At 43.9% G+C, this 230,686-nt stretch carries 201 protein-coding genes, 2 tRNA genes and 1 riboswitch (1 of these 204 cut by a window edge); of the genes, 118 read left to right on the forward strand and 85 right to left on the reverse strand.

Annotated elements, in window-relative coordinates; genetic code table 11:
* A partial coding sequence (locus JZY04_RS01745; protein ID WP_220577399.1) for a transposase occupies positions 1-491 on the forward strand: 491 nt, incomplete at its 5' end.
* 427 nt (positions 492-918) lie between these two features.
* On the opposite strand, the gene JZY04_RS01750 is transcribed toward JZY04_RS01745, so the two are convergent.
* The 3 genes from JZY04_RS01750 to JZY04_RS01760 form a co-directional block, all read right to left on the reverse strand.
* The gene (locus JZY04_RS01750; RefSeq protein WP_005781314.1) at positions 919-1,701 is read right to left on the reverse strand and encodes a porin family protein; all 783 of its coding nucleotides are present in this window, start codon (positions 1,699-1,701) and stop codon (positions 919-921) included.
* Between the two features lie 10 nt (positions 1,702-1,711).
* Complete coding sequence (locus JZY04_RS01755; protein WP_005808332.1) at positions 1,712-2,806, reverse strand: PCMD domain-containing protein; 1,095 nt, start codon at positions 2,804-2,806, stop codon at positions 1,712-1,714.
* 149 nt (positions 2,807-2,955) lie between these two features.
* On the reverse strand, positions 2,956-4,083 hold the full coding sequence (locus JZY04_RS01760; protein WP_044302069.1) for a glycoside hydrolase family 43 protein: 1,128 nt from the start codon (positions 4,081-4,083) through the stop codon (positions 2,956-2,958).
* Between the two features lie 175 nt (positions 4,084-4,258).
* Here JZY04_RS01760 and JZY04_RS01765 point away from each other — a divergent pair, with 175 nt between their 5' ends.
* Together JZY04_RS01765 and JZY04_RS01770 are read left to right on the forward strand one after the other, a co-directional pair.
* Positions 4,259-5,545 (forward strand): serine dehydratase subunit alpha family protein, encoded by a 1,287-nt coding sequence (locus tag JZY04_RS01765; protein WP_005808324.1) that lies wholly within the window; start codon positions 4,259-4,261, stop codon positions 5,543-5,545.
* 108 nt (positions 5,546-5,653) lie between these two features.
* A complete protein-coding gene (locus tag JZY04_RS01770) occupies positions 5,654-6,172 on the forward strand; it encodes a hypothetical protein (RefSeq protein WP_044302067.1) in 519 nt (172 codons plus the stop codon).
* A gap of 93 nt (positions 6,173-6,265) precedes the next feature.
* Here the strand turns inward: JZY04_RS01770 and JZY04_RS01775 are convergent, their stop codons facing one another.
* On the reverse strand, positions 6,266-6,856 hold the full coding sequence (locus JZY04_RS01775) for a peptidylprolyl isomerase (RefSeq protein WP_005781304.1): 591 nt from the start codon (positions 6,854-6,856) through the stop codon (positions 6,266-6,268).
* A gap of 328 nt (positions 6,857-7,184) precedes the next feature.
* Here JZY04_RS01775 and JZY04_RS01780 point away from each other — a divergent pair, with 328 nt between their 5' ends.
* The 12 genes from JZY04_RS01780 (at position 7,185) to JZY04_RS01835 (ending at position 25,137) form a co-directional block, all read left to right on the forward strand.
* Entirely contained in the window at positions 7,185-8,033 is an 849-nt protein-coding gene (locus JZY04_RS01780; RefSeq protein ID WP_044302065.1) for an AraC family transcriptional regulator, read from the forward strand.
* 31 nt (positions 8,034-8,064) lie between these two features.
* Complete coding sequence (locus tag JZY04_RS01785; protein WP_181996369.1) at positions 8,065-9,372, forward strand: OmpA family protein; 1,308 nt, start codon at positions 8,065-8,067, stop codon at positions 9,370-9,372.
* A gap of 5 nt (positions 9,373-9,377) precedes the next feature.
* Positions 9,378-11,534: an FISUMP domain-containing protein gene (locus JZY04_RS01790; RefSeq protein ID WP_181996371.1), complete on the forward strand. Its 2,157-nt coding sequence runs from the start codon at positions 9,378-9,380 to the stop codon at positions 11,532-11,534.
* Positions 11,535-11,552: 18 nt separating this feature from the next.
* Positions 11,553-13,703, forward strand: coding sequence for an FISUMP domain-containing protein (locus tag JZY04_RS01795; RefSeq protein WP_122142475.1), 2,151 nt, complete (start codon positions 11,553-11,555; stop codon positions 13,701-13,703).
* Positions 13,704-13,719: 16 nt separating this feature from the next.
* Positions 13,720-15,795 (forward strand): PL29 family lyase N-terminal domain-containing protein, encoded by a 2,076-nt coding sequence (locus tag JZY04_RS01800; RefSeq protein ID WP_181996373.1) that lies wholly within the window; start codon positions 13,720-13,722, stop codon positions 15,793-15,795.
* 613 nt (positions 15,796-16,408) lie between these two features.
* The gene (ilvD, locus tag JZY04_RS01805; protein WP_122142478.1) at positions 16,409-18,211 is read left to right on the forward strand and encodes a dihydroxy-acid dehydratase; all 1,803 of its coding nucleotides are present in this window, start codon (positions 16,409-16,411) and stop codon (positions 18,209-18,211) included.
* A 54-nt stretch (positions 18,212-18,265) separates the two neighbouring features.
* Complete coding sequence (ilvB, locus tag JZY04_RS01810) at positions 18,266-19,963, forward strand: biosynthetic-type acetolactate synthase large subunit (RefSeq protein WP_122142479.1); 1,698 nt, start codon at positions 18,266-18,268, stop codon at positions 19,961-19,963.
* A 13-nt stretch (positions 19,964-19,976) separates the two neighbouring features.
* Positions 19,977-20,537, forward strand: coding sequence for an acetolactate synthase small subunit (gene ilvN, locus JZY04_RS01815; protein WP_005808314.1), 561 nt, complete (start codon positions 19,977-19,979; stop codon positions 20,535-20,537).
* Positions 20,538-21,281 (forward strand): acyl-[acyl-carrier-protein] thioesterase, encoded by a 744-nt coding sequence (locus JZY04_RS01820; protein WP_005781287.1) that lies wholly within the window; start codon positions 20,538-20,540, stop codon positions 21,279-21,281.
* A gap of 16 nt (positions 21,282-21,297) precedes the next feature.
* Complete coding sequence (locus JZY04_RS01825) at positions 21,298-21,882, forward strand: porin family protein (RefSeq protein WP_005808313.1); 585 nt, start codon at positions 21,298-21,300, stop codon at positions 21,880-21,882.
* An 86-nt stretch (positions 21,883-21,968) separates the two neighbouring features.
* The gene (ilvC, locus tag JZY04_RS01830; RefSeq protein WP_005808312.1) at positions 21,969-23,012 is read left to right on the forward strand and encodes a ketol-acid reductoisomerase; all 1,044 of its coding nucleotides are present in this window, start codon (positions 21,969-21,971) and stop codon (positions 23,010-23,012) included.
* Between the two features lie 196 nt (positions 23,013-23,208).
* The gene (locus tag JZY04_RS01835; RefSeq protein WP_122142480.1) at positions 23,209-25,137 is read left to right on the forward strand and encodes an LruC domain-containing protein; all 1,929 of its coding nucleotides are present in this window, start codon (positions 23,209-23,211) and stop codon (positions 25,135-25,137) included.
* 169 nt (positions 25,138-25,306) lie between these two features.
* Here JZY04_RS01835 and JZY04_RS01840 read toward each other — a convergent pair whose 3' ends face one another.
* Positions 25,307-27,211, reverse strand: coding sequence for an AAA domain-containing protein (locus JZY04_RS01840; protein WP_122142560.1), 1,905 nt, complete (start codon positions 27,209-27,211; stop codon positions 25,307-25,309).
* A gap of 138 nt (positions 27,212-27,349) precedes the next feature.
* Between JZY04_RS01840 and JZY04_RS01845 the strand changes: the two genes are divergently transcribed.
* The 6 genes from JZY04_RS01845 (at position 27,350) to JZY04_RS01870 (ending at position 35,247) form a co-directional block, all read left to right on the forward strand.
* The gene (locus JZY04_RS01845; protein ID WP_122142482.1) at positions 27,350-29,593 is read left to right on the forward strand and encodes an aconitate hydratase; all 2,244 of its coding nucleotides are present in this window, start codon (positions 27,350-27,352) and stop codon (positions 29,591-29,593) included.
* 116 nt (positions 29,594-29,709) lie between these two features.
* The gene (gene icd, locus JZY04_RS01850; protein WP_122142483.1) at positions 29,710-30,900 is read left to right on the forward strand and encodes an NADP-dependent isocitrate dehydrogenase; all 1,191 of its coding nucleotides are present in this window, start codon (positions 29,710-29,712) and stop codon (positions 30,898-30,900) included.
* Between the two features lie 12 nt (positions 30,901-30,912).
* Complete coding sequence (locus JZY04_RS01855; RefSeq protein ID WP_005781276.1) at positions 30,913-32,256, forward strand: citrate/2-methylcitrate synthase; 1,344 nt, start codon at positions 30,913-30,915, stop codon at positions 32,254-32,256.
* Between the two features lie 116 nt (positions 32,257-32,372).
* Positions 32,373-33,134: a DUF1295 domain-containing protein gene (locus JZY04_RS01860; protein WP_122142484.1), complete on the forward strand. Its 762-nt coding sequence runs from the start codon at positions 32,373-32,375 to the stop codon at positions 33,132-33,134.
* 14 nt (positions 33,135-33,148) lie between these two features.
* Positions 33,149-34,381 carry an NADH:flavin oxidoreductase gene (locus tag JZY04_RS01865; protein WP_122142485.1) on the forward strand — a complete coding sequence of 411 codons (1,233 nt, stop codon included), beginning with the start codon at positions 33,149-33,151 and terminating at the stop codon, positions 34,379-34,381.
* On the forward strand, positions 34,381-35,247 hold the full coding sequence (locus tag JZY04_RS01870; RefSeq protein ID WP_181996381.1) for an SDR family NAD(P)-dependent oxidoreductase: 867 nt from the start codon (positions 34,381-34,383) through the stop codon (positions 35,245-35,247). The genes JZY04_RS01865 and JZY04_RS01870 overlap by 1 nt, the downstream gene beginning before the upstream one ends.
* A gap of 60 nt (positions 35,248-35,307) precedes the next feature.
* On the opposite strand, the gene pfkA is transcribed toward JZY04_RS01870, so the two are convergent.
* The 3 genes from pfkA to cmk all read right to left on the reverse strand — a co-directional run bounded on the left by pfkA (position 35,308) and on the right by cmk (position 38,036).
* Positions 35,308-36,288 (reverse strand): 6-phosphofructokinase, encoded by a 981-nt coding sequence (gene pfkA, locus JZY04_RS01875; protein ID WP_005781272.1) that lies wholly within the window; start codon positions 36,286-36,288, stop codon positions 35,308-35,310.
* A gap of 73 nt (positions 36,289-36,361) precedes the next feature.
* Positions 36,362-37,234: a 4-hydroxy-3-methylbut-2-enyl diphosphate reductase gene (locus JZY04_RS01880; RefSeq protein ID WP_005808303.1), complete on the reverse strand. Its 873-nt coding sequence runs from the start codon at positions 37,232-37,234 to the stop codon at positions 36,362-36,364.
* A 112-nt stretch (positions 37,235-37,346) separates the two neighbouring features.
* Complete coding sequence (gene cmk, locus JZY04_RS01885; RefSeq protein WP_122142487.1) at positions 37,347-38,036, reverse strand: (d)CMP kinase; 690 nt, start codon at positions 38,034-38,036, stop codon at positions 37,347-37,349.
* Between the two features lie 155 nt (positions 38,037-38,191).
* Here cmk and JZY04_RS01890 point away from each other — a divergent pair, with 155 nt between their 5' ends.
* From JZY04_RS01890 to JZY04_RS01930, 9 genes are all read left to right on the forward strand, one after another.
* A complete protein-coding gene (locus tag JZY04_RS01890) occupies positions 38,192-38,875 on the forward strand; it encodes an energy transducer TonB (RefSeq protein ID WP_005821644.1) in 684 nt (227 codons plus the stop codon).
* Positions 38,876-38,955: 80 nt separating this feature from the next.
* A complete protein-coding gene (locus tag JZY04_RS01895; protein WP_044302052.1) occupies positions 38,956-39,930 on the forward strand; it encodes a polyprenyl synthetase family protein in 975 nt (324 codons plus the stop codon).
* 7 nt (positions 39,931-39,937) lie between these two features.
* Positions 39,938-40,648, forward strand: coding sequence for a hypothetical protein (locus tag JZY04_RS01900; protein WP_122142488.1), 711 nt, complete (start codon positions 39,938-39,940; stop codon positions 40,646-40,648).
* 3 nt (positions 40,649-40,651) lie between these two features.
* Positions 40,652-41,428 (forward strand): TatD family hydrolase, encoded by a 777-nt coding sequence (locus JZY04_RS01905; protein ID WP_122142489.1) that lies wholly within the window; start codon positions 40,652-40,654, stop codon positions 41,426-41,428.
* Between the two features lie 161 nt (positions 41,429-41,589).
* Positions 41,590-41,677 (forward strand) — tRNA-Ser (locus JZY04_RS01910).
* Positions 41,678-41,756: 79 nt separating this feature from the next.
* On the forward strand, positions 41,757-42,581 hold the full coding sequence (locus JZY04_RS01915) for a MotA/TolQ/ExbB proton channel family protein (RefSeq protein ID WP_005808294.1): 825 nt from the start codon (positions 41,757-41,759) through the stop codon (positions 42,579-42,581).
* A gap of 6 nt (positions 42,582-42,587) precedes the next feature.
* Positions 42,588-43,058: a hypothetical protein gene (locus JZY04_RS01920; RefSeq protein WP_122142490.1), complete on the forward strand. Its 471-nt coding sequence runs from the start codon at positions 42,588-42,590 to the stop codon at positions 43,056-43,058.
* 36 nt (positions 43,059-43,094) lie between these two features.
* Positions 43,095-43,685, forward strand: a complete 591-nt coding sequence (locus JZY04_RS01925) for a biopolymer transporter ExbD (RefSeq protein WP_005781261.1) — start codon at positions 43,095-43,097, stop codon at positions 43,683-43,685.
* Entirely contained in the window at positions 43,685-44,149 is a 465-nt protein-coding gene (locus JZY04_RS01930) for a biopolymer transporter ExbD (protein ID WP_005781259.1), read from the forward strand. The genes JZY04_RS01925 and JZY04_RS01930 overlap by 1 nt, the downstream gene beginning before the upstream one ends.
* Before the next feature lie 286 nt (positions 44,150-44,435).
* On the opposite strand, the gene JZY04_RS01935 is transcribed toward JZY04_RS01930, so the two are convergent.
* Positions 44,436-45,716: an IgA Peptidase M64 gene (locus JZY04_RS01935; protein ID WP_122142491.1), complete on the reverse strand. Its 1,281-nt coding sequence runs from the start codon at positions 45,714-45,716 to the stop codon at positions 44,436-44,438.
* Positions 45,717-45,866: 150 nt separating this feature from the next.
* On the opposite strand from JZY04_RS01935, the gene JZY04_RS01940 reads away from it, so the two are divergent.
* Complete coding sequence (locus tag JZY04_RS01940; protein ID WP_005781250.1) at positions 45,867-46,343, forward strand: Lrp/AsnC family transcriptional regulator; 477 nt, start codon at positions 45,867-45,869, stop codon at positions 46,341-46,343.
* A 2-nt stretch (positions 46,344-46,345) separates the two neighbouring features.
* Here JZY04_RS01940 and JZY04_RS01945 read toward each other — a convergent pair whose 3' ends face one another.
* From JZY04_RS01945 to JZY04_RS01970, 6 genes are all read right to left on the reverse strand, one after another.
* Positions 46,346-46,840, reverse strand: a complete 495-nt coding sequence (locus JZY04_RS01945; protein WP_032542738.1) for a dihydrofolate reductase — start codon at positions 46,838-46,840, stop codon at positions 46,346-46,348.
* A gap of 17 nt (positions 46,841-46,857) precedes the next feature.
* The gene (locus tag JZY04_RS01950) at positions 46,858-47,652 is read right to left on the reverse strand and encodes a thymidylate synthase (RefSeq protein ID WP_032542737.1); all 795 of its coding nucleotides are present in this window, start codon (positions 47,650-47,652) and stop codon (positions 46,858-46,860) included.
* A gap of 66 nt (positions 47,653-47,718) precedes the next feature.
* The gene (gene cls, locus JZY04_RS01955) at positions 47,719-48,993 is read right to left on the reverse strand and encodes a cardiolipin synthase (RefSeq protein WP_032531962.1); all 1,275 of its coding nucleotides are present in this window, start codon (positions 48,991-48,993) and stop codon (positions 47,719-47,721) included.
* 474 nt (positions 48,994-49,467) lie between these two features.
* Positions 49,468-49,797, reverse strand: a complete 330-nt coding sequence (locus tag JZY04_RS01960) for a DUF5056 domain-containing protein (protein WP_122142492.1) — start codon at positions 49,795-49,797, stop codon at positions 49,468-49,470.
* Positions 49,781-50,329, reverse strand: coding sequence for an RNA polymerase sigma factor (locus JZY04_RS01965; protein ID WP_005808274.1), 549 nt, complete (start codon positions 50,327-50,329; stop codon positions 49,781-49,783). Before JZY04_RS01965 ends, JZY04_RS01960 begins: the two co-directional genes overlap by 17 nt.
* The gene (locus tag JZY04_RS01970) at positions 50,326-50,952 is read right to left on the reverse strand and encodes a DUF6249 domain-containing protein (RefSeq protein ID WP_005821627.1); all 627 of its coding nucleotides are present in this window, start codon (positions 50,950-50,952) and stop codon (positions 50,326-50,328) included. Before JZY04_RS01970 ends, JZY04_RS01965 begins: the two co-directional genes overlap by 4 nt.
* A gap of 118 nt (positions 50,953-51,070) precedes the next feature.
* Between JZY04_RS01970 and JZY04_RS01975 the strand changes: the two genes are divergently transcribed.
* From JZY04_RS01975 to JZY04_RS01985, 3 genes are read left to right on the forward strand one after another with little or no spacing between them, the layout of a single operon-like run.
* The gene (locus JZY04_RS01975; RefSeq protein ID WP_080720228.1) at positions 51,071-51,643 is read left to right on the forward strand and encodes an ORF6N domain-containing protein; all 573 of its coding nucleotides are present in this window, start codon (positions 51,071-51,073) and stop codon (positions 51,641-51,643) included.
* Positions 51,640-53,058 (forward strand): rRNA cytosine-C5-methyltransferase, encoded by a 1,419-nt coding sequence (locus JZY04_RS01980; protein ID WP_122142493.1) that lies wholly within the window; start codon positions 51,640-51,642, stop codon positions 53,056-53,058. Before JZY04_RS01975 ends, JZY04_RS01980 begins: the two co-directional genes overlap by 4 nt.
* A 35-nt stretch (positions 53,059-53,093) precedes the next feature.
* Entirely contained in the window at positions 53,094-53,840 is a 747-nt protein-coding gene (locus JZY04_RS01985) for a hypothetical protein (protein ID WP_044302044.1), read from the forward strand.
* Between the two features lie 145 nt (positions 53,841-53,985).
* Here JZY04_RS01985 and JZY04_RS01990 read toward each other — a convergent pair whose 3' ends face one another.
* The 6 genes from JZY04_RS01990 to JZY04_RS02015 all read right to left on the reverse strand — a co-directional run bounded on the left by JZY04_RS01990 (position 53,986) and on the right by JZY04_RS02015 (position 62,458).
* Entirely contained in the window at positions 53,986-55,164 is a 1,179-nt protein-coding gene (locus tag JZY04_RS01990) for a TolC family protein (protein ID WP_122142494.1), read from the reverse strand.
* A gap of 159 nt (positions 55,165-55,323) precedes the next feature.
* Positions 55,324-58,410: an efflux RND transporter permease subunit gene (locus JZY04_RS01995; RefSeq protein WP_122142495.1), complete on the reverse strand. Its 3,087-nt coding sequence runs from the start codon at positions 58,408-58,410 to the stop codon at positions 55,324-55,326.
* Positions 58,411-58,494: 84 nt separating this feature from the next.
* A complete protein-coding gene (locus JZY04_RS02000) occupies positions 58,495-59,733 on the reverse strand; it encodes an efflux RND transporter periplasmic adaptor subunit (protein WP_005808262.1) in 1,239 nt (412 codons plus the stop codon).
* A gap of 170 nt (positions 59,734-59,903) precedes the next feature.
* On the reverse strand, positions 59,904-60,308 hold the full coding sequence (locus JZY04_RS02005) for a DUF6769 family protein (protein ID WP_032531957.1): 405 nt from the start codon (positions 60,306-60,308) through the stop codon (positions 59,904-59,906).
* A 124-nt stretch (positions 60,309-60,432) separates the two neighbouring features.
* Complete coding sequence (locus JZY04_RS02010) at positions 60,433-60,708, reverse strand: hypothetical protein (RefSeq protein ID WP_005781230.1); 276 nt, start codon at positions 60,706-60,708, stop codon at positions 60,433-60,435.
* A gap of 115 nt (positions 60,709-60,823) precedes the next feature.
* On the reverse strand, positions 60,824-62,458 hold the full coding sequence (locus tag JZY04_RS02015) for an ABC-F family ATP-binding cassette domain-containing protein (RefSeq protein ID WP_044302039.1): 1,635 nt from the start codon (positions 62,456-62,458) through the stop codon (positions 60,824-60,826).
* Between the two features lie 116 nt (positions 62,459-62,574).
* Between JZY04_RS02015 and JZY04_RS02020 the strand changes: the two genes are divergently transcribed.
* Positions 62,575-62,973 (forward strand): response regulator, encoded by a 399-nt coding sequence (locus tag JZY04_RS02020; RefSeq protein WP_005781227.1) that lies wholly within the window; start codon positions 62,575-62,577, stop codon positions 62,971-62,973.
* 78 nt (positions 62,974-63,051) lie between these two features.
* On the opposite strand, the gene JZY04_RS02025 is transcribed toward JZY04_RS02020, so the two are convergent.
* Both JZY04_RS02025 and JZY04_RS02030 read right to left on the reverse strand, forming a co-directional pair.
* A complete protein-coding gene (locus JZY04_RS02025) occupies positions 63,052-65,301 on the reverse strand; it encodes an inorganic phosphate transporter (RefSeq protein WP_005808257.1) in 2,250 nt (749 codons plus the stop codon).
* Between the two features lie 65 nt (positions 65,302-65,366).
* Positions 65,367-67,442 (reverse strand): RNA degradosome polyphosphate kinase, encoded by a 2,076-nt coding sequence (locus tag JZY04_RS02030; protein WP_122142496.1) that lies wholly within the window; start codon positions 67,440-67,442, stop codon positions 65,367-65,369.
* Positions 67,443-67,498: 56 nt separating this feature from the next.
* Between JZY04_RS02030 and JZY04_RS02035 the strand changes: the two genes are divergently transcribed.
* The 3 genes from JZY04_RS02035 (at position 67,499) to rfbB (ending at position 70,185) form a co-directional block, all read left to right on the forward strand.
* A complete protein-coding gene (locus JZY04_RS02035) occupies positions 67,499-67,990 on the forward strand; it encodes a metallophosphoesterase (protein WP_005808255.1) in 492 nt (163 codons plus the stop codon).
* A 172-nt stretch (positions 67,991-68,162) separates the two neighbouring features.
* Complete coding sequence (rfbA, locus tag JZY04_RS02040; protein WP_005781220.1) at positions 68,163-69,026, forward strand: glucose-1-phosphate thymidylyltransferase RfbA; 864 nt, start codon at positions 68,163-68,165, stop codon at positions 69,024-69,026.
* A gap of 19 nt (positions 69,027-69,045) precedes the next feature.
* Positions 69,046-70,185, forward strand: a complete 1,140-nt coding sequence (gene rfbB, locus JZY04_RS02045) for a dTDP-glucose 4,6-dehydratase (RefSeq protein ID WP_005821615.1) — start codon at positions 69,046-69,048, stop codon at positions 70,183-70,185.
* Here rfbB and JZY04_RS02050 read toward each other — a convergent pair.
* The gene (locus JZY04_RS02050) at positions 70,182-71,078 is read right to left on the reverse strand and encodes a 1,4-dihydroxy-2-naphthoate polyprenyltransferase (RefSeq protein WP_005808253.1); all 897 of its coding nucleotides are present in this window, start codon (positions 71,076-71,078) and stop codon (positions 70,182-70,184) included. The genes rfbB and JZY04_RS02050 overlap by 4 nt on opposite strands.
* Before the next feature lie 101 nt (positions 71,079-71,179).
* Between JZY04_RS02050 and JZY04_RS02055 the strand changes: the two genes are divergently transcribed.
* The gene (locus JZY04_RS02055) at positions 71,180-72,235 is read left to right on the forward strand and encodes a metallophosphoesterase (protein ID WP_122142561.1); all 1,056 of its coding nucleotides are present in this window, start codon (positions 71,180-71,182) and stop codon (positions 72,233-72,235) included.
* Here JZY04_RS02055 and nadD read toward each other — a convergent pair.
* From nadD to JZY04_RS02080, 5 genes are all read right to left on the reverse strand, one after another.
* Positions 72,207-72,797 (reverse strand): nicotinate (nicotinamide) nucleotide adenylyltransferase, encoded by a 591-nt coding sequence (gene nadD, locus JZY04_RS02060; RefSeq protein ID WP_122142497.1) that lies wholly within the window; start codon positions 72,795-72,797, stop codon positions 72,207-72,209. The two genes, JZY04_RS02055 and nadD, sit on opposite strands and share 29 nt — an antisense overlap.
* Positions 72,798-72,829: 32 nt before the next feature.
* Positions 72,830-73,444 carry a guanylate kinase gene (gene gmk / locus JZY04_RS02065; protein WP_050503154.1) on the reverse strand — a complete coding sequence of 205 codons (615 nt, stop codon included), beginning with the start codon at positions 73,442-73,444 and terminating at the stop codon, positions 72,830-72,832.
* A 12-nt stretch (positions 73,445-73,456) separates the two neighbouring features.
* Positions 73,457-74,335, reverse strand: a complete 879-nt coding sequence (locus JZY04_RS02070) for a YicC/YloC family endoribonuclease (protein WP_005781209.1) — start codon at positions 74,333-74,335, stop codon at positions 73,457-73,459.
* Positions 74,336-74,963: 628 nt separating this feature from the next.
* The gene (locus JZY04_RS02075) at positions 74,964-76,592 is read right to left on the reverse strand and encodes a histidine kinase (RefSeq protein ID WP_122142499.1); all 1,629 of its coding nucleotides are present in this window, start codon (positions 76,590-76,592) and stop codon (positions 74,964-74,966) included.
* Positions 76,589-77,896, reverse strand: coding sequence for a sensor histidine kinase KdpD (locus JZY04_RS02080; RefSeq protein ID WP_122142500.1), 1,308 nt, complete (start codon positions 77,894-77,896; stop codon positions 76,589-76,591). Before JZY04_RS02080 ends, JZY04_RS02075 begins: the two co-directional genes overlap by 4 nt.
* Positions 77,897-78,072: 176 nt before the next feature.
* On the opposite strand from JZY04_RS02080, the gene tsaB reads away from it, so the two are divergent.
* The 7 genes from tsaB to rseP all read left to right on the forward strand — a co-directional run bounded on the left by tsaB (position 78,073) and on the right by rseP (position 84,791).
* Positions 78,073-78,762: a tRNA (adenosine(37)-N6)-threonylcarbamoyltransferase complex dimerization subunit type 1 TsaB gene (gene tsaB / locus JZY04_RS02085; RefSeq protein WP_005808245.1), complete on the forward strand. Its 690-nt coding sequence runs from the start codon at positions 78,073-78,075 to the stop codon at positions 78,760-78,762.
* Between the two features lie 49 nt (positions 78,763-78,811).
* Positions 78,812-79,429: a DUF4290 domain-containing protein gene (locus JZY04_RS02090; protein WP_005781202.1), complete on the forward strand. Its 618-nt coding sequence runs from the start codon at positions 78,812-78,814 to the stop codon at positions 79,427-79,429.
* 47 nt (positions 79,430-79,476) lie between these two features.
* Complete coding sequence (murA, locus tag JZY04_RS02095; protein ID WP_005808243.1) at positions 79,477-80,781, forward strand: UDP-N-acetylglucosamine 1-carboxyvinyltransferase; 1,305 nt, start codon at positions 79,477-79,479, stop codon at positions 80,779-80,781.
* Positions 80,778-81,320, forward strand: a complete 543-nt coding sequence (rimM, locus tag JZY04_RS02100) for a ribosome maturation factor RimM (RefSeq protein ID WP_005808241.1) — start codon at positions 80,778-80,780, stop codon at positions 81,318-81,320. Before murA ends, rimM begins: the two co-directional genes overlap by 4 nt.
* 66 nt (positions 81,321-81,386) lie before the next feature.
* Entirely contained in the window at positions 81,387-82,247 is an 861-nt protein-coding gene (locus JZY04_RS02105; protein WP_005821606.1) for a M23 family metallopeptidase, read from the forward strand.
* A 2-nt stretch (positions 82,248-82,249) separates the two neighbouring features.
* Positions 82,250-83,416: a 1-deoxy-D-xylulose-5-phosphate reductoisomerase gene (locus tag JZY04_RS02110; protein WP_032531951.1), complete on the forward strand. Its 1,167-nt coding sequence runs from the start codon at positions 82,250-82,252 to the stop codon at positions 83,414-83,416.
* A gap of 19 nt (positions 83,417-83,435) precedes the next feature.
* Positions 83,436-84,791 (forward strand): RIP metalloprotease RseP, encoded by a 1,356-nt coding sequence (gene rseP, locus JZY04_RS02115; RefSeq protein WP_122142501.1) that lies wholly within the window; start codon positions 83,436-83,438, stop codon positions 84,789-84,791.
* Positions 84,792-84,893: 102 nt separating this feature from the next.
* Here the strand turns inward: rseP and JZY04_RS02120 are convergent, their stop codons facing one another.
* On the reverse strand, positions 84,894-85,772 hold the full coding sequence (locus JZY04_RS02120; protein ID WP_005808233.1) for a hypothetical protein: 879 nt from the start codon (positions 85,770-85,772) through the stop codon (positions 84,894-84,896).
* 193 nt (positions 85,773-85,965) lie between these two features.
* On the opposite strand from JZY04_RS02120, the gene phnX reads away from it, so the two are divergent.
* Both phnX and phnW read left to right on the forward strand, forming a co-directional pair.
* Positions 85,966-86,757, forward strand: coding sequence for a phosphonoacetaldehyde hydrolase (gene phnX / locus JZY04_RS02125; protein WP_122142502.1), 792 nt, complete (start codon positions 85,966-85,968; stop codon positions 86,755-86,757).
* Between the two features lie 6 nt (positions 86,758-86,763).
* Entirely contained in the window at positions 86,764-87,852 is a 1,089-nt protein-coding gene (gene phnW, locus JZY04_RS02130) for a 2-aminoethylphosphonate--pyruvate transaminase (RefSeq protein WP_005808229.1), read from the forward strand.
* A gap of 7 nt (positions 87,853-87,859) precedes the next feature.
* Here the strand turns inward: phnW and JZY04_RS02135 are convergent, their stop codons facing one another.
* From JZY04_RS02135 to JZY04_RS02155, 5 genes are all read right to left on the reverse strand, one after another.
* Entirely contained in the window at positions 87,860-89,266 is a 1,407-nt protein-coding gene (locus tag JZY04_RS02135) for an MFS transporter (RefSeq protein WP_005808227.1), read from the reverse strand.
* A 235-nt stretch (positions 89,267-89,501) separates the two neighbouring features.
* Positions 89,502-89,966, reverse strand: coding sequence for an anaerobic ribonucleoside-triphosphate reductase activating protein (gene nrdG, locus JZY04_RS02140; protein WP_005781186.1), 465 nt, complete (start codon positions 89,964-89,966; stop codon positions 89,502-89,504).
* A gap of 7 nt (positions 89,967-89,973) precedes the next feature.
* Positions 89,974-92,367, reverse strand: coding sequence for an anaerobic ribonucleoside triphosphate reductase (locus JZY04_RS02145; RefSeq protein ID WP_122142503.1), 2,394 nt, complete (start codon positions 92,365-92,367; stop codon positions 89,974-89,976).
* 32 nt (positions 92,368-92,399) lie between these two features.
* Positions 92,400-92,583, reverse strand: a riboswitch (cobalamin riboswitch).
* Positions 92,584-92,706: 123 nt separating this feature from the next.
* Positions 92,707-93,357 (reverse strand): hemolysin III family protein, encoded by a 651-nt coding sequence (locus JZY04_RS02150; RefSeq protein WP_005808222.1) that lies wholly within the window; start codon positions 93,355-93,357, stop codon positions 92,707-92,709.
* A 128-nt stretch (positions 93,358-93,485) separates the two neighbouring features.
* A complete protein-coding gene (locus tag JZY04_RS02155; protein ID WP_005821599.1) occupies positions 93,486-94,385 on the reverse strand; it encodes a diaminopimelate dehydrogenase in 900 nt (299 codons plus the stop codon).
* Between the two features lie 158 nt (positions 94,386-94,543).
* Between JZY04_RS02155 and ruvA the strand changes: the two genes are divergently transcribed.
* Complete coding sequence (ruvA, locus tag JZY04_RS02160; RefSeq protein WP_005781178.1) at positions 94,544-95,149, forward strand: Holliday junction branch migration protein RuvA; 606 nt, start codon at positions 94,544-94,546, stop codon at positions 95,147-95,149.
* Positions 95,150-95,174: 25 nt separating this feature from the next.
* On the opposite strand, the gene JZY04_RS02165 is transcribed toward ruvA, so the two are convergent.
* Complete coding sequence (locus JZY04_RS02165; RefSeq protein WP_032542745.1) at positions 95,175-95,684, reverse strand: GNAT family N-acetyltransferase; 510 nt, start codon at positions 95,682-95,684, stop codon at positions 95,175-95,177.
* 72 nt (positions 95,685-95,756) lie between these two features.
* On the opposite strand from JZY04_RS02165, the gene JZY04_RS02170 reads away from it, so the two are divergent.
* From JZY04_RS02170 to rpiA, 3 genes are read left to right on the forward strand one after another with little or no spacing between them, the layout of a single operon-like run.
* The gene (locus tag JZY04_RS02170) at positions 95,757-96,761 is read left to right on the forward strand and encodes a DUF3843 family protein (protein ID WP_122142504.1); all 1,005 of its coding nucleotides are present in this window, start codon (positions 95,757-95,759) and stop codon (positions 96,759-96,761) included.
* Entirely contained in the window at positions 96,742-96,882 is a 141-nt protein-coding gene (locus tag JZY04_RS02175) for a hypothetical protein (protein WP_005808208.1), read from the forward strand. Before JZY04_RS02170 ends, JZY04_RS02175 begins: the two co-directional genes overlap by 20 nt.
* 29 nt (positions 96,883-96,911) lie before the next feature.
* Positions 96,912-97,613 (forward strand): ribose 5-phosphate isomerase A, encoded by a 702-nt coding sequence (rpiA, locus tag JZY04_RS02180; protein WP_122142505.1) that lies wholly within the window; start codon positions 96,912-96,914, stop codon positions 97,611-97,613.
* Between the two features lie 169 nt (positions 97,614-97,782).
* On the opposite strand, the gene JZY04_RS02185 is transcribed toward rpiA, so the two are convergent.
* Positions 97,783-97,878 (reverse strand): smalltalk protein, encoded by a 96-nt coding sequence (locus JZY04_RS02185; RefSeq protein ID WP_156127618.1) that lies wholly within the window; start codon positions 97,876-97,878, stop codon positions 97,783-97,785.
* A gap of 31 nt (positions 97,879-97,909) precedes the next feature.
* Positions 97,910-98,380: an HU family DNA-binding protein gene (locus JZY04_RS02190; RefSeq protein WP_005808205.1), complete on the reverse strand. Its 471-nt coding sequence runs from the start codon at positions 98,378-98,380 to the stop codon at positions 97,910-97,912.
* Positions 98,381-98,647: 267 nt separating this feature from the next.
* On the opposite strand from JZY04_RS02190, the gene JZY04_RS02195 reads away from it, so the two are divergent.
* Positions 98,648-98,893, forward strand: a complete 246-nt coding sequence (locus tag JZY04_RS02195; RefSeq protein ID WP_122142506.1) for a DUF4248 domain-containing protein — start codon at positions 98,648-98,650, stop codon at positions 98,891-98,893.
* A gap of 200 nt (positions 98,894-99,093) precedes the next feature.
* On the opposite strand, the gene JZY04_RS02200 is transcribed toward JZY04_RS02195, so the two are convergent.
* From JZY04_RS02200 to JZY04_RS02215, 4 genes are all read right to left on the reverse strand, one after another.
* Positions 99,094-99,537 (reverse strand): BACON domain-containing protein, encoded by a 444-nt coding sequence (locus JZY04_RS02200; RefSeq protein WP_010993437.1) that lies wholly within the window; start codon positions 99,535-99,537, stop codon positions 99,094-99,096.
* A gap of 4 nt (positions 99,538-99,541) precedes the next feature.
* Positions 99,542-101,068, reverse strand: coding sequence for a Spi family protease inhibitor (locus JZY04_RS02205; protein WP_122142507.1), 1,527 nt, complete (start codon positions 101,066-101,068; stop codon positions 99,542-99,544).
* A gap of 508 nt (positions 101,069-101,576) precedes the next feature.
* Positions 101,577-103,736, reverse strand: a complete 2,160-nt coding sequence (locus JZY04_RS02210) for a VapE domain-containing protein (RefSeq protein WP_122142508.1) — start codon at positions 103,734-103,736, stop codon at positions 101,577-101,579.
* A gap of 70 nt (positions 103,737-103,806) precedes the next feature.
* Positions 103,807-104,199 (reverse strand): hypothetical protein, encoded by a 393-nt coding sequence (locus JZY04_RS02215; RefSeq protein ID WP_005808201.1) that lies wholly within the window; start codon positions 104,197-104,199, stop codon positions 103,807-103,809.
* Between the two features lie 731 nt (positions 104,200-104,930).
* On the opposite strand from JZY04_RS02215, the gene JZY04_RS02220 reads away from it, so the two are divergent.
* The 24 genes from JZY04_RS02220 (at position 104,931) to JZY04_RS02335 (ending at position 125,717) form a co-directional block, all read left to right on the forward strand.
* Positions 104,931-105,470 (forward strand): UpxY family transcription antiterminator, encoded by a 540-nt coding sequence (locus JZY04_RS02220; protein WP_005781154.1) that lies wholly within the window; start codon positions 104,931-104,933, stop codon positions 105,468-105,470.
* 44 nt (positions 105,471-105,514) lie between these two features.
* The gene (locus JZY04_RS02225) at positions 105,515-106,000 is read left to right on the forward strand and encodes a UpxZ family transcription anti-terminator antagonist (protein WP_122142509.1); all 486 of its coding nucleotides are present in this window, start codon (positions 105,515-105,517) and stop codon (positions 105,998-106,000) included.
* Between the two features lie 51 nt (positions 106,001-106,051).
* The gene (locus tag JZY04_RS02230; protein ID WP_122142510.1) at positions 106,052-107,146 is read left to right on the forward strand and encodes an MraY family glycosyltransferase; all 1,095 of its coding nucleotides are present in this window, start codon (positions 106,052-106,054) and stop codon (positions 107,144-107,146) included.
* A 32-nt stretch (positions 107,147-107,178) separates the two neighbouring features.
* Complete coding sequence (gene aepX / locus JZY04_RS02235; RefSeq protein WP_122142511.1) at positions 107,179-108,483, forward strand: phosphoenolpyruvate mutase; 1,305 nt, start codon at positions 107,179-107,181, stop codon at positions 108,481-108,483.
* An 8-nt stretch (positions 108,484-108,491) separates the two neighbouring features.
* Positions 108,492-109,619 carry a phosphonopyruvate decarboxylase gene (gene aepY / locus JZY04_RS02240; RefSeq protein ID WP_122142512.1) on the forward strand — a complete coding sequence of 376 codons (1,128 nt, stop codon included), beginning with the start codon at positions 108,492-108,494 and terminating at the stop codon, positions 109,617-109,619.
* Between the two features lie 19 nt (positions 109,620-109,638).
* Positions 109,639-110,724: a phosphonoacetaldehyde reductase gene (locus JZY04_RS02245; protein ID WP_250716546.1), complete on the forward strand. Its 1,086-nt coding sequence runs from the start codon at positions 109,639-109,641 to the stop codon at positions 110,722-110,724.
* 3 nt (positions 110,725-110,727) lie between these two features.
* Positions 110,728-111,399 carry a LicD family protein gene (locus JZY04_RS02250; RefSeq protein WP_122130347.1) on the forward strand — a complete coding sequence of 224 codons (672 nt, stop codon included), beginning with the start codon at positions 110,728-110,730 and terminating at the stop codon, positions 111,397-111,399.
* Positions 111,400-111,401: 2 nt separating this feature from the next.
* Positions 111,402-112,832, forward strand: a complete 1,431-nt coding sequence (locus JZY04_RS02255; protein ID WP_122142513.1) for a lipopolysaccharide biosynthesis protein — start codon at positions 111,402-111,404, stop codon at positions 112,830-112,832.
* A gap of 20 nt (positions 112,833-112,852) precedes the next feature.
* Positions 112,853-113,794, forward strand: a complete 942-nt coding sequence (locus tag JZY04_RS02260) for a glycosyltransferase family 92 protein (protein WP_122142514.1) — start codon at positions 112,853-112,855, stop codon at positions 113,792-113,794.
* A 2-nt stretch (positions 113,795-113,796) separates the two neighbouring features.
* A complete protein-coding gene (locus tag JZY04_RS02265) occupies positions 113,797-114,210 on the forward strand; it encodes an FdtA/QdtA family cupin domain-containing protein (RefSeq protein WP_122142515.1) in 414 nt (137 codons plus the stop codon).
* Positions 114,189-114,620 (forward strand): FdtA/QdtA family cupin domain-containing protein, encoded by a 432-nt coding sequence (locus JZY04_RS02270; RefSeq protein ID WP_250707361.1) that lies wholly within the window; start codon positions 114,189-114,191, stop codon positions 114,618-114,620. The genes JZY04_RS02265 and JZY04_RS02270 overlap by 22 nt, the downstream gene beginning before the upstream one ends.
* Positions 114,617-115,717: a DegT/DnrJ/EryC1/StrS aminotransferase family protein gene (locus JZY04_RS02275; RefSeq protein ID WP_122130342.1), complete on the forward strand. Its 1,101-nt coding sequence runs from the start codon at positions 114,617-114,619 to the stop codon at positions 115,715-115,717. The genes JZY04_RS02270 and JZY04_RS02275 overlap by 4 nt, the downstream gene beginning before the upstream one ends.
* Positions 115,717-116,631 (forward strand): glycosyltransferase family 2 protein, encoded by a 915-nt coding sequence (locus JZY04_RS02280; protein WP_250707150.1) that lies wholly within the window; start codon positions 115,717-115,719, stop codon positions 116,629-116,631. Before JZY04_RS02275 ends, JZY04_RS02280 begins: the two co-directional genes overlap by 1 nt.
* A 24-nt stretch (positions 116,632-116,655) precedes the next feature.
* Positions 116,656-117,276: an acyltransferase gene (locus JZY04_RS02285; protein WP_122130341.1), complete on the forward strand. Its 621-nt coding sequence runs from the start codon at positions 116,656-116,658 to the stop codon at positions 117,274-117,276.
* Positions 117,277-117,299: 23 nt separating this feature from the next.
* Positions 117,300-118,397, forward strand: coding sequence for a glycoside hydrolase family 99-like domain-containing protein (locus tag JZY04_RS02290; protein WP_122142517.1), 1,098 nt, complete (start codon positions 117,300-117,302; stop codon positions 118,395-118,397).
* Between the two features lie 37 nt (positions 118,398-118,434).
* Entirely contained in the window at positions 118,435-119,550 is a 1,116-nt protein-coding gene (locus JZY04_RS02295) for a hypothetical protein (protein ID WP_122142518.1), read from the forward strand.
* Positions 119,540-120,268 carry a glycosyltransferase family 32 protein gene (locus tag JZY04_RS02300; protein ID WP_220577400.1) on the forward strand — a complete coding sequence of 243 codons (729 nt, stop codon included), beginning with the start codon at positions 119,540-119,542 and terminating at the stop codon, positions 120,266-120,268. Before JZY04_RS02295 ends, JZY04_RS02300 begins: the two co-directional genes overlap by 11 nt.
* Positions 120,268-121,080: a glycosyltransferase gene (locus JZY04_RS02305; protein WP_181996383.1), complete on the forward strand. Its 813-nt coding sequence runs from the start codon at positions 120,268-120,270 to the stop codon at positions 121,078-121,080. The genes JZY04_RS02300 and JZY04_RS02305 overlap by 1 nt, the downstream gene beginning before the upstream one ends.
* Positions 121,081-121,104: 24 nt before the next feature.
* Positions 121,105-121,992: a glucose-1-phosphate thymidylyltransferase RfbA gene (rfbA, locus tag JZY04_RS02310; protein ID WP_005808173.1), complete on the forward strand. Its 888-nt coding sequence runs from the start codon at positions 121,105-121,107 to the stop codon at positions 121,990-121,992.
* Entirely contained in the window at positions 121,989-122,531 is a 543-nt protein-coding gene (rfbC, locus tag JZY04_RS02315) for a dTDP-4-dehydrorhamnose 3,5-epimerase (RefSeq protein ID WP_005808170.1), read from the forward strand. Before rfbA (JZY04_RS02310) ends, rfbC begins: the two co-directional genes overlap by 4 nt.
* Positions 122,528-123,244 carry a CpsB/CapC family capsule biosynthesis tyrosine phosphatase gene (locus JZY04_RS02320; RefSeq protein WP_122142521.1) on the forward strand — a complete coding sequence of 239 codons (717 nt, stop codon included), beginning with the start codon at positions 122,528-122,530 and terminating at the stop codon, positions 123,242-123,244. Before rfbC ends, JZY04_RS02320 begins: the two co-directional genes overlap by 4 nt.
* 237 nt (positions 123,245-123,481) lie before the next feature.
* Entirely contained in the window at positions 123,482-123,805 is a 324-nt protein-coding gene (locus JZY04_RS02325) for a type II toxin-antitoxin system RelE/ParE family toxin (protein WP_229080762.1), read from the forward strand.
* 8 nt (positions 123,806-123,813) lie between these two features.
* Positions 123,814-124,920: an ImmA/IrrE family metallo-endopeptidase gene (locus tag JZY04_RS02330; protein ID WP_032539559.1), complete on the forward strand. Its 1,107-nt coding sequence runs from the start codon at positions 123,814-123,816 to the stop codon at positions 124,918-124,920.
* A 356-nt stretch (positions 124,921-125,276) separates the two neighbouring features.
* Positions 125,277-125,717, forward strand: a complete 441-nt coding sequence (locus JZY04_RS02335) for a cold-shock protein (RefSeq protein WP_005781122.1) — start codon at positions 125,277-125,279, stop codon at positions 125,715-125,717.
* Between the two features lie 226 nt (positions 125,718-125,943).
* On the opposite strand, the gene JZY04_RS02340 is transcribed toward JZY04_RS02335, so the two are convergent.
* From JZY04_RS02340 to JZY04_RS02365, 6 genes are all read right to left on the reverse strand, one after another.
* Positions 125,944-126,843, reverse strand: a complete 900-nt coding sequence (locus JZY04_RS02340; RefSeq protein WP_122142522.1) for a ChaN family lipoprotein — start codon at positions 126,841-126,843, stop codon at positions 125,944-125,946.
* Positions 126,824-129,688, reverse strand: coding sequence for a pitrilysin family protein (locus JZY04_RS02345; RefSeq protein ID WP_122142523.1), 2,865 nt, complete (start codon positions 129,686-129,688; stop codon positions 126,824-126,826). The genes JZY04_RS02340 and JZY04_RS02345 overlap by 20 nt, the downstream gene beginning before the upstream one ends.
* On the reverse strand, positions 129,675-130,877 hold the full coding sequence (locus tag JZY04_RS02350; RefSeq protein WP_122142524.1) for a DUF4929 domain-containing protein: 1,203 nt from the start codon (positions 130,875-130,877) through the stop codon (positions 129,675-129,677). The genes JZY04_RS02345 and JZY04_RS02350 overlap by 14 nt, the downstream gene beginning before the upstream one ends.
* Positions 130,878-130,894: 17 nt before the next feature.
* Entirely contained in the window at positions 130,895-132,343 is a 1,449-nt protein-coding gene (locus JZY04_RS02355; RefSeq protein WP_122142525.1) for a RagB/SusD family nutrient uptake outer membrane protein, read from the reverse strand.
* A 13-nt stretch (positions 132,344-132,356) separates the two neighbouring features.
* Positions 132,357-135,407: a SusC/RagA family TonB-linked outer membrane protein gene (locus JZY04_RS02360; protein ID WP_122142526.1), complete on the reverse strand. Its 3,051-nt coding sequence runs from the start codon at positions 135,405-135,407 to the stop codon at positions 132,357-132,359.
* 382 nt (positions 135,408-135,789) lie between these two features.
* Positions 135,790-136,632, reverse strand: coding sequence for a hypothetical protein (locus JZY04_RS02365; protein WP_122142527.1), 843 nt, complete (start codon positions 136,630-136,632; stop codon positions 135,790-135,792).
* Between the two features lie 154 nt (positions 136,633-136,786).
* Here JZY04_RS02365 and JZY04_RS02370 point away from each other — a divergent pair, with 154 nt between their 5' ends.
* The 3 genes from JZY04_RS02370 to JZY04_RS02380 all read left to right on the forward strand — a co-directional run bounded on the left by JZY04_RS02370 (position 136,787) and on the right by JZY04_RS02380 (position 143,368).
* Positions 136,787-138,232, forward strand: a complete 1,446-nt coding sequence (locus JZY04_RS02370) for a CCA tRNA nucleotidyltransferase (RefSeq protein WP_122142563.1) — start codon at positions 136,787-136,789, stop codon at positions 138,230-138,232.
* A gap of 264 nt (positions 138,233-138,496) precedes the next feature.
* A complete protein-coding gene (locus JZY04_RS02375) occupies positions 138,497-140,599 on the forward strand; it encodes a WD40 repeat domain-containing protein (RefSeq protein ID WP_220575421.1) in 2,103 nt (700 codons plus the stop codon).
* Positions 140,600-140,602: 3 nt separating this feature from the next.
* Positions 140,603-143,368, forward strand: coding sequence for a caspase family protein (locus tag JZY04_RS02380; protein WP_122142529.1), 2,766 nt, complete (start codon positions 140,603-140,605; stop codon positions 143,366-143,368).
* Positions 143,369-143,451: 83 nt separating this feature from the next.
* On the opposite strand, the gene JZY04_RS02385 is transcribed toward JZY04_RS02380, so the two are convergent.
* Positions 143,452-144,615 (reverse strand): Xaa-Pro peptidase family protein, encoded by a 1,164-nt coding sequence (locus JZY04_RS02385; protein ID WP_122142530.1) that lies wholly within the window; start codon positions 144,613-144,615, stop codon positions 143,452-143,454.
* A gap of 143 nt (positions 144,616-144,758) precedes the next feature.
* Positions 144,759-146,096: an NADP-specific glutamate dehydrogenase gene (gene gdhA, locus JZY04_RS02390; RefSeq protein ID WP_005781098.1), complete on the reverse strand. Its 1,338-nt coding sequence runs from the start codon at positions 146,094-146,096 to the stop codon at positions 144,759-144,761.
* 358 nt (positions 146,097-146,454) lie between these two features.
* Here gdhA and JZY04_RS02395 point away from each other — a divergent pair, with 358 nt between their 5' ends.
* From JZY04_RS02395 to JZY04_RS02435, 9 genes are all read left to right on the forward strand, one after another.
* Complete coding sequence (locus tag JZY04_RS02395; protein WP_005808152.1) at positions 146,455-149,424, forward strand: PEP/pyruvate-binding domain-containing protein; 2,970 nt, start codon at positions 146,455-146,457, stop codon at positions 149,422-149,424.
* Positions 149,425-149,646: 222 nt separating this feature from the next.
* Complete coding sequence (locus JZY04_RS02400; RefSeq protein WP_005781092.1) at positions 149,647-150,456, forward strand: DUF4493 domain-containing protein; 810 nt, start codon at positions 149,647-149,649, stop codon at positions 150,454-150,456.
* A 19-nt stretch (positions 150,457-150,475) separates the two neighbouring features.
* Positions 150,476-151,804, forward strand: a complete 1,329-nt coding sequence (locus JZY04_RS02405) for a DUF4493 domain-containing protein (protein WP_122142564.1) — start codon at positions 150,476-150,478, stop codon at positions 151,802-151,804.
* 12 nt (positions 151,805-151,816) lie between these two features.
* Positions 151,817-153,607 (forward strand): DUF4493 domain-containing protein, encoded by a 1,791-nt coding sequence (locus JZY04_RS02410; RefSeq protein ID WP_122142531.1) that lies wholly within the window; start codon positions 151,817-151,819, stop codon positions 153,605-153,607.
* A 10-nt stretch (positions 153,608-153,617) separates the two neighbouring features.
* Positions 153,618-154,343, forward strand: a complete 726-nt coding sequence (locus JZY04_RS02415) for a hypothetical protein (RefSeq protein WP_005781085.1) — start codon at positions 153,618-153,620, stop codon at positions 154,341-154,343.
* 20 nt (positions 154,344-154,363) lie between these two features.
* Positions 154,364-155,974 (forward strand): PCMD domain-containing protein, encoded by a 1,611-nt coding sequence (locus JZY04_RS02420; RefSeq protein WP_122142532.1) that lies wholly within the window; start codon positions 154,364-154,366, stop codon positions 155,972-155,974.
* An 11-nt stretch (positions 155,975-155,985) separates the two neighbouring features.
* Positions 155,986-158,115 (forward strand): DUF4493 domain-containing protein, encoded by a 2,130-nt coding sequence (locus JZY04_RS02425; protein WP_122142533.1) that lies wholly within the window; start codon positions 155,986-155,988, stop codon positions 158,113-158,115.
* 2 nt (positions 158,116-158,117) lie between these two features.
* A complete protein-coding gene (locus JZY04_RS02430) occupies positions 158,118-158,795 on the forward strand; it encodes a DUF4493 domain-containing protein (protein ID WP_122142534.1) in 678 nt (225 codons plus the stop codon).
* Between the two features lie 104 nt (positions 158,796-158,899).
* On the forward strand, positions 158,900-159,073 hold the full coding sequence (locus JZY04_RS02435) for a hypothetical protein (RefSeq protein ID WP_165016622.1): 174 nt from the start codon (positions 158,900-158,902) through the stop codon (positions 159,071-159,073).
* An 815-nt stretch (positions 159,074-159,888) separates the two neighbouring features.
* Here the strand turns inward: JZY04_RS02435 and JZY04_RS02440 are convergent.
* From JZY04_RS02440 to JZY04_RS02450, 3 genes are all read right to left on the reverse strand, one after another.
* Positions 159,889-160,821, reverse strand: coding sequence for a YafY family protein (locus JZY04_RS02440; RefSeq protein ID WP_032539537.1), 933 nt, complete (start codon positions 160,819-160,821; stop codon positions 159,889-159,891).
* Entirely contained in the window at positions 160,818-161,444 is a 627-nt protein-coding gene (locus tag JZY04_RS02445) for a Type 1 glutamine amidotransferase-like domain-containing protein (RefSeq protein WP_005781062.1), read from the reverse strand. The genes JZY04_RS02440 and JZY04_RS02445 overlap by 4 nt, the downstream gene beginning before the upstream one ends.
* A 525-nt stretch (positions 161,445-161,969) precedes the next feature.
* Positions 161,970-162,425, reverse strand: coding sequence for a helix-turn-helix domain-containing protein (locus JZY04_RS02450; RefSeq protein ID WP_005781059.1), 456 nt, complete (start codon positions 162,423-162,425; stop codon positions 161,970-161,972).
* Positions 162,426-162,625: 200 nt separating this feature from the next.
* Here JZY04_RS02450 and JZY04_RS02455 point away from each other — a divergent pair, with 200 nt between their 5' ends.
* Positions 162,626-162,916 carry a hypothetical protein gene (locus tag JZY04_RS02455; protein ID WP_065762665.1) on the forward strand — a complete coding sequence of 97 codons (291 nt, stop codon included), beginning with the start codon at positions 162,626-162,628 and terminating at the stop codon, positions 162,914-162,916.
* Between the two features lie 198 nt (positions 162,917-163,114).
* Here JZY04_RS02455 and JZY04_RS02460 read toward each other — a convergent pair whose 3' ends face one another.
* The 10 genes from JZY04_RS02460 to JZY04_RS02505 form a co-directional block, all read right to left on the reverse strand.
* Positions 163,115-164,146, reverse strand: coding sequence for a BT_3987 domain-containing protein (locus JZY04_RS02460; RefSeq protein ID WP_122142535.1), 1,032 nt, complete (start codon positions 164,144-164,146; stop codon positions 163,115-163,117).
* Positions 164,147-164,159: 13 nt separating this feature from the next.
* Entirely contained in the window at positions 164,160-165,341 is a 1,182-nt protein-coding gene (locus tag JZY04_RS02465; RefSeq protein WP_122142536.1) for a DUF1735 and LamG domain-containing protein, read from the reverse strand.
* Positions 165,342-165,364: 23 nt separating this feature from the next.
* The gene (locus tag JZY04_RS02470; protein ID WP_181996377.1) at positions 165,365-166,405 is read right to left on the reverse strand and encodes an endo-beta-N-acetylglucosaminidase family protein; all 1,041 of its coding nucleotides are present in this window, start codon (positions 166,403-166,405) and stop codon (positions 165,365-165,367) included.
* Positions 166,406-166,436: 31 nt separating this feature from the next.
* Positions 166,437-168,065 carry a RagB/SusD family nutrient uptake outer membrane protein gene (locus tag JZY04_RS02475; protein ID WP_122142538.1) on the reverse strand — a complete coding sequence of 543 codons (1,629 nt, stop codon included), beginning with the start codon at positions 168,063-168,065 and terminating at the stop codon, positions 166,437-166,439.
* Between the two features lie 20 nt (positions 168,066-168,085).
* Entirely contained in the window at positions 168,086-171,355 is a 3,270-nt protein-coding gene (locus JZY04_RS02480) for a SusC/RagA family TonB-linked outer membrane protein (RefSeq protein ID WP_032539533.1), read from the reverse strand.
* A 180-nt stretch (positions 171,356-171,535) separates the two neighbouring features.
* A complete protein-coding gene (locus JZY04_RS02485) occupies positions 171,536-172,525 on the reverse strand; it encodes a FecR family protein (RefSeq protein ID WP_044300802.1) in 990 nt (329 codons plus the stop codon).
* Positions 172,526-172,571: 46 nt separating this feature from the next.
* Positions 172,572-173,111, reverse strand: a complete 540-nt coding sequence (locus tag JZY04_RS02490) for an RNA polymerase sigma-70 factor (protein WP_122142539.1) — start codon at positions 173,109-173,111, stop codon at positions 172,572-172,574.
* Positions 173,112-173,562: 451 nt separating this feature from the next.
* Positions 173,563-174,897, reverse strand: a complete 1,335-nt coding sequence (locus JZY04_RS02495) for an NADP-specific glutamate dehydrogenase (protein WP_005781046.1) — start codon at positions 174,895-174,897, stop codon at positions 173,563-173,565.
* Between the two features lie 165 nt (positions 174,898-175,062).
* Positions 175,063-175,239, reverse strand: coding sequence for a hypothetical protein (locus JZY04_RS02500; protein WP_002562412.1), 177 nt, complete (start codon positions 175,237-175,239; stop codon positions 175,063-175,065).
* Entirely contained in the window at positions 175,236-177,524 is a 2,289-nt protein-coding gene (locus JZY04_RS02505; protein WP_005781044.1) for an NADP-dependent malic enzyme, read from the reverse strand. The genes JZY04_RS02500 and JZY04_RS02505 overlap by 4 nt, the downstream gene beginning before the upstream one ends.
* Before the next feature lie 389 nt (positions 177,525-177,913).
* On the opposite strand from JZY04_RS02505, the gene JZY04_RS02510 reads away from it, so the two are divergent.
* The 5 genes from JZY04_RS02510 to JZY04_RS02530 all read left to right on the forward strand — a co-directional run bounded on the left by JZY04_RS02510 (position 177,914) and on the right by JZY04_RS02530 (position 181,576).
* Positions 177,914-178,207, forward strand: coding sequence for a hypothetical protein (locus JZY04_RS02510; protein ID WP_005781040.1), 294 nt, complete (start codon positions 177,914-177,916; stop codon positions 178,205-178,207).
* A 15-nt stretch (positions 178,208-178,222) separates the two neighbouring features.
* The gene (locus JZY04_RS02515) at positions 178,223-178,516 is read left to right on the forward strand and encodes a cell division protein ZapA (protein WP_005781039.1); all 294 of its coding nucleotides are present in this window, start codon (positions 178,223-178,225) and stop codon (positions 178,514-178,516) included.
* Between the two features lie 109 nt (positions 178,517-178,625).
* The gene (gene rny, locus JZY04_RS02520) at positions 178,626-180,161 is read left to right on the forward strand and encodes a ribonuclease Y (RefSeq protein WP_005808123.1); all 1,536 of its coding nucleotides are present in this window, start codon (positions 178,626-178,628) and stop codon (positions 180,159-180,161) included.
* Positions 180,162-180,251: 90 nt separating this feature from the next.
* The gene (locus JZY04_RS02525) at positions 180,252-181,007 is read left to right on the forward strand and encodes a copper homeostasis protein CutC (protein WP_032531643.1); all 756 of its coding nucleotides are present in this window, start codon (positions 180,252-180,254) and stop codon (positions 181,005-181,007) included.
* 86 nt (positions 181,008-181,093) lie between these two features.
* Entirely contained in the window at positions 181,094-181,576 is a 483-nt protein-coding gene (locus JZY04_RS02530) for a PepSY-like domain-containing protein (protein WP_122142540.1), read from the forward strand.
* 81 nt (positions 181,577-181,657) lie between these two features.
* On the opposite strand, the gene JZY04_RS02535 is transcribed toward JZY04_RS02530, so the two are convergent.
* A complete protein-coding gene (locus JZY04_RS02535; RefSeq protein ID WP_032539527.1) occupies positions 181,658-182,827 on the reverse strand; it encodes an acyltransferase in 1,170 nt (389 codons plus the stop codon).
* Positions 182,828-182,981: 154 nt separating this feature from the next.
* Here JZY04_RS02535 and JZY04_RS02540 point away from each other — a divergent pair, with 154 nt between their 5' ends.
* The gene (locus JZY04_RS02540) at positions 182,982-183,548 is read left to right on the forward strand and encodes an MTA/SAH nucleosidase (protein WP_005808116.1); all 567 of its coding nucleotides are present in this window, start codon (positions 182,982-182,984) and stop codon (positions 183,546-183,548) included.
* On the opposite strand, the gene JZY04_RS02545 is transcribed toward JZY04_RS02540, so the two are convergent.
* Positions 183,515-183,877 carry a YbaN family protein gene (locus tag JZY04_RS02545; protein WP_005781029.1) on the reverse strand — a complete coding sequence of 121 codons (363 nt, stop codon included), beginning with the start codon at positions 183,875-183,877 and terminating at the stop codon, positions 183,515-183,517. The two genes, JZY04_RS02540 and JZY04_RS02545, sit on opposite strands and share 34 nt — an antisense overlap.
* A 116-nt stretch (positions 183,878-183,993) precedes the next feature.
* Between JZY04_RS02545 and JZY04_RS02550 the strand changes: the two genes are divergently transcribed.
* The 6 genes from JZY04_RS02550 (at position 183,994) to JZY04_RS02575 (ending at position 188,620) form a co-directional block, all read left to right on the forward strand.
* On the forward strand, positions 183,994-184,326 hold the full coding sequence (locus tag JZY04_RS02550) for a 6-carboxytetrahydropterin synthase (RefSeq protein WP_005781027.1): 333 nt from the start codon (positions 183,994-183,996) through the stop codon (positions 184,324-184,326).
* A complete protein-coding gene (locus tag JZY04_RS02555; RefSeq protein WP_005781025.1) occupies positions 184,313-184,858 on the forward strand; it encodes a radical SAM protein in 546 nt (181 codons plus the stop codon). Before JZY04_RS02550 ends, JZY04_RS02555 begins: the two co-directional genes overlap by 14 nt.
* A gap of 133 nt (positions 184,859-184,991) precedes the next feature.
* Positions 184,992-185,732 (forward strand): (Fe-S)-binding protein, encoded by a 741-nt coding sequence (locus tag JZY04_RS02560; protein ID WP_005781023.1) that lies wholly within the window; start codon positions 184,992-184,994, stop codon positions 185,730-185,732.
* Complete coding sequence (locus JZY04_RS02565; RefSeq protein WP_005821541.1) at positions 185,729-187,114, forward strand: lactate utilization protein B; 1,386 nt, start codon at positions 185,729-185,731, stop codon at positions 187,112-187,114. The genes JZY04_RS02560 and JZY04_RS02565 overlap by 4 nt, the downstream gene beginning before the upstream one ends.
* Positions 187,111-187,689 (forward strand): LUD domain-containing protein, encoded by a 579-nt coding sequence (locus tag JZY04_RS02570; protein ID WP_005781018.1) that lies wholly within the window; start codon positions 187,111-187,113, stop codon positions 187,687-187,689. Before JZY04_RS02565 ends, JZY04_RS02570 begins: the two co-directional genes overlap by 4 nt.
* A gap of 58 nt (positions 187,690-187,747) precedes the next feature.
* Positions 187,748-188,620, forward strand: a complete 873-nt coding sequence (locus JZY04_RS02575) for a pyridoxamine kinase (RefSeq protein ID WP_032535465.1) — start codon at positions 187,748-187,750, stop codon at positions 188,618-188,620.
* A gap of 81 nt (positions 188,621-188,701) precedes the next feature.
* Here the strand turns inward: JZY04_RS02575 and JZY04_RS02580 are convergent, their stop codons facing one another.
* Entirely contained in the window at positions 188,702-189,016 is a 315-nt protein-coding gene (locus tag JZY04_RS02580; RefSeq protein ID WP_005781014.1) for a hypothetical protein, read from the reverse strand.
* Positions 189,017-189,218: 202 nt separating this feature from the next.
* Complete coding sequence (locus JZY04_RS02585) at positions 189,219-191,045, reverse strand: VWA domain-containing protein (protein ID WP_122142541.1); 1,827 nt, start codon at positions 191,043-191,045, stop codon at positions 189,219-189,221.
* 111 nt (positions 191,046-191,156) lie between these two features.
* Here JZY04_RS02585 and JZY04_RS02590 point away from each other — a divergent pair, with 111 nt between their 5' ends.
* The gene (locus tag JZY04_RS02590) at positions 191,157-191,732 is read left to right on the forward strand and encodes an RNA polymerase sigma factor (RefSeq protein WP_122142567.1); all 576 of its coding nucleotides are present in this window, start codon (positions 191,157-191,159) and stop codon (positions 191,730-191,732) included.
* Positions 191,729-192,895, forward strand: coding sequence for an energy transducer TonB (locus JZY04_RS02595; RefSeq protein WP_220575422.1), 1,167 nt, complete (start codon positions 191,729-191,731; stop codon positions 192,893-192,895). Before JZY04_RS02590 ends, JZY04_RS02595 begins: the two co-directional genes overlap by 4 nt.
* A gap of 49 nt (positions 192,896-192,944) precedes the next feature.
* Here JZY04_RS02595 and JZY04_RS02600 read toward each other — a convergent pair.
* The 3 genes from JZY04_RS02600 to JZY04_RS02610 form a co-directional block, all read right to left on the reverse strand.
* Positions 192,945-193,017: transfer RNA gene (locus JZY04_RS02600), tRNA-Trp, on the reverse strand.
* 65 nt (positions 193,018-193,082) lie between these two features.
* The gene (locus tag JZY04_RS02605; protein WP_005781008.1) at positions 193,083-193,436 is read right to left on the reverse strand and encodes an arsenate reductase family protein; all 354 of its coding nucleotides are present in this window, start codon (positions 193,434-193,436) and stop codon (positions 193,083-193,085) included.
* Between the two features lie 2 nt (positions 193,437-193,438).
* Positions 193,439-194,029 (reverse strand): uracil-DNA glycosylase family protein, encoded by a 591-nt coding sequence (locus JZY04_RS02610; protein ID WP_032543442.1) that lies wholly within the window; start codon positions 194,027-194,029, stop codon positions 193,439-193,441.
* Positions 194,030-194,136: 107 nt separating this feature from the next.
* Here JZY04_RS02610 and JZY04_RS02615 point away from each other — a divergent pair, with 107 nt between their 5' ends.
* Positions 194,137-194,844 (forward strand): DUF5020 family protein, encoded by a 708-nt coding sequence (locus JZY04_RS02615; protein WP_005781006.1) that lies wholly within the window; start codon positions 194,137-194,139, stop codon positions 194,842-194,844.
* A gap of 7 nt (positions 194,845-194,851) precedes the next feature.
* The gene (locus tag JZY04_RS02620) at positions 194,852-196,177 is read left to right on the forward strand and encodes a nucleobase:cation symporter-2 family protein (protein WP_005781005.1); all 1,326 of its coding nucleotides are present in this window, start codon (positions 194,852-194,854) and stop codon (positions 196,175-196,177) included.
* Positions 196,178-196,231: 54 nt separating this feature from the next.
* Here the strand turns inward: JZY04_RS02620 and JZY04_RS02625 are convergent, their stop codons facing one another.
* The 4 genes from JZY04_RS02625 to JZY04_RS02640 all read right to left on the reverse strand — a co-directional run bounded on the left by JZY04_RS02625 (position 196,232) and on the right by JZY04_RS02640 (position 201,519).
* Complete coding sequence (locus JZY04_RS02625; protein WP_122142543.1) at positions 196,232-198,331, reverse strand: KamA family radical SAM protein; 2,100 nt, start codon at positions 198,329-198,331, stop codon at positions 196,232-196,234.
* 133 nt (positions 198,332-198,464) lie between these two features.
* On the reverse strand, positions 198,465-199,103 hold the full coding sequence (locus JZY04_RS02630) for a hypothetical protein (protein WP_005808096.1): 639 nt from the start codon (positions 199,101-199,103) through the stop codon (positions 198,465-198,467).
* 101 nt (positions 199,104-199,204) lie between these two features.
* Positions 199,205-200,584 (reverse strand): sodium:alanine symporter family protein, encoded by a 1,380-nt coding sequence (locus JZY04_RS02635; protein WP_122142544.1) that lies wholly within the window; start codon positions 200,582-200,584, stop codon positions 199,205-199,207.
* Between the two features lie 293 nt (positions 200,585-200,877).
* Positions 200,878-201,519, reverse strand: a complete 642-nt coding sequence (locus JZY04_RS02640; protein WP_005781000.1) for a helix-turn-helix domain-containing protein — start codon at positions 201,517-201,519, stop codon at positions 200,878-200,880.
* 148 nt (positions 201,520-201,667) lie between these two features.
* On the opposite strand from JZY04_RS02640, the gene JZY04_RS02645 reads away from it, so the two are divergent.
* On the forward strand, positions 201,668-201,844 hold the full coding sequence (locus JZY04_RS02645; protein WP_005780999.1) for a histone H1: 177 nt from the start codon (positions 201,668-201,670) through the stop codon (positions 201,842-201,844).
* Between the two features lie 139 nt (positions 201,845-201,983).
* On the opposite strand, the gene msrB is transcribed toward JZY04_RS02645, so the two are convergent.
* Complete coding sequence (gene msrB, locus JZY04_RS02650; protein WP_122142545.1) at positions 201,984-203,072, reverse strand: peptide-methionine (R)-S-oxide reductase MsrB; 1,089 nt, start codon at positions 203,070-203,072, stop codon at positions 201,984-201,986.
* A 171-nt stretch (positions 203,073-203,243) separates the two neighbouring features.
* Between msrB and JZY04_RS02655 the strand changes: the two genes are divergently transcribed.
* From JZY04_RS02655 to JZY04_RS02665, 3 genes are read left to right on the forward strand one after another with little or no spacing between them, the layout of a single operon-like run.
* Entirely contained in the window at positions 203,244-204,143 is a 900-nt protein-coding gene (locus JZY04_RS02655) for a YafY family protein (protein WP_122142546.1), read from the forward strand.
* Positions 204,140-205,405 carry a putative DNA modification/repair radical SAM protein gene (locus tag JZY04_RS02660; protein WP_005780995.1) on the forward strand — a complete coding sequence of 422 codons (1,266 nt, stop codon included), beginning with the start codon at positions 204,140-204,142 and terminating at the stop codon, positions 205,403-205,405. The genes JZY04_RS02655 and JZY04_RS02660 overlap by 4 nt, the downstream gene beginning before the upstream one ends.
* 7 nt (positions 205,406-205,412) lie before the next feature.
* Positions 205,413-206,186, forward strand: coding sequence for a TIGR03915 family putative DNA repair protein (locus JZY04_RS02665; RefSeq protein WP_032531658.1), 774 nt, complete (start codon positions 205,413-205,415; stop codon positions 206,184-206,186).
* 2 nt (positions 206,187-206,188) lie between these two features.
* On the opposite strand, the gene JZY04_RS02670 is transcribed toward JZY04_RS02665, so the two are convergent.
* Positions 206,189-206,857: an MgtC/SapB family protein gene (locus JZY04_RS02670; protein ID WP_032531631.1), complete on the reverse strand. Its 669-nt coding sequence runs from the start codon at positions 206,855-206,857 to the stop codon at positions 206,189-206,191.
* A gap of 149 nt (positions 206,858-207,006) precedes the next feature.
* On the opposite strand from JZY04_RS02670, the gene JZY04_RS02675 reads away from it, so the two are divergent.
* On the forward strand, positions 207,007-207,378 hold the full coding sequence (locus JZY04_RS02675) for a DUF2809 domain-containing protein (protein WP_005808086.1): 372 nt from the start codon (positions 207,007-207,009) through the stop codon (positions 207,376-207,378).
* Between the two features lie 118 nt (positions 207,379-207,496).
* On the forward strand, positions 207,497-213,370 hold the full coding sequence (locus JZY04_RS02680) for a DUF3320 domain-containing protein (protein ID WP_122142547.1): 5,874 nt from the start codon (positions 207,497-207,499) through the stop codon (positions 213,368-213,370).
* Here JZY04_RS02680 and JZY04_RS02685 read toward each other — a convergent pair.
* Both JZY04_RS02685 and JZY04_RS02690 read right to left on the reverse strand, forming a co-directional pair.
* Positions 213,360-214,259 carry an ion transporter gene (locus JZY04_RS02685; protein ID WP_122142548.1) on the reverse strand — a complete coding sequence of 300 codons (900 nt, stop codon included), beginning with the start codon at positions 214,257-214,259 and terminating at the stop codon, positions 213,360-213,362. The two genes, JZY04_RS02680 and JZY04_RS02685, sit on opposite strands and share 11 nt — an antisense overlap.
* A gap of 37 nt (positions 214,260-214,296) precedes the next feature.
* Positions 214,297-215,274 (reverse strand): lytic transglycosylase domain-containing protein, encoded by a 978-nt coding sequence (locus JZY04_RS02690; RefSeq protein ID WP_181996379.1) that lies wholly within the window; start codon positions 215,272-215,274, stop codon positions 214,297-214,299.
* A 137-nt stretch (positions 215,275-215,411) separates the two neighbouring features.
* On the opposite strand from JZY04_RS02690, the gene JZY04_RS02695 reads away from it, so the two are divergent.
* From JZY04_RS02695 to JZY04_RS02715, 5 genes are all read left to right on the forward strand, one after another.
* Complete coding sequence (locus tag JZY04_RS02695; protein WP_250707154.1) at positions 215,412-215,795, forward strand: hypothetical protein; 384 nt, start codon at positions 215,412-215,414, stop codon at positions 215,793-215,795.
* Positions 215,796-215,991: 196 nt separating this feature from the next.
* Positions 215,992-219,726: an efflux RND transporter permease subunit gene (locus JZY04_RS02700; protein ID WP_220575423.1), complete on the forward strand. Its 3,735-nt coding sequence runs from the start codon at positions 215,992-215,994 to the stop codon at positions 219,724-219,726.
* Between the two features lie 141 nt (positions 219,727-219,867).
* On the forward strand, positions 219,868-221,382 hold the full coding sequence (locus tag JZY04_RS02705; RefSeq protein WP_122142552.1) for a TolC family protein: 1,515 nt from the start codon (positions 219,868-219,870) through the stop codon (positions 221,380-221,382).
* Between the two features lie 36 nt (positions 221,383-221,418).
* On the forward strand, positions 221,419-223,065 hold the full coding sequence (locus JZY04_RS02710; RefSeq protein ID WP_122142553.1) for an efflux RND transporter periplasmic adaptor subunit: 1,647 nt from the start codon (positions 221,419-221,421) through the stop codon (positions 223,063-223,065).
* A gap of 323 nt (positions 223,066-223,388) precedes the next feature.
* Positions 223,389-224,171, forward strand: coding sequence for a sensor histidine kinase (locus JZY04_RS02715; protein WP_122142554.1), 783 nt, complete (start codon positions 223,389-223,391; stop codon positions 224,169-224,171).
* Positions 224,172-224,511: 340 nt separating this feature from the next.
* Here the strand turns inward: JZY04_RS02715 and JZY04_RS02720 are convergent, their stop codons facing one another.
* From JZY04_RS02720 to JZY04_RS02730, 3 genes are all read right to left on the reverse strand, one after another.
* Positions 224,512-225,342 carry a fimbrillin family protein gene (locus JZY04_RS02720; RefSeq protein WP_122142555.1) on the reverse strand — a complete coding sequence of 277 codons (831 nt, stop codon included), beginning with the start codon at positions 225,340-225,342 and terminating at the stop codon, positions 224,512-224,514.
* A 165-nt stretch (positions 225,343-225,507) separates the two neighbouring features.
* The gene (locus tag JZY04_RS02725; RefSeq protein ID WP_122142556.1) at positions 225,508-226,383 is read right to left on the reverse strand and encodes a fimbrillin family protein; all 876 of its coding nucleotides are present in this window, start codon (positions 226,381-226,383) and stop codon (positions 225,508-225,510) included.
* Between the two features lie 195 nt (positions 226,384-226,578).
* Positions 226,579-227,478: a hypothetical protein gene (locus JZY04_RS02730; RefSeq protein WP_220575424.1), complete on the reverse strand. Its 900-nt coding sequence runs from the start codon at positions 227,476-227,478 to the stop codon at positions 226,579-226,581.
* 128 nt (positions 227,479-227,606) lie between these two features.
* Here JZY04_RS02730 and JZY04_RS02735 point away from each other — a divergent pair, with 128 nt between their 5' ends.
* Complete coding sequence (locus tag JZY04_RS02735) at positions 227,607-228,293, forward strand: HAD family hydrolase (RefSeq protein WP_122142558.1); 687 nt, start codon at positions 227,607-227,609, stop codon at positions 228,291-228,293.
* Positions 228,294-228,302: 9 nt separating this feature from the next.
* On the opposite strand, the gene JZY04_RS02740 is transcribed toward JZY04_RS02735, so the two are convergent.
* The 4 genes from JZY04_RS02740 to JZY04_RS02755 form a co-directional block, all read right to left on the reverse strand.
* On the reverse strand, positions 228,303-228,629 hold the full coding sequence (locus tag JZY04_RS02740) for a multidrug efflux SMR transporter (RefSeq protein WP_122142559.1): 327 nt from the start codon (positions 228,627-228,629) through the stop codon (positions 228,303-228,305).
* A gap of 226 nt (positions 228,630-228,855) precedes the next feature.
* Positions 228,856-229,605 carry a subclass B1 metallo-beta-lactamase CfiA2 gene (locus JZY04_RS02745; RefSeq protein WP_015083750.1) on the reverse strand — a complete coding sequence of 250 codons (750 nt, stop codon included), beginning with the start codon at positions 229,603-229,605 and terminating at the stop codon, positions 228,856-228,858.
* Positions 229,606-229,756: 151 nt separating this feature from the next.
* The gene (locus JZY04_RS02750) at positions 229,757-230,389 is read right to left on the reverse strand and encodes a CatB-related O-acetyltransferase (protein WP_122143133.1); all 633 of its coding nucleotides are present in this window, start codon (positions 230,387-230,389) and stop codon (positions 229,757-229,759) included.
* Positions 230,386-230,686, reverse strand: partial view of a GNAT family N-acetyltransferase gene (locus JZY04_RS02755; RefSeq protein WP_250711767.1) — the 3' portion only. It continues 104 nt past the right edge of the window; 301 of the gene's 405 nt are visible here — the last part of the coding sequence; the start codon falls outside the window, past its right edge — the gene reads right to left on this strand; its stop codon occupies positions 230,386-230,388. Before JZY04_RS02755 ends, JZY04_RS02750 begins: the two co-directional genes overlap by 4 nt.

A 230,686-nucleotide genomic window follows, 5' to 3' on the forward strand; every position in this document is an offset into this window, starting at 1 on the left:
GTGATGAACACTTTGAGTTGGTAGCTAAATTGAATCCCAGTATCAGCCAAGGTTTCAGAAAGGAGGAAGGCAAGTTTGATTACAATAAGGATGCCGGCATGTTTGTTTGCCCTGCCGACCATATAGCTATACGTAGGGCAAAACAAGGGAGAAAGAATGGAGCATGGAATCAGGCGTATACTTATTATTTTGATGTACATAAGTGTCAATGCTGCTCAAAACGGGAGGGATGTTATAAGCCGGGAGCTAAATCTAAAACCTATTCTGTACCCATAAAAACCGATGAGCAGCAACAACAGATAGAGTTTCAACAAACCGAACGGTTCAAAGAGAAGGCTGCCGAGCGTTATAAGATTGAAGCTAAAAATGCGGAACTGAAACAGGTATATGGATATGACAGGGCGCAGTCCTACGGACTGTCATGTATGAAAATGCAAGGAGCAATGGCTATTTTTGCAGCAAATCTCAAGAGAATACTCAAACTCAGTTAAAGTAAGTGTAATCCATGCCCGTGGAAGACAAACACGGCTTGTATAAAGCAAATTGTGGAGTTATTACCCTTAATATAAGAAAAAGTTGTATGTGAATGAAATGCATCATTCGACATGCAACTTTTTCCAAGAATTTCTAAAAAAAGGATTGGATGCTAAAAAAGATCACTTTTTCAGTGCCTTCGTTTAACCATCCTCCTTTTTTATTATGTAGTATTAATGCTTAGGACTTTTTTGTTAATTGTTTGGGTTGTTGGAATTCAGTGGAATCTATTGTTATGCTTCTTTTTTAAAAGTGATATTATCTGTATGTTGTTAGTTTGTCTTCAAAGAAGTGTATTAGAATATTATTGTATAAAAAACTCGTATAAAGTCCAAGGTATTAGGATTTATACGAGTTTACTAAAATGAAATATGTCTTTTTTAATTAAAATGCATATCCAAATCCTACATTTAGATATATGGGATACATATTGAATGTAATTGTTTTGAAGTCTTTTTTAAAGATATCATTTAATCCCCAGACTAAATCTGCGTATACATTTAGATGTTTGAATGCTTTCCATTCGGCACCAGCTTGAAATCCCCATTGAAAATTGCTTAGGTCCTTAGAGAAGTCATAAGGAGCTATTTTATCTCCTTCGAATTCAGCTTTTTCTCCAGTGGGGGTGTCTTTGCGTAGATATCCATCATGCACATGTCCATTGAAGTCACCACTGGTCATAAATGAAACATAAGGACCGGCATTAATTCTAACACGTTGGCTAAGTTTATAAGCGGCTGTTACTGGAATTGAGAAATAAGAACCTCTATATTTAGTTTTTACTTTTCCTGTCCAGTAGCCTGCTAAAAGTTCGCCGCCATCCCCTATAATTTCCATACTGTAATTCTTTACACGTGCTTTGGCTTCCATACCTTTAGTTTCAAGACGTAATCCTAAAGTCATTCCCCATTTAGAGTCTTTACCAAACCATTTGGTTGTATTGCCTTCTATAGCTAAGCATATAGTAGGGCTATACCCTGTGAGTGCACGTATTTCTGCAGGTAATGGGAGTGGTGAAGCACCTCCAACGTTGAAACCTGCTTTTATTTCATATTCAAGCCCATGTAGTGCAGACCAAATAATACCATGATTCCGTTCTTCTTGGGCTTTTAAAGTGTTGATTGTGCCGATAAAAGCGAGCAGGCCTATAAGTATATACTTTTTCATTTTTTCATTTTTACTTGTTAGTGAAATTTAATAGAACCTCATCAATGTAAAGTGTACTTCCTGGAGCACCTTCGAAATGATCTCCGCGTATACTTGAAGAAAATACGATAGCTAAATTATATTTTCCAGCTTTGAGTTTCTCCATATCTACTGATTTACCAGTACGATATTCAAATGGTAAGTCAAACTTAATCCATTCATCAGTTTCTTTTGCATCTTTAATCCGAGCTACTGATACGATATAAGTATTATCTTCTGCCAATACGTTAGTTCCGTCAAGTGTAGACAATTTTTCATCTGTTTCATAAAATACGGCATAAATATCACAGATATCTTTTTTGTTATCTACAGGTTTACCATCTATTTGGAATGACTTTCCTGCCTTATATTTATAATATCCGGTAATTGAAGTTGGAATATTTGAAAAAGGGGTTCCGAATTTGGTTGAACGGAGAATATCGGTAGGCTTTACTTCAAAACTACCTAAGAATAGATTACCCGCTGCAATTGGCATTCCAAGCAACGAGCCCCAATAACCTGTTTCGCAAGTTGTTAGTTTCAAGCATTTCCCTTCGACGCCATTGTTTGCTTGACTTGTTGGATATTCTTCTGCTTTTGCTTTTACACCGGTAAAAGCAAAGCCGGCATTGCCACTTGCCCAAGTCATGGTTTCTTTCCCTTGTGCATCTGTTTCGTAGAAAATATGGTATTTTCCCTCTGAGTCGAACTTAATATTCTCAAAGTGATACATTGTGTTAGTAATACCTGAGAAAGTTACTCCTACTTCATATTTTTTCTTCCATTTTCCATCTTCAGAAGTTACTTCATAATATTGAGGTGTGGTAAAATCAAGTATAGTTCCACTATTAGGGACAATAGAAGCTCCCGGAGTCAAAGTAAACTTAGGTGCTAATGCGGTTATATCTGTTCCTGTTTTTACAATTAATGTAACTTTCTTGTTTTCGATGATGGGATCACGATTGAGAACATCACCCGGTACAGTGCATGCAATGATGTCTGCTTCTGCATTAGGTGCTTCGTCTTGTATGCAAGAAACCATTATAAAGCCCAGAAAGAAACAGGCTATCAGATTCTTTAATTTCATTCGATTCTGTTTTTGATTAATAATCCTTTTAGTTTAGTTGATTTTTTGTAAACTTGGCTGCAAAGTTAAGTTTCTTTTTTGAAAAGATACATTTGAACCCCTACAATACAACATTTTATAACGGTCATAATGTTCAGAATGGTGCGTTTTTAGTCTAAAGTCCATGAATCTTTCCATTTGATAACAGGTTTTTCGCCTTCAAAATAAATTGGAAGCCAAATATAACGTCCGTCTATTGCGTTTTGGGGTGTCCAACGGTCGCCCATGTATATAAATTGGTCTTTCTTACCCCGCACCGGAAGAATATAAGTACTTTGCGAATGGAAAGTCAGGTCCGCATCCTGACCTACGCAGGGATTCCCTAATTCTTTCCATTCTCCCCAAATGGAGGAAGCTATTGCAGACCGTGCTGCATTAGGACTCCACCCGGTGCATCCGGACATGATAAGGTAATAGTTACCATCCTTCTTAAACATGGCGGGAGCCTCCATAAATCGGTTAATAAAAATTCGGGTGTACTTTCCTGTATAGCCGGTATAAGATGAATCAAGTTCGGCAATATGTAAGGTGCTGTTTTCTTCGGAAGAATAGATGTGATAGGCTTTGCCGTCATCATCGACAAACAGATTCATATCACGTGCCATCTGTCCCCGTTCCATATCGCGTCCCAATATATTGAGGCTGTCGGGATGTGCAGGAAGACTACCACCTGTGCATTGACGTTCTTCTTCGATAGAAGGTCTGCGGGCGGTTTTATGGACCGGCAGTACGTTGACAGGCCATGAACCTGCATTGGGGCGGACGGCTTTTAAGAAGGTGTAAGGGCCTGTCACCCGGTCACTTACGGCGATTCCGCTTAAAGCTCCCGAATATCCGGCTCCTTTGGGCTCGAGATGGAACCACATGACATATTTTTTAGTGTGAGGGTTGTATATGACTTTGGGACGCTCAAGGATACATCCTTTAGAAATGATATGTTCGGGGTTATTTTCGATCACTGACAGTGCTATTCCACAATCATTCCAATGATATAGGTTATCGGAAGAGTAGCAATGCACTCCTACATTGGCAACGTTGCCGGTTTCACCTTCTGTTTTGTGTTCGCCAAACCAATAGTAGGTTCCGTTATCGTACAAAATACCTCCACCATGTGCGTTGATATGGACCTGATGATTGTCCGGCCATATTTTTCCGGGAGTGAAGGATTGCCCTTTGGCTGTTTGCGAGAAAAGAAAACATAACAGAAAGAGGGCTTTTAGTGTAAATCCTTTATTCATTGCTCTTTTTTATTAAGTATTTGTAATTGAGAGACAAAGATACATGATAATTCTTAAATAACCAGTAAACCGATTGTAAAACTCTTAACTTGTCCGGGTGGGATATTCTTTAGTTAAATGAATGGTTTATAAGAGGATATTTCCTACTTTTGTGCAAAATATAAACCTTGAATAGATGACTGAGTCAGAAAGAAAACAGATAATTGCTTTAGTGCAGCGGGAGGTGATTCCGGCTATCGGATGTACAGAGCCGATTGCAGTTGCGCTGTGTGTGGCAAAGGCTACAGAAACCTTAGGAGCTAAACCGGAAAAAATAAAAGTATTGTTGAGTGCTAACATCCTGAAGAATGCGATGGGAGTGGGAATTCCCGGTACGGGGATGATTGGGTTGCCTATTGCAGTGGCTCTGGGGGCGTTGATCGGAAAGTCGGATTATCAACTTGAAGTGTTGAAAGACAGCTCTCCGGAAGCCGTGGAAGAAGGGAAGAAGTTGATTGATGAAAAGCGTATCTGTATTTCGCTGAAGGAAAACATTACGGAGAAACTTTACATAGAGGTGATGTGTGAAGCCGGTGGAGAGCAGGCAACAGCTATTATTTCCGGAGGACATACTACATTTGTTTATGTAGCCAAAGGAGATGAAATACTATTAAATAAACAGCAAGTTTCCGGTGAGGAAGAGGAAGAAGAGGAACTGGAACTCACTCTGCGGAAAGTGTATGACTTTGCACTGACTGCTCCGCTGGATGAAATCCGTTTTATTCTTGAAACGGCAAGACTTAACAAGAAAGCTGCCGAACAGTCTTTTCAGGGAGATTATGGTCACGCATTGGGCAAGATGCTTCGCGGAACCTATGAACATAAGATTATGGGCGACAGTGTGTTTTCACATATTCTTTCGTATACATCGGCTGCTTGTGATGCACGCATGGCAGGAGCGATGATTCCTGTTATGAGTAACTCGGGTAGTGGTAATCAAGGTATTTCCGCTACATTGCCTGTAGTGGTTTATGCCGAAGAAAACGGAAAACCGGAAGAGGAACTGATCCGTGCGTTGATGATGAGTCATTTGACTGTGATATATATTAAGCAAAGTCTGGGACGTCTTTCTGCACTTTGCGGTTGTGTGGTAGCTGCTACCGGTTCCAGTTGTGGAATCACCTGGTTGATGGGAGGCAGTTATGAGCAAGTGGCTTTTGCTGTTCAAAACATGATAGCCAACCTGACCGGAATGATATGTGACGGTGCGAAACCGAGCTGTGCCTTGAAGGTGACGACAGGAGTGTCAACAGCTGTGTTGTCCGCTGTAATGGCTATGGAGAATCGCTGCGTAACTTCGGTAGAAGGAATTATTGATGAAGATGTTGATCAAAGTATCCGCAATTTGACGCGGATTGGATCTCAGGGGATGAATGAAACAGATAAGGTGGTGCTTGATATTATGACTCATAAAGGGTGCTAATGTTAAACAATGTGTTAAAAATCAGAAGATAAGCAGTAAAAGGCTAATTCTTTCATTTTCTTGATATAAAGAACTTTGACGGAATGACGAACTATTAATGCTGAATATATGAAAAATTACTTTGTATGGTTGCTTCTATTGCTTCCGCTTCTGGCAACCGGTTGTTATGGAGAAGAAGAGAAAGAGGACGGCCCGGGGGATTATATCTGGGATTTCATAAACTATAATATTTATTTTTCGGTGAAGGATGCTGCCGGGGCTAACCTGTTGGACCCGCAGGTTTCATCAAATTTATTGGCTAATGAAATTACGGTGGAATACGAAGGTAAGACCTTTCCGCTGGAAAACTCTGTGGATACGCGGTTTAATATGCCCCGGTCTTTAGGATTAAGAAAAGAGCTACTGGGTAAAGAGAAAAAGCGTGTTCTTTCTTTTGGTGAGTTTTCTCCGGAACATCAATATAAGGGAGAGACTTTTACGATTTATTGGGGGGACGGGACAAAAGACGTGGTGAAATTTGACTTATACATCACCTGGAAGAAACAGGATCCTACGATACACAAGAAACTTTATTTGAATGGTAAGGAATACAGTGAGGACTCTTTTTTGATAGAGATCGTGAAATAGGTGTGCTATACACATTTTGATATAATAAAACGGTGAACATACCATGCATGTGCAGTATGTTCACCGTTTTTTATTTTATAGATAATCGCTCAATTAATGGCAATGTCCGCAACCGCAGCTGTCTCCACAGCTATCTCCGCAGTCGTCACCGCAACCGTCACCACAACTTCCGCAGCTGCAACCACCTTCACCGGTCATCATTTTAACCATTTCCTGGATTTCTTCGTTTGTAGCCGGACGGCTTTCAACAACTTCACCCGCGAAAGTCAAATCTTCACCTGCCAACGGATGGTTCATATCCATTACCACAGTGTCGGCTTTTACCTCAACTACGCTACCGTTCAGGCGCTGGCCTTCTGAATTCATCAGAGGGATGATATTTCCCGGATAGATATGTTCGTTATCGAATTTTCCGTCAATCTCGAAGATGTTTTTCGGAAGATCAATCACATGTTCTTCATCATATTCACCGTAAGCTTCGGCAAAAGGAATGGTAAATTCAAACTTATCTCCTTTATTGAGGTTTGCTATCTGTGATTCAAAAGCTTCAAGCGTAGTACCCAAACCGGAAATGAACTGAAAGGGATGTTCGGCTGTTGCTTCTTCTACTAAATCTCTTTTGCCATCTTCTGTTGTATACAGTTTGTAAGCTACAGTGATGTACTTGTTTTCTGCTGTTTCCATCTGTTCTTTATAATGTTATTAATAAAATTCGGATTTTCCGTGGGGACAAAGATACGAATTAATCATCAGAGATTTGTGGACTGGTATGGAGTTTATTCTTTCGTAGTAGAAATTAATACCTGTTGGCTGATAGGCGGTGATTTTATGAAAATAAGGAATGCCATGTCTCAATTTTACTTAAATGAAAAAAAGTATTTTATTTCGTTATTATATATAACAAAATAAATAAAATGTATAAACGGATTGAGTTGTCAAAGGGTTTTCTTTGTATTATTTATTAATAAGATGTTAGTGTGTCTTTTGTTTTTTTTACAACATACATAAACCTATGAAAACCTTACTGGACAATTTATCTTCTGATTTACTGCAAAATCAGGTCTTTCAAACAGGATTTAGATTTTTAACCATTGTGCAAGGAAGCCATTTGCCGAAAATGGATAGCAATGTTTTAATTTTTATCATGAGTGGCACTATGAAAGTTTTTTCTGGTGAGAAAGAATTAGCTATTATTGACGAGCGGCATATCTTCTTTTGGGATAAAGAAAATGATCATGTTTGTGAGATGCTTTCAGATACACAGGTCATTCTGTTTGCATTCGGCGATTTAATTGTACATGATTTGCTGACATTTAGGCCTTATGCTTCCTTTCAGGACAAGTATGCTCTGAAAGGTACAGGACTCAGATTCGCGGAGCCATTGAACTCTTTCCTACAGCTTCTGGTGCTGTATCTGGAGATGAAATTAGATGATGTCTCCTTGTATATAACGAAACGGCAGGAACTGTTTTATATTCTGAATTCTGTTTATAATGAGCAGGAACTTGCAATTTTATTCAGCTCTTTGACGGAACAGTCATCCAAATTCAAAGAACAGATATTGGAAAACTATCTCAGTGCAAAAAATGTAGGCGAGTTGGCCAGTCTGTTAGGATACGGGGTCACCAATTTCCGGGTTAAATTTAAAGAGCAATTCGGAGTATCGGTTTATCGTTGGCTCCTCAATCGGAAATCACAACGGATTATTTATCGCATTACCGTATATGGTGATGAGTTTAGCCAGATTATCGATGACTTCGGGTTTTCGTCTCCTTCACACTTTAATAAATTTTGTAGGTCACAATATGGACTTACACCTTGCGAACTTCGCAAGAAACTGAAAACAAACAATAATTCTTAAACTGGAGCTTATGTTAAAAATTCGTTGTTGTATGGAAACAGAATGTAAAAGAGTCATTCTTTTCCTTTTCTTGTCTCCGCTGTTTTGTAACGGCTTTGCCCAGACAAAAACATCGGTTGGGGCCGATGAACCTCTCAAATCGTATTCTCATTGGTACTTCGGAGCAGAGTATGCTACTCCCTTTTTATTCGGTGATTTTACTTCATTTTCGGCAGATAAAACTTATATCGGGTCTCAGTTTGGGGGATTTGCAGGCTATCAGATCAATTCGTGGATAGGTATAGAGGCATCCGCACGGACCGGATATACCAGAATGGGCGCAAAATCTTATGCGTCCGATTACCTCCTGAGTGCTGACGGAATGACTTATTATACCAAGCAGGACTTTACTACCTGGAAGTATAAGGATGTGTTTTCGAAAGTACACTTCACCAATCTTGGCTTACAGATGAATCTGAATGTAAATAACTTCTTTGGGCTCAACCGGGGTAACCGGCGTTGGACGGTATTGCTGAGTCCTGCTGTCTATGCACAACGTTTCTCTACTGAGTTAGTAAATAAGGCGGATAAGAGCCCGTTGTCAGGCAAAAAGACTGATGACTGGAACTTTGGAGTAGGGGGAGATCTCTCTTTGCGTTATAAGATTTCACGCGCTTTTGACGTACAGTTGCGTACGGGAATTATATGGGTCAATAATAATAAGATGGATGGTGTGTCGACCCTTATCAAGTCAAAAGACCATTTTATGACGAGTGCCGGGCTTTCCTTGATATGGAAAGTGGGTAAGAAGAAACAAGATAATGTCCTTTATGCCTCAAAGCATGTGACAGATATTGCGGTAAGATATATAGAGGAGCGCGCGGTGAACTTACCCACACCTGTTTGCTGTACGGAGGATTCGATAGAGAAGAACCGGATGAAACAGGAAATAGCTTCCTTAAATATGCAGTTGCAGCAAGCGCAAACGGATGCGAAAGAGAGAGTGGAATCCAATCCGGTGCTGGGATTCAATGAGTTGCCTCCTGTCTACTTTAAGAGGGGATCGGCTTATCTGAATGTAGCTTTATACAAAAATGAATTATCCCGCATTGTGGAAACCCTGAAAAAGTATCCTGATCTGAAAGTCATTCTTTTGGGTTATGCCGATCATACGGGTAATCCGGATATTAATCAAAAAATCTCTTTACAGCGTGCGGAGGTGTTGGCAGCTTACCTTGAAAAGAAGGGAATTGACAGCAAACGTATCAACGTGAAAGGAGAGTGTATAGATACGCTTACTTCCGATCCTAACAACTACAGTGTACTTGCCAGGCGAGTTATTGTTGAAATTCAAAAATGAAAACTATGATTAAAAAGAGAATATATCTGTTGTTGTTATTGATTCCGTTGCTGTATGGCTGTAAGGAATCCGATTTCAACGATTTACTTGACAGACAAGGCGATCAGAAGAAAGAACTGCAGGAGCTGACAGAGTTATGCAGAAAATTGAATGAAGATATTTATAATCTTCAGGTGATTGTCAATATTGACAAGATAGGAGACAACATCACTCACATTGAGGAGTTGGCGGATGGTACGGGATATACCATCTCCTTTTCCAGAAGTGCCCCGATCACTATTCGTAACGGAAAGAAGGGAAATACGGGTCCCGATGGAGATGCCGGCAAAGACGGCATTGACGGTACGGACGGCAAGGATGGTGTAGATGGTACGGACGGCAAAGATGGCGTAGACGGTGCCGATGGTACGGATGGTAAAGATGGAGAGAACGGCACCGATGGTAAAGATGGTGTGGATGGAACGAATGGCTCCGATGGCAAGGATGGCGTGGATGGAACAGACGGTAAAGATGGAGCTAATGGTACGGACGGAAGCAAGGGAGAACAAGGTGATCCCGGACAGAATCCGGTGGTCGGCATTATGCAGGACCCCACTGACTCGGAATATTACTGGACTGTAAAAGTCGGCTCCGGTGAACCATATTATCTGGCGGACAATGACGGAAACCGGATAAAGGCAGTCTCTGCGGTCCATGATGGACGGACTCCTCAGTTAGGAGTGAAACAGTGGACGGTGGCTGATGGCGGTGACGATAATTATTACTGGACACAGAAGATAGGGTCCGATCCTGAAACATGGATTGAGGCGGGTGGAAAGAAAATAATTGCCAACGCAAAAGATGCCGTGTCTGTGTTTGAGAAGGTGGAATATAAAGATCCGGATTATATAGAGTTTACTTTAAGTGGGGGAGCAACCCAATTTAAAATACCGGTGGGAAAACCTTCTATTGAGGTGCCGGAGGGACGCAAACTGCTCTTCTTCAGTCGTGGCGAATCCCGGGTGATTGCTTTCAGTTGTAAGGGTATCTCAAAGGAACGGCTATCGGTAGATGTTCCGGAGGGATGGAAGGCAACGGTTGATTTTGATGCAGGTACACTGGCCCTTGAAGCTCCTTTGGCAGGAGCAGCGGGCGTAGCATTATCCGGAGATGTAGTACTGAGGAGTACGAATACCACAGAAGAAGCAGCACGGAGCTCTTTCGCCGTGACTATGCTTTATAGGATAATGCTTCCGGATTTCAAAGGCTCTTATGTCTACAACATCCGTCTTTGGGGTAAAAAGGTGGGAGAGCTTTGCCGGGAATATCAGCGGGAGTTAAAGCAGTCTGCAACGATTGTCTATCCTTATCTGACAGGAGGAATTTATGGGTCGGGGCTTATCACGAATACAGGAGGCACGGTACAGCACGACGGTACGGGCTATCATGCTCCTGCTGCCGACCGGCCGGCAGTCATGTATATCTATACTGAAGACGGGGCGGAATTCTATACCGACAGTTCGTTGAAAGGACGGGAACCGGATTTCGGAGATGGCCTGCAAGCGGAAAAACTGACTGATGTGGATGGTAACACCTATCGCATTGTGAAAATAGGTAAACAGTATTGGACCATGGAAAATTTACGGACGCTTAGTTATCCTGATGGAAGTCCTGTCGAAACTAACTTATCGGGGCATGCTTGGAAAGAAAGTGGATTTGAAGATACAGGTTCAGGTGCTTGTGCCGTGTATGATTATCAGAACGCCTCCGCTACAGGAGCTTTTGCCAATAAAATATCTTATGGCGTTTTGTACAATTGGGTGGCAGCAAAGAAAGTAGTACCCGACGGATGGAAACTTCCTACGGAATCTGATATCGTATCTATATTGCGGGCTTTTCTGGGCACCAATGCCGGTACGTTATTGAAGGAAGCCGGGACAGAACATTGGAATGTTGCCGGCGGAACTGATCTCACTGGTTTTGGCGGTTTCGGAGGGGGATATAGGGCTGCTGACGGTCTTTCGTTTAACGATCTTCAGCAAGCCGGTATCTGGTGGAGTAGCGCCAGCCTGGAGAGTGTCGGTGCTGTATTCAGGTTGTCTGCAACTTCTTCCGAGCTTGGGTTTAATAGTGGAGATAATAATTCGGTGGGTTATAGCGTACGGATTTTGAGAGAAGACTAATCTTTAAAACAGGAAATCATGAAGAGATATAAAAAATATATATTTATCATTTTGTCGGTTTTGTTGGCAGGAGGATGTGTTCAGGAGGACATTAACGAAGCCTTGCGCCGGGAAGCCGAATTGAATGTCCGGATGGGAAAGCTCCGGGAATGGATATCCGATACCAATAATGAAGTACGGCTGCTTGCCACGATAGTGAATACGATACCGACTCATGATTACATTGAAAGTGTGACCGAGTTGCCCGATGGGAGCGGTACACTGATCGTTTTTCATAAAGGGGGAGACATGCTTGTAAAGAATGGCCTGGTAGGGAATAAAGGAGAAAACGGTAATGACGGAACCGATGGCAGTAATGGCAATGATGGTCAGAACGGCGCAGATGGTACGGATGGCAAGGATGGTGTTGACGGTGAAGATGGGGCAGATGGCCAGAATGGCTCGAACGGAACTGACGGAACCGACGGCAGTAATGGCAATGATGGTCAGGACGGCGCAGATGGTACGGATGGCAAAGACGGAGTTGACGGTACTGACGGTAAAGATGGTGTGAAAGGTCCGGCCGGAGATACTCCGTTGATGGGTGCTAAACAGGATACGGATGGTAATTATTACTGGACTGTACAGATAGGTGCCGGAGTGGTAGAGTGGCTGACGGACGGAGAGGGTAATAAAGTGATTATGACTCCGGTAAATGGTATTACTCCATCTGTCGGTATAGCTAAAGATACGGACGGAGAATATTACTGGCAGGTTACTGTCGGAACTGTTACGAAGTGGATGACAGGAGCAAGCGGAGAGAAAATTGTAGCCACCGTGACAGATGGCAGTCAGTCCATCTTTACGTCTGTGAATCCGGGAGATCCGGAGTATGTCATTTTTACAATGACTGACGGAAGTGTCTATAAGGTGGCTAAATTCGCAGATAATAAACTGATATTCAATGAAACGGGACCTCTTTTCTTTCGTCGTGGAGTAGCACTGGACATTCCGTTTGATTGTAGTAGTTTCCGGCAGATAGTAAAGGTGGCAGGAACATGGGATGCTACGATTAATTATCAGCCGAAAGCTTTGCAAGGGGTGCTGACTGTGAAAGCGCCTGCTGCCGGTTCGGCTCTGCCGGCTTCGGAAAGAATAACGATAGAAGGCACAGATGCCTTGGGAAATACTGTCCGGGCAGACATCTTGGTAACGTTGTATTATCGTATTGAGCTCCCGAAGTTCAATAGTTCCCTGGTTTATGATATTTTGATGGAGGGGTTTAAAGTAGGAGAAATATGCCGGGAATATGTGCCGGCTTATTCCACGACGGACCGGGCTACTGTAGTCTATTCTTATAATGCTGCTTCGCGTGTTTTTGGTCCGGGGATTATTCTGGAGAACGGAGCGTCGATACAGCATGACGGAACAGGGTATACTCCCGTTACGGGCAATCCGTCATCTACTGCCATACTGACGGAAGACGGCAGTCAGTATGTAATGCCGGCAGATGGAACAGATGGGCTGGTGAACGGGACTGTTTGCGGGCTGAAAGCTTCCTTGGCTGTCGATGTGCAGGGATATGCTTACCGGGTTGTGAAAATAGGCAGTCTCTACTGGATGGGAGAAAATCTGAAGACAACCCAATTTAATGATGGTACTCCTATTCCTACCGGTTTTGCCACTTCAGAAGCTTGGATGATTCAGTGCGGGTCAGATCTTCCTGCATGTCAGGTCGACCGGGCGGCTAATGCCGATGCTCCGGGTGCTATGCAATATCGCAACCTGTACGGTGTGCTTTACAATCTGTTTGCGATGAAAGGAAATATAGCTCCCCAAGGATGGCATGTTCCTTCTAAAGCAGAACTGCAAGCATTGGTAGACTTTGTGGGGGCAGATGCACGTAAACTGAAATCGACAGCTATTGGGAAAGGGCTCGGAAGTTGGATGGAGAGTGCCGGAATAGAGGGAGACAATCTGACCGGTTTTACTGCTTTACCTGCTAATACGGTCGAGGGTAGTAATGGCAGTACCGGAGCTTCGGAAACAACAGGGCAATGGTGGTCGACGGAAGCGGATTACCGTATCCGGATGAGTTTTAGGTCCAATTCTGTAGAGCAACTGACTCCCGGTGCTGCCGGGTTGGGCGAAGGTAACAGTATCCGTTGTGTCCGGGATGCAAATTATTAATTTAACTCTAATGAATATGAATCATATAATCAAACTATTGTTTCTCTGTTTGTTCCTCGTTGCTTCCTGTAGCCAGGAAGAGATAAACGAAGTGCTGAAGAATCACGCGGAAATGGAGGAACAGGCAAACTCTATCGAAGAGTTATGTAAAAATATGAATAGGGATATTGTTGCCTTAAAGCTGATCATAGACTCGTCTGAATCCGGTGATTACATTACCGGATTCAACGAACTTGCCGATGGAAGCGGCTATACGATCAGTTTCTTTAAGAGTGGCACTATTGTCATCAAGAATGGCGAGAAAGGAGATGACGGTAAGAAAGGGGAAGACGGTAAAGATGGTCAGAATGGTCAGGACGGCACCGATGGCAAAGATGGTCAGGATGGTACCGATGGCAAAGACGGAGTTGATGGTACCGACGGCAAGGATGGTCAGGATGGTACGGATGGTAAAGACGGAGTTGACGGTACCGACGGCAAAGACGGTCAGGATGGTACCGATGGTAAAGACGGAGTTGACGGTACGGATGGTAAAGACGGTGCGGAAGGAGATAAGGGAAAAAATGGTATAGCTCCCGTCATCACCATGAAAATGGATACGGACGGGCATCTGTATTGGGCTAACAAGGCTCCGGATGGAACTTCTTCTTTTCTTTTGGATAACAACGGGCAAAAGGTCAGAGCTTCGGGAACCGATGGCATTGTTCCGGTCATTGGGGTCAATGCGGCAGGATACTGGACACTTGACTATGGGAGCGGTCCTGTTGAATTGGAAGATGCTGCGGGTAATCCGATGAAGGCGAAAGGTGCATCCGGCGATCCTATGTTCCGGAAGGTGGTCAGTGAAGACGGTTATATTGTATTTTATCTGAGTGATGGAAAAACTCTTAAAGTGCCGGAATGGCAAGGATCACAGGTCGGACTGGAGACTTTGGAAGTGGCGTATTTCCATCGGAGCGAATCCCGGACCTTTGCATTTACTTGCAGTGGCGTGAATAAAGATATTGCTCCGGTATGTACGGCTCCGCGCGGTTGGACAGTTACGGCAAGGTATACATCGGCCACCGATGGCGAAATAACAGTGATTGCCCCTGGTAAAGGTTCGGCTGATGGAGCATTGTCCGGTACTGCTGTCCTCGAACTGACTGCTAAGGATGGTAAGAAATTGCCGGCAACGCTTGAAACTACCTTATTACTTGAATTTAAAGTGCCCGATTCTTCCCGTTCGTTTGTTTATGAACTTTATGTTGAGGGAGTGAAAGTAGGAGAACTATGTCATGAGTTTATTCCCGGTTATTCATTTGGATCGGGTAAAAGTGCCTCGGTCTTTTATCCTTATAATGTTTATAACAAGGCGTTTGGTGAAGGAGTGGTTCTGGACAACGGAGGAAAGGTGGATTATCTGACTACCGTTTATACGCCGGGTACTAATACGGAGCCATTCACCTCTTTGTTTACCGAAGACGGAGTGAATTTTATTACCGGTGATTATATCGGTTACTCGGGCAATCAGGCAAGCGGACTCCGTCCTTATCAGGCTACCGACAATGAAGGTAACTCGTATCGGGTGATGAAAATCGGTACACAGTATTGGATGGCGGATAATTTGCAGACGATAACAAACAGTGCAGGAGTCATTTCCTCAGAATGGAGAAAGGATGGTATCCCGCGATATGCTGTATATGGTTTCCCCGCTGGCATTACGGAAGGTAGCCGGGCGATTCGCAATCAATATGGGCTGTTGTATAATGCAGGTGTGTTTTCCAGTGGCACGTCCTTGGTCCCTAAAGGCTGGAAAATACCGAATCATTTGAGAGACTGGGATACATTGCGGGATTTCTTAGGTGGGGATCCTAAAGTAGCCGAGGCATTGAAGATTGCCGGATTTGTCGGGAAACCCGGTGGACGGCGCAATGCTGATGAGCCTTTTGCTTTCCAGGAAAAAGATGAAGTTGGGTATTGGTGGTTTGACAGTGTTGATGGGAATGATTGCTGGGCACTCTCCGTCAATCCTTCGAATGTAGCCGTATCACAATGTACGAATACATATAGTCGTGGCTTCGGATTTAGTATACGTTTTATTCGTCAGTAATATGCCATTGTTTACTTTGAAACTTTAAACTCTTGTTGCGAAAACATCCGGGTGTTGTTGTGTGAAACATCCGGATGTTTTGTACTATAACATGGGGATGTTTTACGATACAACATCCCCATGTTTTATTGGTTTGACTTTAATCTAATCTTTCCGCTCTTTTCTTTTTCCTTGATTTCTATTGATGTTTCTTTGTTTTCTTCCTTGAAGAGTTGTCGCACAATTGGTATGTTTGTGCTGTTTATATTCAATTTGTATATATTCTGAAAGTGGATTTTTATAAGGAATAGTTCGGAATATAGTATTCTGAATGATAAATGCGTATTTAATGGTGGGCTTTGCTTACAATTATTTTGTTTTGAGTGATTTTTTTCTTCAATTTGTTTGGAGTTTATAAAAAAGCACTTACCTTTGCAGCACATAAAGAAAGAAAAACAGAAGTTATGAATAATCATACATCAATTAACCTGGCAGTCCTGCATATTATTCGCGTCGTGGTGATTCCATCAAGAGCGTGAGAAAGGTTATGTATGTATTCGTACAGATAGAAGATATGATTTAGAGCCTTTCTCACTACGGTGGGAAAGGCTCTTTACTTAAAAGGAATATTGAAATGAAAAAGCAGTTACGCAGTTCGTTCAGCACACAAGGCCGTCGCATGGCGGGTGCCCGGGCACTTTGGGCAGCCAACGGTATGAAAAAAGAGCAATTAGGCAAACCTATCATTGCCATCGTCAATTCGTTCACTCAGTTTGTTCCGGGACATGTACATCTACATGAAATAGGCCAGCTGGTGAAAAAAGAAATTGAGAAGCTGGGATGCTTTGCTGCAGAGTTCAATACGATTGCCATTGATGATGGCATTGCTATGGGGCACGACGGAATGCTCTATTCCCTTCCCTCCCGGGATATCATTGCCGATAGCGTAGAATATATGGTGAATGCCCATAAAGCGGATGCCATGGTGTGTATCAGCAATTGTGACAAAATCACTCCGGGAATGTTGATGGCGGCTATGAGACTGAATATTCCTACTGTATTTGTATCCGGAGGCCCGATGGAAGCCGGTGAATTGGACGGGCAGCATTTGGACCTGATTGACGCGATGATTAAGTCGGCCGACGAAAGTGTGAGCGATGAAGAAGTTTCCAAAATTGAGAATCGGGCCTGTCCCACTTGCGGGTGCTGTTCGGGGATGTTTACTGCCAACTCGATGAACTGCCTCAACGAAGCGATCGGTCTGGCACTCCCCGGAAACGGAACGATTGTGGCAACTCATGCCAACCGTACCCAATTGTTCAAAGATGCTGCGAAACTGATTGTAGAAAATACCTATAAATATTATCGGGACGGTGATGAGAGTGTGCTTCCCCGGAGCATTGCCACCCGTGAGGCATTCCTGAATGCCATGACACTGGATATTGCGATGGGGGGATCTACCAATACGGTACTCCATCTGCTGGCGGTAGCTCATGAAGCAGGAGCGGACTTTAAAATGGATGATATCGATATGTTGTCGCGCAAAAGCCCGTGCCTGTGCAAGGTAGCGCCGAACACTCAGAAGTATCACATTCAGGATGTGAATCGTGCCGGAGGTATCATGGGGATTATGGGACAACTTGCCAAAGCCGGATTGATAGATACATCCGTGCCCCGTATCGATGGGATGACATTGGGTGAAGCAATTGATAAATATGATATAACAAGCCCGAACGTGTGTGAAGAGGCTATTAAGAAGTATAAGAGTGCGGCTGCCGGGAAGTTCAATCTGGTGCTCGGCTCTCAGGACGTCTATTACAAAGAACTGGATACGGATCGTACCGAAGGGTGCATTCGCGATATGGAACATGCATATAGCAAAGACGGAGGACTGGCCGTACTGAAAGGAAATATAGCTCAGGATGGTTGTGTGGTGAAAACAGCCGGTGTGGACGAAAGTATCTGGAAGTTTACCGGTCCGGCAAAGGTATTCGATTCACAGGAAGCCGCCTGCAATGGGATACTCGGAGGAAAAGTTGTCAGCGGAGATGTAGTCGTCATCACGCACGAGGGTCCGAAAGGAGGTCCCGGTATGCAGGAGATGCTTTATCCCACCTCTTATATTAAATCGCGCCATTTGGGCAAGGAGTGTGCGCTGATTACCGACGGCCGTTTCAGTGGTGGTACATCGGGACTCAGCATCGGTCATATCTCTCCCGAAGCGGCCGCCGGAGGTAATATCGGGAAGATCAAGGATGGTGATATCATCGAAATCAATATCCCCGAACGGACTATCAACGTGCGACTGACCGATGAAGAACTGGCTGCACGTCCGATGACTCCGGTCACTCGTGAACGCTATGTGCCTAAGAGTCTTAAAGCGTATGCCAGCATGGTAAGCTCTGCCGATAAAGGGGCGGTGAGACTGATTGATTAACTATGGGGTTGTTTCAATCGAAATCATAAATCGTTAAATTGTAAATTTTAGTACATGAGTAAAGATATAATTTCAGGCGGTGAAGCATTAATGCGTTCTTTGGAATATCATGGTGTAAAGACGATCTTTGGTTATCCCGGAGGTTCCATCATGCCGGTATTCGATGCCTTATATGACCATAGGGAGACTTTGAATCACATTCTGGTCCGCCATGAACAGGGAGCGGCACATGCTGCTCAGGGATTTGCCCGTGCTTCGGGTGAAGTAGGGGTTTGTCTGGTGACAAGTGGCCCCGGGGCTACTAATACCATTACCGGTATTGCGGATGCGATGATTGACAGTACACCGATTGTGGTGATTGCCGGACAGGTGGGAACGGCTTTTCTCGGTACGGATGCTTTTCAGGAAGTCGACCTGGTAGGTATTACACAACCGATCACAAAGTGGAGTTATCAGATTCGCCGTGCCGAAGATGTTCCGTGGGCAGTGGCCCGTGCTTTTTATATTGCCAAAAGCGGACGCCCGGGACCGGTAGTACTTGACTTCGCGAAAAATGCTCAGGTGGAGAAGGCGGAATATTATCCTACAAAGCTTGATTTTATACGCAGTTATGTGCCTGTACCCGAGACCGATCCGGAGGCTGTGAAAGTAGCTGCCGAATTAATTAACGGTGCGGAACGGCCGTTGGTATTGGTAGGTCAGGGTGTGGAGTTGGGCAATGCTCAGCAGGAACTGCGTGCTTTTATCGAAAAAGCAGGCATGCCCGCCGGATGTACGCTGCTGGGACTGTCGGCCTTACCGACTGAACACCCTCTGAATAAAGGTATGTTGGGAATGCATGGTAATCTCGGACCGAACATGAACACCAATAAATGTGATGTCTTGATCGCTGTCGGTATGCGTTTTGACGACCGTGTGACCGGCAATTTAGCCACCTATGCTAAACAGGCTAAAGTGATTCATTTTGATATTGATCCGGCTGAGGTGAATAAGAATGTACATGCGGATGTGGCAGTACTGGGTGACTGTAAAGAAACACTTGCCGCGGTAACGGCATTGCTTCAACCCAATGAGCATAAAGAGTGGCTGGATAGTTTCCTGCCTTATGAACAGGTGGAAGAAGAAAAGGTGATCCGTCCGGAATTGCACCCGATGGGCGATACGCTTTCAATGGGAGAAGTGGTGCGTGCAGTAAGCGATGCAACGAATCATGAAGCAGTATTGGTAACTGATGTAGGGCAGAACCAGATGATGTCTGCCCGATACTTTAAATACTCAAAGGATCGTAGCATTATTACCTCCGGAGGGCTCGGCACTATGGGATTCGGGCTTCCTGCCGCTATCGGTGCTACTTTTGGCCGACCGGACCGTACGGTTTGTGTATTTATGGGTGACGGTGGTTTGCAAATGAACATTCAGGAGCTGGGAACCATTATGGAACAGAAGGCACCGGTTAAAATCATCGTATTGAATAATAATTTTCTGGGAAATGTACGCCAATGGCAGGCAATGTTTTTTAACCGTAAATATTCGTTTACACCCATGTTGAATCCTGATTATATCAAGATTGCTTCTGCTTACGATATACCGGCCAAAAGGGTTTTCACCCGTGAAGAACTGGCTGATGCGATAGAGGAAATGATTGCGACAGAGGGTCCGTTCCTGTTGGAAGCTTGTGTGATTGAAGAGGGGAATGTATTGCCGATGACTCCTCCGGGAGGTTCGGTTAATCAGATGTTGTTGGAATGCTAATAATTTAGAGGTTATGGATAAAACATTATATACGTTAATTGTTCATTCAGAGAACTTTGCCGGATTGTTGAATCAGGTTACGGCGGTATTTACCCGTCGGCAGATTAATATAGAAAGTCTGAATGTTTCGGCTTCTTCCATCAAGGGGGTACATAAGTACACCATTACAGCCTGGACTGACAAGGATACGATTGAGAAGGTTGTCAAGCAGATCGAGAAGAAAATAGACGTGCTTCAGGCGCATTATTTCACTGAAGATGAAATTTATTTCCATGAAATAGCACTTTACAAAGTGTCTATGCCGGAATTTCAGTCACAACCGGAGGCGTCGAAAGTGATCCGTCGTTACAACGCACGGATTGTAGAAGTTAATCCGGTATTTGCCATTGTCGAGAAGAATGGAATCAGTGAGGAAATTACTTCCCTCTACGAAGAATTGAGCGTATTGAACTGTGTGTTGCAGTTTGTGCGTTCGGGGCGGGTGGCCATTACTACCAGTTGTTTTGAACGCGTGAACGAATTTCTGGCAGATCGTGAAACCAAATATAACTTAAGCAAAGGAGAGGAAAAGTAGATGAGTGATGCGAATAAGATAGGAAGTTATAAGTTTATTGCGGAACCTTTTCATGTCGACTTCAAGGGGCGTTTGACAATGGGGGTGCTCGGTAATCATCTGTTAAATTGTGCCGGTTTTCATGCCAGTGAACGTGGGTTCGGGATTGCTACACTGAATGAAGACAATTATACCTGGGTACTGTCCCGTCTGGCCATCGATTTGGAAGAGATGCCTTATCAATATGAAGAGTTTACCGTACAGACGTGGGTGGAGAATGTATACCGTCTTTTTACAGACCGTAATTTTGCTATCCTGAACAAAGATGGCAAGAAGATCGGGTATGCCCGTTCGGTATGGGCGATGATTAATCTGAATACCCGTAAACCTGCCGATTTGCTGACATTGCATGGCGGCAGTATCGTGGATTATGTATGTGACGAACCTTGCCCCATTGAGAAACCTTCGCGCATCAAAGTGACAACAGACAAGCCTTCTGCTAAGTTGACCGCTAAGTATAGTGATATTGATATCAATGGCCATGTGAACAGTATTCGTTATATAGAGCATATCTTGGATTTATTCCCCATTCAATTATATATGAGGAAACAAATTCAGAGGTTTGAAATGGCCTATGTGGCGGAGAGTTATTACGGTGACGAACTTTCTTTCTTTGAAGAGGAGGTGAACGAAGATGAGTATCACGTAGAGATAAAGAAAAACGATTGTGAAGTGGTTTGCCGCGCAAAAGTGAAGTTTGTATAGTTTAAAATATAATAGGATGAAAAAAATAGTTTTTCTTTTACTGCTTTTTGTTTCTTGCCGGGTGGGTGCCCAGCAGTTTCATTTGATTCCTAAAGTTGGTTTGAACTTGGCCAACACTACCGGAGAAGTGGATTCTAAAGTACGTCCCGGACTTAATGTGGGATTGGGTGGCGATGTGATGCTGACTGAACGGTTCGGAATAGAAGCAGGAGTGTACTACTCAATGCAGGGAAGTAAATATAACGGTAATGGGGTTTCTTATACGGACAAGTTGGATTATATAAACATCCCGGTATATGCGAAAGAATTCATATATAAAGGATTGTATCTATTCGGAGGTCCGCAGTTTAGTTTTAATGTGAACTCAGAGAATAAAGCATCTTCGGATCATGCGACCACAGTTATAGGTATGAACGTGATTCGTACGTTTGATTGTGGTGTGGGACTTGGCGCCGGATATCAGTTTGAGCGTGGCTTGCTGGTTTCTCTTAACTATAATATCGGATTGATTAATGTAAACAAAGCGTGGGCAAGTAATTCTAATCCGAAAGCAAACAATAGTGTGGTGCAGCTTAATGTAGGCTGGCGGTTTGCACTATAATAAATAAAGAATATAAGTTTAATTATTAATAATCGGTTTTGCTTCCTAAATAAGATGAAGCAGGACTTTTAAAACAAAGAAGAAAAATGGCACAATTGAATTTTGGCGGTGTTACGGAGAATGTAGTAACCCGTGAAGAATTTCCTTTGGAAAAAGCTCGTGAAGTATTGAAAAATGAAACAATCGCTGTTATCGGTTACGGTGTGCAGGGACCGGGTCAGTCACTGAATTTGCGTGATAACGGTTTCAATGTGATCGTTGGTCAGCGTCCGGGAAAAACATATGAAAAAGCAGTGGCAGACGGCTGGGTTCCGGGTGAAACACTGTTCGGCATCGAAGAGGCTTGCGAGAAAGGTACTATTGTGATGTGTCTGTTGTCAGATGCTGCCGTAATGTCCGTATGGCCTACTATCAAACCTTACCTGACTGCCGGAAAAGCGCTTTACTTCTCTCATGGTTTTGCAATTACCTGGAGTGACCGTACCGGTGTTGTTCCACCGAAAGATATCGATGTGATCATGGTTGCTCCCAAGGGATCGGGCACTTCACTTCGTACGATGTTCCTTGAAGGCCGTGGACTGAACTCTTCATACGCTATCTATCAGGATGCTACCGGAAGAGCTATGGAGAGAACCATTGCATTAGGTATTGGAGTTGGTTCAGGATATTTGTTTGAGACTACTTTCGTTCGTGAAGCTACTTCTGACCTTACAGGCGAACGCGGTTCGCTGATGGGAGCTATACAAGGACTGCTGCTGGCCCAGTATGAGGTTTTGCGTGAAAACGGTCATACTCCATCTGAAGCATTTAACGAAACTGTAGAAGAGCTGACCCAGTCATTGATGCCTTTGTTTGCTAAGAATGGTATGGATTGGATGTATGCCAACTGTTCTACGACAGCTCAGCGTGGTGCTCTTGATTGGATGGGTCCGTTCCACGACGCAATCAAGCCCGTTGTTCAGAAACTATATAATAGTGTCAAGACAGGTAATGAAGCACAAATTTCTATTGATTCCAATTCAAAACCGGATTATCGCGAGAAACTGGAAGCAGAACTGAAGGCATTGCGTGAAAGCGAAATGTGGCAGACAGCCGTAACAGTTCGTAAACTTCGTCCGGAAAATAATTAATCAGAATATACAAGTTCTGATAAGAGGGAGAATGATTGTTCTTCCTCTTTTTATTTTATTGGTATTTAGTGTATTGTGTATTTGGAATGAAGCGTATATATTGTATAATATGAAAAATAAGTATGCTTGTTGGATAAATGTATCAAGTTTTATATATATCTTTGTAGTCTAATTCACAAACAAACTATTTGTCAATATGAAAAATCGTGTTTATACAACGAAAAAGATGCTGGGAGTATTACTAAGTACTCTTTTATTGGGATGCGTGGTTGTGGGATGTATTGATGAGAAAGATCATTATAAACCAGATGAAAAACCGTCCGGGGTAGCTAATTCCTTTGATTTTGCAACTACACAAGACGTTCAATTGGATCTGAAGTATGATATTCCTGCAGAGAATTATCAGGTATTATTTGAACTGTATTTTGAGAATCCGTTGACAACTGATGCTGACGGACAGGTTGTGAAACGCACTGATATCGACCCCAAGGTAGTGAGAATGACTGATGGAACCGGAGTATATCGTGCTAAAGAAACAATCCCGGCTTATGGCGAGGAAGTATATATTTATACCTCTTATATCGGAGTACCAATGTTGTATAAAACTAAAATAGAAGGGAATACAATAATGGCTGATATAAACTGGGATACGGCTGCCGAAGCATCTGTGCAGACGCGTGTAGGTGGTGAGTATCAAACGGTGCCTGGAGGATTTTATACTTTGGGCAGTTGGGATATAAAAGGACGGCCTAACTATTTGGATAATGAAGGTGTTATTGAATTGACGCCCGCATTTTACAGAACAATTAATAAAACTATACCGGAGGATGGAAACTGCCCTCAGAAATATCGCCAGTCGGTTGATTTTATGATTAATGACGAACATGGTGCCGAAGTGAAGGTGCGTTTTATCGGAGGGACAAGTGCGGCATATAGTGCGTTTGGCTATTATTGCTATTCGGAAGGGGCAAATGTCGCTCAGATTCGGAAAGCTAAAAAGTACGTTGTATTCCCCAACACCAAAACAGGAGTCGGTATTAAAGGCGGGGAGTGTGTAAAACTACATTATATTGATGCTGACGGAGAAGATAAGGGAACTGTATTCCCAAAAGGGACTAAAATAGGCTGGTTTATTAGTAATGATGCTTTTACGAGAAACGGGACGACTACTAATGGCAATGTAGGTAAAGGACGGGGAATGTTCTATTCAACTACTGCATTAAATGACAAAGAACGTAAGCATACAGCTGCATTTAAAATAAATGAATTTATTGTATTATCGTTTGAAGATTGGAATGATCAGGATTATAACGATGTTATGTTTAATGTCTGGTCAAATCCGATAGAGGCTATTATCCCTCCCGATATGCCTTCGGTTGATCCGGAAGATCCGGACGATCAGTCAATAGCCTATAAAATGACGTATAAAGGAATTTTGGCTTTTGAAGATAATTGGCCTTCTAAAGGTGATTATGACCTGAATGATGTGATTGTGAAATATAATTCGGTTTTGAGTTTTAACACCAAAAATCAGGTACTTTCTACTGAAGATACTTTTACTGCTATGTGGTCGGGAGCGTTATTTAAGAATGGCTTTGCTTACCAAATGAATACAGAAAGGGCAAATGTAGAAGAGTGTGACTTCACCGAGGGGAAATCGGCTTGGGGAAGTCAGGGGTTGGATAATGAATTAAGCCAGGCTACTGTTGCTGTATTTGCCAATGCTATTGAAGAGACCGGTAGCAATACAAAGACCTCTGCATTCAAGATACGGAATAAATTTAAGCAACCTGTAGATCATGAAACTTTTGGAGTGGCTCCCTACAATTCATTCATCTTCTTGCATCAGAATACAGGAAAGGATCGTACGGAAGTACATTTGGTAAACCATAAACCAACTGATAAGGTAAATACGGCTCTCTTTGGAAGCCAGCAGGATTTATCGGATACAGATAAAGGGATCTATTACGTGTCAGACCAGAATTATCCGTTTGCTATTCATTTGGCAGATGTTGAAACATTCAATACGGAAGAGAAGAAATCTATTGATCAATCATATCCGCGTTTTGCTTCATGGGCAAAATCAGGTGGAAAGACAGATAAGGATTGGTATTTGAAGAAATAAGCAGACTGCTGCTTTATTGTAAACGAGGTTGTCAAAACTCATCACAGAGGACACAGAGTAGTATAGGGGTGGCTTAAGTTGCTGATTATTAGCAAAAAAGACTCTGAGATACTCTGTGTTATTCCGTGGTGAGTTTTGACATAACTTCGTTTTTTTGTTATCGGTATTTTTATGAATTTTGCCTGAGTCCATTGATATACTCAATTAACTTTCTGTAGAAAGCGTGTTTGCTCATGGTTGTGGCATCACCCAATATTACCAGTTTCATTCTGGCACGGGTGATGGCTACGTTCATTCGCCTTAAGTCATTGAGAAATCCGATCTGTCCGTTTTCATTGGCTCGCACCAAACTGATAAAGATTACATCACGTTCTTGTCCCTGAAAACCATCTACTGTATTGACAGTGATTCGGTTACGGTAGGGGCGAAAGAATGGATTTCCTTTTATTTTATTCCGTAAATATTGTACCTGGGCCTTATAAGGTGAAATAAGTCCAAAGTCTATACACTCTCCTGCCACTCGGTTTTCTCCGATTTTGCGGATATAATTTTCCAGTTCTTGCAACAGCAGATTGGCTTCCGGTTTATTGATACGTCCGAAGCTTTCTCCAACGAACTCTTCATGAAAGTCCATTTCCGAAGTATCGATCCAATTTATGGGAGTGTCCAGCTCGAGTATTCCCCGGTGAGAAATTTCCGGTGCGGCTTCCAGCTCACCTTGATAGAACCAGGCGGAAGGAAACTGCATGATGGAGCGATGCATGCGATATTGTATTTTCAGCAGAGAAACGGCTTCTTGCTTGTTCATTACGACTTTTTCCATTAATGTGCGGTCTAAACCGCTTCGCGCAGCCTCCATACATTTAATGGTCGGAGGGAGTTGGCAATGATCTCCTGCGAGGATTACACGGTCTGCTTTTCGGATAGCTATCCAGCAGGCAGCTTCCAGGGCCTGTGCGGCTTCATCGATAAAGAGGGTGCTGAAATGCCGTCCGATGAGAATCCGGTGATTACTGCTGACCAGTGTAGATGCAATGACACGGGCACTGGAAAAGAGGTCTTCGTTAATTAGTATTTCAAGTTCAGTGGCACGCTCTTTCAGGCGGAGTATTCGGTTACGTGTGGATTCGCGTTCAGAATATCCTCCTTTACGCAGATGATTCCCCATGTCACGAATGGATTTACGAATACCCCATAACTCGGTATATGCCGGATGACTTTCGAAACGGCGTTCGTAGGTAAACGAAAGCATTTTGTCGTTTACCCGGCTGGGATTGCCGATGCGTAGTACAGGCACTCCGCGGTCTACCAACTTTTCCGCAATCCAGTCGACGGCTGTATTACTTTGCGCACATACCAGCACCTGGTTTTCACGATGCAATGTTTCGTAGACAGCTTCTACGAGGGTAGTGGTTTTACCTGTTCCCGGAGGTCCGTGTACGATAGCCACGTCTTTGGCACGTAGCACTTTGTTAACGGCTTCCTCTTGTGTGATGTTCAGCCAGGGGAAGCGTACCGGATATATCTCTCTCCATTGCGAAGGTTGTTTACTAAGTAAGATATCACGTAGTTGGGCGAGGCGATTACCTTTCGCACGAATCACGTCTTCCAAGGCTTCGAACATACTGCGGTAGGAAGTCTCATCGAAATACAACTGTACCCCCAGTCTGTCTGCTCCTTGTATTTCAAGAAGTGCACCTGCTCCGGGTACCACGACTACCATACGCTCTTCATCTGCATAGCTTACGGTGTAGATGGAATTGAAATAATGTATGCTGCCATCATAGCCCTGTTCGAAAAAGCAAACAGGACGTCCGAATTCAAATGCATGTTCTATCTCTTTATCTTCTTGACGTTCTATTTCTATCACAAGTTGGTTCAGCGAATTATAAAAACTTCTGCCTGTACTGACGGGATACCAGCAAAGCCCTCGCTTCACTTTCCTCGCAATGCCCATCGTTTCTGTCTGCTTGCGAAATTCTTCTTTTTCATATTCATATTCCATACGTAGCAAAAGCTGTTGGCGTTGAAGATCGCTAAGCGGGGAAGAAGAGTTTGTATTATAATCGTTCATGTTAATGGGGTGCGGGTTAAATTTCCGGCAAAGATAACAAATCTGTTTCCGGATTGGAATAAACATTTCAATTTGTTAAACCTTTCTTTCGTATAATTGGTTATAATAAATAGAAGAACAGATAAAACCAGAATTGTTATGGTATATGATTTGAATATGTTAAAGAGCTTCTATACATCCTATAAAGGGAAAATGGAGCATGTTCGTGCAGCACTGAAGCGTCCTTTGACGTTGGCTGAAAAGATTTTGTATGCACATTTGTATAATGTGGCGGATTTAAAGAATTATGAACGGGGAGAGGACTATGTCAATTTTCGTCCGGACCGTGTTGCAATGCAGGATGCAACGGCTCAAATGGCCTTGTTGCAATTTATGAATGCCGGGAAAGATACAGTGGCAGTACCTTCCACGGTACACTGCGATCATTTGATACAAGCTTACCGGGGTGCTGAACGTGACATTGAAACAGCTACACAAACCAACCGGGAGGTGTATGATTTCTTGTGTGATGTTTCCTCTCGTTATGGCATTGGTTTCTGGAAGCCGGGAGCGGGCATCATTCATCAGGTGGTGCTTGAGAATTATGCTTTTCCGGGTGGGATGATGGTCGGTACCGACTCGCATACCCCGAATGCCGGAGGGCTCGGAATGGTGGCGATCGGTGTAGGTGGTGCCGATGCTGTGGATGTGATGACAGGTATGGAGTGGGAACTTAAGATGCCGAAATTGATCGGGGTACGTCTGACAGGAGAGTTGAATGGATGGACAGCTCCCAAAGATGTCATACTGAAATTGGCCGGTATCCTGACCGTGAAAGGAGGAACAAACGCTATTATCGAATATTTTGGATCGGGTACGGCTTCGTTATCGGCCACGGGAAAAGCTACAATCTGTAATATGGGTGCTGAAGTAGGAGCTACTACCTCTCTTTTCCCTTATGATGAACGTATGGCTGTTTATCTGAGAGCAACCGGACGCGAGGAAGTGGCTGTGATGGCCGACAGTGTAGCTGCTGATCTGCGTGCAGACGACGAAGTAATGGCACGTCCGGAAGATTTTTATGACCGGGTTATCGAAATAAATCTTTCAGAGTTGGAACCTTATATTAATGGTCCGTTTACTCCGGACGCCGCCACTCCTATTTCAGAATTTGCTGAAAAGGTAGTAACGAACGGTTATCCCCGGAAAATGGAAGTAGGTTTGATAGGTTCCTGTACCAACTCTTCTTATCAGGACATCAGCCGTGCGGCTTCCGTAGCCCGGCAGGTGAATGAGAAGAACTTGGGAGTGGCATCACCGCTGATTGTAAATCCGGGTTCCGAACAGATCCGTGCGACAGCCGAGCGTGACGGTATGATGGATGTATTTGAAAAGATGGGTGCTACTATCATGGCTAATGCCTGCGGTCCTTGTATCGGCCAGTGGAAACGCCATACAGACGATCCGACCCGTAAAAACTCTATTGTGACTTCATTTAACCGCAATTTTGCCAAACGTGCTGACGGTAACCCGAATACTTTTGCTTTTGTGGCTTCACCCGAGATTGTTCTGGCACTGACTATTGCCGGCGATCTTTGTTTCAACCCGTTGAAAGACCGTTTGGTTAACCATGACGGTGAAAAGGTGAAACTTAGTGAACCTACGGGGGATGAATTGCCATCTGCCGGATTTGTTGCCGGCAATCAGGGATATCAGGCTCCTACGGGTGAGAAAGCTGAGATTAAGGTTGCTCCGGATTCTCAGCGTTTACAGTTACTGACTCCTTTCCCTGCATGGGACGGCAATGATTTTCTCAATATGCCGCTGCTTATCAAAGCACAGGGAAAATGCACGACAGATCATATCTCGATGGCAGGTCCCTGGCTTCGGTTTCGTGGACATTTGGAAAACATTTCCGATAATATGTTGATGGGAGCGGTGAATGCATTCAATGGCGAAACGAATAAGGTCTGGAACCGTTTGACCAATACATATGAAACTGTTTCGGGTACCGCAAAACAGTATAAAGCGGATGATATCTCTTCCATTGTAGTAGCCGAAGAAAATTATGGCGAGGGTTCAAGTCGTGAGCATGCTGCCATGGAACCGCGTTTTCTGAATGTGAAGGTGATTCTGGCCAAAAGCTTTGCCCGCATTCATGAAACCAATCTGAAAAAACAGGGTATGTTGGCCGTTACCTTTGCAGATAAAGCCGATTATGACCGGATTCGTGAGCACGATTTAATCTCGGTAGTTGGATTAAAAGAGTTTTCGCCCGGAAATAACCTGGAGGTGATTTTGCATCACGAAGATGGCACTGAAGAACGGTTTGCGGTACAGCATACTTACAATGAACAGCAGATTGGCTGGTTCCGAGCTGGATCGGCTTTGAACGCCAAATAGCTTGTAGATAGCTTTCCGGGACTTGTTTTAGGTTTTAAATCAATAAATCTTTGGTTTTAAACCAATGGAACCTGACTTTGGAACACGATTGGAGGAGTATATAAAAAAATAAATCAATGAGTAAAATTACCAAACAGAAAGATGGAGGATTGTTAGTGCCGGATGTACCGACAATACCTTTTATAACAGGTGATGGAGTAGGGGCGGAAATCACTCCTGCCATGCAGGCAATAGTAAATGCGGCGGTAGATGTATCGTATGGTGGCAGCCGTCATATCGAATGGAAAGAAGTATTGGCCGGTGAACGTGCTTTTCGGGCAACGGGTTCATGGTTACCTGATGAAACAATGGAGGCTTTTAAGGAATATCTGATCGGCATCAAAGGGCCGTTGACAACTCCGGTCGGCGGGGGAATCCGTTCGTTGAATGTGGCTCTCCGCCAGACGCTCGACTTATACGTTTGCTTGCGTCCGGTACGTTGGTTTCGTGGAGTGGTGTCTCCCGTTAAAGAGCCTGAGAAGGTGAATATGCACATCTTTCGTGAAAATACGGAAGATATCTATGCCGGTATCGAGTGGGAGGCAGGTACTCCGGAGGCAAGAAAATTCTATAGGTTTTTGCACGATGAGATGGGAGTCAGTAAAGTACGTTTTCCCGAAACCTCTTCTTTCGGGGTGAAGCCGGTTTCGCGTGAGGGTACAGAGCGTCTGGTACGTGCCGCGTGCCGCTATGCATTGCAGCATGAACTGCCTTCAGTCACTTTGGTGCACAAAGGCAATATCATGAAATTCACCGAAGGAGGTTTTAAAAAATGGGGATACGAGTTGGCTGAACGTGAGTTTGCCGATGCGATTGCTTCAGGCAAGCTGGTAATTAAAGATTGTATCGCTGATGCCTTTTTGCAGAACACTCTCTTGATTCCTGAAGACTATTCGGTTATCGCCACTTTGAATCTGAACGGAGATTATATTTCCGATCAGCTTGCAGCTATGGTAGGAGGTATCGGTATCGCGCCGGGAGCCAATATCAACTATGACTCCGGACATGCTATTTTTGAGGCTACCCATGGGACAGCTCCCAACATTGCCGGAAAGGGAGTGGTCAATCCTTGTTCATTGATACTTTCGGCCGTCATGATGCTTGAATATCTGGGCTGGCAGGAGCCTGCCGACTTGATTGTAGAGGCGCTTGAAGCCAGTTTTGCCGAAGGGAAAGCCACCAATGACCTGGCGCGCTTCATGCACAAAGGGCAGCCACTTTCTACCTCCGAATTTACAGAAGAAATTATTAACCGAATTAAAAATTAATACCTTCAGGACATGAAAAAAGAATATTTGATTTATAAACTTTCCGAGGCAATGAAAGATTGTACCCGGATTGACACCGATTTATTTCCGAAGTTTGACGTAAAACGGGGGCTTCGTAACGAAGACGGTACAGGTGTGTTAGTCGGATTGACTAAGATTGGTAATGTCGTAGGTTATGAGCGAATTCCCGGAGGGGGATTGAAGCCTATTCCTGGAAAGCTGTTCTATCGGGGATATGATCTGGAAGACTTGGCACATGCCATTCTGAAAGAAAAACGTTTTGGATTTGAAGAAGTTGCTTATTTATTGTTATCTGGCAGTTTGCCCGATAAAGAAGAACTGGCTTCGTTTAGGGAACTAATCAATGATAATATGCCTTTGGAACAAAAAACCAAGATGAATATCATTGAACTTGAGGGGAACAATATTATGAATATTCTGGCCCGCAGTGTACTTGAAATGTATCGTTTTGATTCCAATCCGGATGACACTTCACGTGATAACCTGATGCGTCAGAGCATTGATCTGATCTCAAAGTTCCCCACAATCATCGCTTATGCGTTCAATATGTTACGTCATGCCACTTTCGGCCGTTCGTTACACATCCGTCATCCGCAGGAGAATTTGTCGATTGCCGAGAATTTCCTCTATATGCTGAAACGGGATTATACCGAACTGGACGCGCGTACGCTCGACCTTTTGCTGGTGCTCCAGGCGGAACACGGAGGAGGTAACAACTCTACTTTTACGGTTCGTGTAACTTCATCTACCGGTACAGATACATATTCGGCTATTGCCGCAGGTATCGGTTCGTTGAAAGGTCCGCTCCATGGAGGTGCCAATATTCAGGTGGCCGACATGTTCCATCATTTGCAGGAAAATATTCAGGACTGGACCAATGTGGATGAGATTGACACTTACTTTACCCGTATGCTGAACAAAGAGGTTTATAATAAGACCGGATTGATCTATGGTATCGGGCATGCCGTGTATACCATTTCCGATCCTCGTGCCGTATTGCTGAAGGAACTTGCACGTGACCTGGCACATGAGAAAGGGCGTGAACGCGAATTTGCTTTCCTTGAACTTCTGGAAGAGCGTGCCATTGCCACATTCGGTAAGATTAAGAATAATGGAAAAACGGTGTCCAGCAACGTCGATTTTTATTCCGGTTTTGTATATGAAATGATTGGCTTGCCACAAGAAATCTATACTCCTTTGTTCGCTATGGCACGTATTGTCGGTTGGTGTGCCCATCGTAATGAAGAATTGAATTTTGAAGGCAAACGTATCATTCGTCCGGCTTACAAGAATGTGTTGGAAGAAGAAAAATATGTGCCGTTGAAGAAAAGATAAAAGAAAAGTCTGAGGGTGTGGCAGATCACTTTGCAGCACCCTTATTTTATTTCCGTAAACTATTTGTCTCTTTAAAGTTTTTCTTTTAACTTTGTCCATTGTATAAAATCTTGGATATGAGTATAGAAGGCTTTAATCTGCTTCTTTTGATAATGAGTCTGGTGGCTCTGGTCGTTTTCATAGCCCTTTATTTTATCAGGGCGGGATACGGTATGTTCCGCAGCCGTTCCTGGGGCATCTCGGTAAACAATAAGTTGGCCTGGATACTTATGGAGGCCCCTGTCTTTTTGGTCATGAGTTGGTTGTGGTGGCATTCCGACCGTCGTTTCTTTCCTGTAGAACTTACTTTCTTTCTCTTCTTTCAGTTGCATTACTTCCAGCGGGCCTTTGTTTTTCCCTTTTTGATGAAAGGAAAAAGTAAGATGCCGATACTCATTCTTTTGATGGGAGTCCTCTTTAATATCCTCAACGGACTGATGCAGGGTGAATGGATATTTTATCTTGCGCCTTCAGGATACTACACAGCCGACTGGTTGCTGTCACCTTATTTTTGGATAGGAACACTTTTATTCTTCAGCGGGATGCTAATCAACTGGCATTCCGACTCAGTTATCCGGAATCTGCGTACTCCCGGAGATACCCGCCATTATCTTCCTCAAAGGGGAATGTATCGTTACGTAACTTCTGCCAACTATTTGGGTGAGATTGTTGAATGGATTGGTTGGGCTGTCTTGACCTGGTCTCTGCCGGGATGTGTCTTTGCTTGGTGGACTATTGCCAACCTTGTTCCACGGGCAGATGCTATTTGGCATCGTTATAAGGAAGAGTTCGGGTCGCAGGTCGAGTATAAGAAACGAATTTTTCCCTTCTTATATTAAAAAATAAATTACTTATGAATACACACCTTGCTTCTAAGCTTTTCACACCGATTACCATCGGACCGCTTACATTGCGCAACCGTACTATTCGTTCGGCAGCTTTTGAAGGTATGTGTCCGGGAAACGCCCCTTCTCCGATGTTGCTTGATTATCATCGTTCCGTTGCTGCCGGAGGTGTAGGGATGACTACGGTTGCCTATGCTTCGGTGACCCGTAGCGGATTATCATTTCCAAGGCAATTGTGGCTTCGTCCCGAGATCATTCCCGGCTTACGTGAGCTAACCGATGCCATTCATGCGGAGGGTGCCGCTGCCAGTATACAGATAGGGCATTGTGGCAACATGTCTCATAAAAGTATTTGTGGAGTTACGCCTATTTCTGCTTCATCAGGCTTCAATATTTATTCGCCTACATGGGTACGGGGGATGAGGCGGGAGGAATTGCCGGAAATGGCAAAAGCCTACGGACGTGCAGTCTGTCTTGCTCGTGAAGCCGGCTTTGATGCTGTTGAAGTTCACGCAGGACATGGGTATCTGATCAGCCAGTTTCTTTCACCTTACACCAACCGCCGGAAAGATGAATATGGAGGATCATTGGAGAACCGGATGCGGTTTATGACGATAGTAATGGAAGAGGTGATGAAGGCGGCCGGCAGTGATATAGCCGTGTTCGTGAAGATGAATATGCGTGACGGCTTTCGTGGTGGTATGGAAATAGAGGAGACCCTTGAAGTGGCCAGACGGCTTGAGTCATTGGGAGTGCATGCATTGGTTCTGAGTGGAGGTTTTGTCAGTAAAGCTCCTATGTATGTTATGCGTGGGGCGATGCCTATCAGGACGTTGACGCACTATATGGATTGCTGGTGGTTGAAGTATGGTGTCAAGTTGGCGGGGCGGGTGATGATACCGACTGTTCCTTTTAAAGAAGCCTATTTCTTGGAAGATGCTTTAAAGTTCCGCTCTGAGATTAAAATTCCTTTAATTTATGTTGGCGGGCTGGTGTCCCGTGAGAAAATAGATGAAGTGCTGAATGAAGGGTTCGAGGCTGTACAGATGGCACGTGCTTTGCTTAATGAACCCGGGTTTGTCAACCGGATGCGGCGTGAAGAAAAGGCCCGCTGTAATTGTGGGCACAGTAATTATTGCATAGGAAGAATGTATACCATTGAGATGGCTTGTCATCATCATTTGGCAGAAGAACTTCCTCTTTGTTTGCAAAAAGAGATCGAACACTTGGAAAATAAATGATGGAACGTAAGCTTGCTATTATTACCGGCGCCGATGGTGGGATGGGGATGGAGATCACCCGTGCCGTGGCTCGTGAAGGTTATGCAGTAATCATGGCCTGTTGTTCGCTGTCGAAGGCGGAACCCAAATGCAGGGAGTTGGCGAAGGAAACAGGAAATAAGAATATGGAAGTGTGGGAGATAGATCTTGCATCACTGGCTTCAGTGAAAACTTTTGCAAACCGGGTATTACAGCGGAACACTTCCATAGCTTTGCTGATGAATAATGCCGGGACGATGGAAACCGGATTGCATATTACAGAAGATGGGCTGGAGCGTACGGTCAGTGTAAACTATGTAGGCCCCTGTCTGTTGACGCGGCTTTTGCTTCCGTTGATGGGACAGGGAACACGTATTGTCAATATGGTGTCTTGTACCTATGCAATTGGTAAGCTGGATTTTCCCGATTTTTTTCTTCGTGGTAAAAGGGGAAATTTCTGGCGAATCCCTGTTTATAGTAATACAAAACTCGCTTTGTTGCTTTTTACTTTTGAACTGGCAGAGCGTCTTCGGATACGTGGAATAACGGTCAATGCTGCTGATCCAGGAATTGTGTCTACCGATATCATCCGGATGCATCAATGGTTCGATCCATTGACCGACATTTTCTTCCGCCCTTTTATACGGACACCTCTCCAGGGGGCCTCTACTGCAATCGGACTATTACTTGATGTGGAAGCAGGGAAACAGACTGCGACATTTAATTTGAATAATCATTTGCATCCTCTTTCCGAAAAATATACTCACCATGTTCAAAGGGTGCAATTATGGGAGGAAACAGAAAGAATCTTGTCAGAGAAGGGGTTTACCGTAAATGATAAACGGTGAACCATAAACATTTTGTATGTTTACCGTCCACCGTCTGTCTTTTCCTGTTGTATACTGTTATCAAATAGACAGTTCTCTCAACACATTGACGAGATCTCTTTTGACAGGTTTATCGTTTTTGATGGCTTTGCTGAACGGAACATAAACAATTTCGTCGTGCTCTATGCCGATCATGACATTACGTTGGTCTTCCATGATAGCATCGATAGCTGCCGCACCCAGACGACTGGCCAAAATACGGTCATGTGCCGTCGGGCTGCCACCACGTTGCAAGTGTCCCAGAATGGTGACGCGAACATCATATTGAGGATATTCGTTTTTCACACGTTCGGCATAATGCATGGCACCTCCGGTAAGTTCACTTTCGGCTACCAGTACGATACTGCTGTTTTTTGATTTGCGGAAACCGCTCTTTATAAATTCCTCCAGTTGGTCGACTTCCGTACTGAATTCCGGAATGATGGCGGCTTCTGCTCCCGAGGCAATCGCACCGTTCAATGCCAGAAAACCGGCGTCGCGTCCCATTACTTCTACAAAGAACAAACGCTCGTGCGAAGTAGCTGTGTCACGGATCTTGTCGACTGCATCCAGAATGGTATTCAGCGCCGTGTCATATCCGATAGTGGTATCTGTGCCAAAAAGGTCATTGTCAATAGTACCCGGAAGTCCGATACAGGGAACGTCATATTCTTGTGCAAAGATGCGTGCTCCGGTCAGCGAACCGTCACCACCAATTACAACAAGGGCGTCAATCCCTTCTTTTACCATGTTATCGTATGCCATTTTACGTCCTTCGGGAGTTGTAAACTCTTTGCAACGTGCTGTTTTCAGGATCGTTCCTCCCAGTTGAATGATGTTACTTACATTCTGGCTTTTAAATTCTTTGATCTCCCCTGTTACCAAGCCTCTGTATCCTCTATATATACCTTTTACTTGCAGTCCGTTATAGATTGCTGCACGTGTCACTGCACGAATAGCAGCGTTCATTCCCGGTGCATCACCACCGGAAGTTAAAATACCAACACACTTAACTGTTCCCATAACAATCTTGTTTTTTAATTGACGTTGCAAAGATAACAAAAAGGAGTGCCCTGTATGATTAAATAACGTTAATTCATTGTCTTTTAATCTGTGCCTTTATGGCTTCGGAGATTTCTTCCATCAGCCATTTGGGAGTGGATGTAGCCCCGCACACGCCGATAGAATTGACTCCGGGGAGCAAAGAGTCATCGATTTCCTCAGCACTGTCTATCAAATGTGAGTTTGGGTTGACTTTTTTGCATTCTTCGAATAACATTTTGCCATTTGAACTTTTTTTACCACTGACAAAAAAGATCAGATCGTGTGAAGCGGCAAATTTTCGCAGGTTGGGCATGCGGTTGGCTACCTGGCGACAAATGGTATCATAATATTCAAAAGTCGCGTCAGGCGAAATGTGTTCTTTGATGTATTCCACAATTTCCCAAAACTCATCGAGTGATTTGGTAGTCTGTGAGTATAAGCGTATGCTTTTGCTGAAGTCCAGTTGACGGGCTTCATCGAGTTTTTCTATCACAATCGCCTTGCCGGTTGTTTGTCCGACCAATCCCAGGACCTCTGCGTGTCCGTTCTTACCGTAGATCACGATTTGTTTCTCATCAGAGTCCTCCTGCATGTATTCTTGTTTGATCCGTTTTTGCAAACGGAGCACTACCGGACAAGTGGCATCAATGATCTCGATGTTATTCTCTTTGGCGATGATATAGGTCTCAGGCGGTTCGCCATGGGCGCGTAAAAGTACTTTGGCGTTATGAAGTTGCTTGAATTCCTCATGGTTGATGGTAATCAGTCCCATTTCCTTCAGGCGCTCCACTTCGCGGCTGTTGTGTACAATATCTCCCAGGCAATAGAGTGTCACCCCTTTTGTGAGTTCCTCCTCGGCTTTGTGGATGGCTGTGACCACTCCGAAACAAAAACCGGAACCTTCATCTATTTCTACTTTTACCATATAATTACAAAATCTGTGATTAAAAAAGGGTGTAGCCATACTGACCGGATGGCTACACCCTTTCCTCAGGATGGCTACACCCTATGGGGCGTATGGCTACACCCTTCCGTTTTTACTCTTTTATTGCTTTTTGATATTCGGCTGTCAGCCACTCCTTTTGCTCGGCAATGGTGAGATGACTGTTGTCTAATAGTAAAGCATCGTCAGCTTTCTTTAGCGGGCTCACTTCACGCGTCTGGTCTATATGGTCACGTTGTTTCACGTTCTCCAATATTTCTTCAAAACTGGCCTCCTGTCCTTTGGCTTTCAGTTCGTCATAACGGCGCTGGGCGCGAATCTCCGGTGAGGCGGTTACGAATATCTTTAATTCTGCATCCGGAAATACAGTTGTACCGATATCACGGCCATCCATAACAATGCCCTTGGCTTTGCCCATTTCTTGTTGCTGGGCCACCATCGCTTCGCGGACAAAACCGAGCGCACTGATCGGACTTACTTTAGAAGAAACTTCCATGGTGCGGATTTTGTTCTCTACGTTCACTCCATTTAAGTAAGTATTCGGGCGACCGGTTTCCGGATCAATCCGGAAAGAGATGTGGATATCGTCGATATGCTGTTTCAGTTTTTCAGTATCAATCGTATCTCCGTTGAAGATGCCGTTCTCTATACTGTATAGTGTAACGGCACGATACATAGCTCCACTGTCGATATAAATGTATCCGATTTCTTTAGCCAAATCTTTAGCCATGGTACTTTTCCCGCAAGAAGAAAAGCCATCAATTGCAATTGTTATCTTTTTCATGATGTTATGCAGCAGGTTTATTCCCTTTTTTAACGTCTTATCTAAATTTTTTCGCCAAATATACTGCATTTTTAAAATATCTGCGTTATATTTGTGGCACAAAAGCAATAACAGCTTAAAAACCAGAAGAACACCAATTTTTATATAATAATTTTATGGAAGTAAAAAAATCGCCCAAAGCAGACCTCGAAGGTAAGAAGACCCAGTGGCTGCTGATCGGTTACGTTGTGGTGCTCGCCTTTATATTCGTTGCGTTCGAATGGACGGAGCGTGATATAAAGATCGATACAAGCCAGGCGGTAGCCCAAATTGAGTTTGAAGAGGAAATGATTCCTATTACACAACAGGAAGAAAAACCGGCCCCACCTCCCGTTGAGGTTCCGAAACAGGCTGAAATCCTGAAGATCGTTGATGACCAGGCTGATGTGGAAGAAACAGCTATTGCTTCAACAGAGGATACCGGACAGAAAGTGGAAGTAAAATACGTGCCGGTTGAGGTGAAAGAGGAAGAACCGTCGGAACAGGAAATTTTTGAAGTAGTAGAAGAAGCTGCTGAGTTTCCGGGTGGTATGCCTGCTTGTTTGCAGTTCCTGTATAAGAATATCAACTATCCGACCATTGCTCAGGAAAACGGAACCCAGGGACAGGTTGTTCTTCAGTTCGTTGTTGAACGTGATGGTAGTATTACTGACATTAAGGTTGTAAAGAGCGTTGACCCATATCTTGATAAAGAAGCTCTTCGTGTGGTTAAAACCATGCCTAAATGGAAGCCGGGTAAGCAGAGAGGTAAACCTGTTCGTTGTAGATTTACATTACCTGTACGATTCAGACTGCAATAATCATTGTATAGTATAAGAAGAGAGGCTGCCGTCCAAGCAGCCTCTTTTCATTCAATCCTCTTTTTTTATAACTTATTACTATGTATACAGCATTTCAGCTTCTTGATAAAATAAATTCTCACATTTCAGATATCCGGTTTACACGCACACCGGTTGGTTTGTATGATCCTGTTAAATATGTACTTTCCATGGGGGGAAAACGCATTCGCCCTGTTCTAATGTTAATGGCATACAATCTCTATAAGGAGGATGTTACTTCTGTTTATGATCCTGCTACGGCAATTGAAGTTTATCATAATTATACTCTTTTGCATGACGACTTGATGGATCGGGCCGATATGCGCCGTGGAAAAACAACGGTTCATAAAGTCTGGAATGACAATACTGCAATTTTGTCGGGAGATGCCATGATGGTGCTGGCTTATCAGTATATGGCAAGCTGTTCTTCAGAGTATCTGAAAGAGGTAATGGACTTGTTTAGCCTGACAGCACTTGAGATTTGCGAAGGTCAGCAGATGGATATGGGGTTTGAGTCCCGCGATGATGTGAAAGAAGAGGAATATCTGGAAATGATCCGTTTGAAAACTGCCGTTCTATTGGCGGCCAGTTTGAAAATCGGAGCTATTTTGGGAGGAGCTTCCCGTGAAGATGCTGAAAATCTATATGATTTCGGCATGCAGATTGGGGTTGCTTTCCAATTGCAGGATGATTTGCTGGATGTATATGGCGATTCAGCCGTGTTTGGTAAAAATATCGGTGGTGATATTTTATGCAATAAGAAAACATATATGTTGATTAAAGCATTGGAACGGGCCGACCGGAATCAGTTGGATGAACTGAACCGTTGGTTGAATGCGACTTCATTCTGTGCCGAAGAAAAAATCAGTGCTGTAACCGAGTTGTACAATCAGATAGGTATCAAAGCTGTCTGTGAAAACAAGATGCGTGAGTACTATACTCGTGCGATGACCAGTCTGGGGGCCGTATCTGTCATAGAAGATAGGAAAAGTGAGCTGAAAAAGCTGATGAAGCATTTAATGTACCGCGAGATGTAATATAACGATGCCTTATAGACGTTTGCCAAATACTGATCAAGCCAGGATACGGGCGCTGAGAGCAGCGGTCGTAAAGGGGGACGTATGTAATGTCTATGATTTGGCCGTTTCGTTAAAGACATTGGGGGAAGCACGTATGTTTCTGGCTAAATTTGAGGCTGCGCATTCTTATTATGTACACTGTTATGGAGAACAGAGCAGAAACAGTAAGAAGCATCAGGCCAATGTAAAAGCGGCCCGTCTTTATATTTCTCACTTTATACAAGTTTTGAACCTGGCAGTGATTCGAGCCGAAATAAAGGAATCCCATAAAGATATGTACAGCTTGCCTATGGATAATTTCGGTGTGCCCGATTTGAACAGTGAGGCTTCTATAGCCGAGTGGGGACAGAAAATCATAGAAGGAGAACGGCAACGTACTTCCCGGGGAGGCATACCTATCTATAACCCGACGATTGCCAAAGTGAAAGTACATTATGATATATTCATGGAAGGTTATGAAAAGCAGAAAAACCTTCAACTCCTCACAAATCGTAGCTTAGAACAACTTTCGTCTATGCGTGCGCAGGCTGACCGGTTGATTCTCGATATCTGGAATCAGGTGGAGGCCAAGTACCAGGAGGTACTGCCTAATGAAAAACGGTTGGAGAAATGTCGTGATTACGGTCTGATTTATTATTACCGGACCGGTGAAAAACAAACTAAAGAGATTCTTTAAAATATGCTTGTCGATTCACATTCCCATCTTTTTCTGGAAGAATTTGCCGAAGATTTGCCTTTGGTAATGGAGCGTGCCCGTGCTGCCGGTGTTACGCATATTTTTATGCCCAATATAGACAGTACGACAATCGAACCCATGTTGTCGGTTTGTGATACCTATCGTGACTTTTGTTTCCCGATGATCGGATTGCATCCTACTTCCGTGAACGATTCGTATGAAAAAGAACTTGAAATAGTGGCTAATCACCTGGCAACTTCGGAACGATTTGTGGCCGTAGGAGAGATCGGGATCGATCTTTACTGGGACAAAACCTGGTTGAAAGAACAGTTGATTGTTTTTGAGAAACAGGTTCAGTGGGCTCTTCAGTATCAGTTGCCGATTGTCATTCATTGCCGTGAAGCTTTTGATTATATATATAAGGTATTGCAGGCTTATAAAAGCAGTGGCTTGACCGGCATTTTTCATAGTTTCACCGGGACGTCCGAAGAAGCTGCCCGGATGATGGAGTTCTCCGGGTTTAAGATTGGCATAAATGGTGTGGTTACTTTCAAAAAGTCAACTCTGCCGGAAGCGCTTAAACATATTCCGTTGGAACGCATTGTGCTGGAAACGGATTCTCCTTACCTCACGCCGGTCCCTAACCGTGGGAAGAGGAATGAGAGTGCGAATGTGAAAGATACATTAATAAAAGTTGCCGAAATATACAAGGAAGATTCCGAAAAAGTTGCGGAATTGACTGCTATCAGCGCATTGAAAGTGTTTGGAATACTCAAATAAGCTCTGTTAGATTTTAAATTTTATTAATTTAGTGGATTTATTAAAGATAAAAGAAGGATAATGCTGCAGAAGAAGAAAAAAAAGAATACATTTGTAGCTGAAAACGCTTGTGGTTCGCATTTTTTTTGTAATTTGCACCCGATTTGAGGAAAGCACCAATTGGAGAGATGCTCGAGTGGTTGAAGAGGCACGCCTGGAAAGCGTGTATACGCCAAAAGTGTATCGCGGGTTCGAATCCCGCTCTCTCCGCAGGAAATATTAAACAAAAGACGATAAGTAAATACAATAATAATAATTTAATTAATTAATCTTAAAAATTAGACACACAATGAAAAAGTTATTTGCAATTGTTGCTGTGATGGGAGTCTTAACATTTGGCTCAACTCAACTCGTTCAGGCTCAGGATGCTGCTGCTACCGAACAAGCTGCTCCTGCAGCAGACAAACCGGTTGCTGACGCTGTAGCTGAGGCTGCTGAAGCTTCTGCTCCTCTTGCTGGTGCTGAAGAAGAAGGTGGTATCCACAAAGAAATTAAAGTAAAATTCATCGAAGGTACTGCATCTTTCATGAGTTTGGTTGCTATCGCATTGGTTATTGGTTTGGCTTTCTGTATTGAACGTATCATTTACTTGAGCTTGGCTGAAATCAACACAAAGAAATTTATGTCTTCTATCGAAGCTGCTTTGGAAAAAGGTGATGTTGAAGCTGCTAAAGATATCGCTCGTAACACGAGAGGTCCTGTTGCTTCTATCTATTATCAAGGTTTGATGAGAATCGACCAAGGCATCGACGTGGTTGAGAAATCTGTAGTATCTTATGGTGGCGTTCAGGCTGGTTACCTTGAAAAAGGATGCTCTTGGATCACACTGTTCATCGCGATGGCTCCGTCATTGGGATTCTTGGGTACTGTAGTAGGTATGGTTATGGCATTCGATAAAATCCAACAGCAGGGTGATATCTCTCCGACAGTTGTTGCTGGTGGTATGAAGGTTGCCTTGATTACTACTATCTTCGGTTTGGTTGTAGCTTTGATCCTTCAGGTATTCTATAACTACATCCTTGCTAAAATTGAAGCTCTTACAAGCGAAATGGAAGACTCTTCTATCTCTTTGCTTGACATGGTAATCAAATATAACTTGAAATACAAAAAATAATCTGAGATGAGTAAGTTAACATATAAAGTATCGTATTACGTACTATACGCGATGTTTGCTCTTATCGTGATCGTATTGGGTCTTTTCTATTTTGGTGGACAAATGGAAACTCCGCTTGTATACGACATGGATAATCCTGCAAACACAGATGCCTTGCTGTACCTGATGTACGGTCTGTTTGGCATTGCTATAGTTGCAACTGTTGTTGCTGCTATCTTCCAGTTCGGTTCTGCTTTGAAAGACAATCCTAAGGGTGCTATCAGATCATTGCTCGGACTTATTCTTCTTGTTCTTGTATTGGTTGTAGCATGGTCTATGGGTAGTGGTGAAACACTGACAATTCAGGGATATGAAGGAACTGACAATGTTCCTTTCTGGTTGAAACTGACTGATATGTTCCTTTACAGTATTTATTTCTTGTTGTTGGTAACAGTTGTTGCTATCATCGGAAGTAGTATTAAAAAGAAATTATCATAACTAATTGAGGAAACTCAATAAAATACAGTAACTACAATGGCAAAAGGAAATAGAAAAGTTCCTGAAATTAATTCAAGTTCAACAGCGGATATTGCATTCTTATTGCTTATCTTCTTCTTGATTACGACATCTATGGATACTGACCGTGGTTTGGCAAGACAATTGCCTCCACCTCCCGATAAGGATCAGGTTGACAATGACATCGTTGTTAAGGATCGTAACGTTCTGCAGATTTTTCTGAACTTTCAGAATCAGTTGATGTGCGGTGGCGAAGTTGTTGATGTGAAGCAATTGAGGGAAAAAGCCAAAGAATTCATTGCCAATCCATATAACGATGAAAAATTACCGGAAAAACATGCGAAAGATGTGCCTTTCTTTGGTAATACCATGGTTACGGAGAATCATGTAATTTCTTTGCAGAGTGACCGCGGATCTTCTTATCAGGCCTATTTTGATGTTCAAAATGAGCTGGTTGCTGCTTACAACGAGTTAAGAGATGAATTGGCTCAGGAAAAGTGGCAGAAGAATTATGCTGAGTTGAATGAAGATCAGCAGAAAGCTATTCGTGAAATTTTTCCTCAGAAGATCTCTGAGGCTGAACCTAAAGGAGTTAAAAAGAATAATTAATGGGAAAATTTAATAAAACAGGTAAGCGCGGGATGCCTACGCTGAATACTTCTTCTCTACCTGACTTGATCTTTACATTGTTGTTCTTCTTTATGATTGTAACAACAATGCGTGAAGTTTCTTTGAAGGTTGAGTTTAAGATTCCGCAGGGTACTGAGTTGGAAAAGCTTGAAAAGAAATCTTTGGTTACGTTTATCTATGTAGGTAAACCGACAGCAGAGTTTCGTAAAAAACTGGGGTCTGAAAGCCGTATCCAGTTGAATGACGCATATGCTGAAGTTGACGAAATTCAGGCTTACGTAACTAACGAGCGCTCAAGTATGAAAGAGGAAGACCAACCCTTTATGACTGTGTCTTTGAAAATTGACCAGGATACAAAAATGGGTATCGTTACCGATATTAAACAGGCTCTTCGTCAAGCTTATGCACTGAAAATTAACTATTCTGCGAGAGCTCGCGAATAAGTTATTCTATACATAGAAAAGGCCGTCTGATTTGTTTTAGACGGCCTTTTTTTATGAGATACCCCGGGCTTATCGCTTTCAGCCCTTATAGGACTAATATCCCTCGGGACTTGTATGGGTTGCCTGTATGTATTTAGTGGCGATATCGTAACTCCTGTATGGTCGATTACACAGACTCACATGCAGATATAAAGATTGAAATAGTCGATAATCCCGATAAGACCTGTGAAGTCTGTGTAATTCGTACAGTGGTTAATGTATTCCTTTTCGTTTGTTTGAGATGATCTTATTTACCTGTATAGAATTCTATGATTCGTTTGATGGATCTCTGGCAAACCGGACAGAATGTGGGATATTCATTTGTGCGCATGCGGCAATCGAATGCCGGACGATAGATACCTTTAGCTGAGTAACCTCCTCCTTCGTATACACCTGTGGGGTATTTGGCCTTATCTGCTACCGGAGTCGGAACCGGGGTGTCTTTAGTGAGCATATCTTCCCATTTGGAAGCGAAGTTGACACGTGTGGTTATGTTTTGTTCCCATGGTTCGATATTGAGTGGATAGAGGCCGTTCATCACATCTTCGTCATAGAAGTATTCATCGGCCAGACCACCGAAACTATGTCCGAACTCGTGTACCACTACCGGGCGGAAATTGGGGTGATGTGCGGTGGTTAATGTGAAAGCATTGTAGATGCCGCCTCCGCCATATTGCTCTGTATTGGCGAGGATTATGATATGTTCATAGGGAATGCCTGCCAATGCGTCGTTAATTGCTTTTACACGGCTGGTAGTCAGATAGCGGTCAGAGTAGAAAGTATCGAAGTGCGAACCGAAGGCAGTATGTTTCCATGCTCCCTGTTTCGGAGCACTGACTCCACTGTCTGCGGAAGGACTGGCTACGGCTATGATATTGAAACGGTTCTTCATAGACTGGAACGGTTCGTGCGAAAATAGTGCTTCGCATGCCACGGCTGCATCTTTATAGAAAGTTTCCATTTCGGCTGTGGTATATCCTTCGGCCAGGATTGCCACATCGATACATTGTTCTTCGTTTCCGCTTTTCAGCAAATATTTGTGTGGGGTGATGTGTGTGAGTCCTTTTTTATGTATCAGGATATCATCGGGCTTGACGATATGTTTCAGGTTTGCGCTTACTTCGTGTTTGTTGTTGCGCAGCGTGATTTCTACTTCCGCCGGTTTTACAGGGTAGGGCAGGAGATAAGTATTTTCAAATCCTTTGGTTACTTCTTTAGCTTCGTCTGTCTCCAGCCATTCCTGGAATAGTGAGGAAAACGAAGTGGTATAGATAACTTTTCCACTTTCCACATCACGCATGACAATTTGCCCGTTTCCTTCCAGTGGTAATTCTGCAAGATGATGCCGTCTGCCCGCCCATGTGGGCAGTTCCGAAAGTTCGTCGAGACAAATTGATTGCTTTTCCGTATTTCCGGTGAAAAGATAATCGACGCGCAGTGTTTTGTTCGTAAAGTAGTCCGAAAAGTTTTGTGCGTATGCACATCCTGTCACGAAAAGACAGGTGAATAAGGTCAATATTAGCTTCATATCGTGTGAATTTATTGTTTTTACAAAGGTACGAACTATTGCCGATTTATTCTATTTTTACAAATAAAAGTAATAAACCATAGTATTTATTGCCGGGGAAATAACTAACTTTGCATTAGTGATTGATATATTAAAACAAATTGATTTAAAATGGGACATCATCAATTAGATACTTTAGACGAGCAGATTCTGAAGTTGATTGCCGACAATGCCCGCATTCCGTTTCTGGAAGTGGCAAGAGCGTGCAACGTTTCGGGTGCGGCTATTCATCAACGCATACAGAAGTTGACTAATCTGGGTATATTGAAAGGTTCGGAGTATGTTATCGACCCGGAGAAGATTGGATATGAGACATGTGCTTATATTGGGATTTATCTGAAAGATCCTGAGTCGTTCGATTCTGTGACCAAAGCTTTGGAAGCGATTCCGGAAGTAGTGGAATGCCATTTCACCACCGGGAAATACGATATGTTTATCAAGATATACGCAAGGAACAACCATCACCTTCTGAGTGTGATCCATGATAAACTTCAACCGTTGGGATTGGCTCGTACGGAGACGCTTATTTCATTCCATGAAGCTATCAAGCGGCAAATGCCGATCATGGTAGAAACGGACGAGGATTAAGTTTATCCCCGAACGTAATCTACGAAAGCATATGAGCAGAGATGTTTCTCATCCGCAGGATGGACTTCTCTGCTTTTTTCGTGCCATATGGCTGTATCTACAGCCGGGAAAAAGGCATCTGCTTCCGGAGCTGTGTCATCAACTTCGGTCAGGCACAGTTCGTCGGCCAAAGGCATGGCTTGGCGGTAGACACTTGCTCCTCCGATGATGTATACTTTTTCTTCTTCCTGACAGCTTTTCAAAGCGGCTTCCAGCGAAGTGAACACCTCTGCTCCGGGACATTCGGTTGCCGGATTGGAAGAGAGTACCACATTCCGTCGATTGGGTAACGCTCCTTTAGGAAGCGATTCGAAAGTTTTTCGTCCCATTATGATTGTGTTTCCTGTGGTCAGTGCCTTGAAACGTTTCAGGTCGTTGGGCAGCCAGAATAAAAGCTTGTTTTGAAATCCTATGGCCATTCGGTGGTCTACAGCGGCAATAATGCTAATTTTACTCATAGTCCGGTGGAGTTATGTTATACCGCAACTTTCCCTGCAATGTGCGGGTGCGGATCGTAGTTTACTAATTCAAAATCCTCAAACTGGAAGTCGAAGATACTTTTCACATCCGGATTTATTTTCATCTGCGGCAATGTACGGGGCTCCCGGCTAAGTTGCAGTTTCACCTGTTCCAAATGATTCAGGTAGATATGCGCATCACCCAGCGTGTGGATGAACTCTCCCGCTTTCAAACCGGTGACTTGCGCCATCATCTGTAGCAGCAGTGCATAGGAGGCTATGTTGAACGGTACACCCAAGAAGATATCGGCGCTGCGCTGGTAGAGTTGCAGGCTCAATCGTCCATTCGCTACGTAAAACTGAAAGAACGCGTGGCAGGGAGGGAGGTTCATGTGATCCAGATCACCGACGTTCCAGGCACTGACGATGATGCGGCGTGAATCCGGATTGTGCTTGATGGCATCCACCGCTTCACTGATCTGGTCGATGAATCCGCCGTCATAGTTGGGCCACGAACGCCACTGATAACCATAAATATGTCCCAGGTCGCCCTTCTCATCCGCCCATTCGTTCCAGATGCGTACACCGTGGTCCTGCAGATATTTCACATTTGTGTCTCCTTTCAGGAACCACAACAGTTCGTAAATGATCGATTTCAGATGAAGTTTCTTGGTAGTGAGGCAAGGGAAGCCTTCGTCCAGGTCGAAACGCATCTGGTGTCCGAAGACACTGATGGTTCCCGTTCCGGTGCGGTCACCTTTTTCTGTTCCTTCTGCCAACACCCGGTTGAGCAGATCTAAATATTGTTTCATATGGATGGTTATACTTTTTGAGTTACTAAAAATTCCTGCCAAAGTTACAAAAACAGCCCGAATAACTTACAGGAACGGTGTGAATAAGTTCGCAAACCAACATTTAAACTTTTTCCAGGCCGATTTTTGTCTCCACATTTCTGGAGTCAGGCGGGTGCAATGCAGGGTGTCGGCTTCAAAAACGTCATTCAACTGCTGAGTGATGTTCTTGTCGAAAATGAAGGCATTCGTTTCATAATCGTATCGCAGGCTCCGGCTGTTCAGGTTAGCTGTACCTACGGTGCAGAACAGATCGTCCACCATCATGATCTTTGAGTGGTGGAATCCACCGTTGTACAGATAGATATTTGCCCCCTTTTTCATCAGTTTCTGCACGGCATAAAGCGAGGCATCCGGTGTGAAAGGGATATCCGATTTGGAAGAAATCATGATCTCTACTTTTGTTCCCCGGTTCAGTGCCCTTTTGAGGGCCTTGCGGATGGATGAAGTCGGAACGAAGTATGGATTCACGATGCGTACATCGTGTTGCGCGGCATAGATAGACATGGCATACGTGTGGCTCAGCATTCGGGAGTTCCGTTTGGGAGTGCGGTCTACGATTGCGATGATTGTGTTGCAACTGTCTGCACGTTCCGGATGATTCGGGAAATATTCTTCGCCCACGATGTTTTGTTTGGTAGTCTTGTTCCAGATGTCGAGGAAGATTTCTTGCAGAATATTCACCGCGTCGCCTTCGATCCGGATGTGCATATCGCGCCAGGTACCTATCTTGGGCAGCCCGTTGATGTAGTAATCCGCAATATTCATTCCGCCCGTATATCCTATTTTTCCGTCGATGACCGCAATCTTCCGATGGTCACGATGGGCTGCATGATTGATATACGGGAACTTGAACGGATCGAATTTTACGATTTCGATTCCTTTCTCCCGGATTGCTTTCAGATGCTTCTTTTTGAGCGGCTTGTTGTTCGACCAGTTACCGAATGCATCGAACAATGCCCGTACCTTGACACCCTCTTTCACTTTTTCGCCGAGCAGGTCGAACAGTGCATTGGCTATGGAGTCGTTACGGAAATTGAAATATTCCAGATGAATGTGATGCTTCGCTCCGCGGATGGCTTCGAACAAGTCTTCAAATTTCTCCCGCCCGCTTTTGATAAGTTTCACCTTATTGTTGTCAGTGATAGGGATGTTAGAGTACTCGAGGAACTGCATGACAAGGGAGTCGCTTCGAATAAATTGTGTAGTGTCCTCCCGCTGCATCAGCAGGCTGTCAATATTCTGTGTTCGGGCAGTGCCTATAGAGAGAATGGTCGCTATTATTAAAACGTATAATTTCAAAACCTCAGTCTTTATTTAGTTTACAAGGAAACAAAGATACAATATCTCTGTTCTTGGCTTCTTTTTGTCAAGAGCAGATTTAGTATATATTAACAGTGGGTCGCTTTTTCGGGAAAGAATAGGAGTAATGCTTGATAACATCAGGAGATAATTGATTTACTCCTGATGTTATCGGGTGGAAGAGCCGGGCTTCGGGGGCGAAAGCTTACTGCTTTTGGCAGGAATACACCGTCTTCCGGACCGAAAGACACCGTCTGTTTCCTCCGGACGCACCGTCTTCCGGAAGATCTGCCGGTGATACCATAAAAAAAGGGAAGAGTTGCAACTCTTCCCTTTTACCTCATATTAAATTGAATATATTGTATGTATCTTGTTTACAAAGATAACGCATCCTGATCCTGAAAGCAAGTTTTTTACCTGTTTTTTAGGGCTGTTGCGCACAAATCTCTGTACGGCTTCCGGATTATCTCCGCATCAAGCCATAGACCATGCCTTGCGTGCTCCGAAGAAAGCGAGTACCAGAATGGCGATATAGAGAGATTTCGGATCGAATCCCGCCGTAAGCCCGTGTTGTACCATGGATACAAAAACTTCGCGCAGCGTACTGATAGTGGCTTGCAGACCTCCGAAGGCGAAGAACAGGATGACGCACAATACTGTGCAGACCGTTCCCCATATCTGGATCAACCGGTGGTTTCGTCCCGGTAGATTACGCATGACGCGGCGGCTGAACCCATTATCTTTTACTTCTTGTTTTTGCTCGCTGAAGAATTGCTTCAGGAGTTTATCATCTGTTTCCGTCATAACCGTTTTGTTTTAAGTAAATTGCCAATTTGTCTTTAGCCCTCGACAGGTGCGATTTGACCGTTCCTACCGGGCATCCCGTTATTCCCGCAATCTTTTCTATACTGACATCTTCCATATAGAACAAAGTGATGCAGGTGCGTTCTATTTCTTTCAGCGTTCTGAGTGATTGGTAAACATCCATTTGTTCGCCCACGTTCACTTGTTCGGTGCTGTTGACAGCATCCACTTCACGGGCATCCAGATCCGTTGTTTCCTTTCGGCTGCGAATATAATCATAAAATACGTTATAAGCAATTCTGTAAAGCCATGTTGAGAAACTTGAAAGGTTTTTAAAGTTTGCGATGTTTGTGTAGGCTTTTATAAACGTATCTTGTGCCAGGTCGTCGCTCAGTTCGCTGTCGCCGCAGGTCAGGTTCAGGAAGAAGCGCCGGACGGGCGACTGATACTTCTGTACCAATTGGTCGAAGGCCCTGGTGTTTCTGAACACCACGACCTGTGCGACTAACGATATATCATTGAGCTGGCTCATTTCTGTTCATTCTGGGTTTCGTCTCTGTGTGTAGGAGTTGTGAAAGGGTCTTCCGGGCGTCCGTGCTGCTGGTTGCGTGAGATGATCCACTGCCCGATTCCGGTGAACAACACCAGCAATCCGATACATCCTATGCTGAATTCGTCTGTGATGGCCCAAAGGAAGATGAACAGTCCGATTCCGGTACAGATGTTCTTGATGCCTTTCGTCCGGTAGTCCTGTGGCAGGCTGTCTTTGAAGATTCCTTCCGGCAGGGGTTGCCCGGTTGCCAGTGCCTGTTCCATCAGCTTGTACTTTGCTTTCCGGTTTTTGTATCGGAAGTAGAAAGCAACGAATACGATAAAGAAAGGGAATCCGAATATCAGTATGACGACTATTAAACCTGTCAGTATACCTCCGTTAATAGCTCCTTTGCCCATATTGAACGGAAATTCGTTTCCGAAATCGAAGCTGCTGCTCTGGTAGTCGGTGTCTACGGTACTGCTGTCCACAATGTCCGTGTATTCAGCAACGAAGGTAGAGTCTGAAGAGTCATTGTTGTTTTGGGTGATGGTTTGGTTCTGTGCCATTGCCAGCGAACAGAAGGTCATAGCTACCATCAAAGCGATAAAGATACGTTTCATATTACTGTTGTTTTTTAATTGTTTTTGTTTATTTGTCTGTTAGACGTAGTTCATAGCGCAGAAAGTTGCAAAGAGACGAAATATTTTTGATATTTGCAGCTATTAATACACAAAAGTGATGGAGCTACAAATCATACAGAGCAAGATTTACGAGATACGGGGGCAGAAAGTGATGCTGGATTTTGATCTGGCAGGGTTGTATCAGGTAGAAACTCGTGTTCTGAATCAGGCAGTAAAGAGGAATAGTAAAAGGTTTCCTGTCGATTTTATGTTCCAATTGAATGCGGAAGAATGGGAAATCTTGAAGTCACAAATTGTGATATCAAGTTGGGGAGGTACCCGCAAGCTTCCTTTTGCTTTTACCGAACAGGGGCTGGCCATGCTTTCCGGGGTGTTGAACAGTGATATTGCCATCGAAGTGAATATCTCCATCATGCGCGCTTTTGTGGCTGTCCGCCAATTGGTTTCGGCTCTTCCGGTGAATGATATCACCAGGTTGCAAAATGAAATCAAAGAATTAAAAGAATATGTAGAAGAGGCATTTGCCGATTACAATGACATCAATGAAGATACGAGGATGCAATTAGAATTGATTAATCAGGCAATTGCCGAGTTGCAGGTCAATGACAAACGACCGGACGGGAAATCCCGTAATCCGATCGGTTTTATATCTTATAATAAAGGAGAATGAAATTACCTATATCATTTATCGAATCGACCCGTGCGCTGATGGGGGATGAAGAGTATCAGAAATTATCCGTTGCATTGGAGCAAGAGCCGCCTGTTAGTGTCCGGCTGAACAGCAAGTTTACTGATTCGCTGTCCTGTTCTTCCATTTCAGGGCGCATTCCCTGGGCGGCAGGAGGATATTATCTCAATCAGCGGCTGACGTTCACCTTCGATCCCCTTTTTCATGCCGGATGCTATTACGTGCAGGAGGCCTCGTCGATGTTTGTGGAACAGGTGTTGCGCCGGTATGTCACGGCTCCGGTGAAAATGCTCGATCTCTGCGCCGCTCCCGGGGGGAAGTCTACTCATGCCCGCAGCCTGTTGCCGGACGGGAGCCTGTTAGTGGCCAACGAGGTCATCCGTAACCGCTCGCAGATATTAGCAGAGAATCTGACGAAATGGGGACATCCCGATGTTGTGGTTACCAATAATGACCCTTCTGATTTTTCGCGGATCGGTTCCTTCTTCGATGTCATATTGGCTGATGTGCCCTGTTCGGGTGAAGGGATGTTTCGTAAAGATCCCGGTGCCATAGAAGAGTGGAGCCCTGAAAACGTGGAAATCTGCTGGCAACGCCAACGCAGGATTATCACCGACATCTGGCCTTGTCTGAAACCGGGAGGAATCTTGATTTACAGTACCTGTACCTATAATACTCGGGAAGACGAAGAGAACATTGCCTGGATCAGGCAGGAATTCGGAGCAGAACCGCTGCCGCTTGCCGTTCCCGAAGAGTGGAACATTACCGGTGGTTTGCTCGTCGGGGCCGATGCGCCTGTCTACCGCTTCCTGCCTCATAAAACACAGGGAGAAGGTTTTTTCCTCGCCGTGCTTCGCAAGCCGGAAGAAGCAGAAGAAACGGATGGAGGCTTCCATTTTCCGAAGAAAAAGAAGCCGAAAGGTGAAACGGCTGCTTCATCGGTATCCAAAGAGAATCTGGCCGTTGCCAGAGGCTGGTTGCCAACTTCCGACAAGTATGATTTGTTGGTGAACGGTGCTGTGATTACTGCTTTTCCTGCACTTTTTCTGGATGATTTAGCTATGCTTCGTTCGTCTCTCCGCATTGTCCAGGCAGGCACGGAAGTAGCCGAAGTCAAAGGGAAAGATCTGATTCCGGCACATGGGCTTGCCATGAGCCGTCTGCTGGAAACATCGCTTTTCCCGACCGAAGAGCTGACTTACGAACAAGCCATTGCCTATCTGCGGAAAGAAGCCATCACTCTCTCGCCCACTGTTCCCAGAGGATACGTGCTGGTCACTTATAAAAAGACACCTTTAGGATTTGTGAAGAACATCGGCAATCGTGCCAATAATCTTTATCCGCAAGAGTGGCGTATCCGAAGCGGATATTTGCCCGAGGACATACGGACATTATGATAGTTCACTCAATATTCACACAAACAAGCTTATTAATGAAAACAAACTTTTATCATCTTTTGGTCTGGCTGGTTGCTTTTAGTATAGGTGTCCCAGCTATGGCTCAGACTGGTACGGAAAGGGTAAAACCTTTCAGTCATTTATCTGTTTCGCTGAATGCGGGAACACTGGGAGGAGGATTGCAGGTGGCCGCTCCGTTGAACGATTATCTGGGACTTCGTGCCGGATTCTCTTTGTTGAAGTTCAATTATAATTATGATTATGACGGAACCTATGAAGGTCCGTTGCCGGCAAATGCCCGTGTCGGTAATGAGGATCCGGATAGATATTATACGGTTCCTTTGAAGGCCAAAGCAAATATGGCAAACGGAATGGTGTTGCTCGATTATTTCCCGTTCAGAAGATCAGTCTTCCATGTGACTGCCGGACTGCTTTTCGGAACATCGTCCATCCTGAAAGTGTCGGGTGAGACAGACGAACGGATTGAGGTGGGAGATATTATCATCGAGCCGGGAGCGGACGGACGTGTGGAAGCTGCTCTGAAAACCAATGCCGTGAAGCCTTACGTCGGACTCGGATTCGGGCGTTCGGTGGCTCACTCACGCGTAGGTTTCAAGTTCGAATTGGGAGCTATGTTCCATGGCAATCCGAAGATTGAAGCAACTACCGGAAAGATCGTGGAAGATGCGGTTGACCAGGAACTGAGCCGTTTCAATAAATTCCTGAAAAACTTTAAGGCTTATCCCGTACTGAACTTCCAGTTATCTTATCGGATATTCTGACGGACTTTCAGTTGGGGTGTCAAAAGTCTTTTTTACCACGGACTACACAGATTCTCATAGATAATTCATTTTGATAATCAACAGCCTGCAATTCAATCTATGTTAATCTGCGTAATCTGTGGTGAAAAGGGGGGCAACTCAACTCTTATAGTTTATTCTTATATATCTTTGCCATGGCCTTCTGATACTGGTTCTCCAGTTGCAGATAGTTCTGTTTGCTCTGATATACTACCGATACTTCTACAAAATATTCTATCATACTGATTTGTCCGCCTGTCAGTGCTTGTTTCAGCAAAGATAAATCCTGTTGTGCCTGAAAGGTTTTCTCGTATTCTTCCATTGAAGTACGTAGTGTGTGGGCTTCGCGGTAAAGTTGTGTCAGTTCCGATTCCACCTGTACCGAAGTATTGGCCCGTTGCAAGTCGATGTTCAGTGACTGTGCTTTGGCTATCTTCACTTTGTTGCGGTTCTCGAACAGGGGGAATGAGAAACCTACGACAACTCCGTTGAAAGGCTCGCCCGATTCGGTATTCCGACGGTATCCCAGTTCCAGCTTCGGAAGCCATTGCGATTTGTTGACTGAGATTTGTTTGCGGGCGGCGGCACTTTCACTGTTGAGAGCCTGCAGTGTGTAGTCCGATGCCAGAACTTCCGTTTTCAGTTCTTCGTAATTGGTAGGAAAGATAACAGCCGGATAGTCGGAGTCTTCAAACACGACCGGTATGTTTCCGTTCAGTGCCGTCAGCTCCTGTATTTTATTCCGAAGGGCCGTTTCGTTTAACGATGCTTCTGTTTTCACGTTCAGCAGTTCCAGATTGATCTTATTGGTTTCGATCACGTTGGCATCTCCTGTTTGCAAACGTTTGGCATACATGGCAGATAGCTCCTCGGCGTTTCGCAAACGTTCTGCCAGTATCTGTTGTTGCTTGCGCAACATGATGATATCCAGACAAACATCTTTAGCCTGTAACAGAATATTTTGGCGGAATACATTTTTTTGCCCGTCAAAAGCACCGGACTTCAGTCGGTTCAGTTGATTGCGGGTGGCATACAGGCTCGGAAAGTCGAAACTTTGGGAGACTACAAGCTCACCGATCGTATTATTCTTATCTTTGTTGTTCCACAAATGGGCATACGAAAGGGTAGGGTCAGGCAGATTATTGTCCGTTCGGGCTTCCAGCTTCTGTGAGGCAATCAATTGTGCGTTGGCTTGCAACTCTTTATTATTGGTTTCGATGTTGCGCAGTACCCCGTCTATACCGGTTTGTGCCTGCAATCCGGATAGCGCAAAGAGGGTGGCGGCAAGTATGGTTATTCGTTTCATATGATTATTGGGGTTTATGGCTTCACATCTCTGAGGGTATATCGAAATTCGTATTCACCACAGAGTATCACAGAGTTCCACAGATGACTATCAAGTTATCAATAGATTAAGGTAACTCTGTGGTGCATGATGACACACTCTCAGGAGTGAGGCCTTTTATTATTTTCTTTTTCCGTTCATCATCAGATAAACAATCGGGATAATAAATCCGTTCAGGAAAGTCGACGTCAACAGACCGCCCAGGATTACCTTTGCCATCGGACTTTGAATTTCGTTACCGGGCAGACTTCCGCTTAATGCCAGCGGTATCAGTGCCAGAGCGGACGAGAGGGCTGTCATTACAATCGGGTTCAGACGGTCGAGTGATCCACGGATAACGCTGTCGTATACTCCCAATCCTTCTACCTGTTGCAGGTGGTTGTAATGGCTGATAAGCAACATACCGTTACGTGTGGCGATACCAAACAGCGAAATGAAACCGATGATGGCCGGGATGCTGATTTCTCCCGTTGTGATCAGTAAGGCAAACACACCTCCGATCAGTGCCAGAGGCAGGTTTATCAGGATGACCGCCGACTCCTTCACGCTGCGGAACTCATGATACAGCAGCAAGAAGATCACTACAATGGACATGAATGAGGTCAGTGCCAGAGTGCGGCTGGCTGCCTGCTCGCTTTCAAATTGTCCGCCGTATTCGATGTGATAACCTTCGGGGAGCTTGATTTGTTCGTCCACCTGCTTTTGAATATCATTTACCACACTTCGCAAGTCACGATCGGCTACATTGGCAGAGATGACGATTTTGCGTTTTACGTTTTCGCGGTTGATGGTATTCGGCCCCATAGCCGAAACTACGTCGGCAATGTAACTCAATGGCACTTTCTTTCCATCCTGTGTGTCTACCATCAGGTTGCGTATCTTTTCGGCTTCGTCACGGAAATTGTTTTCCACTTTCACAATCAGGTCGAAGCTCTTACCCTGTTCGTATACTTGCGAAATCACTTCACCGGCCAATGCCACATTAATATATTCAGAGAATTCCGGCAGAGTAATGCCATATTTAGCCAGCATTTCCCGTTTGGGGGTGATCTTCAATTGCGGACGTTCGATCTGTTGTTCTACGTTCAGGTCGGCGATGCCCGGAATGTTGCCGATAGCCCCTTTTATCTGGTTGCCCAGAGAGAACATCTTGTTCAGGTCGTCACCGAACAGTTTGATGGCGATATTGGCTTTGGTACCACTGAGCATAGCGTCGATACGATGGCTGATGGGCTGTCCTATTTCGATATTTGCTCCGGTGATGGTACCTAATTTCTCTCGTACATCCGCCATCAGTTCGGTACGCGAGCGGTCTTTCAGTTCGAATGGCGCTTCTATTTCCGATACGTTTACACCTAAGGCATGTTCGTCCAGTTCGGCACGTCCGGTCTTGCGGGCCACTGTCTGTATCTCGGGGATGGATAGCAGAAGTTCCTCGGCACGGTGTCCCATCTTATCGCTCTCTTCGAGTGAGATACCCGGCAACGAACTAATGTTGATAGTGAATGACCCCTCGTTGAACGGCGGAAGGAACGAGCGTCCCAAAGTGAAGAAGAATCCCAGAGCGATGATGAATAGCCCGATGGTACTTCCCAAAGTTACGCGTTTGTGGGATAATACCCAAGTCAGTGCTTTTTCATACCCTCCTTTCATCCAGCGCGCTACGAGGGCCTCTTTCGGGAGTTTGTCCCCTTTGTCTTTACCCAGCAGATAAGAGCAAAGTACCGGGGTCAGTGTCAATGCCACTATCGTCGATGCAAATAATGCTACGATGAAGGCAATGCCCAGCGGAACCAGCATGCGTCCTTCCATACCGGAAAGGAAGAAGAGAGGCACAAAGCTGACGACAATAATCAGCGTAGAGTTCAGGATAGGCATACGAACCTCTTTGGAAGCGTTGAATACCACCTGGATAACCGAAAGGCGTTCACTCTCGGGCAGGAGGCGGTTCTCACGCAACCGTTTGTATACGTTTTCTACATCGACAATGGCGTCGTCCACCAGCGAACCGATGGCGATGGCCATACCTCCCAGACTCATGGTATTGATGGTCAGTCCCATGAAGTGTAAGGTAAGGATGGAGACAAGCAGTGAGAGAGGCAGTGTCACCAGTGAAATGACCGTAGTCCGAACATTGGCAAGGAACAGGAACAAGACGATGACTACAAAGATGCCGCCCTCAAAGAGTGACTTCTTTACATTGCTGATGGAGCTCTCGATGAAACGGCTCTGGCGGAAAATGTCGGTAGATACTTTTACATCCGGTGGCAGATTCTTTTGCAGGTCTTTCAGTGAAGCTTCCAGTTTATCGGTCAGTTCCAACGTACTGGTGGAAGGTTGTTTGGTGACGGTCATCAGTACTGCGGGTTTTCCTCTTTCCGAGGCGGTACCCAGTTTGGGAGCTTTCGGGCCAATCCGGACGTCGGCTATGTCTTCCAGCACTACGGGTACGCTATTGATGCTTTTTACCACTGCTTTGCCCAACTGATCTACTTTGGCGGTAGAAAGTACGCCGCGTACAATGTACTCGTTGCCATACTCGTAAAGTACTCCTCCGTTTGCATTCAGGTTCATTCCCCGGGTGACGGTCATCACCTCGTTCATCGATACACCGTAATGACGCATACGTTCCGGATCGAGTTGAATCTGATATTCTTTCAATTCACCTCCCAATACGGCTACCTGTGCTACACCTCCGGTAGAGAGCAGGCGCGGACGGATGGTCCAGTCGGCAATGGTGCGCAGGTCGAGCATGGAAGTCGAGTCGGCTGTTAATCCGATAATCAGGACTTCACCCAGAATGGACGACTGTGGTCCCAGTGTCGGTTTACCTACATTCGAAGGAAGTTCTTCGCCTACGATGGCCAGCTTTTCGCTTACAATCTGGCGGGCGAGGTATATGTCGGTTCCCCAGTCGAATTCTACCCATACGACAGAGAATCCGTTGGTCGAAGACGAACGTACACGGCGCACACCGGTGGCACCGTTTACGGCTGTTTCTACGGGAAAAGTCACGAGTTGTTCCACCTCTTCGGCTGCCATACCGTTGGCTTCGGTCATAATGACCACCGTCGGGGCATTGAGATCGGGGAACACGTCTACTTCGGTATGCATGGCGGTATAAGTTCCGCCAATCAGCAACAGTACCGAGGCTACAAGCACCAGGATACGGTTCTGAAGTGAGAAATGTATGATTTTATTTAACACAATATTCTTTGTTTATAGTTTGTAACCTATGATTTCCGGACTTATTTCAATCGTTCGATTGTAAATCTTCCAATCGTAAATCTTTTAATGTTCGTGACTGTGTGCAGGTATTGCGTTGCTTGCTGAAGCCAGTTTTACCTGATAAGCACCTTGGGTCACTACCCGGTCACCGGCTTTAACACCCGAAAGTATCTGTACGCTCTTGCCGTTATCGGCTCCGAGGGTGACTTCCTGCTTCTTATATCCTTCTTCATCCAGTTGCAGATAGACGAAGAATAGGCCCTGTTCTTCGGTTAGTGCGGTGCGTGGAAGCGATATCACGTTTTCCATGGGTGACGACAGCAGGTATACTTCAACGAACGAACCCGGAATGATGTCACCCTTATTGTCGAATTCGAAAGTGACCGGCACGTAAAATGAATTGTCGCCGGCCGATTTGCCGAATGACAAAAGGCGGCCGTTCAATCCTTTCAGTTCGTATACTTTATCATCATACGGTGTCTTGAAATTGGCCGAACCGATGGTGCGCAGAGACGGATAGTATTTCTCCGAAACTTCGGCTCGCAGGAAGAGACGGCGGTTTTGTGTAACGCTGACCAATGGCTGGCCGATGGTCACGTAATCTCCTTCTTTCACCAGGATATTCTTTACGAATCCGGCAATAGGGGAAACCACAGCTTGTCCGCCTGCCGAATGATTCTTGGCAAGTGCTTCATAACTGATACGGGCATTTTCATAATTTTGTTCTGCTTGTGCAAACTCTTTGTCGGATACGATTTTGTTTTTTACAAGTGCTTGCATACGCTCGTACTCCTTCTTGGATATTTCGTAGGCGATGCGGGCACGTTGTACCGGGTCGCCATCGGCAATGTTGCTGGATGAAATGGTCACCAATGCAGTGCCTTTGCCCACACTCATGCCCTCGGTCACTTTACCGCGAAAACTAACGACACCGGCCACAGTAGCTACCGCTACGGATTCATCTCCCTGTGCAGCCAGCACTTGCCCGCTCGTTTTTATCACTTGTTCAAAAGCTTCCGGTGCGATGACGCTTGTTTTCACTCCGGCTGCTTCAGCTTTTACTTTCGGCAGGATGATCTCGTCACTGTGTCCGGCTGCCGGTTCGGTACCTTGGCTGTGTTCTTCACCCTCGTGATCATGCCCTTCATGATCTTCGCCTTCGTGATTGTGGTCTTCACCTTCATGGTCGTGGTCATGTGCTTCTGTTCCATGGTCGTGGCCTTCGTGATTGCCACCCGATTTACTGTTGCAGGAACCCAGGATAAACAATCCGAGGATTCCCATAAAGATAAGTTTCTTCATGATAATATAAATTCTTTACTTTTGATGATTCTGGGAAGTATATCTGTGTAGGTTTTAAACCAAATGCCTTTGGTTTAAAAACAAGGCATCGTTGGTTTTAAAGGAATATCCCATTGATTTTAAACCAACGGTCAGTAGATTCCTAACCTTACGAAATAGGGCTTATAAGCCTATACAACAGGGTATGGAGGGGCACGAAGACCGAAGGCACAGTTGATAACCGTGCTGTGAAGAGATTCCCGGTAGGCGTAATAATTCTTAATACGCCGCTCTTGGGGCTTGAATAAATTCTCTATGATAAGGTCCGTAAATAAGATGGCAGTAAACAGATAGTGAGGGCTGTGGTCTGCCTGTACGGATGGGGTTGGCGAATTGAGACGTGTCATACATCCGTCATTGCAGCACGAATCGTTGCCCGGATGATGATGGTGTCTGGGACACTGGGGTTCCGGTGTCACGTCGTTTTTCATACAAATCACGCCGTTGGCATGGTGGTGATGGGGAATGACAGGTACCACCAGCATAATAATGCTGATGAAGAGCAGAAAAGAGAGTATGTACCGTTTATTCCTCATTCTTATTTTTATATTGAGCCACAAAGATAGTCTATCATCGGGTAAAAAACAAACAGTGTTACTTAAAAAACAAAAAGACAAGCAGATAACTACTTGTCTTTTCAGAAGAGAACGTCAGAAACGTTTATTTTTTCTTTCCTCCTTTGTCTTTGGTGCATTGGGCGTCTTTACATCCGGTTTTAGTTTTGCAATTGGCTTTTTCTTTGCATCCGTCAGATGTTTTCTTATCAGCTTCTTTTTTGCAACATGCTTTTTCTTCCTTTTTACAGCATGCTTTACCGTCTTTCTTGTCACATTGCTCTTTTTTGACTTCTTTCTTTTTCACGTCCTGAGCTTGGGCAGTAGTACCGGCCATGCACATTGCTGCAACAAAAGCAGCACAGAAAACTAATTTCTTCATACAGTTTCTTTTTTAGTTGATTAAAATGGGGTTTGTACCTCTCTGTTTTAATTAAACGGGTAAAAGTTACCATATGTTAGTTATCAAATATTAAATAAGATAAGGTGCGGCAATTTTATTTCTCCAGTTCCCGCAGCGAATCCATTTTTTTCTTTTCAAGGAATTCATAAATGCCACACAGGTGTTCTGTTACTTTTTTGTTGCCAAACTCATATACCTTGGTCACCAGCCCGTCCAGGAAGTCGCGGTCGTGTGATACTACAATCAGTGTACCATCGAAATCTTTCAGCGCCTGTTTCAGGATGTCTTTGGTTTTCAGGTCGAGGTGGTTGGTCGGCTCGTCAAGAATCAGCAGGTTTACAGGTTCGAGCAACAGCTTGATCATGGCCAGGCGTGTACGCTCACCTCCCGATAGCACCTTTACTTTTTTCATCGACTCTTCCGGTCCGCCAAACATGAATGCTCCCAGCAGGTCACGTATTTTATTACGTATCTCTCCTTTGGCCACGTCATCGATAGTCTGGAATACAGTCAGGTTCTCGTCCAGTAACGATGCCTGATTCTGCGCAAAGTATCCTATCTGCACATTGTGTCCCAACGTCAGGGTACCGTCATGTTCTATTTCGTTCATGATACATTTTACCAACGTTGATTTACCTTCGCCGTTTTTGCCGACAAATGCTACCTTATCTCCGCGTTCGACTGTAAGTGTGGCATTTCGGAAAACAACATGGTCACCATAGGTTTTACCTACTCCCTCCATAATGACAGGATAGTTTCCCGAACGTGGGGAAGGTGGAAACTTCAGGCGCAATGCTGATGTGTCTTCTTCGTCCACTTCCAATATTTCCAGTTTCTCAAGCATTTTTACACGGCTTTGTACCTGAAGTGTTTTCGAGTAGGTACCTTTGAAGCGTTCGATGAAGTCTTTTGTCTCAGCGATAAACTTCTGTTGTTCTTCATAGGCTTTCTGTTGCTGTTCGCGGCGTTCTTTACGCAATTCCAGGTATTTGGAATAGTTTACTTTGTAGTCGTAAATACGTCCCATGGTCACCTCGATGGTGCGGGTAGTAATGTTATCGACGAATTTTCGGTCGTGACTGATGACAATTACCGCCTTTCCGTTATTGATCAGGAAATCCTCCAGCCATTGAATGGATTCGATATCCAAATGGTTGGTAGGCTCGTCCAGTAAAAGTACATCCGGCTTTTGCAATAAAAGTTTTGCCAGTTCGATGCGCATCCGCCATCCGCCACTGAAGTCACTTGTTTGCCGGTGGAAGTCTTCACGCATGAATCCTAAACCGAGCAGTGCTTTCTCTACATCCTCTTCGTAGTTGGTGGCATCGATGGCGTAGAACTTTTCGCTGAGGGTCGACACATTTTCTATTAGCTCCATATAGCTGTCGCTTTCATAATCTGTGCGTGTTTCCAACTCTTTGTTCATACGTTCTATTTCGGCTTCCATCTCGTGAAGGTGGGCAAAAGCTTGCGCTGTCTCTTCGAAAACCGTCCGTCCGTCTTCTGTCATCAGGTGCTGGGGCAGATAAGCAATGACGCACTCTTTAGGGGCAGATATTCTGCCACGGGTAGGCTGGCGTACTCCTGCCAGAATTTTGAGCAAGGTACTTTTGCCGGCACCGTTTTTTCCCATGAGCGCGATGCGGTCTTTTTCGTTAATGACAAATGAAATATCGCTAAATAAAGTGGTTCCGCCGAATTCCACGGCCAATCCGTCTACTGAAATCATATCGCTTCTTTAAATTTTAGCCGCAAAGATAATCAAAACTATGATTTTTTTTTATACCTTGCGGGCTGAATCGAATAAGATTGAATGTAGAATTAAAAGTAAACCTATTATATAAAATGGAAAATGAAGAAATAAAAAGTCTTCGTCCTCTTATTCTTGTGGCCGAAGATGATGATAGTAACTTCAAATTGATTAAAGCTATTATCGGTAAAAAATGCGACATTCTATGGGCAAAGAACGGTGAAGAAATGCTGAACTTATACCGTGATCACGGAAAAGAAGCGTGGGCTATTTTAATGGATATTAAGATGCCGATTATGAATGGACTGGAAGCAACCCGGATCATTCGTCAACAAGGAGCTACCCTGCCTATCATCATGCAGACTGCTTATGCCTTCAGTTCGGACCGGGATAATGCCATCGAGGCCGGTGCAACCGAGGTGCTGGTAAAGCCCATTACGGTAAGTGCTCTCCGGAATTGCCTAAATAGTTATTTCCCCGAGATTAAATGGTAAGATTATATCCTCTTAAAATAAATAGGGCTGACTTCAATAATGAAATCAGCCCTATTTATTTTAAGAGGATATTTGTTTTCAGATTTCTGTTTCCATTTGGAATTTACGGCTTACCTTCATTAGATTGATCGTGTAAGTCACTACGTTTTGTGCTTCTTGAATCATGGTCAGATAAACCATGCTCACTTTAATACTGCCTGTTTGGCTCTGGATACGCTGTAACTCCTGGCGCTTCAGATGTGAGAGTTGTGAGTTCAGTTCGTTTGCACGGCGTAAATCTTCCTCAAAGTTATTGTAATTGTTGGTTTCTAACTTCTGGCGGCATTGCTGGATCAGATAGGTGATGTCCTCGGCTACATCTCCGAATTCACCTTTCTGGATGGCATCCAGCGGATTGAAGTTATTGTCGATATGTTCAAGGCAGGGCTCGCACAGACGGCTGATACTGTATACCAATTCACTGGCAAAGTCATTTCCCTGATAGTAATAAAGTCCTTTTTCAAGTACGGTGTTATTATCCAGTTTGCACATTGCTACAGTCCCGGTGCGTTTCATCTGTTTGATCAGTTGTTTTTCGAATTTGGTAGATCCCATTGCTCTGCGTAGTCCGCGGAGGTTTTCGTGTAAGAACGATGTGACGGTCAGTTCGAAGTTTTGTTCTGCATATTCCAATACTTTGCCCAGTTCTTCACGTGTGTGTTTGCGCATCAACGACAAGGCTTCGTGGCTACTTGTAGCTTGCATCAGTTGTTTCAGGGTTTCATTGCCTTTTTCCTTTTCTTTTTTCTTCTTGTATATCAACTGGCTGCGGATCAATGTGAATGCTGCCAGTCCGATCAGTGCGATGATGGCAATGCTGCCTCCGAAATGGATGATCATAGCAACGAAGAAACAGATGGTGAAAGCAGCTCCGGCTGTGATGAACCATCCGCCAATGACACTTAGCACACCTGTGATGCGGTAAACGGCTGAATCACGTCCCCAGGCACGGTCGGCAAGTGAAGTACCCATGGCCACCATGAAAGTAACATAAGTGGTAGAGAGGGGGAGTTTCAGTGAAGTACCCACGGCGATCAGAAGGCCGGCAAGTACCAGATTGACAGAGGCACGAACCAGGTCGAATGCTGCTCCGTCGGCTATGATGGCTTCGTCTTTCCGGAAGCGGGTATCCATCCAGCGTTTGGCGCTTTCGGGAGTAATACGTGAAATGCCGTTGGCAAGCGTGAGGCTGAAGCGTACCAAGGTACGTGCTATCGGTGTGCTTCCGAAGTTCTCTTCTCCTTCATCCTGGCGGGAGAGGTCTACTGAAGTCTTGATTACTGCATGTGCTTTTTTGGAGGTGCACAAGGCATATACCATGATGGCTCCGGCACCTATAAGGAAGTACCACGGTGTTTTGGCTGAACCCATCAGTGAGGTCATCAGGAAACCATCAGGACCTACAGCGGTTCCGTTAGCTGTATAATCCATAAAAGAAGAGTAACCAGCCAAAGGTACACCGATGAAGTTGACAAGGTCGTTACCCGCAAATGCCAATGCCAATGCAAAAGTTCCCAGCAGGACAACTACTTTGAATACATTTACTTTCAACCAGTGTAATATCTGCATCAGGATGGTAGAGATGACGAAGAAACAGCTTACCAGCATCATTGTATTTTCTTGTACCCACTGCTTGTTTTCAGAAGTCATGAACGAGCTGTCCTTCAATCCTTTTATTACCATGAAATAGATGATGGCAGTGGAAGCAATGCCACCGAACAGGGCAATGCTGTATTTCATCTTGTTTTTATAATTGAATGTAAACACCATACGTGCCAACCACTGTACAAGCATACCGAAGAAGAAGGCAATGGCAACTGAGACAAAGATTGCCATGATGACGGACAGGGCTTTGTCGGTGTTGATAAGATCTCCCAGTCCCAGCGTGTCGCTGTTGTGCACTTTAATCAGTGCCAGGGCAAAAGTACCTCCGAGAAGTTCGAATACCATCGAAACGGTGGTGGAGGTAGGCATTCCCATTGAGTTGAAAACGTCGAGCAGGACGACGTCCGTCAGCATTACGGCAAGCAGGATGCACATGATTTCGGCAAAGTAGAAATGTTCCGGTTGGTAGATGCCGTGTCTTGCAATGTCCATCATGCCGTTTGATAAGGAGGCCCCGATGAAGATGCCGGCACCGGCTATAAACAATATTGTTTTGAAAGATGCCGCCTTCGCTCCGACAGCCGAATTCAGGAAATTTACCGCATCGTTACTTACGCCGACCATCAAATCGAATACGGCAAGCACGAATAGGAAGATAATGATACATAGATAAATTGTCTCCATAAATGTGTATGTTATTTCTGGCTGCAAAGGACGGATTTTCGTATTGCAGAGAAATGTCATACATGTTACAGAAATGTTTCATTCTTCTCTTTAAGGTAATTATAAAAGGTATACTGTGCCCTGACCGGTGCAGCACTTGCTTTGAATTTGAATATGTTATTCAGCTTTTCATCAACGAAGCAGGCCTTTTGATTGTCTGATAGCTGGATATGCAGCATGTCGACGATTTCTTCCCGTAATTCACTGTCGAGGACAGGCACCACGGCTTCTATTCGCCGGTACAAGTTTCGGCGCATCCAGTCGGGTGAACCCAGATATACTTTGGGGTGTCCGGCGTTACCGAAATACCAGATGCGGGCATGCTCCAGGAAACTGTCTACAATACGGGTGACACGTATGTTACGGCTGTATTCCTGTCCGGGGATCAGGCAACAAATGCCCCGCACAATCAGGTCTATTTTTACATCCCTTTGTGACGCTTCATAGAGTCGGTCGATCATGATAGGGTCCTGCAAGGCATTCATCTTCAGAATGATCCTGCCGCCTCTTCCTTTCTCGGCCAGTTCGATCTCCTTATCGATCAATCGGTTTAGTTCGGGAATCAGATTGAAACGGGCCACGAGCAGCCGGGTGAATTTGGGATTTTCTTTGCCGCGCAAGGTACGGAAGAGGTTGGTAAGGTCATGTACGATGACCGGATTGCTGGTGAATAATCCGCAGTCCGCATATAGCGTTGCTGTCTTTTCGTTGAAATTGCCGGTACTGATGTAAGCATAGCTGTGAATCTTTTCTCCGTTGAAACTACGGCGACGTATAAGGGCCACTTTGGCGTGAACTTTCAGTCCCGGTATACTATATATGATATTGATGCCGGCGGCTTTCATCATTTCGGCAGTGGCAAGGTTATTTTCTTCATCAAAGCGGGCTTTGAGTTCTACAAATACCGTTACTTTCTTGCCATTCTGTGCCGCGGCAATCAAGGTATTGATGACAGCCGAATTTTCCGCTACCCGATATTGCGTCACCATGATCTCCCGGGTCTCGGGATTGTGCACGGCTTCGTAAAGGAAATGAATGAAATGGTCGAAAGAGTGGTAAGGGTAGTATAATAACAGATCTTTCTTTTCTACGTAACTGAAAATAGACTCCTTATCATTCAGCCGGTTCAGTTTCATCGGTACAGGTTTCTCCATCCGGGGAATAGAATGGCTGGGATTGGGCAGATGGCGCAGGTCTTCCAGATTCAGATGTTTGTCTCCCGGTACCAACTCTTCACGTTGGATTCGGAAGGCATCTACCAGAAAGTCCAGAAAATCGTCAGGCATGGCACGGTCATATACAAAACGGCATACGGCACCTATCTTGCGTTTTTTAATCTTTTTCTTTACTTGCTCCACCAAATCGACGCTGCTGATGGTATCGTCTATCATGATGTCGGCATCTCTCGATATCTTGATGCAATAACTACAGTCCACTTCGTAGCCCGGGAAGATGACACCGATATTGGCTTTGATAATATCTTCGATAAACATCAGGTAATAATATTTCCCATGTTTGGGCAGTTCGATGAAACGGGGCACTTTACTATATGGCAGTTTCATTACAAAGTATTGCAAATGGTTGGCATCTTCTTTCTTTGTGTCTTTCAGAAACAGGCGGACAGCCAGGTAGAGCCGGTTGTCGCGTAGAAAAGAGATCACTTTGTCTTTGGATACCGGTACCGGTTGCAAGTAGGGAAATATCTCTTCGCGGAAAAAGTCTTTTACGAACTGCTGGTGAAAAGGCTCAACGTTACGGCTTTGGTAAAAAATGACATGGTTTTTGCGTAATGCAGGTATAATTTTCTTTTCATAAATGTGGATACGGTCTTCCAGTTGCCGGTTCACTTCCCTGTTGATTTCTTCCAGCAAAACCTTGGCTGACTGCTGGGATTCTTCTGATCCTTCTGTTACGCCGGAGGCAACAGCTTTGTGGTCGGCTACTCTGATTTTATAAAATTCTTCCAGGTTGGAAGAATAAATAGAGATAAAATTGATACGTTCGTAGAGTGGCAATCGATCGTTATCAGCTTCCAGAAGTACCCGGTAGTTGAATGACAGCCAACTGATATCTCTCTTAAAGTATTGGTATTTGTTTCCCATTTGCATATAAGGTTTGCCCAAATATAGTTACCTTTGCAGAGATAAACAAAGAAAGTATGACAAAAGTTGGCTTATTGTCCGACACACACGGCTGGTGGGACGAAAAATACTTGCAATATTTTGAAACTTGCGATGAAATCTGGCATGCCGGAGATATTGGTTCAGTGGAGGTAGCGCAGAAATTGGCGGCTTTCCGCCCTTTCCGTGCTGTGTATGGTAATATTGACGGGCAGGAAATTCGCCGGATGTTTCCTCAGGTGAATCGTTTTACGGTGGACGGTGCCGAAGTGCTGATGAAGCACATCGGGGGATATCCTGGAAATTATGACCCGTCTGTCAAGGGAAGCTTATTGGTGCATCCACCTAAGTTGTTTATCAGCGGACACTCGCATATATTAAAGGTAAAATATGATAAGACACTGGACATGCTTCATATCAATCCCGGTGCTGCGGGAATGTCCGGATTTCATAAAGTACGTACAATGGTCCGTTTTGCCATAGATAATGGTGTGTTCAAGGATTTGGAAGTGATTGAACTGGCCGGTTAATAAATTTGTATTTTTATTTTGTCACGTCAGATTTCTTTCCGTTCTTTGTCACAGGTTTGAGAGATGTAAGCCATAAGCAATGTGCTACAAATTACAAGTAACTGTGCGAGATACTTATGTATTGTTTATTACAGTATGTAACCTGTAGCCCGTAACTCATAATGTTCAAAATATGAAAGGAATTATTCTTGCCGGTGGCAGTGCCACCCGACTCTATCCGTTGTCAAAAGCCATATCGAAGCAAATGATGCCGGTGTATGACAAGCCGATGATATACTATCCGCTTTCTACATTGATGTTGGCCGGAATACGGGAAGTGCTGGTTATCTCTACTCCCCGTGACCTGCCGTTGTTCCGTGAACTTCTGGGTACCGGTGAGGAGTTTGGAATGTCCTTTTCATATCGGGTGCAAGAACAGCCGAATGGACTTGCTCAGGCTTTTGTATTGGGAGCTGACTTTCTGGATGGCGAACCGGGTTGCCTGATATTGGGAGATAATTTGTTTTATGGGCAGGGTTTCTCAGCCATGCTTCGCCGGGCGGCTACTCTTGAGAAGGGAGCTTGTATCTTTGGATATTATGTGAAAGATCCTCGTGCTTACGGAGTAGTGGAGTTCGATGAAAGTGGAAAGGTGATTTCGTTAGAGGAAAAGCCGGCTGTACCTAAAAGTAACTATGCGGTACCCGGACTTTATTTTTATGATGCCACGGTGACGGAAAAGGCACTTGCTCTGGAACCTTCTGTCCGGGGGGAATATGAAATAACTGATTTGAATAAATTATATCTCGGTGAGGGAACGCTGAAAGTGGAACTTTTCGGGCGCGGTTTTGCCTGGTTGGATACGGGAAACTGCAACAGCCTGCTTGAGGCATCCAACTTTGTAGCCACTATTCAGAACCGCCAGGGGTTTTATGTGAGCTGTATTGAAGAAATAGCTTGGCGTAACGGATGGATTTCTTCATCCCAATTGAAAGCTCTGGGCGAGAAGTTGGGAAAAACCGAATATGGTAAATATCTGATAGACTTAGCAAATTAATAAATCAATCATAAAGAATATGAAAACTTATCTTGTAACCGGTGCTGCCGGATTTATCGGTGCCAATTATCTGAAGTATATTCTGGCTAAACACAGCGATATCAAAGTGGTAGTGCTCGATGCACTGACTTATGCCGGAAATCTCGGAACAATTGCAAACGACATTGATAACGAACGTTGCTTTTTTGTAAAAGGTGATATTTGTGATCGTGAACTGGCTGACCGTCTTTTTGGTGAGTATAAATTTGACTATGTAGTTAACTTTGCTGCCGAAAGTCATGTAGACCGTAGCATTGAGAATCCTCAACTGTTCTTGATGACCAATATTTTGGGAACACAAAACCTGTTGGATGCGGCACGTCGTGCATGGGTGACCGGTAAGGATGAATACGGGTATCCTACCTGGCGTAAAGGAGTACGCTATCATCAGGTATCCACCGACGAAGTTTACGGTTCGCTGGGGGCTGAGGGGTATTTCCATGAAACAACTCCACTCTGTCCGCATAGCCCTTACAGTGCATCGAAGACCAGTGCCGATATGGTGGTTATGGCTTATCATGATACGTATAAGATGCCGGTGACCATCACCCGCTGTTCAAATAATTACGGTCCTTATCATTTCCCGGAGAAATTGATTCCGCTTATTATCAAGAATATTCTTGAGGGCAAGAAACTTCCGGTGTACGGTGATGGCAGCAATGTGCGCGACTGGCTGTACGTAGAAGATCATTGCAAGGCTATCGATTTGGTAGTTCGTGAAGGACTGGAAGGTGAAGTGTACAATGTGGGTGGACATAACGAAAAAACAAATCTTGAGATAGTGAAGTTGACCATTGCGACGATTCACCGCCTGATGTCGGAACATCCCGAATATCGTGAAGTATTGAAGAAGAAAGAAAAGAATGCCGATGGTGAAATCTCGGTTGACTGGATCAATGAAGACTTGATTACGTTTGTAAAGGACCGTCTGGGTCATGACCAGCGCTATGCTATCGATCCGACGAAAATCACCAATGCCTTGGGATGGTATCCCGAAACAAAATTCGAGGTGGGCATTGTGAAAACAATTGAATGGTATCTGAATAATCAGGAATGGGTAGAAGAAGTTACCAGCGGTGATTATCAGAAATATTACGAACGGATGTATAGCAAACGTTAACCGTTTATAATCAGTCCTATTGATAATAGGATCCCCATAAACAGCATATTTCGCGAAGTTTCGCCCAATATGCTGTTTAGCTTTTTACCGCTGTGTATCTGTACCATCTTTCTCCAGGTCCGGATATGAAAAAACAGGTAAAACTGAGGTAGGAGAGTCGCATATAAATGTCCGCTGAATAAAAACCAGAAACAGAGCCAAGCGGCTATGATGCCGAGCAACAGATAGAAATATCTTCCGAAAGGTTCACCGAAACGAACTACAACCGTCTTTTTCCCGCTTTTCCGGTCGGCATCCCGGTCCCGGTAATTATTAACTACCAGTAATGTATCTACAATCAGTCCGCACACCAATGAAGCAACCGTAACGTCCGGTGTCCAGTTGAGGGCCTGTACATAATAAGTACCGCCTACCGGGACAAAACCAAAAAACACGATGACTAATACGTCTCCCCATCCTTTGTAGGATAACGGGTAAGGACCTGTGGTATACAGGAAAGCAAATAATACACATAGCGCACCTACAAGGATCAATTCCCAGCCGCCATATAATAGGAGGCTACAACCAATCAGGCAGGCGAGGGCTACTGTTATGAATATGCCCTTCTTCATGGCGTTCGCCGAAATCCAGCCTTGTGCACAAGCACGTTCCGGACCGAGGCGGTCTTCCCGGTCGGTACCTTTCAGAAAGTCAAATAAGTCGTTGATAAAATTGGCGGCAATCTGCATTAAGCCGGCAAACAAACAACAGATTAATGCCGGTATCCAACTGAATTTTCCGTCGGCATAAGCCAATGCACAACCAATCATTACCGGGGTAATGGCACCTGCCAATGTTTTGGGACGGGCAGCAAGTATCCATGCCTGTAACGAGTTCCGTCTTACTTCTTCCATTCTCTTTTTCTATATAATTCGTTTCAAGAGAACAAAGATAGGGCAAAAAAATGTATATTTTTGCTTTTTTGCCTATCTTTGCGCTCCTGATATTAGAGAATATGAAGAAAACAATATACTTATTGGCGGCACTTTTATTGCTGCTTTCGTCCTGTAAATCAAAGAAAAACCTGGTTTCTCCGATTGCCCGTCCGGTATTGAATACCGATTCCATTCGTCCGGACAGCTCCGATGTAGTGGCCCGGTTGTTTGCTCCTGATACTTCCGGACTCAAAAAACTTTCTGCCAGACGGAAAGCAGCAGAAAAGGGGCAGGTTGCCTCTTCCGGGATAATGCGTTCGATTCCGCCTGTTGTAGCCCGGGGAACAAATATCACCAGTTCTGCTGTCAGTGTATCTTCTGTTTATCCGGGGATCGACCGGGTGAAAAGATACGAGTTCACCCATCGTGATGTTCCCGAAGCCTTTGATGGTTTCCGTATCGCCTTTATTTCGGACTTGCATTATAAAAGCCTTTTCAAGGAGAAAGGGCTGGAGAGTCTGGTACGTTTGCTTAACGCACAGCATGCCGATGTATTGTTGATGGGAGGTGATTACCAGGAAGGGTGTCAGTTTGTACCCGAACTTTTTGCGGCATTGGCTAAAGTGAAAACACCGTTGGGTACTTATGGTGTGATGGGAAATAACGACTATGAACGTTGTCATGATGAGATTATCCGTGAAATGAAGCGTTATGGCATGCGCCCTCTTGAACATCAGCTTGACACGTTGAGGCGTAATGGTGAGCAGATTATTCTGGCCGGTGTACGTAACCCGTTTGATCTTGCCAATAACGGTGTTTCTCCTACTCTGTCCCTCTCTTCATCGGATTTTGTGATTCTGTTGGTACACACTCCTGATTATGCCGAAGATGTGTCTGTCGCTAATTCTGATTTGGTGCTGGCCGGACACACGCATGGAGGGCAGGTACGTATTTTTGGCTATGCTCCCATCATTCCTTCGCATTATGGCAGTCGGTTCCTGACAGGATTGAAATATAATTCAGCTAAAATTCCGATGATTGTAACCAATGGGATCGGTACTTCAAACAAGAATATCCGTATTGGGGCACCGGCCGAAATTGTGATGATTACATTGCATCGTTTGCGGAATGAATAGCTTTGATTTTCGTGTACACAGCCGGGTGAAGGAAATAGCGCACATCTTTTCCGGCAGCCAGAGCTTGACGGATAAAGGTGGAACTGATTTCGAATATCGGAGAATGCGCTAAGTGTACGTTCGGGGGTAGTTGTGAGGCATCTACCGGAAAACCGGGACGAGGATAAACGAGTATTTTATTTTCTGAGACAATACGTTCCGATTCGAACCATTGGTCAAATACTTTCCAGTTGTCAGAGCCTATAATCAGTTGGAATTCCCTTTCGGGATATACTTCTTTCAGGCGGTTGAGTGTGTGGACAGTATAGGAGGGACGAGGTAAATGAAATTCAAAATCGGATGCACGGAATCGTGGATATCCTTCAATAGCAAGCTGTACCAGTTGCAGGCGCAGCTCGTCAGACCATAAATCTGCTTGCTTTTTGAAGGGGTTGTGCGGAGTGACCATAAACCAAACTTCATCCAGCCCTTCAAACTCGCACAGATAGTTGGCAAGTGCCAAGTGTCCGATGTGTATCGGGTTGAAAGAGCCGCTGAAGATTCCGGTTTTAGTTTTTTCCATATGCTATAATCACAAATAAGAGAACACAGATCTTATTCCGCATCGATACCCAGAAACTCTTTAATCACTTTTAATGCCTGTGCCTTGGCTGTTGCCAGGTCATCATTGATGATTACTTTGTCAAATTTCGGAGCGAAACTTAGTTCATATTCGGCTTTGGCTATTCTACTCTCAATGACCTCGGGAGCATCTGTGCCACGCCCGATCAGGCGGCGACGTAACTCCTCGATACAAGGGGGCTGGATAAAAAGTGAAAGTGCACGGTCACCATAGAATTTTTTTATGTTACAACCGCCCACCACATCTACATCGAACACTACGTTCTGGCCGGCAGCAAGCTGTTTCTCTACCTGTTCTTTTAAAGTTCCGTAAAATCGATCGGTATAAACTTCCTCGTATTCCAGAAATTCATTGTTTGCAATGCGTTGGCGGAATTCGTCGGGAGTGAGGAAAAAATATTCTACTCCATGCTTTTCATTTCCTCGTGGCGGACGGCTGGTAGCTGAAATGGAGAATGCAAGATTCAGCTGCTGGCCCAACAAATAGTTTATAATTGTCGACTTGCCCGATCCGGAAGGAGCAGAAAAGATGATGACTTTGGCTTCACCCTTTTGAGGTGGGGTAGTTATTTTTTCTGTTAAATTCATAATCTGTCGTTGTTACATCACATTCAGCACTTGTTCTTTGATCTGTTCCAGCTCATCTTTCATCTGTACCACAATCTTTTGCATTTCAGCATGATTCGATTTGCTGCCGAGCGTATTGATTTCACGTCCCATTTCCTGAGCGATGAATCCCAGCTTTTTACCTTGTCCGCTACCGTTTTCAAGGGTACTGATGAAATATTTCAGGTGGTTGCTCAAGCGTTGTTTCTCTTCATTGATGTCGAGTTTCTCGATGTAGTAAATCAGTTCCTGTTCAAGACGGTTTTTATCATAATCTACGCTCAGTGTTTTTTCCAGCGCATCTGTGATTCGTTCTTTAACTTTATCCACCCGTTCTTTTTCATAAGGTGTTACCGATTCAAGTAAACGATGAATGTTTTCAATCTTTTCACGGAACTTCTTTTCAAGGGCGGCACCCTCCTGCTTACGGAAATCTACTAAATGTGAAACAGCTTCCTTGACGGTTGCATATACTATTCCCCATTCTTCCTCGCTTAGCTCCTGTGTTTCGGTACGTGTCATCACGTCCGGCATGCGGAGCAGAGTCTGAAACCAGTCAGTGGGTACTGCAATGTGGAGGTTTTCGGAGATAGCTTTGATTTGGTTATAATATCCTTCTACCAATACCTGGTTGATGGGAGTGGCGGCTTCTGCGCACTCTTTCTTTTCCACCCAGAGGCTGAAGTCAACTTTTCCACGTTCCAGCACACGTGCAATTTCATTGCGGAGTTCCATCTCTTTTTCACGGTATGCCGGTGCGATTCGTGCCGACAAATCCATCGCTTTACTATTGAGCGATTTTATCTCTACATTAATCTTCTTATCGGGAAGTTCGGCAGTTGCTTTGCCATATCCCGTCATGGATTGTATCATATTACCAAAAGTTTTGTGCAAAAATACGGGATAATTTTAAGATAACCGCTGTAAATGGATAAAAAAGACATTTTGTTTAATCGGGCGGCACGGCTCTTTCATTTACTCCGCCTTCCTCTCATACAAAAAACACGTTTCGATCTTCCATCTTCCACCTTTGAGAATGCATGTCGTTGATTGTGAGATGTGTATATTGGTGGAAGATGCGGTTTTTATGCCATTTATCTTCCACCCCCATCTTCCATCTTCCACCCGCTGTTTTAGGGGATATTTCAGCAGTAACGGTTTGGAAAACAAATGGATATGTCCAATTTCTTATCCGTTAATCTCTCTAAAAGCATTTCATTTCCCTTACTCTCTTTAGTGCAAATGGTCGGATCCTTATCTCAGCCCGGGCATGCGGGCTCATCGGCCTGGGTATGCGGGCTCATCAGCCCGGGTATGTGGGCTTATCAGCCCAGGTATGCGGGATGGGATAAAGAGTTGTATGACAATGGTTAATCTACTACACTTCTCCGGTAATAGCCGGTCGGATTCTTTCTTAAAAAAGAAACAACGAAGCGCTGCTTCCGCATCGTTGTGTGCGAATGGAGGGTTTTGTGGGGGGGACAAGGGAGGAAGGCGGTTGTTAAATGAAAGAGCCGTGGTCCGGCGGAGCATCTTTTGCTTCTGCTGAACTTTCGTGGTAAGCCTTTTCGAGCATTTCATCCAATAGCGAAGTCAATTGCTGGCAGCTCTTTTTTATCTGTTCCGAACATTCTGCCTTTTGGGTGGGCGAAAGTGAAGTGCCTACTATCAGTTGAGTCTGTTTGTTGATGTGATTGAGAGGAATGTGCACATCGTTATACATCGACCGGATGAAGTTCGATTGCATTCGTTCGCTTTCCTGAGCCTTTTGGGTCTGGCGTAGCAACTCTTTTTGTAGTTTGCGGGTACGTTTCAGGTTGATTGAAAGATAAACAGTAAAGCCGATGACAACGAAAGTCAGTAGGATGGTACTGTAAAAAGCAATGTTCCTGATTCGGGTAATAATGTCCGCTTTTTCCAGTTCCAGTTGTGCGACTTCATTTTTTACCTGTATTTCTCCAAGTTCGCCGAGTTGTTCTTTACGGGTCAGTGAATCGGCCAGAAACATAGCCCGGTCGTAAACCTGACAGGATTCTTCGGCACGTCCCATTTCCCGGAGTAATTTGGCTTTGGTCTTATAGTGCGTCACCGAGGCCGTATTGATAGCCTTACCGGTTTCTACCATCTGGATCAGTGAATCACAAAAGGCGAGTGCTTGTGGATATTCGCCCAGACTACTGAAATAACTTTGACTTAAATCGTAGAAAAAAAGTTTATTGCGTAACAGGGCATCTCCTTTTCCGTGACGGACGTAGTTACAATAACGCAGATAATATTCATGTGCTTTCTGCCGCCCTATCAATTGATGGTTTAGCATCAGTTGCTGGTAGCACAGCACATATAAACTGTTTTTGTAGAAGTAAGGGCGCCGGCGGATTACATCTTCCCGACTGAAATATTCATCCAGTCTTTGCAAGTACTGGTTAGATACTTCCATCAGGCGTTTGCTGTCTTTCAGACTGCGGTAACTCACGCTTAGCATGATATATAGATTGCCTGTAAAGTTTTTGCGGGCAGTAGGTGGAAAACCCTCTGCCAAATTCCATCCTTCTTCCCAATAGGGGAGGGCGTTTTTATAATCTATATTTTCGGTCATAGCCATTAACAGATAATGGATCACTCCGGTGAGGAATAGACGTTCGGCCTTTTCATAAGGCGTTTCCGACTCTTTCCGGTCGTTCAGTTCCTGCTGTATCCGGTTGCAGACTTTTATCCTTTCTTCCCGGGGAGCAAGTTGCAGGAGCCGGGCTTTATAAGTCATTTTGTAATAGGTGGCAAGTCCCTCTTCATCTGAGTTTTCCAGCAACTTTTCTGCTTCGTTCAGCAGAAGGGTAAGTGAATCTTTCTTTTCCGGATCCTGCATATAGTGAATGGTGAGTGTGCTGAGAGATGCGCCGATGGCCATTTTATCGTCCGCTTTCTTCCCTTCGGTATAAACTTTCCGGGCGATTTCCAATTCATCGGGTGAGGAATCGGACAGGTCTAATATATTGATTAGTAATTCGGCACGTTGAGTAGGCTCTTTCGTTTTTTGCAGTATGTTTTGTAAACTGTCCTTGATCGAAGGGGCGGCTTGGGATATTGTTACAATGAATAGCAATATAATCCAGATGTAGTATTTCTTTTTCATTTCTTAGCGTTCTCCATCGGTAGGGTAAATATAAAGCGGGATCCTTTCGTATACGTCTTGTCAATGTAGATATCTCCTTGCATGTGCCTGATGATCAGTTTACAAAGGTAAAGTCCCAATCCGCTTCCTTGCCTGAAAGTATCCAGTTTGGTGAAGCGCCGGAAAACATATTCGTGCTTGTCCGTCGGTATTCCACATCCCGTATCTGTAACACTGACCATCAGCATCTTCCGTCTGCTGTCTTTCCGGCAACTGAGATTGATGAACCCCTGAGTCGTAAACTTATTGGCGTTGTTCAGCAAAGCCCGGAGCAATAAGCTGAGATATTGTGGGTGGGCATAGACTTTATAATCGTTCTCCGGTAAATTGAGTTGATAATCTATTTCCGGTTTTCCTTCCGTTTTTTCCAGATATTGCATTTCGAGACGGCAATAGTGGTTTATTTCTATAGGTTTCAGTGTGAGACTTGCTGTCAGGCTATCCAGATTGGCCACTTCTACCAGGCTATGGAGCAGTGAGGTGAGCAGACGGGTGTTTTCCTGAATAATAAGCTGGTAATCCTTTTGTTCTTCGGGAGTAGAGAAATCATCGCTTAATATTTCGGAGAAGCCGTTGATAGAATTGAGCGGTGTACGTATTTCGTGACAGATGGATTTGATAAAAGATGCTTTCACCTCTTCGCTCTCCTGTGCTTTGATGCTCTGTTGCAATACCTCTTTTTGAAGTCTTTGAGTCTTGGCCAGTGTCTGGTAGTAATATAAGCTGATGCAGATAGCTATGAACAAGATGCATAGGGCAAAGATGAAAGCTACCTGACGCTTTTCTGACTGCAAATTTATTTTTTCAAGTAATAATGTATTTACATCATGTTTCTGGCGGAGGGAGTCGACCTGTGCACCATACTCTTTCTTAATTAGTGAGTCGGAAACGATCATTGATCGGTCGTAGGCTGCGCAAGCCTCTTTATATCGGTGAAGACAACGCAACAGATGCCCTCTGTTCTGGTAAATTTCGACGATGTTGATGTTTTCCGGAGCTTTTCCTGCTTCTATGCTGCGGATTAGTGAGTCATGCCGTGCGAGTGCTTTTTCTTTTTGTGCTTGAGTGAGTGACAGGTAACAACTGTCGGGAAGGAACTTCCCCTTTGCAGATGTACCGTAGTCACTGTACTTTTCTGCCGGGCTGTCATTTGACAAAACGGCAAAATGCTTCGTTTCGCTTGATTCTGTAGCTTGTACGGTCGTCGGGATACCTGCCAACTCTACAAATAATAACAGCATTATATAGTAGCATGCCTGTTTCATCTCTAATTTTAAAACTTGTTATATTTATCTTTTGCTTGTATAAAATAGTCTGCTAAAGTACGCAAAAACTTAATTTAATGCAATGATTTTGAATGGAAATGCGCTTTATTTATATCTCGGTGCGGTAATCTGAAAATAATCATGTAAATTTGCGTCAATTTAATAATCTGATTATTATGTCGTGTATCCTACATATTGAAACCTCTACCGCTGTTTGTTCGGTAGCTGTGAGTGAAGATGGGCAGAATATTTTTGTGAAAGAGGACCTTAAGGGGCCTTCACATGCCGTTTCGTTGGGAGTATTTGTAGATGAAGCATTGTCTTTCATCGATAGTCATGCTATTCCGTTGGATGCGGTTGCCGTCAGTTGCGGTCCCGGATCGTATACCGGATTACGTATCGGTGTTTCAATGGCAAAGGGCATTTGTTACGGGCGTAATGTCCCGTTAATCGGTATTCCTACACTGGAGGTACTGAGTGTACCGGTATTGCTTTATCACGAATTGCCCGAAGACGCACTGATTTGTCCGATGATCGATGCCCGGAGAATGGAGGTATATGCGGCTATATACGACCGTGCGCTGAATGTGAGGCGTGAGATTTCAGCCGACATTGTAGACGAAAATTCTTATCTTGAGTTTTTAGAGAAGCACCCGGTTTATTTCTTTGGGAACGGGGCAGCAAAGTGCCGTGAAAAGATTACGCATCCCAACGCGCATTTTATTGACGACATCCATCCATTGGCAAAGATGATGTTTCCACTTGCCGAAAAAGCGATTGCTATTAATGATTATAAAGATGTGGCTTATTTTGAGCCCTTCTATCTGAAAGAGTTTGTGGCTTCCCAACCCAAGAAGTTACTTTGATACTTTTCAACCCTTTGGATTTTCTATTTTCAAATTAAAATTTAACTACATGCAGTATAATACTCAACAGAAAAGAATGCCGCTGCCCGAATATGGGCGCAGTATCCAGAATATGGTCGATTTTGCATTGACTATACAAGACCGTTCCGAACGCCAGCGTTGTGCCAATACCGTTATCAATATCATGGGTAACATGTTTCCTCATTTGAGAGATGTACCCGATTTCAAACATAAGCTGTGGGATCATCTGGCCATTATGTCAGACTTTAAGCTGGATATAGACTATCCTTACGAGATTATCCGCAAGGACAATCTGGTGACGAAACCCGATTCGATTCCTTATCCGAGCACTAAGATCCGTTATCGCCACTATGGCCGTACACTGGAAGTGTTGATTAAAAAGGCATGTGAGTTTCCGGAAGGGGACGAAAAGAAGAATCTGGTAGCCCTTATCTGCAATCACATGAAGAAAGATTATATGGCTTGGAACAAAGATACGGTGGACGACCGGAAGATCGCTGAAGATCTGGCTGAATTCTCAGGAGGTAAATTGCAGATGGATGACGAGATTTTGCGTTTGATGTCTGAACGTATTGCCCAGAATTATCGTCCGCGTACGAATAACAACAATAACCAGAGAAATAATAATCAGAGAAGAAAATTCTAAGCAAGGAGATTATTATCATTAATCATTAACCACTAATCACCTAAAACATGGCTTCATTTGTAATCGAAGGAGGACACAGGCTCAGTGGGGACATTCATCCGCAAGGTGCCAAAAACGAAGTGTTGCAGATTATCTGCGCTACGTTGCTTACCGCCGAAGAAGTGACAGTAAATAACATCCCGGATATTCTGGACGTCAATAACCTGATTCAATTGATGCGGGATATGGGAGTAACGGTGGCGAAGACAGGTGTCGATTCATATAGCTTTAAAGCTGAAAATGTAGATCTCGCTTATCTGGAGAGCGATGAATTCCTGAAGAAATGTTCCAGCCTGCGGGGATCGGTGATGTTGATCGGACCGATGGTTGCCCGTTTTGGCAAAGCAATGATATCCAAACCGGGCGGAGATAAAATCGGTCGTCGGCGATTGGATACGCACTTTGTGGGGATCCAGAACCTGGGAGCTGACTTTGCTTATAATGAAGAACGTGGGGTATACGAGATTTCGGCACAAGAGCTGAAAGGTACTTATATGCTGCTCGATGAAGCCTCTGTTACCGGAACAGCCAATATAGTGATGGCTGCCGTGCTTGCCAAAGGGATGACTACGATTTATAATGCCGCTTGTGAACCTTATTTGCAGCAGCTTTGTAAAATGTTGAACCGGATGGGAGCAAAAATTAGCGGCATAGCTTCAAACCTGCTGACGATTGAAGGGGTGGACGAACTCCATGGAACGGATCATACTGTATTGCCGGATATGATTGAAGTAGGCAGTTTCATCGGTATGGCTGCAATGACCCGTAGCGAAATAACCATTAAGAATGTCTCTTACGAGAATTTAGGCATTATTCCTGAAAGTTTCCGTCGGTTGGGCATTAAGCTCGAACAAAGAGGAGATGATATTTATGTACCGGCTCAGGACTGTTATCAAATCGAATCTTTTATCGACGGATCTATTATGACCATTGCCGATGCTCCCTGGCCGGGGCTGACTCCGGACTTGTTGAGTGTCATGCTGGTAGTGGCTACCCAGGCGAAAGGGAGTGTGCTGATTCATCAGAAGATGTTCGAAAGCCGCCTCTTCTTTGTGGATAAGTTAATTGATATGGGGGCCCAGATCATTCTTTGCGATCCGCACCGTGCAGTCGTTATCGGTCATAATCATGGATTTACTTTGCGGGGTGGCAATATGACATCTCCCGATATACGTGCCGGTATCGCCTTGCTTATCGCTGCGATGAGTGCCGAAGGCATTAGCCGGATCCATAATATTGAGCAGATCGACCGGGGATATCAAAACATTGAAGGGCGTCTGAATGCCATCGGAGCCAGAATCACACGCATATGATAAGAAGAGAAGACGTATATAAGATCGGATTATTCAATAAACCGCATGGTATCCACGGAGAATTGTCGTTTACCTTTACGGATGATATTTTTGACCGGGTGGACTGCGATTACCTGATTTGCCGGCTGGATGATATCTTTGTTCCCTTTTTTATAGAAGAGTACCGTTTTCGGTCCGACTCTACCGCTTTGGTAAAACTTGAAGGGGTGGATACGGCCGAACGTGCCCGGATGTTTACCAATGTGGAAGTCTATTTCCCGGTGGAGCATGTAGAAGAGGCCGAACCGGGAGAACTGTCATGGAGCTTTTTTGTGGGTTTTCGGGTGGAAGATGTTCACCACGGTGCTTTAGGTGAGGTGACAGACGTAGATACATCTACCGTTAACACTTTGTTTGTGGTGGACCGGGATGGAGATGAACTGCTGATTCCGGCACAGGAAGAATTTATAGCCGGTATTGACCAGAAACACAAAATCATTACAGTCGATTTGCCCGAGGGCCTGCTGTCTTTGGACGAGTGCGATGATGAAGAAAGTTAAATAGCATAAAGAAACAGGCGGCAAGTAAAGCGAAATGCTTACATTTGTACGCTATATCCTATAATAATGCCGAAAAAGAAACGCAGTAAAGCTTTTTGGAACAATATTAAGTTCAAGTACAAACTCACTATCATCAACGAGAATACGCTCGAAGAGGTGGTGGGACTTCATGTATCCAAGTTGAACGGGCTTTCCGTGTTACTTTCGGTTCTGACCCTGCTTTTCCTGTTTGCTGCTGCCATTATCACTTTCACCCCTTTACGCAACTATTTGCCGGGATATATGAACAGTGATATTCGTGCGCAGGTTGTAGAGAATGCCTTGCGGGTGGATTCTTTGCAACAGTTGGTGGACCGTCAGAATATGTATATCATGAATATACAAGATATTTTCAGCGGAACAGTGCGGGTGGATACCGTACAGTCAATGGATTCACTGACCACTATGCGTGAAGATTCGTTGATAGCCCGTTCCGAACGCGAAGAAGCTTTCCGTCGCCAATATGAAGAGACCGAAAAATATAATCTGACCTCTATTACCTCTCAGCCCGATGTGAACGGATTGATTTTCTATCGTCCGACCCGTGGTATGATATCCGATCATTTTAATGCTGAGAAGAAACATTTTGGAACCGATATTGCCGCTAATCCCAATGAAAGTGTTCTGGCTACCCTTGACGGTACAGTCATATTGAGTACTTATACGGCCGAAACCGGTTACCTGATCGAGGTACAGCATAACCAGGATTTTGTATCAGTCTATAAACATTGCGGTTCGTTGCTGAAGCGTGAGGGAGATACTGTGAAAGGCGGTGAAGCAATTGCTCTGGTCGGGAATAGCGGAACGCTCACTACCGGTCCGCATCTCCATTTTGAACTTTGGCACAGAGGACGGCCGGTTAATCCTGAAAAATACATTGTATTCTAATAATGAACGAGATAAAGAAAAAACAAATAGCTATCTTAGGTTCTACGGGCTCTATCGGTACACAGGCCTTACAGGTTATCGAGGAGCATTCCGAACTGTATGAAGTTTATGCACTGACTGCCTATAATAAGGTAGATCTCCTGATAGCTCAGGCACGTAAGTTCCTGCCTGAGGCTGTGGTTATAGCTAACGAAGAGAAATATGTACAACTGAAAGAGGCCCTCAGCGATCTGCCTGTTAAAGTTTACGCCGGTACTGCCGCTTTATGCCAGATTGTAGAGTCCGGTCCTATCGACGTCGTACTGACAGCTATGGTAGGCTATGCAGGGCTGAAGCCGACCATGAATGCCATTCGTGCCGGAAAAGCGATTGCGCTTGCCAACAAGGAGACGCTGGTTGTTGCCGGAGAGCTGATTAATCAGTTGGCGCAGCAATACCGTACACCGATTCTTCCTGTCGATTCTGAACATTCAGCCGTGTTTCAGTGTTTGGCCGGAGAGGTGGGCAATCCGATCGAGAAAGTAATTCTGACTGCTTCCGGTGGTCCTTTCCGTACATGTACCATGGATCAGCTGAAAACCGTGACGAAGGTGCAGGCATTGAAGCATCCGAATTGGGAAATGGGAGCCAAGATCACCATTGATTCTGCTTCGATGATGAACAAAGGCTTTGAAGTGATTGAAGCTAAATGGCTGTTTGGAGTACATCCCAGTCAGATAGAGGTGGTAGTACATCCGCAGTCTGTTATCCATTCGATGGTACAATTCGAGGATGGAGCCGTAAAGGCCCAGTTGGGTATGCCGGATATGCGTCTGCCTATCCAGTACGCTTTCTCTTATCCGGATCGTGTCAACTCGTCTTTTGACCGGCTTGACTTTTCGAAATGTACGAATCTTACTTTTGAGCAACCCGATACCAAGCGGTTCCGTAATCTGGCCTTGGCTTACGAATCGATGTATAGGGGAGGGAATATGCCCTGCATTGTCAATGCGGCTAATGAAGTGGTAGTGGCTGCTTTCCTTCGTGATGAAATCAGCTTTCTCGGCATGAGTGATGTGATAGAACAGACCATGGGACAGGTATCTTTCGTACAGACTCCTACCTATGATGACTATGTGGCAACCGATGCGGAAGCACGCCGGATTGCCCGTGAATTAATTTGTAAATAAATAAATTGTAAATAATCTGATGGAAACATTTTTAATCCGTGCCCTGCAATTGATTATGAGCTTATCTTTGCTCGTCATCATTCATGAAGGGGGGCACTTTCTCTTTGCCCGCCTGTTTAAAGTACGGGTAGAAAAATTTTGCTTATTCTTTGACCCTTGGTTCACACTATTCAAATTTAAACCTAAAAAAAGTGAGACAGAATATGCTGTCGGTTGGCTGCCTTTGGGAGGTTATGTCAAGATTGCCGGTATGATTGACGAGTCAATGGATACGGAGCAGATGAAACAACCCGAACAACCATGGGAGTTCCGCTCCAAACCTGCATGGCAACGCCTGTTGATTATGGTAGGCGGCGTGTTGTTCAACTTCCTCCTGGCCTTGTTCATCTACTCGATGATTCTGTTTAAATGGGGAGATCAGTACGTTCCCGTGCAGCAGGCACCGTTGGGTATGGAGTTTAATGAAACAGCTAAGGCTGTCGGCTTTCAGGATGGAGATGTTCTGTTGTCAGCCGATGGAGTTGACTTTGTACGTTATGACCCGGATATGCTTAGCCAGATTGCCGATGCTCGTGAGGTGACCGTGTTGCGTGAGGGTAAAAAGGCTTCTGTGTATATTCCCGAAGATATGATGCAACGCCTGTTGGCTGACAGTGTTCGTTTTGCTGAATTCCGCATTCCTTATGTGGTTGACAGTGTAATGGCTCATTCGCCTGCGGCAATAGCCGGTATCCAGCAGGGAGACAGTATCATTGCCCTCGATGGAAAGTCGATTTCTTATTCGGACTTCCTGATGGCTATGGCTGACCGAAGAAAGAATGTAGCAGCATTACAGAAAGATAGCCTCGATCCGCACCAGATCACGTTGACTTATGTACGCGACGGAAAGACAGATATGCTGACTGTGGTCACTGACTCCGCTTTCAAGATGGGGGTAGTGGCTATTCTGTATACAGATCAGCTTCTTCCTGTTATAAAGAAGGAGTATGGCTTTTTCGAATCATTCCCTGCCGGTGCGGCGTTGGGGGTGAAGACGTTGAAAGGTTATGTGGGTAATATGAAATATCTCTTCTCCAAGGAGGGTGCCAAACAGTTGGGTGGTTTCGGAACCATCGGCAGTATTTTCCCTGCAACCTGGAACTGGCACCAGTTCTGGTACATGACCGCTTTCCTGTCTATCATCCTTGCGTTTATGAACATCCTGCCTATCCCTGCACTGGATGGTGGACACGTACTGTTCTTGTTCTATGAAATCATTGCCCGCCGCAAGCCGAGTGATAAATTTATGGAATATGCACAGATGACGGGTATGATCCTGTTGTTCGGTCTCTTGATTTGGGCAAATTTCAATGATATACTGAGGTTCTTCTTTTAGACGGAAGTAACATCTTATAAATAAACTACGAGCTGCAAGTGATTGCGTGATTATTCCGCGGATACTTGCAGCTCGTGGTTTATTATCGTTAATTGTAGTTTTTTATATTTTCAGCATCTTCTTTTCTCTCTCCAGATCCGATTCATCCAACTTGGGTGACGGTACTGTACAGGTTTTTATGTAGTCGCCTTCCTGGCATGTATAGTTATAATAGATCTCTTCTTCCGGTGTCAGTTCCGCTTTGGGAATCAGTCTGCCTTCCATTTTCAGAAATGCGTCTATATCCGTGCTGTCCGATTGCTTCACCAGGACGATTCTCCGCGCTATCGGGTTGTGGTTGTAGTCCAGGCATAGATACAATCCCTTTAGCATGTTGGGATATTCATAATGTGGCAGTTGCAGATAAATGGTGACCATGGCAAACTGTGGCAGTTCCCGTTCGTTGAACATCAGATAGGAGTTTTGATGATTGCTGATGATGCCGCTTCCCCAATGTACCGATTTATAAGCATTGATCATGCCTACTTTGACGTAATCATTATTCTCTGATGCGCAGATCAGATAGGGTTCTGCCTTGAGACTGTCAGTCGATGAAGAGAGACTGTAACTCAGATATGTACCGCTATAATTATACACTTCTTCTACAGACCCCTGCATTTCTTTTTCCAGGAGTTTCAGGAACGTATTTCCCATGTTGTTTGTTTCCTGATCGGGTTCCAGGTCGAACAAGCGCTCCTTCATTCCGCTCAGATTGCCAAGCAGGCGTTTTTTCGACACATTGTTCACCAAAGCCAGTGCTTCGTCCAGTGCCTCTTCCTGTGTTTTGGTTTTTTGCAGATTCAGGTAAGCAGGAAGTACACTCGAATAGAGTGCGGACAACACACTGGGGGCCATATTGATCCAGTCGGCTATTTCCTTCATTTTCACTCCGTTGTTACGGAGGTATTCTATTCTTTTGTATATCTCTTCAAGTTCGTTCATGGTATATCGACACGTTGTTTGCATTGCAAATATATGACTTTTGGATTATATAATCATGATATGAATGTTACATTAATATTTCAGCAGAACCCTGCAGAATATAAATGAAATGAATCCTGCAAATTCATTTTTGCTCTGTCCGCTATGCCCTACATTTGCACCGGATTCAAAAACAAGGAAAAATAGATATAAAATGAAAAAGATTGAATGTATCATTATGGACTGGGCCGGAACTGCGGTCGACTACGGATGTTTCGCTCCGGTGGCCGCCTTCATCAAGGCCTTTGACGAAAAAGGGCTGACGATTGACGTCGTGCAAACCCGCAAACCGATGGGGTTGCCCAAGATTCAGCACATTCGTGAACTGCTGACTATGCCCGAAGTGAACGAGCAATTCACTGCCCGCTATCAGCGTGACTGGACGGAGGAAGACGTGGTGGAACTGAACCGGCTGTTTGAGAAATATCTTTTTGCTTCTCTGAAAGAGTACACAGATCCTATTCCGGGTGTAATCCCTACCTTGGAAAAACTCCGTGCCGAAGGACTGAAGATAGGCTCTACTACCGGTTATACGCGTGAAATGATGGACGTGGTGCAACCTGCGGCTGAGGCTAAAGGTTATCGTGTAGACTATTGTGCTACTCCGAATCTGCTGCCTGCCGGACGTCCGGCTCCGTACATGGTTTTCGAGAATCTCACAAAACTGGGCGTGCCGTGTCTCGATACCGTGGTTAAAGTAGGTGATACCATTGCTGACATCAAAGAAGGTGTCAACGCTAAAGTATGGAGTGTGGGAATCGTGTTGGGCAGTAATGAAATGGCACTTACTGAGAAGGAGGCCGGCAGTCTGTCCGAAACTGAACTCGAAGCCCGCGTCTCCGAAGTCAAAGAACGTATGCTGGCTGCGGGAGCCTCTTACGTCATTCGTAGCATCGAAGAACTTCCCGCACTGATTCAAACTATTAATTCAAAACTCAATTCTTAAAACGATATGAAACCTTATTTGTTATTAACTCCCGGACCTCTTACCACATCAGAAACCGTAAAAGAAACCATGATGACCGACTGGTGTACATGGGACGAGGATTATAACCTGCACATTGTGGAGGAAATGCGTAAACAACTGGTAGGCATTGCCACTCGCAATACGGAGGAGTACACTTCCGTACTTTTGCAAGGTAGCGGCACTTATTGTGTGGAAGCAGTTATCGGTGCTGCCATCGGAAAGAACGATAAACTTCTGATTTGCAGTAATGGTGCTTATGGTGACCGTATGGGAAATATTGCCGAATATTATCATATCGACTATGATCTCCTTGCTTTTGAAGAAACGGAACAGGTATCGGTAGACTATGTAGACGATTACCTGAGCAATAACTCAGACATTACTCACGTGGCTTTCGTTCACTGCGAAACGACTACCGGTATCCTGAATCCGTTGAAAGAGTTGGCGCATGTCGTGAAAATGCATGGTAAGAAGCTTATTGTGGATGCTATGAGCAGCTTCGGAGGTATCCCGATGGATGTCAGTGAACTGGGAATCGATTTCCTGATCAGCAGTGCCAATAAGTGCATCCAGGGTGTGCCGGGTTTTGGATTCATCATTGCCCGTCGTTCCGAGTTGATGCGTTGCAAAGGAGTTGCCCGCTCACTTTCACTCGATATTTATGACCAGTGGGAGACAATGGAGAAAGGACATGGCAAATGGCGCTTCACTTCGCCCACCCACGTGGTGCGTGCATTCAAGCAAGCTCTTACCGAACTGATTGAAGAGGGAGGAGTAGAGGCGCGCTACCGGCGTTATTGCGAGAATCACCGGGTATTGGTGGAGGGTATGCGTTCGTTGGGATTCAAGACTTTGCTCGATGATGCCATCCAGTCGCCTATCATCACTTCCTTCCTTTACCCGAAAGCAGGATTCGATTTTAAAGATTTCTATACTGCTCTGAAAGCTAAGGGATTTGTTATCTATCCCGGAAAAATCTCAAAAGCGGATACTTTCCGTATCGGTAACATCGGAGATGTACATCCGGAGGACTTTGCCCGCTTGGTAGAAGTTGTGAGAGAGACTGAATACTAATGAATGATTATTGAGTTTTTGTCTTTAACGTAGAAGGTTGTGAAAGCCGCATACTACTCACTACTGCTGCGACAAAAGCAAATCCGCTGCCTGCTATCAGACAGACCGCTGTACTTTTTTCGTGTACTACGAAACTGAAGAGTAAAGCAACCAGCGTTGTACCGAATGTCTGTCCTAAAAGCCGTGCCATACCCAACATTCCGCTGGCTCCCCCCGAACGTTGTGTAGGGGCGGAAGAGATGATTGTACTGTTGTTGGGCGTCTGGAAAATACCGAAACCTGCACCGCAAAGCATCAATCGCAGAATGATACTGATGACCGATGAATCTGCTGTTAATGTAGATAAAGAATAGAGCCCGATGCAGAATAATGCCATACCGATACTACCCAGTATGCCGGGATGGATGCGCTCCACAAGGTATCCGGCTGCCGGTGCTGTCACCAATGTGGCGATGGGCCACGGAGTCAGCAGCAATCCCGTCATTACTTCGCTGTATCCCAGTGAGTTTTGCAGGAAAAAAGGAAGAGAAACCATAGCCAGCATCTGTGCCGTGAACGAACAGATGGAAGTCAGGATCGATAACCTGAAGATAGGTATTCCCAGTAGGTCGAGCGGTAAAAGAGGGGATGGCTGGTTCAGTTGCCTGTGGACATAATACGTGCCGACAATGGCCAATACAGCCAGTTGGATGGCTATATAATCGTTTTTCTCGTGATGGGCAAATCCGTCCAGTGTATAGATAAGCAGTCCGAAGGTGATAGCGTTGGCTATGGCACTGAGCTTATCGAATTTCCGGTTGGAACGTTCTTCTTTTCTCGGCAGGTACTTGCATCCCAATATCAGGGCTGCAAGTCCCAGAGGGACATTGATGGCAAACAACCAATGCCACGAGGCGATGGAAAGAATGCCGCTTGCCACCGAAGGTCCGGCTGCAGCCGATATGGCCACTACCATGGCATTGATCCCCATGCCTCTTCCTATCTGATTTCGGGGATAGATGGTACGTAACTGGGCAGTGTTGACACTCGTGATGGCTGAGGCGCTGAAGCCCTGGAAAATGCGGGCAAGGGTCAGAGTCCAGAACGAATGGGACAGCGCACATATCAGGGAAGTGACTATGAACATGGCAATGCCTGAAAGAAAGATCTTCCGGTATCCGTATATTTCGCCTAACGACGAAAACGAAAGCAGCGATATCACAATGGCGAGCTGATACCCGTTGATGATCCAGGTTGTGACCGCAGGTGAAGTTCCGAAGTCGTGCGAGAGGGTCGGGAGTACTACATTGATGATATTGATGTCGAGCACCGACATACATAAGGCGAAAGAGATGCCGACAACTGCCCAGATGCGGCGATGGAGGGGGAGACCGTCAGTTTCGTCAATTTCCGAAGTTTGTGTAAGCTGAGCCATAAAGAACCTTTTAAAAGAACTGCCACAAAGGTAAACAAAGTCAAGCTTCTTCGGTTTGAGAGGACAATGATATATAAGTTTTTTTAATTCATGAATTTCAGCGAGGCATGTAGCGGAAGTCTTTTTCAATACGGATGACACAGATTTACACTGGATCTTATTGTTGATAATCAGCAAAATGAATCAGCAATCCATGTAAATCTGTGTCATCTGTAGTTCTGCTTCCGATACGCCTTCATGTGTATGTCAGCCTGATAATCCTCTGATTGCTGCTACCTCTGAATTCCAGATGTGGAGAGTAAAGTTCTTGTCTGAAGCGTCCGTCCACCAATACATCTATATAAGGTAGTACGGCAGCCAGTGCCGGATCTGCCTGAATCTCTTCGTACGTATATCCTGTATAGCACCAGATATTCTGTCCTGTCTCTTCTTTTATCCTCCGGATAAGCGGAAGAAACGCTTCCGGGTTGTAAAGGGGATCTCCGCCGGAGAAAGTCACGCCATCCAGTAACGGATTCGAATTGATTTCACGGATGATGCAGTCCAGACGCTTTTCTGTCAATTCATCTCCGGCCTGCGGATTCCAACTTTCCGGATTATGACAACCCGGACAGCCGTGCCGGCAACCTGCCAGATAGATGGAATACCGGATACCTTCTCCATCGACAATCGTTTCCGGATATGTATAAAGTATATTCATGACTTTATTACAGATGCTTCACGCGATCTCTCTCTTCTGCCCGTTTGGCGGAGTTCCACGAACTCAGGTCGCCCGTCAGATAACCTGTGATACGGCGCATGCGCAGGATATTCTCACTTTGGCATACGGGACATTTATCGTAAATCACTCCTTTGTATCCGCAGTTGTGGCAGGTGTCTACCGGGTGGTTGATAGAACCGTAGCCGATGCCTTCGTCAAACATTACTTTTACGATCTTGGCAATGGCGCGTACGTTTTTCTGGGCTTCTCCGTCCAGTTCCACATAAGTGATGTGCCCTCCGCGGGTGATAGCGTGGAACGGAGCCTCTCTTTTTATTTTTTCTACAATGCTGATCGGTTCTTTTACATCCACATGGAAAGAATTGACATAATAATCGTTGTCTGTCACTCCTTTGATTTTTCCGTATTTACGGCGGTCCATACGGGTGAAACGTCCCGAAAGTCCTTCGGCGGGTGTAGCCAGCACCGAATAGTTCAGATTGTATTTGGCTTTGTATTCATCAGCCACCTTGTTGATTTCCAGCACGGCTTCATAAAGGGTGTCCCATGCCTTCTGGTTGTGTCCGTGTCCCTCTCCATAGAGAGCCACCATGGCATTGTGTCCACCCAGGAAGCCGATACCCAGCGTACCACTGCGCAGCACGTCGCCTACTTGTTCGTTCGGGTTCAGGGCAGCTCCTCCTTTCCATACATCATTTCCCATCATGAAGGGGAATTGGCGTGCCAAGGCTGTACGCTGATATTGATAGCGCTCGTAGAGTTGTTCGGCTATCAAGGTAGCCGTTTCATGTATCGATTCGATGAAAATTTCTTTAGCCTTTCTCTCGACGGCATCTTTATTGTGTCCGTCCTCCGTCATATTTTCTGCTTTGATACGGGCTTCGATGGCAAGGCGCGGCATATTGAGTGTAGTGAACGAAAGGTTTCCGCGTCCCAAAGACGATTTCTCGCCGGCTACGTTCTCAAACACACGTGTGCGGCATCCCATGGTGGCCAGTTCGTAACGGTAACGTTGCGGGTCGTTGGCGTCCCATTTTTCGTTTTGGTTGAACGGGGCATCCAGAAACATAAAGTTAGGGAAGAGTGCTTTTGCCGTAGTGTGGCAAGCTTTTAGGAACAGGTCGAAGTTGGGTGCTTCAAATTTTAATTTACCTTCCATGGCAGCATCGAAATTAGCCATAGCCTTTTCATAATCGGCTTCTGTGTACGATACTCCGTTTTTTATCTTGAATATCTGAATGGGGAATACCGGCACTTCTCCCCTTGTGCCCAGTCCCTCTACGGTTGCTTTCAGTAATTCTTCAATCACCATGCGTCCTTCGGCCGAAGTGTCTGTTCCATAATTGATCGAACTGAACACTACCTGGTTTCCACCGCGTGAGTGCATTGTGTTCAGGTTATGGATAAAGCCTTCCATGGCCTGGTGCGTATCTTTCTGAGTCTGCACAAATGCTTTCTCTATAATTTGGTTCAGATGTTCTTTGTCGATATTGATCTGCAGGGCAGTCAGGCCCATGCGCAATGTTTCGCGTTCCAGTTCCGATGCTTTGATAGACGACAGATGTTCGGCAATCACTGTACGGATAGCCTTTTCTTCTATTTCTTCACCCTTGTTCATCTGTACATAGAAGCTGATGAATGATGCCAGGTGTTTACGGAATGATTTGCTCACGCCTTTTGCCATAAAGAAGTCGAATGCCGGTATGGCCTGACCCCCGTGCTGTTCGTTCTGGTTAGTCTGGAAAATAATGGTAGCCAGGGTAGCATAACTTTGAATGCTTTGCGGGGTACGTATACTGCCGTTCTTGGTTCGGAATCCACGTTCGAAGAGGTCATCCATGTCATACTGGATGCAAGTCGTGGTTTTGGTCGGGTAGTAATCCAGGTCATGGATGTGGATGTCTCCCAATTGGTGCGCCTCGGCAAAACGTTTCGGCAACAGATATTTATATGTATAGTCTTTGGTTACTTCCGAGGCAAATGTCATCATCTGTCCGGCGGGGGTATGACTGCTCATATTGGCGTTGCTCAGGTTGACATCGTTTTTATCGATAGCTACGATACCGTCCATCACATGCTTCATCTGAGTCTTTTTGTCTCGTTCGGTGTTTCGCCATTCCCGATAGATGATGTACTTTTTGGCTACTTCCGGACGAACCTTCATCAGCTCTTTTTCTACCAGGTCCTGAATTTCTTCTACCGTAATGGTAGGAGATGCAAATTGTCCGATTACGTTCATCGTGATGTCAGCAATCAATTGCTGTTCATCATTGATTCCTGTGGCACTAAACGCTTTTGATACAGCGTTCTTGATTTTACTGATGGAGAAGTCCTCCCTTTTACCATCTCGTTTGATGATACAAATTTCCGCGTAGTTCATAACTTTAACTCCCGAAAGCTTTAGATTTTTTTTAATATGTTTACTTTTTCAGCAGGTCTTCTGACTTATCTCTCCCTCGCAACGCCTTCCCACGCTGGGCGCAGTGGCATAGTGTGCGGATTCTCAGAGAATTACAGCAGCGGGTACTGTCGCCGATTTGCACAGCGTTCCCTTATGACTAAACCTCTTTTTAGTACTGAAATCTGCTACAAAGGTAACAGTTAAAGCAATAAGTTGTTCTTGTTTTAACAAGAATTTTTGGAGAACTTTTCTTTCTTCCTGATACAGAAAGTTTTCCAAAACGGGAAACTTTCGGGCATGAAATTTAAATGAAGTTTGCTAAAGAATCAGCCAGATAGCTATGATATGCCCTATGCTTCCGCCCAGACAAAACAGGTGGAAAACAGCATGTGTATAAGGTTTTCGCAACGAATAAAATACGGCTCCCATGATGTAGGAAGCCCCTCCTCCGATAAGCCACCAGAAGGCGGGAGAAGCTCCGATGGCGGAGAGGCAGTCCATCAAAGGTTTCAGGGCTACCAGGATGGCAGAACCCATTCCGACGAAGCAGACTGTTTCAAGATTACTGTGTTCTTTCAGCTTTTTGAAGGCCAGTATGAAGCCTACGATGGCCGACAGCCATACGAAAGCGAATATTCCCCAGCCCCAGCCACCGGCATGGCGCAATACCAATAAGGTAAACGGGGTATAAGTGCCTGCTATGTGCAGGTAGATGGCGCCGTGGTCGAATTTGCGGAGAAGTTCTTTACGGCTGCCGGGTCTTGAACCGTGATACCAGGTAGAACTGATATAGGATGCCAGCATTCCCGCCAGGTAGACCAGCACACAACCTGCCGCCCAATGGGGATGTGGGTTGGCAAGTGCTTTTTCCAACAGAAAATATCCTGCGGTGATACCTAACAGAATGCCTGCACCATGACTCAGGGTGTTGGATAATTCTTCGCCGTGTGAATATCGCTTGTTCTCCATTCGTGTGTATATAGGTGATGTGGTAGCAATTTAATAAGATGACCGCAGATTTGAGAGTTTCGACACACCCTCTTAAAATCTGCGGTCATCCTTTCCTTTTTAGAAGTATCTTGTATCAGGCAGCAGATTTATACCAGATGTCCGATCCATTCTTCGCGGTCGCCCGGCAACAAGTCGATTACCGGTACTTCCACCATGGTGTAGCATCCCGGTTGCTGCTTCATCGAAGCGCGTGCCACGCATACCAGTACCTGTGCGGTCAGTGCGGGATTGTTGATGCGCATGTTGAATTCGAACAACTGATTCTGGGTTTTTCCCGATACACCTTTGCGGGTCAGGTTTACACCGTGTCCCATGTCCAAGAGTGCATCCACGCTCGGCACTTGCTTTACGTGGGTTTCGTCGTTCACGAAATAAGCGTCCGATTTGATTGCGGCTGCCACGTCTTCAAATTTATATCCGTCTTTCAGTTCGATGTATACCATGCGGCGGTGGATTCCCGTTCCTGTGGGGATGGTCATTGACAAAGCCGCTTTCACTCCGTCGATTGCTTTCACGGCTACCGTGTGGCCCATGCTCATACCCGGACCGAAGTTGGTGTAAGTGATGCCTTTCGGAGCAATAGCCTCGAGCATGGTGCGTACGATGGAGTCGCTTCCCGGATCCCATCCGGCCGAGATGATCGATACCGCCCCGTGTTCTTTGGCGCAAGCACCCAGTTCACGGCGGAGATCTACGATTCCGGTGTGGATATCGAAACTGTCCACTGTATTGATTCCCATTGCGAGGATTTCTTTTGCGTATTTCTCAACGCTGCGGGTCGGAGTACAAAGAATAGCCACGTCTACTCCCTGAAGTTCCTTTATATCTTTAACTACTGCGTAATCATTCAGTTCAGCCGGCTTGTTCTCGGCACCTGCACGACGAACCACACCTGCTATCTCAAAATCGGGAGCCGCTTGGAGGGCTTCCAGCACATAACGACCAATATTGCCATAACCTACGATGGCTGCTCTTACTTTTTTCATCTTTTTATTGGTTTTGTTTAACACATTTCTTTATTTCGGTTGCAAAATTAGTCATTTTCTTTGTTTTTGAGTCTCTTAGGGGTGTTAAAGTTAGTTTTTGTTATTCAAGGTTCGTGAAGCACAATATTTATTATCTTTGCGTTCTGATTATAACCATTATGATAGAATACATCAAAGGCGAGATTGCCGAACTGAGTCCGGCAACCGCAGTTATCGATTGTAACGGATTAGGATATGCCGTTAATATATCACTCAACACTTATTCTGCCATTCAGGGTAAGAGCAGTTGTAAACTCTATATCTACGAAGCCATCCGCGAAGATGCTTACGTTTTATATGGCTTTGTCGACAAGCAGGAACGGGAACTTTTCCTGCTGCTGATTTCCGTTTCGGGCATTGGAGGAAACACGGCCCGCATGATTCTTTCCGCTCTTTCACCAGCCGAACTGGTGAATGTGATCAGTACCGAAAATGCCAATATGCTGAAGACGGTGAAGGGTATCGGACTGAAAACAGCGCAAAGGGTCATTGTCGATTTGAAAGATAAAATTAAAACCGGTGCCATGGCTGCAACTGCCGTGGGAGGTGCTGCCGGTGCTTTGTTGCCGGCAATGAATGCTGAAGTGCAGGAAGAAGCCGTTGCCGCCTTGACGATGCTGGGCTTTGCCGCAGCGCCTTCTCAGAAAGTGGTGCTTGCCATTCTGAAGGAAGAGCCCGATGCTCCGGTGGAGAAAGTCATTAAGCTGGCTTTAAAGAGACTCTGAGAACAGTTCGGCAGTATAAGGAGGCTTATAAGATTTTCTGATACATCCTCAAATCCAGTTTTTTGCCGAACTTTTCCGCTACCTGCCGGATGTTTGCGCAACACTCGAAGCCACATCTCTCAAACAGGCGTATGCTGGCTTCGTTTTCTCCCGAAACCAGTGCCATTATATTGCTGAAGCCTTCTTGCCGGATGATATCTTCCAGTCGGAGTATGGTTTGTTTTCCATACCCCTGACCTGTGAACTCCGGCTTCAGGTAGAGGGTCAGTTCTACCGAAATGCGGAAGGCTTCTCGGGGCTTGAAACGTGCGAAGTAGCAGAATCCGCAGGGAGTTCCTTCGGGAGTTTCAATGATGAACGACCGGTAGACGGGATCGCCTACGGGGATGTAGTTTTTCAGTTCGTCGATGGAGGCGCAGTGTACAAAGTACACCACTGTCGTGTGGAGGGTGTAATAATCGTAGATGTCTTTTACAAAAGGCAAGTCGTTTTCCGTGAGCGTTCTGAGCGTAATATCCATTGCCGTAAAGTTCATTAATTGCCGCAAATGTAGCTAATCTTATCAGAAAAGAAGTACATTTGTTTCCGTAAATCAACACTCCAATTCATGAAATTGCAAAAAATATATCGTCAACAGTGGATGGAAGCCCATCCACGCATGCAATCGGCAGATACCGATCAGTGGTACGTGGATTTTGCCAACAGGCTGTTGCCCGTACTTGAGAAGTCGGAGCTTACCGGACAGATGATTCATAAGAACCGGGCTGTTCTCTATTTCACCTGGTATCTGGAAGATTGTGTGAATAATTCCGGTAGCTGGAATACATTCATCCGGTTGCATAAACAGTTGTATGGACGTTTCCTGCCTTTTTACACACTGACAGAGTCGTATGCCGATGATGAAATAAATCCCGAGGATGTATCTTTTCTGCTGTGGACGCTTCTTTCTCCCGTCACGGATAGTTCTCCGTCTCCTTGGAATCCGTTTGACAGTTCTCTGCTTCAGCTCGCATCCGATGTATATGCGGTGCTCGATGCCCATTTTGAACAGGCTCCCCTTACCGGTGATGAATCCACGGAGTGGTTTCCGGATGTCCGTGCCTTGTTACCCCCTCCGGGTCCTGTTTTGGATGTCTTGCCGGAAATGAATCTCCCCCGTGATGTAGCGAACTTCCTGAGTGCTTCCGGAGGAAAACAGGTTGTATATTTAAAAGACTATGTTGATTTGCGTCGCTTCTGTGTCGATGCGTTGAAGTGGGCCGATGAAGAAGATTTGTTAATGCCCGAGTTGGCCGATGAAGAAGATTTTGTGTTTTTTGCCAATCCGAAAGGTGTCTTGCTGGCTCCCAATATTGCCGCTTGTTTCCGCGACGAACGAAATCCGGAATATAATCCGGAGATTGCCGAACAAGAAGGGGCCGAATTGTTTTATATTCCGGGGCTTTGTCCCATCGACTTGTTGCACTATGCCATGCAGCACGGCTTATTGCCGGAGGTCGCTTTTCCTTTCGGGGATGGCAGGAGGCTGTTGCACGAGAACTGGGATTTCATAGCCCGCAGGTATTTAGGTAAATATTATAATGAAGATTTTTATGAAGAAGAGCGGAAATAGCAGTGACCGTCCGGGTAGCGGACGTCCCAAAGCTTCGGGAGGCAAGAAACCTACCGGTAAGCGGATCGGAAAGTCGAAACCTTCAAAAGCCAATAACCAGCTGAACCGTAGGGTGAAATAAGTTGTTATCTGTTATAAACAGGTTTTATTATGAAATGGGAAAGTAGTTTGATGGAACATCTCCAATGGCCGGACACGATAACCAACCGGAAGAGTAAAGAGAGGTTGGCCCGTATGATTGCCATGCGCGTACAAGAAGGCGAGGTCATTGGGGCTGGCTCCGGATCGACCGTATATCTGGCATTGCTCGCTATTGCCGAAAGGATACGTACGGAGAATCTGCACGTCACCGTAATCCCTGCTTCGATGGAGATATCGATGGAATGTGTCCGCTTGGGCATTCCGCAGACTACTTTATGGATGTGCCGTCCCGACTGGACCTTCGATGGAGCAGATGAAGTAGATCCCGACCGCAATCTGATCAAGGGAAGAGGCGGAGCGCTGTTCAAGGAGAAGCTGCTGATAAGCAGCAGCAATCGTACTTTCATTTTGGTGGACGAAAGCAAACAGGTTTCTTTTCTGGGAAGCCGTTTTCCTGTCCCCGTCGAAGTCTTTCCGATGGCTTTGCCCTACGTAGAGAGGGAAATCCGGGCAATGGGTGCTTCACGTACCCAACTGAGGCCGGCTAAAGGTAAAGATGGTCCTGTGATCACCGAAAGTGGAAACCTGATTCTCGATGCCTGGTTCAGCAATATTCATTCGTCTCTTGAAAAAGAAATCAAGTCGGTGACGGGTGTTATAGAAAACGGACTGTTTATGGGATATGATGTCGAGGTGATGGTAGCAAAATAAGATCGGAAACGGTTGATAGTACGAAAACTGAAGAGGATGTATCAAAACCCACCACAGAGTGACACAGAGGTGATTTTAAGTTGTTGATTATTAATGAAAAGACTCTGTGATACTCTGTGCTACTCCGTGGTGAAAAGAGTTATGACACATCCCTTTTAGCTTTCGTTGCCTACAAGTTCATCGCATTTCCTCCAAGGACTCCCAGTATGGCAGATGCCACTGCGATCATAACTTTTAAAATTGTGTTCCAGTTTGATTTCTTCATTTTTCTACACCTCCTTTCATGTGATTCTGATTTATGCCGTCGGGTCATCCACAATGTCTCCGTCACCGTCTTTTCCCGTTTCCTTTCCTTCCAGTGCCGCTTTGATGTCGATAAACTCGATTCTGTCACCGGCCCGGGTCGATGTCAGGTTCGGACGTACGCTCGACGACGGACGAAAGTTTATTTTCACCGCCATTATGTTTTTGGCCGTACAGTCTTTTTCCGTATCCACCCCTTTGGTGCGTGCCGAAAGGCTGAATACTCCGAAATCCCGGATATTGACCGACTGCCCGTTGTAGAGTGAGGTACGCATCGCCTCTACAAAATTGGTGAGTACACTTTTGATATCTCCCAATGATAACGAACTTTTCTCCTTCATTTCGTACGCAATGCTTTCCAGGCTTGCGCTTTGACCTAAAGTGACCAGTTGCGGATAAAATTTCTCTATAGCATCCGCTTTTCGCGGATCCTTTCTCGCGATTTTTTTGTATGGAACTGCCATTGTCTGATAGTTTTTTATGGTTAATAATTAAGAATGCATCCGGAAGGTCGGACGAGCTCTTTCCCTTTCTTCCGGTATGTCAAAGATACCGCTTTGTAACCCCTGTTTTGTGCTTGTTGACGTGGGTTGAGGCGGTATGGATAAAAGATGGAAAATCAATGAATGTTTTGTGAAATAGTATGACTTTTGTTGTAATATATCGTTTGTTTTTGCTATCTTTATGCTATTGTAAAGTTCCGATTATTTATTAATTTAAAATTGAAAAACATGAAAGATTTAGAAGATGACGAGAGAGAGTTTCCTATCCGTGTATATACAAAAGTCGAGTTGGCTCTGCTTTATGCACCCCATTTGTCTGCGAATGCCGCCCTCAATAATCTCAGCCGTTGGATGCGGCACAACAAACTCCTGATGGCTGCGCTCGAGGAGGTGGGATACTATAAATACCGCCATTCATTTACGCCCAAGGAAGTTCGTCTGATCTTTCGATATATGGGAGAGCCGGGAGCATAAAATTGGAGAGAAACCAATACCGGTATTGGTTCGGAGGATTTGATAAGAAGTTGAACTTGTGCAATTTATGCACAAGTTCAAAAATAAGATGATACAAATACCTTTATCATCTGTATGTATTCAGCAATCAAACAGATAAAAGTAGCCGGAATAAATTTTGTTCGTACTTTTCTCTTTTGTGGTAACGAAGCTTTTTTATTTTAATCTTGATAAACAGCTAGTTGTGTAGGTAAAGCGACACTCCAGACATTGAATATCAAACTTCTTCTCATATCAGAATTATTCGGCTTTACTTTCACATCAATGTATTTACAATTTGCTCCAGAATTAAACATAAACTCAATCCAATCATTGCTTATATGAACAATATTATCAATGGTATCCATTTTCATTGTTTCCTCCTTACCTGAATGGGTGGTACAGTTGGTATAATCCCATTGCGGACCGCGACTCCCTTTGACCTTGATGGTATATTCTCCCCCTTCTTTTGAAAATCGGATAGGATTCGGCTTGAAATTAACCACAGCGGCTACTCCACCGTCTCTACAAGAATAGGCAATAATAATTATACTGAATAATAGTACAAAGATTTTATATCCTTTTTTTAATATTTCCATTTGGTTCTGTCTTTTTAATTCTTTCATTACTTTATTTCGGAGTTATAATAGTATAAGCAAGATTGTGGTTGAAATTATTATTAAACCCTTCATTACCTTCATATTTTAATCCACCATCGGTTCTCTCATTAAAATAATAATAATAACCATTATGTTTATTGCCCCAGCCATAGTTTACATGACAAATTGTCACTGAATAAGGTTCATGATAGATAATGCGATTAGGATTAGTCTCTATTACTAACAATCCTTGTTCTTTCATTATATTGGTTTGTGCTGGTGTAAAGCTCTCAACAATTTCCTTCGGCGTAACAATTACCCCTCTATGTTTCATTAGAATTTCACACATTCTGTCGACAACGTAACTGTGGTAGTCGGAAGGCATTGTCTTTTGGGATCCGGTGAATATTGCAAAACATTCTTTATTTGTTGTATAAAACTTTTCTGCGATTTTTTTTCCTTCATTATTTCCTGTAAAGCCATTTAAATCACCAGCCCATATAACGCAATTATCATATTGAATATCTAAATGATCTCCTAGAATTTTTTTAATAAAATTTTTTGCATCTACATTGTGGACCATTACTCCGGGTTTAGTTAATGAAGTTCCTAAAAAAGTAATATCAACAACTTTTGGAGAACAGTTCATTGTGATCCAGCCTAGAAAACGTTCAACCTCTGGATTCATACCTTTTTCCATTCTGTCCCATAAGACTGGTTGTCCATTAGAATAGCATAAATCTTTGACACCTTTATGACTTCTTAGACCATACAAAACTTGACCAAAAGCAACTGGAGTACAACCAAATAATCTTGTACTTTGAATACTACCATCACCTGTATTTATTGTAGCGCTTCTCGTGGTATTACCATATACATCATAATAGGTTGCTCCACTTTTTTGCAAATAAATATTGGGTCTCGTAACATTTTGAGTCCATCTCGTTTTTAGAAGATAATTAGAAGATCTTCCAAACCCACGGAATAGTCCTTTCTTTAATTCTTTGATTTGAAAAAAGGTTTTATCATCTAAGCTACTACGCGTTAAGGGAAATAATGATTTGTTTAAATATAGAGAATCTGATCTTTCAATATCTATCTTATTTCTTCTTATAAATCCTTGATAGATAGATGTTGAAACAGAATCAATGCTATTAAAGTTAAACCGTCCATGATCTAAAATAGCATAAAATGGGAATGCACGTTCGTCTTTAGAAATTATAGCATATCCCTTGTCATTTTTCATATTTACAATATAAAATCTCTTATTGAACTCTTGTAACCATTCCGGAAGGAGATTTGCCCTTGTTTTAGGAAAGGTAACAATGCCTTCAACTTCTCTAGTATCTAAAGAAGCTACTCGAGTGGCTGGGCTGTTTTCCATACTATTTATAAAATACGAAACAAGATCTAGAGCATCTGCTTCGTTCATAATAAAGGTGTAATTGGAATCAAGATCTTTTTGGGTTATATCATGATCAAAATTAAGAGATTCATCGTAACACGAACAAAAAATAAATAAAAAAATAAGTGAATAAAACAGCAGATAATACTTCATAGTTTTTTCTTTATTAATGATGAATAAATAGTTTGCTAAGGTTTAATGAAGTCAATAATAATATGAATGTATAAATATTAATGAATCCTAAATAGCTTCTGAATACAAAAATACGAACTTTCATCTGGGTCGCAAATACCTAAATTTAGGTATTTGCGACCCAGATGAAAGTTGTTTTTGAAAAATACAATTATTGGATTATTCTACATTGTTCTTAAATATGTTGTTTTTAATAGAATAATACTATCTGAATATATTTAACTGAATCATTAGAATCCATTACAAGGTTTGAATTGGGAGTTGTTGTGTTGTTCATATGTCAAGCCTATAAGGATAAAATTGTTGATATGTATGTCGTTTGTAGTAGGTGTGGAGTCTAATTAAAATAGCTAATATCTTTTTGTCAATAAAACGCCAATATATGTCCTGCCCTGTAACAATATATGTTATTTCGATTACATATATTCTTACGGGGTATTTCTCTTCTATCTCCTTCTTTCCGATACTTTTAAAACGGTAACTCTTCCGTCTCCTTTCCCTTCTCCCTTTTCCTGAAGTTTTCGCTCACCTCCTGCTGGCTGAGTTCCACTACGGCATACTCCGTAATGCCATGGACGTTTACACGCTTGCCGAAGGCATCCCTTTCCAGAATCTGTACCAACACTTGTTGCGTTTGCGCGTTGGCTTGTGTCCGTCCGTATACAGATAGAGTAGCCAGTATTGCGGCGGCGGGTTTCCATTTCACCTCAAAGTCCTTTTCTCCTGCCGGACGGAAGTAAACATACAGGTTCTCTTCCAGTGGGTCTTTCATGCGGTGGCGTTCGTTTCGGGTGTTGATGTCGTCTATCTCGTTTCCTTCAAACCAATAGCGGAAACCGTCTTCTATCAGTTGCACCGCCTGTGCGTATACCCCTTTGTGGTCTACCGGAGTGCGGTAGTCGATGGTTTTTACGGGAATGACCAGGAAGCGCCGGTTTCCTCCGTAATCTCTGAGGAACTGCATGTTGTTGGTGCTGCCGATGAACGATGCCCTCCGGGGATAAAGCTGCGCCTGAGTGTCGTATACCTTCCGGATGGTGACGTTCTCCTGTCCGATGATCCGTTTGAGTTCGGCGATGTCTCCTGTCTTTACACCCTCAAACTCCTCCATGTTGATCAGCAGCCGGGTGGATAGCAGCAAGAGGTCGTCCTTGTTTGCCGGGTCTATCATTCCGTTGCGGTAATATTCTCCGAGTTCCGGGGATAGCAGGTGTCGTATCCAGGTACTTTTTCCTTTTCCCTGCGCCCCGTGCAGCACCAGGGCTTGCTGGTTGGCTTTACCCGGTTGGAGTGCCGAGGCCACCATGGCTACGATCCAGCGCCGGAATCCTTCCCTCCAGAATTCCTGATCCTCCGCTTGTATGGTGTCCGCCAGTTTCCCGATGTGGTCGGTTGTCCTGTCCCACCGCACGTTTCCTCCGAAGTAGTCGGTAAAGGGATTGAACTCCGGTGTATAGTCCGAGTCGATGACCGACTTCAGGCTGTTGAGCGGATAGACGATGCCCTGTCTGCTGATGTTCAGGAAGATGGAGTTGAGATCCTTGTTCCGCATGGCGTAGAATGATTTTCCCTCCTTCGTTTTGGACAAGTCGCACATCTCCAGTCGGTCGAGTACCGTATTTCGCCTGAAAGCGTAATTCCTGTCCAGATAGTCTATCACCTGTTCCACGGGCGGTATCTTTTTTTTCTCCTCTGCCCGTTCCGTTCTGTCCGTATATGTGTAGGCGTTCGCGATGGGGGTGTCTGTATCCATCTGTCCGTCCTCCCCTAATTTCACTGCTGCCAGACGCTTGACTTCCGCCTCTTCAAGTCCCTTTCGGAAACATTTGTTTCCCAGGGTAAAGAGGAACGAATTGCGGTTTCCCTCTGTGTATTTCATCAGCCTGCGGGTAGAGCTGAGGCATTTGTTGAATTCCATGCACGTGTAGGCGCTGACTTCCCCTGTTGGGTCCGTTGCGGGCTCTTCCTTCTGCCTTCCCCTCCGTGCAGGTTCGGGGGCTTCGATGGTGAATGTCCGTTCCGGGATGTGTGCCACCCGCCGGGGAGAGTAAAACGCCCTCGGGTCATACGAAGCGAAGACACCTCTCGACAAGTCCTTTCCGCTGGTGTCCACTTCCGTCTCCAGAAGTTTCTCGTAGTGTTTACGGGCCAGTTCGTACATTCCCGCGTGATACTGTTCCAACCGGCTGTAAGTGATTGCCGGTGTCCGGAAGAACGCGTTTCGCCACCCTTCCGCTTCGAGGCTTACCGGATAGGCGAGCACCTTGAATCCGTGTTGCTTGGCGGTGAGGAAGCAGGCGAGTGTCGCTTCGTCTGTTTCTATCAGGGCCCGTATCCGGTCCAGCTCCTTTTCGGGCAGATGGTCCAGGTCGATGGTGATGATGTCATTGTATGCGGCGATACTATGCGCCAGCCTGCATTCGTGGTAGTTTGCCGTGACGGTGAAGTAGTCCAGCTGCCGTTTTACGTTCTCCGCTTCCTTGGTTTTCCCTTCACTGATAAGCCTTCCTATTTTCTCAATCAGGGCGGCATAGCGACTGCTGCGTACCTTTTCGATTAATTCATTCAGGGAGCATCTCCCTTTTACTTTGCTGAAGCCCCTGTAAGTAGTAATACTAATGTTTTCCATTTTTCTGTTTTCTTTAAGCTCGACGTAAGTGTCTGCGGCTGTAAAATTAGGGATGATTTTATAAACCTTGTTAGACGTTTTCTTTGAAGAATGTCTTTATTTCGTCTAAGATGTTTGTTTCCAGATCTTTATCCGTTCCCTTTTTCTCCTCTTTCAGAAATTTTAGTGTGTTAAATATTTCTGTTTCAATGGATTGTACTGACATCTCCTTTGTGGGGGTTTGTTTCTGTCCGAAGTATAGCATACGGTACATGATATGTGCCAATTCACGGATTCCTTTGCGCTTTTTCGTTCCTTTTTGCAGGTAATTCAACCATAAGAAAAAGAGGATAACCAGCTCTCTGTGAGTAGTTATGTCGAGTTTTTCCGGTTTCTTTTCCAGTGTTTCTAAAATTCTCTTACTCTCGTCAGTTTTTCCGTTTGTAATTACTACATAAGGAATGTCTTCTATGTTGAGAATCATTCCTTCATTCGGTTTTTTTTGCTCATTTTGTCTAATGTGATTTATTGTTACGAAGGCAAAATTAACTGTTCTTAGTATATAATCCGTTATATACGCGTATATTGTTTACTTTTAATTGATGTTTTACCCTGTCATGAAAACAGGTTAAGTATACCTGACCTGTTTTCATGACAGGGTAAAATCAATTTAAAAAGAGAGTATTATGCGTGTACGCGTGTGTGCGATTATATAAAGGGCGTCGGTGAATAGGGGGATTTTAGTGTAAATAGAAAAGAGTATGTTTCAAAAAACGTTCGTTCAATGGAACAAAGGTAAACAGCATTTTTATTATAGCAAAATATTTTTATAAATAAATTTGTTTTCTCTTTTAATGGTACTTTTATCTATCTGTGAATCAATCAATTATTAAAACTCTTAAATTAGCTTTTCTTTTTTTGAATTTTTCTTTTTGGAGATTTTAAAATTCTGTCAAAAATGGTGTTTAAACAAACGAACGTTTTTTGAAACATCAATGACTTCTAATTCATTCGTTCATAGAACTTTATCTCTGAAATTCTTCTGTTTCTTGGAAATGGTCGATTTCAGGGTACTTACATAACATTTCATCGTTCTCCTGCTGTGATAGGGGAGAGTCTTGAGATCACATGAATGCAAGTAATACTGATATTCGCATTACATCATCTGACCGGGAGGTACTTTCGTACTCCGGTGTCCCCAAAGAATACCCTTTAGTGAAGGAATCCGACAACATCCATTGGTATGCTGTGCGAGTCACCTACAGCCGCGAACTTTCTTTGAAAACGTACCTTGACAGCGAATCCATCGAGAATTTCATCCCGATGCGCTATGAGTATATCGTGAAGAACGAACGCCGAGTGCGTAAACTGGTTCCCGCTGTTCATAATCTGGTATTCGTCCGTTCGTGCCGTGAACGTATCGACCGTATCAAAGAAGAGATGGGTGTATCCCTTCCGATCCGTTATATCATGGATCGGGAAAGCCGCCAGCCGATTGTTGTTCCGGACTCCCAGATGCGCAGCTTCATGGCGGTTGCCGGCAGTTACGAGCAGCAACTGGTTTACCTGGAGCCTTCCGCTGTAGCCTTCCGTAAAGGACAGCGTGTGCGTGTGACGGGTGGTCTTTTTGCCGGTGTCGAAGGTGAGTTCATCCGTGTGAAAAACGACCGTCGCGTGATGGTTTCCATTCAGGGAGTGATGGCCGTTGCCACCACCTACATCCATCCTTCTCTAATCGAGCCGCTCGATCTTTAAACAGTAAAATAGCAGACAGTAAATCGTAAATAGTAAATATTCCCATGAACTCTTTAGATTCTCAAATTACCGCTTTGTACACCTTGGCGCACGAACTTCTGTATCTGGGTTCCGATGGCAGCCCCATCTACAGCGACCACTTCAGCCGGTTGAACGGTGATGTACTCAGCCGTGCCAACACTTTATATCCCCATCATGGCTCCACCGACGAGGAAGAAGCCCGTTTGTGCCTTTCGCTTCTGATGGGTTATAACGCGACGATCTACAATAACGGTGACAAGGAAGTCCGCATCCAGCAGATCCTGAACCGTTGTTGGGAAGTGCTCGACCGCCTGCCCGCTTCTTTGCTGAAGGTGCAGCTTCTGACTTATTGCTATGGTGAAGTATTTGACGACGATCTCTCCCGTGAGGCACACAGCATCATCGACAGTTGGGGAGGACGTGCCCTTTCCGGCGATGAATGTGAGATTGCCGAACAACTCCGCAGCCTTGAAGAGAATCCTTATCCCAGCTGGGAAGTAGAGGAGTGAACTCTTTTCTTTTTCGACACAACACTGTATATAACCTAAATCCCCTTTGTCTTGAATATCCTTTTCATCATATTGGCTTTTGTCATCTCTGCTTCGATTGCCCGGCTTATCATTCCCCGCATCCTGCTTATTTCTTTGCGGAAGAAGCTTTTCGATATGCCGAGTGAGCGCAAGGTTCATAAACGTGCTATTCCCCGTTTGGGCGGTGTCTCTTTCTTTCCCACCATCCTGTTATCCTCTTGCGGTGTGTTCGCACTTCGCATTCTGATGGGTTATGATGTTCCTGTCCTCCGTGCGGTGTACTTGCTGCCCGAGTGCATGTTTCTGGTCTGTGGGATGACTTTGCTTTATCTGACGGGTATTGCCGATGACCTTGTCGGAGTGCGCTACCGTCAGAAATTTGTGATCCAGATCATCTGTGCCTCGTTTTTTCCCCTGGCCGGCCTTTGGATCAATAACTTCTACGGGCTTTTCGGTCTGTATGCCCTTCCTGCCTGGATAGGTATGCCTTTTACGGTTCTTCTGGTTGTCTTTATCACCAATGCCATCAATCTGATTGACGGTATCGACGGTCTTGCTTCCGGTCTGAGCAGCGTTGCCTTGCTTGTCTTCGGCTTCCTGTTCATGCAGAAAGAACTTTGGACGTACAGCATGCTCGCCTTTGCCACGTTCGGTGTGCTGGTCCCTTTCTTTTACTATAACGTGTTCGGCAGTGCGGAACGTGCCCGTAAGATTTTTATGGGTGATACGGGCAGCCTGACTTTGGGCTATGTGCTCTCTTTCCTTGCCATCAAATACAGCCAGTACAATCCGGATGTCACCCCGTATACCGAAGGTGCTTTCGTGATTGCTTTCAGTACGCTGATTGTCCCGGCATTCGACGTGATCCGTGTGGTGATGGTTCGTGTTCGTAGTGGCAAGAGCCCTTTCGAACCGGACAAGAACCATATTCATCATAAGTTCCTGGCAATGGGTTTCACACCAAGAAAGGCGATGATAACGATCTTGCTGATTTCTTGTGCATTTAGTGCGGTGAATATTCTGTTGGTTCCGGTGGTTGACAACACGGTGATGCTTTTGGCGGATATTGCTGTGTGGGTGGGACTGAATTTATGGTTTGACAGGGTAAGAGATAAAAATAGATAAATATTGAAGTGTTATAAAATTGAATATATTTTATGGAAAGAAAAAGAGTATATGTTGGGATGAGTGCTGATATTATTCATCCCGGTCATTTGAATATTATTCATGAAGCTCAAAAATTGGGGTGTGTAACTGTTGGAGTTCTAACAGATGCAGCTATTGCTAGCTATAAACGTTTACCTTATTTGAATTATGAACAGCGTTCTTTAGTTGTTCGAAATTTAAAGGGAGTTGATGAAGTGATTCCACAAACTACTTTGGACTATGTTCCTAATCTTGAACTTTTAAAACCCGATTTTGTGGTTCATGGAGATGATTGGAAAGAGGGTGTTCAGAAAGAAACGAGGCGAAGGGTTATCGAAGTTATTTCCCAATGGGGTGGTAAGGTAATAGATGTCCCTTATACTAAAGGAATTTCTTCTACTGATCTAAATCTAAAATTAAAAGAAATAGGGACAACTCCGGAAATTCGTTTAAAGAGGTTAAGACGTTTAATTGAGGCTAAACCGATAGTACGTATTTGTGAATCTCATAGTGGGTTAACAGGATTAATTATAGAAAATACTTCCGTTGAAATTAATGGTACAAAACGTGAGTTTGATGGCATGTGGTCCAGTAGTTTAACGGATTCTACTTCTAAAGGGAAGCCTGATATTGAGGCTGTTGACTTAACAACACGCTTACATGACTTAAATGATGCCTTAGAGTGTACTACAAAACCAGTTATATTCGATGGTGACACAGGAGGTAAAATAGAACATTTTGTTTTCACAGTTCGCACATTAGAACGTTTAGGTATTTCAGCTGTGATTATTGAAGATAAAATTGGACTGAAAAAGAATTCACTTTTTGGAACTGATGCTATTCAAACGCAAGATACGATTGAGGGATTTTGTGATAAGATAAAAGCTGGTAAACGTGCTCAGGTTACTAATGATTTTATGATTATTGCTCGTATTGAAAGTTATATAGCGGGCAAAGGTCTAGATGATGCTATGGAAAGGGCTTTAGCATATATTAATGCTGGTGCTGATGGCATTATGATTCATAGTAAAGATAAGTCAGGTGAAGATATTAAGCTCTTTTGTCAGTCTATTCGGGCCGTAAATAAGTCTATACCTATTGTCGTCGTTCCCACAACTTATAATCACATAACGGATGAAGAGTTAGCTTCTTGGGGGATAAATATTGTTATTTATGCCAATCATATGTTGCGTAGTGCATATCCGGCCATGCTTAATACTGCAAAATCGATTCTTTTACATGGACGTTCTTATGAAGCAAATGACTTATGTATGCCTGTGAAAGAAATTTTGGAATTAATACCTGGGACAAAATAAATTCTATTATGATTACTCCTAAATATTTTATTGATTCTCTTAAAGCAAATCAAATCGATTTCTTTACTGGAGTTCCTGATTCTTTGTTAAAAAGTATCTGTGCATATATAACTGATCATTCAGATTTGAATAATCATATAATTGCTGCGAATGAAGGTGCTGCAGTGGGACTTGCTGCTGGTTATTATTTAGCAACAGGTAGAATTCCACTTGTGTATATGCAGAATTCCGGTATAGGTAATGCAGTGAATCCTTTGGTGTCTTTGACTGATAAAGAAGTCTATAATATTCCTTTGCTACTATTAATTGGCTGGCGTGGAGAGCCTGGGCTGAAAGATGAACCTCAGCACATAAAACAAGGTAAGATAACTATTCCTTTATTAAATTCTATGGGAATTAGTAATCAGGTCTTGTCTAAAAATGAATCGGAATTAACATGCCAGTTGAAAGAAGCTTTAGCTTGTATTGAGACAAATCGTGAACCGTTTGCTTTTGTAATTCAGAAGGATACATTTGAAGATTATAGACCTCAGACATTAGAAAATAATGGATTCACATTATCTAGAGAGGAAGCAATAAAAATAGTCTCTTCTTCTATGCCGGAAAATGCTATTATTGTTTCTACTACAGGGATGATATCACGTGAATTGTTTGAATATAGAGAGTTCATGAATCAGAATCATGGGAAGGACTTTCTTACAGTTGGCTCAATGGGACATGCTTCTCAAATATCTTTAGGAATAGCTCTCCATAAATCCGGTAGAATGGTATATTGTTTTGATGGAGATGGAGCTATTTTAATGCATATGGGATCTTTGGCGATTGTAGGTTCTACAAAACCATGTAATTACGTTCATGTTGTATTTAATAATGGTGCACATGATTCGGTAGGTGGCCAACCTACCGTTGGTTTAAAAATAAATATTTCTGAAATAGCTGTAGCTTGTGGGTATAATTTGGCTTTATCTGTTTCTGATTTAGTTTCTTTAGAAAAAGCTCTTAATACGATAAGTAATTCTATAGGACCTGTTCTTTTAGAGATAAAGGTAAAAAAAGGAGCTCGTAAAGATTTGGGACGTCCGACGAGAACTCCTATTCAAAATAAAGATGCTTTCATGAATTTCTTAAATCAATAGTATGTGTCAACGAGCATATTTGGGAAAATCATCTATACTTGAATTGCCTTCCGTTTTGGAGCAATTTGTTCCTAAAAGAATATTATTGGTAAGAGGAAAAAAATCGTATGAATTATGTGGAGCCCAAGTGGCTTTATCTTCGATTTTTGTTAATTTGGAATGTCAAGTTTTAGATTTTCAGGATTTTAAGGAGAATCCTCAAAGTGAAGATTTGGATAAAGGAATCTTGCTGTTAGAAAAATATCAACCTGATTTGATTATAGCAATAGGAGGAGGTAGTGTAATAGATATGGCTAAACTGATGCGTTTTTTTTATTCTTATTCTGGTGATAAGAAAAAGAATATTTATCAAAGAAAAAAGCCTTTAATTCCTCTAATTGCTATACCAACAACAGCAGGAACGGGAAGTGAAGCTACACATTTTGCGGTTTTGTATATGGAGAAAGTGAAATATTCAGTGGCTCATAAGGATGTGTTGCCTGATATTGCTATTGTTGATCCTCAATTTACTTTTAATGTTCCTAAATACTTAAGTGCTTGTACAGGTTTTGATGCGTTGGCGCAGGCTATTGAAGCTTACTGGAATGTGAACGCTACAGGTGAATCTGATGAATATGCGATAAAAGCTGTAAAGCTGCTTTGGCCTAATTTGGAATTGGTAGTGAATGCTCCGACAGAAGATGTGCGGGAGAAGATCTCTGAAGGCGCTTATTGGGCGGGGCGTGCAATTAATATAACAAAAACTACCGCTCCTCATGCTTTTTCATATCCTTTTACTACTTATTATGGTTTGCCACATGGACATGCAGTTGCATTAACCTTTCCATTTTTTTTTCAGTTGAATCTATCTGGGATTGACTTGAAAAAAGAAGTCGATAGTATGAAATATAATTCAAAAATGGAAATTCTGATTGAAATATTGGATAATAAAAATATTGATTGGAAAAATTACTTAGCTAACATAGGTTTATTTTCCTGTAAAAGGATGAAAGATTGTAAAGTGTCTTTTCTTTTGGATAAAGTTAATATTGATCGATTAACTAACAATCCTGTAGAGTGCACAGATGAAATTAGAACTGAATTACTTAAATCATTAATAAATTGAAATATGAGAAAATTGTTGAATATACTACGAAGTAGATTAAGAAGATATCAACAGAAAAAATACGAAAAATCCTTGACGGAATCCTTGTCTGTAAATGGAATTAATATTTTTGAAAAGTTTCATTTAGCTATGGAATCAGTTCAATGCGATTATTGGTTGGCTTTTGGAACCTTATTAGGTGCTATACGCGACAATAATTTTATATCTTATGATACTGATATTGATGTAGGGGTTTCTATTGATACTGATTTTGATAAAGTAGAGAGTGCATTGCGTCAATTTGGATTTAAAAAAATGCGAAAAATAGAACTCTATACTACTGGTAATTGCCAGGAAAGAGGTTTTGAATTGACTTTTATTCAAGATAATATTTTGATAGATATTTTTGTTTTTGATAAAATTCCAGGAACTAATCGAATTTATACTCATACTTGTTTATGGGATAATGATCATTTTCAATACCTTTCAACTGTATTGAGAGTGATTACTCCTTTTACTGGAATATCTAAATATAATTTTTTAGGGATAGACGTGAATGTACCATCCAATTATGACGAGTATTTGAAGGCATATTATGGTGAGGAATATAATAAACCAGATTCTAATTGGACACCACGTATGTCACCTGCTGTTGAAGTTGTAAAAGATGCCATAGGAATTTTGATTCCATATTAGGAATGGAAGTAAAACATAATCGGCAATTTTGGGGAGTAATTTGGAGCCTTTTTGATAGACTGGGGGCACAATTTGTAACTTTTATTATTGGCATTGTTTTAGCACGTCTATTGACTCCGGCCGACTATGGGCTTGTTGGGATTATTGCAATATTTATTGCTGTTTCTAATGTCTTAATTGAAGGTGGTTTTTCTAACGCATTAATACGTAAATTAGACAGAACAGAATCTGATCTTTCAACAGCCTTCTATTTCAATGTAGTAGTTGGGATTTTTTTATATGTGCTACTTTTTTTCTTAGCTCCTTTTATAGCTACATATTTTGAGGATCCTTTGCTAATACCTTTATTAAGAATAATTGGTTTAAATGTTTTCTTTAATTCTTTATGTATTGTTCAGAATGCTATATTAACAGCGGAACTGAATATAAAGTTGCAGACTTTAATAAGTCTTTGCTCTCAAATACCTATGGGCATAATAGCTATTTACTTAGCTTACAAGGGATTTGGAGTATACGCATTAGCTATTCAATCAGTAGGATATACATTTATTAAAACAATTCTTTTTTGGTGTTTTGCTAGATGGAGGCCTATAACAGGTTTTAGTAAAGATTCATTTAATTATCTTTTGAGTTTTGGTTCTAAATTGGTAGGCGCTAATTTAATAGGAACTGTTTTTAATGAAATTTACTCTATTGTGATTGGGAAATGCATTGGTAAACAGGAGTTGGGATATTATACAAAGGCAAGAAGTTTAGCCAGTCAGCCGGATATGATTTGTGCTGGTGTCATTCAGAAGGTGACTATTCCTGTATTGGCCAATGTTCAAGACGATAAATATACTCTTTTATTAGTTTACAGAAAATATATAAAAATGATAATGTGTTTAATGGCTCCTCTTGCATCATTTTTAATTTTGGCTGCAAAACCAATTGTAATCTTTTTATGGACAGATAAATGGAGTGAATCTATCTTTTTATTTCAAATGTTGGTCTTTGCTGGGTTATGGTCTCCTGTATCTTACTTGAATTTATGTTTGCTGCAGGTCTTAAATCGTACTGGCTATATCTTAAAGTTGGAATTCATAAAGAAACCTATTAGTTTAATCATTATTTTAATTTCAGTTCAAGGTGGAATTATAGGAATTGTCGTAGGACAAATTTTAATTGCTGTTATTGCTGATACAATCAATATGAGTATTTCTAAGCAGCTTTTAGCTTATACTTATCGATTGCAGTTTTCTGATATTTTGAGATATATGTTCTTTGCGTTTGTAGCTGGATTGATAGGCTATTTTATTACTATTCTATTTTCAAATTTAGCTTTAATAATTTTATTTTCCTTTGTTGCTGTAAGTGTTGTATATACTTTGTTATTATATCTTTTTCGTGATCCAGTTGTGCAAGAAATTCGTACTGTATTAAAGAATATGTAAATAATTAATTGATTATTTTAATGAAACGAATATTAAAAAAACTTTATAACTTTTTTGTAACATGCTTTTATAATTTAGTCTTTCCATTTGTTCTTCAGTTGGTAAATAGCAACGTTTTTAGAACTAAAAAGTATACTATTTCTTTATGCGCTATTTTTAAAGATGAAGCTCCATTTTTAAAGGAATGGATTGAATTTCATAAAATAGTAGGAGTTGAACATTTTTATTTATATAATAATGATTCAAGTGATGATTTTAGAGAAGTTATTCAGCCATATATAGAGTTGGGAATCGTAACCATAATTGAATGGCCTTATCCACAAGCTCAAATGAAAGCTTACAAACATTTCTATGAGAACTTTAGAGATGAGACATCTTGGGTTTCCTTTTTGGATATAGATGAATTTTTTTGTCCTAAATATGCAGATACATTGGAAGAATGGTTAGAATCATATAAAAAATATCCTGTCGTTTTGATTTATTGGATGATGTTTGGTACGTCTGGAAAACTACAGCATGATTATGATTCGTTGGTTATTGAACAATATAATATTAGTTGGGATTATTTGTATCATGTTGGGAAATGTCTTATTAATACTAATTATGATATTGTGTCATTCGATAATGCCGCAGTCCATCATTCTCCATGGGTTAAAGTAACACTCGGTCCTATAAACTTTAAAATACCTCCAGTTAATCAATTTGGATATTTCGTTCCCAAGGATTTATTCTGGGGCCCTACGAAGGAATTGGAAAAATCTACGATACAAATTAATCATTATTGGAGTAAAGCTTGGAATATATATGATAATAAACGTAAGAAAAGTGATGTTTTCTTTAAAGAAAATCCTAAAAAAAAGCTGGATTATTTTTACTTTCATGAAAGGGAGAATCGGACGTCTAATAGAATGATATATAGATTTCTGATGAAATTAAAATTGTCTTTAAATGAAATAGATTAGATATGGGATGTGAAAGTGCTCGCATAATTCAATTACCTAAAATAGCTGATCCAAGAGGTAATTTATCTATTATAGAAGAGTTTAAACAGATACCTTTTAAGATACGGAGAGCATATTGGATATATGATGTTCCTGGCGGGGTTGAACGTGGAGGACATGCTTATAAAGAGAATGAAGAATTTATAGTAGCTTTATCAGGAAGCTTTGATGTGTGCTTGGACGATGGGATACATTCTTGTGTTTTTCACTTAAACCGTTCTTATTTAGGAGTTTTAGTACCCAAAGGTCTTTGGAGGGCTATGAGTAATTTTTCTACAAATTCTTTAGCACTTATACTTTCTTCGACTGATTATAATATTGATGATTATATAATGGATTATACTGATTTTAAACGATGGAGCATAGAAAGCAGATGATTACAGTTTTTGATTGCTCTCTTTATCATCTTCAAAAGAACATTGAGAAGGAGGGGAATCTTACATATGTCTATAATAATATTCATGTGCCATTTGATGTGAAACGGATTTTTTATTCTTATGATATTCCAGGTGGAGAGGCTCGTGGTGCTCATGCGCATATTAACTGTCATCAATTATTGGTCGCTGCAAGTGGAAGTTTTGAAGTGGTGTTGGATGATGGTATAAATAAGAGAACAGTGTTACTGAATCGTCCTTTTTATGGTTTACATATTCCTCCTGGTATTTGGGCAGAGGAACAGGGATTTTCCTCTGGCTCTATTTGTTTAGTGTTGGCTTCTCATGGATTTGAAGAGGCTGATTACATTAGAAGTTATGATGAGTTTTTAAATAATAAAAATATACTATGATTAAATTTTTGGATTTAAAAAAAATTACAGAAAAGAACTCGGACGAAATAATATCTGCAGTGAATGATGTAATTTATTCAGGTTGGTATTTACAAGGTAATATAGTTAGACGTTTTGAAGAGCATTATGCTTTATATATTGGCACAAATTATACGGTTGGCTGTGCTAATGGACTGGATGCACTTATTTTAATTTATCGCGCTTATATTGAATTGGGAATAATGAAAGAAGGAGATGAAGTAATCGTACCTGCTAATACATATATTGCCTCTATTTTAGCGATAACAGAAAATAAGTTAGTCCCTGTTTTGGTAGAACCAGATATTAACACATTGGAAATTGATGACTCTAAGATAGAAGAGTCTATTACGGACAAAACTAAATCTGTTCTATTAGTACATCTTTATGGACGTTGTGCTTATACTGATAAAATAGGAGAATTGTGTACTAAATATAATCTAAAGTTAGTAGAGGATAATGCTCAAGCACACGGTTGTAAATTTGGAGAAAGAAGAACTGGATCTTTGGGAGATGCGGCTGGACATAGTTTTTATCCGGGAAAAAACTTGGGAGCTTTAGGGGATGGAGGAGCTATTACAACATCAGATAAAGACTTGGCTGATGCTGTTAGAACTTTAGCGAATTATGGTTCTGTTAAGAAATATGTGTTTAAATATCGGGGACGTAACTCTAGGTTGGATGAAATCCAAGCGGCAGTTCTGGATGTGAAATTAAAATATCTGGACCTGGATAATGACTATCGTAAAAATATTGCTTGTTATTATATTGAGCATATAAAAAATGAACGAATACATTTTCCGTTTATTTTACCAACAGAATCTAATGTTTATCATTTATTTCCTATATTGTGTGAGGAACGCGATAAATTGCAAATGTATTTGAATAACAAAGGGGTACAGACCTTGATACATTATCCCATACCACCACATAAACAAGAATGCTATAATCAATGGAATAAATTAAATTTTCCTATAACTGATCAAATTCATAATGAAGAATTATCTCTGCCTATTAGTCCAGTTATGTCTTTGGATGAAGTAAAGCATGTGGTTGAATTATTGAATTATTTTAAATAATGATGAATGGGTTGTTGTTGTCAATATGCATCCCTACTAATGGTGCTTCGCAATGGGTACTACCTTGTTTGGATGCTATTTATTCTCAAGGCATAGATAAGTCTCTTTTTGAGGTCGTTATAACAGATAATGATATTGATAGTACATTGCTCAGTGATTTACGTCCTTATGAGTGTGATAATTTGAGATATGTGCAAACAAGAGATGAAGGCTTTCTTAATTTAGTTACTGCTTTAAAGTTAGGCAGAGGAGTATTCCGGAAAATGCTTAATCATCGTAGTATGATATTGCCAGGAACAATAGCAAGATGGCTTGCTATTATAAAAGAATATATGAATTCTAAACCAATTATTTATTTCTCAGATAATCAATTGGATGTGGGAACTATTTTGAAATGTTCTAATTTAGACTCTTTTATAAATAGATTGTCTTATTGGTCGAGTTGGAGTGCGGGAATCTCTATATGGGATATTGATGTAGGAGAAATAGATCGGTTAGAATTGAATGAGATGTTTCCTAATGTATCTTTATTATTTAATCTTAGGTCGGAAAGCCAATATATAATATGTGATGAAAAATATCAAAACATGCAAGATGAAAGAGGAAAGGGCGGGTATAACTTGTTTCAAATATTTGCTGTTGATTATTTAGATATATTAAATTCACTAAGAAGAGAGAAAAAAATTAAAAATAAAACATTTATAAAGGTAAAAATGGAATTACTGACCTTTTTATCTGCATGGTATTTTGAATTGATTGTTAAAAAGACATCAAAGTATAACTTTGAAGTTGTTGATAGAAGACAAAGTTTTAGTATATACTATTCTGTTGTCGATTATTATTTAATGTGTATTTATGCTTGGTTGTTGGTTCCATTTAGGAGATTGATTAAATATTTTTACAGAAAGTTTTAATATAGTGTGTTAGTGTGTGTACTTATGAAAGATAAAATTTATCCTTGTTTATTATTTATGGCCAAAATATCATTTGTTATTTTTCCATATCGATTTTCTCAGTTCTGTTGCTATTTACGAAATTTACTAGAGAGCTTAAGATTTGTTGTTTTAACAGGTTGTAAAGGGAAAGCTTTTATCGAAACCCCTTTCTCTATAAAGGGGCATAAATACATTAAGTTTAAAAGTTTTTTTTCTCGTCCGGGATTAAGAATTGAATGTTGGGATAATTATTTGGAACATAGTTTTAAACCCCAAATTATAATAGGTGAAAAGGTCTGTTTTAATTTCAGATGTCATATTGGTGCTATAAATGAGATAATTATTGGTGACAATGTACTTGTAGGGAGTAATGTTTTGATAACAGATCATGCTCATGGAAATACAACTATTGATGATTTATTAAAGGAGCCACAGCAAAGAAATTTATTTTCTAAAGGTCGCGTCGTTATTGAAAACGATGTTTGGATAGGAGAGAATGTTTGTATATTACCCAATGTTGTTATTGGGAGGGGAGCTGTAATAGCTGCAGGAAGTGTAGTTACTCATTCTATACCATCTTATAGTGTGGCTGCTGGTATTCCAGCTCGAGTTATAAAAATGTAAACTAATATATTGTGATTGAATTTATGAAAGCACGTGTAATAGCATTTTATTTACCTCAATTTCATCCAACTCCTAATAATGATGTTTGGTGGGGAAGAGGATTTACAGAATGGACAAATGTAGGTAAGGCAAAACCTTTATTTAAAGGACATTATCAGCCTAAAGTTCCTGCGGATTTAGGATATTATGATTTAAGATTGCCAGAGGTACGTGAGGCACAAGCTGAATTGGCAAAGAAAGCAGGTATCGAAGGGTTTTGTTATTATCATTATTGGTTTGGGGATGGAAGACAAGAGTTGGAGCTTCCTTTTAATGAGGTGCTTAAGTTAGGAAAACCAGATTTTCCGTTTTGCTTATGTTGGGCTAACGAATCATGGCATTCTAAATTTTGGAGTAAAAGTGGTAATTCTTTTTCTAAACAAATTTTAGTTGAACAAAAATATTTAGGAAAGGAAGATAATGAGAAACATTTTTATAAATTATTGCCGGCATTTAAGGATAAACGCTACTTAAAGATTGATGGAAAGCCTATTTTTATGATATATAGGCCTTTTGATTTTATCGGAATAAGAGAGTTTATTCAAGAGTGGCAAAGATTAGCGATAGAAAATGGATTAACAGGTATTTATTTTATAGGACAACTTGGACAAATTAAGAAGAATCCATCTCAAATTGATATTGATAGTGCTTTGTCATTCGGTTTAGATGGAATTAATATAGTTAGATTATGGAGTGCTAGTTATAGAAGGAATTTTTGTGTAAAAGTATATGAAAAAATTATATCTCTTGTAACTGGAGTTCCTAGAGGTGTTTTATATAAAAATGTTTATCATAGTTTTGTGGGAGAAGAAGAATATCAAACTAATATTTATCCAACGTTAATTCCTAATTGGGATCATACACCCCGTAGTGGAAATGCGGGCTACGTATTATTTAATTCATCTCCTAAATTGTTTCAAAAGCATGTTGAAGAAGTACTTGAGCGAGTAGAATGTAAGCCAATAGAAGACAGAATTGTGTTTTTGAAATCATGGAATGAGTGGGGAGAAGGTAATTATATGGAACCAGATTTGAGGTATGGTTTGGAATATATTCATGCATTAAGAAATGCTATTCTTTGATATATTGTAATACTACTGTATAAAGATATCATACGAAATGCTTTTTTTTATCTTTTTATTTATTATTTTTTTGGCTTTTCTTTCGATAAAACGATATAAGACTTTTTTTAATCCTTTTACTTTATCTCTTCAGTACCCATTACTTTTTTTGACTATACCACAGATTATTTTAGTTATATTGGGAGATGGAGAAGATTCATTACTTTCAGATGTTGTTATATTACTTTATATTCTGTTTTTATATTTAGGTACTTTCTTTAAAATTCCATATTTAAAGATTTATTCTTTTAAAAATACTAAGATTATAGTTTTTTGTTCTTTTGTTTTGGCTGTGGTAATATTTATTCCTTTATTACCTATGCTTTTAAAATATGGTATATCATTTAGGGGGTTAAGGGAATTTTATGAGGAAGTAGTTTTTTCTGCTTATGCATCTTTTTATGAAGTATTTAAAACATTATTATTAATCTTGATAATTATTCTTTTTGTGTGGAAACGTAAAATAACTATAGTGCTTATTTGTTTGATTTTTATTTTATTCTTTTCGGGGAGTAAAATGGCTATACTTAGCACTATGATTATTTTGGTGACAATGTACGAAGAATATAAGAGAGTAAACTATAAGGTATTGTTTATTTCTTTTATTTTGGTATTTGTTCTTTTGCTATTTTATCATTTCTCTCAAACATTACAAAATCAAAATAAAAATATTTTTGACACCGCTCTTTCTTATTTTGATGTTTATAGACAACAGACTATGGCTTTAGAACTATTTGTTTCTGGGAAAATGGATTATTATTATGGAGAAATAGCATTAAGTTCGTGGTATAAAGTTATTCCTAGATTCATATGGGAGTCAAAACCGAAAGATTTTGGTTTTGCACTATTAAATTATGCTATTTATCCAGAGTTTTCAAGTGATGGGTATATGCCTTCATTTGGGTTAGCATATTCATTTGCTGATTTTGGTTTTGCGTCTATAATCTTTTCTGGTTTTTTTGCTGGAATGTTAAAAAATTACTTTTATAGAATGTTCTATAATTCAAAAAAAGATGTTGTGCCTTTTTTATTATATATTTTAGATTTTAATATAGTTCTCTGCACTCTTTTTGTATTTTATTATATAATTTCTTTTATTAAACATGATACCTAAGATTATTCATTATTGTTGGTTGAGTGGTGATCCATTTCCTGATTTAATAAATAAGTGTATTAATTCTTGGCATAACATTTTGTCCGATTATGANAATTCTTGGCATAACATTTTGTCCGATTATGAATTTATATTATGGGATACAAGGCAGATTGATGTTAATTCTAATTTGTGGTTAAAGCAAGCTTATGAAAATAAGAAGTATGCTTTTGCCGCAGATTATATCCGCTTTTTTGCTTTGTATCATTATGGAGGGATATATTTAGATGCTGATGTTGAGGTGCTTAAAGATTTTAAATCGCTTTTGATTGAAAAGCAATTTTTGGGAGAAGAAGCTAGTGGAGACATTGAAGCTGCTGTTATTGGAGCTGAAAAAGGTGCAGATTGGGTGAAAGCTTGTTTAGATTACTATGCAAATCGTCCTTTTGTGAAAGAAGATGGTTCGTTTGATACTAAGCCTGTGCCTTTATTACTAAATAGAATTATTCAAGAAAAGGCATTTGATATTAAACCATATTATTATTTTTCACCTAAAGATTATAATATTGGCAAGATAGATATAAGTGATAGTACCTTTTGTATTCATCATTTTGATGGAAAGTGGATAAAACGGGGGCTGAAGTATTCTCTTAAAAGAAATATGCACAAAATTTTATACTATGCTTTTGGGCGAAAGGGACATAACTGTTTGGTACGTGCTATAAGAAAATTGAAATGATGAAGTTCTCTGTATTACTTTCTGTATATTATAAAGAAAATCCTGTTTTTTTGAAGCAGAGTTTGGATAGTATTTTGAACCAAAGTAGATTACCTGATGAGTTAGTCTTAGTAAAGGACGGTCAATTATCTATTGATTTAGATAGAATGATTGATTCTTATGTGAGAAAATATACTGGTTTGTTTAAAATTTTAGCTTTGTCTGAGAATCAGGGTTTAGGTAAGGCTTTAGATGTCGGATTGAAGTATTGTACTTTTGATGTTGTTGCTCGCATGGATACTGATGACATTGCAACTCCAAACAGATTTGAAAGGCAAATTACTGTATTTGAAAAGTATCCGGAATTGGATGTAGTTGGTGCTTGGATTAGCGAATTTGAAAATGTTTCTTCAAATGTTGTTTCTATAAGAAAACTTCCGGAATATCATAATGAAATATATCTTTATGCAAAGAAACGATGTCCTATTAATCATCCAGTTGTGATGTTTAAAAAGGATGCAGTATTTGCTGCGGGCGGATATAGGCATTTTCCATTATTTGAAGATTATTATCTTTGGGTTAGGATGTTGATGAATGGCGCGAAGTTTTATAATGTTCAAGAGAGTCTTCTAGCATTTAGGTTTTCAAGTGAGATGTTTAAGCGACGTGGAGGTTTAAAATATGCAATTAGCGAATTGAATTTACAAAGAGAGTTTGCAAGAATGGGGTTTATTAATTGTTACGAATTATTTCGAAATGTAACAATAAGGTTTGTATCTCGTTTGATTCCAAATAAGGTTCGGGAATTTGTCTATTTGAAATTACTTAGATAATATTGTGGAAATGATAGTAACTTTATGAAAGGCATTGTTTTAGCCGGTGGTTCCGGTACTCGTCTGTACCCCATCACCAAAGGAGTTAGTAAACAGCTTCTTCCTATTTTTGATAAACCGATGATTTATTATCCGGTTTCGGTGTTGATGCTTGCCGGTATCCGTGAAATCTTGATTATATCTACTCCGGATGATCTTCCTGCTTTCCGACGTTTACTGGGAGATGGTTCTGATTACGGAATACGTTTAGAGTATGCGGAACAACCTTCTCCGGATGGTTTGGCTCAGGCATTCATTATTGGTGAGGAATTCATTGGGAGTGATTCGGTCTGTTTGGTGCTTGGAGATAATATCTTCTATGGGCAGAGTTTTACCCGTATGCTGAATGAAGCTGTACGCATGGCAGAAGTGGAACAGAAGGCAACGGTGTTCGGTTATTGGGTAAGTGATCCGGAACGTTATGGAGTGGCTGAATTTGACAAAGAAGGAAATGTCTTGAGTCTGGAAGAGAAGCCTGAAGAACCGAAGTCTAATTATGCAGTGGTAGGGCTTTATTTCTATCCGAATAAGGTGGTGGAAGTAGCAAAAAAAATAGAGCCCTCTGCACGCGGAGAATTGGAGATAACGACAGTGAATCAGGAATTTCTCAAAGATCAGGAACTGAAAGTTCAGTTGTTAGGTCGTGGTTTTGCCTGGTTGGATACCGGTACGCATGATTCTTTAAGTGAAGCATCTACTTTTATTGAAGTGATAGAAAAGCGTCAGGGATTGAAAGTAGCTTGTTTGGAAGGAATTGCTTTGAGGCAAGGTTGGATCAGTGCCGATAAGATGCGTGAATTGGCAAAGCCGATGCTGAAGAACCAGTACGGACAGTATTTGTTGAAAGTGATACAGGAACTTGGTTTGAAATGAATGTAATAAAGACTGCTATCGATGGGGTTGTTATCCTTGAGCCCCGTATTTTTAAAGATGACCGGGGATATTTCTTTGAATCTTTTAATCAGAGGGAGTTTGAGGAAAAAGTATGCAAGACTACGTTTGTCCAGGATAATGAAAGTAAATCGAGTTATGGTGTACTTCGTGGTTTACATTTTCAACAGGCCCCTTTTGCTCAGAGTAAATTGGTGCGTGTAGTGAAAGGAGCGGTATTGGATGTAGCTGTTGATATCCGTAAAGGATCTCCTACATTTGGACAACATGTGGCAGTAGAGTTGACGGAGGATAATCATCGTCAATTTTTCATTCCCCGTGGGTTGGCACATGGATTCAGTGTATTGAGTGAGGCAGTTGTTTTTCAGTATAAGTGTGATAATTTTTATGCTCCGCATAGTGAGGGTGCCATTGCTTGGGATGATCCGGATTTAGGTATTGACTGGCGTATTCCGGCAGATCGTGTGATTCTCTCGGAGAAGGACAGCAGGCATCCTCGGTTGAAAGATTTAAATTTATGATTCTCTCTTCTTTGGTACATACCGATTTTCAGCCTTATTTACTACTTAATACGGATGCATGGGCTTTACCTGGGGATAAGGCGTTGGAATTGTTGGTTTATCTTGAACAGCAAGGTGTCAGGCAGATCTACTGTGTACCTCCGGTAAAGGTGGAAAATGAAGGGAATGCCTCTTCTTTTCTGAAAGATGCCTTTCAATATTTACAGCAGCAATACTCCGGTAATATCTCTCTGCGTTTGTCGGCAAGATATCGTTTGGATGAAGGATTTCCGGCTTTGTTGGAGAAAGGAGATTTGTTGGCGATAGGAGGGGGGAAGGAGTTGCTGGTAGATGTGTCTCCTTTACAACAGCCGGAAGGACTCAGTGAGATGATTCATGCCATCTGCCGGTCGGGTTATATCCCTGTTCTGATGCAACCGGAACGTTCACTTTATTGGGGAACGGAAGACTATCTGCACTTGCGGGAATCGGGATGCAGGCTGATGCTGAATCTATATTCCTTGTTCGGTTACAATGGTGACGGAGCGTTGAATTACAGCCGTATGTTGTTGAAAAAGGAGTGGTATACATATCTCTGTTCGGGCAGGGAGGATACAAAGGTGATGCGATACAGTGAATCGTTTTCGATGGAGGAGGATGACGATTTGGCGATGAAATTGCAGGAGATAGAAAGAAGCAGCAGACTGTTGTGGTCTGTTACGGGAAACGGGTAACGGCGGTTATTCGTGTTTTAGGCGGCAGCCGGGATTACCGTAACAGGTGATTCCGGCTGTTTTTATATAATATCTTTGAGCCTCTTGAGAAATCAGTAAATAAAAAAACAGATTGGATTTATATATATTTAAATAACATATGGTGTATATTAAAATATTATATATATCTTTGCGTGTGATTTCAATTAACACAAAATGTAACTTAAATATAAAACAAAAAGCGTGGAAATAGCGTTCTTGGATAAAGACCTCAGAAAACAAGCAGAAGACTATCGTAAATGCCGGAAAGAACAGGGAGAAATAAGAGCGAAACTCTTCTTTAAAAGGATTGGGGATTTATCCGCTGCTGAAACTCTTGAGGATGTTCGAAATCTGCCCGGGCATTATCACGAATTGACTGGTGACCGGAAAGGGCAATGGGCATGTGATTTGGACCAACCTTATCGTCTTGTCTTTGAACCTCTTGAGAAACCAATACCCACTGATAAAGATGGAAAATATATTTGGGTACAAATTAAAGGAATAGAAATTGTACAAATAAGTAATTATCACGGAAAATAATAATGGATATGGCAACAACAATCAATAATTACACCCCTTCAGTTGTATTTCATCCAGGTGAAACATTGGCTGATAAATTAGAAGAGATGGGCATGGGCGTCAAAGAGTTTGCTGTTCGCACGTCTAAACCGGAGAAGACTATTATCGCTGTCATTAAGGGCGATAGTGCCATTACCTCTGATATGTCTGTGGCATTCGAAACTGTTACGAAAATTCCGGCACATTTTTGGATGAATAAGCAACGTGCTTATGACGAATATATTGCCCGGCAGAAAAGAGAACTATTAATTCAAAATTCCGCAGAGTGGGCAATGTTGTTCCCTATTGCGGATATGGTTAAAAAAGGCTGGCTGGCTCCTTGTAAAACAGTCCGTGAAAAGGTTTTTCAATTATTTTCTTTTTTTGGAGTTAGTACTTCTCGGGCTTGGGAAGATTATTACTTTAATCAGCAATTAAAAGTTGCTTTTCGAATTTCTTTAGCCAAAACAAAAGAACCTTACGCAATTTCGGCCTGGCTTAGACAAGGTGAACTGCAAGCTGCCAATTTGGAACAAGACGTTGTATATTCAGAGAAATCTCTTAAAGAACTTATACCTCAAATGAAGACTCTTATAGCTACTCATCCACAAGATTTTGCTATTCGTTTGCAGACACTTTGCTTACAAGCAGGTATAAAGCTTATATATACTCCCTGTTTGCCTAAAGCTCCTATCAATGGGGCTACTCGTTGGTTGAATGATACTCCTTGTATTCAACTTTCCGGGCGTCATAAACGTAATGATATATTTTGGTTTTCATTTTTCCATGAAGTGGGTCATATTTTGCTGCATGGTAAGAAAGATATTTTCTTAGAAAATATAGACTATACGGATAAACAATTAGAAAAAGAACATGAGGCTGATACTTTTGCATCGAAAATACTCCTTTCTCCCTCTGAAGAAGCAGAGATTATAAAATCCGGAGATTACACTCTTCAATCTATCCGTTACTTCGCTGAGAAGTTCTGTACTCACCCTGCCATAATAGTAGGAAGGCTGCAACATCTAAAGGTAATACCTTATTGGCAGGATCAGGAACTGATAGAGAAGGTCGATTTGGATAGTGCCGTTAAGTGATTGCGCTATCTGGCAATTCCGGTCCCATCACGATTGGGACCGGAGAATTAGGAATAACCGAATAAAATGTGTATATTTGCAGTTACTAACATTGGGTTTATACTGAAATCTTCTTTGTGCGTGATTGTTTTCCGCTTCATTCTGCGGCTTATGGCATTCCCCAATCGACATCATTATTTGCTGCTTTGTTCAGGATAAAAGCATCGCGCCTATGTGCTGCTGGCATTCGGCGTAGCGTATGATCTGGATATAATGATGAAATCGTTTGTTTATTGGTGTGTGTGACATAAAACTGTCTATCCGGCAATCAACATGTAAAAGAACAGGCGGTATTGATTCAGACATAAAATTATTGAATGGTAAAAAAAATAACAACAAGTAAACGTGACCGGGAGAAGCTAAAGGAGCAGAAACGTAAGGAGAAGCAACAACGTAAAGAGGAACGCCAAAGCAGCGGTCCAAGTTCTTTTGAGGATATGATTGCTTATGTGGACCAGTTCGGTGTTTTGCATTCAGTGCCGCAGGAACGGATTGAGGAAGAAGTCGATGCATCTCATATCGAGGTTTCTGTACCCAAACAAGAGAATGTGGAAGTGGCTCCTCACATGGGGCGTATCGAGTATTTTAATGCTGCGAAAGGCTATGGTTTTGTGAAAGATACGGATAATGGCGAAAAGTATTTCTTCCATATCTCTTCTGCCCCTGCAACAATTGCTGAAGGTGATAGAGTGACATTTGAAATAGAGCGCGGTATGCGTGGAATGAACGCTGTACGAATATCAGTAGTGACTGAATAGCAGGAACTTTCCGTAGCTTTATTCCCAGGCCCTAATCGTACCTTGATATTGAATTTTGCTTGAAATGAACGCTTTATAAGAATTTTGTTTGAACTTAGGTTATACAAAAAATGAAATACCAAAGCGATGATCCTCTTCTCCGGTATCGATATAGTGATTTTAAAAAACGATATTGATGCCGAAGAAGAGGCAGATATTTTATCCGGGGGGACGAAGGCTTCGGTAGTTAGTAACTGTTTACCATGTCTTCGGGTACGCAGATGTAAAAGTCTGCCAAGCCTTTATGATCGTCATCCAGTTTCCGGATGGATTCTTGACGTACCGAGGTTACCGTCACTATACTTGTATTGGGGCGGTAACGGAGCAGATAAGGGATGATGCCTCCCTGTCGGTTGGAATGATAACTGCCGTTGATATGCAGGAATTTATTTTTGATATTACGGGCTATGAACCATCCCATTGTAGCATCTTTTATGGCTTGTGCCTGTGCCAACTTCCGATTGTCGCCGGCACGGCGTCCTCCCATCATGTTCATCATACTGAAAGCTGCTGCGCTTTGGGCTTCATCATATTCGAAATCGATCGGTAAAGGAGCTATATATCGTTTGGCTTCCTCGGATAACGAGTCGAGTGCTTCGAACCCTTTATTTTTTACAATGTTGGCGTAGCGTCTCGGGATATTGGTTGCAATGAACGGAATGTGATGTTCTTTGGCAAAGAAAACAACCGGATAATAGTCAGTCCGGTAATTATCCCATAGACGGGCTTCGGCCTCAAAGCGGTCGTAAGAGATCTTTTGCTGCATGTATTCGTCAAAAATCAGTTGATTGTCACTTTCGAACATTTCGGCTCCCAGCATCAGTTGATCTTTATGAATGTTATAGATGGAACGGGTTATTTCGAATTCCAGCCAATGGGTGATGGGGCAGTTGTGCAGCTCCCCGAGGAAGATAACATCATAGCCGGAGAGTCGTTTGATTAATTCTCCGTAGCTGATTTGTTTTCCTGTGTTGTCGAACAGGGTATAAGCCGGTTTGTCCTTATCATCCTGAGAGAAGGCTGACTGCTGAAGGAAACAGCACAGACAGAGCAGGCATAAAATCTGTTTAATGGTTTGAAGTATCATTTTTCAGTTTGTTTTTGCTTAAATATAAAAGGATATAGTTCTCGGTATCCAGATAGCGACGGAATGCTTCGCGGAGCATGGCGGGAGTGATGCTGTCGAGACATTGTTCGTAGTGATCGAAGTCGCTGATGGTTTCACCGTTTTTTAGTAAACCGACCAGGGCGGTTCGCCAGGCAGAAGGTGATTCTTCGTTTAACGCTTCGCGTTTGGCTATCAGAAATGAACGTTTAAGGGTATTCAGTTCTTCATTATCCACTTCTTGCTGTTTTAATTGGTGGAGAATCTCTTTCAGCAGCTGTTCTATTTGAGGCATGTTATCGTTATCGGCGGATGCATTGATGTCAAAGTAGAAAGTTCCTTGTGGGATGCCTTCGTACATTAATGAAATGTAAGGAGAGTAGACAAGGGATTTTTGTTCTCTGAGGACGGAGATCAGACGGTTGCGAATAAGGTCACGCATCAATTTTAAAGTGAGTGTGTTTTTTAATCCCGGTTGATAGTGGCCGAGGAGAAGATAGTCGAACAGTGTCTGAGTGTCATTGTCATTGGGAAAGCCTTCTATATGCTTTCTGACGGGAAGATTGAAATGCGGATAAGAAAATCGGGACAAATGTGACGAAACGGGAATACGTCCGAAAACGGAGACAAATTGTTGCATGAGAGTGTCCGCATTGAAATTGCCGCAAATGACATAAGTGGTTCCTTGGGGATTCGTATAGAGTTTTTTATAAAAAGCTGCGATGGAATCCAGATTCAGACTTTTGATCTGTTCGGACGAAAGCTTCTGGGAAGAACGGGCGAAACCGGTTCCGGTCAACTCGTCCATACGGGCGGATAATAACCGGTCGGGACTTCGTCGCAGCATTTTCTCCAATATCGTTTCTTTGTCTTGATTTTCTAAAAGATCCTGGCGTATTTCCTCAAATTCGTCATATTTTAATTCGGGATCGAATATCTTTTCATAAATCAGATTGAATAGCTCGGGAGCATTTGCAGTGGGAGACATGCCTATGAAGCCATGCCAGTGATTCTCGACTGCCATGGAAAGTGAGATTTCTTTCCGGAAGAGGTAATCGGACAAAACTTGTCCATCTACTTTTGCGATATTTCCCATATCTATGTATCCGGCAAATCCCTCTAATAAAGGATACTCTTCGTCGGATAGGGAAGAAGTGCCGAAAGGTGCAAAAGAGGTGATCAGTAGGCTGGAATCTGCCTCGAGGGTAGGTTTGAGGACTAACCGTATGCCGTTCTTCAGTTCTACTTCACGAATCCTGTTTTGCGGATATTCTGTTTGTCGTAATATAGATGCGGAATCAAAAGGAAAACGGGCTGCCAGACATGGAGGAGTTTCAATGTCGATCTCTTCTTGTTTTTCAGGACGGAAATAAAGAAAGGGAGTGCATTCGACTTGCTCGCCTTGGGCCCATGCCGACGCTATTTCGGTTTCCGATAACGGGGCTCCCAGTCCCGGATGGGTTGAACAGGCTACTAATAGAGTTTCTTCGCGGTAAGACATCCACTCCTTGAGCAGTGCTTGCAAAGATTGGCCGGAGACACGGGACATGGCTTCTTTGAGTTGCTGCTGTTGGGATGGATCGGTCAGATAGCGGTCTCCCGATATGACGTAATCGGCGAAATCGTCACACCACATGGAGGAAGGACGCGACGGGGAACCGGTGGGCGATTTCATCCGGTGGCAAAAATTGTTTTTAATATCTTGTAATTCGTCCTCTTGCCATCCGTTGCGTATCAGATCATTCAACAGAGATACGGTTGCGGAAATAGATGTAAGTATTTCTTTTCTGTTTTCTCCTTCCACTGTCAGAACAAAGTGGTTCTTGTCACTTAAATACCATTGGTCTGTAACATCGGTTTTTAGTTTCCGGGCACGGAATCGTGAAGAAATGGCGCTGACGAGCAGGCGTCCTTTCTCCTTTGTTATAGCGTCTTCCATGGTGCGCTCTACTGTGCAAGGGTGTGGAATCATTAATTCGACTTTTGTACGGGTTTGCAGCGAGTCTCGTATGGAGGCCAGATGGATTCCCTGGGTGTACTCTAACGGGTAGGTCCGGAAGTCATTGCCCGGACGTCCGGGCAGGGATTTGAAACGTTCTTTGATTTTAGATTCGATCTCCAGGGGAGATATGTCGCCTACAATGACCAATGTTGCCAAAGAGGGTACATACCATTTGCGATAATAATTTTTGAGCACTTGCGGGGTGACCTTGCGGATATCGTCTGTTGTGCCCAAAGGCATACGGTGACTGAATATGCCTTGTCCGATTTTGAGCGGATAGAAATCGTCTTCCGGATCGAATCCGCGTAGTTCTTCAAGAATGATTCCTTTTTCATTCTCTACTTTTTCCGGATCTATAGTGACACCGTCCAACCAATCGCATAGGATTAGTAATGAACGATCGAGAACTTCGTCTTTGGCATGATCGGTGGGAACTGCGAACATATAGATTGTACGGTCGAAACCGGTGAAAGCGTTGATATCTTGTCCGTACTTCATTCCTAAGGACTCGAGGTACTCTACTAAAGAGCGTTTAGGAAAATGGCGGGTACCGCCGAAAGTTACGTGTTCGAGGAAATGGGCACAGCCTTTCTCTTGCTCCGTTTCTTGTACGGAACCTACCCGCATGATTAGCCTGAACTCTACTCTGGATGCCGGAGAAGCATTGTGCAGGATAAGATAGTGCAGTCCGTTGGGAAGGCGTCCCTCTACCGTTCCGGGCGGAAGAAGGATTGGACTGGACTGTGGGCAGGCTATACATGGGAGCATAGCAGCTATGAATATAGCTGCTATGTATAAATATCTGTTTTTATTATTTCTTTTCATAAACTACGGTTATGCGTGTGTATCCTCCGGCGTTGACATGGCTCAGGAGAAATTGATAAGTCATTTTATCTGTGGCAAAGTCTATGTTTCCGGTGGATTTGATAAAGTTTTCGGGGGTGTCATAGTTGTCGGAATTGACAAGATCGTAGCAGTTGAGGTAGTAAGCCGGATCTGCGGAAGCTCCCTGGTCATTGATCTCTTTAATTTCTGCGTTTCCACTTTCCAGGAGCTTGTTTTGACGGTCTAAAGCACTGAATTGGTAGGTAAATGGAACGATGGTAATAGGAGCTCCATAATAGTTTTTTCCCGGACCCAGATATTCCAGCCGGGTTGAAGTGGAAGTGATGTCTTTGAGTCTGATTGCATCCAATGATACGGCAAATGTCTCTTTACTTTCTTTATTCCAGTTGAGTAGTTTCATCAGTTTTTGCGGTTCCGGCTGCTGAGTCCAGAATTCCGGATCTGCTACGGTCTCGGAACGAAGTACAAAGTATAAATATTCGGTCAGTCCGAATGGATTGTCTGTCATCTTTAATACCGGCATGTCTTCTGTGGCCTGCTCACTGAGAGTGATGACGGTCTTGCCATCATATTCTTTCGTAAATGCTGCTGCAAAGGGTTGGAGATACCCATCTGCAGGGCTTTGTACAGTGGTATGGCAAGAGAGGACTCCGAGCCATTTATTCAGGTCAATGCCGTATTTGGTCTTATAACCTTTGATTAACGCTTTTTGCTGAGGGGACAATTCCGGAATTTTAGGGTTGGGCTTGACACGTACCTGCAATGTTTCGTTTAACATTAAATTATCGGTAGGGAATTGAGAAATTCCGACCTGAAAGTATGTATCCTCGGTTAATAAATTCTTTTGGTTGGAAACTACTTCGAATGTTGCAGAACGTTTTCCGGCTTTAATCGTGACGGGATTGTTCTCTAATTTTAGAACTCCGTTTTTATCATCGGGCAATTCAAAGTTGAGTACGAGGTCCTGTTCACAGGTCAATGTTAAATCTACATTTACTGTTAATGGAATGTTTTCGGACTCGGTAATAACCGGGGTTTCGGCAGACAGGTAGATTTTGTTGATTCCTGTATATTTATTTTCTTCTCTATCGTCTTTGCATGACGTGAAGGCAGGCAGTAGGCAGATGCCTACTGCGTAGATAAACAGCTTTTTCATTATAGTTTTCATTTAGTTTAGTATTTTATTTATTTTTCGACTTTAGTCCATCCTGCATTTTGCGATATATTTTCATTATATAGATATTCGCCTTTCGGAATGGGGAAAAGCCAACGGTAGTCGTCTGATTTGATTGATTTACTTTTCATTGCGGCAGAGAGATTCCAATCGGAAAGCAAACTTTTCCGATAGCGCTTTAAATCAAAGTAACGTTCACCTTCACCGGCAAATTCTTTCCACTTTTCCTGAAGGATAGCTTTCAATAGGGGAGCGCCGGAAAGTGATGTGTCAAGCAATGGAGCTTCACGTTGGGCCAGGTAGTTGTTTATCACTTCCAGAGCCAATGCATCGTGACCTTTCTGGTCTTGACAATAGGCTTCGGCAAGAATAAAGCAGATGCCGGATACACGAAGTTTGTTGATATATTGTATAGGTTTATAATTCCAGTTCTGTTTGTTGTATTTTCCCAGATATAGTACCGGTAAGGTCTCGCCGATGCTTTCACCAGGCATTTCTTGGGGATAGACCGTTGCTTCGTAACGGATGTCATTGGCAGCATATAATTGGGTGAGTGTGGAGTTGATCGTGAAGTAGTCGCCTTTCTTCCTTTCGTAATTCATATCGGTATAATATGAATTGGTGGTATGCAGAGAAAAAATACATTCATCGCATGGTTCTTGTTCCCATAGTTTTTTATAATGTACGGGGGCCAGGACATCGTATGCATTGGTTGAAGACAGGATTTTTAAAGCATATTCTTCGGCTTTATCGTAATTTTCGGCATAGAGTTCTAAAGCTGCCAATAGATAATAAGCACTTTGCCGGGAAAACCAGTAGACCTGTGAAGGTCGGTTGTCTACAGTAACTGCTTCGGTCAGTAATTGGCGGATAGCATTCACACATTCACTGATGCTCGAGCGTTTTAGAAAGGCAAGTTCGAACCGCTCCTTTAAGATGATTCCGTCTTTTTCGGGACCTTCCGGATAGGTGGGGGCAAAAAGTCTGAGCAGATTGAAGTAACAATATGCTTTTAACGTTTTCGCTTCGCTAACGATGCATTGCAACTCTTGCTTGTCACTGTCTGATATAGGGGATACATAATGGACGCGCTCCAGTACCGTATTGGCTATGGCTATGGCTGAGTAGTATTTTTCCCACAGAGAGTTCGATAAGTCCTCCATCGGTTTAGGATGCCATTTATATAGGTTATTCAGGTCGGCATTCAAGTTTATTAAAAAAGTAGGCTGGAAGTCGTCGCTCAATACGGATAAACTGAATTCCGGCTTGGGAATTGCATCATAGGCCGATGCCAATAGTTCGCGTGCGGCAGTTACTGTGGTAATGGCATCCGGATCTGAATACTGATTCTCGTAGGGGATATTGAGCGAACAGGCTGTACAACTGAGTATCAATATGCAACAGATTTGTACTTTGCGTATTGAGCGTTGGAAATTATTTATTATTGGGGTCAGGTTCATATATTACTTGTATTTAGAAAGTCAAACTAAGATTGATGGTTAATACGGGTTGCATAGCTCCGGCCAATGAACCTGTTTCGGGATCGGACTCTTTATAAGGAGTAATCATAAAAAGGTTGGATGCCTGAAAGGCGATATTGGCATATTTTATGAAATGACAGTTTTTCTCCAGAAAGGTGTGTGGAACCCGGTAGCGTAGCGACAACATGGCCAATTTCAGATAATCGCTTTTCCCGACGGTTTCTGTATTGGGCTGTTGGAGTGAAGCATTGGCAGGAGATATGTAAAATGGAGAATGGTATATTTTTCCTTCATCTCCTCGGTGGAACCACATGTTTTCTAATTGCTTTTGAATGGCATTCTTATTGGCACTGTCGGCTGAACGGACATAAGAATAATTGTAGGGTTTAATGCCGCCGAACACATAGTAAAAGTCCATATCCAAATCGAAATTCCGATAGGAGAAATTCAGGTTGAATGTACCGCTGTAGGGAGGAGTGCTATGCCCCAAAACGATGAAGTTTTCTCTGGCCGGATTTTGTGTCGGGGAAATCTCACTTCCATCGGCTCCTTGAAATACCGGAAGACCGGTGATAGGGTTTATGCCTAATGACTTCAGTCCATAAAGCATGTTATAGGCTTTTCCGACTTCATAGTCGGGAGTCAGGGCGGTTTCGCTGGTGTATAAACGGTCGGTATAGTACAGGCTGATTACCTTATTACGGTTGTAGGCCAGTGAACCGCGTAAAGATACACGCCAGTCCGGTGTATCGAGCACTTTTATTGCGGCGTTCAGTTCATAGCCTTCATTGCGTAATACACCGATGTTACGTTTCATGGTATTGAAACCGTTGGAAAGGGGGATGGGGACGTCCAGCAGTGCATCACTCGTTTCGCGGCGGTAGAGATTGAGACCTAATGTCAGCCGTTTGAAGAATTCGATGGATAGACTGAAGTCTGTTGTGGAAGTCTGTTCCGGTTTCAGATCGGTATTATAAAATCCGAGTAACTGTAGCAGACGGGCATTTCCGTAATAATTGGTGGAGTAGCTGAAGGTGCCGATTGTGGCGGAGGCAGATACTCCGGATAGGTTTGCCATACGTCCATGGGAACCTTTCAGGTTCAGGAGAGTGATGACCTTATTATTTTTCAGGAAAGGGTATCGGCTGAGGGTCCACCCCAAGCCTACGGCCCATGCTGCATTCCAGCGCTTGTCTGGAGGGAGAACGGAAGAAGCGTCGGCTTTGTAAGTAGCAAAAAGGTCATAGGTGGAATCGAAACTGTAGCCCATGACTACCCCGAATCCTAACTGAGCCGTTTTGTCCAGAAGCGAACTGGCTGTTGGCTTCCGGGCTCCGGTGATGGAGTGGTTGATTGCGTTTAGTGACATTTGTGTCCCCACTCCGTATCCGGTGGCAGATATGTTATCTGTCTGGGTCAGGTAGTAGTCCATGTTCCCACCGATTGTCAGGTCGTGTCTTCCGGCGAATGTCTTGTTGTAAGTGATACGTATATTGGAGGAAATATTGGTCGTTGTATTTTTTTCTTTTGTTAATTTTCCACGTTCGGCTATCGCGATTCCCATTTCCCGCTCTGCTATAGACGTGGAAGGAACAAGCGTAAGGGCTTCGTTCAGAAGGAAATCGATACCGGTCACTGCATCTATCTCCAAACCTTTGAATGGTCTTAAGTTGAAACTTCCGCTTACTCCGCCACGTTTATCGGTAGATTTACTATGGTATTGGCTCATCAAATCATTTAATGTGTATTCGGATGATTTTTCGGAGTAGGAGATTAATTTACCGGTTTTGGTTTCATAAGGGTTAAGTTGATAAACCAGATCTGTAGGGGAATGGGTACTGCCGTTGGGAGTATCGGTTGCCGAATAACCTGCATCGGTGCTTAAGGAAAAATATCCCCAGTTTCCCAGTTTCTGATCGAGGCTCATACGGGCGGTGAAACGTTGAGTGTCATTACCCGGTACTCGTCCTCCCTGCTTGGCATAATTGGTGGATATATAATAAGATGTCTTATCTGTTCCTCCTTTTATGCTAAGGTTATGGCGCTGGTAGATGCTGCGATGTATCAGTTCATCAAACCAGTCGGTATGGATATTCTTTAATGAATCGAGTACTTGTCGTCCTTCTGCAATCAACTCGTCGAGGTTGGGGGCGGTAGCATAATATTTCCGATAGTAATCTTCACTGTATCTATATCCCGGAGTCGATATATTCTGTAAACGTCTTTCCAATTCTAATTTTTCTTCGCTATCCATCATTTTGACTCCTCTGCGTCCACGGGTGGTGATACCTATATTGAAACTGTAACTGGTGGTTAACCTTCCGTCGGGATTGCCACGCTGGGACGTGATTTCTATTACACCATTGGCTGCTTTTATGCCGTATAAAGCACAGGCTACGGCGTCTTTCAGAACCTTTATTTCTTGAATGTCGGCCGGGTTAAGAGTCATGAAGGCATCGGATGATATTACTTTGCCGTCCATAACGTAAAGAGGTTCGTTGGCCATATCTCCTTTACGGAAAGATGAATTTCCGCGAATACGAATTTCCGGTTTGGAGCCCAGGTCGCCGGTATTGGTAATAATCAGGCCGGGTACGGCTCCTTGTAGGGCGAGGGACATATCGATCATGGGCTTACTGTTGAGACGTTCTACGTCGACTCGTTGTACAACGCCGGATTTGGCACGAATATCCAATTCGTTGATATTCTGCCGGGCAACGATGACCACTTCATCCAGTGCTTTGGGATCTTCTTGCATGGCTGCATCTTGTACCTTCTGACCGGTGTATTTCACACGTATCTCTTTCATTCCTATGAAAGAGAAAAGAATTAGATCGTTTTCTTTCCATTTGCCACGTAACAGATAATGCCCGTCGGTATCTGTTACTGTGCCGAATTGGGTACCTTTAATGCGGATAGTGGCACCGGGAAGCGGTTCGTTTTGATGATCCGTAACTGTTCCTGTCAGTACAATATCTCTTTGCTGAGCATAAGTAGTAAAGGTGGAAAGGATGATAAAAATAGAAATGATTACTGCTTTCATATTAGCGTTCTATCATATGTACTCAAATGTTTCGGGGGACAAAGATAGATACAATGAATAGTCTGTGTAATCGCTACACATAATGAACTTGTTCCTGAAAATACCTAAAAATTGCTATCTTTATTTTAATTTGAACTCCGTATTATTGGGGAAATTCATGGGATGAAGAGTGGGGGCATGGAGAGGTATCCGATAATGGATACCGACAGGATAGCGGAGAATAATCGGGAAGACGTTTTCGGAGGGAATGAAAATAGAGAGATCAGGAAGAGTTCACCACAGATTGACAGATAGAACAAATAAATACGATAGCCTGTGAACCGTATTTCTGTGTGATCCGTTAATCTGTGGTGAAACAGACTTTTGAGGCACTTTGTTATCTTTATTTTTCCGCTGCTTCTTCTTTTGCCTTTTGTTCCATCTTTCTTTTCACAAATTCTATTTTCAGGTTGGCTTCTTCTTTCTCCTGTTGAATTTGACGAATGGCTGAAAGGAGTTTGGACAGTTCGTAAGTGCCGACGAGTGCTTCTCGGTCGGACGGAGTCATGGTCGTTGTGAATTTACGTTCACCGATATATTCTATACGGATATTCTTTTTATCGCGGTTCATGTAGAGGAAACTGAGGACGTTGCCGTCTTCTCCCATTTTGTAGTCGGCTTTTTCGATTTTTTCTCCCAGATCGGTAGTCTCGTAGCTGTCGTTGGACGCAGGGGTTTCAGCGAAACTTCCGTCTGGTGCTATCACTTTGACTGCTACGTGGTGGATATTGCTTGGGCCGCAATAGATGGATGTCAGTGTCATTACTCCCTGTTCGTTCACCTGGAAGCGGAGGAAGGAACGATGCAGGTTTTTCTCTACGGTTTGGGTAGGCCAAAAGTAGTTACCGATTTTTTGATATTCTTCGTTTTTCTCAAAAGTATATTTATTCTTGATAGCTTCGAACTCTTGCTGTTTGACTTGTAGCATGCTATCCAGATATATAAGGCTTTCTTGCTGTTCTTTCAGTTCTACCTGTTGCATCAGTTTGATACCTTCTTTACGGGTATCGAATGCCTTTGGATACAGAATTTTAATACTGTCGATCTGCAACTTGGCTTCGTTGTAGTCGTTGCGTTCAAAAGCTGCGCGGGCAGCTGCAAGCTTTTCACCCGCTTTCTTCTCGATGTTGTCACCACAAGCAGTCAGCAGTGACAATGTACATGCCAGGACAATCAGTTTTTTCATTTTGTTGTTCTTTACCTTAGAAAGGGCAAAAATACAAATTTAGACTGAAGAGTGGAAAGTGAAGAGCGAAAAGTTGTACCTTTGCGGCCTAATTAACTGTAAGGTGGTAGTCTGTTACTAACACCTTCAATCACTGTAAAAAAGAAAAATGAAGATGATAGAGTTGACTCAGGAGGAATTGAAGCAGCATTTCAGTGAACCCATTTTCGGACAGATCTCGGAGACAGCCGATATGTTGGGATTGGAATGTTATGTGGTGGGCGGATATGTCCGCGACATTTTTCTGCAGCGTCCCTCTAAAGATATAGATGTTGTTGTGGTGGGGAGTGGCATTGCTATGGCCGAGGCGTTGGGTAAACGTCTGGGACGGGGTGCGCATGTTTCTGTTTTTAAGAATTTCGGCACGGCACAAGTGAAATATCACGGAACGGAGGTGGAATTTGTAGGAGCACGGAAGGAATCGTATCAGCGGGATTCACGCAAGCCGATTGTGGAGGATGGAACGTTGGAAGACGATCAGAACCGCCGGGATTTTACGATCAATGCTCTGGCTATCTGCCTGAATAAGGAGCGGTTTGGGGAACTGGTCGATCCGTTTGGAGGCATGAATGATTTGAAGGAAAAGGTCATTCGTACTCCTCTCGATCCGGACATAACGTTCAGTGACGACCCCTTGCGCATGATGCGCTGTATCCGTTTTGCTACCCAACTGAATTTTTACATAGATGACGATACATTTGAGTCTCTTTGCCGTAACCGGGAACGGATTGAGATTATTTCACGTGAGCGCATTGCGGACGAGCTGAATAAAATAATGCTTTCACCTATCCCTTCCAAAGGTTTTATCGATTTGGACAGGAGTGGGTTGTTGGCGTTGATTTTTCCGGAATTAGTGGCTTTACAAGGGGTGGAGACCCGGAACGGGCGTGCCCATAAGGATAATTTTTATCATACGCTGGAAGTGCTCGACAATATCAGCAAGGTGACAGATAATCTTTGGTTACGTTGGGCTGCCTTGTTACATGATATCGCCAAACCGGTGACTAAACGCTGGGAACCGAAGGCGGGGTGGACTTTTCATAATCATAATTTCATAGGCGAAAAGATGATTCCGAATATCTTTAGGAGGATGAAGTTGCCGATGAACGAGAAAATGAAGTATGTGCAAAAGATGGTAAGCCTGCATATGCGCCCCATCGTGATAGCGGATGATGTGGTGACGGATTCGGCCGTGCGTCGTCTGCTTTTTGAAGCCGGAGATGACATAGACGACCTGATGACACTTTGTGAGGCGGATATTACTTCAAAGAATACGGAACGTAAACAGCGCTTTCTAAATAATTTCCAGCTGGTTCGCCGGAAGTTGAAAGATTTGGAAGAGAAAGACCGTGTCCGTAACTTTCAGCCGCCTGTGAGTGGGGAAGAGATTATGGAGGTGTTTAATCTGGGACCCTGCAAGGAAGTGGGGTCGTTAAAAAGTGCTATAAAAGATGCTATTTTGGACGGAGTGATTCCCAATGAATACGAGGCTGCTTATTCATTTATGCTTCAAAAAGCTAAGAAAATGGGATTGAATCCCGTACGAAACGTGGATAAATAAATGCAATAAGTTTTTGTCTTTTTCGATTTCCGACTAATCACGTAAGGAAAGGGAATATATGCTATAGAGCAGGTTTGTAACGGAAAACCGTTACAAACCTGCTCTTTTTCTACAGTCTTTCTGTCTATTCTTTTTTCATTTCTATGTATTAACAACTAAACTTTACGGGAAATGAAAAAAAAGGAGTTTCTGTTTGTGATAGATTGCAGAATTAATGCTTATTTTGCAAAACACTATTAAACATAAACTAAATCATTTTAAGGTATGAATAGGATGAAATGTGGATTTTACACTTACAGAGGGATTGCTTTTTGTTTTGTCACCGCGATGTTCTGCGGACAAGCAATGGCACAAGTTGTAGAAAAAAGGGGGTTTGATTCTCAGAAAAAGATTAATGCGTTTGATAACACGACTTTTTGTACTGCTTATTTGTCTGACGGATCGTTGTATACCATGCGCGATATCGCGATTAATGATTTACGCAAAATTGAGCGTATCGTATTTAATCCGACGGGAAGTTCTATCGCCGTGTTGAGAGCGAAGAATCCGGTAAGCATTTACTCTTTTCGCGACAGGAATAAGAAGCTTTTCGAATTGAAAGAGAAACGTAAAAAATTGAAAGCCAAACCGCTGCCGGTATCCATGTGTTATGCTACCGATGCCCGTAGTTTCGTTGTAGGTAACTCGTTAGGGGAAATCGTTATTTATGATACGAAAGAATATATGCCATTGGCTTATATCCAGGGAGATGCTCCGGCTACTGCACTGGCTATGAGTTCGAACAATTATTTTATTGCAGCAGGGACAGGACAGACGATTAATATCTGGAACTTCCAGACAAAGGAGTTGAGAAAAGCGATTCCTATGTCGGCAGTTGTCAAAGAACTGACTTTCTCTCCGGATGCTTCGTTGCTGGCAGTAACCACGGAGGATAATCACCTGACCATTATCGATACGAAAAACTGGGATAAGGTGGACATCTTCGATAAGTTGGGGGAAACGCTTAGTTCTCCGTCATTCCATCCCGAAGGAAAATACATCAGTGTGGTAAAAGATGGGAAGAATATCGAGATCATCAACTTGAAGAATGGTGTCATAGAGCAGGAGATTGTAGATCCTATAGGCGGTGTTACCGGTGGACGTTTCTTTAAGAACAATCAGAATAGCGAGGTATTCATGCTAACCAATCGTACGAAGCAAATGGTCTTCTGGGATGCGAACGGGCTGAACCCATTCTATGGAAAGATTATGGGTAAGGAAGTAGACGCCAAGATGAATGAATGGGTGAAGATGATGCAGGGAGAATCGATGGAGGATTATGCTATCCGTGTGAACGATGAAACCCGTGTTAAACAGCAGCAGTTGTTTGCTCAGGAAGTTGCTACGGCATTGGCGGGTGACCGTATCTCAATGGATAATCCTTTTGTGGATGGATATGATGCTGCTAATAATATGTTGAATATCGGTTTTAAGGGGTTGCCGTCTATCGGACTGGAAGTTCCGGCTAACGAGGCAGGGGACTTTGAGGAAGGTAAAATGAAATTCTCGAATGCCGTATATGTGCTGAATGATAAAGATGAATTTGAGCTGGCCTATGTGGAGGTTACCAACGAAACGACCAACAAGGTTTATATCTATGACAATATCGGACGGACGAAGTTGACTGCTTTGGAAGCGGATGAAAACTTTGTCCCTCTGGAAATCATGCAGCAGGCTACCCGTGAGGAAGCACAATTGGCCGAAATAAAGGAACAGGTGATCGAAGAGAAAAAGCAGGATAAACTGATTACCGATAACACACAGATCAATGTGAAGACAGAGGTTATTCCGGGTGTGGATGCTAACGGCAAAAAAATTCTCAATTATAGAGTGGGTTATCAGTATGAGGTGATCAATAAAGAGTTTTCTGCTAAGGAAGACTTCCCGTCCGGTGGTTATAACATTGAACGCTCAAATGCCGCCATGTCTTTGATGAAGATTATCAAGAATGCTTTTGAAGGCGATTTCTCCAAATATTTATCAGAGGGTAAGCAGGTGAAAGTGATTATTACCGGTTCGGCCGATGCGGCTCCGATTCGTGGACGCCTGGCTTATGACGGACGGTACGGAGAGTTCGTGGACGAGCCATATTACAAAGATGGCAATCTCGACAATATCACGGTGACCAAGGCTGCCGGAATCACACAGAACGAACAACTGGCACTGATGCGTGCTGCCGGTGTGAAGAGTTATATCGAAAAGAATGTGACAACATTAGGTAATACGAAGAACGACTACGAATATCATGTGGAAGTAGCTAAAGAACGTGGTGGAGAATTCCGCAAGATCAATGTAGAGTTTGTAATTATGGATGCATTTCAACAATAAACGATGAAAAGATTTTTTTTACTGACAATCATTCTCACTGTTGTTATGGCCGGTAAAGTGGGGGCGCAGGATGCGTCCTCCGCTTCTAAGCGTGCCAACCAACAGTATGTGCTTTTTGAAAGCGAGCGCGATAAAGGAACGAATGTAACGGCTATGTATGACTATCTGCTGGACAGTTACGCGAATTTCATGAAGGTTGTGGAGGCACCGAATAACGGTCAGTATATAGGGGGAGCAAAGAATAGGCTAAAGGCATTGTATCCTTATCTGCTGAATGGGGCGGTATATTATTCGGAACAGAAACAGCCGGCTAAAGCATTGGATTTTGCCGCTGCATATATCGATATGCCGCAGATGCAGTTGTTCCGCAGTGAATTGTTGCCGAAAGATAACCGTTATGCTTCGGTGGTTTACTATGCAGCGGTATCGGCCTTTAATCTGGAGAAGAACGAACAGGCGCTGAGGTATTTTCAGGAGTATCTTAATACCGGTACGGAAGCTCAGCAGAAGGACTGTTATGTTTATATGAACATGATTTATCAGAAGCAGAAGAAATATGCGGATCAGGAACGCGTGCTGGAACAGGCTATTGCCAAATATCCGGTGTCACTCGATTTCTTGTATAATCTGGTGAATGTACATATCGCCACCAATAATATGGAAAAGTTGATTGGTGCGATTGACCGCATTCTGGCTGTGGATCCGAATAATGATAAGGTATTGCCTATCAAGGCCCGCATTCTGGAACGGCAGGGAAAGAATGTGGAGGCACTGGATATCTACAAACGCTTGTATGCACTTCATCCCGAGAGTTTTGAATTGATGACCGGTGTGGCACGTGCCAACTTCAATTGTGCTACGGAGATCGTAAACAATGGGGCTACCATTGCCAATGATACTGAATATGCATTGGTACGTCAGCGCGCATCGGGCTATCTGATGGACGCTAAAGATCTTTTCCTGAAGATATTGCAGAAAGATCCTTCTTCCAAATTGTATATGCAGGGACTGGCAGGCGTATATCAGTATATGGATATGAAACCGGAATATGAAGTGCTTTCTAAGATAGTTCAGGACGGAGCTTCTTATACCGCTTTTCCGTCCCGGCTGGCTGCTTACAAAGAGACGTTGAAGAAGACTGAAAATATAGCTCAGGAGCAGGAGTCTGTTCCGGTACCTGTGGAACCGGCCATGTTGGTAATCAAGATGGATCAGTTTACGGATGCCAATAATAATAAGGTAATTGATGCCGGAGAGAGTTTCGCTTTGCAGTTTACCATTGAGAACCAAGGTAAAGGAGATGCGTATAATATACGTATCCGTTTGGCTGAGCAGCAGGGATATGATCAGTATTTCGACGGTCCGCGTGAGTTGGACGGAGGCAATATTCCGGCCGGGAAGTCCAAACAGTATACATTCCGTTATCTTGCAAAGAAAGAGTTGCCCACGAGCCTGGCTAAGATCAACATTTATGCATTCGAAGCGAATGGATTTGATGCCGATCCTTCGGAGCTGATTGTGAATACTCAGGAATATGCAATGCCTCGTTTGCGCATTGCCGACCATCAGTTCTTTGCGTCTGAGGGTACATCTATTACTTTGGGTAAAAACGGAAAGCTGACGGTTGCCTTGCAAAACTTTGGAACACAGACTGCGCGTAAGGTGAAGGTGAATTTCACATTGCCGAAGAACATATTTACTACCGATTCTCCGGAAATGACAATTGATAGTATTGCTCCGGGGGATGTGGCTGTGCTCGATTACGGCTTCCTGGTGAACAAGCGTTTTGATGAAGATTCCGTGGCCGTAATGTTGGCGGTAACGGAGTCTACCCGTTCAACTTTCCTGAACGAGGCTTATAAAGTGAAAGTGGGAGATTACCTGTCTTCTGCCGCTTCTATCAATCTGAGTGGAAATGTGGCTGCACGGAAGGTGAATGTGAAAGACTTTTCGCTGAGTTTCAAGAGTGAGTTGATGGAGGATGTCCCTGTGGGAGCTGTGAACCGCCACCGTTATGCTTTGATTATCGGTAATGAGGATTATAGTATGACCGGTGCCAATGCTGAAATTAATGTGCCTTATGCCGTAAACGATGCTGTGCTGTTCCGTGAATATTGCGTACGTACCTTTGGGGTACCCGACGGGCAGATCAAGGTGGTGCCGAATGCTACTGCCGGTATGATGCACGAACAACTTGACTGGTTGGTGAACATGGCAAGCACCGATCCGCAAGCCGAACTGATATTCTATTATTCCGGTCATGGAAATAATGACGAGGCTACTAAGGAGCCTTATTTACTTCCGGTGGATATTACAGGTAAGAATATCCGTCTGGGTATTTCATTGTCCGGACTGTATAAAAAATTGGCTACTTATCCGGTGAAGGGGGCTTATGTATTCCTCGATGCTTGCTTTAGCGGTGGTTATAAGAGTGCTGCTCCGCTATTGGCACAGAAGGGCGTGCGTGTTGTTCCGAAAGTGGGATTGCCGCAAGGAAACACATTGAGTTTTTCGTCCAGCAGTGGCGATCAGACTTCAAGTGTTTACCATGAAAAGAAGCAGGGATATTATACGTATTTCCTGATAAAGACGATCCGTGACGCTAAAGGTAACCTTTCCATGAAAGAGCTGTTCGAAAGAACCAGTGTTGCAGTGAAACGTGCTACTGCCTTGATCGATAAAATTCAGGAGCCGCAATGTATGGTTTCTCCTACATGGGTGGGATGGGAAAACATTAAGTTGGAGACTCCGGTAACAGAAATTCCTTAGTAAAGTTAATAGTGATATGAAAAAGACGGCTGTGGTGTGGAAAGCACAACAGTCGTCTTTTTGGTATCTATTGGGATTTGTTTTTATTGCAACTCAATAATCTCTTCGTTACAGATAGTAAGTTTCTCTACACCCTCTTGTGTTACTGTCCACGAGTTTTCGATACCTACGGGACCTACACCCGGAATTACAATCTTAGGTTCGAGAGCGAAGACCATTCCCGGTTCCAGTTCTTGTTTCATACGGGGGGCAAGCACCGGAGCTTCATTAATTTCCAGACCGATACCATGACCTATGAATTTTGCTTGCTGGCCGATACCCATGAACTTGTCGGCAAAACCGGCTTTGGTCACTATATCGATGGCTGTATTATATAAATCCTCGCATACAACTCCGGGCTGAGCCATAGATGATACGGCGTCCTGTATGTCGAGACAGACCTGATGGGCTGTATACGCTTCATCACTCAACTTACCAATGGAGAATACGCGGCTCATATCGCCCATATATCCGTTAAAGTTTCCTCCGAGGTCTACCATCACACTTTGACCTTCTTTTAGCAGGCTTCTGTTGAGTCCTCCCGGGAGAGCCGGATCCAGTCCTTCACCTCCTAAGGCGAAATCGTATGGAGAAGGGAAAGCGGCGTTGTCTCCGGTCAGTACACTGCCCATAAAGATTTCCATGCTCTGACCGAACACACGAAAGATTCCCAGATTACCTTGCAGACGCATCAACCTTTCTATTTCGATTGAAAACTCCAGATCGGTCATTTCCGGACGGTAAACAGAAGGAATCTGTTCGTAAGCTTTGGCGTGAGCTACACCCGAACGGCGGAATAATTCCACTTCTACAGGAGTCTTGATGCTACGCGCTTCGCGGATTAACGGAGTTCCGTTTACAATTTCCGACTCTGGGAAAACAGCGGCAAGGCGATTGTACTCTGTATATGACAGTTCGTCGCCTTCCAGCATCAGTTTCTGAGGGGCAGGCAATCCGCTTTCTTTAATCAGATCAAGAATCTGTTCCGGTTTTCGGATAGGGAAGACGTGTTCGCCGGTAATATTGTTGGGGCGTTTGATGAATAACAAGGCCGGTGAGTGGAGAGGTAAGTAGAGGTATCCGCTGACAACACGGCCATACGTATAGAGCAAGTTTACATTACAAGTGATGAGAGCGGCATCAATGTTTTGTTGAGCCATCAGCACGCGAATCTTATCGCGGCGCATCTTTAATTCGGGTTGTAACATTTCGTAACAATTATTTGGTTTCGAAATGCAAAGTTAGGCTATTTTAGTTGAAAATGAAACCTTTTCAGAAAAAAGTAGCGTTACCCACATCCTGTCTCAGGAAATGAGTAACGCAATTCACAAATACAACTAAACAAAGCTTTTTAGATGATTCCCTGTCCCATCATGGCATGAGCCACTTTCATGAAGCCTGCAATGTTGGCACCTTTCACATAATTGATATATCCGTCAGGTTCTGTACCATACTTCACACACTGTGCATGGATACCATGCATGATGGTATGGAGTTTCTCGTCTACTTCTGCTGCACTCCAGCTCAAGTGCATGGCATTTTGTGACATCTCCAGCCCGGACGTTGCTACACCACCTGCATTGACTGCTTTACCCGGTGCATACATCGTTTTGTGTTCGATGAAAAGATCGATGGCTTCGGGTGTACAACCCATGTTGGAGATCTCTCCGACACAAAGAACATTGTTATTAATAAGATTTTTGGCATCTTCGCCGTTTAATTCGTTTTGAGTGGCACAAGGAAGGGCTATATCGGCTTTCACCTCCCAAGGACGTTTACCGGCTACGAAAGTAGATCCCGGGAATTCGTCAGCATACGGAGCTACGATATCGTTGCCCGAAGCACGGAGTTCAAGCATATAATCGATCTTTTCCCCACTGATGCCGTTCGGATCATAGATGTAACCATCCGGGCCGGAGATTGTAACAACCTTTGCTCCCAACTCGGTAGCTTTGGTAGCAGCTCCCCAGGCAACATTTCCGAATCCGGAGATAGCTACAGTCTTGCCTTTTATATCGATACCTTTAGTCTGCAACATTTGGTTGACGAAGTACAAACCTCCGAATCCGGTAGCTTCCGGACGGATCAGTGAACCGCCAAACTCAAGTCCTTTTCCGGTGAAGGTTCCTGTAAATTCACGGGTTAGTTTCTTATACATACCGAACATGTAGCCTACTTCACGTCCTCCTACACCGATGTCACCGGCCGGTACGTCCATATCCGGGCCCAGATGGCGCCACAACTCAAGCATAAATGCCTGGCAGAAACGCATGATTTCAGCATCACTCTTGCCACGTGGAGAGAAGTCGGAGCCGCCCTTACCACCACCCATCGGCAGAGTAGTCAAGGCATTCTTAAAGGTCTGTTCAAATCCGAGGAATTTCAGGATAGACAGGTTGACAGAAGCGTGGAAACGGATACCGCCTTTATACGGGCCGATAGCGTTGTTGAACTGAACACGATATCCCAGGTTGGTTTGTACTTCACCTTTATCATCTACCCATGTCACGCGGAACGTAAAGATACGGTCCGGCTCTACCAGTCTTTCGATGATTTTGGCTTTTTCAAACTCAGGGTGCTGATTGTATATATCTTCGATAGAGAGAAGCACTTCTTTTACAGCTTGAAGATATTCTGATTCGCCGGGATGTTTAGCCTCTAAAGAGGACATGATTTTTTCGATGTTCATAATAGTATGTTTTAATAGGTTGATTCTGATAAAATGTCACTTTATCGTATCGCAAATATAGGAAAACTTTTCTAATGTTATTTGATTGTACGGAATATTTTGATTAAATAATGATAAAATGATAGAAAGAGGATTGAGGGTAAATATGTCAAATCTTCGTTTTTACCTTCGGATTATGTCTTTTAGTTAGTAATTTCGGATTTCTCGACTTTGATGTTTCGGTTTGTTTTCAAATCGGAAATGGGAAGATAATCTGTGCCTATATTGGAAGTTGGCAATAAAGTGAATTGCTTTTTCTTGCTTTTCCCAATAAAAACAGCGACTTTTGTCTGTTGAATTTTAAAACTACGGGAAACCCATGCTCAGCAAATTTAAATTAAACCAGCTCTATTTTAAAGATACTCAGTTTGCCAATCTGATGACAAGGCGAATCTTTAATGTTTTATTGATTGCCAATCCTTACGATGCTTTTATGCTGGAGGATGACGGACGTATCGATGAAAAGATTTTCAATGAATACACCTCGCTTTCGCTCCGTTATCCCCCTCGTTTTTCGCAAGTTTCTACCGAGGAAGAGGCGTTGAGACAGCTTGGGAGTGTATCGTTTGATTTGGTGATTTGCATGCCGGGTACGGGAGACAACGATAGTTTTGATATCGGACGCCATATCAAGGAGAAGTACGAACAGATACCGATCGTTATTCTGACACCGTTCAGTCACGGCATTACCAAACGGATAGCGAACGAGGACCTGAGTGCATTCGACTACGTGTTTTGTTGGTTGGGGAATACTGATTTGCTGGTGTCCATCATCAAGCTGATCGAAGACAAGATGAACCTGGAGCATGACGTGAAAGAGGTGGGCGTGCAGTTGATTCTGCTGGTAGAAGACAGTATCCGTTTCTATTCATCTGTGCTTCCCAATCTTTATAAATTTGTGTTGAAGCAGAGTCAGGAGTTCTCTACCGAGGCTTTGAATGCCCATCAACGTACACTCCGTATGCGCGGGCGTCCCAAAATTGTATTAGCCCGTACTTATGAGGAGGCAATGGATATATACGATAAGTATACCAATAATATACTGGGAGTCATCACCGATGTCCGCTTTCCCCGTGTGGAGAAAGGAGAGAAGGACGGCATGGCAGGAATCAAGCTTTGTGCGGAAGTCAGGAAGAAAGATCCGTTCGTACCCTTGATCATCCAGTCGTCCGAGACAGAGAACGCTGCCTATGCGGCTAAATATGGAGCTACGTTCATTGATAAGAATTCCAAGAAAATGGATGTCGATCTTCGCCGGATTGTTTCCGATAATTTCGGTTTTGGCGACTTTGTGTTCCGTAATCCTGAGACGGGTGTCGAGATAGCCCGGGTTCGGAACCTGAAAGAGTTGCAGAATATTCTTTTTGCCGTTCCTGCCGAATCGTTCCTTTATCACATCAGTCGCAATCATGTTTCACGTTGGCTGTATTCACGTGCTATGTTTCCGGTTGCGGAATTCCTTCGTCCCATCACCTGGCATAGTCTGCAAGATGTGGATGCGCATCGTAAAATCATCTTTGAGGCCATTGTTAAATACCGAAAAATGAAAAATCAGGGAGTGGTAGCTGTATTCAAACGCGACCGCTTCGACCGTTATTCAAACTTTGCCCGTATCGGAGACGGTTCGTTGGGAGGAAAGGGGCGTGGACTGGCGTTTATTGACAATATGGTGAAGCGTCATCCGGAATTTGAAGAATTTGAGAATGCCCGTGTGGCTATCCCGAAAACAGTGGTGCTTTGTACCGATGTATTCGACGAGTTTATGGATAGCAATAATCTGTATCAGATTGCCCTTTCCGATGCTGATGACGATACGATTCTGAAATACTTCCTGAAAGCGAAGTTGCCCGACCGTCTGGTTGAAGACTTCTTTACTTTCTTCGATGTGGTGAAGTCTCCTATCGCCATTCGTTCTTCTTCCTTGCTTGAGGACTCCCACTATCAGCCTTTTGCAGGAATCTATAATACCTATATGATTCCTTATCTGGATGATAAATATGAGATGCTCCGTATGCTGTCCGATGCCATTAAAGGCGTATATGCGTCTGTTTATTTCCGCGACAGTAAGGCATATATGCAGGCCACTTCGAATGTGATCGATCAGGAAAAGATGGCCGTTATTCTGCAACAAGTGGTCGGCAATCAGTACGGAGACCGTTATTATCCTTCGATGTCCGGTGTAGCCCGATCTCTCAATTACTATCCCATTGGCGACGAGAAAGCTGAAGAAGGTACGGTAAACCTGGCTCTCGGTTTGGGCAAGTATATCGTGGACGGAGGTATGACTTTACGTTTCTCGCCTGCCCATCCTTCAAAGGTGTTGCAAACCAGTGAACTGGATATTGCCTTGAAAGAGACGCAGACCCGTTTTTACGCTCTCGATCTGAAAAATGCCGGTGATAACTTTTCGATTGATGATGGATTCAATCTTCTGAAGTTGCATGTGAAAGAAGCCGAAAAAGACGGTTCGTTACGGTATATAGCTTCTACTTATGATCCGTATGACCAGGTGATTCGTGACGGTTTATATCCCGGTGGGCGTAAAGTGATTACGTTTGCCAACATCTTGCAGCACGATGTATTTCCGTTGGCACGCATCCTGCGCTGGGTACTTCGTTATGGGCAGCAGGAGATGCGCCGTCCGGTAGAGATCGAATTTGCAGTGACACTCAATCATGACCGTGATAAGACCGGTACGTTCTATCTGCTTCAGGTACGTCCCATTGTAGACAGTAAAGATATGCTGGATGAAGATCTTACTACTATTCCGGACGGAGATGTGCTGCTCCGTTCCAATAACTCCTTGGGGCATGGCATTATGAACGAAATACATGATATCGTATATGTCAAGACTGATCATTACAGTGCATCGAACAATCAGAATATAGCTTGGGAAATAGAGAAACTTAACCAGCAGTTCCTGAATGAAGGCAAGAACTATGTACTTGTCGGACCCGGACGATGGGGAAGCAGTGACACTTGGTTAGGTATCCCGGTGAAGTGGCCGCATATTTCTGCTGCGCGTGTCATTGTGGAAGCCGGACTGACCAATTACCGGGTAGACCCCAGTCAGGGGACGCATTTCTTCCAGAATCTGACCTCCTTTGGTGTAGGTTATTTCACCATCAATGCGTTTATGAATGATGGAATATACAACCAGGAGTTTCTGAATGCGCAACCTGCCGTATTTGAGACTGAATATCTTCGTCACATACACTTTGAGAGGCCGATTGTTGTGAAAATGGATGGTAAAAAGAAACTTGGAGTGGTTCTTATGCCGGAGAAATAATAAAATAATATTGTATAAAAAAGTCCTGTTTTTCATAAGAAAGGCGGGACTTTCTTGTTTTAGCCCTTTTCTGTGGTCTGTTTTTATGATTAAACAACTATTTGTGGTCCTTTTTTCAGATTTTGTAAGGAATCGAAGGTTGTGTATTTATTATAATAAAAGAAAACTATAATTTTGCCTGCGGTTTTTACAACTTATGAATAATATTTAGTAGTTATCATTATGAAAAGACTCTCTTTTATGGTTAGTATGGCGATGCTAATTTCATGTATTGCCTCGTGTGATTCCGGCAGTGATGCTGTTTCATACGGTGTTGGTTCTTTAAGTCTTGGGCTTTCAGCCAATCCTTCTTTTGCAGAGAAAACCCGTTCCGTCAGCGAAGCGGAATACAAAAAAGTCGATAACTATCAAGTTACGGTCAACGAGGGCGACGGTACCTCTTTATACGATGGCCTGTACAAGGATATGCCTTTGTCTATCGATCTGACTGCCGGCAAAAAATATACGGTGAAAGCCTTCTACGGTGATAATGTAGATGCAGGTTTCGATAAACTGTATGTGGAAGGCAGCCAGGAGTTCACTGTTAGTGAAGGCGAACAAAAGAATGTTATTTTGTACTGTAAGCCGGCTAATGTTAAAGTATCAGTCGTTTATACGGAAGATTTTCTGAAATATTATTCGGATTGTACTGTCTCCCTTTCTACTTCACACCTGACTGCTCCTTTTGAAGTAAATATGAAAAAAGACTCTGGTAAGGATGCTTATCTGAAAGCAAATGCCGATGGTGAGAATGTATCTATCACTGTAGGAGGTTTCAAAGATAAAGAAGGCAATGCGGTGGTGATGGAAGCTTTGGTTGCCGAGAAAAAAGTAGCTCCCAAAACGCATCTTACTATTACAGTAGATCCGGAGGTGATTACTATTTCTACGGGTACTGCATCGTTGGACGTAACCGTGGATACCGGTACGGAAGATAAGGATGTGAATATTGAGATTCCGGAAGAGTATTGGCCGGGTAATGCAAGTAAGTAAATATAAAAGATTGGTATATATGAATGCGATAAGAAACATATATGCAGTGCTGGCATTGATAGCACTTTGTTTGAGTTCCTGCGAGATGAAAAATGAGCTGGAAGGCAAATATAATTTGAAGAATGACGAAGGACTTCTGACATTGGATCTGGTGAACAAGACGCAGGCTACGCCTTCTACAAAAGCTGAAAGTACGTCACTTACTGATGAACTGGATGTGAATACCTATAAAGTAGAGATTGTTGATAATGCCACTGAGGCTGTGGTTCGTTCGTTTGCCAGCTATGCGAAGCTGAAAGAGGCCTTGCCGTTGGTCGTTCCGGTAGGAAACTATAAGATTGTGGCTAAAAGCGGTGTTTTGCAAGATGCTTCGCGTACTCCTTATTTTGAAGGAAGTTCTTCTATTGAAGTGAAGCAGGGAATGGAATCTAAGGCGGAAGTTCTCTGTAAATCGGCAACGGTAAAGGTCAGTTTGAATGTATCGGACGAGTTTCTCAATATGTTTGCCGACGATTATGTATTTACTGTTTCAAATGGGATTGGCGGAGTTATTTATGTGAAGAAGGAAGATTTAGGTTCAATTTATCTCAGCATTCCCAATGGAGCCACTTCGATTAAAATTGTGGCAAAAGTAACTGAGAAGGAAACAGGTAGAGACATTGAAACTATTTATACTGTGACCAAACCCGATGAAGAAGGCTTGGAGGGAGGTGATTCTTTTAATGTTACAGTGAAACCTGTAGAAGAGGGTGAGGACCCGGAAGATCCGGATGTGACTCCTTCTGATCCGAAATTGGGGATACAGTTGGATATTGACTTGACAATGGACGAGACCGGCATAACAGTGAAAGTACCAACTGAACTGATTGAAGAATCGAAACCGGAGGAGCCGGATCAGCCGACAGAACCGGATCAGCCGGCAGAAGACGGACCGGAGATTATCGGAGCAGATGAAGTGGTGGAAGTGGATACGAACAATCCGCCGACAGTTCAGGTAACGATGAAAGCTCCGGCCGGAATCCGGAACTTGCTTGTGACTATCACTTCAGACTCTAATGAGTTTATAGGTTTGATTTCTCAAATGGGGTTGGGAGAAACATTCGATTTGGCTAATCCCGGTGATTTGGAAGATAAACTTGGAGGTAGTTTAGAAGACGGATCCGGTATCGGTTTGATTGATCCGAATGATCCGATTAAAGATAAAAAAGAGTTCATCTTTGATGTATCCGGCTTTATGCCTATGTTGTCACCGTTTGGCCTTCAGCAACATTATTTTACTATTAAACTGATTGATAATAATGGTAAGGAGTTAGCCAAGAAATTGACAGTAAAAGTGGTGAAAAACTAATTTGAATTTCCAATGAAAAGATATATATATTTGTTCGTCTCTGTCTTTACTCTTGTGATGGCATCATGCCAACAAGAAGAGACTTCTAACGGCAAGACTGGCTATCTCCAGTTTTCTGTGGAGAAGAATACAAGTACGATTTTGGTTCCGGCGACAAGGGCAGAAGAGTTGCCGATTGCCTTGCAGGTAGTTGACAGAGCAGGGACTGTTGTGAAAGAGACTGATGACTGGCATAACTGGACATCTGCTCCCCTTGAATTACCATTGGGTACTTATACCATTAATGCTTTCTCAAAAGGGGTTGATGTGGCGACGGCCGGATTTGACGAACCTTATTATTGGGGACAGACCAAAGTAACGGTTGTTCCGAAAGTAAATCAGAATGTGAATATAGAGTGTCGTTTGGCTAATGTGAAAGTGACAGTCAATTACAGTGCTGACGTGAAGAAGTATTTTTCGAAACTGAGCTGTTCTGTGGGTAATTCTTCCGGTAAACTGGTCTTTGGTAAGGATGAAACACGTTCCGGATATTTTGCGGTGGATAATCTGAATATTTCGTTGGCATTGACAAATACGGATGGACGTTCTTTTGTTTTTGAATCCGAACCGATTACAGATGTAAAAGAACGTCAGCACTATCGTATTAACTATACTATGAAGGCCAATGGTGCTATTGGTGGTGTATCTGTTACTTTAGATCCTTCTACCAAAGAGTATAATGTGAATATTTCCATTCCTAAAGAAAGTAATCCGAGTGTAAATGTCTGGTCTGATTTTGCAGACGTAACTCTTCCTCTTCCTGACGGTGTTGTTACCAAAGAGTGTAAATATCGCATTTCCGGAACGGAAGATTGGAATACGGTGTCCAATGTTGAACAGGCCGATGGAAAGCTTATTGCAACCATAACCGGTCTGATTCCCGGTACGGAGTATGATTTCTGTTTTGCAATAAATGGAGTAAACGGAAAAATAACGACTGCGACCACTGAACTCCAGAAACAACTGGAAAATGGAAGTTTTGATGAATGGAATCAGAATGGAAAAACTTGGTTCCCGGGAACTGCGGCTGAGGCTTCTGCTAAGAATTCGTATTGGGATACCGGTAATGTGGGAGCAGCTACCATGAGTAAAAATCCAAGTATCGGAGAAAGCAACGATGTACATACCGCAGGTGGTAAATCGGCCAAATTGTCTTCGCAATTTGTGGGAGTGTTTGGTATCGGAAAATTTGCTGCCGGTAACATCTATATCGGGCGTTATATGGAAACGTATACAAGCCCGATGGGAGCACGTATACGTTTTGGTCGTGAGTTTACTTCACGTCCTATGCAACTGAAGGGATGGTACAAATACACTCGTGGAACCAGTATAGATCGTGGAGATCATAATGTGGAGGAATTGAAAAACTCGGGTGGTGATAAATGTGCTATCTATATTGCCTTGACTGACAATGAAGGTTTGGTTGATGATAATGGAGTGAAGACAGCTTATGAAGTCAACAATAACAAAGAAGGCAGTCCCACGCGTTATACGGTCGATCTTTCTGAAGCCAATAAAGATGTCATAGCCTACGGTTCCATTACCGATGAAGAGTCCAAAGGTTCTTTCGATGAAAGCGGAAATGTAGTTTGGAAGCAGTTTACGATTGATCTGCAATATCGTGATTTGACCCGTAAACCCAAATATATTATCGTTGTTGCTTCTGCAAGTAAATATGGAGACTTCTTTACCGGCAGCGAAAGCAGTGTCATGTTGATTGATGATTTTGAATTGGTGTACGGTACACCTGTTACCGCCAACTAATCCATAGCGAATGAAAAAAATAATTATATTTCTACTTCTTCTTTGTCCGGTACTGGTCCAGGCAAAGAAGAAGTTTGACCGTGGAATCGTGAAGAGTGTGTTTGTCCCGAAAGGGCAATGGTTTATGGGTTCTACAGTTTCGTATTCGGAGCAGAGTGCTGATCAATACCAGTTTTTGGTATTGGCAAATATCGATGCCAAAGGTTATACATTCCGTTTGAGTCCCTTCGGAGGATACTTCTTTGCCGACAATATGGCAGCGGGAGGCAGGTTCACTTACTCCCGTACCTACTTCAATATAGGAAACGTAGACATTAATCTGGGCGATGATCTTTCGTTCCACATCAAAGACGATATGTATCTGGAGCATAACTATTCCGCATCCGGATTTCTGCGTACCTATATGGGGCTGGGCAGCAGTAAAGTGTTCGGTTTCTTCAATGAAGTGCGTCTGACTTATGCTTACGGGCAGGGGAAACACTCCAATGGTACGGGTAACGACTTGACGGGATACTATCAGCGTTCTCACACGTTTGAGATCGGTGCGGCTCCCGGATTGGCGGCATTCGTATCCGATTTTGCTTCGGTAGAAGTTTCGGTAGGAGTGATGGGATTCAGTTATAAATGGGTCGATCAGATACACAATCAGGTAAACAAAGCTTCCCGTCATAGTGCAAGTGGTAATTTCAAGATAGACTTATTCTCGATTAATCTCGGAATGACGATGTATTTCTAATTTAAGCAGTGTTTTGAGAAATGAAGAGTTTACAAATTTATCTATTCCTGTTTCTGTCGGTCTTTGCTCTGGGTGCTTGCATACAGAATGACATTCCTTACCCTTACATCAAAGGCGAAATTACAGCTTTCGAAGTAGAAGGGCAGACCGGTGATGCCGAGATAAACAAGAACAGCCGCACCATCGCAGTCGAAGTAGGTGATGAAGTCGATATAGAAGAATTGCGTATTACCAGGTTCGTTGTGAACGAAGAAGCCACTTACAGCGTAGACGAACAATACTGCGTCAGCCCCAATAAATTTCCTTCGGCCGGCTTTTCTGCTTTAGCCGACTTGCCGGCAGGAGCAGATACACGGGTCGATTTCAGTAAGACCGTTCCTGTTCTGCTGCGTACCTATCAGGATTATCAGTGGATGATAACCGTCCGTCAGACCATCGAGCGGGTAGTCGAAGTCGAGAACCAGGCCTTGCCTGCCATCATCGATGATAAGAATCACACGGTATTGGTGTATGTTTCGCAGAAGCAGGATCTGTCTGCTGTCAAGATAACAAAGATGATTCTGGGAGGCAGTAAGGCTACCATCACCCCCGATCCGTCCACCGTAACCAATTTCCGCAGACCGCAAGAGTTTGTTGTCAGCCGTTTCGATAAAGAAGAGCTATGGACGGTCGATGTGGTGCGTACCACATCGACAGGTACTACGGGCAGTGCCGATGTATGGGCCACACGTGCCACTCTGAATGGGGGCATGAAGCAGGGAACCACTCCCCGTGTGGAATACAGGAAGAAGTCGGAAGATACCTGGAGCGTTGTACCCGAGGCAGATGTGAAACTGGAAAGTGGTACTACTTTCAGTACGACACTGACCGGGTTGCAAGATGGCACCGACTACGTTTGGCGGGTAGTAGTCGAAGAAATTCCAAGTACGGAAGCCGCGTTCACAACCGAAAAGATACAAGAAATACCTAACTTAAACTTCGATACCTGGTCGCAGAATCCCACAGGAACCTTTAAGAAGAGTTGGTATCCGAACTCTGACGGAGCAAATTCCTATTGGGCGACCGGAAACGACGGAGTGACCTCTTCGTTGGCAGGCAGCCGTGATTCGAGCACCCGCCCTGAAGAGAAAGAGGCGGTAAGCGGGAAAGCCGCTTATATGGTTACTTTGGGCAGTGTGCCATTGGTAGGGGTTGCTGCCGGCAACTTGTTCATCGGTGATTATAAAACTAATGCTCAAAGCCCCAAAGACAGTCCCAAGTTTGGACGTTCGTTTACGGGAGCCCGTCCCACCGGATTGAAAGGATGGTATAAATATACTTCTAAGCCGGTTGATTATGTAGGCAATCCGGATAACTTGAAAAACGATGAATGCCATATCTATCTCCGTTTGTGGGACGATAAAGATAACGAGATCGGTTACGGAGAGTTTGTCGGAAAGGAGACAGTGACCAAGTACACTCAGTTCCGGTTCGATGTGACTTACTCCAATAAAACGGCGAAGCCTGCCAAGATAACGATTGTTGCCACTTCGAGCCATTATGGCGGTGACTTTACCGGGATGAAGGTGACCGGTTCGGTGGGTGTAGGCAGTGAACTGTGGGTCGATGAATTTGAATTATTGTATGAATAAGAAAGAGAGCTATGCATAAATCTGTTTTATCTTTAGTGTGTTGTTTGTTCTTTTTCCTGTCGTGTCAGGAAGAAATAGAAACGATGCCTAACGGCAGTTTGAATATAGTATTGACGGATGAAGCGGCGGTTACCCGGACTTTGCCGGAGGCTTTGTCAGATGAATTGCGGCAACAGTTCACGATTGAGTTGCTGCGTGACAGAGAAGGGACAATCGTGCCCGAATACAAAGGTGCATTGAAAGATTTCGGAGATCAAAGGGTATTCAAGGTAGGCAGTTATCAACTGAAGGCTTATCTTGGAGAGAATCCGTCACTGGCATTGGATGCACCCTATTATTATGGAGAAGTCCAAGACATCGCTATCGAGAAAGGTAAGGCAACAACGGTAAGCGTTGGCTGTAAAGTAGCCAATGCGCTGGCTACTTTTGAGATTGTGAATCGGGAGGCTTTCGATAAACGCCTGAAAGATTATTACGTAGAAGTTACTGTAGGTAGTGAGTCGGTTACGTGGAAACCGGGAGATGTCACACATCCCTACTTCAAAGCCGGAGGCCGGGTGACGATGGCGTTGATCGGCACTTCCGTAGAGACAGGGCAGGAGGGAAGTTATGCTTTGAATCCGATCGAGACAGTGAAAGCGGGCGTTAAGTATAATTATAAGCTCTCCATGAAAGCTTCCAATGTTGGTTTTGAGGTCACTACGGAAGCCCGGCAGGAACCTGTCACTATCAATGAAACCGTACCCGACAGCTGGTTGCCGAAAGCTAAGATCTTCAGTGAGGATTTCGATGAAAATCATGTGCTGACTTATACGGAAACAGCGGACGCTTTGTCGAGAGCCGGCGTTTCGTATACTGCTTTGCGTCCGGTTCAGGATGTGGAGTTTGCCCTCAACTTTGCGGATAAGCATTTGGAACATCTGAATAAGACATATCTGCTGTCGGAACTTTCCGAAGAAGATCGGCGGGCTTTGGCTGCTGTGAATATTGTGTTACCCGACCTGGCAGCAGGAAGTACTGAGGGAGTTATCGACTTTGCGGGAGTGACTCCCGGCATGTTGACTCACGATGGAGGACAGGATACGGATAATATAATAGCCGTTCGCGTAAAAGCAAATGACCGTTGGAGTGATGCCGGGATGTATACCATCCGGACTGTGAAACCCGTCTTTAAGGTTGGTTATTATCCGGGTAATGTTTGGACGAAAGAGTTTACTTTGAATACACTTACTGCCGATAGTGTGAAAACCGGTAACTTGGATAAGTTTACCGATATTGCTTACGAATTTAGTGCGGATGGTAATAGTTGGGAGGCGATGCCCGGAGATTTGCGAAAGGTAGGGCTGAGTCCGGGAACCTCTTATTATGTGAGAGCGAAATATAGGGGAGAGGTGCCGGGAGAGAAAGTGGAGGTGAAAACGTATCCTCAGACGATGCTGGAGAATGGGAGTTTGGAGGGTGCTACAGTGACAAGAGGTACTGATTCACCGGGATTTTTTGGTGCTGATTATGGTGCGCGCTATGAATGGAGTGGTTGGGGGACATTAAATAGTGTATCAGCATGCTATTCTTTAAGAACGGCTTATGCTTTTACTTCTCGCTCAGGCTGTCGCCCTACTTCTGATACCCCTACTGGCGAAGGAAATGCTATCCGTGTTATAACATTGGGGTATGGTGGAGGAGGTTGGGCAGTTCCTAAAAAGGCAATGCATAGTGAACTCTATCTGGGAGTTAATGCTGATGACGATGGTAACAGAACTTATGGTATTAGCTATAGCTCTCGTCCTACAGCTCTTCGTTTTTGGTATAAATGTATATCAAATAGAGGTAATGATGAATCTTTGGTGAAAATACAGCTATTTCATGATGATGTAATTCTTGGTGAGAGTTCTTTTCAAACTGGGGCTAAAAGTGCATATGAACGGTATACTCTTTCTATTAATTATGCATCGGATCCTGATAAAATGAAACTTGTTCCTAATAAATTATTGGTTCTATTTAAGTCAGGGACTAAAGAAGCATTGTCAATTGATGATGATTTAAAAAGTTTCAATAGTGGAACTACAGATAAGACTGCTGATGCAACATTTCGTGGAAACGAACTATTCATCGACGATGTGGAACTAATTTACGACAAATAAATATGAAAACCTATATATACCTCTTTCTCCTTTTGCTTGCTACAGCCTCCTGTAGCGAGGAAACTGCTCCCGATAACTCCGTCGGTTATCTCCGCGTAGAAAACATCACCCTCACTTGTGATACCGAAACGCTTCCCATCACTCGTGCCGTCGATGCCGGACTTAAGCTTGAAATCTGGCAAGGTTCTGAGTGTGTCCGTAGTTACGATCCGGGAGCTGCGGAACTTTCCAAAAGAATCGTTCTTCCGGTTGGTAAATATACCCTGAAGGCCTTTACTCCCGATCAGACCGAGGCGCCGGACAATGAATCGGGCACACCCACTTACAGCGTCGACTACCCTTTCGCCATTGTATCAGAGGATGTAACTCTGATTTCGGTCAAAGCACCGCAAGCTAATATCGGGGTTGGCGTTGAGTATTCGGATGAATTTATGGCAAACTTTACAGACTTCTCCATTACCGTAAGTAGTCCTACAGGACGTCAGGCAAGCCTGGCAGGTAATGTGACAGACCTTCTTTATTTTAATGTCCCGACCGGTGGAACCCATTTAAGTTATACACTTACCGCCACCAATGCCGATGGAGAAACAATGACTTCCGAAGCGCGTCCCATCCTTCAGGAATCGGGAGCGGAACTTACTTCCGGAAATTATAAAGTCCGGATCGGCCTGGTTCAGTAAGGAAGGTCGATGAAAAGCAGTCCGGTTACTCCTAAACTTCCTTAAACCTCCAAACTTTCTTCTTCCGGATTTGTCATATTGCCAATCTTTAAAACGTAGAAAGTATGAATAGAGACAGGCAATTGAAGAAGGACATGGAGAACCGGGAAGTTCAGATCCATGAAGAATATGAGAAGAACAGGCATCTGATGTCTGAGGACAAAGTAAAGGAAAAAGCTGCTGCATCAGGCAGTGCTGGCGATATCCATTCCGGCAAAGGAACGGGAAAGAAAAAATAGTGTAAAAAAGGAATCGTTGCGAGATCCCTTTTTCACTACAGAGTACACAGAGGGCATGGAGGTTTTATTTATTAATAAGCCTTTGTGCCCTTTGTATGCTTTGTGGCAGGTAAAACGTTTTGTTCTCTATTATCCTATTAAACTATCAAAAAGGTGTGAAATACCTCTTTCCTCTGACTCTCCCAATTTTTTTTCCGGATGAACCGGAGGGAAAAGAAGCATATCAAGGAACTTCCGGAGGCGAAGAACCGGTCTTTTGAGTCGGTAGAGCCTTGCTTTTCCGGAAAACAAGTAAGCATTTACCCCAAAACAAGTAAGCATTTGCTTCGAAAGACGGTTACATTTTCCCAATTTGCTTACTTCTTTTTTAAATATCTCCTAATGTTTTGGCAGATTACATATATTGTTATGCAAATCGGGCGATAAGAGCACGGATTTTCTTCCCGTTGCTCGCCGGGAAGTATCCTGTCCGAAGTGTGTAAAAGAATGGTATTCTACTCTAACAAGGAGATTACGGCGGATAATACTCCTTTATTGTTTCTATTTGATAAGGAAGCAGTTGAACGACCTGTTAAAACGATAATCGGGGAATCGTCTGTGAGCCGTTTTTCCGAACTTCATCAGAGACGTGTCCGAAAGAACGGGATATAGAGCCATTGGATTATCATTTTGACATTTTGGCACTTTGACATCTGCTCTCAAACACTTCTCTAAATCTATCGATCTTTCGTTTGGCAATGCCCAATCTTGTTGCTAAAGTCGCCGTTCCGTAACGGGGTCATCACCTTTTTATCATCAGGAACAGCTGATTGTTATCAAATAGAGATGTTATTGATAATATTTTTAACTTCATGTTTTAAAGAATTTGGCGTTATTATTGTAGCAACATCTGCGAAAGACAAATACCAATGTGCAAATTTACTGATTGAAAAAGTAATAAAACGGTACTCAATCATATTGTCTATTTCTTTTTCGGATGTCAATCCGTAGTAATATTTATCATCATTTATCATGGATGTTTTATCTTTTTCTATTCTTATGACAACTTCATATAACTTTTCTTTGTCGTAAAACTCATCCAAGAACTTTTTAAAAGGTGGATGTTCTCGTGATTGAAATTCATTAAGAATGTGTATTTCTTGAATTCTATCTATACGAAATGTAAGATAGGCTTCTTTTTGAAGACAAAACCCTATCAGATACCAGTTAGTTCTCGAAAAGAAAATGCCAATAGCTTCAACCTTTCGTTCTGAAACACTTAATGTAGTACCTGTAAAATAAGACATTTCAACAATTCTCTTTTGATATATACTTTGCAATATTAGTAAAAGAATGTCTGGTTTATACGCAGATGATTTATAAGTATTTAAGACAGACAGGCATTCTTCCATTGTTTCCAACATCTTTTTATCTACAAAGCGCATGACAGACTTTATCTTTTCTATGCCCGACTTGTAATGTTCATTACTGTTTGAATCAGTTAGTTCATGTACTAATTTCTCTGCAATTAAAAAGGACAAGGCTTCTTTTTGAGTAAACATTAGCGGGGGCAATTTGAATCCTTCTGCCAGTGAATAACCAATACCGGGATTTCCAATAATCGGAATTCCTGCCTCTTCCAATGTTCTTATATCCCGGTATACAGTACGAATACTTATTTCAAAACGCTCTGAAATCTGTTGTGCTTTCACTAACGAATGCGATTGCAATTGAATCAATATAGCAGAAATACGGTCTATCCTATTCATCTTGCATCTTTAATTTGGATATTTGAGTCTTCAATAAAAATTGCTTGTTTATTACTTATTGGGATAAGCTGCAACTTTTCATTATATAGCTGAATTACTTTTTCACCTTTTTTCTTGAATGGGAAATTACCATAATGGGGAATTGTATAAAAATCAACCAAACCTAAAGAAGAATAGTCCTCCAATTCAGGAGCTTTTTCTATTGGGTCAAAGTTTACATTCTTCATATACTCTGTATCGGGAGATGCTATTATTGCTCCAGCAGACTCCCCAATATACAGTTTTCCCGATTTAACTTGTTCGGATATGATTTTATCAACACCTTTTCTTTTTAACTCTTGCAGAAGGAAGAATGTATTTCCACCTGTTATATAGATATAATCACATTTGTGTAATATAGAAGATATTTCTTCATTGGAAAATTGGGTAATCTCAACTTCTTCAACAATCATTCCTACTTTTTCAAGAGCTTTTTTTCCTGTTTTTACATAGAATCGTATTGATTCTGTAAGGCTTGCAGTTGGTATAAAAGCTATAATTTTTCCTTTTAAATCCTCATTAGCAAAATCAATAAGCAGATTGGCTACATCGGCAAAAGATGAGCATAAAAATAATCTTTTCATATTTAGTTATATTAAATTTATTATTGTCGGGTACTTGGTATTAGCAACCTAAAATCATCCAAAATCAACGTTGAATGCTTAATGGTGCAAAAATAACAACTTCTATGACAACCCTATGTCAGTAAGTCTAATATATCCAGATAACCATGTCCGGTATTGTAGTCGTCCTTGCAGATTAGAGGAAGTTATACTTTTATTGCTGGTTAGAAATTTTATGTTTTTAATAAAGCGCAGAAACATATTACCACTTCATATTAAAGGCCTGGGGATCTTCTTTCCTTATTAAAAAATGGTTTTGACAGGTTCAAGCTGAATCTGTCATATGTATGCAATGTCATGTGGAATGCATCCGGATCGAAGAATTGTCCGGAGAAACGGGTGAGGGATACCCGCCCTGATGGAACTTGCACATAATAATTAGGGTGTAGCCATCCGGGACGGATAGCTACACCCTAACCCCGGTATGGCTACACCCTAAGCGTCGGATGGCTACACCCATTTATATGGAGATATATGTTTGCGGAATTACTTTCCGCTGTTATTTTGCTGTTCCAGACTTTGAATCCGTTTTTCAAGTGCGGCATATTTTTCATCTTTCTCTTTGAGAAGACGCTCGTAGAGTTCGGTGATTTTATCAATCGGATTAAAAGTGTTAGTTATACTATCGTTGTTATATCCTGTAGATCCCATTGAGCTATCTTTATTGTCATGCACATTGTTTGTGATATTCTCAAATACCACAGAAGGTGCATCCTCTTCCAGCGTTTTCAGATATTCCACCGGCACATTCAGCGCCCTTGCGAATCTATTTAGCATTTCATCCTCAATCACCCGCATTTTCTCGTATTTGGATACATTCGGTTGTGTCATGTTTACGAGTGCTGCCAATGCGTCCTGCTTGATGTTTTTCTCGATCCGGGTGCGCCTTATGTTATGTCCGTGATGGACATTTACATTCTGTATTTCTTCTTCTGTTTCCATGTTCTTTTTGCTTTTTGAACAACGATTTCCGTTAAAATGTTCCGTTCGAAGCAAATATACGAAAAAATGGAATAAGATGAATAAAATGAATATTACTTTGCTCAAAAATAGAATATAAGGAATGTGTATATGCTTGCAGAATCAACTATTTTGCGCTTATTTTACGGCTATTGAAATAACAATAATCCTATTTACACACTATGATCGGACTACTGACAACTAAAGAAATTGATTTCCTCACCAAACTGGCTGAACTTTTAAAAGAATACTGCGCCGTAATTTCCCACGGTCATTGTGGTGAAGTGCATATTCTTGCTTATCACGGTGACAACGAAGATGCGGAAAAATATCCCATTATATTTGAGGATAGCTTTGATGAAAATGAGATTTATGATCTGTTGCGCAAAAACAGAAAACGGATCGGGGAGATTATCGAACGTGAAGTAGCTGAGGCTGTTCCCGAAGGAGAACTATCTCAGCCGGACGATTAGGCCGGATCAATGGCAGACCATTTTCACTAAAGATAGTAAGGGATATGAAATGCATTTAGAGGCATAATATGGAGAAGGGTACAGCTTCACCTGTTTGTATATTAATGTGCTGTCACATGGTTTTAAGGAAGGGGCGGGACTTATGAATTAACAGTCCCGCCCCTTCACGGTGTGAATAAAAAGTAATGAAATCTTGCTTTACCGGAAAGCTGTGACTTCATTTACATCAACGGAAAATCTGCCATTGAAGGCCATCATATTCTCGAAACGTACTTTAGTACATTCCACCGGTTTTTTAAAGCTTATATAAGCAATTCCATCCATGACCTTACGGTCGAATACTCCATGGTTCACCCAATTCCCATCCGGTGTTTCAACCATCACTCTACAGGATTTGAGCATATACGAGCCACTTGTCGATTTGTTGGTGTCCAGCCTGAACCCTTTGAGTAACTGTTTTTCCGGCAGAATAATCGTCAGATAATTGTGGGCGTTGGAGGTATACCAGTTGTTGGCTGTAAAGTTACCATCGTTTAGCGAACCTAATTTCTCCGGTCGTATATCCGATTTAAACCCGATTTCTTTGTTGAAGCCTTTTCCTTCGATCTTTTCATTGCTTGAATCGATATTGTCCAGGCGTATAGAAAGATTTAGTTTCACAAAGTATGCCGAGCGGGTCCGGGCGATTGTCAAATGTTCATGCGATCCTTCCATCGTCAGCTTTATTGCCATCACATAACCCGATAGGTTGTTTAACTTCTCAACATCCTTGAGGGTCAGTTTGACTGTCGTTTCCAGTTCACCCGCTTTCAGCACACTACCCTCAAAGGTGCAGCTTTCGTTCGGAAAGAGGGGGATACCTTCCACCATTTCAGGAAAATCGGCCATCAATTTGTCTTCTTTGATAAGATTGACCTGGATGTCTTCTTTGTAGGGCTTTGTCACTTTTACTTTGAACGAAAGTTCGTTCTTTCCTACCAGGGTGGTACTTACCAGGTCGTTGATTGCTTCCAGCTGTATATAAGGCTTGCCATAGTATCCCAGGTATACCAGATCAGTGAACGGGTCGATGCCGAGTTGCTCACGGATATCTTCTTCGATATACTTATTGTCCATTTGCCAACTTGTATCCTGATCTACTATCTGTATTTCATCTTTACTGCACGATGCCGACAAGACGAGCAATAGAACCCATAAAATGCTTGGGGTGGATTTTATTCTTCTTTTCATTCTGAACTCTTTTTTATTCTTGATTTACAATTACTAATTCATCTGCCGGAAATTTAACGTTTTCCACATATTCAATACGGGCTTTCGTGGTCACATTCTCCATATCGGCGGGAGCTTTCAGGTCTTTGATCCCCGCCTCTTTGCTTAGTGGCAGATACGAAATGAGATGTGGTGTTTCCGGATCCATCGGGAGGTATAAGTAATCGTTGATTTCCGATTCTGTTAACGCTTTATCCCATAAGCGTATTTCGCGCAGATAGTCGTTCCGGTAACCGGAGTTTCCGACTATGATCATGCTGTTTTCACCAAAGGTGATGGCACTGTTCTCGAAAACCTTCTGGACTTTTCCGTTGACATAGACTGTCGTTTTCTTATCCTTGTGCACATAGGTGATATGCAGCCATTTACCCGCTTGCAGGGGTATTTGAGTCCATGTGTCGTCCCCGTCGCGTCCGTTTTTCACTTGTATACCGGCGGTAGATGAAATACGGGTATAGAATTCTCCTCCTGTTCCATTGCTTAGATAGGCTGTGGTCAGGTTGCTGCGGGTCAGGCTTGAATAGATGGCACTCATTTGAATGGTCCATTCAGCCTTTGTGTGCATTCCGGCAGGTTTTATCCGGATACCTTCTCCACCGCTGACTTTGGCTACTGACGAAAGGATGGAGCGATTCAGGAGCAAGACCGCACTGCGTTGTGAGGGAATCAGCGAATATTTGGAAGCCCCCGTGATACTAAGAGGAATTGCATATTTCTTATTGGCGGGGAAATCCTTGGAATCCAGTTGTCCCACTTTCACCATTATTTTTGCTGAAAAGTCACCGGCGGGTACCCGTATGCCTTCGGAGCCGGATAGGTCGTTTCCCTCTGCATCTGCCAGTTTAAAAGCGGAGGGAGGCAGGGGCTCATACGAGGCTCCGTTGGCTTTGTTGTATTTGTCCAAAGCCTCTTTATCATAACTCACTTGTATGGTCACCGGACTTTGGCTGATATTGGCCAGTCGGGGAGTCAGATAAGTTGTTCCGCCATCGGGCTCTAAAGTAAAGTTGGCGATGCCTTTATTGTCCGGTGTTTCCATATATACTGCGTTTTCCGAGCCTGACCCTTCGCCATCGGCATAGTTACAGGCAGAAAAGAACGGGCAAAGTATGCCGATCGCAATAAACAGATATTTGTAAGATACGTTACATTTCATGTTTCAAACTGTTTTTAGGTTAATTATTTTACGGGAGGATTCATGATAGAGATGGCCTTTCTGATGTTAACATAGGCTTCGTCTTCAAATGCGTCTTCGTTAATATGAAAGACTCCGATTCCTCCCACATTGCCTTGTTTGGAAGCCACATAACCGGCGTATGTGCCCGGAAATCTGCTTCGTGCACCGGGCTTGTTCTGAAAGCTTTCCGTAAATACGAGCTGTTCGGGTTTGATATTCAACCGGTTTTGGATATCATTGGTCCATCTCTCGAAACTGGAAGCCGATCCGCTGTAAGATTGAACGACAAAACGGTCGAAATACTGTGCCGCACGCGGGTCCAGCCAATGGATAGAGCCGTTCAGATGAAACAGCTTGTCCGGTCCCAGCAGCTCGCGCATGGTCTTCATAAACAAGATTTCTTTCTCTTTATTATAATCGCGTGAGCAAGAAGTCAAATTACCGCAATGGTTGCCCGGCTTGAACGGCGATGCGTACGAGGGTTCATAGTCATAGTCGAATCCGTCGTAACCATATTTATTGATTGTATCTACGATGGCTTGCGCATACTCTTTGATGGCTTGTGTGTCGTCGGCGGGCCATTGGTCGCGCCCCCATTTTATCTGGTCACCTATGTCTTCTATAATCCAGCCGATAATGACTTTGGTTCCTTTGGCCTGCACACTCCGCAGCTCTTTGATTTTTTCTTCGCTCAAAGAGTGCCAGTTTCCCCATATCGAAACAACGTCCATACTGTCCGGTAAAAGAGACAGCCGGGGATATTTCCCCGCTCCGTCCGGTTGCCAGGCATTGAACCACCCGAACATAATGGGGTGTTTGGTGCTTTTGTAAGCTCTCAGGTTTTCCAGATATTTTTCGTAGGCAACTTCATTCTCTTTATGTCTTTTATCTTCTTCCGCCCATTTTACGGAGTCCCGTTTGGAATAAAGATCGCCCACGGCTTCGTTTTCCACGTCAAGTTTCTCCGGTGAGGTCCAGTCATCGCATGCGGCAAAGCTTACTAAGAGTGCCGTTCCGATAAATGCAAAAATGGTATTTCTCATATTCATGTTTCTTTAATTTTCAGGTTCATTACTATTTGCTTTTTTTGTCCCACCACACTTTAGCGGCGGCATTGTCTGCTCCTCCTAAATGCTGGTTGATGGCATTGTGCAGGTTTTCGCTGTTTTGTTCATACTCGGTGCGGGGATAGGGCATTCTTCTTACACCTCCCACATCGTATCCGTTTCCGATCAATACCGCGGAGTTCGTTTTGTTTTCGGCAACGACTATTTGGCGGGGATATCCGGTACGTCTCCACTCTGTCCATGCTTCCTGTCCGTTGGGGAAGATGGCGAGATATTTTTGAGTGATGATACGTTCCAGCTTCTCTTCTTCCGTAGCTCCGTTTTCCCAGCGGATAGTGATGCTGCTTGGAGCGTTTGCACTTAACTTACCATTGGCGGTGTCGGTATAGTTGGCCGGTTTACGGGTGTGATCCTTCAGATAGTTCTCGGCTGATGAACTGCTCAGCCCATTTTCGCTGAACGACATACGGATGCCTGCGTTGTAGAAGTCACCGGCACTGCCGCCCATGTCGAATCCAGCCAATGCTCCTTCGGCTTTCAGAAAGCATACCTCGGACGCTTTCATCCAATAGAGGGGATCGTCTTCATGCACGTTGGGGCGTGTGAACCCGTTGTAAGCGTCTCCGGACTTGGCGATTCCGCACCGTACGGCCTTGAAGCCATTGTTGTTGACAAAGTATACGGAAGCACGGGCGTCATTATATCCTGCCAGATAAGAATAGATGGTGGCTCCCATGCGGGTGTCATTGTATTCTTCATTAATCACTTTCAGCGGATTCTTCATTTGCAGGCCGGCCCCTTTACCCATCTGGGCTGCCAGTTCTTTGCTGTCGATCATGCCTGCGGGATGTTTCACGGCTTTCTCCGCATATTCTTTGGCAAGTCCTGCATCGGCAAAGCGGACACGGATGGCCAGGCGAAGCATCAGCGAATTGGCAAAGCGCATCCATTTATTGACATCGCCGTTATAAACAATGTCGAAGGCAGGCAATACTTCTTTGCTCTTATTCGAGTAATCGTCCAAGGTTTGGACAGCCTCTTCCAGCTCTTTCAGAAAAGAGCGGTATACGCTTTCCTGGGAGTCGTATGCCACTTTAAAAGAACCTTTGCCCACTTGTGAGTAGGGAATCGGGCCAAACATATCCGTAGTGCGGTGCAGAGCCGCGATCTTAATGATCTGGGCTAAGGCATAAATCTCGTCATTTCTTGTTCCTTCATCCTGCGAGATGCGTTTTATCTGCATCCATGGCGAATAAACATCCGTCACCATAAAAGAATACACATAGTTCACCCAGTTTTCGTACATGAAGTAGTTGGTGAAGTTCTTGCTGCCGTTAAATTTGTTGTCGCGGGGAGACATGTAGCCCGCCCAGGCATCACCAGCCAGATTTACTCCGATCTGATAGCGGTTTACCGGTTCTGTGCTTTCTGAAGCGGTGCCGACGGGGATTACACTTTTCTCAAGATTAGGCAGGTAGGCCCCGTAAATAACTCCGTCCATCTTTTCGTCTTCTTTCGTCGGGAGCAACGGGTTCCGGTTGATATCTTCGGATATACACGAGGTGCATAGTGTTGAACCTAAAAGGGCTATGGCCGATAGCGTTCTACACATATTCTTTATTTTATTTAATTTCATAGTGTTGCATTTTTTAAAGGTTATAATTCAATCTTTACACTAAATCCCACACTACGCAAACTGGGTGGCATAAAGACATCTCCCCGGTTATAGGTACCTGTCGAAGAGGTCATTTCCGGATCGAATGGAGCTTTATTATAGATCATCCACAAATTGCGTCCGATGGCGGAAACCGTCAGCCGGTTGATCACATTACCGAACCATTTGCCCGGCAGTGTATAGCTCAGGCTGGCTTCTTGAAGGCGGATGTTGGTCGCTTTATACGCGTAATATGCCATCAGTTGTTCGCCACCGATGGTCGTATAATACTTTTCCGCATCATATTGTGTTCCGTTCACCCATACACCACCGTTCTGACGCGCTTTATAAGTGTCTTTCGATACACCGTAGTCGTCGAGGAAGGCTTGGGTGGAAGAGGTTACGATACCTCCGAAGCGTCCGTTGAACAACAGGTCCAGAGTAAGGTTGTTCCAGGTTACATTATGTCTCCAGCCTATTGAAAAATCCGGGTTGACCGATCCTATCTTGATACGTTGTGAGCGGTCTACTTTATATCCTCCTTCTTCTTCGATCAGTTTACCGTCTTTGCCTCTGGCAAGGATACCTTTTACGTATACATCCCCGATTGCGTCCTTCTCCCGCAGATAAACTCCTCCTTTATCCTGCAGGGTCAGTTCGGTGATGCTGAACAGCGAGCCGTCCGCCGGGTTCCTGTAGTCATGCACCATCTTCATGATTTTATTTCGGTTGGCTGTGTAAGTCAGATTGGTGGCATATCCCACTTTTCCGAACCGGTCGTTATAACCCAATGACAGTTCGATACCTTTGTTGCGTACCTTACCTGCCTGTACATAGAAACCCGAATATCCCGAAGCAGGAGACATACTGGAGAGGAAGGTCTGATTATAGGTATCTGTCAGATAAACCGTGGCGTCGATATTGATTTTATTGTTGAAAAGTCTCAGGTTAGTTCCCAATTCGTACGACTTGGTTTGTTCTGCCTTAAAGTTCGGGAAAGGGTAAATCGATATCGGATTGATGACTCCGCCTTTCATGGGATCGGTGACGGTTCCGGGAGTCAATCCGGTATAATTGATCGGTCCTCCTACTTCAGCGAATGAAGCTCTCATCTTCCAGAATGAAATGAATTTAGGCAGACTTACCATTTCGGAGATTACGCCCGACACTCCGACGGAAGGATAGAAATAGGTGGGCTGGTCGGAGTTGACTAACTGGGAAGCCCATTCCTGCCGTCCGGTCAGGGTGAGATAAAGCATACTTTTATAGCCCAATTCAGTACTTACAAACACCGAATTGTTTCGTGTATGGATGTGCGATTGCGAACCGGGTCCGGAAGACGGATCGAAGTTATAGGCAGAGAACAGGTTGGGGACAGTAAACAGTTTCCCTCCGATGCCCATGCCGGTAGTCAGGTGATCTTCATAACTGAATCCGGCGTTTGCTGTCAGATTGAAGTCACCGAGATTTTTGTTCACATTCAGCATGATATCTGCATAGGTCTGCTGATATTCTTCCATACTTTGGTTATATGCTCCTTTGTCCGACTGGGCATGCAGCTTGATTGTCGAAGCATGCAGTTTACGTTCGGATGTGGTGTTGGTGTTATCCACTCGTATACGTCCTGCTATGTTCAGCCAGCTCAGAATGTCGTATTTTACGTTGGCATAAAACATATAACGTTTCTTTTTGGAAACAAACATTTCGCGGTTCACAATCCAGTACGGGTTTTCCAGGTTCAGGCCCTGGTCACCATACGACCATTCCTGTATGGGGAACTTGCGGTTGGTGTCATATCGTTCGTACACTTTGACCGCTTCAAAATCTTCACCCCGCGGAAAGAGATACAGAGGTACCAGCGGATTAAAGTAACGTCCTGCCGACAGCATGTTCTGGTCACCTTGCAGAACATAACTGGCTCCCAGGTCGAGATGGAGTTTGTCATTCAGCATACTCGCAGTGTTGCGCAATGTGAAGTTATAACGATAGTATTCGTTGTTGGGGATGATGCCGGTGGAATTCGTGGTTGCCACCGATACGAACGTTTGATTATTTTTGTTTCCTACTGAAAAATTGGCGGCATTCATGATATTGGCGCCTGTCTTAAAGAAGTCTTTCGGGCGGAACGTTGAGGGCTGTTGCAGCATCTCACCCCAACTCTTGTAGGATCCTTTTGCATTACCGTATTGATTCTGAAATTCCGGCATTACGTAAGGAGTCATAAACTCCGTATTGTTGGAGATTGAGATTTTCAGTTTGCCTTCCTGACCTTTTTTAGTGTTGATCAGGATAACACCGTTGGCTGCCGATGAACCATATAAGGCCGCAGCGGCGGGACCTGTCAGTATCGATAAACTCTCGATGTCTTCCGGGTTGAAATCGGAAATGCCTTCACCTCCTCCCGGAGTACTGTAATCATTATTGATTTCACCTTTTGAGGGGTTGCCGATGGGCATACCGTCCACCACATAGAGCACATTATTGTTTCCTACAATGGACTTGGCCCCGCGCATGACTACGCGGGTTGCTCCGCCGATGCCCGAAGAGCTCCGGTTGATGGACACACCCGCTACTTTTCCGGTTAATCCGTTTACGAAGTTGGCATCTTTCACACTGTTGATAGCATCCGACTTTACCTGCTGAACACTGTAACTCAGCGCTTTCTCTGCACGTTTGATACCCAGTGCGGTGACGACAACCTCGTCCAGCGCTTTGGCGTCTTCGTCCAATACGACTGTCAGTGAAGAAGCATCACCCACTGTAATATATTTGGTGGTATAGCCCACATAGGAGAATTCAATTACATTTCCTTTGGCAGCCAGGATGGAAAACCGGCCGTCAAGACCGGTGACGGTTCCGGTAGGGCTGTCTTTGAAAGAGACATTGACCCCGATCAAAGGATCTCCTTTGTCATCTTTCACTATACCCGACAGCTTCTTGTGTTCAACTTCCACTTTTGATTGCGGAATAATCATGATATATTTGTCTTTGATTTTGTAGGAAAGACCCGTTCCGGACAGGATAGAAGTCAGCGTCTTATCCAGAGATTCAGCATTAATATTCAGGTTAACGCGTTTGGTTTTCTCAAGTTTGGATTCGTTGAAAGCAATCAGATAATCAGATTGTTTCTCAACTTCCCGCAATGCTTCCTGCAACGTGATATTCTTTTTTTTGATCGTTATTTTTACGTTGTTTTGAGCAAAGGCAGCTGTTTGTAGAATAAAACAGCTAAAAATTATAAAAAAAATAGACTTTAATCGATAAAAATTCATAGATTTGAACGAATTTTAGTGTTAAATCATAATATTTATTTCCCAAAAAGTAAAGCATAAGCTTTAACGCTAAGAATTCAGATTTCATATCCGGAATTAGGTGGCCGCCTCTTTCCGGATACTTTTTTACATGCTAAATAGTTGTTTTTAAGGTTAAACAAATAAATATACTAAATCATTTTATTTTTTTGCATCCCGTTTAATGTAACATATATTCCCCTTCAGTTCATGGTTGAATCCTCCCACGACTTCCTGCATGATATTCAGGATATCTTCTAAAGTGGATTTCTCACGGAAACGGAAGTTGAATTTATCATCATTAAATAAATTGGCGTTATACTGGAAGGTGACCGCGTAGCGTCTTTCCAGTTCGTTCAGGATTGCCGACATAGTAACTCCTCTGAATACGTACATCCCTTTTTGCCAGGCCGTAACGTCTTCAATATTTGCTTCGGCAAGCTTGCTTTTTCCCGTGCTCTTATGGTAAGTGACCTGTTGTCCGGGAGTGACAATATAACTCTCTTTTCCATTGTCGCATTCCACTTTTATTTTTCCATGAATCAGGGTTGCAATCATTTCGTTCTCTTCCGGATAAGCGGCGACATTGAACTCGGTTCCCAAGGCTGTCACTGCCATGGTGCCCGATCTGACTATAAAAGGCTGGCCGGTGTTTTTCTTTACTTTGAAGTTGGCCTCACCGATTAAGTAAACCGTGCGGGTTTCACCTTTGAACTTTTCAGGATAAAGGAGGATGCTGCCTGAGTTAGTTTCCACTATACTGCCGTCCGGAAGCCGGAGGGTGCTCAGGCGCCCGTCCGGTGTTATGTTCTCAATTAGGGGAGTCTCGGTGAAGTGCTGTTTGGTCATTTGAAAAGTAACCGAAACAGACACGATCAACAACGCTATGGCAGCCGCGTAATATGCAAAACGGATGCGTGGCTGATGTCTGCCTCCGGAGTTGGCTCCGACTTTGGTATATACTGATGCGAGAGAGTCCCAGGTGGTCTGGTCGACCTTTCCTTCCGTTTCGTTCCATAAGTCGTGCAGGGCCGTTTCCTTTTCCTCGGTATGTTCCTGGTCGAGCAACCATTGATGGATCTCTCCGGTGACTTTTTTGTCGGGATCGGAAGCTGCAAACAAACGGATGATTCTCTGAATATAATTCTTCATTTTTATAGCCTTTATATAGATAAGACAATTAGTTGTGGCTGATTACTCAACCGATGTAGAAAAAAAATAGGGTGAGGAGCACTTTTTTTAAGTCGATTAATGCCAAATAGATGTGACGCTCTACCGTACGAACTGAAATATTCAGTTCATCGGCAATTTCCTGATTGCTTTTTTCTTGTGTGCGGCTCATCCGGAAGATCTTTCTTCTCTGTTCGGGCATATTGGCAATCGTGAGTTTCATCAGAAGTTCGCTTTCCCTGGCATAAAGTTGATCGTGAATGTCGGCTTCGGATATAGACAGATCCTCTTTTGTATATTGCTCCTGATAGGTCTGTTCGATTGATTTATGTTTTAGAAAGTTATAAATATGATTGCGGACCATAGTGTAAATGTAGCTGTTCCAAGTTTCCTGGTTTTCCCAAATCTCAGGATGGGTCCATAATTTTGCGAATATATCTTGGGCAATATCTTCTGCATCTTCTTCTGATTTCAACAATTTCCATGCAAACGCTTTGACTTTTGGGTAAGTCATAATGAAAAACTGCTCAAATTTCTTCTTCTTCTTAGGCTCGTTATTTAAAATCATTTAGTAGAATATAAGGCTGATTGTGATTTTTTCAAAAATAAGGCTTTGGTTTTTAAAATTCCAAAAGTAAATGGTTTAAAACAAACAAGCAAATTTTTAATGAACTAAAAAAAGAGATTACTTTTTCGTTTTATGAAAGATTGGGACGATTGTTTTTATTTTTTTGATGTCAATAAGTTCTTTTATAGCAAACTGTCCGGACTGTCTGTTTAAATAGTCTGTTAATATTATTTTTTTTGTTGCTGAACGATTAATGGAATGCGGAGGTGATGTTGAATAAGGAGATATTTTATTTTGCTGTTCCGGAGCTTGAGTACATTTTTTAGTATCCCATCTTTGTGCTCTTTCTCTTCAAGCACTTGCATTGACAGTTTGAAATGAAAATCCCCGTACTCCTGTTACAGAGATACGGGGACTTCTACTATGACATTATGATTGAATTCTTTGCTGATTATAAGATTCCCTGTGCCATCATTGCTTTGGCAACCTTCATAAATCCGGCCACGTTAGCACCTTTCACATAGTTTACGTATCCGTCCGGTTCTGTACCGTATTGTACGCAAGCTTCATGGATATTCTTCATGATGCTCTTCAGCTTTTCGTCTACCTCTTCAGAGCTCCAGCTCAGTTTGATAGAGTTCTGGGTCATTTCCAATCCTGAAACGGATACACCACCCGCATTGGCTGCTTTACCCGGAGCATACAGGATCTTGGCATCCTGGAACACTTTGATAGCTTCCGGAGTAGAAGGCATGTTGGCACCTTCGGATACTGCCATGACACCGTTGGCAACCAGTTTGCGTGCATCGTCACCGTTAAGTTCGTTCTGAGTGGCCGAAGGCAATGCGATATCGCCTTTCTCACCCCAGGGACGAGCTCCTTCAACGTATTTACATCCGTAAGTTTCGGCATATTCGCGGATGCGTCCGCGGTAGAGGTTCTTCAGCTCCATGATGTAGTCCAGTTTAGCGCGGTCGATACCGTCCGGATCGTAGATGTAACCATCGGAATCGGACATGGTAACCACTTTACCGCCCAGTTCCAACACTTTTTCGGCGGTATACTGAGCCACATTACCCGAACCAGAGATCAGACAAACTTTACCTTTCAGGTCAGTTCCTTTTGTCTTCAGCATTTCCATCAGGAAGTAGATGTTACCATAACCTGTAGCTTCCGGACGGATCAGTGAACCGCCGAACTCGCGACCTTTACCGGTGAATGTTCCGGTGAACTCGTGAGAGAGCTTTTTGTACATACCGAACATGAAACCTACTTCGCGGCCACCCACACCGATGTCACCGGCAGGTACGTCGGTTTCAGGACCGATGTGGCGCCACAGTTCAAGCATGAAGGCCTGAGTGAAACGCATTACTTCGGCATTTGACTTTCCGCGCGGAGAGAAGTCCGAACCACCTTTACCACCACCCATCGGCAGGGTAGTCAGTGAGTTTTTAAAGGTTTGTTCGAAAGCAAGGAATTTAAGAATACCAAGGTTTACAGAAGCATGGAAGCGGATACCTCCTTTGTACGGGCCGATGGCGTTGTTGTGCTGAACACGGTAACCCATGTTGGTCTGCACGTTGCCTTTATCGTCTACCCAAGTCACACGGAACTGGTATACTCTGTCTGGAATGCAAAGACGTTCAATCAGATTGGCTTTGTCGAATTCAGGATGTTGGTTGTATTCTTCTTCAATCGTAGAAAGAACTTCTTCTACTGCCTGATGATACTCCGGTTCGTTGGGGAACCTTCTCTTCAAATCTTCTAATACCTTAGCTGCATTCATAATTCTTTTTTCTTTTAATATGATTGTTTTTAAATTCTATCGTCTCTCTGTTGATGACGTTGCAAAAGTAAACATAAAAATCGAACTAACAAGCATTTTATAAAGAAAAACGGCATAAAACATCAAAATTGATATTTTATGCCGCAAAAAAGGAATAAAAAGATATTATTTATTCTTTTTAAGTGATTTGTAGACGGGAATAAAGACTAATGCTGCCGAAATGATAAGCATAAGTATGGTAGGACCGTCAATACGTTCGGCGTATACCAATACTATGTAACAAAGCGCCACCCAAAGCAGAATGATACAAACTATTTGTGATTTGGATAAAGGACGTTTCATTTATTAGCTTTTTTCTTTTCTACAATAGCGTCGATAACAGCCACGGCGGTGATGTTCACGATGTCGCGTACCGAGCTTTCGATATCTGTAAAATGGATCGGTTTGTTCAGCCCCATTTGGATCGGGCCGATAAATTCGGTATCCGGGTCCATGGCTTGCAACAACTGATATCCTGCATTGGCAGAGCTTAGGTTGGGGAATACCAATGTATTCACATCCTTTCCGTTGAGGCGGGTGAAGGGGTACTTGGAGTCACGGAGTTCGCGGTTCATGGCAAAGTTCACCTGCATTTCACCGTCAATAGCCAGTTCGGGATATTCTTTCTGCATATAAGCTACTGCTTCGTGTACCTTCAGCGGGCTTCCTGCCTGGTCGGAACCGAAGTTAGAATAGCTCAGCATGGAGATCACCGGGGTATGATTGAAGAATCTGACAGTTTGATCGGCCAGCTTGGCTATATCTATCAGAGTGGAAGTATCCGGATGGCGGTTGATCAAAGTGTCAGCCAGGAAGTAAGTTCCCTTTTTGGAATTCAGGATGTGCATGGTTCCGAAATGCTTGTATTCCGGACGGATGCCGATAACTTCTTTTGCTACTTTGATGGTATTGCTGTATTTGGTGTATAATCCGGTGATGAAAGCATCCGCGTCTCCGGTTTCAACCATCATCATACCGAAGTAGTTGCGCTCGAACATCTTGTCGTTGGCCTCTTCATATGTAGCGCCTTCGCGGGCACGTTTCTGAGAGAGGATGTGGGCATAACGTTCGCGTCGTTCTGCCTCACGGTCGTGGCGAAGGTTGATGATTTCGATTCCGTCCAGGCTCAGGTCGAGTTCCTTGGCCAGTTTCTCGATGCGTTCTTCGTTACCTAATATAATAGGGTGGCAGATTCCTTCCGATTTAGCTTCGACAGCGGCTTTCAGCATGTTGGGGTGTCCGCCTTCGGCAAATACCACACGTTGCGGGTTGCGGCGGGCGGTATCGTAGAGCTGGCGGGTCAACTGGGATTCCTGTCCCATCAATTCGCGGAGATGCGTTTTATATTCATCCCAGTTCTCGATATTCTTGCGGGCCACACCACTCTCCATAGCGGCACGGGCCACGGCGATAGATACTTCCGTAATCAGACGCGGATCTACCGGTTTCGGGATAAAGTATTCCGGACCGAAAGTGAAGTTGTTCACATGGTAAGCTTCGTTCACCACATCGGGCACGGGTTGTTTGGCCAGATTGGCAATGGCGTGTACGGCGGCAATCTTCATCTCTTCGTTGATTGCTTTTGCCTGAGTGTCGAGCGCTCCGCGGAAGATATACGGGAAACCGATTACATTATTAATCTGGTTCGGATAGTCCGAACGTCCGGTTGCCATCAACACGTCGGGACGGGCAGCCATGGCGTCTTCATATGAAATCTCGGGTGTGGGGTTTGCCAAAGCGAACACGATGGGCGAGGAGGCCATGCTGCGAACCATATCCTGGGATAATACATTTCCTTTTGACAGGCCGAGGAATACGTCTGCTCCCTTGATTGCTTCGGCCAGTGTATGAATGTCGGTACGGTCGGTTGCGAAATAACGTTTCTGTTCGTTCAAGTCCGTGCGTGCCTTGCTGATAACGCCTTTGCTGTCGAGCATGACGATATTTTCGAGGCGGGCGCCCAATGATACGTAGAGCTTCGTGCACGATACGGCGGAAGCACCTGCGCCATTGACAACGATTTTCACATCTTCTATCTTCTTACCGGCCACTTGCAAGGCGTTTACCAGTCCGGCACTCGAGATGATGGCCGTTCCGTGTTGGTCGTCGTGCATCACAGGGATGTCAAGCTCTTCTTTCAGGCGGCGTTCTATCTCAAAACATTCGGGTGCTTTGATATCTTCCAGGTTGATACCTCCGAAAGTAGGAGCGATGGCTTTTACGGCTTCGATAAATTTATCAGGATCTTTTTCGTTGACTTCGATGTCGAACACATCGATACCTGCATAGATTTTGAAAAGTAAACCTTTACCTTCCATTACCGGTTTACCGCTTAAGGCGCCGATGTCGCCCAATCCCAAAACTGCTGTACCGTTTGAGATTACGGCTACCAGATTACCTTTGGCTGTATATTTATAAGCATCCTGTGGGTTCTTTTCTATTTCGAGGCATGGTTCTGCCACACCGGGAGAGTAAGCGAGAGATAAGTCGGTTTGTGTACTGTAGGGTTTGGTAGGTACTACCTCAATTTTACCGGGTTTGCCTTGTGAGTGATAGAGCAAAGCGGCTTCTTTTGTTATTTTAGCCATGATTATGCGTTTTTATAAAGGTTATCATTTGCCCGCAAATGTAGGAATAAAACTTCGGAATCGTAGTCTATTTGATATAAATTCTATTAAATTAATAACAAAAAGGCACAAAAAGATGAAAATGTATCCAGCTTTTTCTCTTCTTTCTGCATATTTATTACAAACGAGATGATGATTCTGAATAATTGTACTTATACCCATATTCTTTTCTATAATGAACGTTTGTGTGTGCAGAAAATAAATATCCTTATAATAGAAGGCATATAGCTAAAAAAAATAAATAAAAGTTGCCTCGGACAACTATTTTCACTATAAATGACTATTTTCCGCCGAAAAGTTTTTGTAATATCAGAGTTAATCGTATTTTTGTGTACAATTTTGGTGTAGTGATGACAGAAGAAGAAAAGAAGCTATTAAGTACCTTTGAAGCAAGGCTGCGGCATTTAATCTATCTGCATGATGAATTAAAGCGCGAAAATGCTGAGTTAAAGCAACTTCTCGAAGATGAGAAGGCCGAACTCGAAAAGGTGAAAGCTGAATACAAAGCGTTAGAATCAAACTACACAGACCTAAAAACAGCTACGGCAATCAGCCTTAACGGCAGCGACGTAAAAGAGACGAAGCTGCGATTGTCTAAATTAGTGCGTGAAGTCGATAAATGCATCGCTTTGTTGAATGAATAACATAAAAAAGGATGTATGAACGATAAAATAAAAATAAACCTGCAAATAGCAGATTCTTATTATCCCCTCACCATCAACCGTGACGAGGAAGAGACCGTAAGAGAAGCGGCAAAGCAGGTAAATATCAGGCTCAATGCGTATCGGGAGCACTACAGGAACATAGCTCCGGAAAAGATTATAGCTATGGTGGCATATCAGTTTTCACTGGAAAAGCTGCATCTGCTGCAACGTAATGACACCCAACCGTATACGGCCAAGATAGAAGAACTTACAGAAATGCTGGAAGAGTATTTCAGGAACGAGGAATAACTGTTTCCATTTTTATAAAAGAAAATCCACGCACTGCTAAAGATGCCCGGAAGAAGAAGCTTTCGAGTATTTGGCAGTGCGTTTTTATTTATATTTAAATTAAATTACAATGTTAGTAACAATAGTAGCATCCATTGCATGCTTCATCGTAGGAGGAATCTTATCGTACGTATTGTTTAAATACGGACTGAAGGCCAAATATGATAATGTCCTGAAAGAAGCAGAGACAGAAGCAGAAGTGATTAAGAAGAACAAACTGCTGGAAGTAAAAGAGAAGTTTCTCAATAAGAAAGCAGATTTGGAGAAGGAGGTAGCTCTGCGTAACCAAAAGATCCAACAAGCTGAAAATAAGCTGAAACAACGTGAAATGGTGCTGAGCCAGCGTCAGGAAGAGATTCAGCGTAAAAGAGCCGAAGCCGATGCTGTCAGAGAGAATCTGGAAGCACAGTTGGGAATCGTGGATAAAAAGAAAGAGGAACTGGACAAACTCCAGCATCAGGAAATTGAAAAACTGGAAGCACTTTCCGGTTTGTCGGCCGAAGAGGCAAAAGAACGCTTGGTAGAGTCGTTGAAAGAAGAGGCAAAGACTCAGGCGCAGTCTTATATCAATGATATCATGGACGATGCCAAACTGACTGCAAGTAAAGAGGCTAAACGCATCGTGATACAGTCGATACAACGTGTGGCTACGGAAACTGCCATCGAGAATTCTGTAACTGTATTCCATATTGAGTCGGATGAAATCAAGGGACGTATCATCGGACGTGAAGGCCGTAATATCCGTGCTCTTGAAGCTGCTACCGGAGTTGAAATCGTAGTAGACGATACTCCTGAAGCAATTGTTCTTTCCGCATTCGACCCCGTTCGTCGTGAAATAGCCCGTCTGGCATTGCACCAGTTGGTTACTGACGGACGTATTCACCCGGCACGCATCGAAGAGGTGGTTGCCAAAGTGCGTAAACAAGTGGAAGAAGAAATTATTGAAACAGGTAAACGTACTACTATCGACTTAGGTATCCACGGATTGCATCCGGAACTGATTCGAATCATCGGTAAGATGAAATATCGTTCATCTTATGGACAGAACCTGTTGCAGCATGCACGTGAGACTGCCAACCTTTGTGCTGTGATGGCCTCTGAACTGGGCTTGAACCCGAAGAAAGCAAAACGTGCCGGATTGTTGCATGATATTGGTAAGGTGCCCGATGAAGAACCGGAATTGCCACACGCTTTGCTGGGTATGAAACTTGCTGAGAAATTCAAGGAAAAACCGGATATTTGTAACGCTATCGGTGCCCACCATGATGAGGTAGAGATGACCAGCCTGCTTGCGCCTATCGTACAGGTGTGTGATGCCATCTCCGGAGCACGTCCGGGTGCACGCCGCGAAATTGTTGAGGCTTACATCAAGCGTCTGAACGATCTGGAACAATTGGCTATGTCTTATCCGGGTGTAACCAAGACTTATGCTATCCAGGCAGGACGTGAGCTTCGTGTTATTGTCGGGGCAGACAAAATAGACGACAAGCAGACGGAAAATCTGTCGGGTGAAATTGCGAAGAAGATTCAGGACGAGATGACTTACCCGGGACAGGTGAAGATAACCGTTATCCGCGAAACACGTGCGGTGAGCTTTGCAAAATAAAGACTGAAAAAGAAAATGTTTATGATAAGGGCGAAGCAATTCGCCCTTTTTTAATTCCTCGTTAAACAGTTATTTTAATATTCATGAAATATGAAGAACTACCTATTTGAAGTTTGTACCAACTCCGTAGAGAGTTGCATTGCTGCACAGGAAGGTGGAGCAAACCGCGTGGAACTTTGTGCAGGCATCCCGGAGGGCGGAACGACTCCCTCGTATGGCGAAATCGCGATGGCACGTGAGGTGCTGACAACTACACGGTTGCATGTCATTATCCGTCCGCGTGGAGGAGATTTTCTTTATTCTCCCATCGAAATAAAGACTATGTTGAAGGATATTGAAATGGCTCGTCGACTTGGAGCTGATGGGGTGGTGTTTGGATGCCTGACAGCAAACGGAGAGATAGATGTGCCGGTGATGGAACAGCTGATGGAAGCTTCTGAAGGTTTATCTGTCACTTTCCACCGGGCATTCGATGTGTGCCGTGATGCATCTAAGGCTTTGGAGCAGATAATTAACCTGGGATGTGACCGTATTCTGACTTCGGGGCAACAGGCAACGGCTGAACTTGGCATACCTTTGTTGAAGGAACTCCGTGAAAGGGCGAAGGGCAGAATCACTCTCCTTGCAGGTTGTGGGGTGAACGAAAAGAATATCTGCCGGATTGCAAAAGAGACCGGTATTCAGGAATTCCATTTCTCCGCACGGGAGAGCATCAAAAGCGGAATGGCATACAAGAACGAGGCTGTATCTATGGGAGGAACTGTTCATATCAGCGAGTATGAGCGGAATGTGACAACTGTGAAGCGTGTGAAGGATACGATTGGAAACCTCACTTCTGTCCTCTGACAGTGTAGTTGTGGCAGCCTGAAACAAAGCAACCTTGTAAGTTGTTAGTTAGCGAAAAGTATTCATCCGATTAAAATGCTTTAGCTATGATAAAATTGAGATTCAGCTTGTTAATGGCTTTGTTGATGGTTGTCATGTCTGTTTGGGCAGATAATGCTCCTGCCAAGGCGCAGGCGGCTTTGAAAAAAATGTATCCCAAAGCTGATGGTATCGCCTGGTCACAGGACAGCGGTTACTATTGTGCCGATTTCATGATGAATGGTTATGAAAAGAATGTCTGGTTCAATGCGCAGGGACAATGGCAGATGACCCAGACGGAGTGGGGAGATACCGATGAACTTTCTGCTACGGTATATAATGCGTTTGCTTCCGGTCCTTATTCCAGCTGGCAGGTGGAAGATGTTACTTATGTCGAGTTTCCCAAATGGCAACCGATTATTGTCATCAAGGTAGGGCAACAAAATGTAGACATTCAATATCAGCTGTTTTATAGTCCGAACGGGGCATTGCTGCGTACCCGTAATGTGAGTTATATGGATGATATATTGGGACCGGGTACATTCTTGTAACTGTAGTCTCCTATCAATGACTTACGTGTAAGGTGGGAAGAGTTCTTAAACTCTTTCCACCTTACACATAAATTGTTGGTCTTATCCCATAAGCCAGACAGCTTTTTGGGGCATAAGCTTATAAATGAACGCAGTGAATGCCCAGCTGCAGAGGAATATACAGATAGCCATCAGTGGAACCTGTAGAGGGATAGGTAACGATGAGGGCCCTATTAGAAGGAAAAAAGGACCTACGACGAAGTAGTGAACCATATAGATGCCGAAACCGCATTTGGTCATATTGGCCAGTGCTTTTATGACAGTCTGATTGGTGATGACTACTTTTTGCAGCAGTAAGAAGGTGGCTAAGGTCATTAACAATACGTTGGGGCTACAGAAGGTAAAGAAGAGTTCCATTTCCGTTTCTGTTGCGTTAGGATTGGCTGCTGTGGTGCTGAAACCTGTATAAGTGACATAATATCCGACGGCAAACATGAGTATGCAAAGAGTGAATGTTTTCATCAGACTCCAGTTGTTACCCTTCTTGACGTAATGCCCCAGTAATAAATATCCATTGAATCCGGCAAAATAGTAGAAGAGTCCGAATTCATTCCATGTATCAGTACCGAATACATAACCGCTTCTGTCGAACAAACAATTGGCAACATACTCCTTTAGATAAGGAATGAAGAGTGAAATAATCCATATCAGGAGAAATGTTCGTTTGGTCTTTTGATCAGCGTTGTCTATCCATGCCGAGAAGAATGGCATATAGAGATACAGGCCGATGAGCAGGTAGATGTACCACATGTGGTTCTCTTTATGGCTGAAATTGAACGGAATCATGGCTACATCCTTCAGAGAATCTATCAGGCTTTGTGATTCTTGTCCTTGCGTATAACAGAAGAAGTCCCCGATAATTTCTTTCGGCAATCCGAGTACTCCCGTAAACCAGGGAAACAGACTATATAACACCGACCAGATGAGGAAGGGAAACAAAACACGATATATGCGTTTTTTGTAGAACTGACCTAATGGCTGTTTTTTCACAGGGAGCAGAAGTAGCCCGGTCATCATAACAAACAAGGGAACCGACGGGCGGAGGAGTGAACCGTAAATTGCTGCCCAGTGCGTGTATTCGGGGATTGCCCGCATCGTGGGTGAAATGTAAAAAGGATCGATGCAATGAACGCCTATGACCATTATCATTGCAACGCAACGGATGACGTCGAGCCAGACAATACGATTGTCGGAGATAGAGTTTTGAATCATGATATTTTGTGTTTTAAGTTTCAGGCAAAGATAGGAAGAAAACAGGGCGGATATGTGCAGAATCTGACCATTTAAAGATAATATCTGGTCAAATTGTCTTTAATTGACTACTTTTGCATTCGATATAGAATGTATAAAATTAAAGATAGTATTTATGTTGAAGATATTAGTGACTTATGCCGTACAAGGCGAATTTACAGAAATCAAGTGGCCCGATGTGGAGGTATATTATGTACGGACAGGCATTGGAAAAGTGAAAGCGGCTTTTCATTTGGCGGAAGCCATTCAGCAGGTGAAGCCGGATATTGTGATCAATCAGGGAACAGCCGGAACGATTAACCATCAGGTGGGGGATGTCTTTGTCTGCCGTCATTTTGTCGACCGGGATATGCATAAAATGTCCGGATTAGGAATGGAGTGCCACATTGATTCGTCAGAGTTGCTTGCCGCCAGAGGCTTTTGCCGGCACTGGACCGAATCGGCAACTTGCAATACCGGTGATAGCTTCCTGACCGAACTGACGGATATTGAAGGGGATGTGGTAGATATGGAAGCCTATGCACAGGCCTTTGTGTGCAGGGCTAAGGAGATTCCTTTTATTTCGGTGAAATATGTTTCGGATGTGATCGGGCAGAATTCTGTGAAGCATTGGCAAGACCGGCTGGAAGATGCTCGTGCGGGATTGTCTCACTTCTTCAATGTTTTGAAAGAAAGTATATGATAAGTCACTCCTACGGCTATCAGGAAGAGGAGTACTTTGACCCAAACCAACGGAATCAGGAAAAAAATGCAATAGAGCATCGTGCCCCACATTAGCAGGAGTGAGATGATTTTAGCGCGTAAAGGGATTGCCTTATTTTCACGGAAGTTACGTATATAGGTACCGAAATATTTGTGATTCAGCAGCCATTGGTATAGGCGCGGAGATCCTTTGAAGTAGAGGGCGGCAGTGAGCAGCAAGAAAGGAGTAGTGGGTAACAATGGCAGGAAAATACCGAGAATGCCAAGTCCCAGCGAAAGAGTACCTAATATAATACAGATCGTTTTCATTCCGCAAAAATAGGAAAAATAACTTTTCTCGCTGAATGAAAACTATCTTTTGTATTATCTTTGTAGCCGCACCGAGGTGACATTAGGTGCAGTAACCATTAATAATACATATAACGATGTTTACAGTAATTAAACGAATGGAAATATCGGCTGCACATAAGCTGATTCTTCCGTACCGGAGTAAATGCGCCACTCTTCACGGTCACAACTGGATTATCACTGTCTATTGCCGTTCAGAACGGCTCAACTCGGATGGAATGGTAGTGGATTTTACCCAGATAAAACAGACCGTCAAGGAAAAACTGGATCACCAGAATCTGAATGAAGTACTTCCTTTTAATCCCACGGCGGAAAATATTGCCCGTTGGGTATGCAAGCAGATTCCACAGTGTTATAAGGTAGAGGTACAGGAGTCGGAAGCAAATACGGTGATTTATGAGAAAGATTAACGAGATTTTTTATAGTTTACAGGGAGAGGGGTATCATACAGGTACCCCTGCTGTTTTCATACGTTTCTCAGGGTGTAATCTGAAGTGTGACTTTTGTGATACCCGGCATGAAACCGGTGAAATGATGACAGACGAAGAAATTGTAAATGAAGTAAAGAAGTACCCGGCTGTCATGGTGATTCTTACTGGGGGAGAGCCTTCGCTTTGGATTGACGATGCCTTTATCGATTTGTTGCACGGGGCGGGCAAGTATGTGTGTATCGAAACCAATGGAACGAAACCTTTGCCTGCTGCTATCGACTGGGTAACTTGTTCGCCTAAGCAGGGTGTCAAATTAGCTTTAAACCGGATGGATGAAGTTAAAGTTGTTTACGAAGGACAAAATATTGACGTTTATGAACAGCTTCCTGCCGAACATTTCTTCCTTCAGCCTTGTTCTTGTAATAACACCGCAGAAACGGTGGATTGCGTGATGCGACATCCCAGATGGAGACTTAGCCTGCAAACGCACAAACTGATAAATATTTTGTGAGCTACGGAAGCTGATACGAGGGCTGCATGTCATAAGCTGTGCATTATGAGTGGCTTTGCTGTCCCCGTACGTATTTCATAGTTGATAACTCGTGGCTTATGACTCGTGACTTGTAACTAATTAATGATATATTATGAAAGTAGGTTTGTTTATCCCCTGTTATATCAATGCCATCTATCCGCAGGTAGGGGTGGCATCATATAAATTACTGAAGAGCTTAGGGGTGGATGTCGATTATCCTCTTGATCAGACTTGTTGCGGACAGCCCATGGCAAACGCCGGTTTTCAAGATGAATCTTTAAAGATGGCTATCCGTTTCAATGATTTATTTCAGAAGTATGATTACATTGTAGGCCCGTCTGCCAGTTGCGTGGCTTTTGTGAAAGAAAACCATCCCGGTATTTTGGCTAAAGAGGGTCATCAATGCCAGAGTGCAGATAAGATTTACGACCTCTGTGCCTTTATTCACGATGTGATAAAACCTACGAAAATCCCTGCTCGTTTTCCCCATAAAGTCAGTATTCATAACAGCTGTCACGGTGTACGTGAACTTTTTCTATCTGCTCCGAGTGAATTGAACATACCTTATTTCAATAAATTGCGCGATTTGCTCCAGATGGTCGAGGGGATTGAAGTGTTTGAACCCAGCCACGTGGACGAATGTTGTGGTTTCGGCGGTATGTTTGCAGTCGAAGAGCAGGCTGTATCCGTCTGCATGGGACGTGATAAAATACGGCATCACATGGAGACTGGTGCCGAATACATAACCGGAGCCGATAGCTCCTGTCTGATGCATATGCAGGGTATCATTGAGCGTGAACACCTGCCTATCCGAATTATTCATGTTGTAGAAATATTAGCATCACAATTATGAGTACCAAGCATGCAAAAGCTGCCGAGAAGTTTCTGGAAAATCCGGTGATGGCAGCATGGCACAATGAGACCCTTTGGATGGTCCGTGCCAAAAGAGACAAGATGAGCAAGGAAGTACCCGAGTGGGAAGAATTGCGTGACAAGGCATGTGCGTTGAAACTTTATTCCAACAGCCACCTTGAGGAACTCTTGCTGGAATTTGAGAAAAACGCCACAGCCAACGGAGCCATCGTTCATTGGGCAAAGGATGCGGAAGAGTATCGTGCCATTGTTTATGAAATATTGAGCAGTCATGGAGTGAAACATTTTGTGAAAAGCAAATCGATGTTGGCGGAAGAGTGTGAACTAAACCCGTTTCTGATAGAGAAAGGAATAGATGTTGTGGAGTCCGATCTCGGAGAGCGCATTCTTCAGTTGATGAATTTGGCGCCAAGTCATATTGTGCTTCCGGCTATTCACATCAAGCGTGAACAGGTGGGAGAGCTGTTTGAAAAGGAAATGGGAACGGAGAAAGGTAATTTTGATCCTACTTATCTGACCCATGCCGCCCGAAAAAGCTTGCGGAACATCTTCCTGAATGCGGAAGCTGCCATGACGGGAGCCAACTTTGCCGTAGCATCCACTGGAGATATAGTGGTTTGCACGAACGAAGGAAATGCTGATATGGGGACATCGTGCCCGACACTGAATATTGCTGCTTTCGGTATGGAGAAGATCGTGCCGGATATGGAGGCTTTGGGAGTGTTTACCCGTTTGTTGGCGCGTTCGGCAACAGGGCAACCTATCACTACCTATACCTCTCAATATCGCAATCCCCGTGAAGGAGGCGAATATCATATTATCATTGTAGATAACGGACGAAGCGCTTTGCTTGCCCATCCCGATCATATCAAGACTTTGAATTGCATCCGATGCGGTGCTTGTATGAATACTTGTCCGGTGTATCGCCGGAGCGGGGGATATTCCTACACCTACTTTATTCCCGGTCCTATCGGTATCAATCTGGGTATGGCACATGATCCGGAAAAGTATTATGATAACCTGTCAGCCTGTTCGCTGTGTATGTCTTGTTCGGATGTTTGTCCGGCAAAGGTAGACCTGGCTGAACAGATTTATAAATGGCGGCAGGATCTGGATAAGATTGGAAAAGCTAATACGGGTAAAAAAATAATGTCCGGTGGCATGAAAGTATTGATGGACCATCCGGCTCTATTCAATGCGGCTCTTTGGGCTGCTCCGGCAGTTAACCATTTGCCGCGTTTTATCAAATACAATGATTTGGATGCCTGGGGTAAGGGTCGCGAACTGCCAGAGTTTGCCAGCGAATCGTTCAACGAGATGTGGAAGAAAAATAAAGTGCAAGGAAAGGAGGAAAACAAATGAGTAGTAAAGAAGAGATATTGGCGAGTATCCGTAAAAATACGAAGAACCGTTATGAATACCCTGATTGGCAAATCAAAACCACTACTTATCCGGATGTGGTTGCCAAATTCTGCGAGATGAGTTTTGCTGTCGGAGGTGAAGCTATTGTATTGGGGGAGGGAGAAGATATCAATGCTGTCATCCGTCGTACTTACCCTGATGCTGCCAGTATTGCTTCCGATCTGGAGGAAATCACCTGCGCTACATTCAATCCTGATTTGCTGACTCGCGCACAAGATCTGGATGGAACCGATATAGCTGTTGTTAAAGGCGAAATTGGGGTAGCCGAGAATGCAGCTGTCTGGATTCCCCAAACGGTGAAGTACAAAGCGCTCTATTTTATAGCCGAAAAACTGGTGATTGTTTTGGACAAGAACCGTATTGTGAGCAATATGCATCAGGCTTACGAGCTGATAAAAGATGAAAAATATAAATTTGGTACATTTATCTCCGGCCCTTCAAAAACTGCTGATATAGAGCAAGCGTTGGTGATGGGAGCGCACGGTGCGAGAGATGTATTGGTAATATTGAAGTGATGAGGGAATGTTTATCTGTGGTGAAACAGATTTCTGCAATATCCTCTTGTACAAATATATGTTTGCAAATAAAGTAAAGAAAGTGGCTGCCATTCACGACCTTTCCGGTATGGGAAGGGTTTCTCTGACAGTCGTAATTCCTATTCTGTCGTCTATGGGGTTTCAGGTATGTCCGTTGCCTACGGCCATCCTTTCTAATCACACGCAATATCCGCATTTCACTTTTCTTGATCTGACGGATGAAATGCCTCGTATTATTGCCGAGTGGAAACGTTTGGAGGTGGAGTTCGATGCTATCTATACCGGTTATTTAGGATCACCCAGGCAGATTCAGATTGTATCTGACTTTATCCGTGATTTTCGCCGGAAAGATAGCTTGACGGTGATAGATCCTGTCTTGGGAGACAATGGTAAACTCTATTCAAATTTTGATGAATCTATGGTGGCAGAGATGCAGCAGTTAATCACACATGCCGATGTGATAACCCCCAATCTGACGGAACTTTTCTATCTGCTCGGCCGTCCGTATAAAGAGACCAATACCGATCAGGAATTAAAGGATTATCTGCATTGCCTGTCAGAAAAAGGGCCTGAGGTGGTGATCATAACTAGTGTGCCTGTGTTGGATGAACCTCATAAAACTTCGGTTTATGCTTATAACCGGACAGGAAATCGCTATTGGAAAATCACTTGCCCTTATCTGCCTGCCCATTATCCGGGTACGGGAGATACATTTACGAGTGTCATTACCGGAGCTTTGCTGCAGGGAGACAGCCTTCCCATTGCTTTGGATCGTGCTACCCAGTTTATCCTGCAGGGAATTCGTGCCACTTTCGGTTATGAGTATGATAACCGTGAAGGTATTCTGTTAGAAAAGGTACTCCATAATCTTGATATGCCAATTCAGAGTAGCAGTTACGAGCTGATTTAAATGTTTCCGGAGTACATCTATTCATAAAAAAGCACTGCTCCAAAAATGAAACAGTGCTTTTTGCCCTTTAAAGATGCATCTTTATTTTACTTCTTCACCTTTTTCGTTCATTACTACAGTTGTCTCTGTACCGTCTTTCTGTGTAACGACTACTTTGTAGAGTTTGCCGTCTTCTTTAGCTGTTACTGATGCTTCTTTGATAGTCGATTCAGGATAAGCTTTTCCGAGGGCTTCGGTTACTGCTGCAGGGAGATCTTTTACTTCAATCTTTGTATACTCGTCTTGTGGAGCCTGTGCAGTCGCTACTACTGCGTTAGCGTTTTCTACGTTCTGTGCGAATGCTACTGAGCTACCTAATCCCATAACCAATGCTATTGCTACTAATACCTTTTTCATAATTGTAAGTTTTGAGTTAATAAATGGGGTTTGTTTTTCTGTAAGCCGTTTGCTTACGATAATAGTAGTGCAAGCGGTGTGCCAGAATAAAGACGTATGTGTCATTCTGTTGATTATTAGTTTGTTATATTCAAAGATCTGAATCTCAATCTGTGGAAATTGGGGCTTTGGGGTGTGGATAACGTGGAAAACTTCCACAGTATCAGATACCTTTGGCAGTTTCTGCGAGCCGTATAAATTCTCTTTTATATCCCTTTTCGTCGTTTTCCAAGCCGGTCTTTGCCAAAGAAATTACTTTGTCATAATTGGCATTTCCCTTGAATTCAGAATCTCTCAGCAGTTGTCCGAACATGGCTACTGCGGCTGCGAAACGAAAATCGGCGGAAACCCGGTTGTTTTTAGAGTCAGTCAACGCCTGTTCTATCTTTTTGCTGGTATTGCCGTCCGGTGTTTTGTAGCGTAGTTTGACGGTTAGTAATTCATTAGAGTCGTTGACAGAGGTGGCAGTCTTTTGTTTCTTCTGATATTTCAAATCGTCTACTTTTCCGGTAAAATCACTTTTTACCCCTACAGGAATCACTTCATAGAAAGCTGTGACTGTATGTCCGGCTCCCATTTCTCCTGCATCTTTTGTGTCGTTGTTGAAGTCTTCATCTGCCAGCAAACGACTTTCATAGCCAATCAGCCGATAGGCTTGTACCTGTGTCGGGTTAAACTCCACTTGTAGTTTTACGTCTTTGGCAACCGTATGTAAAGTTGCTCCAAATTCGTTCACCAATACCCGGTTGGCTTCTTGCAGATTGTCGATATAGGCATGATTGCCGTTTCCCTTTTCGGCAAGAGTCTGCATCTTGCTGTCTTTATAGTTTCCCATCCCATATCCTAATACGGTGAGGAATACACCGCTCTTACGTTTTTGCTCAATCAGTTTCTCCAGTTCCTGATCCGATGATACGCCCACATTGAAATCACCATCGGTACAGAGGATGATGCGGTTATTGCCACCGGTTATAAAATTTTTCTGGGCAATTTTATAAGCCAGTTTAATTCCTTCTCCTCCCGCTGTAGAGCCTCCTGCCTCCAGTTCGTCAATGGCTTCGCGTATTTTTTGTTTATCGCTTCCCGGTGTGGATGTCAGTTTCTCTCCGGCAGCGCCCGAATACACCACGATTGCTACTTTATCTTTATCTCTCAGATTGTTAACTAATAACTTTAATGATGATTTTACCAGATCCAGACGTTCGGGACCATACATCGAACCGGATACGTCGATCAGGAAGATTAGGTTCGAAGCAGGTAAGTTTTCGGTAGGAATTTCTTTTGCTTTCAATCCGATGCGGACTAACCGATGCTGTTCATTCCAAGGGCAAGTACCTATTTCTGATGTGATTCTTACCGGATTGTTCCCTGTTGGTTGTGCATAATTGTAAGAGAAGTAATTTATTAATTCTTCTGTACGGATGGCATCAGCCGGAGGTAGCTCTCCTTTATTAAGGAATCGGCGCATATTGCTATATGAAGCTACATCCACATCGATCGAGAAAGTAGATAGCGGATTATCCCACACTTTCTTAAATCCATTTTCCTGTATTGCTTTATATTCTTCGGCAGACATCCCTACGTTGTATAACAGGCTGTGGTTCATTGCGATGGGGGTAGCACCGCAAATCATTTTTTGTGTTTCTACTCCATAACCTATCACTACGCATTCTTCCAACTGTTGTGTATCCGTTTCCAAGGCGACATCTAAACGGGCAGAAGTCACTTTTATTTTTTGAGTGCGATATCCTATGAAAGAGAATACTAAGGTTGCTCCTTTGTTTGCACGAATGGAATAGGTACCGTCTGTGCCGGTAATGGTTCCGTTCTGTGTATCGTTTATTACAACGGAGCAACCGGCCACCGCTTCTCCGCTTTCAGCGTCTGTAACTATACCTTTTACTATGAAAGGCTGTGCACTGACTGCTCCCCATGAAATTACTGTCATTAGCAGTATAAGCATCAAAGCTCTGAATTGATTCGTCTTCATACTTTTATTGTTTTAAGTGGATAAATTTGATTCCTTGTTTTACTCAATAGATGCAATTCTCTTATAGATTCCATAAATAGATTCCTCTTTTTTTTAACTTTGCAAAAAAAAATCCTGTTTTTCAGAAGAAACATATCGGAACAGACGGACGAGGAACTATTGCAGCATTATATGAAGTCCGGTGAAACAGAGTATTTCGGTGAACTTTATAACCGTTATATTCCGTTGTTGTATGGCGTGTGTCTGAAGTTTCTCAAAGATGAAGCTCGGGCTCAGGATGCGGTGATGGAACTTTTTGAAGATTTGCTTCCTAAAGTCACCCATTATGAAATAAAAACTTTCCGGACCTGGATATACCGGGTAGTAAAGAATCATTGCTTGCAAATATTACGGAAAGACTCTAAAGAGATTTCATTGGATTATACTGTTCATATTGTGGAATCCGATGAATTTTTGCATCTTTTATGTGAAGAGGAAAGTAATGCGGACCAATTGGAAGCTTTGCATCATTGTCTAAAGAAACTTTCTGAACCCCAACGCGTCTGCATACGGCATTTCTTTATAGAAGAAATGTCTTATGCCGATATAGTTGCGCAAACCGGTTTTACGCTGAATAACGTAAAGAGCTATATCCAGAACGGAAAACGTAATTTGAAGATTTGTATTAAAAATCAGCTTAAGGAATGAAACTATTAGACTACATACGGGGAGCCCGCAAAGGAAAAGAGGCGCATCGGCTGGAGAAAGAGGCTATGCGTGATCCTTTTCTGGCCGACGCGCTCGAAGGTTACAGCCGTGTAGGGAATGGAGCCGATGAACAGATTGAGGAGTTGCGCCGTCGGATTAGAGCCCGTGCTGTGCGAAAGCGTAACCATGCTGTGGTCTGGAGTATCGCCGCCAGCCTGCTGATTGGAGTTTGTATCGGCTCTTATTTCCTTTTTCAGGAGAAGCCTTTGTCGGATGAAGCACGGATGGCAATGGAACAAGCGGTTCATCCGAAACCCTTGTCGGTATATGAGGAAGAGAAGAAAGATGAGTTGGCTGAGGCGGTAATAAAGGATTCGGCAGGCCCGTCGAAGAAATTGATTTCAGAGAATAAGAAGAAAAAAATGCTTGCGCCTTCATCTGAAGTTCCTCAAGTAATGACTCAGGAGTTGATGGAAGAAGCGCTGGAAGCCACCATTGACGACGAACCTTCGGCTATGGACAAAAAAATGGTTATGAGAGCTTCGGTGGCTAATGATAGTAGTTTTAACGCTAAAGTGGCTGTTGTTGGTAAGGTGCGTGGTAAAGTGACCGATCCCAGTGGTGAACCTCTTGTTGGCGCCACAGTCAGGGTGAAAGGGACTAATCAGGGGACTATCTCAGATGAAAATGGTGATTTTACTTTAAAGACAGATGGGAATCGGGAACTTTCAGTCGATTATATCGGTTATGAATCTGTTATCCTTCCTGCTGATACGACTAAAGATTTATTGATAGCTATGAACGTAGATGATGCTACACTTGACGAGGTTGTAGTGGTAGGATACGGTTCGCAGCCGAAGAGTAGCGTTACAGGTGCTATAACGAGCTTAAAGATGTCAGGTACACCGCAACCGTCTATAGGGCGAAAAGCTTTTCGGAGGTATCTGAAAGAGAATCTGGTGCATCCTTCCGACAAAGAGTGTGCACGTGCCAAGGGAAAAGTGATCCTTACTTTCCGGGTAGATAAGGATGGACGTCCGGAATCCATTAGTGTTAAAAAGGGACTTTGTGCTTCGGCCGATAAAGAGGCCATTCGTCTGATTGAAGAGGGACCTGACTGGACTATTGGTGATGAACCGGTAGAGGTGAGTATCCGTTTCTGATAAACGAAAATCCCGCTTAGGTCACCTGACTTAAGCGGGATTTTTTTTGCACGGGAGGAGAGGCTCGAACTCCCGACACCCGGTTTTGGAGACCGGTGCTCTACCAACTGAGCTACTCCCGTGTTTGCGGCTGCAAAGGTAGAATAAACTTCTGAATTGGCAAGCTTTTATGCAAAGAAGTTGCTAATTATTTTAATTTTTCCCATTCTTCGGGTTTGAAGCCTACCAATACGAAATGGTCTGTTACTACTAATGGCCGTTTCACCAGTTTGCCGTTAGTGGCCAAAAGGGCGATCTGTTCTTCTTCGGTCATTGTCGGGAGCTTGCTGCTGAGCTTCAGCTCTTTATATACTACTCCGCTGGTGTTGAAAAACTTCTTAACGGGTAGTCCGCTCAATGGAATCCAGGCTTTCAACTCCTCTGTCGTGGGATTATCTTCCACTATAAGGCGGTTGGTATACTCAATTTTGTTTTCCGTCAGCCACTTTTTGGCTTTTTGGCAAGTACTGCATGCAGGATATTGCAAAAAAAGAGGTTTCATATTTATTCTATATTAAGCATTTGTAAATCTTGATACATGACACGGTAAGCTGCCGCTTTTTTATCCAGTGCCAATGGGTATGCCCGTGAAGAAGAAGGCATCCGGTATAGTCGCATCGGACGTCCTTCAAAAACAAATTCAGAGAAATCTCCCACTTTGGGTTCTCTCACTTCGAATTGTGTCCGGAGAGTGTCTGTTGCCTTTTGTCCTGTTGTGACGATGGCTTTGCATTTCGGAATTAACCTGAGGAGCCGGCTTATGTCAGTGGGCTGCACCACTTCCAGAAACTTATCAGAAGCATTGTCCTGTAATCGTCGAATGGATGATGCGGTATCGAACAGTGCTATTCCTTTGTCGTTAAGGAAGTCTGTTATCCGTTCACGACAGAAGGCCTTCCTGTTTTCGTTCAGAAAATAATCCTTGTTGTTGAAGAATAAAAGTCCGACGATTCTCCACATATCATTGTTCAGGTTCGGGTAATAAAAATCCATTGACCATCGCTTTTTCTGGGGCGGAAAACTTCCCAGCATCAGCAATCGGGCATTGGCCGGGAGAAAAGGTTCTAACGGGTGGTTTTCTATTTCTATGTCCATTATTCGCTATTTGATTGGGAACAAAAATAGTGATAATATCTATTTTATAGAAACGTACTCCCACGATTTTTAATTACTTTTGCGCCTTAATTCAAAAAACATTCAACATGAGAAGAACCGCTATTGCTATTTTCTGTCTGTTTATCTTGTCTGTCGGCGTCGGGTTAAAGGCACAGAACATCCAGTTGCATTATGATTTTGGACGTTCTTTGTATGATAAAGATTTAAAAGGGCGTCCTGTGCTAACCTCTACTGTGGAGAAGTTTCATCCCGACAAGTGGGGAAGCACTTATTTCTTTGTCGATATGGATTATACCTCGGACGGAGTGGCTGCCGCTTATTGGGAAATAGCACGTGAATTGAAATTCTGGAAGAATCCATTTTCGGTACATGTGGAATATAACGGTGGACTTGCCAAAGGTTTTTCTTATAATAACGCCTATTTGGGTGGTGCAACATATACTTATAATAATGCTTCTTTTTCACGTGGATTTTCATTGTCGGTCCTGTATAAGTATATTCAGAAACATCGTTCTCCCCATAACTTCCAGTTGACCGGGACCTGGTACATGAATTTCAGCAGGAACCTGCTTACTTTCTCCGGATTTGCTGATTGGTGGCGCGAAGAGACGGCTTATGGCAAAACGATTTTTCTTACCGAACCTCAGTTTTGGGTGAATCTGAACCGTATAAAAGGTATCAGTGACAAGTTTAATCTGAGTGTAGGTTCAGAAGTTGAGCTGAGTAATAATTTCGGTGGACGCGATGGTTTTTATGTCATCCCTACACTGGCGCTAAAATGGACAATAAACTAAAAAACTGATGAAAACTGATTTGATATACGGTATTGAGGACCGTCCGCCGTTTAAAGATGCTTTATTTGCGGCATTGCAACATCTGCTTGCTATTTTTGTAGCTATTATTACTCCTCCGTTGATTATTGCCAGTGCTCTGAAACTGGATGTAGAGAAAACCGGATTTTTGGTATCGATGTCTCTTTTTGCTTCGGGAGTGTCTACTTTTATCCAGTGCCGACGTTTTGGCCCTATCGGGGCGAGACTGCTTTGTATACAAGGCACGAGCTTTTCGTTTATTGGTCCGATCATTGCTACGGGGCTTGTAGGCGGACTTCCTCTTATTTTTGGTGTCTGTATGGCGGCAGCTCCCATTGAAATGGTTATTAGTCGTACCTTCAAGTATATGCGCAATATCATCACTCCGCTGGTTTCGGGTATTGTGGTATTGCTTATCGGGTTGAGTCTGATAAAGGTAGGCATTGTTTCTTGTGGAGGTGGTTATGCTGCGATGGATAATGGAACATTTGCTTCTTGGGAGAACCTTTCGATTGCAGGTGTGGTTTTGCTCAGCGTTTTGTTTTTCAATCGTTGCAAAAATAAATATTTGCGTATGAGTTCTATTGTGCTGGGACTTTGTTTAGGATATGGGCTCGCTTTTGCTTTAGGAAAAGTGGATATGAGTGCTTTGAATGTAGAGATGTTGATGAGTTTTAATATTCCTCAGCCATTTAAATACGGACTTGATTTTAATGTGTCTTCTTTTATCGCTATCGGGCTGGTGTATATGATTACAGCTATTGAGGCGACCGGAGATGTGACGGCGAATTCAATGATTTCAGGTTTGAAGATTGAAGGTGACGACTACCTGAAACGGGTTTCGGGTGGTGTGATGGCCGATGGTTTTAATTCTTTCCTGGCAGGTATTTTCAACTCTTTCCCGAACTCTATTTTTGCGCAGAATAATGGAATTATTCAGCTGACAGGAGTAGCCAGTCGGTATGTGGGTTACTATATAGCGGCAATGCTGATTCTTTTAGGATTATTCCCGATTGTAGGAGCTGTTTTTTCGTTGATGCCGGACCCGGTGTTGGGCGGAGCTACTTTGTTGATGTTCGGAACAGTGGCAGCAGCCGGAATCCGCATCGTTTCGTCACAAAACATCGGACGTAAGGAGACATTGGTGCTGGCTGTCAGTCTTTCATTAGGGCTGGGAGTGGAATTGATGCCTGATGTATTGAGTCAGGCTCCCGAAGCTATCCGCAGTATCTTTTCGTCAGGTATCACTACCGGTGGCTTGACTGCGATTATAGCAAATATCGTAATTCGGGTGAAAGAGGAAGAAGAACGATGAATGATGAACAGTGAACGATAAACAGTTCATCGTTTATCGTTCACTGTTTATCGTTTATAATACTTCCAGATTACTCATCCGGTCTGTTGTGTGGAATTCAAATTCCGGATATTCATATAGTTTGAAGCGGGGCTCTGTTTCTCCTTCCGTATAGCTCCAGATGCTGGCATAGTCTTCCGGATCTTCCCCCATTTTGCTTAATTGCCTTAAATAAGCTGCGAGCGATTTATTTTCCACGATATATATTTTCCCCAACTTGTCAATAATAGAACTGTGGCGTCGGGTACTGTCATGGTCAAAGCGAAGGATGCGTTTACCTTTTTCGGTGATTCCCACCAGGTTGAATGTCATGCTCTTGCCGATAGCAGGCAGATTGAGTACGCTTCGGTCTGTAGCCATGAACGGTAGATGATGTTTCTTCATGAAACGGCGTATACGGGCGGCTGTGTCTTCACCTGTTTCGAGAAGAGAATATAGTTCGTCAGCTTGTTCCGGAGTTAATTTACCAAATGTTTTTTCCTCATGCTGTTCCTGCATCGATCGGCTGTTAGGTGTGAATACAGCATAATTTTCATTGAATCCTTTGACAGAGAAGGTATAGTAACAGACCACTCCCAGCGAGTTGAGCACTTGGCGTAGCCTTGTGGTATGTCCTCGTCGGGATGCTGCCACAGTATATACGAGCTGATTAGTGATAAGCCATCCGGCGGAAAGGATTTTCCGGATGGCTTCCCGGGTTTGTGGTGTCACCTCCAACGGGCTCTGGAAGTGGGTCTGAATTATAAATTGTTTCATTCCGATGGCAGAGGCTTTTTCTTTGAATTCTCTCAGAATCTCTATCAGTTCGTCATTGATGCGCATAGGCAGGTAAGCCAGTAATCTCGATCCTAAACGGACACGCTGTAATTCAGCGTATTTTTCTCCTTCCGGACGTTCTTGGTTTGCTTTTCGTTTTCGTGCGGCCATGCGATATACGGCTTCAAGAATGTTTCGCAAAGTCTTGTTCTGGCTCATCAGAGCATCTCCTCCGGTAATCAATATATCTCGTAACTGGGTGTCTTCTTCAAAATAAGTCATCAACCTGCGTAGTTTCTTATCCCAACTTTCTTTAGGGCGGAGTGCGTCGAATTCAAAATTCAGTCGTTCGCTTTGGAAGTCGTACATACGTTGACATGAAGCGCACAGTCCTCCGCAGGCACGTCCCATTGTATCGGGAATCAGGATAGCTACTTCCGGATAGCGACGGTGAATGTTATGCCCGTCCGGTAATAGCCATCCCGCAGCATTCGGTTTTCCGGCTTCTACAATATCTTCGCGCTCCCAGGCACGGATATTGCCGTAGGTTTCCACCAAACGGGGTGAATAGAGGATGTAGCTTCGGATAGCTTCGTCATTGTATCCTTCGCCGTTGGTGTTGAGCAAAGAAAGATAATAGGGCGTGGCGAAGAAAGGCATCCCTTTTTTACGGGCTCTGGATAATAAATACATTGTTTCGCTGGAAAGAGAATTTCCGAGGAAGCGGTTGAGTTCGGCAGGAGTTTTGATAGCCATCGAAAGGTGGAAGCGGAAATCATCCCACCACCGGCAGACCTGATGGTATTTCTCCTCATAACTCAATCCTTCTTCAAAGTGGAACCGGGAGGATGGCTTTGATTTCCGGTTCTCTATTTTCTGTATCAGCAGATGCAGCATTCGTTCTTTGTTTTCGGTGCGTAGCTCTATCACGTCTTCGTCCAGTCCCGTGGCCCAGCGTTCGGTTCTGTTTTTGATTCGTTGCGGAGAGGGTAGGGGCATTTCCGGGTCCTCCAGTCTTTTGAAGAGGTTATACAGATCCAGGAACAAGTCAGTAGGCATTTCTGCATTTTCCAGATTCCCGGTCAAGAAGCGTCGGAGAAGGGATAAGGTCTGTATTTGCATATCCTGTTCGTTAGACAATTCATGAACTGTCTTTCCGTCGTAGTTGATAAGGAGTCGAATTTGCTCACCCGCTTTGTTCCCTCCGGATATGTGAGAAGCAAGGAACTCTTGCAGGTGGCTTTTAAAGTCTGTGTCATCAAGACTTTGCCGGGCCATTGCTGTGAGTTCGGGTAACTCCTGACAGTATAGTTGACGGATTTGGGAAAGTGTGAGTGAAAGCATTTTCTTTTGTTTCATACGCGATTGTTTTTAAGTTGTTAAAATTGAAATATTTGCATAAATATAATAAAAAAAGCGGAGGTAGAAAACCTCCGCTTTGCTATTCGTGCTATTCTTTACGATTCTTTTTTGTTTAATAACATTCAGCTTTTCATTTTGTTTTTGCTTCTTCGTCCTTGTGTTTAGGCTCCTTTTTAGCCAACAAGACAATGTTATAAACGTACTCTGACATCCATTGTTCCGAGAATCCGAGACGTTCTTTGTATTGACGTACAGCCGCTGCCGTTTTGTGTACGTCATCTGCTTTCCATACCGTTTTGGTACATACATCATGTACTGTTTTTTCTGTCATGGAGCGCAGGGCCTTTTTAAATATGGCCGGCATACGGAATTTCCATTGCATCAGGTTACCCATCAGCATCATCAGGTCGCTTGAGAATCCCTGATACATGAAAAGGTATGCTTGTACATCGTTTTGCGTACGGCAGTTTTTTTTGATAGATGTGTCTATCTCTTTAAAGAATGATTCACTGATGCCGTAATCCTGCATCAGCATCTTGCGGGATGCCGATTTCTCGGCTAATCCTAACTTACCTCCTTGCGTGGCTACTTTGAACAAACGTTTGAAGTTGGCTACATCCGGCAGGAAGCGGATATTTGTGATACCCAAATTTACTGCAATTACAGATTGAAAATATACACGTGTCAGTGATACGAAGTCTTCGACATTGCCCACTACTTTTGCGTCAGCGTCGGCTTGTTTCTTGAATAAGTTAGCGAATATGCTCATAAGTCATTTGGTCAATTTATAGATTGAGGCTGCAAATTTACTAAATAACTTGTTAAATTGCTACAGATTATATGGATAACATCTATTCTTTTTGAGGTACTTTACCAACATTCGATGTCCTGCTCTATGTCTTTCATTTTGTTTTTGGTGAATACCGGACTTTGGATGCCCGCTTTCTTCTGTTCACGATAGTCCTGCAATAAGCGGAAAGCATATTTTCCGAGGAAGGAAATTGCTATCAGGTTGCAGACAGCCATTAATCCCATGGTAATATCTGCCAGTCCCCATACGAAGTCGAGTGTGGACATGGCACCTACCCATACCATGGCGCCTACCAATATCCGGTAGAGGTATACCACCCATCTCCTGTGGGTAAGATAGCGGATGTTTGCTTCACCGTAATAATAATTTCCAATGATACTGCTGAACGCAAAAAAGAAGAGAGCGATTGCCACAAAAATACCTCCGAGGCTCCCTATTTCATTGTTCAGTGCATGCTGGGTAAGTTGCACTCCATTGGTCGAACCGTCGAGCGGAGCACCACTGAAAAGAATGATAAATGCCGTACACGAACAGATGATAAGTGTATCTGTAAAAACTCCTAAAGTCTGGATCAGGCCCTGCTTGACGGGATGTGACACGTATGCTGTGGCGGCTGCATTGGGTGCGGAACCCATACCGGCTTCATTGCTGAACAGGCCCCGTTTGATGCCTTGCATCAGAGCAGCTCCCATACCGCCTCCCAAAGCTTGTTGCCAACCAAAAGCATGACTGATGATGGTTTCGATAACACCTGGCAGATGCGTGATGTTCAGGAGTACAATGACCAGTGCCAGCCCTACATATCCCAGTGCCATAATGGGGACAATGATGCTGCTTACTTTGGCGATGCGCTGGATGCCTCCGAAGATGATCAATAAAGTGAGTCCGGTCAGGATGATTCCCATCGGTATGTGGTTGATGCCGAATGCATGCTCTACGGCCGCACAAATGGTATTACTCTGTACCGAATTGAAAGCGAAACCGAAAGTAATGGTAATTAGTATGGCAAAAAGAATTCCCATCCATGGCTTCTTCAATCCCTTCTTCATGTAATAAGCAGGACCTCCTATAAATGATTCCTTTCCTTTTTCTTTATATAACTGTGCAAGGGTAGATTCGACAAAAGCACTTGATGCTCCTAACAAGGCAATGATCCACATCCAGAATATCGCACCCGGTCCGCCTACGGCAATAGCTGTAGCTACGCCTGCAAGATTTCCTGTCCCGACACGACTTGCCAGTGATATGGCGAAAGCCTGGAATGAAGAAATATGTTTTTCTCCGTTCTCCTCTTTTCCGCCGGAATCTTTCAGAAGACGTACCATTTCGCCAATCATCCGGAATTGTACGAAACGGGTTTTAAGCGTGAACCAAACGGCGCACCCCAACAGCATTGCGATAAGGATGTAGGTCCATAATATATCGTTAATCAGATCCATATCTTTGTTAATTAAATCATCGGTGCATTGTTCTATGGTTCATCCGGCCGATACGTAGTTGAACCATCGTTTTAATAATGTTGATAATCAGTAGATTATATTTACCTGCTTTTTCCTCGGTATGTAAATCCATTTACTTCGGCGTGTAAAAGCATTTACCTCGGCATGTAAATCCATTTACCTCGGTATGTAAAAGCATTTACCTCGGCATGTAAATGGAACTGGCATTCAAGGCAACAGATGCTCTCCCTTAGGGTACGCGTCAAAACACCGTATTCTCCGGCCCCCCCCTTCTATTTCAGTCGGAAGTAGAATTTGTGGTTTTCGAATATTGGTTCCACAATGTCGAACCGGATCAACTTAGCCAATAAATGCTCTGCGGCCCGTCGGGAAATACCTGCTTGCCGGCAATAGCGATTCAGTGAGAGTGAGGTGTTTTTTTCCAGTAAGTCGAGTAATAGCTGTTCTCGTTCGGTATATTGGATCAGTTCACCTGCCGGATTTCCACTTTGCTGCCAAATGCGCAGATGTACCGGAGTAGCCAGGATATTCTCGTCTTTAATGCGGATATATGCCAGTGGTTTACCGGTTTCATCCTTGGCATAAACAGGCTTGTTCTCACTTTCCTCTATTTGTACGACTAATACAGAACGTCCTTCGACGTGAAATGTTTGCATGGAATAATGCACTTTCGGCTGACAGTAAAGTTGGGCAGCTGCTTCTATCATGTATTTTTCTTCGTCCGAACGTACACCGGCAATTTTCCCATTGTCTTTTACTCCGATCAACAACCGTCCTCCATCGGTGTTGGCAAAGGCCGACAGCGTTTTGGCAATCTTGCGGGCATCGGATATTTCAAATTTAAAGTCTTGTTGCTGATGCTCCCCTTCGGCTATCAATGCGTGTATGTAATCAGTATCTGTAAGCGGTTTCATGCTTGCAAAAGTAGATAAAAAAGACTAAACCTCATTTTTTTGCCGATTTTTAGCCGATAATTTCAAAAAAAATATCGTTTTTATGCGTTTATTTCGGGAAAGGATGTATTTTTGCCCATCATTATTAACGAAGAAATAAATAAGGATTATGAAAGAATTAGTAGAAAAGATTGCTACTTTGGTAGCTGAGTTCAACAAAGATGCAAATGCTCAGATCGAAAATGGTAACAAAGCTGCAGGAACTCGTGCCCGTAAAGCTTCATTGGAAATCGAAAAAGCAATGAAAGAATTCCGTAAAGTATCTTTAGAAGAATCAAAGAAGTAATCTTACGAATAGAAGAAAATGAAAAGCCGGTCTCAGTTTTATGACCGGCTTTTTTATTTTACAGAAACTAAACTTGTATCTATTGGCAGAAATAGTAAATTAGCAGGTATCCTCTTTTTTGCAGATACTGTTTCCTCTTTTATTTCTGAGGTAAAAGTTTCAAGTATTCTCCATATCCTTCTTCCTGCATTTTCTCTTTGGGGATGAAGCGTAAGGATGCACTGTTGATACAATAGCGCAATCCTCCTTTGTCTTTGGGACCATCGGTGAAAACATGTCCCAGATGTGCGTCTCCCGTTTTACTCCGTACCTCCGTCCGCACCATTCCGTGTGATGTATCCGCCTTTTCTTTCACTGACTCTTTTTCGATCGGTTTGGTGAAGCTGGGCCAACCACATCCGGAATCGAACTTATCTGTTGAAATAAAAAGGGGCTCTCCGGTGGTGATATCTACGTAGATGCCATCTCGTTTTTCATTCCAGTATTCGTTATGGAAGGCTGGTTCGGTTGCATTCTTTTGTGTGACGGCATATTGTTCGGCTGTCAGCTTGTTGCGAAGTGTGGCATCATCCGGCTTTTTATAACTTGCCTGTGGTGTTTCGGCACCCTGTGCATTGGCCTTCTTTGCCAATTCAAAGAGTGCCGGATTTATGTGGCAGTATCCTCCGGGATTCTTATCCAGATAATCCTGATGGTATTCCTCTGCTTTATAGAAATTGGACAAAGGCTTCACTTCCACTATAATAGGTTTAGAGTATTCTTTGGCCAATTCACCGATGGCGCTCCGGATTGCAGGCAGATCTGCTTCGTCCGTATAATAGATACCAGTGCGGTATTGTGTTCCACGGTCATTTCCCTGGCGGTTCAGGCTTGTGGGATCAATCGTTTTAAAAAACAGGTCAATCAGAAGTTTCAGTGACACTTCTTGTGGGTTATAGTCCACTTTAACGGTTTCCGCAAAATTGGTTTTCCCTGTACATACCTGTTGGTAGGTTGGGTTGGCAATGTTTCCATTGGCATATCCGGTCTGGGTTGACTTTACTCCTCTGATTTGTTTCAGGAAATGTTCAGTTCCCCAAAAGCAGCCGCCCGCAAAATATATCTCACTCTGATTTTTCATACTTTTTTTCTCCTGTTTTTGTTGATAAATCCATTGTACGCCTTGTGCATAGCCGGTATAAATGATACCTGCCAATAGCACGACAAATATAGTGAACTTCTTTTTCATAATCCTTGGTCTCTTTTATAAATAACAAATGAACATCAATTTCTGATTATTAAGAACTGTTGTATCCTTCCATAAAGTGGTTAAAAAGAGATTATCTTTTGTTCTTTCAAGGGATTGTGCTTACTTTTGGCATAAACATTCTCTTGCTTTGCAGCAGAAAAAGAGTTCAGTATGGCAAAACAACAATTCAATAAACTAATTTGGCTGGTGGATACGATCTTTCGGAACGGACCTGTGACATTCGCCGAAATCAACCGTCGCTGGCGGGCGGGAGACGGTAGCCGTGTGGATATTCCTTTGCGGACTTTCCACAACCATCGACAAGCTATCGAGGAGATGTTCGACATCAACATTGAATGCGATAAGCGGGATAATACCTATTATATAGCAGATGCCGAGGGTATGTTGGGCGATAAGTTGAAGATGTGGTTACTGAATAGTTTTTCATTAAACAATGTACTGCAAGAAAATGTAGATATGAAGAACCGGATTGTGTTTGAAGAAGTTCCTTCAGGAATACAATTTATGGATACCATTATCAATGCTATGCGTAGCGGGAATGTGCTTGTTATGGAATATCAGGCATATAATTGGGAGCAATCCAAGAGTGTATTGCTTGAACCTTATTTCCTGAAACTTTTTCGGCACCGTTGGTACCTGGTAGGAGTGAATCGGGAATATAAGGCTTTCCGTTCTTATTCTCTCGACCGGGTCAGGGAGATCAGCCTTTCAGAAGATACTTTCAGTTTTCCGCGTAAATTCACTCCCCAAGATCATTTCCGCAATAGTTTTGGTATTATTCGAGATGAGAGTCTGGTTCCTCAGCGCACAGTACTTAGAGCCACAATTTCGCAGGCACCATATCTGAGAAACCTTCCTTTACACTCCAGTCAGAAGGAAATTGCTGTTACCGAGAATTACGTTGATTTTGAGTTGTATATATCACATACGTATGATTTTGTACAGGAGTTGTTGTCTAAGGGAGCGGCATTGGAGGTGTTGGAGCCCCAGTCATTAAGGGATACGATAAAAGATGAGATAAGAAATATGCAAACCCTTTATCACTTATGAATGCGAATGTACTTGAAAAACTGAAGATACTGGCAGAGTCGGCCAAGTATGATGTTTCTTGTGCTTCCAGTGGTACGGTGCGCTCCAACAAACCCGGCATGTTGGGCAATACTGTGGGAGGCTGGGGTATCTGCCATAGTTTTGCGGAAGACGGTCGCTGCATTTCGCTATTAAAGGTGATGCTCACCAACTATTGTATATATGATTGTGCTTATTGCATCAATCGGAGAAGTAACGACTTGCCCAGAGCTACGCTTTCCGTATCCGAACTGGTAGATCTGACGATTGAGTTTTATCGCCGGAATTATATTGAAGGACTGTTTTTAAGCTCTGGTGTGGTGCGTAACCCTGACTATACCATGGAGCGTCTGGTACGTGTGGCAAAAGATTTGCGTGAAGTGCACCGTTTTAATGGATATATCCACTTGAAAAGCATTCCCGGAGCCAGCCGTGAACTGGTGAATGAAGCCGGGCGTTATGCCGACCGCCTGAGTGTGAATGTGGAGATACCTAAAGAAGAGAATCTGAAACTGCTGGCTCCGGAAAAAGATCATAAGAGCGTGTTTGCACCGATGCTTTATATCCAGCAAGGGGTACTGGAGAGTAGTGAAGAACGGAAAAAGTTTCGCTATGCTCCTCGTTTTGCTCCGGCAGGGCAGAGTACACAAATGATTGTCGGTGCCACAGCCGAAACTGATAAGGATATCCTTTTTCTCTCTTCGGCTCTTTACCAACGCCCTACGATGAAACGGGTTTATTACTCCGGTTATGTATCAGTGAATACATACGATACCCGTTTGCCGGCACTTAAGCAACCTCCTCTGGTACGCGAAAACCGCCTTTATCAGGCGGATTGGCTGATGCGTTTTTATCAGTTTAAGGTTGATGAAATTGTGGATGATGCTTATCCCGATCTTGATTTGGAGATAGATCCCAAGTTGTCTTGGGCGTTGCGTCATCCGGAACAGTTTCCTGTCGATATCAATAGAGCGGATTATGAAATGATACTCCGTGTTCCGGGAATAGGAGTGAAATCAGCTAAATTGATTGTTGCTTCTCGCCGCTACTCAAAGTTGGGATATTATCAACTTAAAAAGATAGGTGTGGTCATGAAAAAAGCACAATACTTTATTACTTGCAGTGAATTGCCTGTACGGACAGTGAATGAGATGACGCCACAGACCGTACGCAGCCTGTTGCTGCCTAAGCCTGTTAGGAAAAAGACGGATGAAAATCAGTTGTCGTTTGTTTTTTCCGATTGAGATTGTTATGACTCTTTTTATTTACGATAAAACGCTTGATGGCTTGTTGACAGCAGTATTTGATGCTTATTACCGCAAGACTTTCCCCGATGTTTTACTTACGGATGGGGAGGCGTTGCCACTTTTTTATGATGAAGTTTTTACGGTTATTACCGATGACGAAAAGGCAGGACGTGTCTGGCGGGGATTGCAAAAAAAAGTATCGGCGTCTGCACTTTCGGCCATTACCTGGTGTTGGCTGTCGGAATTGCCCGAGGTGGGTTTACTCCTGTTCCGGTACATCCGTAAAGCCATTGATTCCCCTGTATCCATTGAAACGAATTTTGGTGATCCGGATGTACTTGCCCTTTCCAGGATATGGAAACGAGTGGATTGGGAGCGGCTGCGTATGTTGCAGTTCGTACGCTTTCAGAAAGCAGCGGATGGCACTTTCTTTGCTGCTTTTGAACCTCAGCACAACGCATTACCATTGACGGTTGCTCACTTTAAAGATCGGTTTGCCGATCAGCGGTGGCTGATTTATGATATGAAACGGCGTTATGGGTTTTATTATGACCTGCATACAGTGGAAGAGGTGACGTTTGATCAGGATACCCCAGCTGCCCACCTGGTTACCGGTATGCTCGACGAAAGTCTGATGGATAAAGACGAAAAACTGTTTCAGCAGCTTTGGAAGACTTATTTTAAATCTATCACGATCAGAGAGAGGCTGAATCCCCGGAAACACAAGCAAGATATGCCGGTACGTTATTGGAAGTATATCACTGAGAAGCAGAAATGACCTTATTCAATCCGTTCTACTGTCACCTCGGGAAACTCCTGTATCAATGATAATAAATGCCCTTCGTCATTGTTCCGTTTGGACTTAATGACCATAGTCACCTGATAAGTTTCTATTCCTCCGTGTTCTTGCTTATCCATCTGATACGACACTATCAGATAATCCTTGGAGTTAAAACGGTCCGCTATTCCTTTCAATACTTGTTTATTGTCGGTGGAGAATGTAATCATCGAACTTTTCATCCCTATACTTTTGAACAAGTAGCTTAATACTTCAAGACCCACGAGAGTCAGTACCATGGCGGCAATGCCTATAACGTACATGCCCGCACCTACTGCCAGACCGATTCCCGCTGTCGCCCAGATACCGGCCGCTGTGGTCAGTCCCCGCACTATCTGTTTTTGGAAGATAATTGTTCCGGCACCGATGAAGCCAATGCCACTTACTACCTGCGCCGCTACACGACTTGGGTCGAGCGTAACACTATCCTCTTTTATTATCTCTTGAAAGCCATATTGGGAAACGATCATTATCAGTGCACTTCCCAGTGAAACCAGGAAGTGTGTGCGATAGCCGGCTTCCTTGGCACGGTATTCTCTATCCAGACCGATGACGGCACCCAAGATGCCGGCAACCAATAATCTTAATACAAAATCGAAGTTCAACATTATACGAAAATCTCCTCTCTGTCTTTATTCCAATAATTTATTCGTAACCTAAAGATACGATTGTTTTTAGAAATAACGTATATTCGCAGCTAAAAGATTATTTCTTTCGGAAAGACTATATATTCAGTACTGCATAAAACTTAAAACACACAATGAATAAAAGACTTTTTTATTTGATTGGCTTTGCTATAATATTGGCAGTTGAAATCATAATCGGTATGTATGTTCACGATCGTTTTGTACGTCCTTATATGGGTGATGCATTGGTTGTTGTGTTGATTTATTGCTTTATACGGATTTTTATTCCGAAAGGTTTATCTCAATTACCTTTCTATGTATTTGCTTTTGCCTGTTTTATTGAGGTTCTTCAGTACTTCCAGTTAGTCGATGTGTTGGGAATAACGAACCCTGTGACCCGTATTATACTTGGGTCTACTTTCGATTTGAAAGATATAGTCAGTTATGCCGGCGGATATGTATTTATTCTGTTGGTGGAACGTTTTTGGGGTAAGAAAGGAAAATAAGAACAGTTTTTCTGCTTGTTTTGTAAATTCTTTGAAATAAGTAGGCTTCGTTTATAAATTATTATGTAATTTTGCTGCATGTTATTGTTTGAGTGTGAACTAATTAATCTTGTTTGTCATGAGTCAAGAGAATCCTTCTTCCAAATTGGATGTGGAGTTTATTTATTTGCCTGTCGTCAATTATTCCATGCAGCAAAACCGGATACCTGTTGTACGGTTGTTTTCTATCAAAAATAATACGGAACATCCACTTGCGGATTTAAAGGTATCTTTGATTTTTGAGCCTGAGTTTGCAGCAGCTTCACCTGTGATGATAGAAAGGTTATCTCCCGGTGAAATGATCAAAATAACTACATTGAACCTACTTTTGGATCCTTCTTTTTTCATTCGGCAAACCGAACGTTTTTCCGGTGCTATCGGATTGATTGTTTCTTGTGATGAAGAAGTAGTCTTCCAAAGTAAATATCCCATTGATATATTGGCCTTCGATCAGTGGGGAGGTATTCAGGTGTTGCCCGAACTTTTGTCGGCGTTTGTGGTTCCCAATCATCCCATACTTACAGGAATTATTTCTCGTACAGCATCCATTCTGAAAGAGTGGTCAGGTAGCTCCTCGTTGGATGCTTATCAGAGTTGTAATCCTAATAGGGTAAAGATACAATTAGCTGCTTTGTACGAGGCTGTTAAGGAGCAGCACATTGCTTATTGTACACCTCCTGCCAGTTTTGGAGATGCCGGGCAGAGAATCAGACTTTCGGATAATGTGCTTTCCGGCAAATTGGGAACTTGCCTGGATATGTCCTTATTGTATGCTTCGTGTGCCGAAGCTATGGGATTGCATCCATTACTGGTAGTTATTCAGGGACATGCTTTGGTGGGATGCTGGCTGATTGACGGAACATTTCCTGATGCGGTGAATGATGATCCTTCGCTGTTGACAAAACGAACTGCAGACGGGATCAACGAAATTATTTTGCTGGAAGCTACCTGCATGAACGATGGAAAAAATGTGACTTTCGATGCAGCAGTCGGATTGGCTAATGGTAAAATGTTAGCGGTGAACGATTTTATTTGTTTTATTGATGTGGCACGTAGCCGTTTTGCCCATATCCTGCCTTTGCCTCAGAGGATAATGCATGGGAAAGCATGGAGCGTAAATCCGGAGATGATTCAGACACCGGAAGACGAGTCGCATGTCAGTTACAGCAATGCCCCGGAAGAGATTAAGCAATATGATTGGGGAAATCAGGACTGTTACGTGGAAGTCACCAAACAACTTTTATGGGAGAGAAAGTTATTGGACTTGAGTCTCCGTAATAATTTTCTGAACCTTCGCATTACCCGAAATGCTCTTCAGGTGATTTCGGCGGATGTGGATAAGATGGAGGATGCTTTTTCTGACGGAACGGAATTTCAGATCTTGGGCAAACCCTCTGACTGGGATAATCCATTGTATGATTTCGGACTTTATGGAGCTTTGACGGAATCTGATCCGATGCTCGGTTTGATTAAGCAGGAATTGACACAGAAAAGATTGAGAACCTATTTGAACGAACAGGATCTGAAAAAGTCGCTTACTTATTTATACCGTTCTTCCAGAGTAGCTCTGGAGGAGAATGGGGCAAACACCTTATATCTTGCTCTGGGCTTGTTGAGATGGTATGAAACCGAACATAGTGAGCGTCCCCGCTATGCACCTATCTTGCTGCTTCCTGTTGAGATGATTCGCAAGTCTGTGTCCAAAGGGTACATCATCCGTGCCCGTGAAGAAGAGAGTATGCTCAATATCACTCTGTTGGAGATGCTGAGACAAAACTTCGGCATTACTATTTCCGGACTCGAATCGTTGCCGAAAGATGAGAATGGTGCCGATGTGAAACGTGTCTTTTCTATTTTCAGGAAGGCAGTGATGAATGAGAAACGCTGGGATGTGGAAGAACAGGCTATTTTGGGTACTTTTTCGTTCAGTAAGTTCATTATGTGGAATGACATTCATTCAAATGCTGAAGAGTTAAGTAAAAATAAGATAGTCGGGAGCCTGATGAGTGGTAAAATGGAGTGGGAGGTTGCAGATGTCGATGCCAGTGCCATAGAGCTGGACCACACTTTGACGCCTGCTGATATTGCTCTGCCTGTCAGTGCGGATTCATCGCAGCTTGAAGCGGTTTATGAAGCTGTGAGTGAAAAGAGTTTCATTTTACACGGCCCCCCCGGAACCGGTAAGTCGCAAACCATTACGAACATTATAGCCAATGCATTGTATCAAGGCAAACGGGTGTTGTTTGTGGCCGAAAAGATGGCTGCACTTTCTGTGGTACAAAAAAGGCTTACAAATATTGGCTTGGCTCCTTTTTGTCTGGAATTACATTCCAATAAAGCACGTAAAACAGATGTGCTCAGACAGTTAAAAGAGTCAACAGAGATTTTCCGGTATAAAGAACCGGAAGAGTTTAAGGAAGAGTCGGAGAGACTGTTTAAAATGCGTCAGCAGATCAATGGATATGTAGAGGCGCTGCACCGGGTATATCCTTGCGGTATTTCCGTTTATGAAGCGGTCACACGTTACAGTTCTATTGACGAAAAAGAAGAAATAATGATACCCGCTTTTCTGCTTACCACATTGACCAAAGAACAGTTGAACGAGTGGAACCATGCTGTGGAAGAATTGGTGGGAGTTGGAAAAGTAAGCGGACATTCTTATCATCATCCCCTCACCGGAATTAATATAAAGGAGTACTCTTCGCAACTGAAAGAGGAAACGGATAAGCTTTTGAAAGAGTATATAACTCTTTTACAGGTGATGGAGAAAAAGGTGGAAAAGTGCTTTTCAATATATGGAATAGGTAATAAATATACGGAGAAGTTGTTGGAGAGTCTGGTTCGGTTTATTCGTATCTTAATGCAACTTCCGGGTATGACTGCCAATTTGGTATTGATGACCGAGCCAAATGAGAATGTTGAAAAGATACGCCGTATCATTGAACATGGGCGAAAAAGGGATGCTGTCTACAGTTTGCTGAAACAATCGTTTGAAGATGCTTTTTTTACTTTTCCAGCACAGCAAAAGTTGGCGGAGTGGAAAGAGATTACACAAAGTTGGTTCCTTCCCCGTTGGCTGAAGCAACGTAAGTTCTGTAAAGAGATGTCTCTATTTTCGTTGCAAGGGCGTATAGGCAAAGAACAGGTATTTCCGGTATTGCAGCAATTGCTTTCTTATCAGCAAGAAAAGCAGGAAGTGGACAGCAAAAGCAGTTGGCTGCAGAATTTGTTTGGTGCTAAGGCCCATTCAGGCGAAGAGCAGTGGGCTGATATAGAAGCGATGAGTGAGGGACTGCTTCAGTTGAACAGATTGTTGATGGGATTAGCCGAAGATGCGTCATCAGTACGCTTGGTTAAGGAGAAGTTGGCAGAACAGCTTTCAGAAGGCTATTCTTCATTCCGGCAAATGAACAAGGAACAACTTGAGGGAGTGGTACAGGACTGGGAACGTGAAAAGCAATTGGAGGAATCGATGCTGCAACTGCTGGGTGTTTCCAAAGAGGTGCTTCATGTCAGTGAAGACAATTGGCTGGCGGGAGCGTTACATCAGTGTGAAATTTGGGCAAAGAACACGGATAAATTGAAGGACTGGTATCGTTGGCTGAATGTGTCCTGTCGGTTCGAAGCTTGTGGCTTGGAGTCCGTATTTACAGCGTATACGGAGCGTAACCTGCCTACTGAACGGATGATGAATATTTACTTGAAAGGATTTTATCGTAGTTTTACGGAATATGCCATTGGTACGGAACAGGTACTGCAGTTCTTTAGTGGAGAGTTGTTCAATGACAGCATTCTCCGTTTTCGTGAACTGAATGAACAGTATCAGGAATTGATAAAGAAAGAACTTTATGCAAAATTGGCTTCTAACATTCCATCGTTTGTGTATGCGGCTGCCCAAAGTTCGGAAGTGGGAATTTTGCAGAAGTGTATCCGTAGTAATGGGCGTGGGGTACCTATCCGTAAACTGTTTGATTCTATCCCTAATTTATTGTCACGCATGTGCCCATGTATGCTGATGAGTCCTATGTCTGTAGCGCAATATATTGATGTGAACCATGATAAGTTCGATTTGGTTGTATTTGATGAAGCTTCCCAAATGCCTACATGCGAAGCTGTTGGTGCCATTGCCCGTGGAAACCATGTGGTCGTTGTAGGTGACCCGAAGCAGATGCCGCCAACCAGTTTCTTCACCAGTAACTCTGTAGATGAAGAGCATATCGAGATGGAAGATCTGGAAAGTATCCTGGATGATTGTCTGGCTTTGTCTATGCCTTCCAAATATTTGTTATGGCATTATCGCAGCAAACATGAGAGCCTGATTGCTTTTAGTAATTCACAGTATTATGATAATAAATTGTTGACTTTTCCGTCTCCTGACGATCTGGCTGCAAAAGTTACGCTGGTATCTGTTGAGGGATATTATGATAAAGGAAAAAGCCGGCAGAATCAAGCTGAGGCACAGGCTGTAGTCGACGAGATTGTTCGTAGGCTTTCCGATCCGGAGTTGAGTCGTCAAAGTATTGGAGTGGTAACATTCAGTTCTGTACAGCAGACTCTGATTGAAGATATGTTGTCGGATGTTGTTATGCAAAATGCCGATTTGGAGAATCTTGCTTTTAACCGTGAAGAACCTGTTTTCATTAAGAATCTGGAGAATGTACAGGGAGATGAACGGGATGTTATTTTGTTTTCAGTAGGTTATGGTCCGGATATCAACGGACGGGTCAGCCTTAATTTTGGTCCGCTGAACCGTGATGGTGGTGAACGTCGTTTGAATGTAGCGGTGTCTCGTGCCCGGTATGAGATGAAAGTCTTTTCTACATTAAAGGCTGATCAGATTGACCTGAAAAAAACATCTTCCGTAGGAGTGGCAGGTTTGAAATACTTCCTCGAATATGCCGGTAAAGGCACCGGTGTTTTGAATCACTCTAATGCAATGGCGTCCGAAAGTATCGATATCGGTACACTGGTGGCCTCAAAGCTTCGTGAGAGAGGGTATCAGGTAAAAACTAAAATCGGATGTTCCGGATTCCGGGTAGATGTAGGTGTTGTCGATCCGGATAATTCTTCCCGTTATTTGCTCGGAATTTTGTGTGACGGTGAAAATTATCGGGCTGCGAAGACTGCCCGGGATCGGGAAATTGTGCAAAGTAGTGTATTGAAGATGCTGGGATGGAATATCTGTAAGGTATGGACAATGGACTGGTGGGAAAATTCACAAAAAGTGATTGACCGTATAGAGGGAGAATTGGAGAAAGCACGTTGCAGTAAATCGGAGATTCCGGCATCGGTTTCTCTTCCTGTTCCTGTATTGAATCAAGGGCAGAATGCCGGATTACTATGTAGTGCACAACCTTGTTTGGTAAACGTTCCGGAACAGGTGATTCGGGAGGGAGTAAAGTCTGTGGAATCGGAGATCTATGAAATAGCTTCTTTGGTTTCAGTGAATCTTTCTTCCTGGGACTTTATGATGCCTCGACGAGAACCCCGTATCAGAAAACAGTTGGATGAAATTATGCGTACAGAAGCGCCTATCAGTCGTTCATTGTTGAGTAACAGAATTTTCAGTGCTTATGGAATTCTTCGTAAAACAGCCCGTTTGATTGCCTGGATGGATGATATATTGAGTAGAACCCCTTATTACAAGCAAGAAGTTGACGGACTGACTTTTTATTGGAATACGAAAGAGGAAGCAGAGGCATATACTAAATTTCGTCTTGATTCCAAACGGGAGGTGGCAGATTTACCTCCACGTGAGGTGGCCAATGCAGCTCTGAGTATATTGGAACAACAAATAGCTTTACCTTTGACTGACTTAATGAAAATAACTGCCCAATTATTAGGCTATGCCCGTTTCGGACTGAATGTGGAGACTGCTATGCGTAGGGGAGTCCAGATGTTGTTGGACAGGGAAGAGGCTAAAATTGAAGGTGACAAGATACTTATGAAGTAGTCCGGCGCGGTCCGTTAGTCTGGGATTCTTGTTGGGGTGCTTCTTCGTTTTTTAGTTTATGTCCGCAATATTTACAATATGTTGCATTCTCTTCATGCCCCGTTTTGTGACAGTTGGGACATTGCAAATCTTTAAGTTTTTTGTATTCCTTCATCATAGATACAGAGACGATACCTGTGGGTACGGCAATAATAGTGTAGCCGATCAGCATAACGCAGGCGGATAGGAATTTGCCGAGGGCGGTAGCGGGGGTGATGTCTCCATAACCGACGGTGGTCATGGTGACGATGCCCCAGTAAATACTGTTCGGGATGTTATTGAATTGTGTATTGGGCTGAGTTCCCTCGATCATGTACATCAGCGTACCGATGGCGACGACGAGGATGACGACAAAGAGAAAAAAAACGGCTATCTTTTTACTACTTTCTTTGAGTGAGGTGAGCAATCGTTCGCCTTCAAGCCAGAAGTTAAAGAGCTTGAAGATACGGAATACCCGTATGATGCGGAAAGCACGGATGATAAGCAAGTAACGCGCGCTGGGCAGAAAGAAGGCAAGATAGAGCGGTAACGTAGCGAGCAGGTCGATGATACCGAAAAAACTGAAGATGTATTTCCGTGGTTGAGGCGAACAGTAAATACGGGTGACGTATTCAAAAGTGAAGAAAGCCGTAAAAAGGTATTCGAGTACGATGAACGGAGTCGAAAGCCAGGAAGGAAGACCTTGCAGGCTTTCGATAATGGCGAGCAGAATACTCAACAGAATACATATGATAAGGGCTACATCGAATGCCTTCCCTGCGGGTGTGTCGGATTCGAAAATAATGACGTACAACTTACGCTTCAGAGCCTGGTTGTGCAGAAAACGATAGAGCCAAGAATCACTTTTCAATGTGTTAATATGTTAATGTAACTGCCAGAGTCAATTATTAATCAATTACCCATTTCCGTTCGTATGGAACGGTCTTTTTCGGGTCATAATTCATACCTTCTTGTGTGGGTATATGGATAACGTATTTCTTTCCGGTTTTGTTTTTCAGTGAAGAGCCGCGTAACCAGGGATTAGCATCACGTAATTGGGCATAGGTGATGCCTTGTTGCTGTGCAAAGTCGCTCAGGTCACTGATTTCGGTATTTATCGTCACTTCTTTGTAAGGAATGACGGGATAGAGATGCTCCCGTTTCAACAAGAAGCCGAAGCGTTGCGGGTTGCCGAATACCTCTTTCACGGCCAGCAGGCGGAACATATAGCGGGAAGTCTCTTCTACCAGCCAGAGGTCCATGGCATGATCAGCCAGCTGCTTGTCCAGTTGTGAAGAAATGCGTCCCTGTCCGGCATTATAGGCAGCGGAAACGGCCATCCAGTCACCATATTTGGCATAAGCCTGCTTAAAATAGCGACAGGCGGCTGCAGTGGCTTTCTCGATGTGGTAGCGTTCGTCTACGTTATCGTTGACTTCGAGACCGAATTCGCGGGCGGTGGCGGGCATAAATTGCCACAGGCCGGCAGCACCTGCCGGGGAGCGTGCGATAGGGTTGAGACTGCTTTCTATCACCATCAGATATTTGAAGTCGTCGGGGATACCGTTGGCTTTCAATAGTGGTTCGATGATGGGGAAGTAGCGGTTGGCGCGTTTCAACATCAGCATGGTGGTGGAGTGCATATAAGTGAATGACATCATTTCACGGTCCATACGTTCACGTCGGTCGTAACGACGGAGGTCGATGGTGTCGCCATCGAAGATTGCTTGTTCGGGGACGGTAGGCGGAGTGACACAGTATGGTACTTCCGATTGTACAGAATGTTGCTCGCTGAGGCAAGTGCTCCCCACGAGGACAGGAATACTGATACCGGCGCCCAAGGCGAGGGCAGTAGTGAAGATATAGTTGATAGATATATGTTTCATGACAGTTTTTTTATTAGTTGGTGGGGTAAAGATAACCAAAAGGATTAAACCAAAAAGGATATTCATACGTTAATTATATGTAACGGGGCTCGGAAGTGTCGATCCCGATACTTATTTTCGCAACCTCAAAAACGCGCATGAAGAAGTTCATATTAATCATCCTTACGTTATTATATGCTGTGGTGTCATCAGGCATTACAGTCAACGTTCATTACTGCATGGGCCGTATGGCAGATGTGGAATGGGGGAGTGTATCTGCTTGCACCATGTGTGGACAGAAGAAGACTTCGGATTGTTGTAAGGATGAGGCACATTACATCAAGCTGGCGGTAGATCAGGACGTGAGCCATGTGGTGGTGACGAACCTGGTACCTGTGGTGACAGAACTGTTACCGGTGCTCTATGCAGAATTTCTGTCGTTGGAGGTGGAAGATACCTGCCAGAGTTTTATTGCTTTTGATTCTCCACCCAAGCAAACGGGAGTTCCTCTGTTTGTTTATCATTGTACTTATTTGATTTAGTATTCACTTTACTTCCTTTCCGGAGAGAAGAAAAGAAGTTATTCCCCTCTGATTTTCAATGTGGGACAGGAATTGGTATACCCTTTTGATGTATTTCATTAGGGAATATCCTATTTTCTGGGACATTCTGTCAGGGATTCCCATATCCTTTTGGGCATTCCAAGTGTTTACTATTATACAATAAATATCTTTCTATATGATCAACAAAATAATCCGTTATTTCCTCGAAAACAGGGTAATAACCATGCTCCTGCTGGCGCTGGTCGTGGTCTGGGGAGTCTCTACCGCACCCTTCAACTGGCATGGGGGCATCGTGCCGAGAAACCCGATCCCGGTGGATGCCATCCCCGACATCGGTGATAACCAGCAGATTGTGGCCACGGAATGGATGGGACGTTCGCCCAAGGACATCCAAGACCAGATTACGTACCCGCTCACCACCTCGCTGCTGGGCATACCGGGAGTGAAAACCATCCGTAGCTCGTCCATGTTCGGGATGTCGTTTATCTACATCATCTTTGAGGATGATATCGAGTTCTACTGGAGCCGTTCGCGCATTCTGGAGAAACTGAATTCGTTGCCGCCGGGCACGCTGCCCGAGGACGTGCAGCCTACGCTGGGCCCGGACGCTACGGCGCTGGGGCAAATCTATTGGTACACGCTGGAGGGGCGCGACCCGAAAACGGGACGACCCACCGGAGGCTGGAACGCCGAGGAACTGCGGACGATACAGGACTTTTATGTGAAGTACTCATTGTCCGCCGCCGAGGGCGTGTCCGAAGTAGCATCCGCGGGCGGGTTTGTCAAGGAGTACCAGATAGAGCTGAACCCGGACGCGATGTACTCGTTCAACGTGTCGGTGATGGACGTGATGAACGCCGTGAAGAAGAGCAACCTCGACATCGGCGCCGAGACGATGGAGGTGAACAAGGTGGAATACCTGATCCGTGGGCTGGGCTACGTGAAGAATGTGGCGGACATCGAGAACACCGTCGTCACCGTCCGGGAGGGGGTGCCGGTGCGCATTTCCGATATCGCTTTCGTGAACATCGGGCCGGGCACGAGGCGCGGCGGACTGGACAAGGAAGGTGTGGAGGCCGTGGGCGGCGTGGTGATTGCCCGCTACGGGTCGAACCCATTGGAGGTGATCGACAACGTGAAGGAGAAGATTCGTGAGATGGATGCCGGTCTGCCGCAAAAGACGCTGGCGGACGGGACGGTGTCGAAGGTGACCGTCGTCCCCTTCTACGACCGGACGGGACTGATCAAGGAGACGATCGGCACGCTGGAGTCGAGCCTTTCGCACGAGATACTGATCTGTATCATCGTGATTATCGTGCTGGTGCTCAACCTGCGGGCGTCGGTGGTGATTGCGAGTATGCTGCCCATCGCGGTGCTGGCTACATTTATATTGATGCGGTACACGGGGATCGAGGCGAATATCGTGGCGCTGTCCGGTATCGCCATCGCCATCGGGGTGATGGTGGATGTGGGGGTGGTGTTCGTCGAGAGTATCATCCGGTATATGGAGATGCCGGAGAACCGGGGGATTACGAAGGGGAAGGCGCTGGCCGGACTGATATACAAGGCGGTGAGCGAGGTGTCGGGGGCAATCGCTACGGCGATGATTACGACGATTGTCAGTTTTCTGCCCGTGTTTGCCATGCAGGCGCAGGAGGGGAAGATGTTTTCGCCGTTGGCTTACACCAAGACGTACGCGCTGGCTTCGGCTTTCGTGCTGGGGCTGATCCTGTTGCCGACACTGGCTTATTTCCTCTTCTCGGTGCGGATCGACTCGAAGATGATCCGGCGGGGGATGAATTACGTGCTGATCGGGATGGGCGTCGCGCTGTGCTCTATCTACGGCAGCATCCCCGCGCTGGGGCTGACGGCGGTAGGGGTGAACAATCTGCTGGCGGGGCGCTGGAAGAATTCGAAGATAGCCAACTACGTCAACATCGCCATCGCCCTGCTCGTGGCGCTCTTCTACCTCTCCGAAGAGTGGTTGCCGATGGGCCCGGCGCGGGGGCTAACGGTGAACGTGCTCTTCGTGGCCGGTTGCGTGGCCATCATCCTGGCGATGCTCTGGGCGCTGGTCATCTTCTACGAGCGCATCCTGCGCTGGTGCCTGGCCAACCGTTGGAAGTTTATGATGATCCCCGTGGCGACGGTTGTCTGCGGGTTCTTCATCTGGCGGGGCGTCGGGCAGGAGTTCATGCCGAGCCTGAACGAAGGCTCTTTCCTGCTGATGCCTACCAGCATGCCGCATGCGGGCATCGAGCAGAACCTGGACTATGTGGAGAAACTCGACAAGCGCCTGGCCGCCATCCCGGAGGTGGAGACGGCCATCGGCAAGTGGGGGCGGGTGAACTCTGCCCTCGACCCGGCGCCGGTGCAGATGTTCGAGAATACGATCAACTACCGTCCCGAATATATCCTCGACGAGGACGGGCGGCGGGCACGTTTCCGGGTGGACGGGGACGGGGCGTTCGTGCTGAAGGACGGGGGCACGTATAATCCTGCCGACGGTTTCCGCCTCTTGCCTGCCGACAGCCTGGTGGCCGATCCCCGGGGCGACTATTTCCGCCAGTGGCGGCCGGAGATCAAGAACGCCAACGACATCTGGCAACAGATTGTCAACGTCACCCACCTGCCAGGGCTGACCTCAGCGCCGAAGCTGCAACCCATCGAGGCGCGGCTCGTGATGCTCTCCACAGGCATGCGGGCGCCGATGGGGGTGAAGGTGTACGGCCCCACGCTGGAGGACATCGAGCAGGGGGGTAAGCTGATCGAACAGGCATTGAAGTCGGCTCCGTCCGTCATCCCCTCGTCCGTGTTCTACGACCGGGCGGTGGGCGCTCCTTACCTCGAGATCAAGCTCAACCGGGAGTCAATGGCACGCTACGGTGTAGCGGTAGGCGACCTGCAAGAGGTGCTCGGAGCTGCCGTGGGAGGGATGGCGCTCACCCGCACGGTGGAAGGCCGCGAGCGTTTCCCCATCCGGCTGCGCTATGCCCGTGAGCTGCGTGACAGTCCGGAGGCGCTCTCAATGCTGCTCGTCCCCACCGCTACCGGGGCGCAAGTGCCGCTCAAGGAGTTGGCGGACATCGAATATTCGCGCGGCGCGCAGATGATCCAGAGCGAAAACACGTTTCTGGTGGGTTACGTCATCTTCGACAAGCTTTCCGGCCGTGCCGAGGTGGACGTGGTGCACGAGGCGGGGGCGATGCTCGACGCCAAGGTGAAGAGCGGCGAACTGGTGCTGCCCAAGGGCGTCTCGTATAAGTTTGCCGGGAACTACGAGCAGCAGCAGCGTGCTACGGACAGGCTGATGATTGTCGTCCCGCTGGCGCTGCTCATCGTGTTGCTGGTGCTCTACTTCCAGTTCCGCACGGTGACGGCTTCACTGATCCATTTCTCCGGCGTGTTTGTCGCCTTCGCGGGCGGGTTCATCCTACTGTGGCTCTACGGGCAACCGTGGTTCATGAATTTCAGCATCGCCGGTGAGAACATGCGGGATCTCTTCCAGATGCACCCCATCAACCTCAGCGTGGCGGTCTGGGTGGGCTTCATCGCCCTCTTCGGCGTGGCTACGGACGACGGGGTGCTGATGGGGACGTACATCCATCACGTCTTTCTGGAGCGTGACCCGAGGACCCGACACGATATCCGTGAGGCGGTGGTCGAGGCCGGATTGAAGCGTGTCCGCCCTGCGGCGATGACGACGGCGACGACGCTGATCGCGCTGCTTCCCGTGCTGACATCCACCGGAAAAGGGGCGGATATCATGGTTCCGATGGCTATCCCGACGTTTGGGGGGATGCTGATACAGTCGATGACGATGTTTGTTGTTCCGGTGCTGCAATGCTGGTGGCGTGAGGCGGTGGAGCGTAGACGGGAGAAGAAACGGAAAGGAGCATACGGTGAGTAGTACCCCCCCATAATATATAGGGGCCGAGTACCCCTCGCATATGGAGTCCGTATACTCCCCACATATGGGGGCTATATACCCCCGGGTAAGTCTCACCTTTTTGCATAATAATATTTCATAAGTAAACGATATCATATAGTAATGAACAGAAAATATAAATATCCATTGGTCATAGCAATTAATATTTTGCTTTGTCCCGCTGTTATTCCCGTTTCTGCGCGGCAATCCGCTTCACCTACCGAAGGACAGCAACCGGTCGACAGCTTGCCGGTTTATCTGGAACAGGCTGCCCGCAATAATCCGCAAGTAAATGCGGACTTCATGCTCTATAAAGCTTCATTGGAGAAGATTCCTCAGGCAGGTGCCTTTTCCGATCCCGAATTAGAGATCGGCCTTTTTATCAAACCCATGGAAACCTTGATGGGTAAACAGGTGGCCGACTTCACCCTGATGCAAATGTTCCCTTGGTTCGGTACCCGTAAAGCAGCCCGTGGCGAGGCTTCCGAGATGGCACGTATGGCCTATGAACAGTTTCGTGATACTCGCAACAACCTTTGGTATGAGGTCAAAGCCCAGTGGTATCAGCTCTGTAACCTCAATGAGCAATATCGCACGATGAAGACTAATATTCATCTTCTCCGTCAGCTTGAACAATTGGCGCTGAATCGTTTTTCCGCTTCGTCGGCACAGGCAACCTCTTTGTCTGTTTCATCATCATCTTCTTCTTCTGTTGCTGCTAAATCGATTTCCTCGATGCCACTTGCGTCAGCTTCCGGTAACGACATGGCCGGTATGGGAGGAATGGGAAATGCGGCGTCTGCCATCGCTTCTGGAACTTCAATCGGTACTTCTTCCGGTGGTATGTCTGGTATGGGTGGAGGATCGATGGGGAGTGCTGCTACCGGTAGCATGTCCGATGTTCTTCGTATCCAGATGGAACGTGCAGAACTGGAAGATAACCTTGCCACTCTTCAGTCCGCCCGTCTGACTGCTGAGGCTCGCTTTAATGCCCTGCTCAACCGGCCGTCTGATGCTCCTGTCCATGTACCTGACTCTTTGACGCAGCGTTTCTACCGCATAGATGAGCATATTCTGATCGACAGCATTCTTACACATAACCCTATGATTACTATGCTCGAGGCAGAAGGTGAAGCTTTTCGTGCCAAAGCAAAAATGGAGCGTCGTATGAGTTATCCTATGATTGGTATCGGACTGCAATACTCTTTGGTCAACAAGGTGGCCGATCCCATGGGGATGCCCGACATGAATGGTAAGGATATGGTAATGCCGATGTTAAAAATCAGCCTTCCTTTGTTCCGACGTAAATACAATGCACAACAACGGGAGAGCCATAATTACCGCGTGGCAAGTGAATTGAAGCGTGACAATATACAAAACCAGTTGCAGGCCGAATATATAAATGTCCGTCAGCAACTTGATGATGCTGCCCGTAAAGTGTTGCTCTACGAACAGCAGCACTCTTTGTCACTTTCCACGTGGCAGCTGATGGTACGTGAATTTTCCGCCGGGCGTCAGTCGTTGACTGATGTCATCCAGGTGGAACGTCAGATGCTTGATTATAAACTGAAAAAAAGTGAAGCTATAGCGGCTTATAATACTATGGTAGCGGCTATGGAAAAGCTAATAGCCCGCTGATAATATAGATATAGAACCACTAAAAACGATAACCATATGAAAAAGATATCAGATATTCTTCGTAAAAAGCAAGTACTTTATCCATTGATAGCCTTTGCCGGCTTTATCTTGGGGTGGCTTTTGTTCAGTCCTTCCTCTTCATCGGGAACTACCGAAGGGATACTGTCTGAACCTCCTATTCACGACACTCACGGAGCGTCTCATGACCTTGTACAGGACGAATCCGGTGTCTGGACCTGTTCCATGCATCCTCAGATCCGTCAGGATAAACCGGGTAAATGTCCTATCTGCGGGATGGATCTGATACCTCTCAAGAAGAATGTAGCCTCCGGAAGTGATGACGCTATTGATCCCAATGCCATTCGGATGTCCGAAGAAGCTATGGCACTTGCTGATGTCCAGACCACCCGTGTCAGCCGGAGTAATCCTGTGAAACAGGTTCGTTTGTACGGTAAGATTATTCCTGACGAACGTAGTCTTCAGTCACAGACTGCTTATGTTGGCGGACGTATCGAGCGACTTAATATTGAGTTTACCGGTGAGACTGTACGTGCGGGACAAACCCTTGCAACTCTCTATTCGCCTGAGTTATTCACTGCCCAGCAGGAATTACTTGAGGCCATCCACATGCAGCAACCTACCCTTGTGCAGGCTGCGCGTGAGAAACTTCGTCTTTGGAATCTGACAGATGCCCAGATCGATGCCATCCGCGATTCCGGTCAGGCATCTCCTATGGTAGAAATCAAATCTAATACGAGTGGTATCGTCATAGCCAAGCGTATCAATCAGGGGGACTATGTTTCACAAGGCAGTGTACTTTTTGACATAGCTAATCTCTCCCGTGTATGGGCTGTTTTCGATGCTTTTGAGGCAGACCTTCCGTTCCTTGCCAAGGGGGACCTCGTGGAATTCACTCTTTCTGCTTTTCCCGGTAAGAAGTTTTCCGGTCGCATCTCCTTTATAGATCCTATCATCAATGCTACCACCCGTACTGCCCGTGTTCGCGTGGATGTAGCTAATTCCGCTCAGGAGATGAAACCTGAAATGTATGCCACTGCCCGGGTTTCTGCCCCTTTGAAAGGTTATAAGGATCAGATTATTGTTCCCCAAACTGCCATTCTTTGGACTGGTAAGCGTGCTGTGGTCTATGTACGTCAGCCTAGTACGGATATTCCCACCTTCCTGATGCGTGAGATAACTCTTGGTCCTTCCCTGGGTGGAGCTTATGTGGTTCTCGATGGACTTTCTGATGGTGAAGAGATTGTTACTAACGGAGTTTTCTCTATTGATGCCAGTGCGCAGCTTGAGGGCAAACGCTCCATGATGAATGAGAACGGTTCGGGTACTGCTCCGATGGTCGGACATGGAGGACATAATATGTCTGGTACGCATGACAGTCATGCCGGTTCTCAGAACAATGAGCATACTATGTTCACTGTTCATGGTTCCTGCGGTATGTGCAAGGAGCGTATTGAAACAGCTGCTAAACGTGTTCCCGGTGTCCGGACCGCAGACTGGGATCAGGAAAAACAAATGATTCACTTACAGTTTGATCCATCTAAAACCTCTGTAGATGCCGTAGCCAAAGCTATTGCTAAAGTTGGTCATGATACCGATAAATACAAAGCCGATAAGGCTGTTTATGATACCTTGCCCGGTTGCTGTAAGTACCGGGATAAGTGATACTCTCTTAAAGTAAAGAACGGATGGGGCTGTGTCGAAAGTCTTTTCACCACAGATTGCACGGATTTTCACAGATTATCAATATGGATAATTAATGACTTGAAATTCACTCTGTGTCATTCTGTGGTGAGTTTCGACACACACTCATTCTTTTTATAGGATGCCTTTAACTTAGTATATGCCGAACTTTTTCTTTTCCCAATTGTTGTAATCCAGCAAACATCTTCCAGATGTAGTACTATGCAATTGATCGGATAATAGACCTATATAATAGATTTAACTATAAAACAACTCAGAACCATCTTATTCATAATCATTACGGAATGACGAAAAAACATCGGAAAGAGAGCCTTGATGCCCTTTTTAGGGAGAAGGTATTACTGGAAATGCTGAAAGTGGCAGGGGTCGGTATGTGGACGTACAGTACCGAAACGGGGAAATTGCGTTACATTGGATTTGCCGATACGATACACCGGCACGACGAATTGCAGTATGTGGATCCATTGGATTATCTGAAACTGATGAATGGGGAAGATGCACAAATAGTCACTCAATTTATGGCTGCCCTCCATGCCGGACGTCCTCCTCAGGAGGGTATTCGCTATAAGGTGCATGGTAATGGAGAGGATTTCTATCTCGAAAATCATGTCGTGACCTGCCAACCGCTCGGCAACGGGTTTTATTACCTCAAAGGATATGTCAAGAATATTACCGCACAGGTGATGGAGATGAATCGACTGCATATCGGGAAAGAACGTACCGAACAGGCGGATCGGTTGCGTTCCGCTTTTTTTTCCCATGTCAGCCGGGAACTTCGGGGACCTCTCCAGGCGATGGAAGAGCTTGCGTCGCGGATGGTGAATGCCGGAAGCCGGGAAGAACGGGAAGAGTGCTTCCGACAGATACAGGAGAGTAAACGGGCGGCTATGAAGATGGCCGATGCGTTGCATACGGTATCGCAACTTCCCGTCAGTACGTATGAACCTTATCATTCACCTATGCGGCTCTGCCTGATGTATCGCGACTTGCTGGCGGAAAACGGTTGTATCCACAACTTCGAAGACGGGGAGCAGGAGGCTAACTTTCTGTCGTTGCTCTTCTCGTAATGAAAAGGACACAAAAAGCTTTGGAAAATGAAGGACTGACTTCCTTTCAGGATTGTTCTGAACTTTTTTTACTACAGAGTAACATAGAGTCTCACAAAGAAACTTTTCTTTCTTACATATCCGGATAAGTAGTAAATTAGAATTTTGTGCCTTCTGTTGTGAAATCGTATTGCTTGATTCGCCACAGAGTACATAGAGGCTTTCTTTCTCTTGCTTGGCTATACTGATAAAAACTCTGTGAGATTCCGTGTTACTCTATGGTGAATCGGATTCTAATCGTCGGGATATAAAAAGTCTTGGAGAATGAAACGCAAACTTCCTTTTAGGGTTGCTCTGCTTCTTACAGACTAATCGTATAAATCACTCCCGGCTGGAAAGTGCCGGAAGTGGGCTTCACCAGGTACGTCCGTTTTAGCAGCGAAAGCAATAGGACGACTTCCACCTTATAACTTGCCACGCCGGCGGGAACCATCACGGCATCGGTCACTGACCCCAATAGAGGAATAGTCAGTGCAATGTCTGTTACGGAGCTGTCATAAGTGACACCTCCGCTGCCGATGTTAAGCGTTCCTTTATTGGATACCCCTACCAGTTTGATGCTGGACAGCGAACCTAGAAGGGAAGTGTTCAGCCGGAGTTGAGTCAGCACATGGTTGAACGTGAGGCTGACGGGCGAAGTGCTGGTGCTTCCCGTGGGAGTGCTGACGGCATACATCACATCCTCCGCACCTGTCAGTGTGAAATGGTAGGTGGGGGCGATGCCGTTGTCCGGTGCGGTGATGTAATTGTTGCCGGTGGTTGCCGTTGCTGTTGTGCGGGGATAGTAACCGTAGAAGATGACCCGCTTTCCTCCCAACGGATAATAAAGCGTGGGGTTGAAGGAGATCTGGTTGCCGCTGATGCCACTGGGAGTCAGGTTTAAGGCGAAAGGCGTGGATGTCCAGGGATATTGCCCGGCAGTACTTCCTTCCCTGACTGCGTAAATGCCGACACTCGACAGGTTGGAAGCGTCGATCGTGGTGACAGGTGCCCGTGTGGGCAGCTTGTTTTCCGCGATCGCCATCCGTATGGGCACGGGTTCTTCAGGTGGCAGACAGTCGTCTACCACTCCATAGCTGCACCCTTGCGAGAGCAACATCCAACCCATCAGGGTGAGGATAGCCTGTTTCATCGTCCTTTTTTTCTTGGAGTGGCACAGATTGCGCAGACAAGTATGCTTTACAGTCACTTGCGTAAACTCTTATATCCTGCAAGGTTCCGGCTGTACGATTCAGGCATGTTCCACAGTCTCCTGCGTAAACCTTATACTGTGCAATCTGCGTATTATGAAAGTATATTATTGTAACGAGGATGATCCTTGTCCTCCTACCTGCCAAGCTGTTACGCTGATGGCGGCTGTGATTTCTTTAGGCGTGAAGGTCAGCGTAATCAGGTGCGACTTTCCGGCCTCGGTGGTTATGGAGATGGCAGTTTCGGGATAGGCCACTCCGTCGCTCGTGGTAACGACAACTGACAGGGATTCACCGCTTTTCACCATTGGATAATTGCTTACCGTTGCCCCGGCCGTTGTGATGGGGAAGGTTCCCGAAAGCGTAAGATCTTTGGTGGTGTACGTCATGGCGGCTGTATTCAGGTCCAACGTGGCAGGTGCCTTCTGTTGTTTGATTACGAGGCTGGTCACGTTGACGCCCGATGCGGGATATCCCGTGCCGGATACGAACTTGAACTGCAATTGCGTCAGCAGGTGGTTGAAGATGAACGACAAGGGGGTGGCAGTCGCTTTTGTTCCGGAAGCCTGGGCGGTGATCATCACATCTTCTGTTCCGTCGGCTGCGAATGTCACGCTCTTTCCTGCGAGTGTCCCTGCCGGATAGTAACCTTTGATATAGATGGTCGAACTATTCACCGGATAATAACGTGCCGGACTGAAAGAGAGCGCGGATGTCGGTGTGGGCGAGGCTACGAATGTCACAGTAGAGTTCCATGCGTTCGTCGTATAGTCTCCATCGGTGGTGGATGCCACGAACGAGGCTGTAATGTTATCATTCGTTGATACCGGTGCACGGGTTGCCACGCCCAGGATACCGGCATTTAATTTGATCTCCGTGGCATTTTCCTCCGGCTGGGGATTTACAGTGGTGCAATCATCCTCCGAAGAGCAGCCCGACAGGGCCATCGCGCAAGCTATTACAGCAAACATTAACTTTTTCATACTTCTGTTGTTTTAGGTTTTCATACATTGAATTTATTATTTAGAAATTAAACATCTAAGATAATGAGGTAATAACAAAAGAGGTAGGGGTTGGTTCTTCAAATTGGCACAAGATAATTTGAGACAGGCCGGAAAGGTGTATATCCGGTTCATCGCTCTTAGCGTACGGGGCGATGCGGGTATGAATCCCATTGTTTATCGTTGGGTCAGATACACCGATCCATCCAGATTCTTGTACTTTGCGTCTTTATAGATCTCTTCCAGCCATGCGGCATATTTGAGGATTACCGCATTCGATTCTTCAGACAGGTTCACTCCTAAAATGCCGCTCCCCAATACGCCAGGGTTGCTCTTTGCGATGTCTTCCTTTATCATCTTCAGGGTCAGTTCTACTCCCGTCGCATTTCTGATACCCGCTTCCGGTAAGCTTTGGGCGATTAATTCCTCCAGATGCCGTTTATCTTTCAACGTCATGTAGCCGTACCAAAGGAAACATCGCATCCCTGCCTTGGCTGCTTCTATGAACACATCCAGATAAGTACGGCCATTCCCGCCGGGTTTGTCTATCTCGTAAGGATCGATGTGGAGGAACGACGATGCGGGAAGGGAAGAAAGCAATTCAAGAGTCCCCTCGATGGAATCACGATTGAGTAAGTTTATGCATTCTTTCAATCCCTTTGTGGTGGCATACTGGCTTATGTTCTCCAAGGGTTCCGATTCGATATCGAAGAAAATATAGCGTGCCGTATATCCTAAGATATTCATAGTCAGTCCGGGTGAGCCGATGTAGCGATTTGCCTGCATTGCTTCGCTCTCTTGTTGATAATAGGTAGATTGATAATAAGCAGATCGGCGGAGCACCCCTTTGGGGTGATGATATTCAGCACGCTCGGGTATATATTCTTTTTCTGCGACTCCGACTCTCTTCAGAAAATGGTAGATGCCGTACTCCTGTTCGGGCGTTCTTTCTAAGGCGTATTGCGCGCAGGCAGCATTAGTTTCTACGTAGACCCGCGGCTTTTCGATGCGTAGCAATTCACACAAAAGGAGATGTTTCAGCACATCCGCCTGCTTTCCGAAGTGTGTATAAGTCATGTCTTTCTTGTTAAGAGGTTATTAATAAGTTCGGTTGCAATATTCGTTAAATGTGGGGAGAAATGCAAGCCTTTGGCCGTTTATTCGTTTTATAAGCGTATTTTTGCAGGGATTAAAAAAAGAGAGACATGCAGGAGATAAAAGTGATCGCATTCGATGCGGACGATACGTTATGGGACAACCAGGTGTTTTACGACGAGGTGGAGAGTGAGTTCTGCCGGTTGCTGAGTGAATATGGAACGGCGGAAGAGGTCTCCTCCCGCCTGTTTGACATAGAGATGGAGAACATGGATATCTATAAATATGGCGCTAAGCCGTTTACCCTTTCGATGGTGGAGGCAGCCGTGACGATCAGCCGTAACCGGGTGCCTGCTGAAGTGATCGGACGCATTGTGGAGATGGGGAAAGAGCTGTTGGAGATGCCCATCCGTCTGCTCGGCGGGGTGACGGAAGCGCTCGAAACCTTGAAAGACGATTATAAACTGGTCGTGGCAACCAAAGGCGATCTGCTCGATCAGGAACGGAAGCTACAGCGTTCGGGCATTGCCCATTACTTTGACTATACGGAGATTATGACCGACAAAGCGCCGGAGGATTATCAGCGGTTGATCTCTTCACTGGACGTCTCTCCGCAATCCTTCCTGATGGTGGGTAATTCGTTGAAATCGGATGTGCTCCCGGTACTGTCATTGGGTGGGCAGGCCATTCACGTACCGGCTGAGGCGATGTGGAAACATGAAGAGATTCATCCGGCAGGGAAGGAGTATCTGATGATCCGTTCGTTGGCGGAATTGCCGGAGGTACTGAGGGGATGAACTTCCCCCTCAATGCGAAACCATCTTCAGCCCGATTATTGAACTGATCAGCATCACTATAAAGAAGAGCCTCCAAAAACTGGCGGGTTCCCTGAACACAAGGATACCTACGAGCACCGTGCCCACAGCGCCTATCCCTGTCCACACGGCATAAGCTGTGCCAATGGGCAGATTCTGGGTGGCTTTCACCAATAGTAACATACTTATAAAAGTTGCGATCAGGAATCCGGTGAACCACAGGCACATTTCCGTTCCGGTTGTTTCTTTCACTTTCCCCATGCAGAAAGTGAACAGCACCTCAAAGCATCCGGCAATCGTTAGGATAATCCAATTCATATCGTTTATTTTTTGATGGCAAAGATCGTTAATAATCGGGAAGAAATGCTTAACAATTGATAAAAAAAGACTTAACCGTGCTACGCCGTAGATGAAACAAGGATCTGTTGTGTTGTTCAATTGATATTTTTATGTCTCGTTTGTGGCCGGCGTTACATTCTGTGGACGAGATAAAAGTTCTCGCCTCTTCGTTCATTGAATACCGGGTAGATGCCTACAATTCGGGCTATGGCTTTGAGGTGCTTTCTATATATTGGTTCACGATCTGCTTGGTATGCTCTATCAGTTCGGTTCCGCCATAGTCGCCATGTCCGGGCACGACGTAGCGGGCCGAGGGGAACTTGGCTTTTACCTTATCGAGAGTTTTCGGCCATGCCGTCACGTCCGCGTCCGAGATGTTGCCGATGCTTGTCGCCTGGTTGTCTTTAAGCATACATCCGCCAAAAAGGATATTCTCTGTCGGCAGCCAAACCACGATATTGTCGGTCGCATGTCCGCCTCCTAAATAATAACATTGGAGAGGCATGCCGTCCAGACTGACGGTCAGTGAATCGGTGAATCCATGTTCCGGTACGGGCAATCCTTTTTCCTTGGCGAGGTCTATCGTCATCTGGTTTGCGTATGATTGGACACCTTTCTTTTGCAGGTAACCCAGTCCGCCAATACAATCGCCGTGCCAGTGGTTCGGGATAAACGTGGTGACTTTAGCATGCAAAGAGTCCGCTACCCAGTTGACCAGCGTTTCCGTTTGTGCGTCATTGATCGGTGTGTCCAGCAACGCTGCCTGATGGTTGTTGATAACAATCATTCCGTTGGAAGGTACCATACCCCATCCTTCGATTTCGGCGAGGGATACATAAGTGTACACTTTGTCCGAGAGTTGGGTGATACTGATATCATCGGATATTTTTACGCTTTTCTGTGCCATAACTGCGACAGGGAAAAGCATGGAGATAAGGATAAATACTGTTTTCATTTTATTCTTTTATATGCTGTATTCAAACTAACATTTATATCTTATGGTTGTTTTTCCGATGTTGGGAAAGTTTAGTAATGATACTTCTTTTTATAAGTTCGTGTGCCGTCTGGATACTGTTTCTTTTTCTTTCTTTCATGATCTCTAAGCATTATCCGGCCACAGCCGCAAGCCCCTCTATATCTCCTTTCATAATGGCAGGCAGGGCTTGGCGGATCTTCTCAACTTCCCAGTCCCACCATCGTAAGCTTTGCAACCGGAGGATGGTCTCCCGGTCGAAACGCGGACGTATTTCTTTTGCCGGAGTGCCGCCTACAATTGTATAAGGAGGCACGTCTTTGGTTACGACTGCCCGGGAAGCGATGATGACTCCGTCGCCGATGTGTACGCCTGCCATGATGACGGCTTCGTAACCGATCCAGACATCGTTGCCGATGACGATGTCTCCCTTGTTGTCCCAGGCGGAAACGACATCTTTCTTGTCCAAATCCCACTCCTCGAAGAAGATGGGGAAGGTGTAGCCCGACAATGATTTCAGACTGTGGTTAGCACTGTTGAAAAGGAACTTAGCTCCACAGGCGATGGAACAAAATTTGCCGATTATCAGGCGGTCTCCGTTGATCGGGTAGTGATACAGCACATTGTTCTTTTCGAACAGGGTAGGGTCGTTGACAAAATCGTTATATATGGTATAGTCCCCAACCGTGATGTTGGGATTCCGGATGACCGTATTCAGATAGATCGTCTGTGAGTCATTGGTACGTGGATAAGTTTTTGCGTTCATGATTTTAGTTCTGATTTGTATTCCATAGGTGTAAACCGGATGCCGTTCTCGGTTTTCTCTCCGGTGACGGCGGTGAAGCCCAGCCTGCGATAAATCCCGACGGCGTAGGGAGAAGAGTTGACGGTAATCGTTTCTGCGTGCCCGCTTCGTATCGCAGTCTCGAACAGCCGCTTGCCGATGCCCCGCTGCTGATACGTTTTGCGCACAAAAAAGAGGGAAATGTGACTGCCGGAACTGCGGAGAGCGATCATTCCTGCAAGTATGTTGCCATCGAAAGCACCGTATACTTCCAATTCT

This window comes from Bacteroides sp. 11BF (genome assembly GCF_019633765.1).
In the GTDB taxonomy this organism is placed as follows: Bacteria; Bacteroidota; Bacteroidia; order Bacteroidales; family Bacteroidaceae; genus Bacteroides; species Bacteroides hominis.

Bases quoted from the DNA above. Each gene is read 5' to 3' on its own strand.
- JZY04_RS01835 (WP_122142480.1), top strand. From the start codon at position 23,209: ATGAAAAATCGTGTTTATACAACGAAAAAGATGCTGGGAGTATTACTA.
- JZY04_RS01855 (WP_005781276.1), top strand. From the start codon at position 30,913: ATGAAAAAAGAATATTTGATTTATAAACTTTCCGAGGCAATGAAAGAT.
- gdhA (WP_005781098.1), bottom strand. From the start codon at position 146,096: ATGAACATCGAAAAAATCATGTCCTCTTTAGAGGCTAAACATCCCGGC.
- JZY04_RS02020 (WP_005781227.1), top strand. From the start codon at position 62,575: ATGGAAAATGAAGAAATAAAAAGTCTTCGTCCTCTTATTCTTGTGGCC.
- JZY04_RS02320 (WP_122142521.1), top strand. From the start codon at position 122,528: ATGATTCTCTCTTCTTTGGTACATACCGATTTTCAGCCTTATTTACTA.
- JZY04_RS02665 (WP_032531658.1), top strand. From the start codon at position 205,413: ATGACTCTTTTTATTTACGATAAAACGCTTGATGGCTTGTTGACAGCA.
- JZY04_RS02420 (WP_122142532.1), top strand. From the start codon at position 154,364: ATGAAGAGTTTACAAATTTATCTATTCCTGTTTCTGTCGGTCTTTGCT.
- rseP (WP_122142501.1), top strand. From the start codon at position 83,436: ATGGAAACATTTTTAATCCGTGCCCTGCAATTGATTATGAGCTTATCT.
- JZY04_RS02225 (WP_122142509.1), top strand. From the start codon at position 105,515: ATGAACTCTTTAGATTCTCAAATTACCGCTTTGTACACCTTGGCGCAC.
- gmk (WP_050503154.1), bottom strand. From the start codon at position 73,444: ATGAATTTAACAGAAAAAATAACTACCCCACCTCAAAAGGGTGAAGCC.
- JZY04_RS02710 (WP_122142553.1), top strand. From the start codon at position 221,419: ATGAAAAAGATATCAGATATTCTTCGTAAAAAGCAAGTACTTTATCCA.
- ilvN (WP_005808314.1), top strand. From the start codon at position 19,977: ATGGATAAAACATTATATACGTTAATTGTTCATTCAGAGAACTTTGCC.
- JZY04_RS02335 (WP_005781122.1), top strand. From the start codon at position 125,277: ATGGTAAAAAAAATAACAACAAGTAAACGTGACCGGGAGAAGCTAAAG.
- JZY04_RS02705 (WP_122142552.1), top strand. From the start codon at position 219,868: ATGAACAGAAAATATAAATATCCATTGGTCATAGCAATTAATATTTTG.
- JZY04_RS02185 (WP_156127618.1), bottom strand. From the start codon at position 97,878: ATGAAGAAATCAAACTGGAACACAATTTTAAAAGTTATGATCGCAGTG.
- JZY04_RS01905 (WP_122142489.1), top strand. From the start codon at position 40,652: ATGCTTGTCGATTCACATTCCCATCTTTTTCTGGAAGAATTTGCCGAA.
- JZY04_RS01965 (WP_005808274.1), bottom strand. From the start codon at position 50,329: ATGAGCCAGCTCAATGATATATCGTTAGTCGCACAGGTCGTGGTGTTC.
- JZY04_RS01975 (WP_080720228.1), top strand. From the start codon at position 51,071: ATGGAGCTACAAATCATACAGAGCAAGATTTACGAGATACGGGGGCAG.
- JZY04_RS02630 (WP_005808096.1), bottom strand. From the start codon at position 199,103: ATGAGCATATTCGCTAACTTATTCAAGAAACAAGCCGACGCTGACGCA.
- JZY04_RS02015 (WP_044302039.1), bottom strand. From the start codon at position 62,458: ATGATTTCAGTAGACGGATTGGCCGTGGAATTCGGCGGAACCACTTTA.
- JZY04_RS02645 (WP_005780999.1), top strand. From the start codon at position 201,668: ATGAAAGAATTAGTAGAAAAGATTGCTACTTTGGTAGCTGAGTTCAAC.
- JZY04_RS02560 (WP_005781023.1), top strand. From the start codon at position 184,992: ATGAAAGTAGGTTTGTTTATCCCCTGTTATATCAATGCCATCTATCCG.
- tsaB (WP_005808245.1), top strand. From the start codon at position 78,073: ATGTCGTGTATCCTACATATTGAAACCTCTACCGCTGTTTGTTCGGTA.
- JZY04_RS02280 (WP_250707150.1), top strand. From the start codon at position 115,717: ATGATGAATGGGTTGTTGTTGTCAATATGCATCCCTACTAATGGTGCT.
- JZY04_RS02620 (WP_005781005.1), top strand. From the start codon at position 194,852: ATGAAAACTGATTTGATATACGGTATTGAGGACCGTCCGCCGTTTAAA.
- JZY04_RS02570 (WP_005781018.1), top strand. From the start codon at position 187,111: ATGAGTAGTAAAGAAGAGATATTGGCGAGTATCCGTAAAAATACGAAG.
- JZY04_RS01945 (WP_032542738.1), bottom strand. From the start codon at position 46,840: ATGAGTAAAATTAGCATTATTGCCGCTGTAGACCACCGAATGGCCATA.
- ilvB (WP_122142479.1), top strand. From the start codon at position 18,266: ATGAGTAAAGATATAATTTCAGGCGGTGAAGCATTAATGCGTTCTTTG.
- JZY04_RS01915 (WP_005808294.1), top strand. From the start codon at position 41,757: ATGAAAAAGTTATTTGCAATTGTTGCTGTGATGGGAGTCTTAACATTT.
- JZY04_RS02625 (WP_122142543.1), bottom strand. From the start codon at position 198,331: ATGAAACAAAAGAAAATGCTTTCACTCACACTTTCCCAAATCCGTCAA.
- JZY04_RS01970 (WP_005821627.1), bottom strand. From the start codon at position 50,952: ATGAAACGTATCTTTATCGCTTTGATGGTAGCTATGACCTTCTGTTCG.
- JZY04_RS02470 (WP_181996377.1), bottom strand. From the start codon at position 166,405: ATGAGAAATACCATTTTTGCATTTATCGGAACGGCACTCTTAGTAAGC.
- JZY04_RS01925 (WP_005781261.1), top strand. From the start codon at position 43,095: ATGGCAAAAGGAAATAGAAAAGTTCCTGAAATTAATTCAAGTTCAACA.
- JZY04_RS02005 (WP_032531957.1), bottom strand. From the start codon at position 60,308: ATGAGGAATAAACGGTACATACTCTCTTTTCTGCTCTTCATCAGCATT.
- JZY04_RS02250 (WP_122130347.1), top strand. From the start codon at position 110,728: ATGAGAAAATTGTTGAATATACTACGAAGTAGATTAAGAAGATATCAA.
- JZY04_RS02400 (WP_005781092.1), top strand. From the start codon at position 149,647: ATGAAAAGACTCTCTTTTATGGTTAGTATGGCGATGCTAATTTCATGT.
- JZY04_RS01765 (WP_005808324.1), top strand. From the start codon at position 4,259: ATGACTGAGTCAGAAAGAAAACAGATAATTGCTTTAGTGCAGCGGGAG.
- JZY04_RS02450 (WP_005781059.1), bottom strand. From the start codon at position 162,425: ATGGAAACAGAAGAAGAAATACAGAATGTAAATGTCCATCACGGACAT.
- JZY04_RS01900 (WP_122142488.1), top strand. From the start codon at position 39,938: ATGCCTTATAGACGTTTGCCAAATACTGATCAAGCCAGGATACGGGCG.
- JZY04_RS01845 (WP_122142482.1), top strand. From the start codon at position 27,350: ATGGTATATGATTTGAATATGTTAAAGAGCTTCTATACATCCTATAAA.
- JZY04_RS01890 (WP_005821644.1), top strand. From the start codon at position 38,192: ATGGAAGTAAAAAAATCGCCCAAAGCAGACCTCGAAGGTAAGAAGACC.
- JZY04_RS02415 (WP_005781085.1), top strand. From the start codon at position 153,618: ATGAAAAAAATAATTATATTTCTACTTCTTCTTTGTCCGGTACTGGTC.
- JZY04_RS02365 (WP_122142527.1), bottom strand. From the start codon at position 136,632: ATGAAAAAACTGATTGTCCTGGCATGTACATTGTCACTGCTGACTGCT.
- JZY04_RS02150 (WP_005808222.1), bottom strand. From the start codon at position 93,357: ATGGAGAACAAGCGATATTCACACGGCGAAGAATTATCCAACACCCTG.
- JZY04_RS01825 (WP_005808313.1), top strand. From the start codon at position 21,298: ATGAAAAAAATAGTTTTTCTTTTACTGCTTTTTGTTTCTTGCCGGGTG.
- JZY04_RS02445 (WP_005781062.1), bottom strand. From the start codon at position 161,444: ATGAAAAGATTATTTTTATGCTCATCTTTTGCCGATGTAGCCAATCTG.
- JZY04_RS02350 (WP_122142524.1), bottom strand. From the start codon at position 130,877: ATGAAAACTATAATGAAAAAGCTGTTTATCTACGCAGTAGGCATCTGC.
- JZY04_RS02215 (WP_005808201.1), bottom strand. From the start codon at position 104,199: ATGATTCTCAACATAGAAGACATTCCTTATGTAGTAATTACAAACGGA.
- JZY04_RS02145 (WP_122142503.1), bottom strand. From the start codon at position 92,367: ATGAACTACGCGGAAATTTGTATCATCAAACGAGATGGTAAAAGGGAG.
- JZY04_RS01960 (WP_122142492.1), bottom strand. From the start codon at position 49,797: ATGACGGAAACAGATGATAAACTCCTGAAGCAATTCTTCAGCGAGCAA.
- JZY04_RS02715 (WP_122142554.1), top strand. From the start codon at position 223,389: ATGACGAAAAAACATCGGAAAGAGAGCCTTGATGCCCTTTTTAGGGAG.
- JZY04_RS02105 (WP_005821606.1), top strand. From the start codon at position 81,387: ATGCCGAAAAAGAAACGCAGTAAAGCTTTTTGGAACAATATTAAGTTC.
- JZY04_RS02565 (WP_005821541.1), top strand. From the start codon at position 185,729: ATGAGTACCAAGCATGCAAAAGCTGCCGAGAAGTTTCTGGAAAATCCG.
- JZY04_RS02120 (WP_005808233.1), bottom strand. From the start codon at position 85,772: ATGAACGAACTTGAAGAGATATACAAAAGAATAGAATACCTCCGTAAC.
- JZY04_RS02360 (WP_122142526.1), bottom strand. From the start codon at position 135,407: ATGAAAGCAGTAATCATTTCTATTTTTATCATCCTTTCCACCTTTACT.
- rfbA (WP_005781220.1), top strand. From the start codon at position 68,163: ATGAAAGGAATTATTCTTGCCGGTGGCAGTGCCACCCGACTCTATCCG.
- JZY04_RS02740 (WP_122142559.1), bottom strand. From the start codon at position 228,629: ATGAATTGGATTATCCTAACGATTGCCGGATGCTTTGAGGTGCTGTTC.
- JZY04_RS02555 (WP_005781025.1), top strand. From the start codon at position 184,313: ATGAGAAAGATTAACGAGATTTTTTATAGTTTACAGGGAGAGGGGTAT.
- JZY04_RS02380 (WP_122142529.1), top strand. From the start codon at position 140,603: ATGAAAAGATTTTTTTTACTGACAATCATTCTCACTGTTGTTATGGCC.
- JZY04_RS02435 (WP_165016622.1), top strand. From the start codon at position 158,900: ATGAATAGAGACAGGCAATTGAAGAAGGACATGGAGAACCGGGAAGTT.
- JZY04_RS02550 (WP_005781027.1), top strand. From the start codon at position 183,994: ATGTTTACAGTAATTAAACGAATGGAAATATCGGCTGCACATAAGCTG.
- msrB (WP_122142545.1), bottom strand. From the start codon at position 203,072: ATGAAAAAGAAGTTCACTATATTTGTCGTGCTATTGGCAGGTATCATT.
- JZY04_RS02340 (WP_122142522.1), bottom strand. From the start codon at position 126,843: ATGATACTTCAAACCATTAAACAGATTTTATGCCTGCTCTGTCTGTGC.
- JZY04_RS01785 (WP_181996369.1), top strand. From the start codon at position 8,065: ATGGAAACAGAATGTAAAAGAGTCATTCTTTTCCTTTTCTTGTCTCCG.
- JZY04_RS01990 (WP_122142494.1), bottom strand. From the start codon at position 55,164: ATGAAACGAATAACCATACTTGCCGCCACCCTCTTTGCGCTATCCGGA.
- JZY04_RS02750 (WP_122143133.1), bottom strand. From the start codon at position 230,389: ATGAACGCAAAAACTTATCCACGTACCAATGACTCACAGACGATCTAT.
- JZY04_RS02585 (WP_122142541.1), bottom strand. From the start codon at position 191,045: ATGAAGACGAATCAATTCAGAGCTTTGATGCTTATACTGCTAATGACA.
- JZY04_RS02425 (WP_122142533.1), top strand. From the start codon at position 155,986: ATGCATAAATCTGTTTTATCTTTAGTGTGTTGTTTGTTCTTTTTCCTG.
- murA (WP_005808243.1), top strand. From the start codon at position 79,477: ATGGCTTCATTTGTAATCGAAGGAGGACACAGGCTCAGTGGGGACATT.
- JZY04_RS01895 (WP_044302052.1), top strand. From the start codon at position 38,956: ATGTATACAGCATTTCAGCTTCTTGATAAAATAAATTCTCACATTTCA.
- JZY04_RS02700 (WP_220575423.1), top strand. From the start codon at position 215,992: ATGATCAACAAAATAATCCGTTATTTCCTCGAAAACAGGGTAATAACC.
- JZY04_RS02190 (WP_005808205.1), bottom strand. From the start codon at position 98,380: ATGGCAGTTCCATACAAAAAAATCGCGAGAAAGGATCCGCGAAAAGCG.
- JZY04_RS02270 (WP_250707361.1), top strand. From the start codon at position 114,189: ATGGAGCATAGAAAGCAGATGATTACAGTTTTTGATTGCTCTCTTTAT.
- JZY04_RS02305 (WP_181996383.1), top strand. From the start codon at position 120,268: ATGAAGTTCTCTGTATTACTTTCTGTATATTATAAAGAAAATCCTGTT.
- nrdG (WP_005781186.1), bottom strand. From the start codon at position 89,966: ATGAATATACTTTATACATATCCGGAAACGATTGTCGATGGAGAAGGT.
- JZY04_RS02485 (WP_044300802.1), bottom strand. From the start codon at position 172,525: ATGAAGAATTATATTCAGAGAATCATCCGTTTGTTTGCAGCTTCCGAT.
- JZY04_RS01950 (WP_032542737.1), bottom strand. From the start codon at position 47,652: ATGAAACAATATTTAGATCTGCTCAACCGGGTGTTGGCAGAAGGAACA.
- JZY04_RS02605 (WP_005781008.1), bottom strand. From the start codon at position 193,436: ATGAAACCTCTTTTTTTGCAATATCCTGCATGCAGTACTTGCCAAAAA.
- JZY04_RS02285 (WP_122130341.1), top strand. From the start codon at position 116,656: ATGAAAGATAAAATTTATCCTTGTTTATTATTTATGGCCAAAATATCA.
- aepY (WP_122142512.1), top strand. From the start codon at position 108,492: ATGATTACTCCTAAATATTTTATTGATTCTCTTAAAGCAAATCAAATC.
- JZY04_RS01790 (WP_181996371.1), top strand. From the start codon at position 9,378: ATGATTAAAAAGAGAATATATCTGTTGTTGTTATTGATTCCGTTGCTG.
- JZY04_RS02050 (WP_005808253.1), bottom strand. From the start codon at position 71,078: ATGGAAGAAGTAAGACGGAACTCGTTACAGGCATGGATACTTGCTGCC.
- aepX (WP_122142511.1), top strand. From the start codon at position 107,179: ATGGAAAGAAAAAGAGTATATGTTGGGATGAGTGCTGATATTATTCAT.
- JZY04_RS02030 (WP_122142496.1), bottom strand. From the start codon at position 67,442: ATGGGAAACAAATACCAATACTTTAAGAGAGATATCAGTTGGCTGTCA.
- JZY04_RS01775 (WP_005781304.1), bottom strand. From the start codon at position 6,856: ATGGAAACAGCAGAAAACAAGTACATCACTGTAGCTTACAAACTGTAT.
- JZY04_RS01770 (WP_044302067.1), top strand. From the start codon at position 5,654: ATGAAAAATTACTTTGTATGGTTGCTTCTATTGCTTCCGCTTCTGGCA.
- JZY04_RS02355 (WP_122142525.1), bottom strand. From the start codon at position 132,343: ATGAACCTGACCCCAATAATAAATAATTTCCAACGCTCAATACGCAAA.
- JZY04_RS02540 (WP_005808116.1), top strand. From the start codon at position 182,982: ATGTTGAAGATATTAGTGACTTATGCCGTACAAGGCGAATTTACAGAA.
- phnX (WP_122142502.1), top strand. From the start codon at position 85,966: ATGAAAAAGATTGAATGTATCATTATGGACTGGGCCGGAACTGCGGTC.
- JZY04_RS02265 (WP_122142515.1), top strand. From the start codon at position 113,797: ATGGGATGTGAAAGTGCTCGCATAATTCAATTACCTAAAATAGCTGAT.
- JZY04_RS02035 (WP_005808255.1), top strand. From the start codon at position 67,499: ATGACAAAAGTTGGCTTATTGTCCGACACACACGGCTGGTGGGACGAA.
- JZY04_RS02395 (WP_005808152.1), top strand. From the start codon at position 146,455: ATGCTCAGCAAATTTAAATTAAACCAGCTCTATTTTAAAGATACTCAG.
- JZY04_RS02575 (WP_032535465.1), top strand. From the start codon at position 187,748: ATGTTTGCAAATAAAGTAAAGAAAGTGGCTGCCATTCACGACCTTTCC.
- JZY04_RS01820 (WP_005781287.1), top strand. From the start codon at position 20,538: ATGAGTGATGCGAATAAGATAGGAAGTTATAAGTTTATTGCGGAACCT.
- rfbA (WP_005808173.1), top strand. From the start codon at position 121,105: ATGAAAGGCATTGTTTTAGCCGGTGGTTCCGGTACTCGTCTGTACCCC.
- rpiA (WP_122142505.1), top strand. From the start codon at position 96,912: ATGAAATGGGAAAGTAGTTTGATGGAACATCTCCAATGGCCGGACACG.
- cmk (WP_122142487.1), bottom strand. From the start codon at position 38,036: ATGAAAAAGATAACAATTGCAATTGATGGCTTTTCTTCTTGCGGGAAA.
- JZY04_RS02075 (WP_122142499.1), bottom strand. From the start codon at position 76,592: ATGAAAAAGAAATACTACATCTGGATTATATTGCTATTCATTGTAACA.
- JZY04_RS02405 (WP_122142564.1), top strand. From the start codon at position 150,476: ATGAATGCGATAAGAAACATATATGCAGTGCTGGCATTGATAGCACTT.
- JZY04_RS02175 (WP_005808208.1), top strand. From the start codon at position 96,742: ATGAAGAAGAGCGGAAATAGCAGTGACCGTCCGGGTAGCGGACGTCCC.
- JZY04_RS01800 (WP_181996373.1), top strand. From the start codon at position 13,720: ATGAATCATATAATCAAACTATTGTTTCTCTGTTTGTTCCTCGTTGCT.
- JZY04_RS02090 (WP_005781202.1), top strand. From the start codon at position 78,812: ATGCAGTATAATACTCAACAGAAAAGAATGCCGCTGCCCGAATATGGG.
- JZY04_RS01780 (WP_044302065.1), top strand. From the start codon at position 7,185: ATGAAAACCTTACTGGACAATTTATCTTCTGATTTACTGCAAAATCAG.
- JZY04_RS02515 (WP_005781039.1), top strand. From the start codon at position 178,223: ATGAACGATAAAATAAAAATAAACCTGCAAATAGCAGATTCTTATTAT.
- rimM (WP_005808241.1), top strand. From the start codon at position 80,778: ATGATAAGAAGAGAAGACGTATATAAGATCGGATTATTCAATAAACCG.
- JZY04_RS02460 (WP_122142535.1), bottom strand. From the start codon at position 164,146: ATGAAAAGAAGAATAAAATCCACCCCAAGCATTTTATGGGTTCTATTG.
- JZY04_RS02455 (WP_065762665.1), top strand. From the start codon at position 162,626: ATGATCGGACTACTGACAACTAAAGAAATTGATTTCCTCACCAAACTG.
- JZY04_RS02200 (WP_010993437.1), bottom strand. From the start codon at position 99,537: ATGAAAGAATTAAAAAGACAGAACCAAATGGAAATATTAAAAAAAGGA.
- JZY04_RS02410 (WP_122142531.1), top strand. From the start codon at position 151,817: ATGAAAAGATATATATATTTGTTCGTCTCTGTCTTTACTCTTGTGATG.
- JZY04_RS02635 (WP_122142544.1), bottom strand. From the start codon at position 200,584: ATGGATCTGATTAACGATATATTATGGACCTACATCCTTATCGCAATG.
- JZY04_RS01860 (WP_122142484.1), top strand. From the start codon at position 32,373: ATGAGTATAGAAGGCTTTAATCTGCTTCTTTTGATAATGAGTCTGGTG.
- JZY04_RS01985 (WP_044302044.1), top strand. From the start codon at position 53,094: ATGAAAACAAACTTTTATCATCTTTTGGTCTGGCTGGTTGCTTTTAGT.
- JZY04_RS02655 (WP_122142546.1), top strand. From the start codon at position 203,244: ATGGCAAAACAACAATTCAATAAACTAATTTGGCTGGTGGATACGATC.
- JZY04_RS02610 (WP_032543442.1), bottom strand. From the start codon at position 194,029: ATGGACATAGAAATAGAAAACCACCCGTTAGAACCTTTTCTCCCGGCC.
- JZY04_RS02370 (WP_122142563.1), top strand. From the start codon at position 136,787: ATGATAGAGTTGACTCAGGAGGAATTGAAGCAGCATTTCAGTGAACCC.
- JZY04_RS02490 (WP_122142539.1), bottom strand. From the start codon at position 173,111: ATGATTTTAAATAACGAGCCTAAGAAGAAGAAGAAATTTGAGCAGTTT.
- JZY04_RS01935 (WP_122142491.1), bottom strand. From the start codon at position 45,716: ATGAAGCTAATATTGACCTTATTCACCTGTCTTTTCGTGACAGGATGT.
- ilvC (WP_005808312.1), top strand. From the start codon at position 21,969: ATGGCACAATTGAATTTTGGCGGTGTTACGGAGAATGTAGTAACCCGT.
- JZY04_RS01750 (WP_005781314.1), bottom strand. From the start codon at position 1,701: ATGAAAAAGTATATACTTATAGGCCTGCTCGCTTTTATCGGCACAATC.
- JZY04_RS01865 (WP_122142485.1), top strand. From the start codon at position 33,149: ATGAATACACACCTTGCTTCTAAGCTTTTCACACCGATTACCATCGGA.
- JZY04_RS02580 (WP_005781014.1), bottom strand. From the start codon at position 189,016: ATGAAAAAGGTATTAGTAGCAATAGCATTGGTTATGGGATTAGGTAGC.
- JZY04_RS02465 (WP_122142536.1), bottom strand. From the start codon at position 165,341: ATGAAATGTAACGTATCTTACAAATATCTGTTTATTGCGATCGGCATA.
- JZY04_RS02675 (WP_005808086.1), top strand. From the start codon at position 207,007: ATGAATAAAAGACTTTTTTATTTGATTGGCTTTGCTATAATATTGGCA.
- JZY04_RS02165 (WP_032542745.1), bottom strand. From the start codon at position 95,684: ATGAACTTTACGGCAATGGATATTACGCTCAGAACGCTCACGGAAAAC.
- JZY04_RS02375 (WP_220575421.1), top strand. From the start codon at position 138,497: ATGAATAGGATGAAATGTGGATTTTACACTTACAGAGGGATTGCTTTT.
- JZY04_RS02530 (WP_122142540.1), top strand. From the start codon at position 181,094: ATGATAAAATTGAGATTCAGCTTGTTAATGGCTTTGTTGATGGTTGTC.
- JZY04_RS02135 (WP_005808227.1), bottom strand. From the start codon at position 89,266: ATGGCTCAGCTTACACAAACTTCGGAAATTGACGAAACTGACGGTCTC.
- rny (WP_005808123.1), top strand. From the start codon at position 178,626: ATGTTAGTAACAATAGTAGCATCCATTGCATGCTTCATCGTAGGAGGA.
- JZY04_RS02730 (WP_220575424.1), bottom strand. From the start codon at position 227,478: ATGACTTATACACACTTCGGAAAGCAGGCGGATGTGCTGAAACATCTC.
- ruvA (WP_005781178.1), top strand. From the start codon at position 94,544: ATGATAGAATACATCAAAGGCGAGATTGCCGAACTGAGTCCGGCAACC.
- JZY04_RS02385 (WP_122142530.1), bottom strand. From the start codon at position 144,615: ATGTTACAACCCGAATTAAAGATGCGCCGCGATAAGATTCGCGTGCTG.
- JZY04_RS02720 (WP_122142555.1), bottom strand. From the start codon at position 225,342: ATGAAACAGGCTATCCTCACCCTGATGGGTTGGATGTTGCTCTCGCAA.
- JZY04_RS02195 (WP_122142506.1), top strand. From the start codon at position 98,648: ATGAAAGATTTAGAAGATGACGAGAGAGAGTTTCCTATCCGTGTATAT.
- JZY04_RS02345 (WP_122142523.1), bottom strand. From the start codon at position 129,688: ATGAAAAGAAATAATAAAAACAGATATTTATACATAGCAGCTATATTC.
- JZY04_RS02025 (WP_005808257.1), bottom strand. From the start codon at position 65,301: ATGGAGACAATTTATCTATGTATCATTATCTTCCTATTCGTGCTTGCC.
- JZY04_RS02690 (WP_181996379.1), bottom strand. From the start codon at position 215,274: ATGAAACATATATCTATCAACTATATCTTCACTACTGCCCTCGCCTTG.
- JZY04_RS02170 (WP_122142504.1), top strand. From the start codon at position 95,757: ATGAAATTGCAAAAAATATATCGTCAACAGTGGATGGAAGCCCATCCA.
- pfkA (WP_005781272.1), bottom strand. From the start codon at position 36,288: ATGGGAACAGTTAAGTGTGTTGGTATTTTAACTTCCGGTGGTGATGCA.
- JZY04_RS02495 (WP_005781046.1), bottom strand. From the start codon at position 174,897: ATGAATGCAGCTAAGGTATTAGAAGATTTGAAGAGAAGGTTCCCCAAC.
- JZY04_RS02735 (WP_122142558.1), top strand. From the start codon at position 227,607: ATGCAGGAGATAAAAGTGATCGCATTCGATGCGGACGATACGTTATGG.
- JZY04_RS02640 (WP_005781000.1), bottom strand. From the start codon at position 201,519: ATGAAACCGCTTACAGATACTGATTACATACACGCATTGATAGCCGAA.
- JZY04_RS01980 (WP_122142493.1), top strand. From the start codon at position 51,640: ATGAAATTACCTATATCATTTATCGAATCGACCCGTGCGCTGATGGGG.
- JZY04_RS02430 (WP_122142534.1), top strand. From the start codon at position 158,118: ATGAAAACCTATATATACCTCTTTCTCCTTTTGCTTGCTACAGCCTCC.
- JZY04_RS01870 (WP_181996381.1), top strand. From the start codon at position 34,381: ATGGAACGTAAGCTTGCTATTATTACCGGCGCCGATGGTGGGATGGGG.
- JZY04_RS02505 (WP_005781044.1), bottom strand. From the start codon at position 177,524: ATGGCTAAAATAACAAAAGAAGCCGCTTTGCTCTATCACTCACAAGGC.
- JZY04_RS02210 (WP_122142508.1), bottom strand. From the start codon at position 103,736: ATGGAAAACATTAGTATTACTACTTACAGGGGCTTCAGCAAAGTAAAA.
- ilvD (WP_122142478.1), top strand. From the start codon at position 16,409: ATGAAAAAGCAGTTACGCAGTTCGTTCAGCACACAAGGCCGTCGCATG.
- JZY04_RS02080 (WP_122142500.1), bottom strand. From the start codon at position 77,896: ATGAAACAGGCATGCTACTATATAATGCTGTTATTATTTGTAGAGTTG.
- JZY04_RS02680 (WP_122142547.1), top strand. From the start codon at position 207,497: ATGAGTCAAGAGAATCCTTCTTCCAAATTGGATGTGGAGTTTATTTAT.
- JZY04_RS02725 (WP_122142556.1), bottom strand. From the start codon at position 226,383: ATGAAAAAGTTAATGTTTGCTGTAATAGCTTGCGCGATGGCCCTGTCG.
- rfbC (WP_005808170.1), top strand. From the start codon at position 121,989: ATGAATGTAATAAAGACTGCTATCGATGGGGTTGTTATCCTTGAGCCC.
- JZY04_RS02330 (WP_032539559.1), top strand. From the start codon at position 123,814: ATGGCAACAACAATCAATAATTACACCCCTTCAGTTGTATTTCATCCA.
- JZY04_RS02500 (WP_002562412.1), bottom strand. From the start codon at position 175,239: ATGAAACGTCCTTTATCCAAATCACAAATAGTTTGTATCATTCTGCTT.
- JZY04_RS02615 (WP_005781006.1), top strand. From the start codon at position 194,137: ATGAGAAGAACCGCTATTGCTATTTTCTGTCTGTTTATCTTGTCTGTC.
- JZY04_RS02070 (WP_005781209.1), bottom strand. From the start codon at position 74,335: ATGATACAATCCATGACGGGATATGGCAAAGCAACTGCCGAACTTCCC.
- JZY04_RS02660 (WP_005780995.1), top strand. From the start codon at position 204,140: ATGAATGCGAATGTACTTGAAAAACTGAAGATACTGGCAGAGTCGGCC.
- JZY04_RS02055 (WP_122142561.1), top strand. From the start codon at position 71,180: ATGAAGAAAACAATATACTTATTGGCGGCACTTTTATTGCTGCTTTCG.
- JZY04_RS02010 (WP_005781230.1), bottom strand. From the start codon at position 60,708: ATGAAGAAATTAGTTTTCTGTGCTGCTTTTGTTGCAGCAATGTGCATG.
- JZY04_RS02000 (WP_005808262.1), bottom strand. From the start codon at position 59,733: ATGAAGAAACTTATCTTTATGGGAATCCTCGGATTGTTTATCCTGGGT.
- JZY04_RS02295 (WP_122142518.1), top strand. From the start codon at position 118,435: ATGCTTTTTTTTATCTTTTTATTTATTATTTTTTTGGCTTTTCTTTCG.
- JZY04_RS02110 (WP_032531951.1), top strand. From the start codon at position 82,250: ATGAACGAGATAAAGAAAAAACAAATAGCTATCTTAGGTTCTACGGGC.
- JZY04_RS02695 (WP_250707154.1), top strand. From the start codon at position 215,412: ATGAAGAAGTTCATATTAATCATCCTTACGTTATTATATGCTGTGGTG.
- JZY04_RS01795 (WP_122142475.1), top strand. From the start codon at position 11,553: ATGAAGAGATATAAAAAATATATATTTATCATTTTGTCGGTTTTGTTG.
- JZY04_RS02275 (WP_122130342.1), top strand. From the start codon at position 114,617: ATGATTAAATTTTTGGATTTAAAAAAAATTACAGAAAAGAACTCGGAC.
- JZY04_RS01920 (WP_122142490.1), top strand. From the start codon at position 42,588: ATGAGTAAGTTAACATATAAAGTATCGTATTACGTACTATACGCGATG.
- JZY04_RS02510 (WP_005781040.1), top strand. From the start codon at position 177,914: ATGACAGAAGAAGAAAAGAAGCTATTAAGTACCTTTGAAGCAAGGCTG.
- JZY04_RS02255 (WP_122142513.1), top strand. From the start codon at position 111,402: ATGGAAGTAAAACATAATCGGCAATTTTGGGGAGTAATTTGGAGCCTT.
- rfbB (WP_005821615.1), top strand. From the start codon at position 69,046: ATGAAAACTTATCTTGTAACCGGTGCTGCCGGATTTATCGGTGCCAAT.
- JZY04_RS02545 (WP_005781029.1), bottom strand. From the start codon at position 183,877: ATGAAAACGATCTGTATTATATTAGGTACTCTTTCGCTGGGACTTGGC.
- JZY04_RS02290 (WP_122142517.1), top strand. From the start codon at position 117,300: ATGAAAGCACGTGTAATAGCATTTTATTTACCTCAATTTCATCCAACT.
- JZY04_RS02535 (WP_032539527.1), bottom strand. From the start codon at position 182,827: ATGATTCAAAACTCTATCTCCGACAATCGTATTGTCTGGCTCGACGTC.
- JZY04_RS02525 (WP_032531643.1), top strand. From the start codon at position 180,252: ATGAAGAACTACCTATTTGAAGTTTGTACCAACTCCGTAGAGAGTTGC.
- phnW (WP_005808229.1), top strand. From the start codon at position 86,764: ATGAAACCTTATTTGTTATTAACTCCCGGACCTCTTACCACATCAGAA.
- JZY04_RS02205 (WP_122142507.1), bottom strand. From the start codon at position 101,068: ATGAAGTATTATCTGCTGTTTTATTCACTTATTTTTTTATTTATTTTT.
- JZY04_RS02745 (WP_015083750.1), bottom strand. From the start codon at position 229,605: ATGAAAACAGTATTTATCCTTATCTCCATGCTTTTCCCTGTCGCAGTT.
- JZY04_RS01940 (WP_005781250.1), top strand. From the start codon at position 45,867: ATGGGACATCATCAATTAGATACTTTAGACGAGCAGATTCTGAAGTTG.
- JZY04_RS01755 (WP_005808332.1), bottom strand. From the start codon at position 2,806: ATGAAATTAAAGAATCTGATAGCCTGTTTCTTTCTGGGCTTTATAATG.
- icd (WP_122142483.1), top strand. From the start codon at position 29,710: ATGAGTAAAATTACCAAACAGAAAGATGGAGGATTGTTAGTGCCGGAT.
- JZY04_RS01760 (WP_044302069.1), bottom strand. From the start codon at position 4,083: ATGAATAAAGGATTTACACTAAAAGCCCTCTTTCTGTTATGTTTTCTT.
- JZY04_RS02475 (WP_122142538.1), bottom strand. From the start codon at position 168,065: ATGAAATTAAATAAAATAAAGAATATGTGTAGAACGCTATCGGCCATA.
- JZY04_RS02155 (WP_005821599.1), bottom strand. From the start codon at position 94,385: ATGAAAAAAGTAAGAGCAGCCATCGTAGGTTATGGCAATATTGGTCGT.
- JZY04_RS01930 (WP_005781259.1), top strand. From the start codon at position 43,685: ATGGGAAAATTTAATAAAACAGGTAAGCGCGGGATGCCTACGCTGAAT.
- JZY04_RS01880 (WP_005808303.1), bottom strand. From the start codon at position 37,234: ATGGTAAAAGTAGAAATAGATGAAGGTTCCGGTTTTTGTTTCGGAGTG.
- JZY04_RS01840 (WP_122142560.1), bottom strand. From the start codon at position 27,211: ATGAACGATTATAATACAAACTCTTCTTCCCCGCTTAGCGATCTTCAA.
- JZY04_RS02595 (WP_220575422.1), top strand. From the start codon at position 191,729: ATGAAACTATTAGACTACATACGGGGAGCCCGCAAAGGAAAAGAGGCG.
- JZY04_RS02260 (WP_122142514.1), top strand. From the start codon at position 112,853: ATGAAACGAATATTAAAAAAACTTTATAACTTTTTTGTAACATGCTTT.
- JZY04_RS02480 (WP_032539533.1), bottom strand. From the start codon at position 171,355: ATGAATTTTTATCGATTAAAGTCTATTTTTTTTATAATTTTTAGCTGT.
- nadD (WP_122142497.1), bottom strand. From the start codon at position 72,797: ATGGAAAAAACTAAAACCGGAATCTTCAGCGGCTCTTTCAACCCGATA.
- JZY04_RS02440 (WP_032539537.1), bottom strand. From the start codon at position 160,821: ATGAATAGGATAGACCGTATTTCTGCTATATTGATTCAATTGCAATCG.